Consider the following 223,543-nt stretch of genomic DNA (forward strand, 5'->3'; position numbering starts at 1 on the left):
TCGGTGGCATTCCGCCCGAATCTTTTGCCCGCCGGCAATTCGAGATCTCGCGCTGGAGTGTGCTGCCGCGTGGCGGCCACTTCATGGCGACGGAAGAACCAGAACTGCTATCGGATGACCTGCTGTCCTTCATTCGTGCATTCCGATGACTTTCTCGGCCGAGGCAAGTCAAACCGATACCCTGTTCTAAGTGAGGACTGATCAAGATGAGCCGAGCCCCGGATCTGTTCGAAGGCTTTTCACCGCTCGATCGCCAAACTTCGCGCGTGCGCTTTTCGGGTGTAACTGGCGGAGAAGGGCCGCCGCTCCTTCTGCTTCATGGCTATCCGGAAAGCCACGCCACCTGGCATGAGGTCGCGCCGGCGCTGGCGAAGCGCTATACCGTCGTGGCACCCGATCTCCCAGGTTACGGGAAGAGCCGAGTTCTGGATGCGGGGCCGTGGAACAAGCGAGCAGTGGGCGTGGAGCTCGTCGCAATGATGCGCGGCTTCGGTCACGATCGGTTTGCCGTTCTGGGGCATGATCGCGGCGCGCGTGTCGGCTATCGGCTTGCGCTCGACCATCCAGACCGTGTGAGTGCTTATTGTTCGCTCGCCGTCGTGCCGACGCTGGATGTCTGGCCCGCGGTCGACCGGCAATTCGCCAAGGGCGCATTTCACTGGTTTCTGTTTCTTCAACCGGGCGATTTGCCGGAGCGGATGCTGGCGGCGGATCCTGATGCCTTTCTTGAGGCCACATTAAACCAGATGGCAGGTGGAATCGAGAAGCTGCATCCCGCTGCCGTGGCCGACTATCGCGAAGCGTTTCGGGAAAAGTCGGTGCGTCAAGCGATGATCGAGGACTATCGCTCCGCCTACGACACTGATCTCGATCATGATGCGGCTGATCGGGCAGCGGGACGCAAGATTGCCTGTCCCGTCATGGTGCTTTGGGCCGACGAACGCCTCGTTGCCAGCGGGATGGAAACCGGGGTGTTGACTGCAGCCGATGTCTGGCGCCGCTGGGCGGGTGACGTGAGCGGGTTCGATATTGCCTGCGGACATCTTTTGCCAGAGCAGGCGCCGGAAGCGGTCATTGAAAAGATCGTGCCGTTTCTCGAAGCTTCCTTAAAGCGCGACACCGCGTAATTGGGCCTCTGTCGACAGATGATGGACTTCGTCGCTCCGTGGGCGCAATGCGCATCGACACTTTGAAAGGTCAGCTTACGTGGAAACTCTTCGTCTTGGCGCCAGTACATGGACCTATCTGCAGACATGTGATCTGGAAGCAGCTCTTCGGCGGCTGAAGGCCCTGGGCTACAGTCGCTTTGACGTCCTCACGATCCCACCACATCTTTGGCCATATGATATCGATCTTGCTCAGCGTCGCGCGCTTCGTACCTTCCTCGCCAGCGAAGGCCTGAGCTTTGATTCACTGAATTTACCGAGCACCGATCAAAATTTGTGCAGTGTTACACCACAGATGCGCGAATACTCGGTTCAGCAGTTTCTCGACGTCATTGACCTTTGCGAAGAGATCGGCGTGCCGATGATCGTTGTAGTTCCGGGCAGACGCGCCAACTTCGTGCCGCCGCCACTCGAAGCGGCGCATGGCTGGTTGAAGGCCGGTCTCGAGATACTTCTTCCGCACGCCGAGCGCGCGGGCGTGCGCCTGATCCTTGAAAATCACCATATGAGCTCGATGCCAACCGTGAAGCAGATGGTGACGTTCCTGGATGCGTTTGGCAGCGATCATCTTGGAATCGCCTATGACGTCGCCAATGGAGAGTTTGTCGGCGAAGACCAGACCCAAGCCATCCGGACTGCTGGCCGCTGGTTGTGCCAAGTCCATCTTTCCGACGCGAGCCGCAGCAAATGGGACCACGCTCCGATCGGACGATCTGCCGTTGATTTCGGCGCGGTCGCGCGGGCACTTCGCGAGATCAATTTCTCGGGGACGAGCGTCGTTGAATTGATCTCCGAAACACCAGATGCCGATATGGCCGACGCTCTGCGAGAGTTGCACCGCTATGGCTGGCATTGAATCCTCGGCCATGGCATCGGGAGAAATAGATCCGGGCAACGAGTTTCCCAACGGTGAGATGCGCATCTTGGGGCTGATCGGCGATCCCGTGTCGCAGGTGCGCGCTCCTGCTCCAATGACGCAGCGCCTGCGCCACGCGGGCCTCAACGCAGCCCTGGTACCACTGCATGTGCCGGCCGTCGTCTTGCCAATCGCGTTCGGCTGCCTGAAGCTGATCAGAAACCTCGACGGTTTGGTCATCACGGTGCCGCACAAGATTCCGATGGCTGAGCTGGTTGACCACTGCTCCGAGCGCGCGCGCTTGGTCGGTGCTATCAATGTCGCGCGTCGCGAAGCGGATAGCTCCTGGAGTGGCGACATTCTCGATGGCGTAGGCTTCGTGCGGGGGCTTACACACCGTGGTTTCAATCCGGAAGGCCAGAGCGCCTTCGTGATCGGAGCTGGCGGCGCCGGCTGCGCGGTCGCTGCGGAACTAGCTGTGGTTGGCGCAGCGGTGCGCGTCTTCGATGTCTCCTCCGACCGCGCCAGCGCGCTTGCCACGCGGTTGAGCCGGGCCGGTTACCCGGTAACCGCGGCCGATACGCCTGATCCCAGCGGGTTTAGCCTGGTGGTAAATGCCACGCCTCTCGGTATGCGACCCGACGACCCTCTGCCGTTGGATCCGGCGCTCCTGTCACCGGAGATGTTGGTTGCCGATGTAGTCATGAAGCCGCGGGTGACGTCATTTCTGGAGCAGGCGAGGGCGCGGCGATGCGAGATCCAGCTCGGTGAAGCCGTGATGCTCTATCAGCTCGATGCCCAAATCGAGTTCTTTCGGGAGAACCTGGTTGTCGGAGCGCCGGCGGCTCGCTAAGGCAGGAGGCAGCCGTCGATGGAGAGCATCATGGTCAACCGCCGCCTGACCGTGGGGAATAGGGGCAGGCGCATATCTTGACCCGTTGGCTCGTTAGCAGGTCCGGGTCGTCGGTGGGCGGGTGCTCCTACCATTCCCATCTTGGCGCCGGCAGCATCGCGTTGACATACAAGGCAGAATGACAGATTAGTTCATATATGTGAACTGGAGATGTCTTTGATGTCTGATACGGGACTGGCGGCAGTCAAGTCTGCCGATCGCGTGCTCGATCTCTTCGAGTTGTTATCCCACGCGGGACGCGAAATGTCGCACAGTGAAATTGCGGACATGTTGCGGATTCCGAAAAGCAGCCTTTCTCAGCTACTGAAGAATCTGATTGCGCGCGGTTATGTCGAAGTCACGGCGAACGGGCGTGGATACAGGTTAGGCGAAGCATTGCTTCGTCTGGCGCAGGGCGCGGGCCGGATGCGTGACCTGGCGACCCAGTCCGAAGCGTTCCTGGCGGAGCTAACGAACAAGACCGGCGAAAGCAGCGCGCTAAACCTTCTGAGGGGCGATGAGGCTGAGGTCGCGGCGACAGTTCTCGGACCGCACAGATTGGTCACCCATATGCGATTAGGTGATTTGGCGCCGCTTTATGCGACCTCCGGGGGGAAAGCAATTTTGGCCCACATGCCGAGCAGCTTTCAGAAAGAATATCTTGGCCGCGTGCAGTTTGAGCGGGCGACCCCAAAAACAATTCACTCGGTCAAGGTCCTGCGTCAGGAGATCGAAAAAATCCGTGCCAAAGGCATCGCATATTCGCTCGAGGAGTGGACCCCGGGAATCGTCGGCATAGGAGTTCCGGTGCTCGATCCGGCCGGAGAACCGCTGGGCGCAATCAACGTCGCAATTCCGGCCTCGCGATTTAATCCCGAAATGCAGCGTAGAGCAGAACAGGCACTGATCCAGACCCGGGATGATCTGTTGCGGCAACTCCTCGTAAACCCGCGGGCGGCGCGATCAGAACTCGACGCCCGCTAAGATTGACATCCGTCGCCTGTGCATATACAAGAACATGTTCACATTTAAGAACGTGGTGACTTGGCATGGATGCGGCAGTGAAATCAGACGAACAGTTGGCAGATCGCCGACAGATCCGTGATTTGCTCGAGAACTGGGTCGTTTGGCGCGACGCTGGCGATTGGGAGCGATTTCGACAGGTGTGGCATCCTGACGGACGCATGATGGCGACTTGGTTTCAAGGAAGCGGCGACGAGTTCATCCTGGTCAGCCAGGAGGGCTGGGCGCGTGGCGTCAGCATCCTGCACTTCCTCGGTGGAATATCGATTGAGGTCAGCGGAAGCCGCGCTATCTCGCAGACCAAAATGACAATCTCTCAGCGCGGCGATGTTGAAGGTGTTACCTGCGATGTCGTCTGCACCGGCCGCTTTTATGATTTCCTGGAAAAGCGGAACAATCGCTGGGGCATCGTGCTGAGGCAGCCGATCTATGAGAAGGATAGAATCGATCCGGTCTCGCCAGCGGCGAAGCTGGAACTCGACGCCGCCTTGCTCGCTCGCTTTCCCGAAGGCTACCGTCATCTCGCCTATATGCAGACCCGCATTGGTTACACCGTTAAACCGGATATGCCCGGCCTCAAGGGCGAAGAGGTAGAACAGCTCTATGGTCGCGGTGCCGCATGGCTTCGTGGGGCAAAGCTCTAGCAGTGACGGGCATCTCTCCTTTCGCCTACGTCTCGAATCCGGCACGTGTGCTGTTCGGTTCCGGGAGGGTACGCGAGGTCGCGCCAGAGTTGGAGCGGTTGGGCTGTCGCCGGGCCTTCGTCGTTTGCACCGCGGACCAAAAGGATCTCGCGCTGCGTGTTGCGTCGGATTGCGCAGCCCAAGCGGTGTTCGCGGAAGCGACGATGCACACTCCGCTCGGTGTTACCGAAACGGCGCTCTCCCAATTGCGTGCGGCAGAGTGTGACAGTCTGGTCGCTATCGGCGGTGGATCGACCATCGGCCTTGGCAAGGCCCTGGCGCTGCGGACCGATCTTCCACAGATCGCGGTGCCCACTACCTATGCGGGCTCCGAGATGACAACGATCCTGGGGGAGACCAACGAAGGTCGCAAGATGACGCTGCGCTCGCCCAGAGTGTTGCCAGAGGTCGTCATTTACGACGTCGATCTGACGATTTCTCTGCCGCCAGGGCTGTCCTCCGTGAGTGGGGTCAACGCGATCGCGCATGCGGTTGAGGCACTCTATGCGCCTGATACCAATCCGATCGTCTCAATGATGGCGGAAGAGGGAATTAGCGCGCTCACGCGCGCGCTCCCACGTATTGTGACCGTACCGAGTGAGGTCGCCGCGCGCGAGGCCGCTCAGTACGGCGCCTGGCTGTCCGGGATTTGTCTGGGCTCTGTTGCAATGGGGCTGCAACACAAGATCTGCCATGTGCTTGGAGGCAGTTTCGATCTACGTCACGCTGAAACGCATGCTGTCATGCTCCCTCACGTTGTCGCCTATAACAGCGCCGCCGCGCTGGCAGCGATGGAACGTGTCGAAAATGCATTGAGGCAGCCGGATGCGGCGGCCGGCCTGTTCGCTCTCAATCGGACGCTGGGCAATCCTCTTTCGCTCTCCGAGCTCGGCATGCCTTACGAGGGGATCGCGCGAGCCGTCGAACAAGTAATGAAAGATCAGTATTCGAACCCTCGACCGCTCGAGGCGGCCGCATTGCATTCGATGCTTGCAAGAGCATGGTCAGGTGAAACCCCGCATGCCGAATGAACTATCCTGGCTTCATATTGAGTGAAAAGAATTAGAGACCGTGATGAGAAACTTCGATGAGACGTCCATAACGGAAGCAGTGCTGGAAAGAGTACGCAATGCACCCAATTCCCGACACCGTATCATCAGCGAGGCGCTGGTTCGCCACCTTCATGATTTCGTGCGGGAGGTAGAGCCAAGCTATGACGAATGGGCGCAGGCAATCTCGTTTCTGACGCGCGTCGGTCAAAAGTGCACTGATACGAGGCAGGAATTCATTCTGCTTTCGGACACTCTGGGCGTATCGATGCTGGTGGACGCTATCAATCACCGTTTTCCGGGCCATGCGACGCAAACGACCGTGCTGGGGCCCTTTCATGTTGCCTCCGCACCGGAGTTCGCACTCGGCGACGACATCTCTGGAGGCATGACGGGCGCGCCGCTTCTGGTCGAGGGTAAGGTCGGCGGTATCGATGGAAAGCCGATCGCGGGCGCGGTAGTCGAATTCTGGCACGCCGACGCCGAAGGCTTCTATGACGTCCAAAGCGAGACGGGGTTGGCCAAACTCGCAGGGAGGGGCGTTGTGCGCACCGACGCCGATGGTGCGTTCTGGTTTCGAACCGTTATCCCGGCCGCATATCCAATTCCTGACGACGGGCCAGTGGGCGACATGCTCAAGGCGCAAGCGCGTCACCCGTATCGGCCGGCTCACGTGCACTTTATGATCTCAGCTCCGGGATGCGAAACCCTGGTCACTCATCTATTTCTGGCTGACAGCGAGTACCTCGATTCCGACGTCGTGTTCGGCGTCAAGGATGCTCTGATCTGCGGACTTCAGACGCAGAATGCCGGGCTGACGGCACGCGGCAACAGAGTCGCAAGGGATATGGCCGCGTTGCGCTACGACTTTGTGCTCGCCAATGTCAGCAAATGATACCGCGGAATTCTGCGCTTCGCTGCCTTGACTGAAGTCCCGGTACTCCCGCCGACAGCCTCGGCTTCGACGGGAGCCGATCGCCTAAGGCATCATTGCGCGAAGAACTTGAGAAGTGCATCGGCCGTCTCGGCCGGGCGCTCTTCCGCCATCCAGTGGCCGCAATCCCGGATACTTCCGCCCGAGACGTCGCCGGCGAATTCCTCCAGCATGGCGACGATTTTTGGTCCCCACCTGTGATCGCCTCCCAATGCGAGAACAGGTATCGTCAAGGGAGATCGCTTCCAGTCGAGTGCGTTAGCATGGTCAACCGGGAATGCGCGATACCATTCGAGGCCACCTCGCGTGTTGCCAGGCTGAGCCATGGAGCGCGCATAGATTTCCACTTCCTCGACCGGCAGTGCACCGTGGTTGAAGGTACGATCGGCGAAAAAGGTCGAGACGTAGTCAAATTCGCGGCCGTAGATCAGGCGTTCCGGCAAATCACGCTTCATGTGGAATGCGAAATGCCAGACCATCGGATCGGCGAAATTGGCCTCCCACTGACTCCATCCGGGCATCGGCGCATCGAGGACGGCAACGCGGGTCACGGATTCGCGGTGGGTGAAAGCCAATGCCAGGGCAACCATCGCCCCGATGTCATGGCCGCAGACGGCGTAGCGGCTAAAACCGAGTACGACCATCGCCCCGTGCACGTCTTCGGCCAGGCTTGCCTTGTCATAGCCGCTCTGGGGGCAGTCGGAATGCCCCGCCCCGCGTAGATCGAGGGCAACCACGGTATAATGTTCGGCGAGTACCGGCATGATCCTGCGCCATTCCCACCAGGTCTGTGGCCAGCCATGGAGCAGTACGAGCGGGGGTCCATCGCCCCCTACGACAGCATGGATCTTTACGTCGCCCACACGTAGCAATTTGTGACGGAAGCCGTTTAGTTCAGAATTCATTGTTGACCCCTTCATTGAAGTTAGCGTTGCGGCGCTGGATGTGTGGCCGATGGCGTCTTCGCCAGAAAATCGGCGATCAAGCGAGCTAGTTCGTCCGGACGTTCTTCCGCGGGATAGTGCCCGCAGCGTTCGATGACGGCTCCTTGAACATCCTTGGCGACCCGACGTACCGTCTGCTCGGATGCGGCTCCGTAACCCCAGTCAGCCCCGATCGCGAGAACTGGCATCGGAAGCGGCGTTTGTCCCCAGGCCGAATTGTCTCTTCGGTCGATCGGCAACGTGCGATAATAGCTGAACGACGATCTCAGTGCTCCAGGCCGCTGAAGCGTGCGCGCGTAAAATTCAATGTCCGCGTCGCTCACTGAATTGGCATCGAATAGACCGACTTTCTCGCGTCTCATGAAGTGATCGACGAACAATTTCTCTCGTCCCCGGACCAATTCCTCCGAGATGTCACCGGCCATGTTGAAGCCGAAGTGCCAGCTTCCGCCTTTCGAAACATCCATTGCCTCTTCCTGGCCGAAGCTCGGAAGACTGCTCTCGATAAAAATCAGGTTGTTGACCTCTTCAGGCCATTGTGCCGCGTAGGCGTACGCGACGTATCCACCCAGATCGTGTCCGGCAAGAGCGACACGAGACAAACCGAGCCCATGCGCGAATTCTCTAAGGCGACGGGCAATTGTCTTTTTATCGAAGCCCGCGTCGGGCTTTGACGTGTAGCCAAAACCCGGCAGATCCGGAACCACGACGTCATACGCAGAGCTGAGAGGCCCCGCCACGCGGCGCCAGGCATGCGATGTCTGCGGCCAGCCATGAAGGAGAATGATCGGGGGACCACCTGAGCCCATCCGATAGTAGGCAAAGCGAATGTCGCCGGCCCGTAGTGATCGGTAGGGGTATAACTCAGCGTCCATGGCGCTTCCCCGCGATGGTTGGACGGCAAACGGCTGAAAAAGGAGCGAAGGCAATTTGACGACCATTTGGTCCAAAAATGCGCAAGCGCGTTGGCGACGAAACCATCGAAAACCTCATTTTGCAAAACGATCAAGCAGGGCTTGAACGACGGCTTGCGATGAGCCGCGGTCGGCGTTTGTCTTGCTGACGACGCGCATGCCTTCGAGCAGGCACATAATGAGACGCGCGGCGGTCGAGGGCTCGACCTCATCAGCCAATCGTCGCTCGGACTTCGCGCGTTCCAATGCCTTCGTCAGCCGCGCTTCCATCGCCTTGAAGAAGCGTCGAATGCGCTGTTCCACTTCGACGTCCTGACTTCCCAATTCCATGGCGGTTGCCACAATCAGGCATCCGCGCTTGGCGCCAGCCCCGCTGGTTCGCTCGACGTATCTTGCAAGGCACGCCCGGATGCCGTCCAACACGTCTTTGCGCGGATCAAGGTCGGCATCCAGGCGTGTCAAGGAGTCTGCGATGTATCGGTCGAGCGCACGCAAGAATAGCCCATGCTTGTCGCCGAAGGCGGCGTAGAGACTTCCACGAGAAAGATTCGTCGCCTCAAGCAACTCCGGAAGCGACGTCGCATGATAACCTGATGTCCAGAACACGCCCATGGCGCTTTCGATAGCGTCATCGGGATCGAACTCTCTCGGACGGCCGCGCATCCGCTGCGAAGTCTCTCGTATCATGATCAATATCTAGACTAAGCGGTCGTTAATATCAAGCCCGTTTTCCCGGAATTGCGGAAGCATGGGGCGGCCGCACGATGCGGGTTTGCCAAGGCGGCATTTCGCTCCGGACTTTGCAGCTTAACGGTCAGGTCTTGCAAATAAAGACTGAATGGTCCAAAAATAAAAAGTCCAATAACCGGAGTGCACAGATGACGACGGATGCAAACAGGCCTGTGAATGTCGCCGTAGTGACCTACGTGTCCGGGCGCGCAGCAGCGCCTTTTGGCTTTCCAGCGCGCAACGCTGCGGAGCTCATGGTCGAAACCATCAATGCCGGAGGCGAGCTCCCAGAACCTTACGCTGCTTCGGGCTTCGCCGGTCGCAAGCTGTCACTGAGGGTCTACGACGAGAGTGGCTCGGAAGACGAACAGATCGCGCTGTTGCGGCGCATACATGCTGACGGTGCGGATATCGTGCTCGGGTACGCGGGCAGCGCAGTCGCGATGGCCATTGCTCCCGTTGCCGAGGAACTTGGCCTGCTAACGGTTGTTTCCGGCGGCGGCGCCAGTCAGTTGTTTGCACGCCAGTGGGATTGGGTCTTTCGTACCCAGACAACGACAACGGCTGATTCTGTCGGCGCCGCACGCTACGTGGCGGCCCAACTCGGGGTTTGCGGCTTGGGTTTCGGCGGTATCAACCAAAAATATCTTTGGGGGACGGATAGCTGGAGAGAATTTCGCGCTGCCTTGCAGGTCCTCCAGCCTGATGCGCAGGAGGTCGGAGGTCACTTTGCGCCGCTCTATTCCGGCGCCGTTGTAACCCCGATCCAATTTCTGAAAGAGCAGGGTGCTCAACTCATTCATTCCGGGAACTGGGGAGTTGATCTGTTCCGTCTGGTCGAAGTTGCACGAACAACGGTACCGGATGCACGCTTGCTGTTGGTGTCCGGAGAGAGCGGTCTTCATCGTTTGGCCGGAATCATTCCCGACGGCACGATCATTGGGGGGCGTGGTTCGCACGGACTGCTGGCGCATGACACTGAGTTGAATCGTTGGTTCAGCTCTCACTATCGCGATCGATACGAAATTGCGCCGATCTATCCCTCCTATGGGATTGCAAATGCGCTGCTAGGTTTGAAAGCCGCTTGGGACCGCGCCGGGGCAGGGGCGAAGACGATTGATGTTGCGTCGGTCCTGGCTGGGTCGACCTTCGAGGGTGTCGGATCGACAATTTCGATGACGCGCGCGAATGGTCGACAGGCTGTTGCCGAAGCGGTCTATGGGACGGTCCGACGACGAGCAGGAAGCAAAGAAATAGAGTTGACCAATGTCGTGCGGTTCGCACCCAACAAGGTAACTCCTCCGGACGGGATGTCTGGACTTGAATGGATCGAGAGGCGATTTGGTAGCCAGTGATACGAGCGCTATCGTTCTAAAGGAGCGCCCCCGTGGCGAGAACGTCGTCGTCCTTTTGGAAGCGCTGCGGCGAGGCGTCGGAGCGCGGCGGCGGAGAGCAAGGTACCGAGCCGACTTTTTCAACGGAATCGGTCACGAACCGAACTGACGGAGAGGGCAGCTTTTGAATGCAGAGCGACCCGTATGGCTGCCGCACAACAGCGGGATGAGCGGCGTCGGGACCGAAGGCCTCTTCCTGATCTCTGACGGTATTTGAAGCTCTGTGCCGGTGCGAGCTGAATCGCCTTGACCGCGCACGCGGTGCGCCATCCAGTCGATAGACTCCGAAAGGTACGGGAATTGCCAGCGCTTCGTGAGGGGCAATTTTTTCTGTGAATTCAAGATCAAAAAATTGCGCCGGATATACCGTCGGCATTTGTCCGTCACGCGCGAAGAATTGTGCTTCCAAATCAACGACAAAACGTCGCGCGAAATGATTGAGTGGGAGTAGGGCATTCGGCTGGTTATGCGCGGTTTAGCGTAGCTTTGGCGTTGTGGGTCTCACTCACATGCAAAGAGAGCTGGTGGTCTCGACTTAACTCGAACGAGCTCGGCGCACCAGCACGTTTTGGCTGGCGGAGTATCTCATCGAACCACAGCGTGCAGAAGGGCTGGAGCTGCTAGAGCCGAGGCGTTCATTTGAGGCCGCCCGCCATTGGCATCGCGCTTACGGCCGCCGATTGTCCTGAAACGTGCGCATTAGATCTCATCGAGTGCGGACATTGACGCCGACTGATCGGGATTTGTATTGTGGATTTTCAAGGCTTCATTATTCGTGATATCAATGATGGCGCGTCATGAACCTAAGATCTGTCGATCTCAATCTTCTGGTCGCTCTGAACGCTCTTCTCACGGACCTTCACGTCACCCGTGCTGCCGACAGGATTGGCCTCAGTCAACCCGCAATGAGCAATGCGCTCTCCAGGCTGCGTCACATCTTCAAGGACGAGCTTCTTGTACGGACAGCCAACGGCATGCAAGCCACGCCGCGTGCGATCGAGCTGGCGGAGCCGGTGAAGCGGCTTTTGCGGCAGGTGGAGCGCCTTCTGGATAGCGAATCCGCTTTCGATCCGACCACCACGACACGTAGCTTTTCCGTGAGGTTGTCCGATCTTCTCAGCCGTCTTCTTCTTCCCGCCGTCGGCAAAACGTTGGAGACGACGGCACCCTTCGCGCAGCTCGACGTCGTGCACTATTCGCCGACGCAAACGGTAGAGGCCCTGGAGAAGGACGAAATCGATCTCGCGATCTCGATGGGTCTCGCGCATTCGAATTCGATCAAGTCGGTCGTCCTGATGAAGGATCGGATGGTGTGCGTGATGCGCGAAGATCACCCTCTGGCGCAGCGCCCCCTTACAATGGAAACGTTTCTGCAGGCGGCGCATCTCAAGGTCTCGATGTCGCCGACAGATCTGCGTTTCGTCGACGACGTGCTCGCCGGGCAAGGGCTGTCCCGCCGGGTCGCGGTCAACGTTCCCCATTGGCTGCTGGTCCCGCATGTGCTGCGGAATTCTGATCTGTTGTCGGTCATGCCCCGGCGCTTGGCCTTCGCGATGGTCTCGGAAGATCTTGCGATCAGAGACCTGCCGTTCGCGTCCGATCCCTTCGAATGGTCCATGTATTGGCACCGAAGGCACGATGGCAGTCAGGACCTGAATTGGTTGCGTTCGATCTTCGTTGATGCCACGCGAGCTCTCCCCGACAGCGACTGAGACGGAGCCGCTCCACCGACCATCTTTCGATAATTTGCGGTAAACGCAGGATTATTAGTCTGCCGAATAGTGGAATAGTGGATTCCGATTAGACGTCGCCATCCCGATCGCCATCCTGCTCCCAAACGATTTCGGTCGATCTCTGTCGACCCTTGGGAGGGATGAATGCAGGTGATTTCGGACGTACAGGTGGCATCGGTCAACGCAGGCGCTCGCCTCGACCGGCTGCCGATTTGCGGCTTTCATTGGCGGATCCTAGCGCTGATCGGCGCCGGGATGTTCCTCGACGCCTTCGACATCTACCTCGCCGGCGGCGTTCTTGGAGCTGTCCTGAAGGAGGGCTGGTCGACACTCGAACTCAACGCGGCGTTTGTCACCGCGACCTTCATCGGCATGACTCTGGGTGCCTGGTTCTCGGGCATTCTGGGCGATCGCTACGGTCGCCGTTTCTCTTATCAGATCAATCTGGCCATCTTCGGCCTTGCTTCGCTGGCGGCGGCGCTTGCTCCGTCCATGCAGGCGCTGATCGCCGCGCGCTTCGTCATTGGGATCGGACTTGGCGCCGAAATTGTCGTCGGTTACGCAACGCTGACCGAATTCGTCCCTGCATCGTCCCGCGGCCGATGGATCGGTATTCTGGCCGTTATCACCAACTTTTCACTTTTCGTCTCGTCGATGGTCGGCTTGTGGGTCATTCCGAGCCTCGGGTGGCGCTATATGTTCGGCCTCGTCGGCGTGCTGGCGATGATCGTCTGGTTCCTCCGGAAGTCGATGCCCGAGTCGCCTCGGTGGTTGGCCGCTAACGGCCGCGGCGACGAAGCCGAGGCGATCCTCGCTCGCATCGAAGCGGAAGCTGCCAAGAAGGGGCCGCTGCCGCCGGTTTCGACTGCGCAGCGTGTGGAAGACGAGGGCGGATCCGTCTGGCGCCTGTTCGCACCTCCTTACCTCGGTCGGACCTTGCTCGGCAGTCTCCTGCACATCGTCGTCGGCTTCAGCCTCTACGGCTTCATTGGCTGGTTGCCCACATTCATGGTGAAGGGTGGCCACAGCGTTGTGTCGTCGCTCGGCTACACGACTTTCATGTCTCTGGGCGGCCCGATCGGATCGCTGATCGGCTTGGCGCTGGCCGATGCGATAGGTCGTAGACCGTCGATCATCGGATCGTCGATCGCGGCGGCGGCCTTCGGTCTCGCGTATCCGTTCATGCCGGACGGCGCTCCGCTCGTCGTGATCGGCTTCCTTCTCGTCACCGCGATCTATGTGATGTTGGCTACCGGCTTCGCCATGCACGTTCCGGAGCTCTTCCCGACCCGCTACAGGCTCCGTGGCACGGCAATCTGCGCGACCGCCGGGCGCGTGACGACGGCATTGGTCCAGTTCGTCGTCATCGCGATCTTCGCGTGGAAGGGGCTCGTCGGCGTGCTGGTGACGCTTGCGGGCATTCTTCTCTTCCAAGCTGTGGTCTTCATGATCTTCGGCTTCGAGACCAAAGGTCGCGCACTTGAGGAAGTCTCGGGCGCGCCGACCGGAACAGAACCCTCGGCCTCGAGAGAGAAGGTCGTCGGTATCGGAGCCTAGCGGACACGGACCACAAGTAGCAGTGGGCCCGAAGAATCCCTTCGGGCTCCTTGCCGTCCAGCCGTTTGCAGAAGCTGTGACCGAACCTGTAGAGCCGCGACGATAGTCGTGACATTCACGTCGCGAATGTGCGCAGAAGAACAATCCATTTCGAAAATGACGGTGGATGCGGTCAAATCCGGATCATCCACTCAGTCAACGGGCAAAGGGAAGAAGCAATGACCGACATCCAGAAGATCAAGGACACCGTGAAGGTCTGCATGTTCGACCAGTACGGCACGGTCGTCGACATGCAGGGCGGTCTCGTCAAGATCGCGACGCCGTTCCTCAAGGAGAAGGGCTGGACCGGTAATCCGAACTCCTTTGTCACCTGGTGGCGCCGCACCCACTTCGAGAATTCGATGATCGACGCGCTGCTCCATCGCGAGCACACGCCGTATCGCGAGATCGGCCACCGTGCAGTCTCCGCGGTCATGGCCCGGGCCGGCATCAAGTACACCAAGGACGAGGTGAAGTACCTTGTGGGCGAGATCGAGAAGCTCGAATGCTTCCCGGAGGTGCCGGCGGCTCTCGCCAAGTTGCAAACCAGGTACAAGCTGGTCGTGCTCTCGAACGGCGACCGCGATATGCTCGAAACCGCCAAGAAATATCACAAGGTCCCGTTCGACAACGTCATCTCCGTCGCCGAGGCGAACTCCTTCAAGCCACACGTCGCGACTTATACGAAGGCCGCCGAGATCCTCGGTCTCAAGAAGGATCAGGTCCTCTTCGTCGCGAACCACGCCTTCGACGTGATCGGCGCCAAGTCGGCCGGCATGCGCACGGCGATGATCAACCGACGCAACCGGCCGTTCGAAGAGACGCCGCACAAGCCCGACATCACGGTCGAGACCATGAAGGATCTGGCGGATGCGATCGTCTAGTACGGAAGCTCTCTCCGGCATCAAGGTCCTGGACCTCTGCCGCGTCGTCTCCGGTCCCTTCGCCACGATGCATCTCGGCGACCTCGGGGCGGACGTCGTGAAGATCGAAGATCCCCGTGTCGGCGACGAAAGTCGCCGCTACGGCCCACCGTTCGTGAACGGGGAGAGCTCGTACTTTCTGTCGGTCAACCGCAATAAGCGAAGCTGCGCGATCGACCTGAAGTCGCCGGCGGGGCGGAATGCGGTGATTGCGCTCGCCAAGGCCGCCGACGTCGTGATCGACAACTTCCGGCCCGGGACCCTCGACAAATGGGGCCTGTCCTACGCTGCGATGAGTGCCCACAACCCCAAGCTCATCCAGTGCAGCATCTCCGGCTTCGGTCGGACCGGTCCGGATGCGAGCCGGCCCGGCTACGACCTGATCCTGCAGGGCGAGTCCGGCGTCATGGACATCACCGGTGACCCGGATGGGCCGCCCATGAAGGTCGGCACCTCGATCGCCGACCTGGTCACCGGCCTCTACGCATCGCAGGCGGTGCTCGCTGCGCTCATGAAGCGGGAAAGGAGCGGCGTCGGCGGGCGGGTGGACGTCTCGATGCTGGACGCCATGGCGTCGCTGCTGACGTTCAACGCCGGCATGTACTTCGCGTCCGGTGAAAGCCCGAAGCGTCGCGGCAACGTTCACCCGACGATCAGTCCGTACGAAACGTTCGAGGCGAACGACGGCTGGTTCAACCTCGGCGTCGCGAACGACAAGTTCTGGTCGCTGTTCTGCGCCGCTGTCGACCGCAAGGACCTCGAAGCCGATCCGCGCTTCGACAAGGCGCCGAAGAGGGCGGCGAATCGCGCCGAGCTGGGCTCAATTCTGCGTCCGATCTTCAAATCGGAGCCGCGCGACCGGTGGATCGAGATCTTCGCCGGCGCAGGCATTCCGTGCGGAGCGATCAGGACGGTCGGCGAGGTCTGCGAGGCGCCGCAGCTCGTCCAGCGGGATATGGTCCAAACCGTGGCGCACAGGGTCGCCGGCGAGGTCAAGTTCATCGCCCGGCCGCTGCGCTTCGAGGACAGCTCCCCAGCGCCGTCGACGCCGCCGCCGACGCTCGGCGAGCATACCGTCGAGGTGTTCGAGGACTGGCTCGGATGGAAGCGTGCGGAAGTATTAGACTTCGCTTCCAAGGGAGCGTTCGGCGATGTCGCGCTGGCGCAGTCGACCGTATAAGGAGCAGAATGGATGGGCGAAGCGCAGGTTCGAAAGCTGGTCGAAGCGGCTATCCGCGTCAACGCTCTCTGCCCAGGCTATATCGGGACGGACATGAACGCAGAGTTCTTCGCAAGTGAGCCCGGTCGAAGGATGATTGACAGGATTCCAATGCGCCGCCTGGGCAGTCCGACCGACCTCAACGGCGCGTTCCTACTTCTTGCCTCCGATGCCTCAGCGTGGATGACCGGGGCGACATTGGCCGTGGACGGGGGGCATCTCGTGTCATCTTTTTGAATGGATGGGCCACACCCGGGGCGAGATTTTCGTGGTTCTGTCGCATTCGGGGGGGGCGACGCTCTATTGATTGAGCTGCGGAATGCCGGCTTGACACTTGCCTTCGGAAGGCAACGGTTAGGGGACCATCGGGCGAGCAAACCAGCGCCTACCTGATCTCTGACGGTAAATGAAGCTACGTCGCGCCAGGACTGGCTGTGGCGATTTGCGCTACGTATGCAGAGCTATTCAGTCGATTGACACCGATAGGTAGCGGAATCTCCAGTATTCGGAGCGGCACAAATTATTCTGTGAATTCAAGACGGAAAAATTGCGGCGGGTATGCCGTCGGGATTTGTCCGTCAGTCTCGAAGATTTGTGCTTAAAAATCAAAGACGAACCGCGGTCCGAAACAATCGAGTGGGAGTAGTGCGGCGTGCCGCCGTCGCGTAGTTTAGCGTGGTCTGGTCGAGTTGTTTTCGCTTCCTTCGCGCTGAGAATTCTGACTGAAGTAGTGGGCTTGGCTTATCCCGGTAGAAGTCCGAAATCCATTGCGTCTTCACTCATGGAGTATGGGAGCGAGCTGTATCGTACAGAAGGGCCGGGGCTCAAAGCTTAGCCAAACGCAGCGGCGGGTTTTGGCGCAAAGCGGACCATTATTGATCACTCCCGGTCTTGTTGGCCGGAGCTAGACCAAATTGGCCCATGATGGACTGGACCGAGAGTTTAGTTATTTCAAATAGTTAGAAGGCGGCGTGTGCACGATGTGTGCACCGGAAGATCAAAGAAAATCTCAGTACAGCTAACATGCGCGGGCGTTGGCTGAGCGTATGTCGCTTGCCAACCGACGCGCTTGTTGAATAGGAGCCGTGGTCGAAATTGGAGGTTGTCGACGCGCCGGTGACGGGTCGTTGCACGGAGCTATTCGCAATGAGCGGCCGTTTGTGGCGCGAAGCGGCCGTTCCCAACATCAGTTGCGCCCGGTACGGGGGCTACGGTCAGCTTAATGGACCTGCCGCAACAAGCCGATATTTTCGATGGCGGTGAACCGTGTCGACGGACGGCAGACGTTGCGAGACGCCGCCAAAGTTTAGCGGAGCTCAGCTAAGTGCCGTGGCAGCGGCCGTGACAAGCAACACGGGCGAGTAAAGAACCTATTCGTTTCGCGTGAGCGCAATCGAGAAGCGTAGAATCAGAGGCGCGGCGAAGATTACGACCGGCAACATGCCGACCCACGAAAGCGTCCATGCCTGTAGCCAAGTCTTGAGAACCTCACCCGCGTGCGCAAGCGGATAGATCGCGATCGCAGCGGCAATCGCGCACGTCAGGCCCGACTGGATGACGCCGTAGACAAAGTGGCTATATCGGCGTGGAATCCTCAGCATGTCTTTCCTCGGGATCCATTGTGTCGGTCGTTAGGCCGGCTTGGATCGCGGGATAATGCCCGATAGCGGCCAGTGGGGCGATCGTTTGCCCGGGATAACTCTCATTCCCAACGGGAATGGATCACTCCCGCGGATATCGATTGCACTCCAAGAAGCAAATATCTAAGCCGTTAGTGCTCATTCCTGCAAAGAATAGGAGAAGCTCGATGGATCGAATGTCGCAGATGGAGACCTTCGTCCGGGTCGTTGAGACAGGTTCGTTCTCAAGCGCAGCCAGGCTGCTTAGCGTGGGACAACCCGCGGTGTCGAAGACCGTTGCCCAACTCGAAAGCCACCTCGGCGTCAAATTGCTTATCCGGTCCACACGCGGACTGATGCCGACGGAGGCGGGGCTGGGCTACTTCGAAAGGGCCAAGCGTGCGATCGAGGAAGCCGACGAGGCCGAGCTTGCCGCCCGCGGCGCCGGGACGGGGCTAAAAGGGCGTCTCCGGATATGCGCTGCGGTGACGTTCGCGCGTATCCATCTCGTCCCACTGCTGCCCCAGTTCCTCGCCCAGAATCCCGACCTTGATCTGGAAGTCGTCCTCGACGACCGCCAGATCGATCTCGTCCAGGAGGGCATCGATCTCGGTCTGCGAATGGGAAAGCTTTTGGACTCCTCGCTCACCGTTCGACGAATCGGCCGTTGCAAGCGGTACGTCCTCGGGTCTCCAGAGTACTTCAAGCGCGCGGGAACGCCGGCGACGCCGGCCGATCTCAGTAGTCACCAAGCCGTTGTCTATCTGCAGGGTGAGGGAAGCATCTGGTCGTTCTCCCGCGACGGGTCGGAGGCCTCGGTGAAGGTTCAAAGCCGACTGAAGGTGACGGCGGCCGAGGGCGTGCGCGCCGCGGTCCTCTCACACGCCGGCCTGACGATCGCGTCGGAATGGATGTTCTCGCCCGAACTTCGCACCGGCGCGGTGTGTCCCGTGCTCACGGAATGGAGCTTGCCGCCGATAGATCTGTGGGCGGTCTTCCCCACCGGACGCTCCGCAACCGCGAAGGCGAGAGCGTTTGTCGACTTCTTCGAGCGAAGCTTCAATCCCTAAAATGTGAAAATTCGGCGGCGTGTTGAGAAACCGGATCCATCTGGCACATGGAATTGCCAGCAACCATTCTGGCCCGGAATAGGGCTTAGTCCGACGCACTTTCTACCCTGACAGACGGTTTCCCATAGGTTTCATGCATCAGGTCGCTCGGCGCAGCGGCCAAACCGAACGGAGACCCGTGATGTCATTGCAAGCCAAGCTCAACGCCTTCAAGGCTGACTTCGAAGCCGGTAAGCCACCCTACAACGTCCCTCAGTCCGTAATCGAGACGATGCACCGGGCGACCGCTGAACTTATCGCATCCGGAGCCGCGCAGCGCGCCAAGAAGGCCGGCGACTCTGCGCCTCCCTTTAAGCTCGAAGACGGTTACGGCAACGTCGTTAAATCGGATGACCTTCTGAAAAAAGGGCCGCTCATCCTCAGCTTCTACCGCGGCGTCTGGTGTCCTTATTGCAATCTTGAGCTCCAGGCGCTCGAAGCTGCGAAGCCAAGCTTCGATCGCTTCGGTGCATTGGTTGTCGCCATCTCTCCGCAGACAGCACCGAACAGCCGGAAGTCCGCCCGCCAGAACAATCTGTCTTTTCCAATCCTTTCCGACGTGAAGGGCAATGTCGGGGCCGCATTCGGACTGCGCTTCGAATTGCCGGATTACCTAGTCAATCTTTACAAGAGCCTGAAGAACGACCTGCCGACTTTCAACGACGATCCGTCGTGGAGCTTGCCGATGCCGGCGCGTTACGTAATCGGACAGGACGCCACGATCTTGTATTCGGAGGTGAACCCCGACTACACGCGCCGCCCCGAGCCGGAGGACATGATCCCGGTTATCGAGCGTGCGGTCCGTGAAAGCGCAGCGTAAGTACGTCCTCCCGGACGAGCGGCGTCATCGATAGAATAATGACGCTCGCTCGGATGGTAGCCATGTGTGGCGGCCGAGATGCTTATGGGGTCGACGCGATCGCTGATGGCCTGATGCAGTCTGGCGGCCGCATCCTTGCACCGCGGAATGGGCGCAGCGGTGGCTTCGCGCGCTTGGTCGCTGTTTCCTCGTCGATGCCGACAACCAGCGTTCCGCCGATCGTGTTGGCGAAGGCGATGATCTCCGTGGCCAACTCGTCTTTGGCGTCGTCGCCGCGCCGTGGTTTCTGACAGGCGATGGGGAAACATGATGGGCTTGTCCGGCAGCGGACTCCGAAATTAGCCGATTCGGCGGCTCCGCTCCGGAAAAGACCACGCTCCTCGTCACGTTATTCCCTAACGGAATAGACTATATCGCTCCGCCAAGTCTGCCGGAGTCGAGCGTTTTGGACAATTTTCCGTACATCGCAACTGCAAACACGGAGACTTCCAATGCGCAACGATTTCACTCTCCACGATACCAACACCGCTCCCACGGCTTCCGCCGAAATCTTGAACGGCGTCCAAGAGGCTTGGGGCTTCGTTCCGAACCTCCACCGCATCCTGGCTGAAAGTCCGGCCGCGCTTGAGGCCTACAGCACGCTCTGGGGTATTGCGGAGAAGACCGGCTTCACCGCCCAGGAGCGCAACTTAGCTTATCTGGCGATCATCTATGAGAACGAGTGCACCTACTGCATGGCCGGGCATTCGAACCTTTCGCGCATGGCAAAGGTCGATCCGGAGGAGATCGCTGCGATCCGCGAGGGACGGCCGCTCGCCGACGCCAAGCATGAAGCGCTGCGGCAGTTCGCCGCCAAGGTCACAAGCCAGCGCGGTGTCGTGAGCGAGACCGACGTCGCCGCGTTCAAGGCCGCCGGCTACGACAACCGTGCCGTCCTCGACGTGCTCGTCCTGGCCGCTACCAAGCTGATTTCCAACTACGCCAACCACCTGGCGGACACGCCCAACGACGCCTTCATGAAGGGTGCCGAATGGACGGCTCCGGGACGCCTCAAGGCCGTCGCCTGACATCTCGGGCATGGGCGCCGCCGGAACGGTTGGTGTCCAGGTCCGGTCAGCGTCGGCCGATCCGGGTCGACATATCTAGCATCGAACAACGGGGACCGTCATGCATCGTTCGTTCTTGATTACCGGTGCCAGCAAAGGCATTGGCCTGGCTCTGTCTCATCGCCTGTCTGCGGCCGGTCATCGCGTCGTGGGTGTCGCGCGGAATGCCATCGACGGTTTTCCGGGCATCATGGAGCCGCTCGATCTGGGCGACAGTGAGAAATCTCGGGCGAAGCTCGCCGAACTGACCAAGCACTACGCGTTCGACGGCGTCGTCAACAACGTCGGTCTCGTCCGAGCGCAGAAGTTGGGCCAGGTCGAGCACTCCGCTCTTGATGAGGTCTTGCGGGTCAATTTGCATCCGGCGCTGACGTCCGTGCAGACGATCCTGCCCGGGATGGTCGATCGCGGGTGGGGGCGGGTGGTGAACATCGCCAGCCTTACCGTCCTAGGAACGGTCGAACGGACCGCATATGCGGCTGCCAAGGCGGCGCTGGTGAGCTTTACGCGAAGCTGGGCGCTCGAACTGGCGACGACCGGGGTTACGGTGAACGCCGTCGCGCCTGGACCGACCGAAACCCAACTCTTCCGCGCCAACAATCCTCCGGGCAGCGACGGCGAGCGACGCTACCTCGCTGGCGTTCCGATGGGTCGCTTCGGCAAACCCGAAGAAATCGCCGCGGCGATCGCGTTCCTGTTGTCGGACGATGCTGCTTTCATGACGGGGCAAACGCTCTTCGTCGACGGTGGAGCATCCATCGGCAAAGCCGGGATTTGACGCCGATCCAGGACTATCTCCGAAATATTCCCGAGGGGAATAACGCCTAGTCGTACGTGAATCCTACCGGCTCGAATCGCTCTCGATAGCATGTCGGTAATCGTCGCGATCTTGCCTTTGTTCGTGAGTGAATAGCTGAAATAGCCAAGGCCGGTCGCCCGGATCGCGGACCAGTCGTCCGGAAAGACTTCGAAGGCTCGGGCGAGCGCGGCCTCATACGCATCCGCGTTAGAGCCGTCTGTGGCGGGTCGCACAACCTTTCGTGTCTCATTGAGAAGGCGGTCGTACAGTCCGCGTCCCTTCGGGGTTAGTGCCACGCCGCGCTGTTCGATCTCGCCGAAGCGGGCCGTGTGGGAGCCGATTTGCCAACCGTCCCGCCCGTTCTGGAATGACACGTTCTCCTCAAGTGCCTTGAACGAGGTCTGGCGGAGCAGGATCGGGCAGCTACGGGTGGGCGGCCCTTCCACAACGGCCTTAGGCGTGATCCCGTACTCTGGCATCAGCGCCTGTACCCTATCAATGTCAAGCGTGCGCGGCGTCAGGTGATTGATGTGGGGTCCTCGGAAGGAAACGACATCAGCGACCAGACGGTGAGCGGCGTGCAGGCGGTGATACATTTCCGCATCGACATTCGCTCTGTCATGCCAGCGGAAAGTCTCCAGGACCTCCGCCACGAACCGATCTGCGTCCGCCTTGACGAGGCCGCCATCTCGCTCGGCTTGCTCCGTCAGCGCGATTGCTTCTGTCGTGAAAATGCGGCGCTCGGCCAAAATCCGCGCCGCTTCGTCGCGCAAGCCCTCGTCGGCGATCAGATCGAGGCGCAGCAGCGAGGTAAAGACGCGGAATGGATTGCGTTTGAGTTCCTCCGCGCCCACCGGACGGAAGGCGGTGGAATGCACGGGAACGCCGGCGGTCGACAGGTCGTAATAGCCGACCGGGTACATGCCCATTACCGCGAAGGCACGGCGCATCATCGCGAGCTCGGCGGCTGTGCCGAGGCGGATGGCGCCATGGCGCTCTTCCGAGATGCGCTCGAGGTTGTCGGTCGCCTCCAGGCGCGCCTTGAGTTCGCGCTCAACTGCGAGCACCGCATCATTCACGCGGGCGACCAGGTCCAGCAAGGTCGCATAGGCAGGCACCTCGTCGCGATACATCGCCGACATCGCCGCCGAAAACGAAGTGCGGATCTGGCTTGGGGGGACAAAACCGGGCCTCATGGCCGACCTTCCTGAGAGACAATTTCATTCTAGAATAGCACTATAAGGCTAGATTTCTCGCTTATATCGTGAGATATTCAGCTAAGTTAATGCTGAAATTGCATGATATGCGCCGACGACTGGTCCCCGATATCGTCAATCTGCAGGCATTTGAGTGCGCCGCGCGCCACCAGAACTTCTCGCGCGCGGCCCAGGAACTGAACCTGACCCAAAGTGCGGTGAGTCGGCAGGTCGCCGAACTGGAGCAGCAGACGGGCCTCAGGCTGTTCGAGCGGATTCGCCAGCGTGTCGTCCTGTCGGAGGCCGGCCAACGCCTGCTGCCCGAGGTGCGCGATCTATTGGTCCAATCAGACAGACTGATGATCGGTGCAGTCGCGGCGGCTCAAATGCGGGCATCCCTCAAGATCGCCACGCTGCCTACCTTCGGAGCCAAGTGGCTTGTGCCGAAGCTCGGCCGATTTCTGGATCAGCATCGGGATGTTGCCGTCACGATTGAATCGCGATCGAGGCCGTTCAGTTTCGCGGAGGACAACTTTGATCTTGCGATTCATTTCGGACAGTCGGTATGGGCCGGCGGCACTCTGACCTTCCTGTGCCATGAAACGGTGCTGCCGATCGCAAGCAGGGCGCTTGCGGAGACGCTTCGCATCGGCGGTGCCGCCGATCTGGCGAATGCGCCCATTCTGCATCTGACAACCAGACCGAAGCTGTGGGCCGAATGGTTCGAGCTGCACGAGGCGCCCACCGACAACGCTTACCATGGCGTTCGCTTCGATCAGTTCTCGATGATCATCGCGGCTGCGATGTCGGGCCTCGGCGTGGGTCTGCTGCCAACCTATCTTGTCGAAGAAGAGTTGCGATCCAAAGACCTTGTCCCTATCCTTGATTTGCCGATGTCGACGGAAAACGCCTACTACGTCGTGCGGCCGGAAACGAAGCGGACGCATCAGGCAGCCGATCTTTTCGAAACGTGGTTGCTCTCCCAGGTGGGCATCGACAAACGCGACCGATAGCCGGCTTGGTCCAACTGTTCACATTCAATTGAGGTGTTGGACCATCCACGACAGGGCTAGACCCCGATGTGTCTTGTTGCGGCTCGCGTGATCGACATTGTTCTCCCTGTCGATCGCGATCTCCAATCCGGTTGAACGGGAAGCGAATTTTTGCAAAAGATGCGCACTGATCGCTTTAGCTCGTGAGACACGAACGGATATCTCACCGGGAGTTCGGGAAGAAGAGATAGCTGCTTGAAATTGAAGGGTAATCCAGTTTCTGTTGCCCCCATGATGGATTGGAACGAGACTTCAATTTGTTCAATTGGTTATGGGACGGCGTGTGCACGATGTGTGCACCGGGAGATCAAGAATAATCTCATCACAGCCAATATGAGAAGATCTGTAAGGCGGGTGGGCGAGCCGCATCGAGACAGCGGAAGTGCACAACCAAAGTGCTCGGGAGGCAAGAGGTAGGTGAGCGCTGGGGCACCCCCTTCACCGCCCATTAGCGCAGTTCCGCTGATCCAGAACGCCTCTTGCGGTACGCCGATGCTTGTAAGCATTAGCCGGCATGTAAAATGTGGAAGTGCGCTCCAAATCGCCATCTGCTTTCCACTGTCGCACATGGCAACGAGCGTGTGACTACACGGCCAGATGACCGCGCTCCAGCACACTGGCGTCTATGCTACCGGCTTCGGAACCTCGTCCTCGTCGTGCTCGTGTAGCAGGTCGAGCAGGCGCTTGCGCATCAACATGCCGGGGCGATCGGACGGCATGTGCTTTTCGATCTTGCGGCCCATGTCGACGATCGCGTCCGGGTCGGTCGATTCCAGGATGTCCCGATCTTCTGCGATAATCGCGGCATCCCAGTCGATCAGTTCCTGCGCCGAGCAGTCCGCCTCAGTGTCATTGCGGAACAGGAGCTGCACCACCTGGATCTTGCCGTCGGCGATCGGTGTTGCGCAGTTAAAGATGATATGCCGGATGCCGGAGGGATACTCCATGTCGAGCCGACGGCAGAACGGCATGAACCATTTGTTGCGCATATGTCGCTTTGTATGGGGCTCCGTTGTGCCAGAGATTTTCGCCGCGATCGGCGGGTTCTTTACGGTGACGATGGTTTCCGCCTCGAAGCCGTAGTCGGTTTCGACGATTTCGTATTTTTCCGGTCGCGGCTGGTCAATGTCGCCGAACGTGTTCTTGTGCACGAACGCGAAATGCGCGTTGTCGAACGAGTTTTCCATCAGCCGCAGTGCTGCCGTGTTCCAGGTGTCGTAGAACTGGAAGATGCGGCGGTAGGCGGGGTCGCTGTCCTCGGGAATGTCGGGAATGTCGCGCAGCGGCTCGTCCAGCGCCACCCAGACATAGCCGTAGCGAGTTTTCGTGCGGAACGCGCGCGCTCTGGCGTCGGGGATCGGTTGCTCGAATGGAAACTGCGGGATCATCACCAGCTTGCCGTCGCGGTCGTACTCCCAGCCGTGATAGCCGCAGACGATGTTGCCGTTGCGGCACCAGCCCTTGGAGAGTTTTGCGGTGCGATGGCAGCAGCGATCCTCCAGCGCCGCGGGTTCGCCCTTGGAATCAAGAAACAGCACGATTGGCTCACCGAGCAGCGTGAACGGCTGCGGCCCGCTCTCGAGTTGCTCGATGCGCATAATCGCGTACCAGAAGCGGCGTAGCACCGGTTGTTTGGTGGCCAGCATGGGGTGTCTCCCGAAAGATTTAGGCGGCAATGCGCGTCACGACGCGCGCAGCGTCCGTTCGAAGTCGTGCAAGGTCGAGGCCGGGGATGGCGCCGTCGTCAACGACGGTCCGCCCGCCAATCAGCAGATGGCGCACCCTGGCGCCACCGCAGGTCACCGGTGCGACCAGGAGATCGTGCATGCCGAAATGGCGCGGCTGGTCGAGATCGAACACCGCGATGTCCGCCTGCTGGCCCGGTGCAAGCGTGCCGACATGCGGCAGGCCGAGCACCCGCGCGCCGCCGGCCGTGGCCCAGTGCACGACGTTTTCGGCGGTGACGGCATTCGCGCCCTTCACCGCGCGATGGGTATGCCAGGCGCTGTGCATTTCGCAGACCATGTCGGCAGCCTCGTTCGACGCCGCACCGTCGACGCCCAGCGACACCGCGCCGCCAAGTGCCGCGAGGGCGTCGGCCGGCGCGACACCGGAGCCGAGCCGACAGTTCGACTGCGGGCAGTGCGCCATGCCGGTGCCGGTCTCGGCCAGGATCTTCACCTCGTCACCGTCGAGATGCACCATGTGCGCGTACCAGATATCGGGACCGAGCCAGTCGTGGTCGGCAAGCCAGTGCACGGGACGTTTGCCATGCACGGACATGCAAAAGTCGACATAGTCCGACGTTTCCGACAGGTGGCTGTGCAGCCGCAGCTTCATGCGACGCGAGGCGGCAATCACCTCGCGAAGCTGGCCCGGCTCTAGTGACCAGGTCGGCGTCGTCGGCGCCATCGCAACCTTGGTGAGACCGGCGGGAGAGGGATCATGAAAACGCTGGGCGCAAGCTTCGACCGAGGCCAGCATGCGCTCGAGCGGTTCAATTGGCGTCGGCGCTCCGTCACCGCCGCCGATATGGCTCGTCTTGGTGCCGCCGCCGCGACAAAGCACCAGGCGCAGCCCGAGGCTGCGGGCGACTTCGAAGATCACCGCCGCCGGATCGAACCGGTAGGTATCGCTGAACAGGTAGTGGTGATCAGCCACGGTTGTGGTGCCGGACAGGAGCAGCTCGGCAAGGCCGATCCGGGCCGCGACCGCCAACGCCTCCTCGTCGATCTTCGACCAGTACGCATAGGGCACCGACCGCAGCCAGCCGGAGAGCGGCTGATTGATGCCGGACTGCACCCCCTTCAACACGCTCTGGAACAGGTGGTGGTGGGTCGAGATCAATCCGGGATAGATCACGCAACCTGAGGCATCCAGCCTCCGTTCGCCGCTCTCCGGCGTGAGCGCGCCGATCGCCGTGATGACACCGTCGCGAATCCGGATCGATCCCTGGGCACGCATCGCCTCGCCGGGAAGGCCGGTGAAAATCCCCTCGGCATTCTCAATCAGCAATGCACTCATGCTTCGGTTCCAAGCTCGCTCTCGTGCCAGTTCGACAGCGCTAGCTTGGAGAGTCCCACCATCGCGCCGAACAGCACCACGCCGGTGACGGTGATCAGGAACAGTGCGGCGAACATCCTTGGAATGTCCAGCTGGAATCCGGCATCGAGAATCTCGTAGGCAAGTCCCGATGAGCGGCCGCCGGTGCCGGCGACGAACTCGGCGACCACTGCGCCGATCAGCGCGAGCCCGGAGGAAATGCGCAGGCCGCCGAAGAAGTACGGTAGAGCACCGGGTATCCGCAGCCGCACCAGGGTCTTCAATCGGCTGGCACGGTTCATGCGGAAATAGCTGGCGAGCCCGGGATCGACGCTGCGCAGGCCCAGCGTGGTGTTGGAGATGATGGGGAACAACGCCACCAGCGTCGCGCACACCGTAAGTGAGAGTTGCGTGTTCTTCACCAGGATGATGATCAGCGGCGCGATCGCCACGATCGGCGTCACCTGCAGTAGCACTGCATAGGGAAACAGGCTGACCTCGATGGCGCGGCTTTGCACGAACATGAAGGCGATCAGCGTCCCCAGCACAACGGCAGCGGCGAACGCCTGAAGGGTGATGCGTAAGGTGATCAGCAGTGCGCGCAGCAGCGATGGGCCATTCTTGATCAGACTGGCGATGATGTCGCTCGGTTTCGGAAACAGATAGACCGGGATCGAACCGAGGCGGCAGCCGATTTCCCAGACCGCGAGCAGCACCACGCCGACCGCGAGCGGCGCCGCGATTCGCACGAAAGTCTCCGATTGCAACAGCGGCTTCATGGCGTGGCTCCCGATACTGACGGCAACGACGCTTCGGCGAGCCAGGTCGACAGTTCGCGGCAATAGGCGGCAAACCGGGCGCTGTCGCGGAAATCCTGGCCGCGTGGTTGCGGTTCATCGATCGTCATGGTGCGGAAAATGCGGCCTGGGTTCGCGGCGAGCACCACGATCCGGGTCGACAGGAACACGGCTTCATAGATCGAGTGGGTGACAAACACCGTGGTCAGCTTGCGTTCCCACCACAACTTGATCAGATCGTCATCGAGCTTGTTGCGGGTGAATTCATCGAGCGCGCCGAATGGCTCGTCCATCAACAGCAGGGTCGGGTCAGTGGCGAGCGCGCGGGCGATCGACACCCGCATCTTCATGCCGCCGGAGAGCTGGCGCGGGTAATGCTGGGCAAAGGCCGAGAGGCCGACCCGGGCGATGGCGTCGCTGACCCGCGGATCGGCCTTGCCGCGTGGCACGTCGGCGAGGTCGAGCGGCAGCCGCACATTGGTATCGACCCGCGCCCAGGGCATCAGGGTCGGCTCCTGGAATACGAAGGCGAGGCCGCGGCCGTCCTGGCCGACCTGTCCGGAATCGCCACGCCACCACAAAATGCGACCGTCCGACGGCTGGATGAGATTGGCGATCAGCTTAAGCAGCGTACTTTTGCCGCAACCGGACGGGCCGATCAAAGTGAGGAATTCACCCTCGGCGATCGTGAGGTCGATCGGCGCCAGGGCGCGGGTGCCGTTGGCGAAGATCTTTTCTGCGGACAGCACCTCGACCGCCGGCCGACGATCGGCTGCGCGGCGCGCGGTGTGTGCGTCCAGGGGGTCGCTGGGCAAGGGAGCATTCATGATAGGCTTCTTCGTGGAGTAATGATCGTCGGATCGTTGCAAGCTTCGCGCCTGCGCGCCGTGGGCTAGAATCCGATCTTCAGATCCTTGACAAAGCGATCGGTGAACGCCTTTTGCCATTCGGTCTTTGGATCGAGCAGGTCGGCGGCGACCAGGAAGTCATAGGTCTGCTTCCATCGCGCAGCCGTCATGATGCCGATTCCGCTTGTGGCGGCGTCGCCACCGTCGAGCGCTTTGGTCTGCTTCAGCTTGTCGATCGCATATGCGATCTGGGCGTCGGTCATTTTCGGGTTGTCGACTTTGATCAGGGCGTTGGCCGGTTCCGGGTTCTTGAGATAGTCACGCCAGCCCTCGAGCGATGCCTTGACGAAGCGGGCCACCACATCGGGGTTCTCGGCGAGCATCTTCTCGGTCGTCACGATCGTCGAACCGTAGGGCGGATAGCCACCGTCGGCGAACAGGAAGAATTTTGCCTTGGCGCCCTGCTGCTGCGCCTGGAACGGTTCGGACGAAAGATAGGCCTGCTGCGACACCGTGGGGTCGGCAAAGAACGGTTGCAGGTTGAAAGTGTAGGCGCGGATCTGGTCGTCGGTGTAGCCGTATTTGGCGCGCAGCCACGGCCAGAACGTGGTCCGCGACGAACCGGAGATCAGGATCGGCTTGCCTTTCAAGGCGGCGAGGTCTGCCACGTCGTCATTGGGCCATGATGCCTTGCAGATCGAACTGGAACGAGGACGCTACCGTCACCAGTGGCAGTCCCTTTTCTCGGCCTTTCAGCACCTGGATGTCGTAGCCCATCAGGAAGTCGGTCTCGCCGGCCAGCAGGAGCTGCGATCCGTTCACCTGCGGTCCACCCATCTTGATGGTGACGTCGAGCCCGACCTTCTCGTAAAGCCCGGTCGCCTTGGCCTGGTAGAAGCCGCCATGCTCGGCCTGGGCGAACCAGCTGGTCAGAAATGTCACCTTGTCGGCGGCGGTCGACGGGGCGACGAAGCCAAGGCAAGCCGCGGCGGCGAGCAGGGCGCGGGACACGATGGTCATGACGGCGTTCATGGCAACCTCGGTGTGATCTCGATCGGAAGGAATTCCGATGGGGCGGAATCCCGGTGGCAGCGTTCCCGGCACTGCGAAAGATGCACGCGTCGTCTGTCATCCGGAAGCATTTTGATTCGAGGCATATGTTGCCTTTTAGGCAACGCATAAAAAGCCGGGTCACGCCTCGGCACGCACCATTGTCAACGGCTCCGCGATGTCATAGTCGGACATCATGGTCGTACGCGCCGCAACCGCGCGGTGCGGCGTGAAGGGAATCCAACATGGACAAGCTGCGCCGCCGCGCTTGGTGGGACGAATACGCCTCGCGTGAATTCGAAAGCCTCGATCCAGAGAGCACCATCGCCATCCTGCCGATCGCTGCCATCGAGCAGCACGGGCCGCATCTGCCGGTTGGCGTCGACGCGGCGATCAACCGTGGCATGCTCGAGACGTTGATCGATTGTCTGCCCGATGATCTCGACATCCGGATCCTGCCGATCCAGCAGGTCGGCAAATCCAACGAGCATCTGCGGATGCCCGGCACCCTGACCTTGCCGGCGGCGACGCTGATCGAGGCCTGGACCGAGCTCGGATTGTCGGTCGCGCGCGCCGGCGTGCGGAAGCTCGTGATCGTCAACTCGCATGGCGGCAATGACGAGGTGATGGGCATCGTCGCGCGCGAACTGCGGGTGCGTGCCGACATGCTGGTGGTCAAGTCTGCCTGGTCGCGGCTCGGCAAGCCGGCCGGCCTTTACAGCGAGCGCGAGCTGAAATTCGGCATTCACGGCGGTGACGTCGAGACCTCGCTGATGCTGCATTTCCGCCCGGAACTGGTCGACATGGCGCGCGCGCAGGACTTCCGGTCCGTTGCCGAGGACGACGAAGCGGCCTTCGACCATCTCAGGCCGACCGGATTCATTGCCTATGCCTGGATCGCCGGCGACCTCAATCCCGACGGCGCGGTCGGCGAAGCGCACAAGGCCACCGCCGACAAGGGCCGTCTCACCGCCGAGCACGCCGCGGGGGAATTCATCAAGCTCCTGTACGACGTGAAGGCGGCGAAGCTGCCGCGCTGATCAACTGCGCTCGAACAGCTGCCGGATCAGGGTCGTGATCCGGCCGGTCGGCGAGCCCAGCGCGAGCATGACCGAGAAATGGTCGGCGCCGGGAATTTCCTCATAGCTCACCGGCAATCCGTTGACGGCGCGGTGCGCGGCCATGTCGGCCGTCTGTTGGCGCAGCATCGGCAGTTCGGCCGCGCCGACCACCAGAGCCAGCGGTGCCGCGGGGCCGCTTGAGAGCAGCAGCGGCGAATTGCGCCGCGACGTCGCTTCGTCAAGCTTGAGCTTGACGTTGAGAAAGCTGTGGCGGATCGGTTCGAGATCGAAGATGCCGCTGATCGCAATGCCCGCCTTTACGCGCGGATGCGACAGCGCGATCGTCGCCAGATGTCCACCTGCCGACCAGCCTGAGACGACAATGCGGCTGGGGTCGCCGCCGAGCGCGGGAAGCTGTTCAGCGAGGGCGTCGAGAGCCCGATGGATCTCGGCAACGATCTCGTCCATGGTCGCCTCCGGCGCCAGGGTATAGCCGATCAGCGCGACATTGATGCCGTGAGCCATCGGTCCCTCGGCGAACCAGGTGACGGTTTCCTTCGAGCGCATCTGCCAGTAGCCGCCGTGAATCAGCACCAGCGTCGGGCCGCCCTCGGCGGCCTTGAGGAAATCGATCCGATTACGGTCGCGTGGACCGTATCTCAGGTCGAGATGCGCGGAATGCTTGTCCCGCATGGCGGCGGACCGCTGCTCCCAGCTCGCGACAAGCTCTGCGCTGCCCGGTACGGCGGCGCTGTTATTGAGCCCGAGATCGCGCTGCTCCTGGCTCATCGATCGCCAGTTCGTCTCGCCGAATATCGTTCCCATCGTGATGTTCCCGTCAGCGCTCCGCCACGAAGCTGCGCATCTTGCCGGGATTGAGCAGGCCGTGGGGATCGACCTCATGTTTGAAACCAAGCTGATCGACATCGACGCGTTTGTAGCGGCTGCCATCCTCGACGGTGTACACGTGCGGATTGGCGATATGGACCTCGTGCGCCTCGTGCAGGCGGATGATCTCGTTCAGCCGCTCCGCGTCGCTGTACCGCACCACCGGCAGTCCGCTGCAGGTCAACTGGCCGTTGAAACGGATGAACTCGAGATGCTGCAGCACCTCGTCCGGAAACATCGTGCGCATCTCCTCGACCTTCTGCAGCAGCCGGTCATGGGGGTACAGGCATTGCAGATAGGTCACCGTGCGATCGCTCTTGAGCACCTGCAGGGTGGTATGATTCCAGGTGTATTCGTACAGCGGCACCTTGCCGGGGCCTTCGTCGGTCGGCATCTCCAGAGTGATGGTGCCGCGATCGCCGAGCAGATCCCTGAAGTCTTCCAGCGAGCGCTCGGCGATCATCGCGATCAGAATACTCTTGCCCTCGGGGCAGCAGGATTTGAGCGCACCAAAATAGGACGGCAGCGGCCATGTGATGGGCGCCAGCAGTTTCTTGATGATGCCGTCGGAAAGCGCCGCGGCACGGCCGAATTCGACCGCGGCCAGGAAATCGTCGAAAGCGACCACCACATCGATCCATGGCTGTGCGGGCGCCAGCGGCATTTCGAGCGCGGTGATGATGCCCGTGGTGCCGTAGGCACGGTTGATCTTCTGCGCCGCGTCGTCGCGCAGTTCGATGATGCGGGGCTCCGACTCCATGGTGACGATGCGCGCGGCGAGGATATTGCCGGGTTCGCGCAAGCCGCCATAGGTGATCGAGCCGATGCCGCCGGATCCGCCAGCGACGAAACCGCCAATGGTCGCGGTGCGCTTGGTGGAGGGATGCATCCGCAGCTCATAGCCGGACGGCCGTGTCGCGGCGTCGATCGCATTCATTTTGGCGCCGGCGCCGACACGGATCTGTCCGGGTCTGATCCATTCGATCGTGTCGAGCGCGGTGACGTCGAGCAGCACGCCGCCGGCGAGCGGTACCGCTTGGCCGTAATTGCCGGTGCCGCCGGCCCGCACCGTCAGTGGCACGCGGTGGCGTACGCAGGCTGCGGCGACGCGAACAATATCGGCCTCGTCGCGTGGCGCGACGATTAGATCGGCCGACTTGTCGTTGAGCTGATCGTTGAGGACCGGGCTGTACCAGAAGAAATCGCGCGAGCGCCGGCGCACGATTGTGGGATCAGTCACGACCGGGATATCGCCGAGCTCGGCGAGCAGCGGTGCCAGTCTGTCCGTCGATGGATGCCTGTTGGATGCGTCAAAAGACGTGAGATCGTTCATGGCGCGTTCACCTCGGCGATGGTGGCCCGCTTGCCGGCGAGGGCAGCGGCAAGGACGGAAGACTCCAGCACAAAGCCGAAGCATTGGTTTACGTTGTAGACGGTCGCGGCCATGCAGTAGTCCGGTGAGGTGGTGGCTGCGCAGTCGCGCAGCAGCATGCAGTCGTAGCCATGGAAGTTGGCGTCCTGCAGCGTGCAGAGCACGCACTGGTCGGCATTGACTCCGGCGAACAAGAGCGTCGTGACATTGAGGTTGCGCAGGATGCTATCGAGCTCGGTGTCCTGGAATCCTGACATGCGATATTTGGCGACATGAATGTCGGTGGACTCGACCGTCAGCTCTTCGACAATCGAGGCTGACCAACTGCCGCGTTCCAGCACCCGCGCACCGGAGCCCGGCAGCCGGTCACCGAGGCCGACGCCTGTGCCGGACGGCTTGTAGACATGCAGCAGAGCCGGGCTGAGGTTGAGCCGATCGGGCCGGTTGCCCCAGTTGAGCCAGATCACCGGCACGTCGAGGCCGCGCAGCACTGGCAACAGCCGTTGCAGCGGCGCGATCGGTGCGCGTGCCGGCGTCACATCGACACCGATGTGGGCAAGCCAGCCGTCCGGATGGCAGAAGTCGTTCTGCATGTCGACGACAATGATGGCGGTGCGCGCGAGATCGAAGGTTACGAGCTTGGCGCCGGCATCGATCGTCACCGGCTGCGGCACGACCGGTGGCCGGATAAGGTTTGCCCGGGTCGCCGAGACCGACCAGCGGTTGCGCGTGCTGGCGCCGAGCGGCATGAGATCATCGACCGGTTGGAGGCGGGTGTTGGTCATCGTTGATCCGCCTGGTCGCGCCCCCGCAGCACCGCGATGTCGTCGGCCTCGATCTCGACCGGTTCGCCGCCGCGGATCAATTCGGCAAAGCCTTCGTTCGGTGTCATCACCGTCAGGCAATACAGCTTGCCGGCCCCGGTATTCTCGATCACGTGCTCGGAGCCGGGATGCAGCAGCAGCGAGTCGCCCTTTCTGATCGGCAGCGTCTTGCCGTCGCAGCGCGCGACTCCCTCGCCGTGCAGCACGTGGAAGAATTCGTGCGCCGTCGCATGTTCGTTGGGCGGCGTCGCGCCGCCCGGCCGGAAGATTTCGATGACGAAGATGTTGTCGATCCGGTCGCTCTCATGATCGAACAGCATCACGAAATAGTTGGTGTCCGTCGGCGAGATGCGGAAGGCCTTGGACTGAGCGAGGTTTTCGACGCTGAACGCCATGAGGGAGGCTCCTGATTGTGGCCGGTTCGACGTGCGGACGTACGCGTGACGAGCCACGATGGATTCAGCACGCCGGAAGGCTTGCACAAAAGCGCTTTATTTCGCAAACACTGTTGCCTTTTAGGCAACGTAACAGCATCCTCCGGAGCGAGGCTCTTTTCCAAGCAGGAGCAAGGGGATGCTGCATAGCCGCCTGTTGACCTATGTGGACGAGGTGGCGCGCACCGGATCGATCCGCAAGGCTGCGAGCCATCTTAACGTCGCGGCCTCCGCCATCAGTCGCCAGATTCTTGCGCTTGAGACCGAACTCGGCACGCCCATTTTCCAACGGCTGCCGCGCAAGCTGATTCTGACCGCGGCGGGCGAGGTGCTGGTTGGCCACATTCGCCAGACCCTGAAGGAATTGACCCGCGCGCAGGGCAAGATCGAGGAACTGAAAGGTTTGCGCCGGGGCGAGATCACGGTGGCGATGATGAGCGGTCTCGCTTCGAACCTCGTGCCCGGCACCGTCAAGCAGTTCCGTGTTTCCAATCCCCGGGTGCGGCTCTGTCTGACGCTGCTGACCACGGGCGAGGACATTCAATCCGCGGTCGCCAGCGGCGAGGCCGACCTCGGCATCGGCTTCGATTTCACCCGCGGCAGTCACCTGAAGGTGCTGGCCCGCGCCGCCGGCAAACTCGGCGCGGTGATGGCGCCGAGCCATCCGCTCGCCAAGCGCAACCAGATCCGGCTCGGCGAGTGCGTCGACTATCCGCTGGTGATCGCCGACGGGTCGACCGTGATCCGGCCTTACCTCGATTCGGCATTTGCGAAAGCCTCGCTGGAACCGCTGCCGATCATCGAAACCAACGCCATCGAGATCATGCGCCACGCTGCCATTCTTGATAATGGCATTACCTTTCTTACGCCGTTCGACATCGAGTTCGAGCGGCGCGTCGGCCGCCTCGTCTATGTGCCGGTGCGCGAGTTGGCGCACGAGACGCAGACGCTCATGCTGATCGGCCACGAGCGCGGGACGAGCGCGATCGCCAGCGTGCTCGCGGAGATGCTGAAGGCGATGATGCGTGAGGCCGCGGCGTGAGCGACCGGGGCGTCGCCCGCTGTCATTGCAGGGCGGGTCGCAGCCGCTTCGCGCTCGATGCCATATGAAGACCGGAACGGTCATCGTGGCAAACATTTCACGAATCATGCGGCGTTCGACCGATGATCTGCATGCTTTCAGAGAGCCGCAGCGCGCAGGCGCTCACCCGCAGCAGATTGGGCATGATTTGCTAGAGCTAGCTCAAACTTGCCTATGATGGACTCGACCGACTGACGTGTCGCGGTGAGAAAATGTCAGTCTACAAGGCGGGGCGTTTCAAACCGATCCGCATGCGAGGCCCAGATCTCCGATCTTGCTGTCCCAGCCGCGACATCGTCACGAATGCGTTGAACCGGCTGATCGATAAGGCCTCGGTCGCAAACTGGCTCAAGGAGCACGGCCCCACACGCCTCGAGTAGCCGGCGCCTCCCCGACCTATCCGGGACGGCATCAGCATCTCAACGTGCTTGACGGTCTCGCCGCAAGAAATCCCGAGGCCGTGAAGCAGTCGATCCAGGCCGATCTGATGGAGGGAGGCGCCAGATTGCTGCAACTGCTCAAGGATATCGAAGCCGGTGCGACGCCGTCAGAGTTGGATGCCGCAGCGACATAGTCAGCGAGCGACGCTGCCTCGATCGAACCGTCGGGCAGTCCAGCGCGCGTCATCGGTCGTTCCGCCGCGCGGCCACTATGATCCGATCCAAAATTTGGTCAAGAACGGCATCGATTTTGCAAAAATGAGTCTGACAAACTGCGAGTCCGACAGTGTGGTGCTCGGCGCTGTTCTCTATTTGCGTTCTATCAGCGCGGCCCGGCGCGAACGGGTTTGCCTGTCGCCAATCGCTCTATCCGACAATCACGAGTCCCCTTGCACAGTTTTGCTACAGGCCGACACGAATTGCGGCAGTGTTCGCTGCAACAACGCGCTTGACATAATATCCGATCTCAACGACCGTATCGTGCAAGCGTAGGGCAACACGGCCCAGCAACGCGATGAGTTCAATCATTTCCAACGCCACGCATTCTTTGCGTGTTTGGTTGGCGGCGAGGGCGCCCTCGGCTTCACAGCCGGCGGGCGCTTTTTTTGTTTTTGGATCGAGTGATGGCGCGGAAACGGTATCGGATTGGCGTGATGTTCTCGACGACGGGCTCCTACAGCGTCGTCGCGCGTTCGATCCTCAATGGCGCGTTGCTAGCGTTCCAGGAGGTCAATGCCAGCGGCCAGGACGTCGAGCTGGAGCCGGTGGTGGTCAACCCGTCCGGCGACCTCGCGCGCTATCGTTCGCTCAGTCTCGAGCTTCTCGGCTCCGACATCCGGCATGTGGTCGGCTGCTACACTTCGTCGAGCCGCAAGGAGGTGATCCCGTGCTTCGAGAAGTTCGACGGACTGTTGTGGTATCCGTCTCACTACGAGGGCTTCGAAAGCTCCGATAACGTCATCTACACCGGCGCCGCGCCGAACCAGCACGTGCTGCCGTTGGTCGACTATCTGGCGTCCCGCGTCGGCTCGCGCGCGTTCTGTGTCGGCTCCAACTACATCTGGGCGTGGGAGAACAACCGCATCTTCCGCGAGGCGCTGATCGCGCGGGGCGGGACCGTGCTCGCCGAGCGCTATCTTCCGGTCGGTGATACCGAGGTCGACCAGGTGATCAAGGCGATCATCAATCAGCGTCCCGACTTCGTCTTCAACAATCTGATCGGCACCAGCGCCTATGCCTTTTTCCGCGCGTTCCGGGCCGCCTGCCGGACGCGCGGCATCGACCAGGCTGCCGAAATTCCGGTCGCGAGCTGCACGCTGTCGGAACCGGAATTGCCGGAGATCGGCCCGGACGCGGTCGACGGACATCTGTCCTCAAGCGTCTACTTCTCCTCGCTGAATTCGTCGGAAAATGCCGCCTTCATCCGCGCCTACACGGCGTCCTTTCCGGATGGACCGGTCTCGTCGGCAGATGCTGAATCCTCCTACATCGCCGTCAAGCTGCTCGCGGCGGCATTGTCGCAGGCCGGCACCGACGACGCTCGTACGGTGCGCGCCGCCGTGGCCGATCAGCGGCTGCGCGCTCCGCAAGGGGAAGTCCGTATCGACCGGCAGACCTTTCACGCCTGGCTGACACCACGGATCGGACGCTCGGCCGCCAACGGCCAGTTCGAGGTGCTGCTGGAATCCCGCGAGCCGATCGCGCCCGATCCCTATCTCGTTCAGTCGTCACCGCGCTTTGCCAGCGCGATGCGCTCTCCGCTGTTGAAGGTGGTGCAATCATGAGCTCCCGACTGCTACAGAACTTCAAGGGCGGCCGCGCCATCGTCGTCACCCGGCGAGGGGGATGGGAGAGCGCGCTCGAAACGACGCTCGCCAAGCTCGGCGTCTCCACCGAATATCCGGAGATTATCGACGGCCACGCGCATATCGACGTCGCTGGCCTTCAGTCCGACCGTGACATCCTGTTCGTCGACGGCGATCTCGAAGGCGCGGTCGCGATCGAAGTCAATCCGGCCTCGCGGCTGCCGCCGGTGCCGGTGATCGGCCTCGTCGGCGTCGAGGCGCCGAGCCGGCTCAAGGCGCTCGTCAATCTCGGCGCCACCTCATTCCTGCGCAAGCCGGTGCATGGCGGCGCGGTCTATACCTCGCTCTTCATGGGCATCAATCAGTTCCTGCTGCGCGCCGAGATGTATGAGCGCTTGCAGGGCCTCGAGGAACGCCGCCGCGGCCGCCGCGCGGTGATCCGGGCCGTCATCCTGCTGATGCAGCAGGACGGCCTCGACGAGGAGGATGCCTATTCCCGGCTCCGTCGCGAAAGCATGCGCGCGCGGCAGAACATGGAACTCTATTCCGAGGAGTTTCTGAGCAAGAGGGCGAAGCCGCCCGATACGACCGGCCGCACGACCGGCATCATGCTGCAAGGCGGCAACAAGCAAGCCATCTAGGAGAAGAAAAATGAGCAAGTCTGTATTGCGGGGGCTGCGTGCCGCAGCCCTCACGGGGACGCTTGTCCTCGGATCACATCTTGGATCGCCCTCGGCACTCGCGGCGGAAAACCCGATCAAGCTCGGCGTGCTGGAGGATCAGTCCGGCGACTTCGCCGCCGCCACCATCGGCAAGGTCCACGCCATCCAACTTGCCGCCGACGAGATCAACAAGGCCGGCGGCATCATGGGCCGGCCGATCGAGCTCGTTCCCTACGACACACAGTCTGACAACACGCGCTACCAGGAATTCATGCGCCGTGTGCTCCAGCGCGACAAGGTTGACGTCGTCTTCGCGGGCTTCTCGTCGGCCTCGCGCGAGGCTTATCGGCCGATCGTCGACCAGTTCAACGGCTTCGCCTTCTACAACAACCAGTATGAAGGTGGCGTCTGCGACGGCCACATGATTGTCACCGGCGCGGTGCCGGAGCAGCAGTTCTCCACGCTCATTCCCTACATGATGGAGAAGTACGGCAAGAACGTCTACACGCTGGCAGCCGACTACAATTTCGGCCAGATCTCGGCGGAGTGGGTGCGCAAGATCGTTAAGGAGAACGGCGGCAAGATGGCCGGCGAGGAGTTCATCCCCCTCGGCGTGTCGCAGTTCTCGCAGAGCATCCAGAATATCCAGAAGGCCAAGCCGGACTTCGTGGTCACGCTGCTGGTCGGCACCGCGCAGGCCTCCTATTACGAGCAGGCCGCCTCCGCCAACGTCAACCTTCCGATGGCGTCCTCGGTCAACGTCGGACAGGGCTACGAGCACAAGCGCTTCAAGCCGCCGAGCCTGAAGGACATGTACGTCACCACCAACTACATCGAGGAGATCGACTCGCCCAAGAGCAAGGAATTCTACGCCAAGTTCAAGGCCAAGTTTCCGAGCGAGCCCTATGTGAACCAGGAGGCGGAAAACTCTTACCTCGCCGTCTATCTCTACAAACAGATGGTGGAGCGGGCGAAGTCGACCAAGCGCGAGGATATCCGCAAGGTGATCGCGATGGGTGACGTCTGCATGGATGCGCCGGAAGGGAAGGTCTGCATCGACCCGAAGAGCCAGCACATGTCGCACACGATCTATCTCGCCAAGGTGGGCGCCGATCATTCGATCTCCTTCCCGAAGACCTGGGAGGACATCAAGCCCTACTGGCTCGGTGAAGCCGGCTGCGACCTGACGAAGAAAGATCCGATGGCCCAGTACACGCCGTCGAATCCGCCGCCGAAGCCCTGACGGCGGTCGATCGCCCCGGCGTTCCCGGCACGCCGGGGCGATCACGGACATTCGCGGCGGCAACGCCGCTTCTCTCACCAGTCTGGCAGGTTCATGGACATCGCGACCCTCGCATTTTCTGCACTCTATCAATTCGGCGACGCCTTCGCGTTTCTGGTGCTGTCGGCCTGCGGGCTAGCGGTGATCTTTGGCATGATGGGCGTGATCAATCTCGCCCATGGCGAGTTCATCATGTGCGGCGCCTATGTGACGGCTGCCACCGTGCATGCCGGCCTGCCGTTGCCGCTAGGGATATTGGTAGGAACGATCGTGTCCGCGCTGGTCGGCGTCCTGGTCGAGCTCACCGTCATCCGCCATCTTTACGACCGGCCGCTCGACACCATAGTCGCGACCTGGGGGCTCAGCCTGATCGCGACGCAAGGCACGCTAATCATGGTCGGATCGACCATGGCTGGTGTCGGCACGCCGTTTGGCAGCTTCCAGGTCGGTGACTATTCCTATTCGATCTATCGCATCGTGCTGTTCTGCGCCGCACTCGGCGTGCTCGCGGGTCTCTACGCCCTGTTCAACTGGACGCGCTTCGGCGTGCTGGCGCGTGCCACCATTCAGGTGCCGCATATGGCGGCGGCACTCGGCGTCGACACGCGGCTGATCTACAGCCTCACCTTCGCCTGCGGGGCGGGGCTCGCAGGCCTTGCCGGCGGCCTTTATGCGCCGACCATGACGCTGGTGCCGACCATGGGCGCGACCTTCATCATGGAAGCTTTCGTCACCGTGGTGATCGGCGGCGCCGACGTCTTCCTCGGCACCGCGCCGGCCGGGGGCGTGCTGGCAGTGGTGAAATCGGCCATGACGTCGTGGCAGGGACAGCTGTTTGGCCAGATCGGTCTTTTGGTCGCCGTCATCATTGTGGTCCGGGTGCTGCCGAAGGGCATCTCCGGCTTCGTGCTGCGCGAACGCACCTGACGGAGTGATGGCGTCGTGAGTGGTTTCGTCTCTTTCTTTCGTCGTCTCGAAGGCCCGCAGACCGTCGGTCGTGGTCCAGCCTTCTGGAGCCTGTTTGCCGTCGTGATGATGATCGCGCTCGCCTATCCGCTGTTCAGCGACGGCTACACGGTCGGCAACACCGTCTACTTCTTCGTCTGGGTGTTCATCGCTCTCAGCCTTTGCCTGATCTGGGGCTATGGCGGCTCACTGTCTTTCGGGCAAACCGCGTTCTTCGGCATCGCGGGGTACGGCTACGGCGTCCTAACCCTCAATTTCGGTTCGGCCTATGGATTCACATTGGTGGCGCTGGTGGCAGCGATCGCGATTGCGGCGCTCTTTGCGGCCTTGCTCGGCTACTTCATGTTTTTCGGCCGCATCGCCGGCGTATTCCTCGGCATCGTCACGCTCGCCGTGACCCTGATGTTGGAGCGCTTCATGGCGCAGACCGCGGGGCCGGAGTGGCACATTGGTAGCGCGCGGCTCAACGGCTTCAACGGCATGAGCGCGATGCCGCCTCTGACCATCCCGTGGCCGGGCGAGCCGATCGTGCTATTCGCTGATGTTGGGCTTTACTATTTCGTGCTTGGCCTCTTGGTCTTCGTCTATCTGGCCTTGCGCATCCTAATGAACTCGTCGTTCGGCAACGTGATCGTCGCGATTCGCGAGAACCCGGAACGGGCGGAGATGCTGGGCTACGATGTGCGCAAATATCAGCTCATCACTTTCGTCATTGGCGCCGTGCTCGCGGGGATATCGGGCGTGCTCTACACGGCGTGGGGACAATATATCACGCCATCTAGCATGGGTATGACGGCAGCGGCGCTACCGCTGATCTGGGTTGCGGTCGGCGGGCGCAGTGATCTGACCTCGACCGTGGTCGGCACGCTGGTGGTGCTGGCGGCATTCCAGGCGCTCACGATCTACGGCAGCCAGTATGCGCTCGTTTTCATGGGTGTGCTGCTGGTGCTGACCGTCCTCGTCGCCCCGAACGGTCTCGTGCTCGGGACGATGAACTGGCTCGGACGGCTTGCCGCGCGCGTCACCCAAAGGGCCGGCTGATGTCGTTGCTCGAGCTTCGTAAACTGAACAAGCATTTTGGCGGCCTGCACGTCACCAATGCCGTTGACCTCACGTTGGAGACGGGTGAGATCCACTGCCTGATTGGCCCGAACGGCGCCGGCAAGAGCACGCTGTTCCGCCTGATCCTCGGCGAGCACCATCCCGGCAGCGGCGATGTCCTCTTCGCGGGAGAGAACATCACGGCGCTGAAGTCCTTTGCGAGGATTCGCCGCGGACTGTCGGTCAAGTTCCAGGTGCCTGGAGTGTTCAAGGGCTTATCCGTCCGCCAGAACCTTGAGATCGCCTTACAGAGCCGACATCGCGGTAGGGAACTCGAAGCGGAGATCGACAGACTGCTCGTCTTCCTCGGACTGGAGAGCGAGCAGGCGCAGACCGCCGGCAATCTTAGCCACGGCCAGAAGCAGTGGCTTGAGATCGGCATGGCTATCAGCTTGAAACCGAGTCTTCTGTTGCTCGACGAGCCGACCGCCGGCATGTCGCCGGAGGAAACCCACATGACTGGGGAGATGGTGCAGCGGCTCAATGCCGATGGCATGACTGTGCTGGCGATCGAGCACGACATGGCCTTCGTGCGCCAGGTTGCCCAGCGCGTGACCGTGTTGCATCTCGGCCAGGTCTTTGCGCAAGGCTCGATCGACGAGATCGTGGCCGACGAGCGTGTGGCGGCGATCTATCTGGGGCAGGCCCATGCTTGATATGCGGCGTAAGGAAGTGATCCTCTCGACGCTGGCTCTACGCGCCGGCTATGGCGGCAAGCCCGTCCTGCAAGGTCTCGAGATCGAGGTGCGGGAAGGCGAGATCGTCGCTGTCATCGGACGCAACGGTGTCGGCAAGTCCACGCTGATGAAGAGCCTGATCGGGCTGGTGCCAGCGATGAGCGGTTCGATCGTCTATCGCGGCGTGGCGGTGGAATCTCTCCCGGCGCACAAGCGGGCCCGCCTCGGCATGGGTTATGTGCCGCAGGGGCGCGACGTGTTCCCGCGGCTGACCGTCGGCGAGAACGTCGCGGTCGGCGCCGCGATCAAGGGCAGAGGCATCCCCGAGGCGGGTCGGCGCAAGATTGTCGAGGCGTTTCCGATTCTCGCCGAGCGCTGGACCCAGCGTGCCGGCGCCATGTCCGGCGGCCAGCAGCAGCAACTCGCGATCGGGCGGGTCCTGATTGCCAATCCGAGTCTCATCCTGCTGGACGAGCCGTCCGAAGGCATCCAGCCTAACATCGTCCAGGATATCGCGCGCAACATGGTCGAGCTCAACCGAAGGACCGGTGTGACCATCATCCTGGTCGAGCAGAATCTCGACGTGATCCGCGCCATGGCGCAGCGCTGCTACGTCATGGACAAAGGCCGCATCGTCGCAAGCCTTAACCGCTCGGCGCTCGACGATGAGGCGGAGATGCGCCGCCACCTCGCGGTTTGAGAGCGACGCCTATAACCAAGGAGAACGGCAATGGCTTGGCAAAACGATTCGATTATGGCCCGCAAGGGTGTCGCCAAGGGCGAGCGCGGCAAGGAATACAGGATCACCGAAACCGAGCAAGGCAAGTACCACTATGTCTACGGCCCCTATGTGAAGCCGGTGCTGACGGTCGATCCGGGCGCCGTCGTCTCCGCCGAGACGCATGACGCGTTCGAAGGCGCAATCAAGCACGAGACCGATAGCCCGTCCAAGATTCTCAACTTTCCGTTCCTCAATCCGCAGAACGGACCAATCCACGTCAATGGCGCCGAAAAAGGCGACGTGCTGGCCGTTTATATCGAAAGCATCGTGCCACGGGGACCGCAGCCGTGCGGCACCACCGTGGTCATGCCGGACTTCGGAGGGTTGGTCAGCACTGGCCAAACTGCGCTGCTCAATCCCGCGCTGCCCGAGCGAGTCAAAAAACTCGAGATCGATGCCAAGACCGGAACGAAGTGGAACGACAAGATCACGCTGCCCTATGAACCCTTCATAGGCACCATCGGCACCTCGCCGGAGATTGAGGCGATCTCGTCGCTGGTTCCGGACTATTACGGTGGCAACATGGACCTTCCCGATGTCGGTGTCGGCGCCGTCATTTACCTGCCGGTTAACACCGAGGGTGCGCTGCTTTATCTCGGCGACTGCCATGCCGCACAAGGCGATGGCGAGCTCTGCGGCGTCGCCATAGAGCATCCGACCGTGACCACGGTTCAGATCGACTTGATCAAGGGCTGGACCATTGCGTGGCCGCGGCTCGAGACGAAGGAGTTCATTATGACCATTGGCTCGGCGCGGCCGATGGAGGATGCCGCCCGCATCGCCTATCGCGAGCTCTGCCGCTGGATGGCGGCCGACTACGGCTTCGACGAGATCGACGCCTACATGCTGCTAACTCAGGCCGGGCGCATGCGTGTCGGCAACATGGTCGATCCCAAATATACGCTCGGCGCTTCCATCAAGAAGTCCTATCTCGTTTGAGGACTAGCCAGGCCATGTCGCGCATACACAAAGTCGCCGCCGTCCAGTTCGAGCCGACCATGTTCGAGAAGGAGCGCAACATTGCGCGCCTGCTCGATCTCTGCGAGCAGGCGGCGGCTGCCGGCGCAAAGCTGATCGTCACGCCGGAAATGGGAACGACGGGCTATTGCTGGTTCGACCGTGCCGAGGTCGCGCCTTTTGTCGAGACGGTCCCGGGGCCAACCACGAACCGTTTCGCGGCGCTGGCGCGCAAGCACGCCTGTTACATCGTGGTCGGCATGCCGGAGGTGGATGAGGACGGCATCTACTTCAACACAGCCGTCCTGATCGGCCCCGACGGCGTTGTCGGTCACCACCGCAAGACGCATCCCTATATCTCCGAGCCGAAATGGGCGGCGGCGGGCGATCTGCACAACCAGGTGTTCGAGACGCCGATCGGGCGGATCGCACTGCTGATCTGTATGGACATCCATTTCGTGGAAACCGCGCGGCTGATGGCGCTCGGGGGCGCGGACGTCATCTGCCATATCTCCAACTGGCTGGCAGAGCGGACGCCTGCGCCTTACTGGATCAGCCGCGCTTTCGAGAACGGCTGCTACCTCATTGAGAGCAATCGATGGGGGCTCGAACGCACGGTGCAATTCAGCGGCGGCAGCTGCGTGATCGCGCCGGACGGGCAGGTGACGGCTGTGCTTGATAAGGGCGATGGAGTCCTGCTGTCCGAGATCGACCTCGACGCCGCCCGCGTGCGCCGCGTGCTCGGTGAGGCCGTGTTCGCGCAGCGACGGCCGGAGCTCTATCCGGAACTGCTCACCGACACATTCAGCTGGAATCCGCGTGACTTCTTCCGCCTCTATGGCCACGAGCCTTGGCCCGCCGGCAAGACGTCGCAGGTTAGCGTCGCGCAATTTGCGCCTGGTGACGACGCCGCTCAAAATATGAAGGAGATCGAGGCGTACGCGCGGGCGGCAAAAGCAGAGGGGGCGGAGCTTGTCGTCTTTCCGGAGTTAGCAGTGACAGGCCTGACCGATCCCGCGAAGTCGGCGCAGCCGATACCGGGGCCGGCGACTGCTAGCCTCGGCAAGCTTGCGGGGGAACTTGGCCTCTATCTCGTCTGCGGCCTCGCCGAGCGCAACGACGATCTGGTCTACAACAGCGCTTGCCTGGTAGCGCCCGATGGAAGCATCTCCGTCTATCGCAAGACGCATCTGGCGGCCGACGAACAAAGCTGGGCCACGGCCGGTGACGGTTGGACCGTTGTTGACACGCCGATCGGCCGCATTGGGCTGCTGATCGGTCACGACGCATCTTTCCCGGAAGCGGGCCGGGTCTTGGCGCTGCGCGGCTGCGATCTCATTGCGTGTCCCGCCGCGATCAAGGGGCGCTTCAGTTCGTCGCATGCCGGCACAGAGGTGGGGCAGCCAAAGCCGATTCCGACCGGCCCGGATCAGTATCACTGGCATCATTTTCGCGTTCGCGCGGGCGAGAACAACCTGTTTTTCGCTTTCGCCAATGTCGTCGATTCCCAACGCGGCTATCCCGGGCTGAGCGGCGTGTTCGGTCCGGACACGTTCGCGTTTCCGCGGCAGGACGCGATCGCGGCCGACGCCACGGGCATTGCAACCGCACTGGTCGACACGACCAATCTGGACAGCGTCTATCCGACCAATGTGGTGCGTCGAAAGGATCTGGTTTCGATGCGCATGCCGCACAGCTATCGTGGATTGGTCAAGGTGGCTGCGAACAATTACTGAACCAAGAAAAGGAATCCGACCATGAATCTGGGACTGAAGGGCGCCAGGGTTCTCATCACGGGAAGCACCAAGGGAATCGGCCGCGCGATCGCCGAGACATTTGCTGCCGAAGGCGCCAATGTCGGCGTGTGCTCTCGCAATCTGGCCGAGGTCGAGAGCACGACCGCCGCGCTCAAGGCCAATGGCATCGCGGCCTATGGCGGTGCGGTCGACGTCTCCGATGCGGCAGTACTGAAGGCTTGGGTCGGCGATATGGCGGCCAAGCTCGGCGGCATCGATGTCGTCGTCGCCAATGTCAGCGCGCTTGCCATCGGGCAGGACGACGAAAGCTGGGAGAAGGAGTTTTCGACCGACATGATGGGTACGGTTCGGCTGGTGAATGCGGCCATGCCCTATCTAGAGAAGAGTGCCGCCGGCGCGATTGTCACCATTTCCAGTGTCTCAGGGCGCGAGGTCGATTTCGCCGCGGGTCCCTACGGCACCTTCAAAGCGGCGATCATCCACTACACGCAGGGACTAGCCAATCAGCTCGCAGGGAAGGGTATTCGCGCGAACTCGGTCTCCCCGGGCAACACCTATTTCGATGGCGGGGTCTGGAACATGATCAAGGATAACAATCCCGAACTCTACAAGACTGCGTTAGCCCTCAACCCGATGGGTCGGATGGGAACGCCGCAGGAAATGGCTAACGCCGTAGTGTTTCTCGCCAGCCGCGCGGCCAGCTTCATCACGGGCACAAATCTTGTCGTCGACGGCGCACTCACGCGTGGGGTGCAGTTGTAGGAAAATGTATCGGCGTTTGCCTCGCGTTGGACCTCGCTAGCTCAAATGTGCCCATGATGATGGATTGGAGCGAGAGTTCAAGCTTTTCAATTGGTTAGATGGCCGCGTGTGCAAGACATGTGCACCGAGAGATCAAGAAAAATCTATCGACGGCAAATTTGAGCAGTCGGTCTGAGGGATGATGCGGACGTCGGGCTGGACGCGATCGAATTGACAAGAGCAGGACCGCCACCTGCGACTGAGAAGCTGATCTCGTTTTTCGCTTGGCGAACGGACCTGTCTTCGTTTCGTCGGTGGGGGAGGGCCGCTGTTCAGCGTAAGGGTGAAGAATGCTGATGTTGGTGGTTCGATTCCGCACCTGGGCACCAAAACTGCGCTTTTGCGCGCTAGACCACGATTTTGTTCAATGACGTGAGTGCTGGCCTGTGGGGGCCATTACGTCGCGTGCTCGTGATCTTTGCCTTCGAGGGTAACGCTAAGCGACCGCCTGAAAAGGTAATTTGAGATGGTTGCAGATCCGGGATTTGAACCTGTCGGAGACGCAGGCAGGCTTTCCGCCTCTCGAGACTCGACCAACGTACGCGCGTCGCCGGCCACAAGGGCGGTCGTTGTCGCACTGGCAAGCACCTCGGTTGGTGTTGGAACTCCCGACCGATACTTGAACTCCTCGTTCTGGTATTCGTGCGTCTCGCCAAGCAGAAGAGCAGCCGCTACATCGAAATCTATCAGGCCGCTGATGCATTTGTTCGGTCGGCTGTCATTTCGTCTCGTGCTCGACGGCCTTCGCACGCGCAGGTGAGGATTTCCGCGCGCCGGGGCCCGGATGCACGTGGACGGCTTTTGCGCTCAGCGGCTCACCGCATTCGGAGCAGACCATGACGGGGTCGAACATCTTGTGGCAGTTCTTGTGTTCGTGCAGCAACGGCCGTCCGCGCGAGTCGACCATGTGGATGTTGCCCCAGTGCACGATCGACATGATGATCGGATAGAGGTCGAGACCCTTCTGCGTCAGGATGTATTCGTAGCGCTTGGGTGCATCCTGATAGGGAATCTTGCGCAGCACGCCAAAGCGCACGAGCTTCTTTAGCCGGTCGGCCAAGAGGTGCCGGGTCACGCCAAGCGACGACTGGAACTCGTCGAATCTGCGGACCCGAAGAAAACATTCACGCAGGATGAGCAGGCTCCAGCGGTCGCCGATGACCGCCACGGTGCGGGCCAGCGAGCACGGCTCCTCTTCGAGAGCATCCCATTTCATCAACGTCTCCAGTCGATCTGCGGCATCTACAAAAAGAAATTCTAAATCAGAACTCACTAAATTTCAATAGGATGCCTCATTCTGCGCGGAATCGGCGCAATTGAATGATGATGATCATATTGACAGTTCTAAAATAGAACTATAGGACTGGGCGCCACGATCAATCAGGTGGCGAACGATTGCCGTCATCGAAGGGAAGGGCGTTCCATGGCAGCTCCGCTCAAGGTCGAGTTTCACTTCGATTTCGGCAGTCCCAACGCCTACCTCGCCGAGCTTGCGCTGCCGGCCATCGAGGAGCGAACGGGAGTCAAATTCGACTACGTGCCGGTGCTGCTCGGCGGCGTCTACAAGGCGACCGGGAACATGTCGCCCGCGGAGTCCCTGCGCGGGATCAAGAACAAGCCGGAATACAATGCGCTCGAGACCGAGCGTTTCCTGCGCCGCCAGGGCATCACCAAATTCAAGACGAATCCGTTCTTCCCGGTGAACACGCTGATGCTGATGCGCGGCGTTGTCGCGGCCGAGTTCGAGGGGATGTTCGAGCCCTACTTCCGTGCCGCCTATCACCACATGTGGGTCGAGCCCAAGAAGATGGACGATGCGCAGGTGTTTCGCGATGCGTTCCTGTCATCCGGGCTGGACATCGATCGCATCATCGCCCGTGCCCAGAAGGACGACGTCAAGAAGAAGCTGATCGAGAACACAGGCAGCGCGGTGGCGCGCGGCACGTTCGGCTCGCCAACGTTCTTCGTCGGCAACGAGATCTACTTTGGCAAGGACAGTCTGCGCGATGTCGAGGACGAAATCCTTGCGCAATTGAGCTCGGCACAGCGCAAGAGCGCCTGACCGCGCGGAGGCATCCGGAACGAACCGAGCCCGCAAAGGGCCTTTCAACGGGAGGTGTCATTGGCGAACTGGCAGCAGGTTGCGGCCGAAATCACGAATGCGTTGCCGCAGCGCATCCATGAGGTCATGGACCCCTATGTTGCCGCCACTCCCGACCGGACGGCGCTGATCGAAGACAATGCCAGACTGACCTATCGCGAACTCGACCGGGCGGTTGGTGCTACGGCGGAGGCGCTCCGCGCGCTTGGCATCCGCGCCGGCGATCGCATGATGATCGTCAGCGAGAACGCGATCGCGCTCGCCTGCCTCCTGTTCGCCGCAAGCCGCCTCGATGCCTGGGCGATTGTCGCCAACCCGCGGCTGTCGCCGCGTGAGCTGGATCAGATCAGGAATCACAGCGGTGCCCGGCGCATGTTCTTCACGGCAAAGGTCTCCGAAGAGGCGGCCGCGCACGCGACGCGTTACGACGCTGCGGTGCGGGATGTCGGGCCGCTCCACGGTATCGGCGTGTCTGCCCTGAACCAGGACACGCAGACCGAGCCGGTCGAGGCTGACGGCACACGCCAGGTGGCGGTGCTCATCTACACGTCCGGCACGACCGGAACGCCGAAAGGCGTCATGCTCACGCATCGGAACCTGCTGTTTTCGGCCAGGACCACGGCGACTTTGCGCAGCATGACGGCTGACGACGTGCAGTATTGCGTGCTGCCGATCTCGCATATTGTCGGCATCTCGCTGCTGACGATGACGCTGATGGTCGGCGGCGTCACGCGACTGGTCACCAAATACAATCCCGCGGCGCTTGCCACGGCGCTGGCCGAGGAAGGCATCACGCTTCTGAACGGCGTGCCCGCGACCTATCAGCGGCTGTTGGAATACAAGCAAATGGCGGGCTTGCAGAGGCTGGAGCGCGGGGCGCTGCGGCTGATGAGCGTCGCAGGCGCCCCGCTCGACCTCGAGCTCAAGGCAAGGGTCGAGAAAGAGCTCGGTCTTCCGCTGGGCAACGCCTTTGGCATCACCGAATGCTCGCCCGGCATTTCCGGCGTGCGGCCCGAGGCGCCGCGCAGCGACAATTCTGTCGGCACCCTCGTGCCGGGTATCGAGGCCCGGATCGTGGCGCGCGACGGCACCATCGTGACGAACGGCGACATCGGCGAGCTGCATGTCCGCGGACCGAACGTCATGCGCGGCTATTATCGCGCGCCCGACCTCACGGCGAAGGCGATCGACCCGGACAGGTGGTTCAACACCGGCGACCTCGCGCGCTTCGAGGGCGATGCGTTGTTCATCGTTGGCCGCACCAAGGAGATGATCATTCGGTCCGGCTTCAACGTCTATCCGGCCGAGATCGAAGCGGTGCTCAGCACCCATCCCGACGTGGTGCAATGCGCCGTGGTCGGGCGGCCGGTCGTGGGCAACGAAGAGATCGTGGCCTTCGTCCAGCTGCTCAAAGGCTCCTCGGCGACTGCGCAGGACGTGATGGCGCATGTCGCGCCGGAGCTCACCTCCTACAAGCGGCCGTCCGAGATCATCCTCATGGACGCGCTGCCGGCCACGTCGACCGGCAAGCTCCTGAAGCACAAGCTGGCGGAATCGCTACGCAGCTGAAGCGGGCGAGATCGCTTCAACATCTCAGAAGGCTGGAGAAGTTTCATGCAGAAGAGAAACAGGACGGCTGCGGTGATCGGCGCCGGTGACTTCATCGGCGGCGAGATTGCCAAGAAGTTCGCCTCCGAGGGCTTCACAGTCTTCGCCGGTCGCCGCAATGGCGACAAGCTCGCGCCCCTAGTCAAGGACATCGAGGCCGCCGGCGGTGAGATCCACGCGCGCTCGCTCGATGCGCGCAAGGAGGAGGAGATCACCGCCTTCCTGAGCGACGCCGACAAGCACGCGCCGCTCGAGGTCTGCATCTTCAACATCGGCGCCAACGTCAATTTCCCGATCCTCGAGACGACCGAGCGGGTGTTCCGCAAGGTCTGGGAGATGGCGTGCTACTCCGGCTTTCTCGCCGGCCGCGAGGCCGCGCGGCTGATGCTGGCGCGCGGAGGTGGCAACATCTTCTTCACCGGCGCCACTGCAAGCTTGCGTGGCGGCTCCGGCTATACCGCCTTCGCCAGCGCCAAGTTCGGCTTGCGCGCGGTCGCGCAGGCGATGGCCCGCGAACTCGGGCCGAAAAACATCCATGTCGCGCACCTCATCATCGACTCCGGGGTCGATACCGAATGGGTGCGCCAGCGCCGGCTCGAAGCGCTCGGCCCCGATGCACTTGATAATCCGGACCTGCTGATGCCGCCGGCGTCGGTGGCGACGTCCTATTGGCAGCTCTATCAGCAACCCAAGAGCGCCTGGACATTTGAGCTCGAGATCCGTCCCTTCGGCGAAAAGTGGTAGGGAGCGCGTTCCATGGAGCTCGCGCTATCCCCGGAAGACGCGGCGTTTCGCGACGAAGTCCGCGCATTTATCAAGTATCATTATCCGGCCGAAATGCGCGTCCCCAATCCGGAGACCGACCTTTCCAAGGAGCAGATGCTGCTGTGGCATCGCATCCTCCACAAGAAGGGCTGGATCGCGCCGCTCTGGCCCAAGGAATATGGCGGGCCCGACTGGTCCATCACTCGCCGCTTCATCTTCGAGCAGGAGACCACGCGCGCCGGCACGATGCCGCCACTGGCGTTCAGTGTCACCATGGTCGGCCCGGTTATCTATACGTTCGGGAACGAGGCCCAGAAGCAGAAGTTTTTGCCGCGGATTCTCTCGGGCGAGGACTGGTGGTGCCAGGGCTATTCGGAGCCGGGATCGGGCTCGGACCTCGCCACCGTGCGCACCAAGGCGGTGCGCGACGGAGACCATTACATTGTCAACGGTCACAAGACCTGGGCCACGCTCGCGCAGCACGCCGACTGGATCTTCTGCCTGGTGCGGACCGATCCGGCCGCAAAGCCGCAATCTGGCATTTCATTCCTGCTGATCGACATGAAGTCGCCGGGCGTCACCGTGCGGCCGATCATCACCATCGACGGCTCGCATGAGGTCAATGACGTCTTCCTCGAAAACGTCCGCGTGCCCGTCGAAAACCTGATCGGCGAGGAGAACAAGGGCTGGACCTACGCCAAGTTCCTGCTCGGCAATGAGCGCACCAGCATGGCCGGCATCGGCCGCTCGACACGCTACATCGCGAAACTGAAAGCGATCGTCAAGGCGGAGATCCCGCAAGACGATCCCGCCCACCTCGAATTCATCAAGGACATCGCCCGCGTCGAGCTCGACGTGCTGGCACTGGAGGCAACCGAGCTGCGCGTCGTCGCGCAAATGGCCCGTGGCATCGATCCGGGGCCGGCGGCCTCGCTGTTCAAGATCCGCGGCACCGAGATCTTCCAGGACATTACTGAGCTGACCCACCGTGCGATCGGCAACTACGGGCTCGCCATCCGCGAGCATCCGGTCAGCGCCAACCATTTCATGCCGGGGCCGGATCACGGTCACACCGCATCGGAGAAGTACCTCAACGCGCGCAAGCTCTCCATCTACGGCGGATCCAACGAGATTCAGCGCAACATCATCGCCAAGGCCGTGCTCGGTCTCTAGCGCACGGCGGCACCGGAGGAAGCGAATGGATATCCAGTTCACGGAAGAGCAGGAGCTGCTCCGGTCCAGCGTCCAGCGCCTGCTGCGCGACCAGTATGGTTTTGATGCGCGCCGCAAGATCGTTACGAGCGAAGAAGGGTACAGCCGCAGCCAATGGCAGGCCTTCGCCGAGCTGGGCCTGCTGGCGGCGCCATTCTCCGAGGACGCAGGCGGCCTCGGCGGGAGTTCGTTGTCGACCATGATCATCATGCAGGAATTCGGCCGTCATCTCGTGGTCGAGCCTTTCGTCGAGACCGTGGTGCTCGCGGGCGGCCTGCTCGAGCGCGTCGGGTGCGCGGAACAGAAGCAGGGCTTCATTCCGGACATCATCGCCGGCAGCAAGATCTGGGCGCTGGCCTGGACCGAGAAGAGCTCACGCTTCGATCTCGCCAACGTCACCACCATGGCGCGGCGCGAGGGTAAGGGCTACGTGCTGACCGGCGCAAAGACAGCGGTCGTCGCCGCGCCCTGGGCGGACTATCTGATCGTTTCGGCACGCACCTCCGGTCAGCCGCGCGATCGCAGCGGCGTCAGCCTCTTTGTCGTCGACCGCCACGCCGCCAACCTGGACTTGCAGAGCTTTAAGACGATCGACGGTCGCCGTGCAGCCGAGATCAGCCTGCGCGGCGTTACCGGCCAATTGCTGGGTGAGGAGGGCGAGGCGGTGACCGCGCTGGAAGTCTGCCGCGACCGTGCCATTGGTGCGCTCTCTGCCGAGGCGGTCGGTGCGATGGCCGAGCTGAATGCCGCGACACTCGACTATTCCAAGACCCGCAAACAGTTCGGCACGACGATCGGCTCGTTCCAGGTGCTGCAGCACCGGATGGTCGATATGTTCATCGCCCATCAGGAGGCGCTCTCGTTGATGCAGCACCTCACGCTCAGCTTGGATGCAGACGAGGCCGCTGTCTCGCGGCTCGCGTCGGGCGCCAAGTCCAAGATCGGCTACGCGGGCAAGTTCATCGCCGACCAGGCCGTGCAACTGCATGGCGGCATGGGCATGACCGACGAATTGAACGTCGGGCATTATTTCAAGCGGATTTCCTCCATCAACATCCAGTTCGGCGATCCCGCCTTTCACGTGTTGCGTTACGCGCAGCTCGATGCGGCCGCCTAGCAGAGAGGCAGACATGACGACTGAAGCAGTCATCGTATCCACCGCGCGGACCGGCGTCGGCAAGGCCTATCGCGGCGCGCTCAACAACACCGATGGTCCGACGCTGGCCGGCCATGTGATGGCCGAGGCGGTGAAGCGTGCGGGGATTGCCCCTGGTGAGGTCGAGGATGTGGTGATGGGCTGCGCCATGCAGCAGGGCACCATGGTGATGAACGTCGCCCGCAAGGGCGCGATCCGCGCCGGTCTTCCGGTGACTGTCGCCGGCACCACGATCGACCGGCAGTGCGCCTCCGGTCTCCAGGCGATCGCGGTCGCCGCGCGCTCGGTCATGCTCGACGGCGTCGAGATCGCGATCGGCGGCGGCATCGAGTCGATCAGCCTGGTACAGAACGATCACATGAACAAGTTCCATGCCGTCGACCAGGATCTCATGGCGATGAAGCCGGAGATGTACATGTCGATGTTGGAGACTGCCGAAGTGGTCGCCGACCGCTACAAGATCGGCCGCGACCAGCAAGACGAATATAGCCTCGAATGCCAGCGCCGTGTCGGCGCGGCCTTGCAGGGCGGCCGCTTCAACGACGAGATCGTGCCGATCACGACCAAAATGGCGGTGGTAGACAAGGACACCAAGCAGGTCAGCTATCAGCAGGTCACGTTGAGCCGGGATGAAGGCCCACGGCCGGATACCACGGCAGAGGGCCTCGCCAAGATCAAGCCGGTGTTCGAAGGCAAGACCATCAGCGCCGGAAATGCCAGTCAGCTCTCCGATGGCGCTTCGGCCTGCGTGATCATGAGCGACAAGATCGCCGCACAGAAAGGCCTGAAGCCGCTCGGCATCTTCCGCGGCTTTGTGGCTGCCGGCGTCGAGCCCGACGAGATGGGCGTCGGTCCGGTCGCGGCGATCCCACGGCTGCTCAAACGTCATAATCTCAAGATCGATGACATCGATCTCTGGGAGCTCAACGAAGCCTACGCGGTTCAGGTGATCTATTGCCGCGACAAGCTTGGCATCGATCCCAACAAGCTGAACGTCAATGGCGGCTCGATCGCGATCGGTCATCCCTACGGCATGACCGGCTCGCGGCTGACTGGCCACCTCCTGATCGAGGGCCGGCGGCGCAAGGCGAAGTATGGCGTGGTGACCATGTGCATCGGCGGCGGCATGGGTGCGGCCGGCCTGTTCGAAATCGTTCACTGATCGGAAACGGAGCTTTCACGTGAAGACAGCAATCACCGAACTGTTCGGCATCCAGCACCCGATCATCCAGGGCGGCATGCATTATGTGGGCTTTGCCGAGATGGCGGCGGCGGTGTCCAACGCCGGTGGCCTCGGTATCATCACCGGCCTAACACAGAAAACGCCGGAGCTCCTAGCCAGGGAGATCGCGCGTTGCCGCGACATGACAGACAAGCCGTTCGGCGTGAATCTCACCTTCCTGCCAACGCTGTCGGCGCCGCCCTATCCGGAATACATCGCCGCGATTCGTGAAGGCGGCATCAAGGCGGTCGAGACCGCGGGCCGCAGCCCGGAAGCTTATATGCCGGCGCTGAAGGCAGCCGGCATCAAGGTGATCCACAAATGTACCTCGGTGCGGCATTCGCTGAAGGCCGAGAAGATCGGCTGCGACGCCGTGAGCGTGGATGGCTTCGAGTGCGGCGGCCATCCCGGCGAGGACGACATTCCTAACATGATCCTGCTGCCGCGCGCGGCCGACGAGCTCAAGATTCCGTTCGTGGCTTCCGGCGGCATGGCCGATGCGCGCAGCCTGGTCGCAGCGCTGTCGATGGGCGCCGCCGGCATGAACATGGGTACGCGCTTCATCGCCACCAAGGAGGCGCCGGTCCATCCCAATGTGAAACAGGCGCTGCTTGACGCCACCGAGCTCGATACGCGCCTCGTGATGCGCGCGTTGCGCAACACCGAGCGGGTGCTGAAGAACAAGGGCGTCGACGAACTGCTCGAGATCGAGCGCGAGAAGGGCGCCACGTTGAAGATCGGCGACATCCACGAGCAGGTCGCGGGCGTCTATCCGAAGGTGATGATCAACGGCGAGATGGATGCCGGAGCCTGGAGCTGCGGCATGGTGGTCGGCTTGATCAACGACATTCCGACGGTGAAGGAGCTAATCGACCGCATCATGGCCGAGGCCGAGGCGATCATCCGCCAGCGGCTGACTGGATTCCTTGACGGGACGATCGAGCCTGCACGGACCCGTGCGGTCGCCTGACGAGGCGCGACATACGAGCACGTCAAGACCGGGATAGCTGACGGCGTCACGAGGCTGACGCCGCAGCACCCAGAGAAAAAAGAACGCCAGGGAGGAAGAGCATGCCAGTCGCCGGTAGCCATCAATACCCCACCATGGAATCCGTGATTTACGGCAAGCCGGCGGCCGAGGCGCTGCGGGAGGAGGCCGAACGGCTGGGCGCCAAGCGCGTCTATTTGATCGCAAGCCGCACGCTCAACACCACCACCGACGAGATCGAGAAAATCAGGGCGGCGCTCGGTGCGCGCCATGCCGCGACCTTTGATGGCGTGCCGCAGCACACCACCCGGGACGTGGTTACGCAGATTGCGCGGCAGGCCAAGGACGCTCAAGCCGATTTGGTCGTCGCGATCGGCGGCGGTTCTGTGGTCGACGCGGCAAAGATCGTGCTGATGTGCATGGAGCACGAGATTTTCGAACCGATGGGGCTCGACGGGTTCGAGACCACGCCGGAGCGCCGCTTCGGGCCATTTCGGACCCCGAAGGTGCGGATGATCGCGATCCCCAGCACGCTCTCGGGCGGTGAGTACAATTCCGGCGCGCTGGTCACCGATACCAGCCGCAAGCTGAAGCAGATCTTCAATCATCCGATGATGATGCCGCGCAGCATCATCGTCGACCCCGCGATCACGAAATACACGCCTGAGAAGCTCTGGCTTGGGTCTGGCACGCGGGCGATGGATCACGGCATCGAGGCGATCTGCTCGAGCCGTCCTAATGTGCTCGTCGATGCCGTGTGCCAGCAGGGGCTGCGTTATCTGCACGATGGGCTCCTGCGCACCAAGGACAACCCAAACGACGAAGCGGCACGGCTGAGCTGCCAATTGGGGTCCTGGATGTCAGCCTTCGGGTTGCAGTCGCGCGTGCCGATGGGCGCAAGCCATGCCATCGGCCATGTTCTTGGCGGGACCTGTGACGTACCGCATTATTTCTGCACGGCCGTGATGATGCCGAGCGTGCTGCGATATAATCTACCGGCCACTCAGATCGCTCAAGAATCGGTCGCGACCGCACTCGGTGCGCCGGGGCGCGATGCCGGCGAGGCTTTTGCAGCTTTCATCGCGGAGCTTGGCCTGCCGCGCAGGCTTGCCGACGTCGGTGTGGCCGAGGACCGTTTTGAGCTGATTGGCAAGAACGCAATGCTGTCGATCTTCACGCGAGCGAACCCCCAGCCGATCCGTGAGCCCGGCGACATCGTCAAGATACTCAAGCTGGCCGCCTGAAGCGGCCACTCAATCTCCGTCGCGCCTGCTGCATGCAGGGCGCGCGCAAAACAACAATGGAGGAACGCGCGATGTCCTGGGGCACACGACTGGCCTGCGCACTCGTGATTGCGATGTCCACGCCTTGCTGGGCGGGTGACGCGCCGGGTGTCACGCCGACGAAGATCAAGATCGGTGGTATTTTTCCGCTGAGCGGACCAGCTTCTTCGATCGGCCAGGTCGGGCAGGGCGTGCAGGCCTATGTGCAATCGATCAACGATCGCGGCGGCATCCACGGGCGCAAGATCGACTATGTCATGATGGACGATGCGTACAGCCCGCCCAAGGCGTTCGAGCATGTGCGAAAGCTGGTGGAGAGCGACGAGGTCGCCTTTATGTTCAGCCAGCTCGGCACGGCGGGTAACTCCGCCGTGGCAAAATATCTTGCCGCAAAACGTGTGCCGACGATCGCGATCGTCACGGGAGCGAGCAAGTTCACCAGCGTCAAGGACTATCCGCTTACGACCACCGGCCTCGTCAGCTATGACACCGAAGGCAAGATCTACGCAAAATATCTGATGCGTGCGTTGCCCGCGGCGAAATACGCAATCCTCTACCAGAACGATGATCTCGGTCGCGACTACGTCAACGCCTTCAAGGCGGTGCTGGGCGCGGATTTGGACAAGCGTGTGGTCACCGCCAGCTACGAGGTCACGGAGCCGACGATCGACTCGCAGGTCGTCGCACTCAAGAGTTCCGGCGCGCAGGCACTGTTCGTGGCCGGGACGCCGAAATTCGCGGCACAGGCGATCCGTCGCGCAGCCGAGACCGGGTGGAAGGTGACGATCCTGATCAACTTCCCTTCGTCTTCGGTCGCGGGCACGCTGAGGCCCGCAGGGCTGGAAAATTCGATTGGTGTCATTGTCGGGACCCCGAACAAGGATCCGAACGACCAGAAATGGACTGACGATGAGGCGGTCAAGGCCTATCGCACCTTCTTCGAGCGATATCTGGCTGGCTCCGACATCACCAACACCAGCTATCTGACCGGGTACCAGCAAGGCATGGTGCTCGAGCAGATCCTCAGGCAATGCGGCGACGATCTTTCGCGCGAGAACATCATCAAGCAGGCAAAGTCGCTGAAGGACTTTGTTTTGCCGACCGCCTTGCCCGGCGTCAGGATCAATACCAGTGAGAGCAACAACATGATCTGGACGCAGCTTCAGCTTCAGCGCTGGACCGGTTCCCGCTGGGAGCCGTTCGGCGACATTCTCGACGCAAGCTCGGAGTAGAGCATCCGGCTGCTCCTACGCTTGGGAGGTGAGGACGAAGTTCATCAGGAGAAATCCACGATGGCCGACTTGCGCATATTCTCCTATCTGCCGAACCCGCGTGTCTGGAAGGCAACCATTGCCGCACGGTTCTGCGGTGTGGATGTCGAGGTCAGAGGGGCGCCCGCCAGGGAGCTCAAAGGCTGGCTGTGGGATTATGATGCACGTCCTCTGGTCGAGGAGGAACGCCAATCGCTGTCATCTCTCGCACGAACGGGGCGGGTCGGGCTGACCGGCGCGCAGCTCTTCAAGACCGATGCTTTCTTGGCGGCGCAGCCGTTCGGCAACGTGCCGGCCGCCTTCGGGCCTGCCGGCAAGGTCGGAATCTTCGAATCCAACTGCATCATGCGTGCTGTGGCGCGCCTTGGCGAAGCGACGTACCTGCTCTACGGAAGGGACGCCTATGAAGCGTCCAGGATAGATGGCTTTCTCGATGTCAGCCTGGTCTTTGCGAGGGACGCGCAGATCTATCTCCTTGCGCTGTCGGCCGGCACGGTCGATGCGACCATTCACGCCCGCGCGAAGGAGGCGTTCGCGATCTATGCGTCGGGGATCGAACAGGCCTTGTCGCCGCGGCGGGATACGCTGGTGGGGAACGGGATCACGTTGGCCGACATCTGCTTTGCCGCCGAACTTGCGCTGTTCATGAACGAGCATGCGCGGGTTGAACAGTTGAACAGACTGAGCCTCGACAAGATCCTTCACGCCGGTGTTCGGAGTGAGTACCCTCTGGCGTTCGCCCATTTTGACCGGCTCGTCGCGCACGAGCACTTCCGTCCTGATCTCGGGCCATTTGTCGAGAAGTTGCTGTCCAGGGCTGCGGCGTGAAGGCCGCCGGCTGCACGAAGGAGGTCTGCCCGCATGACCGCGCCAGTTTGCCTAATCTCAGGTGTCGGCCCCGGTACGGGCTCGGCCCTTGCCAGGAAGTTTGCAGAAGGCGGCTATAGCGTAGCGCTGCTCGCGCGGAACGAGGAGCGTCTTGCGACGCTCGAAGCGCAATTGCCCGGCGCGAAGGGATTTCGCTGTGATGTATCGGATCCCGCGCAGGTGGATGCGGTGGCATCCGCTGTGGAGCGTGATCTCGGGCATCCCGCCGTCGTCATCCACAACGCCGTCGGCGGTGCCTTTGGCACCTTCCGGGAGATTGACCCGGCGATCCTCAATCGCAATTTTCAGGTCAACACGATGGGGCTTTTGTTCCTGGCCCGGCGATTTACCCCAGCGATGGTCGCAGCCGGTGCGGGGTCTATCATTGCGACCGGCAACACCTCGGCGCTACGCGGCAAGGCCGGCTTCGCCGGCTTTGCGCCGACCAAGGCGGCGCAGCGGATTTTGGCGGAGTCCATGGCCCGGGATCTGGGACCGCAGGGAGTCCACGTTGCCTATGTCGTGATCGATGCCGTGATCGACCTCGAATGGACGCGAAAGCGGTGGCCGGAGCGGCCGGACGACTTCTTCATCAAGCCGCAGGCGATCGCCAGCGAGATCTGGCACCTCGCCCACCAGGACCGCAGCGCATGGTCGTTTAACGTTGAAATTCGGCCCTTCGGCGAGAGCTGGTAGCGGGCGTGCAAAGCGGCAAGAGCCGATCTAGCGCGATCGAGCTGGCGCGGCTCCTTCTGACACGATCTGCGGCCCGTCCACCCTCCAGTCTGCCTTCATGATCCAGCTGTTCCGACAAGGCGAAATTCCACTGCGGGGTTCAATGAAAATTTATTGACGCATGTGTCGGAACGACCGTTGATTTTCAAACTAAATCACACCTCCCTTTAGTCGGCGGGTCCTAGGCTCGAGCCTCGGTATGTACCACCAAGCCAATCCTCAATTCTCGCAGTCAATACTAGATCGGGCTAGCTTACATTGGCTGGACCTAGCTCAAACTTCCTTATGATGGATTGGAGCGAGAGTACGATGTGTTCAATTGGTTAGAAGGTCTCGTGTGCACGGCGTGTGCACTGGGAGATCAAGAAAAATCCCATGCTAACCAATGTGAGCAGGCGTTCTGAAGTGAGCAGCGTCGCCCTGGGCGCAAGCGCCTAGCGGGCGTTATCACGTGCTTGCGATGAGGCACGACCAGACTTGCATCTCAGTCGGACAGACGAGCGCCTTCGCCGCCGAGTTGCGCCACGAGCCAATCTGCAAAGGCTCGTACCGCCGATCTCTGTCGGCTGGCGCGCGGGTAGATCAGGCGGTGACCGACGTAGCGGATATCGTTGGCGCGTCCTGCCAGTGGAGCGACCAGGCGCCCGCTCGCCAGTTCTCGTTCGGCCAGAAGCGTTGATTCCAAGGCCACGCCCAATCCCTCCGCAGCCGTTGCAATCGCAAGAAAGCTCCGGTCGAATCTCATCCCGTGAAGCGCAGGTGCTTCCAACCCATTCGCGGTGAACCATTGATGCCACTGCACCCGCTTCACATCGGAGCGGATGAGCGTCTGATCGAGGAGATCGGCAGGCTTCCTGATCGATTTTGCGAGCGAGGGCGAGCAGAGCGGCGTGACCGTCTCCTCCGGCAGAGGGACAATTTCGACACCTTCCGCGCGCGGCGGACCGTAGACGATGTCGATATCGAAATCATCGTTGCTGAAGCGCGCATAGTCCGTGCTTGCAGCCAGTCGAACCTCGAGCTTCGGGTAAGCCGCGAGAAACTGTGCGAGCCTTGGCGCCAGCCATTGCGCAGCAAAGCTGGGCGCGGAATGGACGCGCACCAATTGTGGTCCGCGCGCGGCAACTTCCTCGAGGCCACGGCGGAGCTGATCGAATGCCGCTCCCGTGTGGCGCATCAGGTTCTCGCCGGCCGGCGTGAGCCGCACGGACCGCGCGCTGCGCTCGAACAGAACGGTCCGAAGCGTGCCCTCCAGCTTGCGGATGGCATGACTGACGGCACTCGGTGTCAGGTGAAGCTCATTCGCCGCATCGCGAAACGATCCGGTGCGGGCAGCCGCTTCAAAGGCACGAATTGCCGATATGGGGATATTCGACAGCATGCCATAAGTGAACCAGATTCATCGATCCGTGACAACTGCGCGCTTGTCCGCTCGCCGTCGGCTGGTCATTCCTAAGCGCCAAGGAAGAACAACTTGCGGGAGGAACTGATGCTGCTCAGCGGTAAGACGGCCATCATTTCGGGCGCGGCCTCGCCGCGCGGGATTGGGCTTGCCACCGCCCGGCGGTTCGCCGCCGAGGGCGCTCGGGTCGCCATTCTGGATATTGACGCCGGCGCTGCGGCGGATGCTGCGGCATCGCTTGGAAATTCCCATATCGGACTAGGGTGCGACGTCGCCGACAAATCGTCCTGCGCGCAGGCGGTCGCCCGCGTGATCGAAGCCTTTGGCGGCATCGATGTTTTGATCAACAATGCCGGCATCACCCAGCCAGTGAAGTTCCTGGAGATTTCGGCGGCCGATTGGGATCGCATCCAGGATGTCAATCTGAAGGGTGTTCTGTTCCTCTCCCAGGCCGTGATCCCGCACATGCGAGCACGGAAGTCCGGATCGATCGCATGCATGTCGTCGGTCTCGGCCCAGCGCGGCGGTGGAATTTTTGGCGGCCCGCACTACTCCGCGGCGAAAGCCGGTGTGCTTGGTCTTGCCAAGGCGATGGCCCGTGAGTTCGGTCCGGATGGCATTCGCGTCAATTGCGTCACGCCCGGCCTGATCGGCACCGATATCACAGCGGGCAAGCTGACCGACGAGATGAGGGCAAAGATCCTGGAAGGCATTCCGCTCAATCGTCTCGGCACGGCCGAAGACGTCGCCGGGATCTACACCTTCCTAGCCTCGGATCTCTCCGCTTATGTGACCGGCGCCGTGATCGACGTCAACGGCGGCATGCTCATCCACTGAGCCAGCAAGACAAGGTCAGATCGATGGAACCCGTGACCAAGACCCTTACGAATACGCCCAAGCTGGCGGACCGCGCCTACAACATTCGCCGCAACGCCCTGCGCATGGGTGAGGTCCAGGGCCAGGGCTATATCGCACAGGCGCTGGACATCTCCGACGTTCTCGCCGTGGCCTATTTTCATGCGATGCGCTATCGGCCCGAAGATCCTTCTTGGGAGGAGCGCGACCGCTTTTTGCTCTCCAACGGGCACTATGCCATCGCGCTCTACGCGGCCTTGATCGAGGCGGGGATCGTCCCCGAGGAAGAGCTCGAAACTTATGGCAGCGACGAGAGCCGGTTGCCGATGTCGGGCATGGCCTCCTACACACCCGGAATGGAAATGTCGGGCGGCTCGCTCGGGCTCGGACTGAGCATAGCCGTTGGCATGTGCCTCGGCCTCAAGCGCAAGAAATCCGGGGCGCGGGTGTACACCTTGTTCTCCGATGGCGAACTCGATGAAGGCTCGGTCTGGGAGGCCATCCAGTCGGCTGGCCACTACAAGCTCGACAATGTGATCGGCATCGTCGACGTCAACAATCAGCAGGCGGACGGTCCTTCCACGCAGGTCATGGCGTTCGAGCCGCTGGTGGACAAGCTTCAGGCCTTTGGCTGGTTCGTGCAGCGCATCAACGGCAATGATCTCGATGCCGTGGTTGCCGCCTTTGACGCGGCCAAGTCCCATCCCGAGCCCAAGCCGCGGATGATCGTCGCCGACACGCTCATGGGGAAGGGTGTTCCCTTCCTCGAGCAGCGCGAAAAGAGCCATTTCATCCGCGTCGAGCCTCATGAATGGCAGCTCGCGCTTGCCGCGCTGGAAGCCGGGAGGCAGGCATGAAGACCGTCAGATCAGCACCGCAGCCCGGCAAGCCGCGCCTGACCACCTCCGCCATGATCGCATCGATCGCGGCCGAAGGACAGAAGACGAAGCCGGCGCCTTTTGGACACGCGCTCGTCGAGCTCGCACGCAGCCGTCCTGATGTGGTCGGCATGACGGCCGATCTCGGCAAATACACCGACCTGCACATCTTCGCGAAGGAATTTCCGGACCGCTATTACCAGATGGGCATGGCCGAGCAGCTCCTGTTCGGCGCAGCCTCCGGCCTTGCCGCCGAAGGCTTCATGCCTTTCGCGACCACTTACGCCGTGTTTGCATCGCGGCGGGCCTACGACTTCATACACCAGACGATCGCGGAGGAAGACCGCAACGTGAAGATCGTCTGCGCATTGCCGGGCCTGACCTCGGGCTACGGCCCGAGCCATCAGGCAGCGGAGGATCTCGCGCTGTTTCGCGCCATGCCGAATATGATGGTCATCGATCCCTGCGATGCCCACGAAATCGAGCAGTTGGTGCCTGCTATCGCGGCGCATCGCGGGCCGGTCTACATGCGTTTGCTGCGCGGCCAGGTCCCGGTCGTGCTGGACGAATATGATTACAAATTCGAACTCGGCAAGGCCAAGCTGATCCGTGACGGGAAGGACGCCCTGGTCATTTCCTCCGGCATCATGACCATGCGTGCGCTCGAGGCCGCGCAAACCTTGAAGGACGACAGCGTCGATATTGCAGTGCTGCATGTTCCAACCATCAAGCCGCTCGATACCGAGACGATCTTGCGTGAAGCCGGCAAGTCGGGCCGCCTTGTCGTGGTTGCCGAGAACCACACAACGATTGGAGGTCTCGGCGAGGCGGTTGCCGCACTTCTGATGCGTTCAGGCGTCCATCCGCCATTCCGCCAGATCGCATTGCCGGACGAGTTTCTTGACGCCGGTGCACTTCCGACCCTGCACGACCGCTACGGGATTTCCACGGCAGAGGTCGCACGGCAGATCAAGCAGTGGCTTTAGCGTAGCGGCGCTAAGCTCCAATCGAGCCAAGCCCAGGTGAGGAGTTACGCCCGTCGCAGGTTGCGGCGGCGAGTGATTGCTCCTGCCCAAATACCGGCGGTCGAGAGCCGGCAAGCGAAGAACTCGGAAAGCTGCACGCCAGCCTGCGCTGATGCAACGGGTAGCAACTTCAATGAAGGACCAGGAGGAAAACATGACTGCATCGAAGCCCGGAAGCATCAGTCGCCGTTCGCTGTTGATGGCCGCCACCACCGTTCCTCTCTGCGGGATTCTGACCCGTCCGGCGTCTGCCGCGGAGTTCGTCTACAAGTTCGCGACCGGACAGGATCCAACGCATCCGGTGAATATCCGGGCGCAAGAGGCGATCGACCGTATCCGCGAAGCGACGAGCGGTCGGCTGGAGATCAGGTTGTTTCCGGCCAACCAGCTCGGCTCCGACACAGAGCTTTTGACTCAGGTTCGCAGTGGCGGCGTCGAGTTTTTCAACCAATCGTCCTCGATCCTTGCCACCCTCGTGCCTACCGCAGGCATCGTGAACACCGGCTTCGCATTCGCCGACTACGACAGCGTATGGAAGGCGATGGACGGCGACCTCGGCACCTACATCCGGGCGCAGATCTCTAAGACGCAGATCATGGCGGTGTCGAAGGCCTGGGACAACGGCTTTCGTCAGGTGACCTCGTCGGGCCGCGAGGTCCGGACACCGGATGATCTGAAGAATTTCCAGATCCGCGTTCCGCCAGCGCCGCTGCTCACCTCGCTCTTCAAGGCGCTCGGCGCCGGGCCGACGCCGATCAACTTCAACGAGGTCTATTCCGCGTTGCAGACCAAGGTCGTCGACGGCCAGGAGAATCCGTTGCCGATCATCGCGACCGCGCGTCTCTACGAAGTGCAGAGCACGTGCAGCCTGACCGGGCACGTCTGGGACGGCTACTGGATCCTGGGCAACAAGCGCGCCTTCGAGCGTCTGCCGAAGGACGTGCGGGAGATCGTGACGCGCGAGCTCGATCGCTCCGCCATTGATCAACGGGCCGACATCGCGAAGCTCAGCCAGTCATTGCGAACCGATCTCTCGGCCAAAGGCCTCAAGTTCATCGACGTCGATCGGATTGCCTTCCGCCAAGCCTTGTCCAAAACCAGCTTCTACGCCGACTGGAAGGGCAAGTTTGGCGAGGAGGCGTGGTCTCAGCTCGAAAAAGCAGCGGGCCAGCTGTCATGACCAGCATGAGCCATACGCCGCATGTGGATACTGGGACCGCGGCCGGCACATCTCAAGCGAACTCGCGTCGATGGGTGGTCGAGGCAAACATGGTACTTAGCCACGCCGTCGCGGTGCCGGCGGCGCTGCTGGTCCTGGCGGAGATCGCCGTGCTGTCCGCGGGCATCGTGAGCCGATACGTGTTCCGCTCACCGATCGTCTGGTCCGACGAGCTCGCCGGCATTCTCTTCCTCTGGCTCGCCATGTTCGGGTCCGTGATCGCGTTCCAGCGCGGCGAGCACATGCGAATGACCGCCATCGTCGGCGTTCTCAGTGCAGAAGTTCGTGCGCTCCTGGATGTCGTCGCGGCCGCGGCATCTCTGGCGTTCCTCGCGCTCGTCGTTTGGCCGGCCTATGAATTCGCCGCCGACGAGGCATTCGTCACCACGCCGGCGCTCGAGATCGTCAACAGCTGGCGAGCGGCGGCGTTGCCGATCGGGATCGGGCTGATGCTGATCGCAGCCGTCCTCCGGCTCATCCGCATCGCGAGCCTGCGCAGCTTGCTGGCTTCGCTCGCGATCGTCGCAGGCATCATCGGAACGTTCGTCCTGCTGGCGCCCGTCTTGAAGCCGCTTGGCAACCTGAATCTTCTGATTTTCTTCGTTTTCGTGGTCGGCGCGATGGTCTTTGCCGCCGTGCCGATCGCTTTTGCATTTGGCCTCGCCACGGTTGGCTACCTTGCCCTGACAACCAGCACGCCCGACGTGGTGATGATCGGACGAATGGACGAGGGCATGAGCCACCTGATTCTGCTTGCCGTACCTCTTTTCGTCTTTCTGGGCCTTCTGATCGAGATGACGGGCATGGCGCGTGCCATGGTCAGCTTCCTCGCGAGCCTTCTCGGTCATGTCCGCGGCGGACTGCACTACGTGCTTGTCGGGGCGATGTATCTGGTCTCGGGCATCTCCGGCTCCAAGGCGGCGGACATGGCTGCGGTGGCGCCGGTCCTGTTTCCCGAGATGCGACAGCGTGGGGCCAAGCCCGGCGATCTCGTTGCGCTCCTGGCCGCGACCGGGGCGCAGACCGAGACGATTCCCCCGTCACTGGTTCTGATCACGATCGGCTCGGTGACCGGTGTGTCGATCTCGGCGCTGTTCACCGGCGGGTTGCTTCCGGGCGTGGTGCTCGCGGTCATGCTCGCGGCCGTGGTGTGGTGGCGATACCGCCGCGAGGACTTGTCTCACGTCAAACGGGCGACTTGGCGGCAGATTGGCCGCGCTTTCGTGATCGCGATACCGGCGATCGCGCTGCCATTCGTGATCCGGACCGCTGTCGTCGAAGGCGTTGCGACAGCAACGGAGGTTTCGACCATCGGCATCCTGTACTCGGCCTGTGCGGGTCTCTTCATCTATCGGCAGTTCGACTGGCGTCGCATCTATCCGATGCTGATCGAGACGGCCTCGCTGTCGGGGGCGATTCTCCTCATCATCGGCGCGGCGACGGGCATGGCCTGGGCGCTGACCCAGTCTGGATTTTCTGCCTCTCTTGCAAGGTTCATGACCAGCCTTCCCGGCGGAGTTCCTGTCTTCCTGGCGGTGACAATCGTGACCTTCGTGATCCTGGGCAGCGTTCTGGAAGGGATCCCGGCCATCGTCTTGTTCGGCCCACTCCTGTTTCCGATCGCGCGGCAGGTCGGGGTGCACGATGTCCACTACGCAATGGTGGTCGTTCTCGCCATGGGCATCGGCCTGTTCGCGCCACCGTTCGGCGTCGGCTACTACGCGGCTTGCGCCATCAGCCGCATCAACCCGGACGAGGGCATGAAGCCGATCGTGGGCTACATGATCGCGCTATTGATCGGCACACTGATCGTCGCGGCCGTGCCCTGGCTATCGATCGGCTTCCTTTGACGCTTCTGCGGGCGCCTCGCGGGACAAAACCGCGAGGCACCTCGTCAGGCGAACTTCGGCAGATGCAGCGGCAGGCCCTCGCAGGGCAGATCGATCTCTTCGACCTGCCCCTTGCCGACTTCAGTCACGCGTAGCTTCTTGCCCTCGAGCGTGAAGGCGCAATTCGTCGGCCGCGGCCCATCCAGGATCAGCCGGTCGGCGACCTTACCCCGGCGGTCCAGCACCGTGACGTTCTTCTGGTTGTAGACCGTGCAATAGAGTCGGCCATCCGTGCCGAATGCCATCCCGTCCGGACCTTTGAAATCGGGATTGGCATCCGGTTGCAGCACGTTGCCGAAGACCTCTCGTCTAGGCGAGGCTTCGCCGAGCACGTCATATCGGTAGATCTCGCCGGTGAAGGACGCGTTGGCATAGAGGTGATTGTCGGAGCCGAAAGCAATGCCGTTGGTGAAGCGGATCTTGCGATCGAGTACGCGTACCACCTTCATGGCGGCCGGATCGATCTCATACACACGGCCGTCCCAATCAAGGTTCAGATAGCCGTCGACGAAGGCCTGACCATTGATGAAGTCCTCCGCGGCCATGCCGGAGTCAGTCATGTAGAGCAGTCCGTTCGGGCCGAAGCAAAGATCGTTCGGAAATAGAAAGCGGTCCGTACCTGCGCCTTGCATGCGCCGGATCTCGTTTCCGCCTTCGTCGATGCAGATCAGCGCCCGGAGGCCTGCTTCCGCGATCCAGATCCGACCGTGGCCATCAGTCGTCAACCCGTTCGGACGCCCACCCGTCGTCCGGATAACCCTGCGATTGCCGCGACGATCAAGCCGTGTGACGCAAAGGGTCGACGCTGACATTTCGGTCACATACATCGATCCATCGGGCAGGCACACCGGCCCCTCCGGCGCTCCAATTCCGGTGGCAAACAGTCTCGACGCCATGTTTTCCTCCTGTTCTCCAGATTGCCGGCGCTCGTTACGAGATGACCAGGCCGCTGGCCGGATCGATCAGCACCACGCGATTGAGGTCGATGGCGAGGTCGATCCGCTCGCCATGGCTGCTGACGTCATGAGCCTGGAGCTCCGCGACCGCATCGACGCCGCCGATCTTGATGGTGGTGAATGTACGGGTCCCCGTCGGCTGAATGAGATCGGCAACGGCCGAATAGGAGACCACCCCGTCGCGCAGAGGTCCGCCGCCAGCCCGGCTGAAGTGCTGGGGTCGAATTCCGACGAGAACTTCTTGGCCATCCGCACCTGTAAGCAATTTGGCTCTTGCGCTCGGAAGCGTCAGCGCACCGCCGGACTGAAACACAACTGCTACGCAGCCGCCGCTTGTCTTGAGGGTCGCCGGGACGAGGTTGATCGACGGAGATCCGAGGAAGCCAGCCACAAAGCCCGTACGGGGCTGCTCGAACAGTTCAAGCGGGGCCCCTTGCTGCTCGATCTTTCCATCGCGGAGCAGCACGATGCGGTCGGCGAGCGTCATGGCCTCGACTTGATCGTGGGTGACGTAGATCATCGTCGTCGTGATCTCGTGATGCAGACGCTTGATCTCGGTCCGCATCTCGTCGCGCAGTTGAGCGTCGAGATTCGAGAGCGGCTCGTCGAAGAGGAACAAGTCTGCCTCGCGGACGATGGCGCGTCCGATGGCGACCCGCTGACGCTGTCCGCCGGAGAGCTGACGCGGATAGCGCTGAAGGAGATTGCCGATGCCGAGCATATCGGCTGCTTCGCTGACCCGCTTTCTGATCTCGATCTCGGGAGTCTTGCGCGCACGCAGACCGAAGGCGATGTTCGCGTTGACTGTCAAATAGGGGTAGAGCGCATAATTTTGGAACACCATCGCGATGTTTCGTTCGCGCGGGCGCAAATCGTTGACCACCGCACCGCCAATCGTGATGGTTCCGCCGTCCGGGTCCTCAAGGCCGGCAATTGTTCGTAAGAGCGTGCTCTTACCGCAGCCGGATGGCCCCACGAGCACTGCGAATTCGCCGTCGGCGATGGTGAGATCGACACCTCGAACCGCGTGCACGTTGCCGTAGTATTTATGCACCCCGGACAGTTTGACATCAGCCACTCCGCTCTCCCTAACCCTTGACTGCGCCCAAGGAGATGCCGCGCACGAGATAGCGCTGCATCACCGAGACTGCGACGAAGATCGGCAAGGTCCCCAATACGGACATCGCCGCGATCTTTGCCCAGAAATTCGATTGTCCGCCGAAGTAGTGCGTCAGCATGACGGGAAACGTGATGACTTCAGTGCGCGTGAGCACCAGCGCGAAGAGGAAGTCATTCCAGGCGAAGACGAAGGTGAAGACCGACGTCGCCATGAGCCCCGGACGGACCATCGGAAAGACGACTTTCCAGATCACTTCCCACCGGTTCAGGCCATCGACGAGAGCGCTTTCTTCGAGCTCCAGCGGAACGTCGACGATGTAGCCGCGCATCATCCAGATGACGTATGGGAGATTGAACGCCGTGTAGAGCAGGATCAGCCCGAAGTAGCCGTCGACGAGACCGAAATACACGTAGATCAGGAAGATCGGGAAGACGACCGCGATCGGCGGGATCATGCGCTGGGAAATGATCCACATCGCGAGGTTTTCGCCGCCGGTGCCGAACCGGGCGAGGCTGTAGGCGCAGAGCGTCCCAAGAACGATCGCAATGCCGGAACTGACGCCGGCGACGATCAGACTGTTCAGGATGGCAAGGACGTCACCATCCTTGAACAGCACGTAATAGTTCGAAAAATGGATTTGTCCGGGGACCCATAAGGGCGGGACATGATAGATCTCGTCCGGCGTCTTGAACGAGATCATGAACAGCCAGTAGACCGGAAACAGGAACAGGAGGGTTACGACGCCCGCGCCGAGATAGCGAAGCGCCAGGATGCGGGCTTTTCTCGCCGGAAGTCTGCCGACCCTCATCGCGCAAGCTCCATGTGCTTGAGAACCAGGGTGGTGATAACGGTGAGCAGCGCAATCACCAAAAACGAGATCGCCGCCGTATAGCTGGTCTCGAATTGCGAGAAGCCCTGGACGTAGGTGTAGAGCGAAACGGTCTCGGTCATCGAGCCCGGGCCGCCTTCGGTAAGAGCCCAGATGATGTCGAAGATGCGGACGAGGTCCAGGCCCCGGATCAGGCAAGCGACGGCGACCACGGGGGCGATGGCCGGCAGAACGATTGCGCGGAGCACGCGCAGGTATGATGCGCCATCGATCTCCGCAGCCTCGAGCTGCGACTGGTCGACATTCGAGAGCGCCGCGAGTAGCAGCAGGAACATGAAGGGCGACCACTGCCAGACCTCGCAGATGATGATCGCCGGATAAACGTAGGCAGGATTGACCGTCCAAATGATTCGCACCGGCTCGCCTGCGATGAAGCTCAGGATCTCACCGACCGGACCGAAGCGAACGTCGAACATCAGCCGCCAGGTCGCTCCCGCGACGATCGGAGAGATTACGGTCGGAAGCACCAGCAGCGCGACGAAGAGCTGGCGTCCGGGCATGCGATCGATGAAAAGCTGCGCCATCAGGAAGCCGATAAGCAACTCGAGGGGGAGGGCGACCGCGGTGATGATGACGGTATGGCCGAGCGAGGCCCAGAGGCGGGCATCCCTGAACAGCTCCCTATAGTTCAAGAAGCCGACAAAGGACGTGTCGTTCTCGGTCATCGTGATGCGCTGGAAGCTCACGATCAGCGAGTAGATCAGGGGAAACAAGCCGACCAGGAGAAGGATCAGAATGGCCGGTGCAACGATGAGATAGGGCAGACGATCCTCGAGCATGCGCCCAAAGCGGCTGGGGCGGCGCTGCTCGGCACCATTGAGACTTGCGGTAAGCTTCATCATCGGTCCGGGAAATGAAACTGCATGGGAGGACGATGCCTCCCATGCGGTGTCCAGGGCAGCTATTGGGGATAGGCGCCGGGCTTGGCCGCCCAGACCTTGTAGACGGCCTTTTGATTGTCGATGCCGACCTTGTCGGTGATGGCATCGAATTGTTGCGCCATGCGGTCGAGAATGGCCTTGGGATCTTCGCCGGCCCAGAGGCTTGAGATCGCCTTGGTCATCGCTTCGTCGTACTTGTCCTGCTGTAGCAGGGAAAGATCGAGCAGGCCCTTCTCGCCGGATGTCTTGATCGTATCGAGATAGGCGGGAGCGTCGGGCCAGAGGGCGCGGTATTTCTCGCTCGCATAGTGCGACAGGCGGAACGGATCGCGCAGCGTATAGGGAAGTTGGACGCGCGCGAGGCTGGTCTTCTTGCTATTGAGCCACTGGATGAAAAGATACGCCGCCTCCTTGTTCTTGCTGGTGGCCGACACCGACAGGTCGAAGCCGACGCCGAGCTCGGGGCGGCCGAGAGGGGTGAGCGCGTAACCGACCTTGCCGGCGACTTGCGATTTTGGCACCCACTTCAACGCTTCTTCGCCCGAGCCGTAGCCCGCGGCCCAGCGACCATACGGCGGCCAGGAGATCGTCATCGCCGTCGTGCCCTGGAGGAACGCCGCGAGGTTGTCGACAAAATTCCACTGCTCGACGCCCGGCGGCATGAACTTGTTTTCCGCCAGCATCTGCTTGAATACCTTGAGACCGACATCGCCATTCACCGTCGCCTTCATGGTGTCGGCGTTGAAGAACTTGCCACCCTCCATGCGGAAGCGTTCCTGAAACATGTATTGCGGGTAGGGCGCGGTGCGGAAGAAGCCGGCGCCGTAAACCTTGGGCGCCATCTTGTCGGTGATGAACTGGCCGATCTCGTCGAACTGCTTCCAGTCCTTTGGCGGAGCAAGTTCGTAGCCGAACTTGGCCTTAAACGCCTCCTTCATCTTCGGATCCTCGAAGATGTCTTTCCGGTAGTAAAGCAGCATCACGTCGCCATCGTCCGGAAAGCCGAAAATCTTCCCGTCATACTGCATCTGGTTGTCGCGGTACGCGGCCGCGATGTCCTGCAACTCGTCGCGATAGCCGAATTTGTCGACATACTTGTCGAGTGGCTCGAGCGCGCCGGCCCGCGCAAGATCAGGCATCCAGGACGGAATGACGTTCAGCGCGTCGTAAGCTCCCGCGCCCGACTTGAAATCCTGCATGATCTTGGTGAACATCTGGTCGGTCGGCACTTCGACCACTTTGACCTTGATGCCGGTGAGCTTCTCCCATTGCGGACCCGAATAGTTCAGCGGGTCGAGCGATTGGAGGCCGGCCTCCCAGACGATGCTGATTGCCGTGCCCGCATACTTCTTTGCGGCTTCGACCGCGGTGTCGGCCGCATCCTTGTCGGCGGCAGGCGCTGTGGCACCAGTGAACGCTAGAACAGCGGCTGCGCCGAGAAACGTCCTGAACTTCATTCCTTCTTCCTCCTCTTCTAGACGTCCGCAAACCGCAAGTCGGCCGCGGAACGCCCCGCACGTGACTTTTGGCCAAGCGACCAGCCGTGGACGTCGACAGACCATGTCGCCACGGACGGGCGGGCCGAAAAACTCGATTCATCTATGTTGAGGTTTGCCGCACGGGCGCGTCGCCAGGACGGCCGTACCGCCCAAATCCGAACTAGCGCGATTTGGCTTCGTTGAAGCGCACATCCTCCCCAAAACGATCGAGAGCTTTGATTTTGGGGTTAGTCTGCGTTGTGCGGGAACTGCTCGACAAATGAGAACTTTGCAAGCATCGGTGAGCCACGTTCACCTGTCCGTCCAGCCTTCCAGATCTGTTCCACGCTCCTGGCGCGATCATTCTCGCGCGGCTCGCGTTGGCGATGTTAGCATTCATTTCTCAAAAGGCCGCTTTGGGCGTAAGCCAGACCATGAGAGGTGCTACGTATCGTGGAGCGACTGACGCACTCAGATATCCTGATCTCGTGACGGTATCTGAAACGACGCCGCGCCAGCGCAATGAGTAGTCACGCCTGCTTCGCACGCAGCAGCGCCATTGGGTCGATTGGCTTCGATAGATCGCGGCAACGACTATCTCTCGAGCGAAACAAATTTTCCTGTGAATTCAAGGCCGAGAAATTGCGCCGGGCATACCGTCGGGATTTGTCCGTCAGACGTGAGGATTTGTACTTGCAAATCAACGACGAAACGTCTTCCGAAATGATTGAGTGGGAGTAGTGCGATCGCGTGGTGTTGCGCGTCTTGGCGTAGTCTTGGGTAGGAAGTCTCATTTGCTTCGACATGCCGGCGGGGACTTGTGGGCGTCGAATTAACCTCGATGATAGTTGGCATTCCATAGCGTTTTCGCTGGCGGCATACTGCGGCGAGTTGCAGCGTGGAGAAAGGCTGGGCCTGCTTGGAAATCCTTGCTTGGAAGGAACGGGAGCGTCGGCGCGAAGCGTTCGTTGGATCTGCGACTTGGATTTCGCGGGCTTTCATTGGCTAGATCCAGCTCAAACTTCCCCATGATGGATTGGAGCGAGACTTCAAGCTTTTCAATTGATTAGAAGGCGGCGTGTGCACGACGTGTGCACCGGGAGATCGAGAAAAATCTTGCGACAGCCAATGTGGGCAGACGCTCAGAGGTGGGGCAGGACAGGTGAAGTTGGCCGACGTGCGCGACAAAGACCCGCCAGAGCGCGGGAGCTATGGGTGCGGGGACGAGCGACCGTTGTCGGCGACGAAAAGCGTCGCCTCTTTTGTCCGGCTCCGCTGGTCCGACTTGAAAACAATCAAAGAAGACCTCGTGCGTCCGTTCTCCGCAGACCCAGAGCATCGTTCTCCCGGCGGGTTTCGCGGGTTCCGTCGAACTGGTCCGGTCGAGAGAGGTTAGCCTTGCGCGAACTCCGCATCGCCGATCTGACGGATTACAATACCTCTCTGTTCCGGACCGATCGCTCGATCTTCGTCGTGACCGCCTGGGTCAGCTCTTTGCGGCCCGAGCCCCTCAAGGCGTCCCATGCGGCCCGACTTGCTTGAGTGAGCGGAGGCCGTGGTGATGATACGACCCCAGCCGCGCTTCTTCATGCCAGGCACCGCTGCATGGATGGCATGGAACGCGGCGGACAGGTTGATCGCGATGATCGCATCCCACCTCTCGGGTGGAAACTCCTCGATGGGGGGCGTCCTCTCGATTCGGGCGAAGGTCTCAGCAATCTCGATTACACCTACATCGCTACGGAACCTGGAAAGTATCCGCTTGGCTCAGCGACAGATGCGCCGCTGCTGGTTTACGGGAGCGGCCCTTTTGTAGCCGACCGATTACACAATGGGACGATGAGATGATGAGGGCCGTGCAGTAAGTGAACCAAGGCGACGAGCGCGGAGGGCGCCTCGGACGAGTAGGGGCATCTATACAGTCATGCGCTCACGGCAGTGGCGCGATGTTCCGCCAGATAACGAATTGGAGGCTTGCCCAAGGTCTTTCGGAACATATTGACGAAACTGCTTGCGTTCTCGTATCCGAGCTCCAAGGCGACTGTCTTAACGCTGTCGCCGCGCGCCATTCTTTGCAGTGCCAGGATAACATGAAGTTGGTGGCGCCAGCGTCCGAAGCTCATTCCGATTTCCTGTATAAGCAGGCGGCTTAAGGAGCGCTCGCTCATGCCAAGCGAATTTGCCCAGCTCCTGAACGAGGTCTTCGCGCTCGGATCGGCAATCAGCATTTCGGCGAGACGCCGAAGGCGCGCCTCGCGTGGCATCGGTAAGTTCAGGTCACTGATCGGCGCATCGGACAGCTCATCCAACAAGGTCATTACCAGTCGATCCTCGCGACCTCCGAGCGGATAACAGTCCGGAAGTTCAGCCACTCTGAGGATCAGCTCTCGGATCAAGGGTGAAATCGAGATCGTGCAGCACGTCTTGGGGAGGCTCTTCGCGGTGCTCGGTTCAATATACAAGCAGTGGCATTCTACAAGGCCGGCGCCACGAGCCGAGTGCGCCAGCTGACCGGGGATCCATAACGCGCATCCTGGCGGTACTAGCCAAACCTTATTGGTCGTCTCGCAGCAAAGAATGCCCCGCTTGGAGTACAGTAATTGAGCTTTGCGATGCTGGTGCCGACCATAGGTCCAATCATTCGACAGCGTTCCGCTTCGCAGTGCAACGGCGCGGGGTACGCGGTCGATGTCGGTGTCAACAAAGCGATGGAGCATCTCGCCGCCTTTCAGAAGTCTTGTGTCGGGAACTGGCCCACCAAGTATTTCGACCCAACCATCGCAAATCGAAAGGAGAGTGGCCACCCGGAATTGCGGCGTCTTGAAGCAATCTAAACCGGTGTGGCAGGGCGCTGCAGGGCTGGCCCAGATGCTGTTTCCTTGACAGGATGGACAGGCGCACCCCCACCTCGCAGGTGTCGCCAGGATACGCGAATTGCACAAATTCCCGGCAGAGCCACGGCGATGATTGCTGTCGCTGCTATGTGAAAGCCGTCGTGCATGCCGTCCAAGACTCCGCCCGCGACGCTGGTGACAGCCAGAAGGCCTCCCAAGACGGACGAGGTGAGAACCCCAGCGCGCCCCCGTGTGACGAGAGGAAGTAGGGCAGGAATGATCCATATCGAGCATGCGACGCCAAAGTACCAAAGAACCACCGCATCGAATGCGGCCGACGCCGGGCCAGAGCCATCGATTTCGCGGTTAGCGAAAGTAAGGATCTGGATGGCTGCGTAGACCGTGTTCCCGAGCCCACAGATCACCCACAGCAACGCCACCTTTTGACGGGCAAATTGAGCGCCGAGTTCAGTCGTCATATCAGTCATTGTCGTAACCCAGTTTGATGTCGATACCTTGGATTGTCGCGCTAAGCTCGTTCAGGGCGTCGGATCTGCCATCACAGCTCCGCCCATCGTCTCAGAAGATTGTGATAGACGCCGGTAAGCGTGAGGATGCCTTGTGCATCGCCGGCCAGAGATCTGCGCAGTTCAATAATGCCCCGGTCGAGATCATGGAGCGTTGTGCGAAGCCCCTCGTCCTTGATCATCGATTGAGTCCAGAAGAACGATGACAAGCGCGCACCTCGGGTGATCTCGCTCACACGATGCAGGCTCCCCGCTGGATAAAGGACCATGCTGCCGGCCGCCAACTTTACGGCGTGAACGCCGTAACTGTCTTCGATGATCAGTTCGCCACCGTCATAATCCTGAGGTGCCGTAAGGAAGAGGGTTGAAGACAGGTCGGCGCGCATGCGAGCGCCGAGTCCAGGCGCGGATCGCACTGCGCCATCGACATGGGAATCAAAGAACATCCCGGTGTCGTATCGATTGAAAAGGGGCGGAAGAACGCGCGAGGGCAGCGCGGCACTGTTGAACAATGCATTCCGACCGAGAGCTCGCAGGATGATGTCGCCGGCTTGGCGAGCCTGAGGCGAGTCCTCGGGGACCTGAGCATTGCGCTTGGCGCGCGATGCCAGCTCACCCGCCGTTGCCCGTCCGTCGATCCAATCCGCCCTCTCGATGATGTCGCGTACGGAGGTTACCTCTTCGGCGGATAGCAGTTCGGGGATTTCGATGAGCATTTTCTTCAGAACCTGATTGCGGCGGTGAGGGTGACGCTGCGGCCCGCGACGGGAGTTGCGTAGCCGTTTCCGAAAGCCGAGCTGTAAGTCAGCTTGTTCGTGAGATTTGTGACCTTGAGCGCAAGGTGGTGCCGGTCGTCGGGATCGTAGGAGAGCATCCCATCAATCGTGGTCGCTGCCGGGATCACCATCGAATTGAGGTTGTTGAGGTAATAGTCCGAACGATAATTGAGCCCGCCCCCGACAAGCAAGTGACCCGGCACGTGTGGAAGCAGGGGAGCGATGTCGTAAGTGGTCCAGATCGCCAGGCCATGCTGAGACACGTACGGGACCCGGTTTCCTGCGGCCGAGACGGGCGTGAACGGGCTGATCGACGAGGCGATGATCTTGCTGTCCATATAGGAATACGAGGCCTGAACGTCCCAATTCGCCGTGAGCTTGCCGGTCAATCCGAGCTCAACTCCCTGGACTTGAACCTTGTCGTCGGTGGTCGTCTGTATTCCCGATGCCTGGTCGGTATAAGAAGCATTGTTCTTCTCGACGCGGAACAATGCTGCCGTCACGCCGAGCCGGTCCTCGAACAGGCCCCACTTCGCACCGACCTCGAAGGTCGTATCCGCTTCCGGCTGGAGGTTTGCAGCGCTTGGTGCCTGGGACAGGCCGAGCGATGAACTCAGCGAAGTGATGTTGTTGCCCGGCGGCGTGAATGAACGCGCATAGCTGAAGTAATAACTTTGATGTGAGGTGGGCTCGAAAATCAGGGATGCTTTTGGGCTGGCGAACTCGGACGTCATCGCAAGCGGAGATGCGCCGACCTGGCCGTCGACCCGATAGTGATCCCATCGAACACCCGCAAGGATCGAGAGCATGGGCGTCAGCCATATGCGGTCGCTTATAAAGGGGCCGATATCCCAGCTCGTGGCCGACAATTGATTGCCCGGCGACACCGTCAGTGCAAAGCCGGGTGAGTTCGCAAACACGGGATCGAGAAGAGTCCCTGCCGGCTCGGGGCCTGAAGCAAGGTAAAAACCCGTCGTCGCGTGTTGAGAATACACATCAAAGCCGACGACGAGCTTGTGCCGGAACGGCCCGGTGTCGAAACGCATCGTGGCAGTCGTTACGTTTTCCCCGCCGTGACTGACCTGCTTCGTCCCGCCGACGGCCCAGATGGTGTAGGGCGTCGCCAGACTACCGGCGAGAACGTCCGTTGCGCAGCTGCTTGGAAACGGGAAGCCGGGAGAGGCGCAGAGCGCGGGCGTAAACTTCAGATCACGTGTGTAGTAACCGACACGCGTGTCGTTCGTCAATGTGAGCCAATCGCCGAATTCGCCCTTGTAGAGAGCGGTTGCAACGTCGGCCGTCGCGTGGTCGCGATCACTTTCCCGGCCGAAATAGTTTGAGCGGGGAACTCCGTACTCCGTCACGGGCTTCCCGACGATGCCCTGCGCGCTGACGATCGGAACGCCGAAATCGGGGCGCTGAACGCTGTCCTGATGCAGATAGTTGAAGATCAGGGATTGCTCGGTGCCGAGGCCAAGTCCAAGCGAGCCGAGGACACCGCCCCGGTCGGAATAGACTTGGTCGCGATCGACAACATCCTGCCCGTTCCCCATGGCGATGAACCTCAACGCCGTCGTGTCGTTGATCTGCTTGTTGATGTCCAGAATGCCGCGTCCGTAGGGGCCCGTCCCAGCCGAGGCCTCGAACGTTGATTGGTCGCCGAGATGGGCCTTCTTGCTCTCGATCTCGATAACGCCGCCCGTCGTGCCATTGCCGAAGCTCTGTGACGAGGGTCCCTTCAGCACCAATACATTCTCGGTTGCAAAACTATCGCGCACATAGGAACCAAAATCGCGTAGGCCGTCGACATACACATCGCCAGAAGCGTCAAAACCCCGGATGCGGAACTGATCTCCGTTGATGCCACCGCCGCCTTCTCCGGTCGCGACGGTGATTCCCGGCACATATTGGAGCACCTGATTGATGGTGGCTGCTTGCTGCTGCTCGATCACAAGGCGCGGTATGACAGTGACGGTTTGCGGCGTGCTTTGTAGAGAGTCGGAAAGACGGTTGAGACCAGTGCTTCGCTGCAGCGAATTCCCCGGCGAAAGAGTCGGCGCCGCAGCCTCCTGATGCGCTTCGGTCGGCTTGCTTGAGCGGCTGGGCGGAACGGGCCTCGAGGCCGGTTTCGACCCGGCGTTCGACGCTCGTCGCCGCTTCGCAACAGGAGCGTCCACCTCGACCGGTGGAAGCGCTGTAGCCTTGTCCGCAGGGCCCGACGTTGGCTGATTGTTCTGGCCTTCGGCGTTGGCGGCGGTAACGAATAGAAAGCCGTTTGCAAGGCTCGCTGCTGCCCCAAGTCCGGAAAATGCTGGTCGCAAGGTTTCGATGATGGTCACAGAGCCCCCTTTGAGCAAGATGATGTTGAGTTGGATAATCTTGCGATGCGGCCTGACATCGCTGCGATACGGCCGCCGAGATAGCCAACAAGACGTCGGCCGATCGATGCCTCGGGACAACTCCGCAAATCCGGTCGTCCATCGGGTGCCGGTAGCTCAAACAGCCTCCTGGCGTCTTCAAGGTCAGAAGCTGTGGCTGCAGCGTCGCTGAGTGCGGAGGCATACGCCTGCACATCGGCGGGACTGCCGGAATCTGCTATGCGCCTAAGTGCCTCGAGGCCATGCCGGCGCAGCGCAGGTTCGCCGCGCGCCAGCAACAGCGGCGCAATGCGTCGGCGAAAGCCGTTATCGCTACCGGAGATCGCCCGTTGGAGCCAAACATCAGCACCGGCCGGGTCACCGCCAGCGTGCAGGATCGTGGCCAGATTGTACTGGGCCCAGTGGTCGCCAAGCCCAGCTGCACATCGGTACCAGTACAAGGCGCCTGCTGGATTGGCCGGCACGGCCCAGCCTTCTTCGAGAAACCGGGCCAGAGAATTCATTGCCTTCAGGTTTGCCTTGCAGGTGCTGCCTTCCGCTGCTGCCCGAAAGAGCTCGAAGCTCCGCGGCCGATCCGCCGGATCTCCGCCGCGCATCAGCATCTGCGCCAGATTGACTTGGCCCCAGACGTGGCCGGCTGCTGCGGCCAGCTCGAAAAATTCCGTCGCGAGCTTCGAATTTGGCTGGACACCCCAGCCTTGTTCGTAGCACCGGCCGACCATGTTTTGTCCGTCCCGGTCCCCGGATTGGGCGGCACGGTCGAACCAGACGAAAGCGGCCGCCGGATCACGCGCTACCCGCGTCCCATCGAGGAGCAACTGACCCCACACGATCTGCGCGGGAATGATATCGGCCTCGGCTGCGGCCTTGATCCATCGCGTCGCATCATGGGGATTGCTGACGAGCAAGTCACGTAGCTGCGCCTTGGTTAAACGCTGCGCGCGAATTTGTAGGAGTGGTCGGGGCAGGGCCACCGAGGCGTAGGGATTTGCAAGCCTCTTGGACAGGCGCTCGGGAACAGCTCTGGGCTGTGGGTGGATTGGCATCGTGCTTCGCTTCGCGCAGGCCGTGGTTCAACGGAATGGCTACAGCAGCCCGGTGTGGCGCTGCATCGTGCAATCCGGTCAGACCATTGCTCAATTCGGCCAGCGGCCAAGAGTTCGTCCAAAATGCCGCCAAGGCGCTGGCAGCGCAGCATCCGGGTTGCCGGTCGCAGTGATTGTCTGTTTTGGGTAACGCTTTGGCGCCTTGGATGAATGAGTTGAGGCATCATCCAAACTATCGTCACTGATCATGCGCACGCGAATTGAACCACGCTGCGCAAACTGACCGATAGGGGTGACGATGCTGTTGAATGCCGCGACTTTTCCGATTGTAAGGCTGTCTTACGATCAGGGCCTGGCAGGAACGGCCGACGAGGCCTTCGCTGCCTTCGAAGCCCTGCTCGATCGTGGCACGCCGTTCGTTATCATAGGGCAGGGGGCAAACGGCGACATCGACGAACACGAGCACGATCCGGGTGAGCAGAGAAGGCTTGCGCTTTGGTCAAAGAAGCACAAACCGCGAATGCGCGAGCTTGTGAAGGCTCTGATCTATGTTGAGCCCTCACGAGCGAAGCGGATCGGCATGAGAGCCTTCCAGATCATGTCAGAGAAGTTTTGGGGATACCCGATGCTGGTCGCCGCTTCCGAGGCGGAGGCGCTTGAGATGGCGCATGGGCTGCTGAAGTCCCTATCTCCAAGCAGGCGACCGGGTGAGGCAGGCTGAAGATCTTTCCAGACGACCTGTTGTCCTCGAACGAGGAGGCCCTCTGAACTCTCGCTTCGACAGCGATTGCTCTCGAAAGCGACGTTGCTCAGCGCCGCGATCCGCCCTCATGAGCCATCAGAACGCCTCGCTTCCGTTTTCTGTTCTTCTGAGCGGATAGTTAAGAATCATTGTCCATGTACGCTGTCGCTATCGATCACACGCTGGCTGGGCACCATCTTGATCTGCTGGCCAAGATGTTCGAGTTGCGGCGTCGCGTTCTCGACAATCGCCATTACGATACACCCGTTAGCGGCGATGTCGAATTCGACATCTACGATATGCTCAAGCCGACCTACTTGCTCGCCATATCGGAAGAAGACCTCGTCGGCTGCGTACGACTGTTGCCAACCACCGGCCTAACCATGCTGCGCGATACGTTCGCGACACGTCTTGGGCCCAATCAGATCCCGAGCGGCCCCACCATCCTGGAGAGCTCGCGCTTTTGCATAGCTAGCAAATGTGCTTCAGACTTCGACCGCAATGGACTCAGTCGCGTAGCATACGTCCTGTTCGCGGCGATGATTGAGACGATGTGGAACCTGAGTGCACAATCGATAGTGATGATGACCGATCTCAGAACGGAACACGGTCTCAACCGGGCCGGCTGGCCGATGCAACGTCTCGCTTCACCTCAGCTCTCTGGCGGGACGATGCTGGTTCCTGGATTGCTGCAAGGATCAAGCGAAGCTCTCGAGCGCATGTACCGCCACGCGAATGTGCGGTGACCGGTTGCTCCTCTCGTCGCGCACAGAGCTCGAAACTGATTGAGCATCCGCGGCTCGTCAAAAAAGGGACATCTAGTCATGTTGGCTGAGCCGCGGCGCAGTCGAGTTGCTCTCCTGAATGTCACCCGCGGCGCGGCCGGGGGAGCTCTCCTCAGAGGCAGGCTTGAAAGCCAAACCTCGCTTTCAGTCTGCCGTGATGTCTTCGCTACGTCACAACGCGCTGTCGGCGGGTTCGATCGGGCATCGCTTCCGAACAACGTCGCGGGCAGCCTCGAGCACGTTGACGCGGATCCGCTTTGCCTCTGGCAAGCATGTTCGCTCGAAGGGTGGCCTTCCGGGGCTGACGTCGCTGCCTTGACTAGAATGCTCTTGCGGACCAGCCGTCACGAGCCTGGCGGCGGCGGTTGCTGTGTATCGGATCAGTCACGATGAAGCGATCGGATCGCGTGTTTCAGGACTTCGTGGATGCAATCGAGCTGGCGCGCAACGAGGTTGAGTTTGAGCGTACGGCGGCGCGCACAGCGGTGTTTCTTGGCTTTCGTTGGTTTGCCTATCTAAGGATAGTCGAGGGGGCACCGAAGCTGATCTCTTGCTATCCCAGATCGTGGTCAAGCCGCTATTTCGATCTGCACTATCAGCAGCTTGACCCGGTGATTCGCAGAGCCCGGCTGGACCATGACCTTTTCGGCTGGACGAGCGGCGCGGCTGCGCCGGGTGGCACGAAGGATCAGCGCAGGTTCTTTGAAGAGGCTGTCTCCTTTGGCATTCGCTGCGGCGTGACGATACCGATCCGTGGCGGCTTCGGCCGGATGGCGGCGTTTACGCTGGCCAGCGATGATCGTGGTTTGAATCCCGAGCGCTTGATTGCCACCTCGGGGCAGATATTGCGTCTGGTCGGATTGCACTTCCACACGCATCTGGTGGCACGCCAGTTGGTCGCCGAAGTACCGCTGGTCGATCCGGTCCTCGGACATCGCGAACGGCAATGCCTCGCCTGGGCGGCACGTGGCAAGACGGTCTCGGAAAGCGCGCTGCTGTTAGGAATCTCGCCCCGGACCGTGGCCTTTCACCTGGAGAATGCAAAGCGCAAGCTGGATGCGACCTCAATCACGCAATGCGTCGCCGAGGCCATCCGTCGCCGCCTGCTGACGTAGGCTATTTCATCCGGAGTTCCTGCTGCCTCAGCTTGCATGGGTTGGCAGTTTATCGCGGAAAAATACGGGCGGTCGGTACGCAAAATAGGGCGCCGAGACGGGCGCATTAACCAGTATCGTCGCCGGCAGTGACACTTCCAAGAACTTGCTCAGTAGCCCTGGCGTGTTCGATGAAGGCCGCCGAGCCGTTCCGGCCGTTGCCGCGAATGAGTCGGCGCCTGTACCGTCCGGTATGGTGGCGCTCAAACACGGCTGGCATTCGTTGGCCCGGCTCCAAGATCTCGGTAGATCAAACTTCTTCTAAGTTCCGTTCTGCCTGAGGCACCTGTTAAAAAACACAGGCGCTGCAAACTGCGGTTTCTGCTGTGGTGATTTGTCACCGACTCAACCGGAGGTAACCGTGCTTGCAACCGCTTTGAACCATCACGCATTCGGACAGCATGTCGATCTGCTCGCCGACATGTATCGGCTACGCAGGCATATCTTCAAGGACCGGCTCGATTGGTCGGTCGCGGTTACCGGGGACATGGAAGTCGATCTCTTCGACGCTCTCAGTCCAACCTATCTTCTGGTGCTGTCTGATGATGGCGCTGTGGTGGGCAGCGTCAGGTTGTTGCCGACGGTCGGGCCAAACATGCTCGCAGAGACATTCCCTTTCTTGCTGGGAGATAGTCCAGTGCCGCGAAGCGACAAGGTCCTCGAAAGCTCGAGGTTCTGTGTAGATACACAGCGGGCCTCCCAACTTGCCGGCAACGGCATCAATCGCGCAACCATCATGTTGTTTGCGGCCATGATCGAATACCTTAAAGCCACAAATGCCGATAGCATCGTGACGGTGACTGACGTTCGAATGGAGCGGATCCTGCGCCGGGCGGGCTGGCCCCTCGAGCGGTTAGGCGCACCATGCCGCGTCGGACAAACTTCTGCCCTCGCAGGATATCTTCACGCCTCTGACGCAGCCCTTCGCGCACTCCACCATGCCGCCGGCGTCCCCGGGGAGGTTCTGATTCCGGTCACGAATATTCCCGCCGCAGCGTGACGTCACGCGATCAGACCCTTTCTGGAGACGGCCGGAAGGTGATGCATGCTGGCAGATCCAAGGCACAGCGTCGTCGTCATCTTGAATCCGAGCTGGGCAACCGCCGATGCTCCGGAGCAAGATGCTGATACGCTGAATTTGCCTGTCATTCGGCCTGCAATATTGACCCCCTAAGCCGGGGGATCGGCGTCCAAAATTGACCCCCTATAGGTTGGTCTGTTGCGCTGCCTGCTTTGGAATGAAGCAGGTGGTCGAGGATGCTGATCGTGGAGACGATTGCGCGGATTCGGCGCGAGCACTTCATCAAGGGCAAGACGATCAAGGAGATTGCCCGTGACCTGAAGGTGTCGCGGAACACGGTCCGGAAGGTGCTGAGGTCAGGAGAGACCTCCTTCGAGTACGAGCGGCAAGTGCAGCCGCGGCCAAAGCTGGGACGATGGGCAGTAGAGCTCGACGGACTGCTGGCGGCGAACGCGGCCAAACCGGCTCGTGAACAGCTGACGTTAATCCGGATCTTCGAAGAGCTGCGCAGCCGTGGCTATGACGGCGGCTACGATGCGGTGCGGCGTTACGCCAGGCGGTGGAGCAAGGAACGCGGGCAATCGACCGCGGCTGCTTATGTCCCGCTAAGCTTTGCCCCAGGCGAAGCCTACCAGTTCGACTGGAGCCACGAGGTGGTCTTGCTGAGCGGCACCACGGTGATGGTGAAGGCCGCCCATGTCCGGCTCTGTCACAGCCGCATGCTGTTCGTGCGGGCCTATCCGCGGGAGACGCAGGAGATGGTGTTCGACGCCCACGACCGGGCGTTCGCCCTGTTCAAAGGCACCTGCACCCGCGGCATCTACGACAACATGAAGACCGCCGTAGAGACGATCTTCGTCGGTAAAGGGCGTCTCTACAATCGCCGCTTCCTGCAGATGTGCAGCCACTATCTGGTCGATCCGGTCGCCTGCACGCCAGCGTCGGGCTGGGAGAAGGGGCAGGTCGAGAACCAGGTCGGGCTGGTCAGGGAACGCTTCTTCACGCCGCGGCTGCGGTTCAAAAACCTCGACGAGTTAAACGCCTGGCTGCTCGACAAATGCATCGCCTACGCCAAGGTTCATCGCCATCCGGAGCTGGTCGATCAGACGATCTGGGAAGTGTTCGAAGCCGAACGCCCCAAACTCGTTCCCTATGCCGGCCGCTTCGACGGCTTCCATGCGGTGACGGCATCGGTCTCGAAGACCTGCCTGGTGCGCTTCGACAACAACAAGTACTCGGTCGCAGCCAGCGCAGTCGGGCGACCGGTCGAGGTTCAAGCCTATGCCGATCGCATCGTGATCCGTCAGGATGGACGCATCGTTGCCGAGCACCCGCGATCCTTTGGCCGCGGCGATACCGTCTACGACCCCTGGCATTATGTGCCGGTGCTCGCCCGCAAACCCGGCGCCTTGCGCAACGGTGCTCCCTTCAAAGACTGGGTGCTGCCAGCCGCGATCGAGCGGATCCGGCGCAAGCTTGCCAGCACCGACGACGGCAATCGACAGATGGTCGACATCCTCAACGCGGTGCTGACTGACGGTCTGCCCGCGGTGGAAGCGGCCTGTGCCGAAGCGCTCAGTCACAGCGTCCATTCGGCCGATGTCGTTCTCAATATCCTGGCCCGTCAACGTGAACCCGCCCCACCGGCCAACATCATGACGCCGGCCGCACTGACGCTCCGTCATGCACCGATCGCCGATTGTGCCCGCTACGACAACCTCCGGAGGACCATCTGATGGAACGAACCCAAATCTTCGACCTCATGGGCGAACTCAAGCTCTACGGCATGAAGGCTGCCTTCGACGAGATCATGGCAACTGCCGTCAAGCGCCAGCACGAACCTCAGCGCATTGTCGGCGACCTGCTCAACGCCGAGATCAACGAGAAGCAAGCCAGGTCGATCAAATACCAGCTCACCATTGCCAAGCTTCCGCTTGCCAAGGACATCGCCGACTTCCAGTTCGACGGCACGCCGATCAATCAGACACTCGTCAATGATCTTGCTGGCGGCGGCTTCATCGCCCAACAACGCAACGTCGTGCTGGTTGGCGGCACCGGCACAGGCAAAACCCACCTGGCCATTGCCATCGCCAGAAGCTGCATCCGATCCGGTGCCCGCGGCCGCTTCTTCAACGTAGTCGACCTCGTCAATCGCCTCGAGACCGAGACCCGCAACGGACGGCAAGGACGGCTCGCCGAGCATCTGACCCGGATGGACTTCATTGTGCTGGATGAACTCGGCTATTTGCCCTTCGCCCAGTCCGGTGGCCAGCTTCTCTTCCACCTCGTCAGCCGGCTCTATGAGCGCGCCTCCGTCATCGTGACCACCAATCTCGCCTTCGGCGAATGGCCGAGCGTGTTCGGCGACGCCAAAATGACCACCGCGCTGCTCGATCGGTTGACCCATCACTGTGACATCGTCGAGACCGGCAATGACAGCTGGCGCTTCAAAAGCCGCGACGACGATCACGCCACCCGCGCTCGTCTCGTCTCCGCTATCCCGGCCAGCTCCAACGAGCCGAGCGCTACCGTCAAACCGCGGCGCACGAAGGGGTCAAAATTGGACGCCGATGAGGGGTCAAATTTACAGGCCGATTGACACACCCCCAACAGCGGCCCAAAAGCGGTCATTCCCCGAGGTCGCAGATGGGCCGATTCCGTTGAAAAAGGGCGACAGTAATCGGATGTATTGGCGCCAGCGCGATCCGGCCCAATGGCTTTGGCGGTTTCTATGCCGGCCCCAAGGTGGGCATCGGGATCAGCTTGGCCATCTTGCGAAGGTTTTGGGCGGTGGCTGCGAGGGTGAACTCGTCACGCGCGCCGTTTGGACCTCGTAAACGCAAACGGTCGAGTTTGAGAATGCGCTTGAGGTGAGCGAACAGCATCTCGATCTTCTTGCGGAGCCGACGCGAAGTGCGGCCCTCCCACGATCTTGCGATCTGGCGCGCCATGTCGCGGGCGCCCTCGTAGATCGAGCGCGGCACCCTCCGTGAGGCTTGCTTGGGGCAGCACCGGGATTTCAATGCGCAGCGATCACAATCGCGCTTGCTGGCGAGGTAAAGCATGGTGGTGCCATCGTTGACCAGCGTTCCTGTCGTAGTAAGAACTTTGCCACTGGGGCAACGATAGACGTCCCCGGCATGGTCATAGGTGAAGTCGTCGCGCGAGAAGATCCCGTCCGTGCGGGCCGACTTGTCGAAGACTGTAACGTGCGGCTCGATGCCGTGCTCATAGACCAGCCAGGCGAGCATCTCGGCCGAGCCGTAGCCGCTGTCACCGAGGAGCCGGTTCGGGTAGAGATCGAACCGTTCAAACGAGCGCTCAATCATGCGCTTGGCGGCCAACACCTCCGCCTGCCGGATTGCCGTCGTCGCCTCGACATCAACGATGATCGCGTTCTCGATGTCGACCAGGTAGTTCGTCGAGTAGGCAAAGAAGGCTTGGCCACCGTGTGCCCCCGTCCATCGCGCCGCCGGATCGGAGGGTGACACAAACTTCGGCGTGACCTCGGTCGCCGCTCCGAAAGCGGCATCGTCAAGCACAGACAGATACTCATCGATCGCTCGGCCGGCGGCCTCTGGCGCAAGTCCCTTGTCGCCTTCGATCCCCTTCTGCCGATTGGCATCGGCCTTGATCAGGTTTGCATCGACCGCAAATCCTTCACCGCCGACCAGCCGTTCCTCGATGCAGCGGCGCAGGACACTCTCGAACACGCGACGGAAGAGATCGCTCTCCCGGAAGCGGCCATGCCTATTCTTGGAGAACGTCGAGTGATCTGGCACCGCCCCATCCAGACCGAGCCGGCAGAACCACCGATAGGCCAGATTGAGGTGAACCTCATCGCACAGACGCCGCTCCGATCGAATGCCGAAGCAGTAACCGATCAGTAGCATCCGGATCATCAGCTCAGGATCAATCGAAGGCCGGCCGATACTGCTGTAGAAAGGGGCCAGATCCCGCCTAATCTCCTCAAGGTCGACAAACCTGTCGATCGACCGAAGCAAATGGTCAGCGGGAACATGCCTCTCGAGCGAGAACTCGTAGAACAACGCAGCCTGTTCGACTTGCCGATGCCCCATCATGATCTTCAGTCCTGCCAATTAGACTGACTGAATCACTGATCCCTCTGCGTCGCAACAGCCGCCTTTTTCAACACAATCGGCCACAAGCGGACTGCTCATCTTGATCTACGCCGAGTAGGCCCTGCCCCTGCTTCGCGGCACATGATAACATGTACCCTAAGCGGTCGAGCTCGAGGCGCAGCGTCACAACGGTTATGCGATGGTCAGACGGGCGAAAAAGATGCATTTGCCGCTGCCGAAGCTCTCGACGGGTGTCACGCGACATGCGTCCCACGTTTTGCAGGGCCGAGAGCAAGACATCGCCTTGATCGATCGCCTGATCGACCAAATCGACCAAGGCGGATCCACGCTCGTGCTCAGCGGCGAGCCTGGGATCGGGAAATCTGCGCTCCTCGAGGTCGCCAAGCACAGAGCTAATGAACGTGGCATCTCCGTCCTGAGCATGATCGGCGTCCTAGCCGAAGTCCATTTGCCGTTCGCAGCACTCGAGCAGGCGCTGCGCCCGCTGATGAAGGGGGCCGCAGGCCTGGTTCCTCGCCAGCGATCGGCCTTGCTGGCCGCCTTCGGCATGCACGATGACATCGGGGCGCCCGATATCTTTCTAGTGGCACTCGCGACGCTGGCTCTCCTGACCGAAAGCGCGACGCGCAAGCCTATCCTGCTTGTCGCGGACGATGCCCAATGGCTGGACCAGGCAACCTATGATGTGCTGGCCTTCGTCTCGCGCAGATTGAGTTCGGACCCCGTCGTTCTGCTGGTGGCCATGCGCGATGACAATAACCGTTCGCTAGGCGACGCCTCCACCCTAAGGGTGCGACTTTCAGGAATTGACGAGGCCCATGCCGAGCAACTGCTGGACGCCCATGCGCCAGGCCTTCCCGCAGAGCTGCGCCGCCGATTCCTCAAAGAAGCTTCCGGCAATCCTCTGGCTCTTGTAGAACTGCCCCGCGGAGAACGAGCCAGGGAGGCTGGTGATGCGCCGTGGCTTCCGCTGACAGACCGCCTCGAACGCGCCTTCTCAAGTCGTTTGTCCGACTTTCCGCCTACGGCGCGAACGTTATTGTTCGTGACCGCAGAAAACGACGGGACATCTCTCCGCGAAATCCTCTCTGCCGGAGAAGCGGTGTTGGGTGAGCAGGTGGGAATCGATGCCCTCGCGCCAGCAGTAGCCGCCAAGCTAATCGAGATCGACGGAACCGAGGTGCGGTTTCGGCATCCGCTCGTTCGCTCCGCCATGCATCAAGCGGCCGACCTGATGACGCGCCAAAGGATTCATGCTGCGCTCGCGGCTGTTATTCTGGATCAGCTCGATCGCCAACTATGGCATCGCGCAGCAGCGACCATCGGCCCCGACGACGAACTCGCTGGCGAATATGACCGAATGGCGGCGCGTGCGCTGCTGCGAGGCGCCGTAGCGATGGCCATCGAGGTTCTGGAAAATGCCGCGCGGCTGAGCAGCACGGCAAGAGCCAAAAGCGAACGACTTTTGCACGCCGCCGAACTTGCTGCCGATCTGGGCCAGCCGGAGCTCATGGAGCGCCTGCTGCGTCAGGCCGACACGAGCGAAGCGGATGAGCTCGCGCTGGTCCGCATTGCCTGGTGTCGAGAGATCAGCCGGCCCCCAGCGGCCGATGACTCCACGAAGATTCCCGGACTGATCGGGTTCGCGGCTCAAGCCCAGGCCGCCGGCGCCGGCGATCTGGCCGGCAATCTGCTTTGGCGCGCCGCGCAACGTTGCTGGTGGAGCAGCGCAAGCGACGAACTTTGTACAAGAGTTCTCGCTGCGGCCAATCGGCTGGAGTTGCCGGAGGCGGACCCTCGTCTGATCGCGATATTCGCCTACGTCGAACCACTACGCCGGGGAGGCGACTTGTACATGAAGCTCCAGAGCCTTGCCGAAACAAGGCATGACCCTACCGTTGCGAGAATCCTCGGTAGCACCGCCAATGTCATTGGCACCTTCGACATCAGCGTAAGCTTTCTCGCCGAGTCCAGCGCCGCACTGCGAGCACAGGGACGGCTCAGCGATTTGGCGCGCGTGCTGTTCGCACAAGGGTGGGCGGAAACGGAAGTCGGCGACTGGACGGGAGCCATGAGGGAGGCCGAGGAATCGGTCCGCCTTGCCGAAGAGACAAGGGGGCTCCCGTGGATCGCCGCTGCCACGATCCTGAAAGCCAGGCTTGCAGGAATGCAAGGGAATCTGGAGCAGTCCGAAGCGCATGCGGCGCACGCGGAGAACCTGGCTCTGTCCATCGGTGCCAGTTTCCTGCTGGCGATGTTGCAGATCGCGCGAGGCATATCGGCAATCGGTGCCGGCCGGCACTGGGAGGCCTACGAGCATTTGCGACGCCTCTTTTCCCCCGCCGATCCGGCCTTCAATTCCGGTCTTCAATTCTTCGGGCTCGCGGATTTCGTGGAAGCCGCCGTTTTTTCCGGCAATGCGGACGCGGGCCGTGGCGTGATCGATGCGATGGAGCGTGTCTCGGCTCCGATGCCGGTGCCATGGGTTGAGACGATGCTGCACTATGGCAAGGCGCTGCTCGCAGCGCCTGAAGACGCCGAACAGTTCTTCTTGCGAGGGCTTGGGCCGGCTGCGAAGAGGTGGCCGTTCTTGCGTGCCCGTCTTCTCCTGGCTTACGGCGGGTGGCTGCGCCGCCAGCGCAGGTCAGCGAATGCGAGAGCTCCGTTGCGTGAGGCACGGGACATCTTCGATGCGCTCGGCGCTTCGCCCTGGAGTGACCGTGCCCGGGATGAATTGCGTGCTTCGGGCGAAACCAGTCGTCGGCGAACCGAGCAGGCGTGGGAAGCGCTGACCCCACAGGAACTTCACATCGCGCAACTCGCTGTCGAAGGTCTTTCGAACAAGGAAATCGGCGCCAGACTCTATCTGTCTCACAGAACCGTCGGCTACCACCTGCACCGGATCTTTTCGAAAGCCGGAATCACCTCGCGGTCCGGGCTACGCTCCGTTCTCGCCAGCGTCAAAACTCCCGCAAGCTGACCGCCGATCAGTCATCGGACTGGTCATTTGACAGAAGCGGCAGCCTGCTTCGCGGGCTACGTGCGCGGTTGCGTGCAACCCTCAGAGAACCACGATGAAACTCCACTCCTTACTTGCAAGCCTCAGCCTCGGAGCAATCCTCATGACCCAAGCCCTCCATGCCGCCCCTGATGCCGTTACCGACCCCCGGATCGATCCTCAGGTTCGCGCCTTCCTACGGGAGATCAACAAGGATCCGAGCCCATTCTGGGAGCTCCCCCAGCCGAAGCCCCAAGAGGTCCTGACGGGGCTTCAGAACAAGACACCGGTCGATATGTCGGGGGTGAACACGACCGAGCAGATCATAACGCAGGACGGTCAAACCGTGAGAATCTATGTCATGAAACCCCAGCAAGTTACCGGTAAGCCCGGCGTGCTGCTATTCATTCACGGCGGCGTCTGGATCGTCGGGAACTTCCAGAACCATCAGCGTCTCCTGCGGGACTTGGTGGTCAACTCCGGCCAGATCGGAGTGTTTGTTGAGTACACCTCCTTGCCCGCAGCGCGCTTTCCCACTCAGCTCGATCAATCCTATGCCGTGCTGAAATGGGTGGCGACACACGCCGAAGAGCTCGGCGCGGATGGCAGCCGGATCGCAGTCGCCGGCAACTCGGTGGGTGGCAACATGACCGCCGCACTTACGCTCATGGTCAAAGACCGGGGTGGCCCCAAGATCAGCTATCAGGTGCTGATGATTCCGGCGACCGACGCCGGCGTAGACACCGCATCCTATCATGAATTCGGGACGGGCAGGTTCCTGGCCCGCGCCTTCATGAAATATGGCTGGGATCTGTACGCGCCGGATGCTGCGGAGCGCAACAATCCCTATGTCTCGCCGCTGCGCGCCAGCCTGCAGCAGCTAAGTGGGCTTCCGCCGGCCTTGGTCGTGACCGCGGAGAACGACCCGCTGCGCGACGAAGGTGAGGCCTACGCCCGTAAGCTGAAGGATGCCGGAGTTTCCGTGATAGCGACCCGTTACAATGGGATGATCCACGACTTCGTCCTGCTGAACGGCATTCTGACTGATCCGGAGCCCCAGGCAGCGATCCGTCAGATGTCGGCCGAGATCAAGGCCCATCTGGCGCCCTGATCTAGGGTTGTGAAATAGGAGGCGGCGACACGGTTCGCCGCCTCACGGCCGGGCGAAGGGGGCGGATTTCGTCGCGACGGCTTGTCTCCTCTGACGCATGTCCGAGGCGCCGCGCTGCCGCCCGCCATCTCGATGCAGATGGGCCTTTGCGCTAGGTTTGGCATCGCGTTGGCAGGTTTAATGCTCGGAGCAGGCCATCGAAGACACCTGACGTGCAGGATTTGACCTCCGCGACCGGGGTGGCGCGATTGAGTTTCGCGGTTACCTTGGAAGTTCCGTGCCGAGGCCGAGCTTTGAGCAGCGCGACCGCGGCTTTTGCCGGGCCGGCGCTTCGCTTGTGTTGCTCGAGGCTGTTCGAAGGCTCCTGTGCAACCGTTGAGGTTTGATCTTGGGGAGTTATCACTTCGCTCGAGGAGATCGGCTGCGGTCGTGCTTCAAGCCTGTGCGGGATTACGAGACGGTCCGCCCTCGTCAGCGTATCGTATGAGCCAACGGCCGCCTGAGCGGGCGGCTCGACCACAGGTTTTGTGGTGCGCGGGAGTGTCTTGAGTTCCATCGCCGTGAGTGTACTGAGGCCAACAAGGATGAGAGCCACTCTCATATGATCTCACGTGGTCCGAGGAAGAATCCTTGCTCAAAGCCAGCCGGAAATGGGCACCCGAAAATCGGAGACGATTGCAGAGGTCCAAATGAGGCGGCTTAGCGGCAGAAGTGAACTGGCCAGCGCGGATACGGGACAAGATCCGAGACAGGGTTAACGCGGGTCAGGGAAGGAAGCATGGGAGGCGTTTCGCGATCCGACGACCTGCCTTCGTGGTTGCGTCAGAATGAGCGAGAGGGCAGATGTGGCGTTGAGAACAGGACCGGCTGGCCTGCGCGCTGGCTCTACTCTAGCTGGTCACGAGCGATCGGCCGACAAGGGAACGAGTGGCTTGGCTGGCGCTGCCCCGGTCACGGGCTTCTCTTGGAGGTTGGCGGCATCTCCGGCGTCGGAGGTGTGGTCGCGGGAGCGTGGGTCAGCGCTGACGGAGCAGCCTCAGCGAGCGGATGCGGCGCAGTAGCTTGCCCGTCCGCACGGCTGCCCCCAAAATGCCGATGATCAGACCCGCATCATCGCACGTCCCTCTCGCTGCTGGGCCTAAAAGATAAATCGATTGCCAACGTCGCTGGACCAGCGCCTTGCTTGGCCCGCTTTCTCCCAAACTCGATCAGCCGCTCTCGATTGAGCGCCGGCAGCTTCACACTACCGAGCTCAGCCTTGAGCGACGCCATCACAGCAGCCTTTGACCGGCGAGGGGGCTTTCCAACATCGCGCATGTCTTCGTCGTGCAGATCAATCAGATCGCCAAATGTGCGAACGTCTCGCACCACGCGTGGTTTGGACGATCCATTGCGGTCAATGTTGCGCTCCATCTCGAGCGCCCATTCTTCGCCGTCCTTGCGCCGCCGGAAAGTCTCGGCCACATAACGGTTCTTGCGGCGGACTTGAACGCGCCAGTTTCCCGATCCCAATTGAGTGAAGGTCGCCACGCGTGTGCACTCCGGCTTTCGTGTGCACTATGTGTGCACCGGGAGGTCAAAACGGGTACAAACGTGTGCAATTTCGGCTAGTTTGGAGTGCACACGTTCTTCTTCCATCCCATTGAGAGGATAGGATAAACGATTGAAATATCAAGACTATCGCTTTTCCGTGGCGCCCATGATGGATTGGACCGACCGGCATTGCCGGGTGTTCCACCGTCATCTCACGCGGCGGGCGCTGCTCTATACGGAGATGCTGACCACCGGCGCCATCATCCATGGCGACCGGGAGCGGCTGCTCGGGTTCGATGCGTGCGAAAACCCGGTGGCGCTTCAGCTTGGCGGCTCGGATCCGAGCGAGCTCGCGCAGGCCGCGCGCATCGGCGAGGCGTTTGGCTATGACGAGATCAATCTCAATGTCGGCTGTCCGTCCGATCGCGTGAAGGATGGCCGCTTTGGCGCCTGTCTCATGGCGGAGCCGGAGCTGGTGGCGAGGTGCGTCGATGCGATGAAGCGCGCAGTTGCCGTGCCGGTCACCGTGAAGTGCCGCATCGGGATCGACGACCAGGATCCGGAGGTGGCGCTCGATACGCTCGCGCACGCGGTGGTCGCAGCGGGTTGCGATGCGCTGATCGTGCATGCCCGGAAAGCTTGGCTCAACGGCCTGTCACCGAAGGAGAATCGCGATATTCCGCCGCTCGACTATGAGCGCGTCTATCGGCTCAAGCGCGCGATGCCTGATGTGCCCGTCATCATCAACGGCGGCATCCCAGGCATCGACGATGCGAAAGCACATCTCGAACACGTCGATGGCGTAATGCTCGGCCGCGCCGCCTATCAGGAGCCATGGCGGCTGCTCTCCGTCGATTCCGATATCTTCGGCGAGGCGGCGCCGCATGCGACCATGCAGGACGCGCTCGAAGCGATGATGCCTTATATCGAGGCGCAGCTCGCGCGCGGCACGCGGCTGCACGCCATCACACGGCATTTCGTCGGTGCATTCCACGCCGTGCCCGGCGCGCGCGCCTTCCGCCGCCATCTTGCCGAGCAGGGGGTAAAGCCGGGCGCCGGTCTCGACGTGCTGCGCGATGCGATCGCGCGCGTCGGTGTGCGTGCGCCGGCGGAGGCGGCCGCCTGACTGCCGCGACGTGAAGAGCCGGATCGCAACATCCGGCTCTTCGTCGATCGGCCTCAACGGAACAGGTCGAAGTGATAATTCACGCCGACGCGGAAGGTGTGGAATTTCGCGGCGTTCCAGTCCGGCAGGTCGTCGTGCTTGAACTCGGTGTAGAGATATTCGGCCTTGGCCGACCATTTCGGCAGGAACGCCCATTCGACGCCGCCACCCGCTGTCCAGCCCATCTTCATCTTGTTGATCGGACCGTCCTTGAATTCGCCGGCGGCAAGGCCGGCGGTCCCGAAGAACAGCAGGCGTGAATCCATCGTCGCGATGCCGGCGCGGGCGCGGCCGGTCATGTACCAGGGCAGGCTGACCGCGGCGCTGTTGAGCGCGTCGTGGTTCTTGATGTCTGCGCCTTCGAAGTCGTTCTCGATGCCGACCACGAACATCGGCGAGAGCTGGTAGTTGTAGCCGATCTGCACGCCGCCGACGGCGCCCTTGACCTTGCCGCCAGTCGCGCCAGCGAGATTGTTGAAGGCGTCGTCGCCGCTCTCGGCATAGCCGGCGTTGAAGCCCGCATAGAGACCCGTCCACGAATACACCGGCTGCGGTGCCGTATAGGCGGAGGCGGGCGCTGCATAGCGCGGCGACAGGTCGGCAGCGCAGGCGCTGCCTGCGGCGAACACAGCCGCAAAGGGCAGGGCGCACATCGTGCGGCGTAACGCGGCTCTTGCAGTCATCATTCACAATCTCCCACTTGGCCGCGTCCCTTCGGGAGCAGCGCCTGTCCAACCCCGATCCGGGACTGCGATTGTTATAAACCGACTAGGCGGTTTGTAAATAGCCCAAATGCCAGACCGCGGCGCTTTCGCGGCGCGCCAACTGAAGTCGTGGTCTGGATGGGTCACAGCCCGCGCGATCGAGCCTGTCGGCTGGCGAGCGGCGGCTCGCGTCGGCGCTCTAGTCGACCGCCATCCGCGCGCGGCGGGGGCTGCCCTGGAGCTCCGGATAGCCGGTGAGCATCAGCTTGTCGGCGCGCACGCCCCAGCTCTCCAGGCGGTCGAGGAAGCTCATGCCGAGCAGATTGGTCTTCATCTGCCCGCGCTGCACGACGAGGGCCGGCACCGATTTCTCGACGAGGTGGCCGACGGCAAGACGGTCGAGCGTGAGCCGGGCCGCCTTGGTGTGGCCGCCCGCGGTTTCGAGATCGACGTCATATTCGAGCATCTCGAGCGGCAGCCCGATCGCCTTTGCGGTTTCCCAGGTCAGCACCACGGAGGTCGCACCGGTGTCGATCACCATCGGTGCGGCGACGCCGTTGATCTTCGCGCGCAGCGCGAATTCACCGCCCTGGCCGCGCTGGATCTGCACGGCGGGTGCCGGTGTGACGGTCTGGGTGCGGAAGATGTGCGAGACCTTGTTGCTCGCGCGCGCGATCTGATCGGGATCGCCATAGGCGACGACGGCACCGGCGGTGCCGGCAAGCATGACGAGAACGAGCAGGAAGCGGATCATTGCGCACCTCCATATGCGCGCCGGCCGGTCAGGCGTGTTTCCGCGATCCCGCGATCGGCGCAAGTCCAGCTTCCGCCATGCGTGCCGGCAGCAGCGCCATGACCGAGAGCCGTTCCGCGCTTTCCATGGCGTGCCAGCGCGCGATCTCCGGCAAGGTGCGGCCGCAGCCGAAGCACAGCTTGGTCTTGGGATCGATCATGCAGACGGCGACGCACGGCGTTTCTTTGCTCATTTCGGCATAGTGAGGGATGGTCGGGCATTTCTGCAAGCATATCGTTAAGAGCCCGTGCCTGCGCTCATGATCGGTTTGTGGCGCGGCCGGCGCTTTTCGTCAGGCGCCAGGGAGCCTTCCGGCTGGAGCGGCGGAGAATCATCTGACAGCGGCGCCAGCGCGCTCATCACGCGCTCCGGCGGGAAGGTGACGATCACCTCGGTGCCGATACGCAGCTTCGATTTCAGCGTGAACGTGCCGCCATGCAGGTCGATCAGGTTCTTTGCGATCGGCAGGCCGAGGCCTGCGCCCTGTTCGGCCGACTTGATCGAGTTGGAGCCCTGGCCGAAGGAAGCGAGCACGACCGGAATCTCGTCCTCGGGGATGCCGGAGCCGGTATCCCTTACCGAGAGATATTGTCCGCCCGAAGCCGTCCAGCCGGCCTTGAGCCAGATCTCGCCGCCCTGCGGCGTGAACTTGATCGAGTTGGAGAGCAGGTTGAGCACGACCTGGCGGATCGCGCGCTCGTCGGCCCAGAGCCGCGGCATGGCCTGCTCGAATACCTCGTGGATGGTGATGCCGCGGCTGGAAGCGCGCAGCTTCATCAGATGGTGGCAGTCGGCGACGATGCCGACCAGCGACACGGCTTCCTCGTTCAGCTCGTAACGGCCGGCCTCGATCCGCGACAGATCGAGAATCTCGTTGATGAGGTTGAGCAGGTGCACGCCGGAATTGTGGATGTCCGCCGAGTACTCCTTGTAGACCGGCACGGCATGCGCGCCAAAAATCTCGCTCTTCATCACCTCGGAGAAGCCGAGGATCGCGTTCAGCGGCGTGCGCAGCTCGTGGCTCATCTGCGCGAGGAAGCGCGACTTGGCGACATTGGCGGATTCGGCGCGGTGGCGCGCCTCGTCCGAGATCGCCTTGGCCTGCTCCAGTTCGCCGATCAGCGCGTCCTTCTCGGCGCGCGCCTCGAGCGTGGCGAAGGTCGAGGAATGCAGGCGATGCGCAAGCAGCACGAAATAGCCTTCGGCGGCGAGCGCGAGTGCGGCCAGGATGTAATTGTCCAGCGAGCCGGTCACCGCAAAGCTCAGCGCCATGGCGACTGCGACCGGTGCGGTGGCGGCAAGGGCGGCGATCGGCAGATTGGCGGCGAGCATGCTCGATACTGCGATCACCAGCAGCATCAGGAACATCATCAGCGTTTCCGTGACCATGTCGAGCACGGGATGGATCAGGATCGCCATCCAGCACAGGCCGTAGAGCAGGTCGAGCACGACGAAGCGTGTTCGCCACGCGCGCGTCGCCGCGGGCGAGGCGGGCTCGGTCAGGAACCGGCGGCAGCTGCGGATCATCGCGCCGTGGATGCAGAGCATGCCGGCGGTCCAGGCCGCGGCCGGGATCGGCTGCATCCACAGTCCGAACAGCACGCCGGTCGCAACCACCAGCAGCATCACGACATAGGAGGCCGACAGCCGCGTCTGGGCATATTGGCGCAGCATCTCGGCGTCGAACGCCGGCCGGGTTCCACTGGTCGACGTTAACTTATCGCGCGCCTCGCGCACCCGCTGCGCCGCAGCCCTTCGGCTGCTCGCCGATGGAGCGCTTACCGGCTCGGCCGGAAGCTGCACAACCTCAGGCTTTTCAGCGGGGTTACTCATCAAGCAACACGATTCCTGCCCACGCCGGACGCGGGCCTTCTGCATTGTCTATCTCTGGCAAGAAATCCTTAAGAGCTGACTTAAGGAGCTAAAGAATTACGTTAACCGGGCGTTAATCTGGAGCCGGTCCGAACCGCTCAATGCAGCGCCGCGTACTGCGCGATGTACACCACCGCACCGGCCAGATAGCCGGCGAGCGCGGGGCCAGCGATGCGGCGGGCATACCAGAGGAACTCGATCCGCTCGAGCCCCATCGCGGCAACGCCCGCGGCCGAGCCGATGATCAGGATCGAGCCGCCGGTCCCGGCGCAATAGGCGATGAACTCCCAGATGAAGCTGTCCGGCGGATAATGCGCGAGGTCGTACATGCCCATGGTCGCGGCAACCAGCGGCACGTTGTCGATGATGGCGCTGAGCAGGCCGAGCACGACGACGATGACGTCCTGTCGGCCGAGCGTGGCGTCGAGCCATTTGGCCAGCATCGAGAGCAGGCCGGCATGGTCGAGGCAGGCGACCGCGAGCAGGATGCCGACGAAGAACACGATCGAGGTCATGTCGATCCGTCCCAGCGCATGCACCAGCGTGAGGGGCTGGCGCACATGCTCGTCCTTGTGCCGGTGCACGATCTCGCCGACCAGCCAGAGCACGCCGAGCCCGAACAGGATGCCCATGAAGGGCGCCAGATGCGTCACCGCCTTGAACACTGGCACCGCGATCAGGGTGCCGAGCCCGAGATAGAACATCAGGTTGCGCTCGAACCGGTCGACAGCCAGCAGCCCGGTGTCCTTCGACGGCGGCGCGATGGTCTTGCCCTTGAGCGAGAAGCTGATGAAGGCGAGCGGCACGAGCAGATTGAGGAGCGAGGGCAGGAACACCGCGCTCATGATCTTCAGCGGCGAGATCTGCCCGCCGATCCAGAGCATGGTCGTGGTGACGTCGCCGATCACGGTCCAGGCGCCGCCGGCATTGGCGGCAATGACGATGAGGGAGGCGAACAGCAGGCGGTCGTCGCGACGGGCGATCAGCTTCTGGATCAGCGAGATCATGACGATGGTGGTCGTCAGATTGTCCAGGATCGCGCTCAGGAAGAACGTCACGAAGCCGATCAGCCAGATCAGCACCACCTGGCTGGTGGTGCGGATCAGCGAGGTGATGACCTCGAAACCATCATGGGCGTCGATCACCTCGACGATGGTCATGGCGCCGATCAGGAAGAAAACGATCTGCGCGGTGGAGCCGACGGACTCGTCGAGCTGGCGGCCGACCAGCGCGTGGTCGCCCGTCGCGATCGCGTAGACACTCCAGAGCAGGCCCGCACCGAGCAGCGCGGAAGCGCTCTTGTTGACGCGAAGCGGGTGCTCGAGCGCGATCGCCGCATAGGCCAGGACGAAGATGGCGGCGATCGCGATCAGCAAGGTCGTTCAGATGGTCAGGTGTCAGCGGTTGAGGCGCGCGAGCAGGCTGGACGTATCCCAACGCTTGCCGCCCATCTTCTCGACTTCGGCGTAGAACTGGTCGACCAGCGCGGTCACCGGCAGGGTGGCGCCGTTGCGGCGGGCTTCGGCCAGCGAGATCGATAAGTCCTTGCGCATCCATTCGACCGCGAAGCCGAAATCGTACTTGCCCTCGTTCATGGTCTTGTAGCGGTTCTCCATCTGCCACGACTGCGCCGCCCCCTTGGAGATGGTCTCGATTACCGCGGCGACGTCGAGGCCACTCTTCTTGGCGAAGTGAATACCCTCGGAGAGGCCTTGCACGAGGCCGGCGATGCAGATCTGGTTGACCATCTTGGTCAGCTGGCCGGAGCCGGCGGGCCCGAGCAGTTTGCACATCCGCGCATAGGCGCCTGTGATCACCGGCTCAGCGCCGGCATAGGCGTCCTCGGCGCCGCCGCACATCACCGTCAGCACGCCGTTCTCGGCACCGGCCTGGCCGCCGGAGACCGGGGCGTCGATGAACTTGAAGCCGGCCTTGGTGGCGGCCGCGTCGAGCTCGCGCGCGACTTCGGCGGAGGCGGTGGTGTGGTCGACGAAAGTCGCACCCTTCTTCATGCCGGCGAAGGCACCGTCGGGGCCGATCGTGACCGCGCGCAGGTCATTGTCGTTGCCGACGCAGCACATCACGAAATCCTGGCCCTCGGCGGCGGCCTTCGGGGTCGCCGCGGTCTTGCCGCCGAACTTGTCCGCCCATTCCTTCGCCTTGGCCGCGGTGCGGTTGTAGACGGTGACCTCATGGCCCCCTTTTTTCACGAGGTGTCCGGCCATGGGGAAGCCCATCACGCCGAGACCGAGGAAAGCGACTTTAGCCATGTGTGGTACCTTGTCCGTAGTTTGGGTTTTACGGTTCTTGCCGGGCGGGGCGCGCCGGGTTCCGCCGTGAAGGCGGATCGGGGCGCACCATAAACCCTTGAGGGCGGAGGGCAACGGCTTCGTTTGGCGGCCCCCTGTGCTAGGATGGCGGGACTAAAGGACTTCAAAAAAAGGGAGCGAAAGCATGGGCGGCGTGAGCGTTGGCGTCCTCGATCATTTCAACATCCGGACCCGTAATCTGGCCGAGACGGTGCGCTTCTACGAGGATGTGCTGGGCCTGGAAAAAGGCGCCCGGCCGAATTTCGCCTTCCCGGGTGCCTGGATGTACAGCGAGGGCAAGCCGGTGGTGCACCTCGTCGATATTTCTCCGACCTCGGAGCCACAAAAGCCGGATTCCGGCGTTGTCCACCACGTCGCCTTCGTCAGCCGCGGTTTTGACGGCATGAAGCAGCGGCTGACGTCCAAAGGGATGAAATTCGACTCCCGCCAGGTGCCCGGCGGCGACCTCTGGCAGATCTTCGTGCACGACCCCAACGGGGTGATGATCGAGCTGAATTACGAGGCAGCCCTGGAGCAGGGGGCGGCGCCCGCCGAGATGGCTGACGATATCGGCAGGCAGTAGCCTTTTGGGCGTTTCCGCTCTAATGGGGCACATCCTGGACTCAAGGAGATGCGCTTTGAGCGTGACGCAGCAACAGGTTCTCGACAGCCTCGCCCGGATCAAATCGCCGCGCGGGGTCGCGCTTCCCAATGCCAATGTGCTGAGCGCGATCAGCGCCTCTGACGGCAAGGTGTTCTTCTCGATCAATGTCGATGCCGCGGAGGCGCGGGCCTGGGAGGCCGTCCGGGCCGAGGCCGAGGCCGCCGTGCGCGCCATTCCCGGCGCCACCACCGTGATGGTGGCGCTGACCGCCGAGCGCAAGCCGGGCTCTGCACCTCCGCCGCCGCCCACGCCAAGCCGCGGCACGCCGGGCGTGCAGCCGGTCCATGCCCACAAGCCGCCGCAGGGCGGTGGGTCGCCGATGGCGCGGCAATCGGAGATTCCGGGCGTCGCCGCCGTGATCGCGGTCGCCTCGGGCAAGGGCGGCGTCGGCAAGTCCACCACCGCGCTCAATCTGGCGCTGGGCCTGCGCGATCTCGGCCTCAAGGTCGGGCTTCTGGATGCCGACATCTACGGCCCCTCGGTGCCGCGGCTGACGGGCCTGCGCGACAAGCCGGAGCTGGATGGCGAGCGCAAGATGATTCCGCTCCGGCGCTTCGGCCTCGCGATCATGTCGATCGGCTTCCTGGTGGAGGAAGAGACCGCGATGATCTGGCGCGGTCCGATGGTGATGTCGGCGGTCACGCAGATGCTGCGCGACGTCGCATGGGGTAGCCTCGACGTGCTCGTCGTCGACATGCCGCCGGGCACCGGCGATGCCCAGCTCACGCTGGCGCAGAACGTGCCGCTGAAGGGCGCCGTGATCGTCTCGACCCCGCAGGACCTGTCGCTGATCGACGCGCGGCGGGGGCTTGCGATGTTCCGCAAGGTCAACGTGCCCGTGCTCGGCATCGTCGAGAACATGAGCTACTTCCAGTGCCCGCATTGCGGCACGAAATCCGACATCTTCGGCCATGGCGGAGCGCGCCACGAGGCCGAGAAGCTCGGAGTCCCGTTCCTGGGCGAGATCCCGCTGCACATGGCGATTCGCGCTACCTCGGACGCCGGCAATCCCGTCGTCGACAGCGAGCCGGACGGCCCCCATGCGGCGATCTACCGCGCCATTGCGGGCCAGGTTCGGGACCAGCTCAAGGGCGCCATCGCGGCGGCCTGAGCGGGGCGACGCCAATCCATTGGGGACATGCGACTTTCGTAGAGCCCCGTCATGCCAATGTCGCGTTCCGCAGGCGGGGCTTCCGTGTTAAACGCCCACGGCAGTCAAGCCCCATCGGTTCGACGCGGCCCAAGCGCGTCGCCGGAATGAGCGGCGGCAAAGAGGAAGTTCGGGGGAACGCCCCAGCAAGGAGAGACCTGAAAATGAAGCGTCGTGATTTCCTGAAAGTGTCGGCAGCAGGCGCGGCGGCGACAGCCGCGGTGGCCTCGCCGGCGATCGCTCAATCATCGCCCGAGATCAAGTGGCGCCTGACCTCGAGCTTCCCGAAGTCGCTCGATACGATCTATGGCGGTGCCGAGCAGGTGGCGAAGTACGTCGCCGAAATGACCGACAACAAATTCCAGATCCAGGTGTTCGCGGCCGGCGAAATCGTCCCCGGCCTCCAGGCGCTCGATGCGACCTCGAACGGCACGGTCGAGATGTGCCACACCGTGTCGTACTACTATGTCGGCAAGGATCCGACCTTCGCGATCTTCGCCTCGGTGCCCTTCGGCCTCAACGCGCGCCAGCAGAATTCGTGGCTGTACCAGGGCGGCGGCAACGAGCTCGCCAACGAGTTCTTCAAGAAGTCGAACGTGATTGGCCACCCCTGCGGCAACACCGGCACCCAGATGGGCGGCTGGTTCCGCAAGGAGATCAAGACGGTTGCCGATCTCTCCGGCCTGAAATTCCGCATCGGCGGCATCGCCGGCCAGGTGCTTCAGAAAGTCGGCGTCGTGCCGCAGCAGCTCGCCGGCGGCGACATCTATCCGGCGCTGGAGAAGGGCACCATCGACGCCGCCGAGTGGGTCGGCCCCTATGATGACGAGAAGCTCGGCTTCGCCAAGGTCGCCAAGTACTACTACTATCCGGGCTTCTGGGAAGGCGGTCCGACCGTCCACGCCTTCACCAACCTGGACAAGTGGAATTCGCTGCCGAAGAACTACCAGGCGATCCTCACCAACGCGATGGCCAATGCCAACAGCTGGATGGCCGCGCGTTACGACATGCAGAACCCGTCGGCGCTGAAGCGTCTGGTGGCCGGCGGCACGCAGCTTCGTCCCTTCACCAACGAGGTCCTCGAAGCCTGCCTCAAGGCGACCAACGAGCTGTGGGGCGAGATCTCGGCCAAGAACGCCGACTTCAAGAAGTCGATCGACGCCATGCAGGCCTACCGCTCCGATGAATATCTGTGGTGGCAGGTTGCCGAGTACACCTACGACAGCTTCATGATCCGCTCGCGCACCCGCGGCTGATCTTCGAAGAAGTCGCAAGATCGGAAAGCCCGGCCTCCAGACGAGGCCGGGCTTTTTCTTTGCTGGTGCATCCAGGGTCAGAAACAAAAAATGTCTAAAACAACCCCATGCATAGTAGAAGTGGGGCCGGGGCGCCTTGCTCGGTGGATGCTGCCAACAGTTTGACGGGGCGGGGCAAATCAGCGGGACAGAGCAATCATGGAGCAGCCGGTGCCGACGGGGCGATTTGCCCGACGGCGACCGGAACGACATCGTCATTTGGCGCGCATCGGCCCCCCCGTCATTGCGAGCGCAGCTTGGCCCCGCCGCATTGCATTCGCGGCACTGGCTGCGCTCTGCGAAGCCGCTTGATTCGTCGGGCAAAACAGTGCCAGAAAGCGATCATCGCAGAATCCGAAATTTGTCCGATGATCCCTGGAGTGACGATCGCGGATCGCGTTGGGGGCTTGCCATGATGACGCATGCAAGGCTGCTTGGAATCGTTGTCGCTGTAACGTGGCTCGGGTGGTCTGCGGCATCGGCGGCCGGCGGTATGTCGAAAGATATTTGGAAGGGGGCCTGGAAATTCGAGATCGATCGCCAGGATAGGCCGTACCTCGGCTATTACGACACCAGGGGCAAGACAGTATTTCGCATCGGCTGCGGCGCGCATTTCGAGATGGATGCGGTCTATCCGGGGGAAGCGCCGAAACAGGACCACACCAAGGCCTCGATCACGATCGCCAACGGCAAGACGCAGATGGATTTCGCCGGCTTCACCTACGCCGGTCCCGAGTCCTTCCCGCCGAACACCACAATGTTCAACCAGCCGGACCTCGGCTATCCCGAGCTTGCAGAAGACAAATGGCGCGCGCTGGAAAATCGCGTCTTCAATCTTCTGGACTCCGGGCAGCCGCTGACGATCTCGGCCGAGGGCAAAAGCTACGTGCTGCCGCCGGTCGAGCTGCCGCGCTGGCGGCCGCGCTTCCAGAAAATCTGCTGACGCGCCCTCCGCTCGCGCACCCGCGGCTGACGATGATCCAAGCGCTACGCCTTAAGTCGCACGCCGCAAGACTCGCGCCTCCGGAGGAGGCCAGGCTTTTTCTCTGCCGCAGTGCGATGACGATGGAATTCCGTTGGGCCTTGCGTCATGCTGGCCCCAAGCCTCGGCAAGAAGGCTTCACAATCAGATCCATCAGGGCAGGAAATCATGAAGAGAAGAGACTTCATCAAGGTCACAGGACTTGGTGCGGCCGGCGCCGCCACGCTCGCCGCTCCCGCGATCGCGCAGTCGATGCCGGAAATCAAATGGCGCATGCCGACGAGCTGGCCGAAATCGCTCGACACGCTCTTTGGCGGCGCCGAGATGATGTGCAAGATGGTTGCGGAAGCCACCGACAACAAATTCCAGATCCAGATCTTCGCGGCCGGCGAGATCGTGCCGGGCCTCCAGGTACTCGACGCCGTGCAGAACGCCACCTGCGAGATCGGCCACACCGCCTCGTACTATTATTTCGGCAAGGACCCGACCTTCACCTTCGGCTCGGCGGTGCCGTTCGGGCCCAACATGCGCATCAACCAGGCCTGGTACATGCAGGGCGGGGGACGGGAAGTCCTCAACGAATTCTACAAGAGCTACAACGTCGTCTCGCTGCTTGCGGGCAACACCGGCTGCCAGATGGGCGGCTGGTTCAGGAAAGAGGTCAACACGCCCGAGGATCTCAAGGGCATGAAATTCCGCATCGGCGGCTTTGCCGGCCGCGTGCTCCAGAAGCTCGGCGTGGTGCCGCAGCAGCTCGCCGGCGGCGACATCTATCCGGCGCTGGAGAAGGGCACCATCGACGCCGCCGAATGGGTCGGCCCCTACGATGATGAGAAGCTCGGCTTCTACAAGATCGCGCCGCACTACTACTATCCGGGCTGGTGGGAGGGCGGGCCGATGCTGCTGGCCTTCGTCAATCTCGACAAGTGGAATGCGCTGCCGAAGTACTATCAAAGCGTGCTGGAGCAGGCCGGCCACTACGCCAACAATTACATGATGGCACGCTACGACACAGCCAATCCGCTCGCATTGAAGAAGCTGCTCGCCAACGGCGCCAAGCTGCACGCCTTCTCGCCGCCGATCATGGAGGCCTGCTACAAGGCCGCGAAGGAGCTGCACGCCGAAGTCGGTGCGACCAACGCCAACTTCAAGAAGGTCCACGACTCTCTCGCCAAGTTCACCGGCGATGGCTACGCCTGGTTCCAGGTCGCGGAAGTCGGCTACGACATCTTCATGGCGCGGCGGTCGCAGAGCTGATCGCGACTTCTGTCGCATGCAGCGCCCCGGAGCGAAGGCTGCGGGGCGTTGCGGTCGCAGCTCTGGAGGTGACAGACTCAAAACATGAAAGACGGCCCATGCTCAATGGACGAGGGGACATGGCAAGAGCTCCGTGGATGCTGCCAACAGCCTGATGCGTCAGGACAAATCAGCTGAAGCAGGCGATGGTCGCGGAGCCGGGGTCCGTGCCGCGTTTTGAGAGCCAGGTCAGGATCAGCCACGGGCAGTCGCACCGATGGATGGCGCTGCCGTTCTTTGAAACGGCAGTTCCGCTGCTTGTCGTGATGGGATTCGCAGCTTGGTCTGACGCTGGTGATCGAGCGCGCGTTCTGAAGTCGCTACGCGCATGTTCGAAGCGTCGAGGTCGGTCTAATCCCCGATGTCATACTGCTTGCTGAGGTGATCGCCGATCTGGACCAGCATGGCGACACATTCGGGGTAGCCGGGTCGATCGGACGTGGCCTGATCCGCGTCGGCGCGAAACTCCCAGGAGGCGCCGTCGCGAACGATGGAAATCGCCATTCCATCAGGGCAGTCGGCGTGGACCTTCAACTCGGCCCTCGCCATTGCGATCAGTTCGCCTTCAGTCTTGACCGGCCTGCTCATGAAGCTCGTCCCTCCGTCCTGGAACAGAAATTTGCCCATATCCGGCAAATTAGCAAACAAGTCCTGGATAGTAACTGATCCATATCATCGGGATCAGGCGCTCACCGGCGGTGGGCTCGGGTTTGGAATCCGATCCTACCCGCGTGCGTGGTGGATGACCGTCGAAGGCCTGAAAGCGGCAATGCCGTCTCGTTGCGCTCCACCGGCCGGCATCGCGGCTTTATCAGGACACTTCTGATCGGCTTACGTGAGCCTGACAGGAAGGCCCGCCGCGTGTTTTTTCGCTGGCCGAGGCGTCCGGAATGGTGGAAGAGAGCGATGATGCGGCCCTGGCCGTAACCTTGGCCGTAAGATGACTCCGGAACATCCGGCGGGACTGAGATGCGCCTTCTGATCGTCGAAGACAATGCCGAGCTGTCGCGGCTGGTGGCCGCCGGGCTGTCGGCGGCCGGCTACGAGAGCGACATCGTGAGCAGCGCGGCCGAGGCGCGCGAGGCGGTCGGCAGCGTCAGCTATGCCGCGATGATCCTCGACCTCGGCCTTCCCGACGGCGACGGCCTGTCGGTGCTGCGCGAGCTGCGCCGGCAGATGGAGCCGCTGCCGGTGCTGGTGCTGACCGCGCGCGGCGGCTTGCAGGATCGCGTCAACGGCCTGCGCAGCGGCGCCGACGACTATCTCGCAAAGCCGTTCGCGATGGAGGAGCTGGTGGCACGGCTGGAGGCGATCCTGCGCCGGCCGGGCCAGCTGCTCGGCCGCTCGCTGCGGTTGGCCAACCTCGTCTACGACACCGAGAGCCGCCAGATCTTCATCGACGACCAGCCGCGGATCATCTCCGCGCGCGAGGCCTCGGTGCTCGAGATCCTGCTGCGCCGGCAGGGGCGGGTGGTGCCGAAGAAGAACGTCGAGGATCACATCTTCGGACTCGAGGGCGAGGTCGCCTCCAACGCCGTCGAGGTCTACGTCTCGCGGCTGCGCAAGCAGCTCACCGAACACGGCGCCAAGGTCGTGATCCACACCATCCGCGGCGTCGGCTATCTCATGGCCGAGGAGAAATAGCGTGTCCGCCGCCCGGTCATTCACCAGGCCGACGTTCAAATCGCTGATCTCGCGCATCGTGTTCCTCCACATCGTGGCGGTCGCGGTGGTTGCGATCTTCCTGCCGCTGGTGCTGTTCTGGCTGCTCAACTCGGAGGTCGACCAGCTGCATCGCGATGCCATGCGCGCCCAGGCCGAGGTGCTCGCCGAGCGCATCGTCCCGCAGGCGGACGGCACGTTGACGTTCAATCTGCCCGACAGTCTGAGGGGCCTCTATTCGGAAGCCTATGGCCGCTACCAGTACGACATTCGCGATGCCGACGGACGCGTGCTGTTCTCGTCGCGGCGAAAGACCGGCGATACTGCCCCACCACGCTTGTCCGAGACGATTTCCGGTGCCGGCGTGAGCCGCGTGATCGAGGGCAGGACGGTGCGCATCCGCGTCGCCGAGGATCTTTCGCATCGCGACGTCATCATCGACGACATCATCTCGAACTTCTTCCGGCGGGTCGGGTGGATCACCATCCCGATCCTGCTGATCCTGCTCGCCACCGACATCATCATCTTCCGTCGTGCGGTCGCGCCGCTGTGGAAGGCCTCGGAGGAGGCCAGCAATATCGGCCCGGCGCGCACCGACATCCGCCTGCCGACGGAGCAGATCCCGCGCGAGATCATGCCGCTCGTCACCGCCGTGAACCAGGCGCTCGATCGCCTCGAGGACGGCTTTCGCGTGCAACGCCAGTTCACCGCGGACGCCGCGCATCAATTGCGTACGCCGCTTGCGATCCTGCGCACGCGGATCGAGACGCTCGGCGACCGCGAAGCAAGGCAGGCGCTGCACGCCGACATCGAGAGCATGAGCCGCATCGTCGCCCAACTGCTGGAGATCGCCGAGCTCGACACGCTGGTGCTCGATCCCGGCGAGACCGCCGACCTGCGCGCCGTCTGCACCGAGGTGGTCGGCGCGATCGCGCCGTTCGCGCTCGCCCAGCACAAGGACATCGCACTCAGGGGCACCGACGCGCCGGTGATGGTCCACGGCAATTCCGAGATGCTCCAGCGCGCGATCTTCAACCTCGCCGAAAACGCCATCAAGTTCACCGCAAAGGATACGTCCGTCGATGTCGAGGTCGGTGACGACGGTGTAGTGCGCGTGCGCGATTGCGGTCCCGGCATCGCGGACGCCGAGCGCGAGCTGATCTTCCAGCGCTTCTGGCGCGCCGACCGCCAGCGCAGCGACGGCGCCGGTCTGGGGCTCTCGATCGTGCGCGGCGTGGCGGAGGACCATGACGCGACGGTGGCGGTGGAGAACCTTCCCGGTGGCGGCGCGGAGTTCACGCTGCGGTTTCGGCTGGCGGAGAGGGCAGGCGGCCCCTCTCCCCTCATATCCGCCGAAGCCTTGGCGAAGGCGGATGTGGGAGAGGGTGGCATAGGCGGCCTTCGGCCGCCGTCCTCATAACGCCGATGCTTTGCATCGGCGTCCACTTTAGGGCGGCCGCTATTTCAGCTTACCCGTGGACAGGTCCATGATCATGCGCGTGGCCAGATAAAGCCGCGGCACGATGCTGTTGATCTGCACATATTCGGCATCGTTGGAGTGCGCGCCGAAGCCCGACAGGCCCATGCCTTCCACCACGGCTCCGCTGGTCTTGAGCGCGGCAAACGCGGCGTCGGTGCCGCCGCCGGTCGCCTTCTCGTCGACCTTGAGGGACAGTCCGATCTCCCCATAGATCGTCTTGCCGTAGGCCGCGACGCGGCGCGAGGCGTCGTTGGCTTCCAACGGCGGACGACGCACCTCGAATTTCAGCTCGACCCTGGAGTCGGGCAGCAGGCGATTCTTGATCTTCTCCTGCAGCGCCTTCTGCAACTCGTCGAAATCGGCGACCTTGAGCGCACGCGCATCGGCCTGGGCCGTGGCGTCGGCCGGGATGACGTTGCGGTTGGTGCCGGCCTTGGAGACCGTCCAGTTCAGCTTCAGGCCCTGCTCTGGCTTGGACAGGTCCTTCATCTGCAGCACCTGGTGCGAGAGCTCGTACAGCGCGTTGACGCCGCCCTCGGGCCGCGCGCCCGCGTGCGAGGACTTGCCCTGCACCGTGAGATAGGCCGAGCCGATGCCACTGGTGGCGAGGCGCAGCGTGCCGTCGGTGCCGCCGCCTTCGAACGAGAACACCACGTCCTGATCCGCGGCGAATTTGGCGATGGTGCTGCGCCAGCCGGGCGAGGAGATCTCCTCGTCCCCATTGGTGAGCACCGTGAGCGTGCCGTAATCCTTGAAGTTGAGTTTCTGGAGCATCGCCACGGTATGGAGAATGAGCGCGACGCCCTGCTTGTCGTCGGCAATGCCGAGGCCGTAGGCCTTGTCACCGTCGACGCGGAACGGTTGGTCCTTCAGCATGCCCTTCAGGTACACCGTGTCCATGTGGGCGATCAGCATGATCTTCTTGCTGCCGGTGCCCTTGAACACGGCGTGCACGGCCGGGCCGATTGTCTCGGGCGTGTCGTCGAGGCGATAGATGTCGGTGGGGTACAAAATCTCCACTGTGCCGCCGAGCTGCTTGAGCTGGCCGGCAACGCGCTCGGCAATCTTTTCCAGGCCGTCGATGTCCTTGCTGCCCGATTCGATGCCGACGAGATCGCGCAGCGTGTCGAGCAGCGGCTGCTGCTCCTTTTGCGCCAATGCATGGACATCGGTCATCGGTTCCGCATGCGCAAACGTTGCGGCACATGCCAGCCAGAGCGATGCGATCAAGGGAGTGAACGACGGAGCAGGGTGCGATCGGGACATGCGCGGCGGTCCATCAGTTGGAGGATGGCCCGGTATGCCCGTGTTTGCGGCGCGTGTCACGTGCGCGGACGCGCGCGTCAAGAACCGCCGAGGCGGAACATGACGGCGATGGTCATGGCCGCTACTTCTGCGGCGGTCCGAGATCCAGCGGCGGCAGCTCGATCTGCGGCACCTCGATCCTGACTTTGTCGAGATCGACGTTGAGAGGCTTGTCGAGCAGGCCCGTCACGGTGATCGGGAAGATGATCACGAGCATCACCATGATCAGCTGGAGGCCGATCCAGGGCATCGCGCCCCAGTAGATGTCGGAGCTCTTCACTTCCTTCGGCGCCACGCCGCGCAGGTAGAACAGCGCAAAGCCGAACGGCGGATGCAGGAACGAGGTCTGCATGTTCACGCAGAGCATCACGCCGAACCAGATCAGCGCCGCGTCCGGTCCCACCACGGGGGCGAGGATCTTCTGCGCGATCGGCGCGATCATCGGCAGGATGATGAAGGCGATCTCGAAGAAGTCGAGGAAGAAGGCCAGGAAGAAGATGAAGAGGTTGATGAAGATCAGGAAGCCCCAGACGCCGCCGGGCAGCGAGGTCAGGAGGTGCTCGAGCCAGACGCCGCCGGAGACGCCGAGGAACACCACGGAGAAGCAGGTCGAGCCGATCAGGATGAAGGTGACCATGCAGGTGAGGCGCATGGTGGACTGGTAGCCCTGCGTGATCAGGTCGCGCAGGTCGGGGATGCGCGCGGCCCGGATGCAGATCCACGCCACCGCCAGATAGGTAAGGGCGAAGGCGAGCTTGAAGATCAAATTCTCGCTCATCATCATCGCGACGATGGTGCCGACGCCGGCGGCGATCACGCCTGTTATCAGGATCTTGCGGTCGGTCGAGGTGAAGTCCTTGTGGTGGATCGCGGCGAGCACGATGGCGCCGACGGCACCCATCGCGCCGGCTTCGGTCGGCGTGGCAAGGCCCATCATCATGGTGCCGAGCACGACGAAGATCAGCACGGCCGAGGGGATGATCCCCATCAGGCACTTCTTCCACAGCGGCCAGCCGGTCAGCGTGCGCGCCTCCTTCGGCACCGGCGGCACGTGGCCCGGCTTGATCAGGCCGAGGATGAACGTGTAGCCGGCGAACAGCATGATCTGGAACACCGAGGGGCCCCAGGCGCCGAGATACATGTCACCGACCGACTTGCCGAGCTGGTCGGCGAGCACGATCAGCACCAGCGAGGGCGGCACCAGCTGCGTGATCGTGCCGGAGGCGGCGAGCACGCCGGTGATGTAGCGCATGTTGTAGCCGTAGCGGATCATCACCGGCATCGAGATCAGCGCCATGGCGATCACCTGCGCGGCCACCGTGCCGGTGATGGCGCCGAGGATGAAGCCGACGATGATGACCGAATAGCCGAGGCCGCCGCGGATCGGGCCGAACAGCTGGCCCATCGAATCCAGCATGTCCTCGGCCAGCCCGCATCTCTCCAATATGGCGCCCATGAAGGTGAAGAACGGGATCGCGAGCAGCAGCTCGTTGGAGAGCACGCTGCCGAACACGCGCCCGGGAATCGCCTGAAGGAAGTTGAGATCGAAGAAGCCGAGATGGATGGCGAGGAAGCCGAAGGAAAGGCCGACGGCCGCCAGCGTGAAGGCGACGGGGAAGCCGATCAGCATCGCCAGAACCAGGCCGCCGAACATCAACGGCGGCATCATCTCCAGCGTAATCATTGGGTCGGCCTCTCGTACTTGGCGTCGATCGTCACATAGCCCTGGAGAGCCGCGATACGCTTGATGACCTCGGAAACACCCTGGAGCGCCAGCATCACGAAGCCGGCGGGGATCACGAACTTGATCGGCCAGCGGATCAGGCCGCCGGCATTGGCCGACGTCTCGCCGACGCTATAGGCCTGCATGAAGAACGGCCAGGACAGATAGGCGAGCAGGAGACAGGAGGGAATCAGGAAGAACAGCGTGCCGATCATGTCGAGCCAGAGCTGGCCGCGCTCGGACAGGGTCAGGTAGAAGATCTCGACCCGCACATGCTCATTGCGCTTGAAGGTGTAGGCCGAGCCGAACATCACGAGGATGGCGAACATGTACCATTGCAGCTCGAGCCAGCCGTTCGACGAGTCGTTGAAGGCGTAGCGGATCATGGCGTTGGCCGCGCTGACCAGGCACGCCAGGAGCACGAGCAGGTTACAGACGTACCCAATCTTTTCGTTGAGGGCGTCGATGGCGTTGCTCAGCGCCAGCAATGGACGCATCTTACTTTCTCTCCGTCGCGGCCTTACATTTCACGGAAGGCTTCAGCACGCATCGCTCGGCTCGCGTGCAAGATGCACACGACCGCACGGATTGTATTCCGGAGCGATTGCGGCGTCAGTCCTCCCCTCGTGCCTTGCCGTCTTGACCGCGACCGCCAACGGGCGGGCCGGCTTATTGTTGCCGGGCAAGCAAAGGCGGTCGCACCAAATCAGTGGCGTCACGTGCCGTCAATTGGAAAATGGACAAATTGACGCGCCGTCAAAAGCTTAGGTTAGCGGAGCGGGGCCGATCCTCAGCCGCCGGTGACGCTCATGTGCCTGGAGACGCTGGGGCGGTTGTGGCGGCGGTCGATGATGAAATCGTGGCCCTTGGGCTTCAGCCCGATGGCGCGGTCGATCGCATCCGCAAGCAGCATGTCGTCGTCCGATGCACGCAGAGGTTTGCGCAAATCGGAGGCATCCTCGTGGCCGAGGCAGGTGTGCAGCGTGCCGGTGCAGGTGATGCGCACCCGGTTGCAGGATTCGCAGAAATTATGGGTCATCGGCGTGATGAAGCCGAGCTTGCCGCCGGTCTCGGCGACGCTGACATAGCGCGCCGGGCCGCCGGTGCTCTCGGCCAGGTCCGTCAGCGTGAATTGCTGGGCGAGGCGTGCGCGCACCAGCGACAACGGCAGATACTGGTCGATCCGGCCTGCGCCGATCTCGCCCATCGGCATGACCTCGATCAGCGTCAGGCCCATGTTCTTGCCGTGGGCCCAGCGCATCAGCGAAGGCAGCTCGTCCTCGTTGAGGTTCTTCAGCGCCACCGCGTTGATCTTCACGGCGAGCCCCGCGGCACGCGCGGCCTCGATGCCTTCCAGCACCTTGTCGATCTCGCCCCAGCGGGTGATCTCGCGAAACTTCTTGGGATCGAGCGTGTCGAGCGAGACGTTGATGCGGCGGACGCCGCAATCGGCGAGCTCCCGGGCATACTTTGCCAGCTGCGTGCCATTGGTGGTCAGCGTCAGCTCGCTCAAGGCGCCGCTCGACAGATGACGCGACAGCGAGCGCACCAGCGTCATCACGTTGCGGCGGACCAGCGGCTCGCCGCCGGTGAGTCGCAGCTTCTTGACGCCCTTGGCGATGAAGGCCGAGCAGAGCCGGTCGAGCTCCTCCAGCGTCAACAGGTCCGCCTTGGGCAGGAACGTCATGTCTTCCGACATGCAGTAGAAACAGCGCAGGTCGCAGCGATCCGTGACGGAAACCCGCAAATAGCTGATGGTCCGCCCGAACGGATCGGTCATGGCGCTGGACAGCGCTGCGCGGGGGTTCGCGGAAGATCCGTTCATACCAAATGCCTTGTCACTTACGGCGACGGGCGCACCTTTGCTTCAACGGTGCTCTGAATGCAATCTAAGCATCGGACGCGGCTAGGACAATCGGGTGGTATACGTAACTCAGCCCTTGGATCAGCGCTTGCTCGCGTTCGGATCGGGGAACGGCGAGCCGGCGGCGGCCGGTTCGGCTGCCGCGGGCGCGGCTGCGACCGGTTTCGGCTTCTTCGGCCGGTGCGCTTTCCTCACCGGCTTGGGCGGCACCGCCGGCTGGAGTTCCGCAAACACCGGATTCGGATCGGTGGTGACCGAGGCGGGCGTGGTGAGATCGCCGGGGTTCTTGACGATGTTCACCGGGACGCTCGCCGGCTGGTACTTGGGCAACGCGAAGGCGACCGTGAACGGCGCGTCCGGGGCGGGAACCGAGACCGAGCAGGGGGTCTTGCAGCCCGGACCGAGCGAGGTCGAGGCATCAGCCCCCGGGGGATTGGATTCGAGCCGGACCTGAATGGTCGGGGGCGCCGATTTGAACATGTCCCAGGACATCGAGGAGCAGCCACCAAGACTTGTTGCCCCCAGGAGGCTCGCTCCCGCTAGCGCAATCGCGATCACACGACGCATCAACCACCCACTTCTACTGCGACGAACCGCCACATCCCGGGCGGACCTTAGGGACGTCGCTGAGGGCAGGCAACCGGCGCGCCGCGCATAGTCAATAGTTGGTTAACGCGGGGGTATCTTCGCTTTTTGCTGAGATTTCAGGACCTTGCCGAACCCAGCGGCGTCATCAGGCTGGTGGCTGCGGCCGGCAGGTCACGCATGTGATGGATCAGCCGGTCCGGCTTCAGCTCGGCGATCGGCACGTCCGTGTAGCCGAAGCTGACCCCGATCACGGGCACCCCGGCGCGCCGGGCTACCCCGACATCGGTTCCGGCGTCGCCGACCATGATGCTGGCTTTGACCTCGCCGCCGGCGCGGGCCACCGTTTCCCGGAAAATGGCCGGATCGGGCTTCTGGACGCCAAAGGTGTCGGCGCCGCAGATCGCCGCGAAGCGGCGGCTGAGGTCGAGCTGGTCCAGCAGGCGCTTGGACAGCCATTCCAGCTTGTTGGTGCAGACCGCCAGGCGATGGCCCTGCGCCGCAAAATGGTCGAGCGCGGTCTCGAGCCCTTCGAAAGGCCGGGATTCGACCGCGATATGCTCGGCGTAATAGGCGATGAAATCCGCCGTCATCCGATCCATGTCCGAAGGCGTGACGATGCGGCCCTCGGCCTCCAGGCCCCGCTCGATCAGCTTGCGGGCGCCGGCGCCGATCATGTTGCGGGCTGACTGCATCGGCACGGGCGGCAGGCCTTCGCGGTCGAGCACGTAGTTCAACGCGGTGATCAGGTCGGGCGCCGTATCCACGAGCGTGCCGTCGAGATCGAAGACGATGGTGTGAGGGGAGGTCATGGTCCAAGCGCTATCGGTCCGGCCGTGCCGGCGCAAGGGGCGATGCCATAAGATCAGCTTATAGGCCTGTTCCCGCACGGAAAACGAGGCTACATAGGCCGCCGCAAGCAACCTATCGGCGGCACACTCTCAATTCAGGGGCGGCGCATCGTGAACATGGACCAGTTGAAGCGGCAGGCTGCGGCGCGCGCCCTCGAGGAGGTGCGTGACGGCATGCAACTCGGGCTCGGCACCGGCTCGACCGCCAAGCATTTCGTCGAGCTGCTCGGCGAGCGCGTCGCGGCCGGACTCAAGGTGATCGGCGTGCCGACCTCCGAGGCGACGCGCCTCGATGCGACGCGCTGCGGCGTGCCGCTGACCACGCTCGACGAGATCGATCATCTCGACATCACTGTTGACGGCGCCGACGAGATCGATCCCGAGCTCAACCTGATCAAGGGCGGTGGCGGCGCGCTGCTGCGCGAGAAGATCGTGGCGGCCGCATCGGATCGCATGATCGTGATTGCCGACGACACCAAATGGGTGCCGACGCTCGGCCGCTTTCCGCTGCCGATCGAGGTCATCCCGTTCGGGCTCGGGGCGACGCGCCGGGCGATCGAGACGGCATTTGCGCAGTGCGGCGTTTCCGGGCAAATGGCGGTCCGCAAGGCCAAGGGTGGGGACAAGGATGGCCACGTTTTCGTCACCGATGGCGGCCACTGGATCCTCGATGCCCAGCTCGGACGGATCGTGGATCCGCCCAGCCTCGCCAAGGCGTTGAGCGCCATCCCCGGCGTGGTCGAGCATGGGTTGTTCATCGGCTTGGCCAGCTCGGCTGTTCTGGCGGGTGGCGAGGGAATTCGCGTGATTGAACGGCGAAAGCCGAAAGGAGACTAGGAATGAAGAGCGTTTTGAAGTTCTTGCCGGCCGCGACCCTCGCTGCGGGACTGGCCCTCTCGGCTGCCCCGGCCATGGCGCAGCAGCCGGCGCCGGCCCAGCCCAAGGCCGCCGCGGCGCCGGCTCAGCCGAAAGCCTCGCCGGCGGCGGTTGCGGCGGCCAAGGAAATTCTGCAAATCAAGAACGCGACGGCGATGTATCAAGGCGCCGTGCCCGGCCTGGTCGAGAAGACCAAGATCGCGCTGATCCAGCAGAACCTGAACTATCAGAAGGATCTCAACGAGGTGGCAGGGGTCGTCGCCCAGCAGCTCAACGGCCGCCAGAACGAGATCGGCGAAGGCATGGCGCAGATCTATGCCAGCGAGTTCACCGAGCAGGAGCTGAAGGACCTCGTCACCTTCTACAAGTCGCCGCTGGGCAAGAAGCTGATCGACGCCGAGCCGCGCGCCATCGGCCTCAGCATGGCCTTCATGAACTCCTGGGCCCAGAACTTCTCCGAGACCGTGATGGGCGCCTTCCGCGCCGAGATGCGCAAGCGTGGCAAGGAAATCTGACAGTACCTATCTCATAGGGAGTTCCTGAAAGAGGTCGGAGTGGACAATGGCTGAATTCGACGTCGACCTCTTTGTCATCGGTGGTGGTTCGGGCGGCGTGCGTGCCGCCCGCATCGCGGCTGGCCACGGCGCCCGCGTCATGATCGCGGAAGAGTACCGCATGGGCGGCACCTGCGTGATCCGCGGCTGCGTGCCGAAGAAGCTGTTCGTGATCGGCTCGCATGTCCGTCACGAGATCGAGGACGCCGCCGGATTCGGCTGGACCATCCCGTCCATGAGCTTCGACTGGGCGACGCTGATCGCCAACAAGGACAAGGAGATCGCGCGGCTGGAGGCGGCCTACACGACGAATGTCGAGAAGTCGGGCGCGCAGATCGTCAAGAGCCGTGCGGTGATCGAGGACAAGCACACCGTCCGCCTGCTCGAGAACGACAGGAAGATTACAGCAAGATACATTTTGATCGCCACCGGCGGCGCGCCCAACCATGGCGCCTCGATCCCCGGCATCGAGCACGTGATCTCCTCCAACGAGGCGTTTCACCTCAAGACGCTGCCGAAGCGGATCGTGATCCAGGGCGGCGGCTACATCGCGCTGGAATTCGCCGGCATCTTCGCGGGCTACGGCTCCGACGTCACCGTGATCTATCGCGGCGACAACATTTTGCGCGGCTTTGACGAAGACGTCCGCTCCCATGTCCGCAGCGAGATGGAGAAGCAGGGCATCACCATCCTCACCGGCTGCACGGTGGCGAAGGTCGATCGCCATGGCGAGGAATTCACCACCCATCTGTCGAACGGCTCGAGCGTGGCGTCCGACCAGGTGATGTTCGCGATCGGCCGTCATCCTTCCGTCGCCAATCTCGGCCTGGAGAAGGCCGGCGTCGCCATCAATCCGAAGAACGGCGGCATCGCGGTCGACCATTTCTCGAAGAGCTCGGTCGACAGCATCTATGCGATCGGCGACGTCACCCATCGCCACAACCTGACGCCGGTCGCGATCCGCGAGGGTCATGCGTTCGCCGACACCGTGTTCGGCAAGCGCGAGGTGAGGGTGGATCATGCCTATATCCCGACTGCAGTGTTCTCGCAGCCGGAGGTCGGCACCGTCGGTCTGACCGAGACCGAAGCGCGCGCGCAGTTCAGTCACGTCGACATCTACAAGACGACCTTCCGCCCCATCAAGGCGACGATGTCAGGCCGCGATACCCGCGTGCTCATGAAGCTCGTCGTCGATGGCACGTCCGACCGCGTGCTCGGCTGCCACATCGTCGGTGACGCCGCCGCCGAGATCACCCAGGCAGTCGCGATCGCGGTGAAGATGAAGGCGACCAAGGCCGATTTCGACGCGACCATCGCGCTGCATCCGACCGCGGCCGAAGAGCTCGTCACCATGCGCACCCCGACCGCGCGCCACGTGCGTCAGGCGGCCGAATAGCGGCGTTGGGCGGCCCTGGGCGGGGGCCGCCTTGACGTTGTCGATGCTGCGACGCCGGTCTAGCCTGCGGTGCTCGCATCGTCGGCGAAGCTCTGCTCGATGGCGGCGGGCATTTTCGCAACCGACATCAACGAACGCGCGACCTGGTTGAGCAACTGATCCGCGTTTTCCTCCTCGGCGAGATTCTTCGATAGAAGCGCGACGACGGCGCTGTGACGCAACTGCTGCGCCAGGTTGCGGGCAGTCGTGTAGCCGGCAATTTCGTAATGCTCGACACGCTGTGCGGCGCCGATCAGGGCGAGATCCGCGGCGGCATCGTCCTTCCTGGCGCCCTCCTTGATCACTTCGTCGCCTTCCTCGACAAGTCCCTGCATACCCTTGCAGGCCTTGGCGCGCGGCTTCTTGCCGAGCAGCTCGAAGCACTCGTCGAGACGTTCGATCTGCGCTTCGGTTTCGGCCAAATGAACGGTGAACAGCTCGCCGAGCTGATCGTAGCGTGCAGCCTCGATCATCTGGGGCAGCGCCTTGGTCAGTTGCTTCTCAGCATGGAGAAGGTCCCGCAGCTGGTCGATCAGCAGGTCGTCAAGGCCGATGACCGGCTCAGACGGCGAACTCTCGGCTATGATCGAAGGCGCCGTGCCGGGCTCGCCGCTCTGGAGCGCCGGGGATTCCATGAACTCCCAGTCTTCGCCCTCATTCCAGGGACCGCGCGTGTCGATTTCACCGTTGTCGCCGGATCCCGTCGAATCGTTGAAGAACTGGTCCACGAGGCCGGGCGTCGGCGCGATGCGGCCGATGCTGAACGCGGGCTTGTTCATGCTTTCCAGCGCGCGCGAGAACGCCTTCATGTGGGTGATCTCCCGCGTCATCAGGAACTGCAAGGCGTCCTTGGTGCCCGCGTCGTCGCAGAAATTGATCAGCCGTTCGTAGACTATCTTGGCGCGGGCCTCCGCAGCGATGTTGCTGCGCAGGTCGACGTCGAGTTCGCCGGTGATTTTGAGGTAGTCGGCGGTCCAGGCGTTGCCCTGCGAGTTGAACAGGCCGACGCCACCGCCTCCGGCGATCGCGATCAGGGGATCGGCTTCCGCCGCTTCGCGATCGAATTTCAGCGGCTTCAAGTGCAGGCGCGCAAGCGATCCGACAACTTCGAGGTGGCTCAATTCCTCGGTTCCGATATCCATCAGGAGATCCTTGCGGTCCGGATCTTCGCAATTGAGACCTTGAATGGAGTATTGCATGGCGGCGGCGAGCTCGCCGTTAGCGCCGCCGAACTGTTCCAGCAGCATGTTGCCGAACCGGGAATCGGGCTCGTCGACGCGAACTGTGAACATGAGCTTCTTGACGTGGTGGTACATGGAAAGACCTTTGCTTCGCAGGAGAAGTCGGGGCCAACCGGGCGCAACAGTGGACGTTCCTAATTCGGAATCGTACCGCGACCAGAGCCCCTCGATGCGATGTGAGTGCTCAGTGCAACGTTCCGGCCGCGGCTTCCTCGACCGCGGCCATCAGATCGGCCGTGTTCGACTGCTGGATCATGTGACCCGCGTCGGGGACGCGATGCATCTTGCTGTGCTTGATCTCGTCATGCAGACGGCCCGACTGCTCGTCGATGTCGATGAGGCGATCGTCTTCGCCGGCCAGGATGGTGACCGGCATGGCCAGTTCGCCGTAGGTCTTCGCCGACAGCATTGCCGCAGGGATCATCAGCGCCGCCTCGGCGGCGCCGGCACGAAGCTGCGAGGGACGCACGGCCAGTGATTTAGGGAAGCCGTCGAATTTTTGCGGGACGGATTTCGGTCCGAACAGCTGTCGCAGCATCGCCGGCCACATCAGGCGGCTGAGGATTGGCGAAATCGTGTGACTGAGGATATCGCCGAATCCCGGTATCGCCGGCCCGGCTATCGCCATCATGGCATCGGTGCGGGCGGTCGGGAAATAATAGCCCGATGCCAGTATCAAGGCCTCGACCGTCGAGGGATGTCTGCTCGCCAGGGCGATCGCAACCGACGCTCCCCAGGAATGTCCGAGCACGATCGCCTTTTCGACGCCGATATGCGCAAGCGCGTCCTTGAAGAGATCGGCTTGCGCCGCAGGCGTCCACACCACATTGCGGGGCCGCAGGCTGTGGCCGAAGCCGGGACGGTCGAACACGATGACGCGATAGTCCTTCGCGGCGAGGTCGATCAAGCCGCTCGACTCGAAATCCTGGATCATGCTGCCGTTGCCATGGAGCAGGACCAAAGGGCGTCCGGATCCGCGCTCGACATAGTGCAGGCGAACGCCGTCGATGTCGATGAACCGTCCTTGTGGCGGGTTGTCGCGTTGTGCCTTGTCGGCAAGCCGCCGATTGACGACCGCGGCGGCCGCCATCAGGCCGGCTGCTGCGATGAGCGCGGAGGCGAACGGATATTCCGCAAGAGCATGAAGGGTCGTCGCCGCCAAAGACGGCGAACGCTTTTTCAGTATGCGCATGTGACACTTTCGCTGACCGCGGCCAGCTGTTGGAGAATAGGAAGGGACGCTTCCGGATTAACGTCCTGGTCTCATCGCGATCTTGATGATGCGCTCCTGGGATCCGGAACCGTATCGACCTGGACGTTGCCTATGCCGTGCCAACGGAGGGCACCATGGCCAGATTCCATGCGGCATGCGCATTCACGGGTCATGTCGTGGAGATGCAACAGGAGGCGTGGAGATATGTTCCTAACCCCAATCGATGCGGCAAGCAGGCCGCCGCCAAGAGCGGTTTCTCAGGATCGCGCTCTGGTGAATGTCGTGTGAGACACCATATCCAGCATATCGCTGGCACAGACACGACAGGCGCCAGTGACCGAGAGACGCTGCCGCGCTCCCGCCACAAACCGGAGGCGCGCGATGAACGTCTTGCTTTATCCTCTGCATCTTTGCCGTAAGCTCGAACGTCGCTGGAGCACGAAGGTGATTCAGGACAGCGGCCAATTGCCGCCGTCGCAAGGGACGAACGGCTGTACCGCTTGCGGGCGGCTCGTGGTGACTCCCGTGCACTCGACCTATTTGCCCACCGGGAAGCTCGTCAATCAGTGGCGGTGCCCGGTGTGCCGGAACGCCTGGCAGACCTCTGCGGATCCCGCGAGCAGCACGGATCTCCAATCGAACCGGTCCGAGCATCTTCGGGAGAACGCCGGACACTGCCTGGCCCTGGAAGGCACCGCTCCCGACGACATGGCGCGCAATCAGTTCAGGCGCATGGGCGATGCCTGGCTCGCTCTCGCGGACACGCCGGATTGGCTCGACGGCGAGACGCCACCGGTCTCGCGACCTCCGCCGCAAAGCGCGCAGGCCTGATCTCGTCCACTCTCCCGACGCACGGCAACGACTTTCATGACTGAGAAGCGCGACCGCGCCGCTTGAATCCGGTGACGCGGGATTTCGGCAAAGGCAAAGCGCGTCATGCCAGCGCAGCAAACGGTCAAGCCGATCCCTTCAAATGCAGGACCAAATGACATGGACAAGGACAAGAGCGGACGCATCGTCGAGACTGCGCTCGAAGCGCGCCAGGGCGAGCTCGGTCCGAGCGTGCTGATGCTGCTGGGCGTGAGTATGGGACTTGCCATTCTCATCATGGCGGTCACGGGGATGATGTTCTTCAGCGCTTGATCTCGAAGCCGACGTCCCCGGGCGAAGAGCTTAGGAACCAAAGCACCCATGGGGGTTTGGCTCACTCCTTAGACACTGGAGACAATCATGAGACGCCCATCACTCTACATTTGCATTTCTTTATTCACAGCGGCCGCGGCATTGGCGGCGACGTCGGCTTCGGCGCAGACTCCGCCGGCGCAGTCCGGACCTAACAACGGCGCGGTCAACACTGCCGGCCAAAACAACTCCGACGCTCCTGTCGCGGGGCGCAACAGCTTCACCGAAGGACAGGCCAAATCGAAGATCGAGGATGCCGGCTACGCCAACGTCACCGAATTGAAGAAGGACGACAAGGGCGTGTGGCGCGGACAGGCCAGCAAGGGTGGATCAGCCACCGCGGTCAGCGTCGATTTTCAAGGTAACGTCAATTCGGCCAAGTAAGCAAGCAAGAAGGACTCAAGATGACCGTTACAATTTCTCGTCTTTACGACAACTATAACACCGCGCAGCAGGCGGTTCAGCGTCTCGAAGCTGCCGGCGTGCCGCACTCGGACATCAGCATCGTCGCCAACAATTCGGACAGCTGGTTTAACACCGACAAGAAGGTAGATCGCGACCGGGATGGTGTCGATGATCGTGCCGAGGGAGCCGGTACGGGTGCCGGCATCGGTGCGGGCGTCGGTGGTACCGCTGGCCTTCTTGCCGGCCTTGGCTTGCTGGCAATTCCCGGCCTCGGACCTGTGGTCGCAGCTGGCTGGCTGGCCGCGACCGCGGTTGGTGCCGCCGCCGGAGCAGCTACCGGCGGGATCGTCGGGGCGCTCACGGAGGCCGGCATTTCGCGTGAGGATGCGGACACCTACGCCGAGGGCGTCCGTCGCGGAGGCACGCTCGTGTCGGCGCGGGTGGCGGACGCGGATCGGTCCCGCTTTGACTCAATCCTGAACGAGTCTTCCGTCAATTTACGTGACCGCAGTGCCAGCTGGCAAAAGGCCGGATGGAAATCGTTCGATCCTGCCAGCAAGCCTTACGGCGCCGAAGAGGTTCGCAAGGAGCGAAAGCTCTACGGGGGATCATTGCGCTAAATGAGATCTCGACGGCCCGCTCCGGCGGGCCGTTTTTTTTGGCACTACGCGTACAGATACCCGACCGGCTTGCCTTCGGTGCGCAGGGGACGGATGTCCTTGTGCGTGATGATCTGACCGGCCAGACCGTCGATCTCGTCGCGCTGCGTCGCCGTCCAGCTGCGAAGGTCGTTCATGCCCTTGAGCAGGCCGAGCCGGAGGACCTGGGTGTTCTCACCGACGCCAATGAGGTTGATCGAGCTCTTGCCGGCCGTCACCACGTCGCCGGCAGAGAGTTCGAAGGTCTCGCCTGACCTGTTCTTGAATTCGGCCGTGCCGCGGATGACGCGATAGATCACGACCTCGCCTTTGGCAAACGAGGTGCCGTCCGCTGTTGCCGACGTGCTCTTCGGCAGCAGCGACTGACCGGGCGGGTCGGTTGCGATGATGTGGCCGGTGACGAGATGCCCACTCGGCACCTCGATGCCGATATCACGCACATGGACCGGCATTGCCGATTTGACCGAGCCATCGGTGAGTGGCTTGAACAGCGCATCCAGCGCCAACGGGTCCTGAAGCCAGAAGCCTGCATCGGCGGGACGATCATGCAGAGGATGGCGCCAGGCCACACGCGGCGTCTCGGCCTCGTTGATCTGGCTCGGACCGACGATGGTCGGGTTCGGAAACGTGGTGGGATCGGTGATGAAGGCTTCGAGGAACTTGCCCGAATAGCCCATCGAGATCGGATCGGGCACCACTGTCTGCGGCGTCTTCAAGTTCTCTTCGGTCGAAAGGCCCGACCAGGTGTAGAAGAGCTGGCGGTGCACGATCGCGCTTTGCAGCATCACAGCGCCCGGGCCGACACTGTAGAAGCGTCCGTCGTAGTCGAAGGTGAATGCGCCCGAGGTGACCAGCACGAGCTGAAAGCCGCCCGGCGGAAGATGAAGATGGAAATCGGTGGGGCCGGTGTCGGGGCGGTAGATCGGCAGATTGGTCGCGACCTCGTGCAGGAGGAAGGTTTCGTTGTTGGCGTGAAAGCCCTCGTTGGCGCGATTGTAGAGAGCTTGCGGCCGGTAGGTCGCCTCAAACTTCGCATTCTTGTCGCGGTCGATCGCGACGAAGTCCTGATCGTTCAGACGAAGGGGCGTGCCATTCGGACGGGTGAGGCCGGTGAATTTGAGATCGCCCGCAGCATGCACGTTCATGGCATTCTCCGATCTGATCCGCTCGTCCCGGCTGCCCTGGTGGCGAGGGCGGGGACTTGGGGCCTGATGCGGCTTTGCGAATTTTGGGCCAGTTCGGTTGCAGGGCAGCAAATGGCCACCGCGGGTCGGGATGGCGAGACCGGACAGCAGAAAATCCAGTGGTTCCGCCGAAGGTTAGACCGCGCGTTGAGCGGGATTGCCCGACCGTCCTGCCGAACCTCGCGATCTCGCGAACGTGACGCAAACTGTCTAATTTGTCGGCAAGCTCTGACGGGCAGCGTGCAGGGCATGGCTGCTCCCGGGCGCAACCGCGGAACACATTCGGCTCGGCGGGATTAGGCGTCCTGGGTTGCCTTTTGACCGAGGCAGCAGGTCTCGTCCGGCTCTAACCCGGGAGTTTCCATGCAAGACGGCTACGCAAGGCCGCAGGAGGCCGCCCGCTACATTGCGGAGATCTGCACCGAGCTGCGCGAGATCGCGCACACGGCCGGACTTTCATTCCTGGCTCACCTGCTCAGCATGGTGATCCTGCAAGCCGGAAGGCATTGCAGCACCGAGGGACAGGAATTCCGCAAGACGTCCGAAGCCGCTCATTCGAACGACTGAAGCGCGGCGCGCTCGGGCTTGCCGGAGGGGCTGTCCGCCCACTTCGCCATGTCCATCGTTCGGGCATCGACACCTTCGCACCAGAAGCAGCTCGATTCCGTCGCGCCCTTCTCGGACAGGATGGGCACCAGGCCGTGGCCGCAGCCGGCGCAACAGGTGATGTCGGTCATGCTTTTCTCCAGGACACTGTACGAGACACGGCAAATTCCGGAATGCCGTTATCGTTCCCAAAGCTTGCGCGGGCGCTATGTCGGCGCAGACGCGGTGCGTCCGACCGGAGCGCTCGTCCCTGATATCGTCGATGCAGCGATCCAGCGTGACACGGCTGCGATGTCGTTGCCGTTTTCACGGTAGGCGCGAAGCTGGAATTCCGCCGAGCTGCCACGTTCCACGATGGTACGGCAATGCTCGACCTCGGCCGCGCAATTCAGCGCATCCGCGTCCTCGACGATGTCGTCGATCAGGCGGGAGAGCAGCTCCGAGATGGTGATTGGCCCGTCCTTCGAGGCAAAGATGCAATCGGTGCCGTAGCGCTGGGCGCGCCATTTGTTCTCGACGGCGATCGCGCGCTCGACGACCGTGACGGTTTTCGACAGATGAGGCCGCCGATACAGATGTCGCGTCAGGCAGCGATAGAGCGAGGCGATGGCAACGGCGTCGTCGACGAAGGTGCAGGTGTCGGGCGCGCGAAGCTCGACGGTCGGATGCTTCATGGAAGGGCGCATCGCCCACCAGATGTGACTCTCGTCAGGGATCACGCCGGAGCGCTGCAATGCGCCGACATACTCGTCGTAATCATGCCTGCTCTCGAACAGTTCGGGCAGGCCGGTGCGCGGCAGCTCGGAATAGGCCGCCAGGCGGTAGCCCTTCAGGCCCGTCTTGTGCGAGTTCCAGAACGGGGAGGACGCCGACAGCGCGATGAACAGCGGCAGGTGCGGCAGCATCGCCCGCATCACCGCCATGCGCTTCTCGGGATCGGGCAGCTGGACGTGCACATGCATGCCGCACATCATGTTGCGGTGGCCGATGCTGCGCAGATCCTCGATCATCTCCTCGTAGCGCGGCTTCGGGCTCGGTTGCGACATGCGCCAGACGGCGGTCGGATGGGTGCCGCAGGCCATGATCACGAAGCCGTACTGGGCGGCAACGTTCGCGACTTCGCGGCGGAGAAAGCGCAGCTCTTCACGCGCGTCGTTGACGTCGACGTGAACGTTGGTGGCGACCTCGAGCTGGGATTGCAGCATCTCTCGCATGGCCTGGCCACCGGTCGACCAGTTCGCCGACTCGAACAGCTCGTTGGGCGTCTGGATCGCGACGTCCAGGCTGCGCCGATCGGCGAGGAAGTATTCCTCCTCGATGCCGAATGAATATTCAGCCGCCTTGCCACGACCGCCGGCCGAGCGAATGACGAGGTGCTGCTTGTCGTCGGAGGAATCGAGACGCAGCGATTTCAAGACGTCCGAAGCAAATGTCATCGTGCCACCCGGCGAAGGCATTACCTGCGGGAAATAATCCTCCTGACGGGGGCGGGTTCCGCGTCAGCCCCACTGGAAATTGCAAGGTCGAACGGAACAATTTTCGCGCTTTCGGACGCGCGCGCGATCAGGGCGTGATTCGGCGGCACTTCCGTCCAGTCCGATTCCTTGTCGAACGGCTCGGACACGACGACGACCTGGCCGCCGGCCTCGCGGAAATAGAGCGTGTTGGCGGCATCGTTGACCGCGACGCGAAACGCATAGAGATCCCTGCCGTTGGCGATCGCGCTGGTGAAGCGCAGCCGCTCGCGAAGCCGGCCTTCGTTGACGAGACCGACGAGCGATTGCAACACGGCCTGCGTTGCTCGAAGCGGGTCGTTGTCGAGGCCCGCGCCCATGATGGCGAGGAAAACGGCTTCGGAGTCGGTCGTCCCCAATCGCGACGGATAATACGCATCCGGAATCAGCGCCTCGACCTTGCGCCGCAGCCGGTTCCAGCTGCCGACGAATCCGTTGTGCATGAACATCCACTGGCCGCAGGCGAAGGGATGGCAATTCTGCCGCGTCACCGCCGTGCCGGTGGCGGCGCGCACATGGGCGAAGAAGAGGTGCGAGCGCAGATGGCGGCAGAGATAGCGCAGGTTTTCATCCGACCAGGCCGGGCGCGTCTCACGGTAAAGGCCGGGCTCCGGGTGCTCGCCATACCAGCCGAGCCCAAACCCGTCGCCATTCGAACCTGCGGTGGACTGGAGCGAGCGGATGCTCTGCGCGATCAGCGAATGCTCGGGCTCGGTGACGTAAGGCTCGAACGAGGTGGTCTCGCCCCGGTATGCGATCCAGCGGCACATGCAGGTTCCAGTCGAGGGTTATTCTTGAGGTGCACCAACAAACCCGACGGCGTTTGTGTTCCCGACAGAAGCCGCGGCGACCGCGTGACACCTGCCTGTGTCTAATCCTGCTCGTCGAGTACCTTGGACGGAGCCTTGCCATACGGATAGAAAAGCTCCTTGCGGCCCTGATCCCAGAGCGCCTTGAGCCCCGGTGCGGTGATGTCCCAATCCGGACGGCACTTCATGGTGACGGCCCTGAGATCCTGGCGAAGCTCTTCGACGGTCGGGCGGCCGAAGAACCAGTAGCCATTGTAGATCTTGTGAACGACGAGGCGGGGCTCCAGCACGACGACGTGCGGGATCATCGGATTGTGGACCGGATCGGTGTATTCGGCGATGTCGAGATCCTTCTGAACGATACGCCTGGCATCGGAGAGGAAGGGCCAGTGAGCTCCGACCCCGCTGCGGTATTCGTTGGTCTGGAGGATCGTGTCGGTGGTGATGGTGACCATGCGGCAGTAGCCCACCTCCATCTCGCGATGGAGTTGCAGCAAGCCCTCGGCCTGGCGTCGATCCTTGGGACAGAATCCGCCGCGGCCAAGGACGAGCACCATGGGATCATCGCCCTGCAACTCCGAGAGCTCGCGGCGTCTGCCGGTGTGGTCACTGAGCTCATAGTCCGGGAAGGTGACACCTTCCGTGATGTCGGGCCGCATTTGAATCGCTCCATGGTTTGGCGAGGGTGTGTCGAAGCCGGTCAAAGATCGATCACGACATCTCCCTTCGGTTGCGAGCAGCAGATCAGGACATTGCCGTCCGCGGGCGGGTCGAGCGGATCGGGCGCGTAGCTGACTTCTCCGGCCACGAGCCCGCTCTCGCAGTTGTGGCAAACCCCGGTCCGGCACGACCAGCGCACCGGGACGTCGCACGCTTCGGCCAGCTCGAGCAGGCTGGCATAGGATGGTCCCCAGCGGACATTGAGGCCGCTGCGCGCGAATGACACCATCGGGCCCGGGCCGGGTGCTCCGACCGGCGCATGCGCGGGTGTCCGCGGCGAAGCCGCGATACCGGGCGTCAGCGATGGCCTCGCGCCGAACAGCTCGGTGTGGATGCGATCGGGCGCGACGCCCAATGCGGCCAGGCCGGCCGTGAGATCGCTCATGAAAGCGGCCGGCCCGCAGAGATAGAAATCGCCGTCGCGCGGCATGTTGAGCCGTTCGATCAGGTGCTGATCCAGATGTCCGGCGCTGTCGAAATCCGCTCCCGGACGATCGGCCGGATCGGGTGCGCTGAAGCAGACGTGGCTGTGATAGTGAGCGAGTCCGGCCAACAGCCCGCGCGTCTCGGCGGCGAACGCATGCTCGCGGCCGTTGCGCGCGCCGTGCAGCCACCAGACGTCTCGCGTCGACCCTTCCGCGACGAGCGCGTGGAGCATGGCGAGCACCGGCGTCACGCCGATGCCCGCGCTGAGCAAGACGACGGGCCGCGCATCCTGCCGGAGCGTGAAGCTGCCGCGTGGCGCACCGACTTCGACGACGTCGCCGACTCGGAGACTGTCGGCGATATAGAGGGAGGCCGCGCCGTGCGCTTCCCGCTTGATGCTGATGCGGTAGGGCGGGGCATCGGAGCGGCTCGACAGCGAGTAGCTGCGCGTCATCGCCTGTGCCTCAGAGGGCCCGAGCCGCACGACGACAAATTGACCGGGCAGGGCGGGGGCCGCGCGATGCCCGTCCGTGGGTTCGAGGATCAGTGACGTCACGGTGCCGCTTTCGGCGATCTTGCGCGAGACGCGAAACGGACGGAAACCGCGCCAGGCAGGAGGTGGGCTCGCCGCCGGGCCGAGCCCGGCGTTTCCTGCGGCAATCTTGCTTGTGCGCTGCTGCTCGAGCAGCGCTGCGAAGGAACGATTCCAGCCGCGGCTCAGCGCCGGAATCCGCAGCGCGCGCTCCAGGCGGTCGCGCGGGTGAGGGGGCAAGTAAAGCAGCGCGTTGATCTCGAACACGCTCATGCTTTCGGGACCGCTGGCAAGAAGCGTGATCTCGTCACCGGCCTCCACGTCGCCTTCCTCGATCACGCGAAAATAGAAACCAGGCCGGCCGTGCCTGACGAGCAGTGCGGGCATGTCCGGCTCGTCCATGCGAATGCCCAGCCGGTAGCAGGTGACGCGCGGCTGCGTCACCTCGAACAGGGCGGAGCCGATCCTGTAGCGGTCTCCGATGCACACGTTGGTGTCGGCAAGGCCTTCGACGGTGAAGTTCTCGCCGAATTGACCATGAACGAGATCCGGTCGCCCCAGATGTTCCTGCCAGTACCGATAGGACTCGTCCTGGTAGACGAAGACGGCGCGCTGTTCGCCGCCGTGGCCGGCCGTATCGCCCTGGCCGTCGCCGTCGATGTTGAGCCTGCGCACCCTGCGCGGCCCTTCGACGGGGGCCTTCCAGATGCCGGTATGGACGGTCTTGCCTTGCCAGGCGAGGTCGCGCGGCAGGCCGACATTGACGGAAAGCAGACGTGCCATCACGGTTTCCTCGACCCTGAGGTGCGACCCGATCCGACGGGTCGCCTGCACGCTAATCTGCATCCAATTCGAACTGTTAGCTCGTTAGCCGTTGTTAGACGTTGCAAGGGAACCCTTGCCGCCGGAGTCCTGCGTCATCAGATCAAGGCGGCGGGAGGCGGTTTCATTCGGGATCGGAGGTCGAGATGGACGATCGAGCCAGATTGGCGGCGCTCCAGCGCCATTGGGACGCTTCGGACGCGAACGATTTCGAGGCCGAGCACGCCATCTATCGCGACGACGCGGTGCTCGACTATCCCCAATCGAGCGAGCGCATCCACGGCCGGAGGAACATTCAGGAGAGCCGCCTCGTGCAGCCGAACAAGAAGCGCTTCTCGGTTCGGCGGATCATCGGCGGCGGTGATCTCTGGGTGAGCGAGTTCGTGCTGACTTATGACGGCGTGCCGTCCTACGTCGTGAGCATCATGGAATTCCGCGACGGACTGGTAGCGCACGAAACGCAATATTTCGGCGACCGGTTCGATCCATCACCCTCGCGTGGGCATTTGGTTGAGGTCGTGAGGTAGGAGCGGTGCCCGTGCCCACACTCCGTCATTGCGAGCGCAGCGAAGCAATCCAGAGCAATAACGGTGGGGATGCAGCGCGTCCTGGACATGCGCACCACTGCTTAACCAAACATGGCAACACGGAACCGATGCGGCGGCTGGTCGCAGTCTCATCGCCTTGATTCCGACAGACCCATCTTTATGTCTGAGGCGAACAAGAATCCGGGCCCCTCTGGCGAGGCCGCCGACGAATGTCGGCAAACCTCGTGATGTCGGATGACCTGTCCCGCGCGAATGCGATGGATCGGCCGATCGTCGGGTCTTCTCTGTTCCCTCCGACCCAATCGTCCCCATCGCAGCTCCGCGCGGCCATTTCGCAACGTTGAGGAGCATCGATGTCTGACGCCAAATACTCAAACCCGATCGAACTCGAGATTGCCGAACCGTCCAGCCTCAACGAGCAGGCAGCGGCGGCGCTGATCATCGCCGGTGCGCTTGTCGCGGTGGCCGACCGGCGCGTCTCGCCGGTCGAGCGCGACGAGGTGATCCGTTTCATCAGGGATCGCGGACTGGCGCCGCATATCGGCGACGACCGATTGTTCGCGATGTTCGACGAGCTGGCGGAACGTCTCGAGGAGCCCGACTTTGCCAATGTGGTGATCGACACGCTGCGCCCGGTCTCGAACATGTCACTCTCGTCCCATCTGATGGAGCTGTCGGAGCGCGTTGCGGCCGCGGACGAGGACGTGCATCCCCATGAGGTGCAGGCGATCAAGCTGCTGCGGCTGCTGACGCTGGTGTTGCCGCGCGCCAAGCAGGTCGGACCGGGTGCGGCAGGCCCCGTCCCAAAGGAGTGAGCATGAGCGCGGCATCGGACGAGCATACGACCCGAACCGAGGGCACCACGGGCCAGATGGCCGGCGGTGACCCGCGCCTCGACAGGCTCGTCCATCGCCTGCCGCCGCGCATGGGCGACACCGTCACCTATCTGCTCAAGCCGTCCAGCCGCTGGGTGAGAATCCCCTCGGGCGCGCTGCTCGTCGTCGGCGGCGTGCTCTCCATCCTGCCGGTGCTCGGCATCTGGATGCTGCCGCTCGGCCTCGCGCTGCTTGCCGAGGACGTGCCGGCGCTGCGCTCGTCCCGGTCGAAGGTGTTCGACTGGATCGAACGCCGCAAGCCGCAATGGCTCGAACCGTCCGCATCGAAGAATGATCAATCATGATTGAATTCATCACCGCAGACGCGCTGACCGCGCTGCTTCAGGTCGTCCTGATCGACCTCGTGCTCGCCGGCGACAACGCCGTCGTCATCGGCCTTGCCGCTGCCGGGCTGCCGGCCGAGCAGCGCCGGCGCGCCATCGTCGTCGGTATTGTCGCGGCGACTGCACTCCGGATCGCCTTTGCCGGCGTCGCGACCCAGATCTTGCAGGTGATCGGCCTCCTGCTCGCCGGCGGCGTGCTGCTGCTCTGGGTGTGCTGGAAGATGTGGCGCGAACTGCGCGAGCAGGCCGCGCATAGAAGCGGGCTTGCGTTCAGCCATGGCGGCGGCGGAAGCGCGGCATCGGCACCGCGCAAGACCTTCGGCCAGGCCGCCCTGCAGATCGTCGCGGCCGACGTCTCGATGTCGCTCGACAACGTGCTCGCGGTCGCGGGCGCGGCGCGCGAGCATCCCTACATCCTGGCCTTCGGCCTGCTGCTGTCGGTCGCGATGATGGGTGTGGCCGCCGATCTGCTCGGCCGCGTGCTCCAGAAGCAGCGCTGGATCGCCTATGTCGGCCTCGCCATCATCGTTTACGTCGCCTTCGAGATGATCTATCGCGGCTCGCTCGAGCTCGCGCCTGTCATCGCGAGTCTCTGAGGCCGAATCTCTTGGGCGACATCTCTTGCCTGCACTCCGGAGTGATCAATGATTTCTGAACCCAAAGCACCTTCGGCCGCGCCTTCGCTGCCGCAAATCGGCCCGTTCGCCCAGCTGATCTTTGGCTCGCGCTGGCTGCAGGTGCCGCTCTATGTCGGGCTCATCATCGCACAGGGCGTCTACGTGCTGCTGTTCCTCAAGGAGCTCTGGCACCTGGTCGTGCACTCCTTTGACGCCAGCGAACAGCAGATCATGCTGGTCGTGCTCGGACTGATCGACGTCGTCATGATCTCGAACCTGCTGGTGATGGTTATCGTCGGCGGCTACGAGACCTTCGTCTCGCGGCTGAACCTGAGCGGCCATCCCGACGAGCCGGAATGGCTCAGTCACGTCAACGCCAGCGTGCTCAAGATCAAGCTTGCGATGGCGATCATCGGCATCTCCTCGATCTCGCTGCTTCGGACCTTCATCGAGGCCGGAAATCTCGGAACCACGCGCAGCAATTTCACCGAGACCGGCGTGATGTGGCAGGTGCTGATCCACCTGACCTTCATCATCTCGGCGATCGGCATTGCCTGGGTCGATCGCCTGAGCGAGAGCGGACACCGCAAGCAAGCGGGTCACGGCTGAGCGCCTAGCGGGCCGAGATCGAGGTCGGCGGGGGGCGGCGAGGCGGTTTCGCTTGCGCGGAGCGAGCTGCTCGCGATCGCGCGATTTTGACCGGAGAAATCTCAGAGGTGCGGACTGTCGTCCGCAAAATCGCGGGCCTGCGCCAGCGTCCCGGACGGCATCTCGCCGAACGTCGTCCTGTAGAGTTTCGAGAATTCGCCCATGTGCCAGAAGCCGTTCGCGAGCGCTGCGGCCTTCACGGTCATTCCGTTACCTCCGGTCAGGAGCTGCGTGCGGGTCGACCACAGCCGCTTCAGCCTGAGATGGTGATGCAGGCTGACGCCATGCACCGCCTGTGTCGCGCTCTGGAGCGTGCGAACGGAGACGCCGAGCGCATTTGCGAGGTCGCCGCTGTAGAGCGGGATGCCGCCGGACAGCGTGGCCGCCTCGTCCAGCCGCGCGACCAGCTTGCGATGCTTGTCGAACGATCCGCGCTGGCGGTCTTGCGCGTCGACGGGGGCAAGGGCGGTATCGAGGCCCGCGAGAAGCCTTTCCTGGATCGGCCGGTCGATGGCTTCGAATTGCCTGGGATCATTGCAGCGCGAGGCCAGGCAGAACATGTCGAGAATCGCGGCGCGCAGGCCCGCCATCGTGTCGTCGTCGAGACGCGTGAATTCGAGCCCGGTCTCGTAGTCCGCCCAGCCGCGATGGCGCATGTCGGAGTTGAAGCGCAGCATCAGATAGGTGTTGGCGTGATGCTCGACCGCCTCGGTGGGGACCTTGCCGCGCACGATTCCGATCATCGAATTGTCGATCTCGCGGCCGTTGGCGGTGAAATGACAGGCGAGCGGGATGACGAGGCCGACGCCGTGATCGGTGCCGATGTTGGCCTGAAGGCGCCGGGCGAAGGTTCGCTGGAGCACGAACAGACCATCCTGGAGCGGCAGGATGGCGCGGTGCAGCGAGAACTCGCGCGGCTCGAGCGGTGTGCTGATGCCGCCGCCCAGCACCTCGCTTGGACGAAAGGACTCGAAGTCGCTGTAGCGCTCGATGCCCAGGACTCGCGACGGCTTGAGCCAACGTACCGGCATCTCGGATCCCAGTGATCTCAGGCGTTCGGCGTGTGCCGGCGCGTCCTCGACCTCGCGCGCGCGACATCGGCCGGAAATGTTGCCGGAGCAACCGTGCTTCAGGCAAGTCCGCAAGACCACGGGGCGCGCGGTCGCCTCCAAGCTGGCCCGTTTGCCGAGATGTCACGCCGTCTGCGGATAGGCCGCGTTCTCGCGCCGCTCGCGGTCGCCCAGTTCGCGCACCAGTTCCTGGAGAAAGGACTCGGTGTAGGCGGGCAGGGTGCGCTCGGCGCGAACATAGATGCCGAGGTCGGACCAGACCGGGCTGCCGGCATTGTCGAGCGGCAGGAAGACGAGCTGGCTCTCGCGCGACAGCCGGCCGATGCCAAGCTGGGTCTGGAAGGCGACGCCGACGCCGCGTGCGGCAAGCTCGCGCATCAGGTCGATCGAATTGGCCTGGATCGCCGGCTCCGGCGTCTCGGAGAGCTGTGCGATCAGCGGCTGGAGCAGGTGATAGATCGATAGCTCCGGCAGCGCATTGATGACGGGGAAGGCGAGGCATTGCTCCAGCGTCACCGTCTTGCGGCGCGCCAGCGGATGCTCGCGCGATACCACCGCGCCGAGACGGAACCGCTTCAAGGCGACCTGGCGCAGGTCCGGCGGATGGCGGAGCGCCATGGCGATGCCGATGTCGGCCTCGCCGCGGCTCAGGGCCTCGAGCACGTCCGACGATCCCTTCACCTCGGTGGTGAAGCTGACGCGGCGGGCGCGGCCGCGGTGCGAGGCGATCAGGTCCGGCAGCACGGATTCCGTCAGCGACTCGATGCAGGCGATGCTGACGGTGCCGCGCCAGTTGCCGGACAGGGACGCGACGTCCGAGCGGAAACGGTCGAGGTCCTGGAGCACGTTCATGACATGCCGGGCCAGCATCTCGCCGACCGTCGTCAGCGTCAGGCCGCGCGCAGTGCGCTCGAACAGGGGCGATCCAACCTCTTGCTCGAGCTTGAGAATCTGGCGGCTGACCGCCGAGGAGGCAACGTTCAGGACGCGCGCCGCGGCCCGGATCGAGCCGGTGCGGCGGACGGCGTGGAAGTACTGGATGGCCGGTGAGTGAAATCGCATGGGTCCCCCGGCACGAACTATAGCCGTTGCCGAAACGGCATCAACATGTACGAAATTCTCTGCTTTTCGAGAGCGCTGGTCCCCCCTAGGTTCGCCGCCGGCTCGGCCGGGTCCCAAAGAGGGCCGCCGGGCCTGCGCAACGACGCGCCAGGGGATTTCGGGGTGAACGAGAACATCGCTTGCGAGCTGGAGCACGAGCCGGACACCCGTCTGGTCGATCGCCGTCGGGCGGCCGCCTATGTCGGCGTGACCGCCGGGCGTTTCGAGCAATTGGTGCGCGACAGCGTCGTGCCGCCGCCGGTCATGGTGGACAACAAGCGGCGCTGGCCGATGGCATTGCTCGATGTCGCCAAGGACGCGGTGGTCGGCAGCGTGCCGGGCCTTCCGCCGGTCATGGCCGATGTCGCGACGGAGGCGCGCCCTTGCGAGCGCGACCCGGCGCCGGCCTCGCACGAACTGCCCGACCAGGCGTGGTTCGAGCAGCGCGCGCGGTTCGTGCAGCGCGTCCGCCGCTCGCTGCTCTCGGGCAACGAGATCCGTCTCCTGCGCGAGTTCAAGCTGCTCAAGCAGAACCAGATCAGCATGTTCGGCTACTACGGCAGTTTTGAAGCGCTGATGGTGCGCGGCTACATCGTCGAGATCAACCGCAAGCCGCCGTCGAGCCGTCCGCTTGTGACCTATCGCCTGACCGACCGCGGCGAGCAGGTGGTGTCGGCGCTCAAGGACGAGCCGGTCGTTTGACCGGGCGCGTAGCGGCAGTCCGCCAGGGTAAGGGCGAGCCTCGGCCGTTCATCAGCGCACGGCGTGCATCTCCAGAAACGCCTTCACGCCGGTGACCGCACCGGTGTCGGACGGGACGTAACCGGGCAGGCTGGCGACGGCGGCACGAAAATCGGCGCTGCGCATGATATCGAGGATGCGCTGCATCGGCTCGGTGTCGAGGAAGGCGCGTTTGCAGACGAAGAAGTAATCCTCGGTCACGATACGAATGAAATCGAGGCCGAAATGGCGAGCGGCCGCCTCGACGCCGAAACTCGCATCCGCCATGCCGCTCGCGACATAGGCGGCGACCGCGGCGTGGGTGAACTCGATCTGCTGCGCGCCGTTGATGCGGCTTTCGTCGATGCTGTGTGCGGCGAGCAACTGGTCGAACAGAAGGCGCGTGCCGGAATCATGGTCGCGGTTGACGAAGCGGACCTTTGGCCTGGTCAGGTCCTCGATCGTTTCGATGCCAAGCGGATTGCCGCGCGCGACCATCAGACCCATCTCGCGCGTGACGAAACTGATGACGCGGTCCTCGCGCGGATCGAGCCACTCGCGCGCCGCCTTGATGCCTTGTGCCCGCAGCGCGCCGTGCGGCAGATGCAGGCCGGAGAGATCGCACGCGCCCTGCGCCAGCGAGACCAGCGAATGCTGGTTGCTGACATAGCGCAGGTCGACGCCGATGCCGGGCTCGCGGTCGAGGAATTCGCGCAGCTTCGCCACCGCAAAGCCGTGGCTGGCGTGCACGCGGATCACCGAGGGGCGCTGCTCGAGGAACGGCTTGATCTCGCTTGCCAGCTCCTGTGCCAGGTTTTCCAGCTGCGGCCCGAGCCGGGCCTGCATGCGTTCGCCCGCCCATACCAGCCGCTCGCCGAACGGCGTGAGCCTGGAGCCCTTGCCGCGCTGGGTCTCGACCAGCGGCGTGCCGAAGAACTCCGACCATTGCTCGATCAGATTCCAGACGTGCCGGTAGGAGAGGTGCGCGTCAGCGGCCGCGCTCGTGATCTTTCCGGTCTTCCGGATTTCGTTGAGAACGCCGAGCATGACCACCGCCGTGCGCGGACTGCCCTCCTGGCGAAACCGCCAAACTGCCTCGATCTCGATCTGGAGCATGAAACGACCTTATGAAGTTGAGTTCATATGGTGAGTGAGCCATAGGCACACGATATCATATTTACTGCGGCAATCTCCGTCCTAATCTGGCATACCAGAACAGGAGGAAATATGATGTCAGTTGCATATGACTTTGCGCATTCGCCAGCCAGCGAGTTCATGGCCCGGCCGCAGCATCTGCTCATCGACGGCCGCCGCGTCCCCGCGAGCTCCGGCCGCACCTTCAAATCGCTCAATCCGGCGACCGGGCAGGTCATCGCCACCGTCGCCGAAGGCAACGAGGCCGATGTCGACCATGCGGTGGCGGCCGCGCGCCGGGCGTTCGAGGGCCCGTGGCGCACGATGCGCGCCTCCGAGCGCGGCCAGATCCTGCTGCGCTGGGCCGAGCTGCTCAAGGCAAACGCCGAAGAAATCATCGAGCTCGAGTCGATCGATGCCGGCAAGCCGATCTCCGCGACGCTGCGTCAGGACTTCCCGGCTGCCGTCGACACGCTGATCTACTACGCCGGCTGGGCCGACAAGATCAGCGGCGACGTCGTGCCGGTGCGTGACGATGCCCTGACCTACACCGTGCGCGAGCCGGTCGGCGTGGTCGCGGCCATCGTGCCGTGGAATTTCCCGCTGATGATCGGGATGTGGAAGCTGGCGCCGGCGCTGGCCTGCGGCTGCACGATCGTGATGAAGCCGGCCGAGCTGACCTCGTTGTCGGCGCTGCGCATCGCCGAGCTCGCGCTTCAGGCCGGCCTGCCGGCAGGCGTCTTCAACGTCGTCACGGGCCCCGGCCGCGTAGTCGGCGACGCGCTGGTCAATCACCCTGACGTCGACAAGGTCACCTTCACCGGTTCGCCGGGCGTGGGTCGTGGAATCATGAAAGGCGCGGCCGGCAATTTCAAGCGCGTCTCGCTCGAGCTCGGCGGCAAATCGGCCAACGTCATCTTCGACGATGCCGATCTCGAAGCAGCCTCGAAAGCCGCGGCCTCCGGCATCTTCTTCAACGCCGGCCAGGTGTGCTCGGCCGGCTCCCGCGTGCTGGTGCAGGAGAAGGCCTATGACGAAGTCGTCGAGCGTCTCGCTGCACGCGCAAAATCGCTGAAGATCGGCGATCCGCTCGACCGCAAGACCGCGCTCGGGCCTGTCATCTCCGAGAAGCAGATGAAGTCGATCCTCGACTATGTCGATGTCGGCCAGCGGGAGGGTGCCACCCTCGTCACCGGCGGGACGCGGGTCGGCGAGCGCGGCTACTTCATCGGCCCCGCGGTGTTCGCGAATGTCGAACACGAGATGCGGATCTCGCAGGAGGAGATCTTCGGCCCCGTCGTCAGCGTCATCAAGTTCAGGGATGAGGCCGATGCCTTGCGGATCGCCAACGGCACCGCCTACAGCCTCGCCGCCGGCGTCTGGAGCCGCGACATCGGCAAGCTCCAGCGTTTTGCCAAGCGGGCGCGCGCAGGCACGGTCTGGATGAACACCTATGGCTATACCGACGTGCGCCTGCCCTGGGGCGGCGAACGCGACTCCGGCCTCGGTCGCGAGCACGGTACCGCCGCGCTCGACAATTTCACCGAGCCGAAGGCGGTGTGGATGAACTTAGCCGTCTGATTTGGCCGTCTGATACCTCCCGAGCGGCCAAGCCTGGAGCCCGCCTGATCGTTCGGTCAGGCGGGCTCTCTTTTTCGAGATCGATAAAATTGTCTGCATCCCGCTCAGCGGCGGCAAACCCTGCGAACAAGAAGCACGGCGCCTTAAACCTGAGCTTTGGAACCAATGCGCATCCTGTCCGCAAAAGGGCAGGGCATCAGCATGTCAATTCTCAAGGAGATCGTCGCTGCGGTCGCGGGAGTCTACGCGCTCCTGTTCGTCTGCGACGCAGTGTTCGGGGTCGGCGAGGCGCGCTTCGACGACGCCTATTACAGCGCCAGCTTCTACGCGCCGCGGCCAAAGGAATTCCGCTTCGCCGGCGATACGCCGCCGGCCGTCCGCGTCAGCGATGCCTTCGCGCAGTTCGCGCCGGGTGAAGCCAGGCCGAACAGGCGCTACTCGTCGCTGACGACGATCATTCGGTAACGGCTCACTCGCCCTGGATCCATTCCGCCACGCCGCGCCACAGCGTGTCGCGGTGTTCGGGGCGGAAGAAGCCGAAATGGCCTATTCCCTTGGCCCCGATGTCGGACGGCTTCACCGTCAACACCTCCGGCTTGATCGCCGTGAATCCGCCTGTGAGCAACTCGACCGCGGGCCGCGTCGCCCAGGGATCGTCGGAGAAGCACAGCGCGCGCAACTCGCCCTTGAATTTTGCGAAGTTCTCCAGCGCGGGCAGTTTTGAATCGAAGAGATAGCGCGGGCTCGAGACCCAGTTGGCCCATTGCAGGAACACGCCCTTGGGCAAATCCTCGCCAATGCCGGCCCAGCCCGGCGCGTAGCCGAACGCGTGGGCGAGCGGCACGCCAATGAGGTTCATGAAGGCGAAGACGCGGTATTTCTCCGGCGAGGTCATCAGCCGCCAGGTCGCCGCCTGCGAGGCGACGAACGCGGCGCGCGAGATGTCGGTGTTGTTCGCGATCAGCCCGAGCGCCTGGCCGCCGAAGGAGTGGCCGATATAGGCGAGCGGCAGCGTGTTGTAGCGCTCGCGCATCCAGCTCACCGCGGCGGTGACGTCGAGCGCCGCCCAGTCCGACATCGAGGCCTTGAAGCCGACAAGCGATTTCGGCTGATTGTAGCCGACCATTGCCGGCAGCCGGGAGTCGCCGATGCCGCGATAGTCGTAGGTCAGCACCGCGCAGCCGCGATGGGCGAGGTAGGAGGCAAAGCCGCGATAGATTTTTCGCGGGACGGCGGTGGCCGAATTGATCAGGACGGCATGGCGCTTGGCGGCGCGCGGCAGGAACAGGGTGCCGCTCAGCGCATACCCGTCGGTCGCCGGGAAGCTGATCTCGTCGATGAAAACGTCGTCGCGCGCCGCGTCCATGGGCCGCCGGTGTCCTGCCAGTTTCCTTAGCCTTCCCAAGCAAATGCGAATTTGGCTTTCCCTGCAAGGGTTTGCAGTGCGGAATGGATTTACAACTGGCGGCCGGGAGCCAGCCTGTGTATAAGGCGGCCCTCGCAACCCACAGATCAGGTTGTGCTTTTTGCTTCACGGAGAGATTGCGATGTCCGAGCGGTGGACGCCCGAGTCCTGGCGCAGCAAGCCGGTGCTACAGGTGCCCGATTATCCCGACGCCAAGGCTTTGGCCGACGTCGAGGCGCAGCTTGCGACTTTTCCGCCGCTGGTGTTCGCGGGCGAGGCGCGCAATCTGAAGAAGGCCTTGGGCCGCGTTGCGGCGGGCGAGGCCTTCCTGCTCCAGGGCGGCGACTGCGCCGAGAGCTTTGCCGAGCACGGAGCCAACAACATCCGCGACTTCTTCCGCGTGCTGCTCCAGATGGCGGTGGTGCTGACCTATGCCGGCGCAGTGCCCGTGGTGAAGGTCGGCCGCATCGCCGGCCAGTTCGCCAAGCCGCGTTCCTCGCCGACCGAAAAGGTGGGCGGCGTCGAGCTGCCGAGCTATCGCGGCGACATCGTCAACGACATCGCCTTCACCAAGGAAGCGCGTGTGCCGGATCCGCAGCGCCAGCTGATGGCCTATCGCCAGTCGGCGGCGACGCTGAACCTGCTTCGCGCCTTCGCGACCGGCGGCTACGCCAATCTCGGCAGCGTGCATGAGTGGATGCTCGGCTTCCTCAAGGACTCGCCGCAGTCCCGCCGCTACAAGGAGCTGGCCGACCGCATCTCGGACGCGCTCAACTTCATGCGCGCCTGCGGCCTCGATCTGGAGAGCCATCCGGAGCTGCGCGCGACCGATTTCTACACCAGCCACGAAGCGCTGCTGCTCGGCTACGAGCAGGCCATGACCCGCGTCGATTCCACCACCGGCGACTGGTACGCGACATCGGGCCACATGATCTGGATCGGCGATCGCACCCGCCAGCTCGACCACGGCCATATCGAATATTTCCGCGGCATCAAGAACCCGATCGGGCTGAAGTGCGGCCCGTCGCTCAAGCCCGACGAATTGCTGAAGCTGATCGACGTGCTCAACCCCGACAACGAGCCGGGCCGGCTGACGCTGATCGGCCGCTTCGGCTCCGACAAGGTTGGCGAGCACCTGCCGAACATGATCCGCGCCGTGAAGCGCGAGGGCAGGGTGGTGGTCTGGTCGTGCGATCCCATGCACGGCAACACCATCACCTCGACGTCGGGCTACAAGACGCGGCCGTTCGACCGCATCCTGTCCGAGGTGAAGTCGTTCTTCGCGATCCACGCCGCCGAAGGCACCCATGCCGGCGGCGTGCATCTGGAGATGACCGGCCAGGACGTCACCGAATGCCTCGGCGGCGCCCGCGCGATCACGGACGAGGATCTCAACGACCGCTATCACACGGTCTGCGACCCGCGCCTCAATGCCGAGCAGTCCATCGACATGGCCTTCCTGGTCGCCGAACTGCTCAAGCAGGAACGCGCCGGCAAGGCCAGGCCGATGCCGGTCGCCGCGGGGCTCTAAGACCTTGCTGCGGATCTGGAAGGCCACGATCAATTCGCGCAACGGTCTGGCCTTTGCACTTCGATCGGAGCAGGCGGTTCGCGAGGAGATCTTTGCGCTCCTGCTGTCGCTGCCGCTGGCCTGGTTCATCGGCGCGACCGCGATGCGCGCGGTCGAGCTGGTCTGTGCTGTGGCGTTCGTGCTGGTGGTCGAGCTGCTCAACACCGCGGTGGAAAAGCTCGCCGATCGCCTGACCCTGGATCACGACAAGCAGATCGGGCAGGTCAAGGACATGGGCTCGGCGGCCGTCGGCATCGCGCTGCTGATGGCCGGCGCGTTCTGGATCTTTGCCGTCGTCGAGCGGTTGGGTTTCGTCTAAAGCGCTCATCGCGCTTGAGGTTGTTGTTTGAGCATGATCTTTTCGGAAAACCGCTCCACACTTTTCCGGATCATGCTCTAGCCATTGGATCGGACGGGGGCGGCCATGACCGAACGTCTCAACGCATTTGCGGTCACGCTCGCTCAGCTCAATCCGACCGTGGGCGACGTCGAGGGCAATGCCGCCAGGGCGCGGGCCGCGCGCGTGCGGGCGGCCGCCGATGGCGCCGATCTCGTGCTGTTTCCGGAATTGTTCATCGCCGGCTATCCGCCGGAGGACCTGGTGCAGAAGCCGGCCTTCCAGGCCGCCTGCCGGGCCGCGATCGAAAGCCTCGCGCGCGAGACAGCCGATGACGGGCCGGCGATGCTCGTCGGCACGCCCTGGGTCGAGGACGGCAAGCTCTACAATGCCTGCGCGCTGCTCGACGGCGGCCGCATCGCCGGCTTGCGCTTCAAATGCAATCTGCCGAATTACGGCGTGTTCGACGAGAAGCGGCTGTTCGCGCGCGGGCCTGCCGCCGGGCCGGTCACGGTACGCGGCGTGCGCATCGGCGTGCCGATCTGCGAGGACATCTGGCTGGATGAGTCTGAGGACTACGAGAACGTGGTCGAGACGCTGGCCGAGACCGGCGCGGAGATCATTCTGGTGCCGAACGGCTCGCCTTACGCCCGCGACAAGAACGACGTGCGCCTGTCGGTCGCGGTCGCGCGCGTCACCGAGAGCGGCTTGCCGCTGGTCTATCTCAACCAGGTCTGCGGCCAGGACGAGCTGGTGTTCGACGGCGCCTCGTTCGCGCTCAACGGCGATCTCTCGCTCGCGGCGCAATTGCCGGCGTTCGCGGAAAGCATCACCACGCTGCGCTTCACGCGTAACGGCGAGGATTGGCGCTGCGCCGGGCCGATCGCCGCGCAACCGGAAGGCGACCACGCCGACTACGCGGCCTGCGTGCTGGGCCTGCGCGACTACGTCGCCAAGAACGGCTTTCCCGGCGTGCTGCTCGGCATTTCCGGCGGCATCGATTCCGCGCTCTGCGCAGCGATCGCGGTCGACGCGCTCGGCGCCGACCAGGTGCATGGGGTGATGCTGCCCTATCGCTACACTGCGGCAAGCTCGATCGCGGACGCCGGCGAGCTCGCGGGCCATCTCGGCATCCGCTACGAGGTCCTGCCGATCGCGGAAGCCGTGACCGGCTTCGAGACTATCCTGTCCGGCATCTTCAAGAATCTGCCGCCTGATATCACCGAGGAAAATCTTCAGGCCCGCACCCGCGGCACCCTCTTGATGGCGATCTCCAACAAGACCGGGCTGATGGTGGTGACGACAGGCAACAAGTCGGAAATGTCGGTCGGCTACGCCACGCTCTATGGCGACATGAACGGCGGCTTCAACCCGATCAAGGACATCTACAAGACGCAGGTGTTTCGGTTGGCGGCGCTGCGCAACAGCTGGAAGCCGGACAGCGCGCTCGGGCCGGCCGGCGAGGTGATCCCGCCCGATATCATCACGCGTCCGCCGACGGCGGAGCTGCGCGAGAACCAGACCGATCAGGATTCATTGCCGCCTTACGACGTGCTCGATGCCATCCTCGAACGCCTCGTCGAACGCGAGGAGCCGCTGGACCAGATCATCGCAGCAGGCTTCGACCGCGAGACGGTCACCCGCATCGACCATCTCCTCAACGTCGCCGAATACAAACGCCGCCAGGCCGCGCCCGGCGTGAAGGTGACACCCAGGAATTTCGGCCGCGACCGCCGCTATCCCATCACCAACCGCTTTCGCGACAAGGGCGAGCCGCTGGCCGCCCCGGACGACACGCTGATCTCGCGCGACAACGGCAGATCTGCGGACGCGTTCGAGGGGTAGCACCGGAGAGAGACGGGCGGTCTTGCCACACGTCTATCTGTCATCATCCGCCTGCGCGGGGCATGACAGTGGAGCGAGGTGCGAAATTCACATGAGCGCTACGACGGTGTTGCGAAGAACAGCACCCGAAGCAAGTGCGTGTATTCGGACTCGAGCACCATGATCGCCACGAATACCAGCACCAGGACCGGCGGCAGCAGGATGGCATAGGCCAAGGCCAGCCGCTCCCAGGCCATGTGCATGAAGACGGCGACGATGAGACCGGCCTTCAACACCATGAACAGCAGGATCAGCGACCATCTGAGACTGCCGTGCAGCCCAAAATAATCGACGAGGTAGGAGCAGGTGCTGAGAACGAACAGCCATGCCCAGACCACGAGATAGAGCTTGATCGGGTGCTGCTGGCCCTTGGCGTGAGCCGTCCCTGGTGCGGCTGCGGCGTGCACATGAGCCTGGATCTGTCCTTCCATGTGTACCGTGGCGTTTGTCATGTGCCGACCTCACCAAAGGTAGAAAAAGGCAAAGATGAACACCCATACGAGGTCGACGAAGTGCCAGTACAGGCCGGTGATCTCGACGATCTCGTAATAGCCTTTGCGGCTCGTGAAGAAGCCGCGCCTCTCGACATCGAAGTCGCCCCGCCAGACCTTGCGCGCGATCGCGATCAGGAAGATGACGCCGATCGTCACATGGGTGCCGTGGAAACCGGTGATCATGAAGAAGCTTGAACCGAACTGCGCCGCGCCCCACGGATTGCCCCAGGGACGGACGCCCTCCATGATCAGTTTGGTCCATTCGAAGGCCTGCATGCTGACGAACGTCGCACCGAATGCCGCCGTGGCCAGCATCAGGATCGCGGTCCTGACGCGATCCCTGCGGTAGCCGAAATTGACGGCCATCGCCATCGTCCCGCTGCTGCTGATCAGGATGAAGGTCATGATGGCGATCAGGATGAGGGGGATGTGCTTGCCCCCGATATTGAGGGCAAAGACTTCGCTGGGATTGGGCCACGGCACGGTCGTCGACATCCGTGCGGTCATGTAGGACAGCAGGAAGCAACTGAAGATGAAGGTGTCGCTGAGGAGGAAGATCCACATCATGGCCTTGCCCCAGGACACGTTCTTGAAGGCGCGCTGATCCGACGCCCAGTCGGCGGCGATACCCTGCCAGCCTTCAAGCCGGGCAGGCACTTGTCCGGTGTCTCTCAGCGCGGTCTCGGCCATCTCGTCTCGTCCTTCCTAGCTCAGCAATTGGCGACAGATGTCGACGAAATCGTCCGTCCAGCCCGTGAGGAGACCGAGCAGGACCAGCCAGACCAGCAGCAGGAAATGCCAGTAGATGGTGCACAGCTCCACACTCAGGCGCATCTCGGCCGTCCCGGTGTCGTGCCGCCATACCCCCGCTGTGGTTCGGCCGAGCGCAACCAGGCCGCCGGTCAGATGCAGCCCGTGCACCGCGGTGATCACGTAGAAGAAGGCATTGGCCGGATTGGACGCCATGAAATAGCCGGCGTCGCTCAGTTGATGCCATGCCAGCAGCTGCCCCGCGAGAAACGCGATCGCCGACGCTCCGCCCGCGAGCAGGCCGACGACGACGCCGTCGATGTCGTTGCGGCGCGCGGCCATGAGGGCCCATTGCAGCGCGACGCTGCTCAGGACCAGCACGCCCGTGTTGAACCACAGCACCTTTGGCACCGGCATTGTCCGCCAGTCCACCATGTTCATCCGCATGGAGTAGGCGCTGATGAAGAGCGTGAACAACGAGCCGGCAACGGCGAGAAACACGCCAAGTCCGACCTTCGCGGCCGGCCAGGTCATGGCGTCGGTGCCGGGGAAGTCATCGATCGGACCTGCCTCCAGCCACGGTTTCGCAGTCAGCCGTTGCTGCGAGAGCCACCATCCGACGATGACCGCGATCACGGCCAGAAACAGGATAACGGCGCTCACGGGGCAACTCCCTGAACGGCCCCCGTCGGGGGCGGCTGGTTCTGCGGAATGAAGTCCTGCGCCGCGCCCGGCACGCTGTAATCATAGGCCCAGCGATAGACGATCGGGAGCTGCTTGCCCCAGTTGCCGTGCCCTGGCGGCGTCTCCGGCGTTTGCCACTCCAGCGTCGTCGCTCGCCACGGATTGCCGCCCGAAGGCTCGCCCTCGAACAGGCTCCAGACAAGATTGAACAGGAACACCATCTGGGCGAAACCCACCGTCAGCGCCACCACGGTGATAAAGGCGTTCAGCGAGTGGGCCGACGGCGGGATGAACGCCGCGTCGCCGAGTTCGAAGTATCGGCGCGGAACGCCGAGCAGCCCGAGATAATGCATGGGAAAGAAGATCAGGTAGGCGCCGAGGAACGTAACCCAGAAGTGGAACTTGCCCAGCACGTCGTTCAGCATTCGCCCCGTGACCTTCGGGTACCAGTGGTAGATCGCCCCGAGCACGACCATGATTGGCGCGACGCCCATCACCATGTGGAAATGCGCGACGACGAACATGGTATCCGACAGGGGCACGTCCACGACGACGTTGCCGAGGAACAGTCCGGTAAGCCCGCCATTCACAAAAGTGATGATGAAGCCGAGGGCGAACAGCATCGGCACCGTGAGATGGATGTCGCCATGCCACAGGGTCAGCACCCAGTTGTAGACCTTGATGGCGGTCGGGATGGCGATGATCAACGTCGTCGTGGCGAAGAAGAACCCGAAATACGGGTACATGCCGCTTACATACATGTGGTGCGCCCACACGACGAAGCTGAGCGCTCCAATCGCCACGATGGCCCAGACCATCATGCGATAACCGAAGATGTTCTTTCGCGCATGCGTGCTGATCAGGTCGGAGACGATGCCGAAGGCGGGCAGGGCGACGATGTAGACTTCGGGGTGACCGAAGAACCAGAACAGGTGCTGGAACAGGAGCGGGCTGCCGCCGCCATATTTGCTCAGCTGGCCCATCTCGACGAGGGTCGGCATGAAGAAGCTGGTCCCCAGCAGACGATCGAGCAGCAACATCACCGAGCCAACGAACAACGCGGGGAATGCCAGCAGCGCCATGACGGTGGCCGTGAAGATGCCCCACACCGTCAGCGGCAGGCGCATCAGCGTCATGCCGCGGGTGCGCGCCTGCAGCACGGTCACCACATAATTCAGCCCACCCATGGTGAAGCCGATGATGAACAGAATCAGGGAGGACAGCATGAGGACGATGCCCCAATCCTGTCCGGGTGTGCCCGACAGAATCGCCTGTGGCGGATACAGCGTCCAGCCGGCGCCGGTGGGGCCGCCGGGCACGAAGAAGGCCGAGGCCAGCACCAGGACTGCGAGCAGGTAGACCCAGTAGCTCAGCATGTTCACATAGGGAAAGACCATGTCCCGTGCGCCAACCATCAGCGGGATCAGGTAATTGCCGAAGCCTCCGAGAAACAACGCCGTGAGCAGGTAGATCACCATGATCATGCCGTGCATGGTGATGAACTGGAGGTACTGGTTGGCATCGATAAAGGAGAATGTGCCGGGAAATCCCAGTTGCAGTCGCATCAGCCACGACAGGACCAGGGCCACCAGTCCGATGGCGGAGGCTGTCAGCGAGTACTGTATGGCGATCACCTTGGCGTCTTGCGAAAAGACATACCGCGTCCACCAGCTCCTGGGATGGTAGAGCTCGACATCGGGCACTTCGGCAGGCGGAATGTCTGCAATCCTGTCATAGGGGACATCGACCATAGAGCACCTCCTCGGTCGTTTCCTTCGGGGGCGATCAGCTCGTCTTCACGCGCCCGACCTGCATTCTCCTAGTCGTCGCCGGAATTGTACTTCGCCCTCACAACGGCATTTCGACCTGACAATCCGGCAAACGTCTTCTGCTGCTCCAGCCAGGCGTGATAGTCGCTCTCTGCCTCGACGATGACCTTGGCGCGCATCTGGTAGTGAGCAGCGCCACACAGCTCCGCGCAGAGAACATCAAAGGTTCCGGTTCGGATCGGCCTTATCCAGAAATAAGTGACCATGCCCGGCACCATATCCATCTTGGCCCGGAACTCAGGCACATAGAAATCGTGCAGGACGTCAACGGACCGGAGCAAAACCTTGACCGGCTTCCCGATCGGAAGATGCAGGTCGCCATTTTCGATCACGACGTCGTCCTGGCCGTGCGGATCGTCGCGATTGAGACCCATCGGGTTCTCAGGACTGATGTTGCGGACATCGGACGTGCCCAACCGGCCATCCTTCCCCGGCAAGCGGAAGCTCCACTGCCATTGCTGGCCCATGATCTCGACCTCGGTGGCATCTGCCGGAACGGTCACGAACTGGTGCCAGACGACCAGGCCGGGTGCGAGCATGGCAGCGACGCCGACGCCGGTCCCGACACTGAGCCACCATTCAAGCTTCTTGTTTTCGGGATTGTACGCGGCCTGTCTTCCCTCCTTATGGTGAAAGCGAAAGACGCAATAGGCCATGAACAGGATGACCGCGGTAAAGACGAACCCGGTGATCCAGAACGTGATGTTGATCGTGTCGTCGATGTAGCCCCAGTTGGTGGCGATCGGCGTCCACCACCACGGGCTGAAGAGGTGAAACAGCACCGAACCGATCGCGATCAGAAGCAGTATCAGTGCGACAGCCATCCTGAACCATCCTTGCCAACAAAGGCTGCGGATACGAATCCAGGGCGGAGCTCGCGTCTGTCGCGATGGCTGACTTTCTCTATGCTGGTTCTATGCTGACATATGCGCCATCGCCGCGCCTCTTGCCTCGCCCCTTCAACCGGTCGCGATATCAAGAGAAGTTCGCGACCGCCAATCTCACCGGAGCTGGGGGCGTCTACATTTCTAAAATGATCCCCCGCGAACCCGGCGTCAATAGCATGTCAACGAGCTTAGGCGGCGTGGGCGATCCATGTTGCCGTGCAAGCTCGCCATCGTCAGTCGCATTCTGGATGTGATGCATCGCACAAAATATGCGACGCACAATTTCACCCAGCCGGGAGCGCTGGTCATTCCACATCACACGCGCTAAGCTTGCAGCGCAGGTCGCGACGGGTTTCGTCCGGCTAAGCTCCTTCCTCGTTGAGCCTGGAACTGCCGTACTCGGCTCGATCGCGTCTCCCGCACTTAAGGGCGGACACGCGTGGCCGGAAAGCGCGCCGTTCTCCGCCGCGACTTCAGAGGAGGGTGTGTCCATGGCCACTCTTTATTCCGACAAGATCGTCAAGCGGCACCTGTTCGGTGAGGCGGTCTCGTATCCCATTCGCAAGATCGGCTTGCTCGACTTGAAAGAGGTGCTGCGCCTGGGCTGGGAAGATTTCCAGGCGATGCCGAGTCACGCGATCGTCGTCTGCGTGATCTATCCGGTTCTCGGTCTCGTCCTGTTCAGGATGGTCCTCGGCTATTCGGTCCTGCCGCTGCTGTTTCCGCTGGCCGCCGGGTTTGCCCTGATCGGTCCCTTTGCCGCGATCGGCCTCTACGAACTCAGCCGCCGCCGTGAGCGCGGCGAGGAGGTCGATGCATGGGATGCGGTCAAGGTGCTGCGCGCACCGTCCTTCGGCGCCATGCTCGAGCTCGGCGTGCTCTTGCTTGTCCTGTTCGGGGTCTGGATCGGCGTCGCGAACGCGATCTATGTCACCATCTTCGGTCACGCGGCGGCTGCAAGCATTCCGGACTTTGCAACCCGCGTGCTGACCACGCCGGAAGGATGGTCGCTCATCATCGTCGGTTGCGGTGTCGGCTTCCTGTTTGCTGTCGCGGCGCTATGCGTCAGCGTCGTATCGTTTCCGTTGATGCTCGATCGGCATGCGACGGCGATCGATGCGATCCGTACATCGCTGCAGGCGGTGGCCGCCAATCCGGTCGCGATGGCGGGGTGGGGGCTGATCGTCGCGGCGCTGCTCGTGGTCGGCTCGCTGCCGTTCTTCGTCGGTCTCGCTGTCGTCCTCCCGGTGCTCGGTCATGCGACCTGGCACCTTTATCGGAGAGTGGTCGAGCCGAATCCGAATCCGCCGGACGAACCGCCGCCCCCGCCGAAGGGGAAGCGCTATGCCGCGGATTTCCCGGCCAATCTCTTCCCGTGGAGCCGCGAGGGCGAGCAGTAGCTGCGAGACCCGGTGGGCGGATGACGGTGCGGCAGGGCTGAGCTACTTCTGCTGCTGCGGCAGGAAGGTCGGTCCGACTGAACGGATCGGCTTGTTCTCCGAACTCGTCGGAGCCGTGCCGGTATCCGCTGGCGGCGTCGCGGCCGGTGCGGTGGCCGTCGTCGGCGCCGGAGCAGCTGTGCCCTTCTTGGCCGTCGTTGCAGGCGCGCCCTTGTTGAGCCGCTGCTGCTGCATCTTCTTGGCGCTCTCCTCGGTGACGATGATGTCGCCCTGCTGCTCGGCTGCGGCCTTGTCGTCGGCCGACTTCAACGCATCCGCCCAGGTCTGGCCCGCCGCCTTGCAGGAGCAGGACGGGTTGAACTCGCTGCGGAATTTGAATGCGGTCGGCAATGCCGTGTAGGGCTGGCCGCTGATCGAGACCGCGGAGTTCATGTCTTCGCCGGGATTGCGATGGGTGTAGAGCACGGCTTCCGCGGCCGGGCACAGCGCCTTGCAGGTCTTCTCGTCGTCCGGGAAGCGCGCCGGCACGGTCGCAAACGAGACCGGGAAATAGGCGCCGTCGCAGGTGCGCACGCATACGGTGCGGTAGGTGCCGGATTGCGGGCCGAGATCGGAGGGCGGCACGCTTTGCGGATTGTTGGGGTTGTTGTTGCCGCCGAACAGATTGCTCAGGAAGTTGCCGCCGCCTTGCGCCTGCGCGGCGTTGGCATATTGCGGGCCGCAATTGTTCTGGGCGAGGGCCACCAGCACCGAGCGGCGCTGGCTGTCGCGTTCCGGGCTGAAGCCGCCGGGGCCGCCGCCGCGCAGGCGTTCGAGATTGCCGGTGATCTGGTCCAGATTGGCGCGCATCTGCTGGATCTGGGTGTTGACCGGGCCGCACTGCGCCGACTGGCCGTTGAACAGTGAGAAGAAGCCGGAGGAATCGCAGCCCATGCGCTTGGCCTGCATGGTGACGCGGTCGAGCTCGGCCTGCTGCTTGGCTTGGGAATCCTGATAGCGGCGGATCTGGTCTTCACGCGCGGGGTCACCGCCGCCGCCACGATCGAGCGCGGCGAGCTGGCCTTCCAGCCGCGCGCACATCGGATTGGGGCCTAGCCCGTTCTGGCCGGGCTGAGGCGGCGGTCCGGGCGGGCCGGCCTGCGCGAAAGCGGCGTTGGCGAGCACGACGGTGCTCAGGAGCACGGTGCAGGCAAGGATTGAGCGGGCACGGGAGAGAGTCAAAAATTCAGGCATATCCGCCATTCTAGCGAGGTCACGGCCCAGTGTGACTTTCCAACGTGGCTTGGGGGGCCGAAGCGCGCCCTCCCATAGCCGCTTCCTGCGGCATCGTCACGTCGTTTCAGGGGCCAAAGATTGGGCCTAAGGTCCGCCAGTTCCGAGCGAATTCAGCGCTGGCAGGTGATTGCGACATATTCGTCGCAATGGCCATGGGAGCAGTTTGCGCCGGTTTTGGGGACAGAGCCGGTAATTTCGTCGGGATCGACCCGGCGATAGCTTGAGGCCTGGGCAAAATCCCGTAACTGGCAATAGGTGCGCGCGACCTGCGCGCCGCATCTGTCGCCCTTGGCCAGGCACTGGTCGATGCCGTAGCCGTCCGCCTGGTTGGCGATGATGAAGACGCGGGTCTCGGCGAATGCGCCGGACGCTGCGATGATGGCGGCACAGGAGACGAGTGCAAACAGGGATCGCATGGGTGGCACCGGGGGCTGGGGGAACCGCCAGCTTCCGAATAAACTCAAAAGGTTAATGATGATGAACCATCATGGCGGGGCGGCCGCGCTTTGCGGAGATAAAACGGCATTTTCGCGGCTCTCTTGACGCGGGGGCGCCTGATAGCCCATATGTGGCCGCATGTACGGTCTCCTCGCCATTTGCGCCATTTGCCGCGAGATTACGAGCTAGCGATTCGCTGGCTGGAGCCGTCTTTTCTCAAAAACATTGAGAGCCTTGGACGCCCGGCCAACAGCCGACGGGTATCCATATGGAATTGCGCCTCTACGATACGCTGACCAAGGAAAAGCGCACCTTCGTGCCGCTCGATGCGAACAACGTCCGCATGTATGTCTGCGGACCGACGGTCTACGACTTCGCCCATATCGGCAATGCCCGGCCCGTGATCGTGTTCGACGTGCTGTTTCGGCTGCTGCGCCATCTCTATGGCGAGGCGCACGTCAAATACGTCCGCAACATCACCGACGTCGACGACAAGATCAACGACCGCGCCGCGCGTGATTTTCCAGGGCTGCCGCTGAACGAGGCGATCCGCAAGGTCACCGAGCAGACGGGCAAGCAGTTCCACGCCGACGTCGACGCGCTCGGCGCGCTCAGGCCGAGCGTCGAGCCGCGCGCGACCGAGCATATCGGCGAGATGCGCGAGATCATCGAGAGGTTGGTCGCCGGCGGCTTTGCCTATGTCGCCGAGGACCATGTGCTGTTCTCGCCGCAGGCGATGAACGCAGCCAATTCCACCCTGCCGCGCTACGGCGCGCTGTCCAATCGCTCGCTGGACGAGATGGTCGCCGGTGCCCGCGTCGATGTCGCGCCCTACAAGAAGGGCAGCACCGACTTCGTGCTGTGGAAGCCGTCCAAGCCCGGCGAGCCGTCGTGGCCGTCGCCGGCCGGCATCGCCGCGCAGGGGCGCCCGGGCTGGCACATCGAGTGCTCGGCCATGGCCTGGAAGCATCTCGGCGAGTACTTTGACATCCACGGCGGCGGCATCGATCTCGTGTTTCCGCATCACGAGAACGAGGTCGCCCAGACCTGCTGCGCCTTCCACCGAGAGCGCATGGCAAACTACTGGATGCACAACGGCTTCCTGCAGGTCGAGAGCGAGAAGATGTCGAAGAGCCTCGGCAACTTCATCACCATCCATGAGCTGCTGGCGGACTGGCCGGGCGAGGTGCTGCGCCTGAACATGCTCAAGACTCATTACCGTTCGCCGATCGACTGGACCATGAAGTCGCTCGAGGAGAGCGCCAAGACGCTCGACGACTGGTATCGCGTCGCGGCCGACGTCGATCCCGGCCGTCCCGCCGCGTCCGTGGTCGAGCCGCTGCTCGACGACCTCAACACCTCCCTGGCGATCGCGGCGCTGCATGGCCTGCGCAACAGCGACGTGAGCGCATTGGCAGGATCGCTGCGGCTGCTCGGCTTTCTCTCCGAGAGCGCCGCGCAGTGGGAAGATCGCAAGCAGAAGGCGAGCGGGGTCGATGCCGGAGAGGTCGAGCGCCTGATCTCGGAACGGACCGCAGCCCGTGGACGGAAAGACTTCAAAGAGTCCGACCGCATCCGCGATCAGCTCGCCGCGATGGGCGTTGCGATCAAGGACTCCAAGGAAGGGACGACCTGGGAGTTTTCGCGATGAAGCGGCCCGACACGCCTTTTCCGCGGCACTGGCTCTACTACATCGCGCTGAAGGTCCTGCTGCTCGCTGCCGCGGTGGCGCTGGCGCTCAAGCTCTATGGGATGTGGTGAAGACGATGGGACAGACTTTGCCAAGGCCGGGCTTGCGGCCCTTCCTGCCTGATGACGTTCCGGTGCTTGCGGCGATCTTCGTCGCGAGCATCGAGGAGCTGACCGGCGAAGACTATACCGAGGCGCAGCAGCAGGCCTGGATGGAGGCGGCGGAAAGCGAAGAGTTCGGCAAGCGGCTCGCCGCCGATCTGACGCTGATCGCGACGCTGGAGGGCTCGCCCGTCGGCTTCGCCTCGCTGCAAGGGGCCGATCACATCCGCATGCTCTATGTGCATCCGGCAGTCAGCGGGCAGGGCATCGCGACCATGCTGGTCGATGCGCTGGAGAAGCTTGCCGGCGGCCGCGGCGCGAAAAGCCTCTCGGTCGATGCCAGCGACAACGCGCAGGGCTTTTTCGCCAAGCGCGGCTACGTCGCCATGCAGCGCAACAGCATCACCGTGAACGACGAGTGGCTGGCCAATACGACCATGAAGAAGACGCTCGGAGCACCGCAATGAGCAAGGAGCGTGGTCACCAAGCGCGATCCTCTCTCCGCTCCCTCCCCCCTTGTGGGGGAGGGTTGGGGAGGGGGGTAGCCCCGCACTCCGACCACCCGTGTGGCACCCCCCTCCCGACGATGCTGTGCATCGTCGACCTCCCCCACAAGGGGGGAGGTAACAAGAACGGACGCTCGCGATGAGCTCGGCACAAGCAAAGAAAGAGCGCCTCTATCTGTTCGACACCACGCTGCGCGACGGAGCGCAGACCAACGGTGTCGATTTCACGCTGACCGACAAGCAGATCATCGCCGCGATGCTGGACGAGCTCGGCATCGACTATGTCGAGGGCGGCTATCCCGGCGCCAATCCGACCGACACCGAGTTCTTCGGCAGCAAGCCGAAGCTCAATCACGCGCGCTTTACCGCCTTCGGCATGACGCGCCGGGCAGGGCGCTCGGTCTCGAACGATCCGGGCGTCGCCGGGCTGCTCGAAGCCAAGGCCGATGCGATCTGCTTCGTGGCAAAGTCTTCGGCCTATCAGGTGCGCGTCGCGCTGGAGACGACCAAGGAGGAAAACCTCGCCTCGATCCGCGACAGCGTCGCAGCCGCCAAGGCCGCCGGCCGCGAGGTGATGCTCGACTGCGAGCATTTCTTCGACGGCTACAAGGAGGATGCCAGCTTCGCGCTCGCCTGTGCGAAAGCCGCCTATGAGGCCGGCGCGCGCTGGGTGGTGCTGTGCGACACCAACGGCGGCACCATGCCGAACGAGGTCGAGGCCATCGTCACCGAGGTGACCAGGCACATCCCCGGCGCTCACGTCGGCATTCACGCCCATAACGACACCGAGCAGGCGGTGGCGAATTCGCTCGCCGCGGTGCGCGCCGGCGCGCGGCAGATCCAGGGCACGCTGAACGGCCTCGGCGAGCGCTGCGGCAACGCCAATCTGTGCTCGCTGATCCCGACCTTGAAGCTGAAGCAGGAGTTTGCCGACGCCTTCGAGATCAGTGTGACGCGGGAGAAGCTCGCTACCCTCGTCAAGGTGTCGCGCACGCTTGACGACATGCTCAACCGCGTGCCGAACCGGCATGCGGCCTATGTCGGCGAGAGCGCCTTCGTCACCAAGACCGGCATCCATGCCTCCGCCGTGCTGAAGGATCCGCAGACCTACGAGCATGTCTTGCCGGAACTGGTCGGCAATCACCGCAAGGTGCTGGTCTCAGACCAGGCCGGCCGCTCCAATGTGATCGCCGAGCTCGACCGCGCCGGCATCGCCTACGAGAAGAGCGATCCGAAGCTGACGCGGCTGGTCGAGGAGCTGAAGGAGCGCGAGGCGGCCGGCTACGCCTATGAATCCGCCAACGCCTCGTTCGATCTGCTGGCGCGCCGCACGCTCGGCAAGGTGCCGCATTATTTCGAGGTCGAGCAGTTCGACGTCAATGTCGAGCAGCGCTACAACGCGCTCGGCGAGCGCGTCACGGTGGCGCTTGCGGTGGTCAAGGTCGACGTTGCCGGCGAGCATCTGATCTCGGCGGCCGAAGGCAACGGTCCCGTCAACGCGCTCGACGTCGCCTTGCGCAAGGACCTCGGCAAGTACCAGAAATATATCGAGGGCCTGAAGCTGATCGACTACCGCGTCCGTATCCTTAATGGCGGCACCGGCGCGGTCACGCGCGTGCTGATCGAGAGCGAGGACGAGAACGGCGACAGCTGGACCACGGTCGGCGTGTCCCCGAACATCATCGACGCCTCGTTCCAGGCGCTGATGGATTCGGTGATCTACAAGCTCGTGAAATCGGGCGCGCCGGCGTAGAACTTGGTACGGCTGTCATACCCCGCGAAGGCGGGGTATCCAGTACGCCGTGACTTCTCCGTAACCTCGCGGCGTCTCGGAATACTGGATCGCCCGGTCAAGCCGGGCGATGACAGTTGGGGTGAGGAGAGGCCGGCAACGATGGATGGGGGTATTACATGATCGATCACATCTCCGTCGGCGTCAGCGATCTCGATCGCTCCGCAACATTCTACGAGGCGACGCTCGCCGCCCTCGGCCTGACGCGTCTCGTCATGCGGCCGCGCACGGTCGGCTTCGGCAAGGCCTATCCTGAATTCTGGATCAACTTGCGCGAAGGCATGCCGCGCGTAGCCCCGGAGAGCGGCGTGCACATCTGCCTGCGGGCGAAGTCCACAGCTGAGGTCGATGCGTTTCATGCCGCCGCGCTGTCCGCCGGCGGCGCATCCGACGGCGCGCCGGGCATCCGCCCGCACGATCGCGTGCGCTACTACGCGGCCTTCGTCGTCGATCCCGACGGCAACCGGATCGAGGCGGTGACGTTTCCTGCGGAATAGAGCGTTATCGCCACGAAGGCGGTGCGCTCCCTCTCCCGCTTGCGGGGGAGGGTTGGGGTGGGGGTATCTCCACGGGCGAGAACCCCCAAGAGGAGAGAACCCTCACCCGCCGCTATGCGGCGACCTCTCCCGCAAGCGGGAGAGGTGACGGAGCCCGCGGTGAAATCGAGCCAACCAATCGTTACAGCTTGCGCGCCACTTCCGGAGCGAGCTCTTTTTCCGCCTCGGCGAGCTGTGCCACGGCGGCCTTCAGCTTCGGCAGGATCTCCTCGACCCGATCGGCCTTGAGGATGTCAACCGAGAGGCCGGCACGGATGAACTCGGTCTGACGCATGTGCGACAGCAGCGAGAACAGCGGCTCCCAGAAATTATCGATATTGGCGAGCAGCACGGGCTTGGCGTGACGGCCGAGCTGCTTCCAGGTCAACTGCTCGACCAGCTCCTCCAGCGTGCCGACGCCGCCCGGCAGCGCCACGAAGGCGTCCGAGCGTTCGAACATCAGCCGCTTGCGCTCGTGCATGTCGGGGGTGACGATCATCTCCTGCACGCGCGTCAGCGCGTTCTCGCGCATCCGCAGGAATTCGGGAATGATGCCGGTGACGGTGCCGCCATTATCGAGGACGGAGGTTGCGACCGAGCCCATCAGGCCGAGCGAGCCGCCGCCATAGACCAGGCGGATGTTGTTCTCGGCGAGCGCCTTGCCGAACGCCTTGGCGCCTTCGGTGAAGCGGGGATTGGTTCCGGGGCCGGAGCCGCAATAGACACAGACGGTTTTGATCGTGCTCATTGGTGCCATGATGCATTGCAGCGAAGAGGCGTCAAGCCCAATCGGTGATTCGGACCTCCCGGAAATCTACCGGTAAATGGCGACAAACAATCAAAGATTCGCCATCTGGCGGGGTGCGCTCGCTCCCGGAAGCTTCTATATGACGAGCGAAAATCGTTAATCGCACCGCGCCCGCATCCGGCGGGCTTTCAGGCTTCTTGATGAACCAACCTCATTCGCCGCCCGGCGCCGACGTGCCAGATCCCGCCGGCGGGCCGCTCGAGCGGGCCACCCTGATGGGCACGCTGGCGCATCTGTGGCCCTATATCTGGCCGGGCGACCGCTTCGACCTGAAGATGCGCGTGGTCTGGTCGATGGTGCTGCTGCTCGCCGCCAAGCTGATCACGCTGACGGTGCCGTTCAGCTTCAAATGGGCAACGGACGCACTGACCGGCGCGAACACCGCGCCGGTGCTGCCCGACAATTGGCACCTCTGGGTGATCGCCTCGCCATTGCTGCTGACGGCGAGTTACGGCGTGACGCGCATCCTGATGGCGGTGCTGACGCAGTGGCGCGACGGCCTCTTCGCGCGCGTCGCCATGCATGCGGTGCGCAAGCTCGCCACCATCACCTTCATCCACATGCACGAGCTATCGCTGCGCTTCCACCTCGAGCGCAAGACCGGCGGCCTGACGCGCGTGCTCGAGCGCGGCCGCGAGGGCATCGAGGTCATCGTGCGCATGGTGATCCTCCAGCTGATCCCGACCATCGTCGAGGTTTCGCTGCTGCTGGCCGTGCTGCTCTGGCAGTTCGACTGGCGCTACGTGGTGGCGACGCTGATCACGGTCGCGGTCTACATGTACTACACCTACATCGCGACCGAGTGGCGGATCGGCATCCGCCGCAAGATGAACGATTCCGACACCGAGGCGAACACCAAGGCGATCGACTCGCTGCTCAACTACGAGACCGTGAAATATTTCGGCGCCGAGGCGCGCGAGGCGCAGCGCTACGACCGCTCGGTCGCGCGCTACGAGGAGTCGAGCGTCCAGGCCTATACGTCGCTCGCGGTGCTCAATACCGGCCAGGCCGTGATCTTCACGCTGGGGCTGACCGCCACCATGCTGATGTGCGCCATCGGCGTGCGCAACGGCACCAACACGGTCGGCGATTTCGTGCTGGTCAACGCCATGATGATCCAGCTCTACCAGCCCCTGAACTTCATGGGCATGGTCTATCGCGAGATCAAGCAGGCGATCATCGACATCGAGAAGATGTTTGGCGTGCTGGGACGCGAGGCCGAGATCAAGGACGGCCCCGACGCGCAGCCGCTGGTCATCTCCGCCGGCATCGTGCGTTTCGAGGACGTGCGCTTCGCCTATGAGCCGGCGCGTCCGATCCTGAAGGGCATCAGCTTCGAGGTGCCGGCCGGCAAGACGGTCGCGATCGTCGGGCCGTCGGGCGCCGGCAAGTCGACCATATCGCGGCTGCTGTTCCGCCTCTACGACATCTCCGGCGGCAGGATCCTGATCGACGGCCAGGATATTCGCGAGGTCACGCAGGCGAGCTTGCGCGCGTCCATCGGCATGGTGCCGCAGGACACCGTGCTGTTCAACGACACCATCCGCTACAACATCCGCTACGGCCGCTGGGACGCCAGCGATGCCGAGGTCGAGGAGGCGGCACGCCTCGCGCAGATCGACAATTTCATCCGCATGGCGCCGAAGGGCTATGAGACCCAGGTCGGCGAGCGCGGCCTGAAACTGTCGGGCGGCGAGAAGCAGCGCGTCGCGATCGCGCGCACCGTCTTGAAGGCGCCGCCGATCCTGGTGCTGGACGAGGCGACCTCCGCGCTCGACACCCACACCGAGCACGAGATCCAGGGCGCCCTCGACCGCGTGGCGAAGAACCGCACCTCGCTGGTGATCGCGCACCGGCTTTCGACCATCGTCGGCGCCGACGAGATCATCGTGCTGGACCAGGGCCGGATCGCCGAGCGTGGCACCCACGCAAAGCTGCTCGCGCAGGGCGGCCTCTATGCCAGCATGTGGAACAGGCAGCGCGAGGCGGAGGCCGCGCGCGAGAAGCTGGCCAAGATGGCCGATACCAGCGAGGCGCCCAACCGGCAACCGCCGCCGGTCGAGGACGCCCTGACGACGCCTGCGGCTGCGGAGTGATCTTGTCTCCGGTCCCAACTCTGGCCTAAACAACTCCAGCGCGCGGGACGCCCTGCGCCATCAACCCTGAGCGGCAGATAGCGATGTCCATTCTCGATTCCATTCAGCGTCAGATCCCGCCGATCCACAAGGAGGGCTATCCCTTCATCGGCGGCTTTGCGCTGGCAAGCCTGATCCTGTTCTGGCTGTGGTCGCCTTTGGGGTGGATCGGCACCATCCTCACCGTATGGTGCGCGCTGTTCTTCCGCGACCCCGTGCGGGTGACGCCGGTGCGCGAGGGGCTGGTGGTGTCGCCGGCCGACGGCCGCGTCTCGATGATCACCATGGCGCTGCCGCCGGCCGAGCTCGGGCTCGGCGACCGGCCGCTGCCGCGCATCTCGGTGTTCATGAGCGTGTTCAACTGCCATGTGAACCGCAGCCCGATCGCGGGCAGGGTGGACCGCATCGCCTACCGGCCCGGCCTCTTCATCAATGCCGAGCTCGACAAGGCGAGCGAGGACAACGAGCGCAACTCGCTGGTGATCACGACGCCCACGGCGCGGATCGGCGTGGTCCAGATCGCAGGGCTGATCGCCAAGCGCATCGTCTGCTTCGTCAGGGAGGGCCAGGCGATCGGCGCCGGCGAGCGGTTCGGCCTGATCCGTTTCGGCTCGCGCCTCGACGTCTATCTGCCGGTCGGCACCAAGGCGCTGGTGTCGGAAGGGCAGACCGCGATCGCCGGCGAGACGATTTTGGCCGATCTTGCCGGCGACGACCCGAGTCGCGCCTACCGCGCCAATTAACCAATAAGTCGGTCCCTGGGGCCCTTCCGCCGCGATGGCGGAGGGGGACGCGGCTTGCTATATCTCGCCTCAAGGTGAGGACGAGCCATGACGCCCTATGACATCAAAGACCCTGACGTTCGCCGCCGGCGGTTCCGCCCGATTCCGGTGCGGATGCTGGTGCCCAACGTCATCACGCTGCTGGCGATCTGCGCGGGCCTGACGTCGATCCGGCTGTCGATCGAGGGGCGGATGTCGCTCGCCGTCTACGCCATCGTGTTCGCCGCCGCGCTGGACGGCATCGACGGCCGCATCGCGCGCATGATCAAGGGCCAGTCCAAGTTCGGGGCGGAGCTCGACAGCCTCGCCGACTTCGTCAATTTCGGCGTCGCGCCCGGGCTGATGCTGTATTTCTGGCAGTTGCACGAGCTCGGCAATGCCGGCTGGATCGCCGCGATGGTGTTCGCGATCTCCGGCGGCCTGCGTCTTGCGCGCTTCAACGCCACAATGGACGATCCCAACAAGCCGGCCTTCGCCGCCAATTTCTTCACCGGCGTGCCGGCGCCGGCCGGTGCGATCACGGTTCTGCTGCCGATCTATGTGGCGTTCCTCGATCTCGGCCGCGCGCCCGCGGCGGTGACGGCGGCCTACACGCTGCTGATCGCCTTCCTGATGGTGTCGCGCCTGCCGGTGTTCTCCGGCAAGACCAAGCGCATGCGCGTGCCGCCGGAACTGGTGCTGCCGGCCTTCGTCGCGGTGATCGTCTTCATTGCTATCCTGATCGCCTATCCCTGGCACGTGCTGTCGATCGGCACGGTGCTGTATCTTCTCGCTTTGCCGCTCGGCTACAAATCCTATCGCGACCAGGCGCGCGCGATGGATGCTGCCACGCCTGCGGGAGGCGAGATCTCGTCGCCGCCGTCGGCGCCGACGCTGGCGAACCTGTCGGAGCCGCCGCACGACGACGACCGGCCCGGACGGCTGCACTAAAGCGCGATGAGATTTGGCTGAAACCTCATCGCGCTTTAGGTCGTTGTTTGAGCGTGATCTTTTCGGAAAACCGCTGCGCACTTTTCCGGATCATGCGCTGAGCGTTTTTCGCGGATATCTGCCATGAAGGCGCGCTGAGTTGGGTTGAGGCCCGATCTCGGCTATATCGCCCTGTGCCGGCGGCATCGCGTCGATCAGCCGCCAATCTGGGAGAGAACGCCGTGACTGATACCGCGACCGGGCCGCTGCCCGCTTCCGTCCTCGAAGCGCTGGGCCGCTATGACACCCCGACGATCTGCAACGCCATGGAGATCGTGGCACCCGAGCGCCGGCTGATCGGCTACACCACCAAGCAACTGGTTTGTCCGTTCCCCGACCTGCCGCCGATCGTCGGCTATGCCCGCACGGTTGCGATCCGCTCGGTGCTGAAATCCTCGCTGCCTGCCGAAGAGCAGTCGAAGCGCCGCATCGAATATTACGAGTATGTCGGCACCGGCCACGGGCCGCGCATCTCGGTGATCCAGGACATCGACGGCCCCGACGTCGGCTACGGCGCGTTCTGGGGCGAGGTGCAGAGCAACGTGCACAAGGCGCTCGGCTGCCTCGGCGTCATCACCGACGGATCGATCCGCGACATCCCGCAATGGGCCCCTGGCTTCCAGGCGCTGGCCGGCTCGATCGGCCCGTCGCATGCCTGGGTGCATGCGGAGAGTTTTGGCGGCGAAGTGCGCGTCGCCGGCATGACCGTGAAGTCCGATGATCTCATCCACGCAGATCAGCACGGCGCCATCGTGATCCCGCTCGACGTCGCCGCAAAGCTGCCCGAGGCCGCCGAACTCTGCGGCCGCCGCGAGACGCCGATCCTGGAGATCGCCCGCAGCCCCGACTTCTCGCTGGAGAAGCTGAAGGCCGCGCTGAAGCGCTCGGCGGAGATCCACTGAGCTTGCAGCTTACGGCCGCGATGCCGGCCGCGGGTCGCCCTGTTCCGTCAGAAACAGGGCGGCCTGATCCGGCTCGGCGAACATTGCGGCGGCGCATCCGATCAGGGTGAAGCCGCCGGCGAGATCCCACAGGGTGATGTCGTCCGCCTTGTCAGGACCTTGAACCAGGCGCGCTGCGATCACTGCGAAAGCGGCTTCGACAAAGAGCAGGACGCTGAACGCCGGCAGGACGAGTTCCGGTTCGAGCAGATGAAGCGCCAGAACCGCAGGAAGCGCGGTGAGAAGGCCGAACAGCGTCAACATTGCAAAACGGCTCCTGTGATGGAGCATGCCGCACCGGCCATAGAATACTGTATGATTCCTGGTCACGGATGTGGCCTAGGGCCGCAGTCGGAGGGCCTGCGATGCAGATGAATGACAAGACGGTCCTGATCACTGGCTCGACCGACGGCGTCGGCCGCTACGTCGCGCGCCGGCTGGCGGCCGAGGGCGCGAAGGTCCTGATCCACGGCCGCGATGCGGCGCGCGCAAAGACGCTGATCGACGAGATCGTGAAAGCCGGTCATGCCGCGCCGATCTTCTATCAGGCGGACCTGTCGTCGATGTCGGGCACGCGCGCACTCGCGGAAGCCGTGAAACGTGATCACCAGCGTCTCGACGTCTTCGTCAGCAACGCCGGCATCGGCTCGCAGAGTGACGGGCCGCAGCGTCAGGTCAGCGCCGACGGTCATGAGCTGCGCTTCGCCGTCAATTATCTCTCCGGCTTCCTCCTCGCCCATCTCTTGCTGCCGCTGCTGAAGGCCGCGGCGCCGTCGCGCATCGTCAACGTCGCCTCGCTCGGCCAGCATCCGATCGACTTCGACGACGTCATGATCACCAAGGGCTATAGCGGCTCGCGCGCCTATGCGCAGAGCAAGCTCGCGCAGATCATGTTCACGATCGATTTCGCCGAGGAAGTGAAGGGCGCGGGTGTCACCGTGAACTCGCTGCATCCGGCGACCTACATGAACACCACCATGGTGCGGGCCGGCGGCATTACGCCGATCTCGACGGTGGAGCAGGGCGGCGCGGCGATCCTGCGCCTCGTCGAGGGCGACGACGTCGCAGGCGAGAGCGGATTGTTCTTCAACGGCATGAATGAGGCGCGCGCCAATCCGCAAGCCTACGATGCCGACGCACGCAAGCGTCTGCGCGCGCTCAGCCTGGAACTGGCGGGCATCTCGTCTTAGCCCCCCGCACAAACATGGTTAGCGAAGTGTTGAGATTCCGGTCGGGGGTCGGCAAAGCCGGCTTTCTCCCGGCGCGTTGCGCCGGTCCGGCGCGCCGGCTCAACTTAACCTTTACGCGGCTTTAAGGGCGGCCCTCTAGGGTTTCCGATGCGGTTCGGGGTTGGGCCGCGCCAGCGGCCAGGACGGCCGTTGTTGCGTACGCGTTGGAGTCTCTCATGGATATCATGACCGGCGTTGGGCTCACGGCGGGCATCATCGTCATCGCAGCGATGATCTTCATGGGCGGCGACCTCCACATGTTCATCTCCGAACATGCGATGATCATCATCTTCGGCGGCTCGATCTCCGCCACCATGATCCGCTTTCCGCTCAGCGCGCTCCTGCACGGCCTTCCGCTCGGCGCCAAGTTCGCCTTCACCATGAGCCGGCTGTCGGCGCACGACCTCGTTGACGAGCTCGCCCGCATCGCCGAGATCGCCCGCAAGCAGGGCCCGGTGGGTCTCGAAAAGGTCGAGACCGACGAGCCGTTCCTCGCCAAGGGCATCCGCTATGTCGCCGACGGTTACGACCTCGACTTCATCCGCGACAATCTCGAGCGCGACCGCGACAACTTCCTGATGCACCTCGACGAGGGCAGCAAGATCTATCGTGCCATCGGCGACTGCGCCCCGGCCTTCGGCATGATCGGCACCCTGATCGGCATGGTGCAGATGTTCGCTAACATGACCGACCCTTCCAAGCTCGGCCCGTTCATGGCGACCGCGCTGCTCGCGACGCTCTACGGCGCGCTCGTCGCGAACCTGTTCTGTCTGCCGATCGCCGACAAGCTGCACGGCAAGCTGCTGGATGAAGAGACCAACCGCACCCTGATCATCGACGGCATCCTGATGATCCGCGACTCCAAGAGCCCGACGCTAGTGCGCGAAATGCTGCTGGCCTATCTGCCGGAGAAGCATCGCCACGCCGAAGGCGAGCCGGTGCCGGCGTAACGCCGCCCGCCGGGACAGACAGCCATGGCCAAGAAGAAGCGCGGCGATGCTCACGGGGGCGGTCACGGCTGGTTCGTGACCTTCGCCGATTTGATGGGCCTGATGATGAGCTTCTTCGTGATGCTCGTCGCATTCTCGACGCAGGACGCCAACAAGCTCAAGATCGTCGCCGGTTCGATGCGCGACGCCTTCGGCGTGCAGAGCGAAGCGCGCTACGCCGGCATCGTCGAGTCCGACGGCCTGCCGACGCGCCCGCGGCTCAAGAACGTCGACCATATCCAGCCCGAGGATGCCTCCAACACGCCGACCCCGGACCAGGAGGACCGCGACCGCACGTCGGGGGCGAAGATCAAGGTCGACCGCAATTTCGCGCTCGCCGCGGCCTCGCTGCGGCAGGCCCTGCAGGACATGCCGGAACTGACCGAGATGTCCAAGCACATCATGTTCGAGGAGACCAAGCAGGGTCTCAATCTCGAAATCGTCGACCAGGACGGCCGCTCGATGTTCGCCGACGGTTCCAAGGTGCCCTATGACCGCACCCGCCGCCTGGTCGAGAAGCTGGCGATTCCGCTCAAGGCCACGCCGCTCCGCGTCTCCATCGCCGGCCACACCGCGGCCGGCTTCGTGCCGACCCGTAGCGACTACGGTGCCTTCGATCTATCCGCCGACCGCGCCAATGCCGTGCGGCAGATCCTCGAGCGCGAGGGCCTGCCGGCCTCGCACATCTTCGCCGTCTCCGGCAAGGCGGACACCCAGCCGCTGTTTCCGGACGATCCCTCGCTGGCCGCCAACCGGCGCGTGACCATCACCCTGATGCGCGAGGATCCGCCACTGCCGCCGAATTTGAAGCCGTAGGCATGATCCGGAGAAGTGGGCACCGGTTCTCCTTCGCGACAAACGCGACACGCGTTTGCGCGGGGATCATGTCCAAACGATAAGCCCCTTGCGCTACCATCTTACCTGAGGCATCTCGTCGCGCAGGCGACGAGCGTGGCTGCGCCGTCACAGCATTCGGCCCGGCGCCTGCTAAGGTGGGGTGCCGATTGACAGGCGCGCCGGAAGCGTCAAAAGGCGCCGGATCAAATTCAGGGACGAAGCGTTTTCCATCCACATGACGGCGAGCATCACATCGACCGAGACCCAGGAAGGGCCGGTCACATCGGGCTTTTGGGCGCTCACGCTCGGGAGCATCGGTGTCGTTTTCGGCGACATCGGCACCTCGCCGCTCTACGCATTCCACGAGGCGGTGCGGGGCGCGGCCCATGGCGAGCCGGTCACGCGGGTCATGGTGCTCGGCGTGCTCTCGCTGATCCTGTGGGCGCTGCTGATCGTCGTCACCGCCAAATACGTCCTGCTGCTCTTGCGCGCCGACAACAACGGGGAGGGCGGTACGCTCTCGCTGATGGCGCTCGGCCAGCGTGCGCTCGGGCGGCGAAGCTGGTTCCTGCTCGCGCTGGGCGTGGTCGGCGCCTCCATGTTCATCGGCGATTCCATGATCACGCCGGCGATCTCGGTGCTGTCGGCGGTCGAGGGCTTGAAGCTCGCGACGCCCGCCCTGGAGCACTACGTCGTGCCGCTCACCGTCCTCATCCTGGTGCTGCTGTTCGCGGTCCAAAGCAAGGGGACCGCGCTGGTGGCCTCGGCCTTCGGGCCGGTGATGGTGGTCTGGTTCACGTGTATTGCCGTGATGGGCGCCGTCCACATCGCCGACGATCCGTCGGTACTTGCCGCGATCAATCCCTATTACGCGCTGCAATTCCTGCTGTCGCACGGCACGATCGGCCTGGTGACGCTGGGCGCCGTGTTCCTGGCGGTGACCGGCGGCGAGGCGCTCTACGCCGATCTCGGTCATTTCGGCCGCAAGCCGATCCAGGCGGCCTGGATGTTCTTCGTGCTGCCCTCGCTCTTGATCAACTATTTCGGCCAGGGCGCGCTGGTGCTGTCCGATCCCAGCGCGATCGAGCATTCCTTCTACCGCATGGTGCCCGAGCATCTGGTGCTGCCGCTGGTTGGTCTTGCGACGGCGGCGACCGTGATCGCGAGCCAGGCGGTGATCACCGGCGCCTATTCGCTGGTCTATCAAGCCGTGCAGCTCGGCCTGCTGCCGCGCTTCGAGGTGCGCTACACCTCCGAAAGCCATGCCGGCCAGATCTATCTGCCGCGCGTCAACCGGCTGCTGCTGATCGGCGTGATGCTGCTGGTGCTGTTGTTCCACACCCCCAGCAATCTGGCTTCGGCCTATGGCATCGCGGTCTCCACCACCATGGTCGCCGACGGCATCATGGGCTTCGTCGTGATCTGGAAATTGTGGAACTGGCGCGCGGCTACGGCGGCTGCCGTGATCCTGCCCTTCGTCGTCGTGGACATGAGCTTCTTCAGCGCCAATCTGCTCAAGCTGCTCGAAGGCGCCTGGGTGCCGCTGCTGTTCGGCGCAGCCATGGCGGGGACGATCTGGACCTGGCGGCGGGGCTCGGGAATCCTGATCCAGAAGACGCGCCGGATCGAGGTGCCGCTGGACGATCTGATCCGGAGCCTGGAGAAGCGGCCGCCGCATATCGTCAAGGGCACGGCGGTGTTCCTGACCAGCGATCCATCCTTCGTGCCGACCGCGCTGCTGCACAACCTCAAGCACAACAAGGTGCTGCACGAGCACAACGTGGTCCTGACCATCGAGACCGCGCATACGCCGCGGGTCGATCTGTCGGAGCGGTTCCGGATGGAGAAGATCAGCGACAAGTTCTCCAAGGTCCGCCTGCGCTTCGGCTTCATGGAGCAGCCGAACGTCCCCAAGGCTCTCGCGATCGCGCGCAAGCAGGGCTGGCAGTTCGACATCATGTCGACGTCGTTCTTCGTGTCGCGGCGGTCGCTGAAGGCCTCGGCGCAGTCGGGGATGCCGCTCTGGCAGGACCACTTGTTCATCGCGCTAAGCCGGTCCGCCAACGACGCTACCGACTATTTCCAGATTCCCACGGGACGGGTGGTTGAAGTCGGCACCCAAGTCACCATCTGAACGCAATTGGCGGATCCATGCAAAATTTGCATGGCGAGGGCCCAAAAACGGGCTAGGCTATGCCGACAGCGCAGGACTATAAGCCCGCGCTCTTCCGCCGTTGTGCAGTGAAGCATTTTTAGAGGCCACCGGGCTCTCCCATGACAAGCGACGTAGCAGTTCCCGCCCCGGAAACGGCGGCGGCCAATGGCCATGGCGAGGCCCACACCACGGCCCGTTTCGGCGCGCTGACGCTCGGCAGCATCGGCGTGGTCTATGGCGACATCGGCACCAGTCCGCTCTACGCGTTCCGCGAGGCCGTGACGGCGGCCTCCTCGGGCACCGACGGGCTCGCTACGCCGGCGGCCGTGCTCGGCGTGCTCTCCCTGATCCTGTGGGCGCTCATCGTCGTGGTGACGCTCAAATACGTCGTGATCCTGCTCCGCGCCGACAACAACGGCGAGGGCGGCACGCTCGCGCTGATGGCGCTGGCCCAGCGCGCGGTCGGCACCGGCGGGGCGACCATCGTCCTGCTCGGCATCATCTCCGGCGCCCTGTTCTACGGCGACGCCGTCATCACCCCCGCGCTTTCGGTGCTGTCGGCGATCGAAGGCATGAAGGACGTCACGCTGCGGTTCGAGCCCTACATCGTGCCGCTGACCGTAATCATCCTGGTCGGCCTGTTCGCCGTGCAGTCGCGCGGCACCGCCCGCGTCGCCGCCTTTTTTGGCCCGATCATGTGCGTCTGGTTCGCGGTCATTGCAGTGGCGGCGATCCATCCGATCATCGCGCAGCCGCAGGTGCTGTTCGCGCTGAACCCGCTCTATGCCGTGTCCTTCATGCTCCACCACGGCATCATCGGCTTCGTGACGCTGGGCGCGGTGTTCCTGGCGGTCACCGGTGCCGAGGCGCTCTATGCCGACCTCGGCCATTTCGGCAAACGGCCGATCCAGACCGCCTGGCTGTTCATCGTGCTGCCATCGCTGGCGCTGAACTATCTGGGGCAGGGGGCGCTCGTGCTCGGTGATCCCGGGGCGATCGAGAGCCCGTTCTTCCAGTTGTTTCCGCAAGGCTGGATCCGTGGCGCCATGGTCGTGCTCGCCACCGCCGCCACCGTCATCGCAAGCCAGGCCGTCATCACCGGCGCCTATTCGCTGACACGCCAGGCGATCCAGCTCGGGCTGCTGCCGCGCTTTGAAATTCGCCATACGTCTGAAGCCCATTCCGGCCAGATCTTCATCCCGCGCATCAACCAGCTCCTGCTGGTCGCGGTGGTGCTCCTGGTGCTGCTGTTCCGCTCCTCGAGCGCGCTGGCGTCCGCCTACGGTATCTCCGTCACCGGCACCATGGTGGTCACGGCGATGATGGGCTTCGTCGTGATCTGGAAGGTCTGGCGGTGGTCGCCGCTCGCGGCAGCCGCGCTCATCGCGCCCTTCCTGTTCCTCGACCTGACCTTCCTGGCCGCCAACCTGCTCAAGGTGTTCGAGGGCGGCTGGGTACCGCTCGCGCTCGGTGCGCTCATGATCATCCTGATGTACACGTGGCGGCGCGGCAGCCGGCTGCTGTTCGAGAAATCGCGCAAGCTCGAGTTCCCGCTCGCCGACCTCGTGGCCATGCTGGAGAAGCGGCCGCCGCAACGCGTGCCCGGAACCGCCGTGTTCCTGACCTCGGACCCGCTCAGTGCCCCGACCGCGCTGATGCATAGTCTGAAGCACTACAAAGTGCTGCACGAGAAGAATGTCATTCTTACCATCGAGACCGCGCAGACCCCGCGGATCGACCCGGCCGAGCGCGTCAGGCTGGAGCAGATCAGCCCGACCTTCTCCAAGGTGACGCTGAAGTTCGGGTTCATGGAATCGCCCAACGTGCCGAAGGCGCTGGCGATCGCCCGCAAGCTCGGCTGGCAGTTCGACATCATGTCGACCTCGTTCTTCCTGTCGCGCAGGGCGCTGAAGCCCGCCGCCCATTCCGGCATGCCGCGTTGGCAGGACCGGCTGTTCATCTCGCTCAGCCGCTCCGCCAACGACGCCACCGACTATTTCCAGATCCCTAGCGGCCGCGTGGTCGAGGTCGGAACGCAGGTGACGATCTAGCGTCCGAGTTGGCGCACGTCCGTCTCCACCGCTGTCATCGCCCGGCCTTTGACCGGGCGATCCAGTATTCCAGAGACGGCAAGGGGATACGGCGAGGCCGCGGCGTATTGGATTCCCCGCCTTCGCGGGGAATGACACCGAATGCGTGGTGAGGGCATCCTCAACGCCGGACTTCAAGTCGCTGCGATTTAGCTTTAACTTGCGCCGCGCGGCTCAAGCCTTTGGAGCGCTTGATTTTCGTCTCCCGAGAGGCGAGGTTGCCGCCCGCCGGGATCGCCCCGGCATGCGGCTCGCGACGTTGGAGGATGATGTGGCAAATCAAGTACAGGATCTGACCCCGGACGAGGTCTCCAAGGGTGTCGCGGAAGGGCGCTATCTGCTCGTCGACGTCCGCGAGCCGAACGAGGTCGACGCCGAGGCCTATCCCTACGGCGTCGTGGTTCCGCTCTCGACCTTCGACCCCAAGGCGATCCCCGATCCCCAAGGCAAGGAGGTCGTGTTCGCCTGCCGCTCCGGAAAACGCTCCGTGACGGCCTCGCTCGCGGCGCAGGCGGCGGGCCTGCCTTACGACAAGCATCTGGCCGGCGGCATGCTGGGCTGGAAGGCGGCAGGTCTTCCCAGCAAGGTCGGTGGCTGATCCGGCCGATGTCCAAGAGCTCGTCCCTGAACAAGGTCTTCGCCGACCTTCCCGTCACTATCTTTGAGGCGATGTCGCAGGCCGCGCGCGACAACGCCGCCATCAATCTCGGCCAGGGCTTTCCTGACGATCCCGGCCCCGAGGATATCCGCCGCGCCGCGGCCGACGCCTCGCTGAACGGCTACAACCAGTACCCGTCGATGATGGGCCTGCCGGAGCTGCGCCAGGCGATCGCGACCCATTACGGCCACTGGCACGGCCTCAAGCTCGATCCGATGAGCGAGGTGATGGTCACCTCCGGCGGCACCGAGGCGCTGACCTCGGCCATCCTCGCGGTGGTGCAGCCCGGCGACGAGGTGGTCTGCTTCCAGCCGGTCTATGATTCCTACCTGCCGATCATCCGCCAGGCCGGCGGTATTCCGCGCCTCGTCCGGCTCGAGCCGCCGCACTGGCGGCTGAATGAGGACATGCTGAAAAGCGTCTTCAATTCAAAGACCAAGGCGGTGCTGTTCAACAATCCCTTAAATCCCTCCGCGGTGGTCTATCCGCGCGAGGACCTCGAGCTCTTGGCGCGCTACTGCCAGGAGTTCGACGTCATCGCGATCTGCGACGAGGTCTGGGAGCACGTCACCTTCGACGAGCACAAGCACATCCCGCTGATCACGATTCCGGGTATGCGCGAGCGCACCATCAAGGTCGGCTCGGCCGGCAAGATCTTCTCGCTGACGGGCTGGAAGATCGGCTTCGTCTGCGCCGCGCCGCCGCTCTTGCGCGTCGCCGCCAAGGTGCACCAGTTCCTGACCTTCACCACCGCGCCGAACCTGCAGGCCGCCGTCGCCTACGGCCTCGGCAAGTCCGACGACTATTTCCTGTCGATGCGCAAGGACCTGACGCGGAGCAGGGACCGGCTGACCAAGGGGCTCGAAAGCCTCGGCTTCCCCGTGCTGAAGTCGCAAGGCACCTACTTCCTCACCGTGGACCTGTCGCCGCTCGGGCTCAACGAGAGCGATACCGAGTTCTGCTGGCGGATCGTGAAGGACTACAAGGTCGCGGCGATCCCGGTCTCGGCGTTCTACGAGCAGGACCCCGTGACCTCGGTGGTGCGCTTCTGCTTTGCCAAGAAGGACCAGACGCTTGACACCGCCTTGGAGCGGCTGTCGGACGCCGTGCGTGGACGCAAGAGGTAGACAGAGATGACGAACGTCGGCCGCTCCGGACTTCGCTTTGGTCTTGGCTTTGGCCTCGCGATCGCCGCAGCGCTGACGTTGCTCTCCGCCCCCGCAGGCGCCGAGGAGCGGGTCGTCAACTTCTACAACTGGTCCAACTACATGGCGCCCGATGTCCTTGAGGCCTTCACCAAGGAGACCGGCATCAAGGTGGTCTACGACACGTTCGACGCCAACGAGACGCTGGAGACGCGCCTGATGGCCGGCAAGTCCGGCTACGACGTCGTGGTACCGACTGCCTATTTCCTCCAGCGCCAGATCAAGGCCAACATCTTCCAGAAGCTCGACAAGTCGAGGCTGCCGAACCTTAGCCATGCCTGGCCTGTCGTGACGCAGCGCCTCGGCATCTACGACCCCGGCAACGTCTACGCCGCCAACTACATGTGGGGCACCACGGGCATAGGCTACAACGTCGCCAAGGTGAAGCAGATCCTCGGACCCGACGCGAAGATCGACAGCTGGGACATCGTCTTCAAGCCGGAGAACCTCGCCAAGTTCAAAGACTGCGGCGTGCACATGCTCGACTCCGCCGACGACATCTTTCCGGCGGCGCTGAGCTATCTCGGGCTCGATCCGAACTCGACCAAGCAGGCGGACCTCGAGAAGGCCGCCGATGCCGTCGCCAAGGTTCGCGCGTCCGTGCGCAAGTTCCACTCGTCCGAATATCTGAGCGCGCTTGCCACCGGCGAGATCTGTTTCGTGGTCGGCTGGTCCGGCGACATCATGCAGGCCCGCGCCCGCGCTGCGGAAGCCAAGAGCGGCGTCGAGATCGGCTACACGATCCCGAAGGAGGGCGCGCAGATGTTCTTCGACAATCTCGCGATCCCCGCGGATGCCAAGAACGTCAGCGAAGCCTATGAGCTGATCAACTATCTCTACCGCCCGGACGTCGCCGCCAAGAACTCGGACTTCCTGTCCTATGCCAACGGCAACCTCGCCAGCCAGAAGCTGGTCGATCCGAAAATCCTGGGCGACAAGAACATCTATCCGGACGAAGCGACGCTCGCAAAACTGTTCGTCATCACGGCGCGTGAGCCGGCGACCCAGCGCATCATCAACCGGCTCTGGACCAAGGTGAAGACGGGGCGCTGACGTGCGGCACCCGTCATTGCGAGCGAAGCGAAGCAATCCAGAATCGATTCGCGGAGACGCTCTGGATTGCTTCGCCGCTTCGCTCCTCGCAATGACGGCGTAGCTAGCGCCACCTGCGGTGCAGCCACAACCACTGTTCGGGATGCTCGCGCACCCAGCCTTCCACCACGTTGGTGATCGCCTGCGTCGTGCCCTGGATGTCGATCTTGCCGTCGGCATCGCGGACCGGCGGGACTTCCTCCGTCAGCTCCGCGGCGAAGCGGCCGCCGGGCTTGCGGATGACGCGGACGCCGTGGATCGGGCATTCGACCTGGCGCAGGAGGCGCGCCAGCATCGGATTGGCGCGGGTCTTGCGGCCGAAGAAGGTGACCTCTACGCCGCCGGTCAGATACTGGTCGATCAGCATGGCGACGTGCTTGCCGTCCTTCAGCGCCTGCGCGAGGCGCAGCGGCGCATCGCGCCCCGCAGGGATCAGCGTGCCCATGTTGACCTGGCGCATCTCCTGGATGATGCGGTCGGCGGAGGCGATGTTCGGCCGGCGGTACAGGATCGCGGCATCGAGGCCATGCGCGACGGCGGCGAGCGCGGGCAATTCCCAGTTCGCAAGGTGCGCGGCGAAGATCAGCGCCGGCTTGCCGTCGTCTCGGATTTGGTCGAACAGCTCGATGCTGCGCTTGGGCAATTCGATCCGGCTCACTTCCGGATGGTCGCGGTCGTAATCCCAGACGTGGTCCATATGGGCGAATTCGGCGCCGACGCGGCCGAGATTGTCCCAGACGCCCATCAGGATCTGTTCGATCTCCTCCGGCGATTTCTCCGGAAACGCAGCGGTGAGATTGGCGCGGCCGATGCGGTGCTCGCGCAGGCGCGGGCCGATCAGCTTCACGACGCGTGACAAGAAGTCCGAGGTCTTGACCGGATCGAAATAGCGCGTGGTGCGCAGCATGCCGACCGTGGCGGCGCCGATCAGGGTGCCGCCGATCGATTTGGCAGCCTCCCGCGCGCGGGCCTTCGTGCTCGCAGGAAGCAGCGCCATACGTCCGGTCAGGCCGGTTCGCGGGTCAGGATCAGCGAGGCGTTCTGGCCGCCGAAGCCGAACGAGTTCGACATGACCGCGGTCACGCGCGCATCGCGCGCCTTGTTGCCGACGACGTCGAACAGGATCGTGGGATCCGGGGTCTCGTAATTGATCGTCGGCGGGATGCGCTGGTGCTCGAGGGTCAGCAGCGAGAAGATCGCCTCCACGGCGCCTGCGGCCGAGATGGTGTGGCCGACCATCGACTTGTTGGAGGTGACCGGAATCTTCGAGACGAGATCGCCGAACACGGCCGATGTCGTGTTGTACTCCATCTTGTCGTTTTCGGGCGTCGCGGTGCCGTGCGCGTTGATGTGGTCGATCTGGTCCGGGGTCATGCCGGCATCGGCCAGCGTCTTGTTCATGCAGCCGATGATCGGCTTGCCGTCGGGCGAGGAGCGAGTGCGGTGGAAGGAATCCGTGAGCTCGCCGCAGCCGGCGATCACGCCGAGGATTTTTGCACCGCGCGCAGTCGCCGCTTCATAGCTTTCCAGCACCAGCGCGCCGGCGCCTTCGGCCATGACGAAGCCGTCGCGGTTCTTGGAGAAGGGGCGGGAAGCCGCCTGCGGCGGATCGTTTTGGGTCGACAGTGCCGAAAGCAGCGAGAAGCGCACCAGCGCTTCCGGATTCACCGTGCCGTCGGTCGCGACGCACAGCGCGGCATCGGTCTCGCCGCGGCGGATCGCTTCCACGCCGAGCTGGATCGAGGTCGCGCCCGAGGCGCAGGCCGTGGACAGCGAGATCGGCGAGCCCTTGGTGCCAAAAGTCTCGGCGAGATGGGCTGCGACCGAGCCGAACATGAAGCGGTGATGATAGGCGCTGTACTTGCCGCCGCCGGAGATGCGCAGCAGGTCGTCATAGGTGAAGTCGAGCTTGCCGACGGCGCGGCCGAGCTCGCGGCGCTGCGGCCATTCGACTTCGACGGGCGCGACCGCGAGGAAGAGGGGGCCCGGGAAATCGGCGTTGGCGCCGATGCCGGCCTGCTCGAGCGCTTCCTGCGTGACCATCTCGGCCATCCGCTCGGACAGGCCGGTGGAGGAGAACGGATCGACGCTGACGAAATCGACCGTGCCGGCCATCGTCGTCTTCAGGCCGTCGACCGGAAAGCGCGTGATGGTGCGGATGCCGGATTCGCCGGCGACGAGCTTCGCCCAATTGTCCGCCTTGCCGGCGCCGAGCGAGGTCATGATGCCCATGCCGGTGACGACGACGACGGGACGCCCGAATTTGTCGCGTGGTGCAGTCATGTCGATCCCCCGCTAGAGCTAGCTTACGGCCTCGACCAGCGCCATGCCTTCGCCGCGCCAGTGTCCGGCCCCCACGACCACAATCTGGGTGGGTGCCCCCTGCATTTCAATCTCGGTCCCTGTGGAATCGTTCGGCGGGAACAGTGCGCCGCGCGAGATCGACAGCGCGGCGAGCGCGATTCCGAGCGGGAATTGCGTCTCCATGGTGTGTCCGAACATCGTGCCGGTCGAGCGAACCGGGAAGTCGGCGTGGCCCTTCAGGAAGCCGCGCTCCTCGGATGTCGCGGGCTCTGCGCCGGTCGCGCCAGTGATGATCGCGCCCTTGCCCTCGCGCTTCGGCAGCTTGGCCCAAAGCTTCTCCAGCGTCGCCGCCATGTCGCCGGGCTGCTTGCGCCGGGCCAGATCGGCCACCACGCTCGACAGTTTTGCGAACGGCTTTGCGCCGCGCGCTTCCGCATGCGCCTTCGATTCCAGCACCAGGAACGCGCCGGCCGAGCCGAGCGCGAAGCCGGCGTGGTCCTTGCGCGCCCAGACGGGCGCGAACTTGTCCTTCAGATTGAAGTCGCCGAATTCGTAGAGGACCATGAGGTCCTTGCGCTCGCCATTGTGCGAGCCGCCGATCAGGGCGATGTCGCTCTCGCCCGAGGCGATGCGCGCGAGCGCGATGCGGGCCGCATCGGCGCCCGCGACCTCTTCGCCCATGAAGGTGCGCGAGGTGCCGCCGAGCCCGTGCACGATGGCGATGTTGCCGGCGAGGAGATTGGAGAGCTGGGCCAGAAACAGCGTCGGCCTGAGATCGCTCATCAGGCGTTCGTTGAGGAAGCCGGGCGCATTCGCCCCCTTGGCCTCGGCCGTGAGCACGCCGGTGTCGACGTTGAGATCGCGCTCGCCGCCGCCGGCGGCCACGACCATGTCGATCTTCGACAGGATATCCTTGTTGCCCTTGATCCCCGCAGAGTCGAGCGCGAGGCCCGCGGCATAGGTGCCGATGCGCTGCCAGGCTTCCATCTGGCGCTGGTCGCCCTTCTTCGGGATCTGGCTGTCGAAGGAGACCGGCATCAGCGGATGCACGATGTAGGGCGCAAAGCCCTTCTCGTCGACATTGATGCGCTTCTCCTGGAGCGCGGCCCAGTTGGCGTCCAGGCCCTCGCCGAGCGAGGTGGCAAGGCCAATGCCGGTGATCCAGACTTCCGTCTGGCCGGGCTTCGAAGCGGTGTCAGTCATGGCGATACGGCCTGCTGCGGAAAGCCGACGCGCTCGGCGACTTTCGCCATGTATCCGCGCATGTCCGCGTTGGGGAAGGGGATCAGCGTGAAGGTGAGCGCCGCGTTCGCGCGCAGCTTGCCGCCGACCTTGATCTTGGCTTCGGTCATGGCATAGCCGGAGCCCTCATAGGAGAGGCTCGCCTCGATGCTCATGAGGTCGCCGGGGAACACCGAGCCGCGCACCTTGGCCTCCTTCACGGCGGCCAGGATCGGCATGCGCTCGAACTTGAACACGCCGAGCTGAAGCCAGCCCGAGGCCTGCGCCATCGATTCGATCAGGAGCACGCCGGGCATCAAGGGATAGCCCGGGAAGTGTCCCTCGAAGACGGTGCTTTCCTTCGGGACCTGGGCCTCGACGACGATCGTCTTCTCGTCGACCCTGAGGTCGACGATGCGATCGATCATGTGAAAGTATTCGAGTTGCATGGCCGCCCGATTAGGCGCTCGCGCCCTTGGCTGCAACCAGCTCGTCGATGCGCGCGCACAGGTTCTTCAGCACGAAATATTGTTCGGTGGTCGCTTTGCCGTCGTTGACCTCCTGGGTCCACTTTTCCAGCGGCAGCTTGATGCCGAACTGCTTGTCGATCGCAAACGCGATATCGAGGAAATCGAGGCTGTCGATACCGAGGTCATCGATGGCGTGGCTATCCGGCGTGATCGTGTCGCGCGGAATGTCGCAGGTTTCAGCGATGATCGTAGCGACCTGATCGAATGTGGAGGACATCACTAAGCCTTTGATATATTGCAGATATTTGTCAGATGTTCCAGAGTGGCATGGCGGGTGGGCATCGCGCCCCTGATGACGCCCTCAACCCCCCTCTGGCCGGGTCGAGAGCCCGTATATCGGAGCGCCGCCCTGAGTTCAATGGAGCCGGGCAGGCCAAGGGGACAGCAAGGGACGGAGCTGGGGATGCCTGCCGGAGCCCCTTTGCGGCGGGGGATCGGCGGCGGGCCGGGCTAGATGTGCGGCGTCGTGATCTTGGCGCAGTCGCGGCGGCCCATCAGCACGCAATCCTGGGTCCGGCGCAGGTCGGCGATGCTCACGGCGAGCCAGATCCCGATCGCGGTCAGCGCGATGGTGAAGGCGAGCGCGGCGATGTTGGCGAGCATGCGGTGGCGGAAATCGTCCGGCTCGGTGCGGGGCTGCTCGTAGCGCGACAGGTCGAGCGGCTTGGGCGCGCCGCGCATCGGTTGCACGGTGCCGTTGCCCCGGTGGACCGTCGGGGAGGGGGAGGTGCGCGGCCTGAACTGGAGCACCCGGTGCTCCTCATCAGAGCTTATGGGCCGCTGGGATTTCATGGTGCGAGGATCACTCCGAAGCAGCGGTTTTTGATAGCATACGTGGTGAACGCGTTGCAGAAAATCTTCTCAACGCGTACGTGCATTGCGCTTTTGCACGACCTCTTCGCGAAGGCCCGCGACAGCGGTCGTCATGCCGGTGTCAGGATGCGCGGGGTTGCGCTGCAAAACAGCCATGGCACCTGCCGTGCCCGGTCCCGCGAACATCGGCTTGTGATCTCCCTTTCCGCGCCGAACGCATTTTGTCGCCGCAAGGCCCATGGCATAATCATGGAACCTGGACCACCGGTTGCAACCAACAATGTGAGGGGCTCTTCGACCATGACCACGAACGCGCGCGAGCCGAGGGTGCATCCGGTGCCGATCCTGTCGCTTCGGCCGACGCAGATGACGGTCGGCATGCGCGAGGTCAAGGAGAAGCGCAAACGCTGGCGCGAGCACGACAGCAAGAAGCAGGCCGATCTGCTCGGCAAGCACATGATCCCCGTCGTGTACGGGCCGGACAAGCGTTACTACGTGATCGACCATCATCATCTCGGCCGCGCATTGCACGACGAGGGCGTCAAGGAAGTGCTGGTGACTGTCGTCGGCGACCTCAGGATGGTCGAGCGCGAGGCCTTCTGGGGCGTGATGGACAACAAGCGCTGGGTCTATCCCTACGACTCCAAGGGCGAACGGCGGCCGTTCCGCGACCTGCCGAAATCGGTCGCCGATCTCAGGGACGATCCCTTCCGCAGCCTCGCCGGCGAGCTCCGCCGCCTGGGGGGATTTGCCAAGGACACCACGCCGTTCTCCGAATTCCTGTGGGCCGACTATCTGCGCCGAAAATTGTCGCGCAAGGCGGTGGATGCCAATTTCGACAAGGCGCTGGAAAAGGCGCTGTCCGCGGCCAAGAGCAAGGATGCGATCTATCTGCCGGGCTGGTGCGGGCCGGCGGACGACGATTAGGCGCGGCGGCTCAGATCAGTCGCGCTGGAAGATCTTGGCGCCGGGGTAGATGCGCCGGGCGTAAGTCACGACCAGCGCGCGCTCCTGGGTTTCCAGGAAGGGCGTTCGGATCCGGCTCGATCCGATGATGAGGTGCCATAGGCCATTGAGCTTCTGAATGACGACGTTCATGTGAGTGATCCTCGAAGACTTTGCACTCCTGCAAATGTTGCCTGTTGCGGCAGTCTTGCGATTTCAGGATCGTGAGCGCGTGCGTAAAATTCCCGACACGGCTCGCACCCGCTGCAAGACAGCAGCAACTACCTATTAGTGTATGGCGGCTGCGGCCCCGCGACAGGACCTCATCACAGCCTCTTGAGCGAAGCCATTTTCTGTTCGCACGAAACCGTCCTGAAACAGAGCCGTCCCATCTGTGTGGGGTAGTCGAGCTCACACAGGAGGCCAAAATGCGCCGTCTGGTTTTCGCAATTGCCTTGCTCGCGGTCGCCTCAGCAGGAATCTCGGCATCGTTTGCCGCAGTTCACCACGCCAAGACGTTGACGTTTTCCGAGCGCTTTGCCCCGGCGCTCGAGTTGATGGCGAAGCGCTAGCGGCGTAGCGCGTCGCAGATCACTTCGGGGCTTGCGGACCGGGCGGGGACAGCAGGCGCTCCATCTCCGCGGCCGCCTCGCCGTCGCGCGCCTTCTGCAACAGCGTGTGGCGCTCGGCGCCGGCCGGCAGCTTCCTGGCGGCGGCGCGGGCCTCTTGCGTGAACTTGTCCAAGCGCTCCTGGAGAGACAGGGCCGGTTTTGTACGGTTGCGTTTCTTGGTCATGGTTTGGCCTTTCCGGCGCGGAGCCAACCATGCGGACGCGAGCGGCGTCCTTAACTTTTGTTGGAACGGGGGCGCGGATCGCGGGTTTCATGACGGCGGCGCCCGGCGCGCCATGGGTCCAATTCATGCAAACGGAGCGACTTCGCGTGCCCAGCGACACGATCCGTGCTGCGCTTGTCAGGCGCTTGCGCGTCTCTTCCGGCATTTCGGAGGAGGATGTCAGAGAAATCGAAGCGCTTCCGATCGCGGTGAGACAGTATCCGGCGGAGACGCCCGTGGTGAGGGATGGCGAGCGGGCCACCGAATGCTGCCTGATTGTCGAGGGATTTTGCGCGCGCTCCAAGACGATCGCGAGCGGCAAGCGACAGATTCTCTCCCTGCACATTCCGGGCGAGATCCCGGACCTGATGAGCCTGTTCCTGCACGTGATGGACCATGAGCTCTCGACGCTGACGCCATGCACGCTGGGCTTCATCAGCCACGATACGCTGCGAAGATTGCACCAACGCAGGCCGGTCGTCGCCGAGATGTTTTGGCGGGACACGCTGATCGACGCCGCGATGTTTCGCGAATGGATCGTCAATGTCGGCCAGCGTCCGGCGCCTGCACGCCTCGCCCATGTCATGATCGAGCTGCGCGAGCGCCTCAGGGTGATCGGTCGCGTGGACGGCAACACTTTCGAGATGCCGCTGACGCAGGAGCAGATCGGCGAGGCCCTGGGGATCACGGCGGTCCACGCCAACCGGGTGATCAAGCAGTTGCGCCAGGAGGGGATCGTGGAATTTCAGCGCGGCCGCGTCACCGTACTCGACGAGCAGAAGTTCTTCGAACTCGCGGATTTCGACGGCCGTTATCTCCACCAGTCCCCGACGCTTTGAGCCGCCCGATGCCGCGGTCGGCCGTGCGCGGCCCGTCGTCGTGGACGTCCGCTGGCGGGGTGCGCCGTTCCTGAAAGTGTCGATTACGCTGGATGTCGAGGAGGCGCAGGCGGCGGACCGGGCCGAACGTGCGGCCCAACGGCGCAGGTAAAATTGACGTATCGCAAATCGGCGTCGGCGGCGGCCGCTAAGGTCCGCCGGCATGACAGCCGAACCAGCATTGCGCTCCCGCGTCGCCAGGTGGGCTCCGGATCATGCCGACCTGGAGACGCGACGATGAGCCTGATCCTTCGCATTCTGTTTGTCCTGGCCGGAGCCATCACCGCGCTGTTCGTCGCGCGTGATGCGCTAAACTTCACAATCATCCAGACCTTCGTCGCCATACTGCTCGTGACGGCCGTCCTGCTCGCCGGAAGTCTCTGGAGCCTGCGGCGGAAGACGTGAGCGCCACGGAAGCCAAACGACCGGCCGGGCTGAGCGAGGCCGAGGCTCGGGCGCGGTTGGAAGAGGACGGCGCCAACGAGTTGCCTCGGCCCGAACGACGCAGTCCGCTCCGCATCGTCATGGAAGTGCTGCGCGAGCCGATGCTCGTGCTGCTGCTTTGCGGTGGGCTGGTCTACCTCGTGCTCGGCGATCTCAGGGAAGCGCTGATCCTCTTGGTCTTCGGTGCGATGTCGATCGTGATCACGGTGGTGCAGGAGACCCGGACCGAGCGCGTTCTGGAAGCCTTGCGCGACCTGAGCAGCCCGCGCGCGCTCGTGGTGCGGGACGGTGCGCGTCGGCGCATCCCGGGCCGCGAGGTCGTGCGCGGCGACCTGCTCGTCCTCGGCGAAGGCGACCGGATTCCGGCCGACGCCGCGCTGGTGGACGCGCGCGATCTGCAGATCGACGAGTCGCTGCTGACCGGCGAGTCGGTGCCCGTCCGCAAGCGGGCTGCCGGCAAGGCCATGTCAGCCGATCAGCGGCCGGGCGGCGAGGATCAGCCCTTCGTGTATTCCGGTTCTCTCGTCGTGCGGGGCGAGGGGCTGGCGCTGGTCGAGGCCACCGGCCCGCGCAGCGAGATCGGGAAGATCGGGCTGTCGCTGCGCGGCTTGCAAACCGAGCCGCCCCGGCTTCGGCAACAGACCGCAAGACTGGTGCGGCTCTGCTTCCTCGGCGGCGCGGTCGTCAGCGTGGCCGCCGTCGCGCTCTACGGAGTCTTGCGTGGGGACTGGCTGCAAGCGCTGCTTGCGGGCATCGCCATCGGCATGGCGATGTTGCCGGAAGAATTTGGCGTCGTGCTCACGGTCTTCATGGCGATGGGAGCCTGGCGGATTTCGCAGGCGCGCGTCCTGACGCGGCGGGCCGCAGCCATCGAGGTCCTGGGCTCTGCGACCGTCCTGTGCACCGACAAGACCGGGACACTGACGCAGAACCAGATGTCCGTCGCGGAGTTGCGGCTGCTCGACGGGGCACGCATGCGTCCGGAGAGCGCCGGGCGGGATGACGCCAGGCCTGAATTCATCGAGCTGGCGCGTTGCGGTGCCCTGGCGAGCTCTCCGGAACCGTTCGACCCGATGGAGAAGGCTCTGCATCTGTTCGCGCAGGACGCCTTGCGGGGAGGCGATGCGCCGGACGGCGACCGGACGCTGGTGCGTACCTACGGTCTGCGCCCCGAGCTGCTGGCCATGACGCAGGTCTGGCGCACGGCCGGCCGGGCGGACCTCGTCGCATGCGCCAAGGGCGCGCCCGAGGCGATCGCGCGCCTGTGCAGGATGAACGCTGCTGATCAGGATTCGGTGCGAGATGCCGCCAGCGCGATGGCGAGGGACGGGCTTCGCGTGTTGGGGATGGCCGTTGCCGCCTGCGATGAGTCTTCACTCCCGCCGACCCAGGAGGATTTCGCGTTTCGATTTGTCGGCCTGGTCGGGCTTGCCGATCCGCTGCGGCCCCATGTCCCGGAGGCGGTTCGCGAATGCCGCGCGGCGGGGATCCGCGTCGTCATGATCACGGGCGATTATCCGGCAACCGCCGTTGCCATCGCGAACCAGGCCGGACTCGACGTCCGTGACGTCATGACCGGCGATCAGGTCAGGCTGGCGGATGATCCGGAGCTTGCGAAACGCGTCGGGCATGTCAACGTGTTCGCCCGGGTTTTGCCGGAGCAGAAGCTGCGCATCGTCCAGGCGATGAAGCTCAACGGCGAGATCGTGGCGATGACCGGCGACGGCGTCAACGACGCGCCTTCGCTCAAGGCCGCCCACATCGGCATCGCGATGGGAGGGCGCGGGACCGACGTCGCGCGAGAGGCGTCGGCGATCGTGCTGCTCGACGACGATTTCGGTTCGATCGTGTCGGCTATTCGTCTGGGCCGCCGCATCTACGACAATCTGCGGAAGGCGATGGCCTTCATCTTCGCCGTTCATGTGCCGATCGCCGGACTTGCGCTGCTGCCCCTGGTCTTCGGGCTGCCGCTGATCTTCAGTCCGGTGCACATCGCATTTCTGGAGCTGATCATCGACCCCGTATGCTCGCTGGTGTTCGAGGCGGAGCGGGACGAGCGCGATGCGATGACGCGTCCGCCGAGGCGGCCTGATGCCGCGCTGTTCTCGTGGGCACTGGTTGGCTGGAGCGTGCTTCAGGGTGCCCTCGCATTTGCCCTGACCGCCATCATATTCGTCGGCGCGCTTCGCTCCGGCCTCGTCGCCGACGAGGCGAGGACGCTCGCCTTCGTGACGCTCGTCGTCTGCATTGTCGCTCTGGTCCTGGTCAATCGGTCCTTCAGCGCATCGTTCGCGTCCGCATTCTTCCGTCCAAATCCCGCATTGACCTGGATCTTCGCGGGGGTGGCTCTCGTTCTCGCCACCGCGCTGCTCTGGCCGCCGGCCTCCAGCCTGTTCCGCTTTGGTCCGCTGCATGCGGACGATCTGATGATCGCGCTCGGCGCGGGGCTGCTGGTGCTGACGGTGCTCGAATTGCTGAAACCGCTGTGGGCGCGGCGGCTTCGGTTCTAGCTCTCATCCGGGGAGCGCGTCTTCGGCGGCGCATCGGTTTCGTGCGTCTCGTCCCTGGCGCTGAGCATCCGGTGCAGCCAGTGCTCGGCGCGGTTGCCGACGGTGAGAATCAGGAAGGCCAGTGTCAGCGCCGTTCCGACGATCGGCCACTGGCCGACGCCGCAGGCGATGCCGAGGCAGGCGGCGAGGAAGGTGCAGGCGGCACTGGTCAGGCCGCGGACGCGAAACCTGTCGCTTTCGTGGACGATGACGCCGGCACCGAGGAAGCCGATGCCGGTGAGGATGCCCTGGATGACGCGGCTTGCCGCATCGGTGATCTTGCCCGCCTCGGCGAACTGCACGGCCAGCAATACGACGGTTGCGGTCGAGAGCCCGACGATGCCGAGCGTCTTCAGCCCGATCGGCTTGCCGTGCAGGTCACGATTGAGGCCGATGGCGCAGCCTGCGAGCGTGGCGACGCCGAGGCGCAGAAGGATCTCGGGCCAGTTCAGCACGGTCATTGCCCGTCAGTCACCGCGTCATTCACTTCTTCGGCAGCCGGCCCATCAAGTAGAACTCGTCGTTCGGCCGCATGCCGGTGAAGTTCGCCAGCCGGTTCGACAGCGCGAAGAAGGCCGAGATCGCGGCGATGTCCCAGATGTCGTCGTCGCTGAAGCCGTGCGGCGCAAGCGCGGCGAAATCCTCCTCCGAGATGCGCTGCGCGTCGGCCGAGACCTTCATCGCGAAGTCGAGCATCGCCTTCTGCCGCGGCGTGATGTCGGCCTTGCGATAGTTCACCGCGACCTGGTCGGCGATCAGCGGGTTCTTGGCGCGGATGCGCAGGATAGCACCATGGGCGATCACGCAATACTGGCACTGGTTGGCCGCCGAGGTCGCCACCACGATCATCTCCCGTTCGGCCTTGGTGAGGCCGCCGTCCTTCTCCATCAGCGCGTCGTGATAGGCGAAGAACGCGCGGAACTCGTCCGGACGGTAGGCCAGCGTGAGGAAGACGTTCGGCACGAAGCCGCTCTTCTCCTGCACGGCGAGAAGGCGCGTGCGGATGTCGTCGGGCAGGGTGTCGAGGGCGGGAGCTGGGAAGCGTTGCGCGGCTGTTTTTGTCATGAGCATGGATTCCGGCTTGGGGCCGGCAACCATAGTCGATGCGGACGCGGGGCTCAACGTGCCACAGGGCACCGGTTGGCGCGGCGCGACGGCGCATCTGCGGTTTGGATGCGCATTGGGGAATGGCGCTCATTCACCTTGCTCCGTCATTGCGAGCGCAGCGAAGCCATCCGGAGTGTTTCCGCGGAGGGATTCTGGATTGCTTTGCTGCGCTCGCAATGACGAAGTGGGTGGCGCGTGGCCTTACCGCAGCGGCTTCTTCAACAGCGAGAAGCGGTCGGGATCGAGGCCCATCGAGGGCTGCAGCATCGGGGCTTCGGCGGTGCCGAGCGTCTTCGCGGGTGGCGCCTGGAACACCGGGTCGTTCGGCACGTCGCGCTGCGAGGTGGCGCCGCGCCAGCGCTCGAGCACGGCGCTGACGAAATGCATGTCGTGACCGGAGGTCACCGACGGCACGCTGCTGATGGTGGCTTCGCCGCGCGGCAATTGGTGCGGCGGCACCTCCTTGAAGCGCAAGCGCGTCGGCAGTGCGACGCCTTCGCCGAACGCCAGCACCTCGCGGGTGCCGAGCGAGGGTACGAAGGAGAGTAGGTTCGCGGCCGCATCCGACACCGCGGCGCGCAGCAGCGCCTGGTCGCGCTCGTTGGCAAGACGCATCGTGAACAGCGTGTTGCACTGGGAGATGATGGTGGCGTCGAGCTCGGCCGGACGCTGGGTGATCAGCCCGAGATAGACGCCGTATTTGCGGCCTTCCTTGGCGATGCGCGACACCGCCTTACGGGTCGGCCCGAAGCCCACATTGCGGTCGGCGGAGGCGTAGCGATGCGCTTCCTCGCAGACGAACAAGAGCGGCGAGACGCCGTCGCTCCACAGGCCGAAGTCGAAGGCCATGCGGCAGAGCACCGAGACGACGGAATCGATCACTTCGGCCGGGAAGCCGGCGAGTTGCATCACCGTCATCGGCTTGCCGTTGGCGGGCAGGCGGAACAGGTGGCTGATCACCTCGGCCATGGTGTCGCCGCCGACATTGGCGTTGTCGAACATGAAGGCGTAGCGCGGATCGTTGCGCACCGCCTCGATACGCGAGATCAGCTTGTGATAGATGATGCGCGAGGAGCGGTTTTCGAGCTTGCCCATGCGCTCGTCGATCAGCGACATCAGATCGACGAGACGATAAGGCACCGGTGTGTCGACCGTGTAGCCGATCTGCTTGGGGTCGATGCGCTTGAGGCCGATGCGGTCGGCGTTCTGGTATTGGGTGTAGACGCCTTTGGCGAGCGGGATCACCTCGGCGAGGATGTCGAGCTCCTCCGGAACGCCCGCGCGGCCGCCGAACAGCACGTCGACGATTTCCTCGAAGTTGAACAGCCAGAACGGCAGCTTCAGGTTCCGCGGGTTCAGCACCAGCGCGCGGTCGCCGAAGCAGCGGCCATATTCGTTGTGCACGTCGAGCAGGAAGATGCGGAGGTTCGGGCGCGCCTTCAGGATCTCGTTGAGCAGCAGCGAGACGCCGGTCGATTTGCCGACGCCGGTCGATCCCAGCACGGCAAAATGCTTGGACAGCATTTCCTCGACGTCGACATAGGCGATCACCGAGCGGTCCTGCTGGAGGAAGCCGACGTTGATCTGGTCCGATCCGGTCGGCGCGTAGATCGTGCGCAGCTCCTGGCTCGTGATCAGGTCGACCGCGTCGCCGATGGTCGGATAATTGGTGACGCCGCGCTGGAATTTGGCCTTGTCGGCGGCGTTGAGGATCTCGCCGAGCAGGTCGACCGAGGCGATGGCGATGTAATTGTCGGCGCTCGACAGATTCTCGCAGGAGACCTCGGTGATCATCGCGACGATGACCGAGCTGGCGCAGCGAATGCTGACGAAACGGCCGACGGTCGCCCGAACCTCCGAGATCGGCATCTGGCTTGCCGCCAGAAGCCCGACCCGGGCGAGCGATCCACGTACCGAAATCACGCGTCCAAAGGATGTCACGATGAATGAACCTGGCAAGAGCACGGGGGTTGCACCGGACTATGCGCGGCCGCGGCTGCACAAACGGTTAAACGGCAGCCGCGGCCGCTTCGTTAAATCCGCGACAATTCGGCCGATAGATTCGTTCCTGATGCATATCTGTGGGCGGAAACGGCCGGAAAGTGCTGCTTTTTGGGGCCAGCAGGCTTTCGATCGAATTAGGGAAGATTTTACCATTCGGGCAGTCCGTCCGCCGTTCGGGGATGGTTCTGCTCAAGCGCGGGGCGCCATTCGGTCCGGGATGCAAGGGTTGGTTTGTTGACGGGACCTAATCATTTGTACATTAGTACAAATGAACCCGCGGCCTCGGTGCCGCCTCCGGGCGCGTGAGCCAATTGCGGCCCTGTGCCCGAATGCGCGATCCGGTTCCTGCGGATCGCAGCCACGCCAGGAGGAAAGCATGCAGCCCGAACCGATCCTCGATCTTGCCCATCTCGGCCATATGGAGCTGCTGACGCCCAAGCCCGACGAGAGCCTGAAATTCTTCGTCGACGTGATGGGCATGACAATCAGCGGCCGGAAGGGCGAGTCGGTCTACCTGCGGGGCTGGGACGATTACGAGCGCTATTCGCTCAAGCTCACGGCGTCGAAGACCTCAGGCATGGAGCACATGGCGCTGCGTGCGCGCAGCCAGCAGGCGCTGGAGCGCCGCGTCGCCGCCCTCAAGGGCTCCGGGTTCGACATCGGCTGGATCGACGGCGACATGGGGCAGGGGCCGACCTTCCGCTGCCGCGATCCCGACGGTCACATCGTCGAGCTCTATTACGAGACCGAATGGTATCAGGCGCCGCCGGAGCTGAAGCCCGCGCTGAAGAACCAGGCGCAGCGTTTTCCCGCCCGCGGCGTCAATGTCCGCCGCCTCGACCACCTCAACTGCCTCGCCGTCGACATCAAGTCCAACCGCGAGTTCTTCGAGAACTATCTCGGCTGCCGGCTCACCGAGCAGATCGTGCTCAACGACGGTCGGGAAGCGGCGATGTGGCTGACGATGTCGAACAAGAGCTACGACTTCGCCTATTCGCTCGACCATTCCGGCACGCCAGGCCGCTTCCACCACGTCACCTACGCGCTCGACAGCCGCGAGGAGATTCTTCGCGCGGCGGATATCTTCCTGGAGAACGGCATCCACATCGAGACCGGTCCGCACAAGCACGCGATCCAGCAGACCTTCTTCCTCTATGTCTACGAGCCCGGCGGTAACCGCGTCGAGGTCGCCAATGCCGGCGCGCGCCTCATCCTCGCGCCCGACTGGAAGCCGATCGTGTGGACGGAAGAGGAGCGCAAGAAGGGCCAGGCGTGGGGCCTGAAGACGATCGAGTCCTTCCACACCCACGGCACGCCGCCGGTGGAAGTGAAGAAGCACGCATAATATTCAGTGGGCAGGCGATCGCACGCGTGCGATCGTTTCGTGCACGCCTGTCCAGGCCGGCTTGTCGGGGGCGAACTGCCTGCGCAGGAACGTGACGAGCTCCTCGATCTGCGCGTCGCTCATGCTGTTCCTGAAGGCGGGCATGTAACCGAGATCGCTCGATGCGGGCTCGGCGATGCCGTGCAGGATCACCTGCACGAGATTGTCCGGTGATCCGCTGTGCAGATTGCTGTTGAGCGCGAGCGAGGGCCGGCTGCCGAACAGCGGCAGGCCGCCGACCTCGTGGCAGACGGCGCAGGCGCCCTGATAGAGCCGCGCGCCGGTGGAGGCGGCGGTGGTGACTTGCGTTGCGCTCTCGAGCCTGGCGGCAAGCGCATCCGGCGCCTCGGTGGCGGCGTCGTTGAACGAGTTGAGATAGACGGCCATCGCGCGAATGTCCTGGTTGGGCAGGGCCGTGAGATCCCTGACAACAGGCGCCATCGGGCCGGCGGCGACGCCGTGATAGCGCGACTGGCCGGTGCGCAAATAGGCGTAGAGCTCCTCCTCGCTCCAGGGGATCGGTGCCTGCGACAGCGACGTCAGCGGCGGCGCCTCCCAACCCTCGGCAAAGCCGCCGGCGAGATAGGCCTCGCGCTGCTCGGCGCCGAGCGCGTTGCGCGGCGAATGGCAGGCGCTGCAATGGCCGAGACTTTCGACCAGATAGGCGCCGCGATTCCACTGCGCGGACTGCGCGGGATCGGGCTTGAAGTCCTTCGTCTGATGGAACAGCGCGTTCCAGCCCGCGAGCAGCGGGCGAATGTTGAACGGGAAGGCGAGCGTGTTCGCGGGTGGCGTCGCGCGCACCGCGGGCTGCGCCATCAGATAGGCGTAGAGCGCCTGGAGGTCGGCCTCGCTGGTCTTCGAAAAATGCGTGTAGGGGAAGGCGGGATAGAGCTGCCGTCCGTCGCGATGCTGCCCGTCGCGCATCGCGCGCTCGAAGGCGGGATAGGACCAGGCGCCGATGCCGGTCTCGACGTCGGGCGTGATGTTGGTCGCGTAGATCGTGCCGAACGGCGTCGCAAGCGCGCGGCCGCCGGCGTTGGGCGCACCGCCGATCGTGGTGTGGCACTCCGCGCAATTGCCGAGCGCGGCAAGCTGCGCGCCGCGGGCGATGGTTGCCGCGGAATAGACCGATGCATCGGGCCGCGCGATCGGCGCGATGGCGCGCCCGGGCAAGAGGGCGGCGCCAACGCCGATCGCGGCGGTGCAGACGGCGGCAATGGTCGCAAAGATGCCGGCGCGCCTGGCGAACGGATTCTGCCAGATGCGCGATGGCTGCGGCGCTGCGGGAGCGGGCAGGGCCTGCGGCGCGGCCGGCGCGTCGCCGTGCAGGCCCCGGAGGATGCGCTCGGGCGTGAACGGGGGCTCGCGGAAGCGCACGCCGGTGGCATCGAAGATCGCATTCGCAATTGCCGCCGCGCTCGGCACCGAGGCGGACTCGCCGACGCCGAGCGGCGGCTGGTCCGGCCGCGGCAACATCAAGACGTCGATCTTGGGCACGTCGGAGAAGGGGATGATCGGATAGGCGCCCCATTCGCGCGCCGCCACCGCACCGCGCTCGAACGAGACCTCCTCCATCAGCGCGCGGCTGGTGGACTGGATGACGTTGCCGTGGATCTGGTGGCGCACGCCGTCCGGATTGATCATCAGACCGGAGTCCTGCCCGGCGACGACGCGCGTCACGCTGACGTCGCCGGTCGTCTTGTTCACGGCGACGTCGGCGACCCAGGCCGACCACGCCGCGCCATAGCCCGGAAACTTGCTGTGGACATAGAGCGCATAGGCAAAGCCGCGCCCGTGCACGACCTCGCCGTCCTTCTCTTCGCGGACCGGCCGCGGCGTCCAGCCCGCGCGCTCGGCCACCGCATTGACGAGATCGACGGCGCGCTGGTCTTTCAGGTAGCGCAGCCGGTATTCGATCGGGTCGACGCCGGCTTCCGTTGCGGCCTCGTCGATGTAGGATTCATGCGCAAACGTGTTCGGCAGCGCCGAGACGCCGCGAAGCCAGGACGCGCGCACGATCGGCGCCATGTCATGGGCGACGACGCGCATGTGGTCGTAGTCGTAGGGCGGGATCGCGGTGCGGTCGCCCATCTGGAGCACGGCCGGATCGGGCGAGACGCGACCGGTCAGCAGCAGCGCCAGCGTCGGCGCGGCGTTCGAGGGATAGCGCGTGGCGAGGTCGTAAGCCGCGACGCCGCCGTCGGCGTTCAGGCCGCCATTGACGTCGATGAGCTGCGCGGTGCCCTTGGGCTCCCAGGCGTGCTCCTGCTCGCGCGTCAGCTGCACGCGCACCGGACGGCCGACCGCGCGCGACAGCAGCAGCGCATCCGCGGTGACGTCGTCGGCGCAGTTGCGGCCGTAGCAGCCGGCGGCCTCCAGCCGGATGACTTCGATCTCGCTCTCGGGGCGCTCGATCAGCAGCGCCAGATCGCCGCGCAGCAGATGCGGATTCTGCGTGCCCGACCAGACGCGGATGTTGCCGCTCTGGAAGTCGGCGACCGCGCAGGACGGGCCGATCGAGGCATGCATCTGGTACGGCCACACATAGGTGCGCTGCATCGGCTTGGCGGCGCCTGATATCGCCGCATTGACGTCGCCCTTGTCGATCAACGTCCGCGGCGTCGACGGATTGGCGCGCAACGCGGTCTCGACATCGGCGAGGTCGGTGAGGGTGGGCGTCGGCTTCCAGCTCACCTTGAGCTGCTCCGCGGCGCGAATCGCATTCTCCTCGCGCTCGGCAACGATTCCGACGAAATCGCCGATGTGCACGACGGCTATGATGCCGGGAACGTCGCGCACCGAGGATTCGTCGACCGCGAGCAGGCTGGTGCCGACGAACGGCCCGGCATCGACGCCGGCATAGGGCGGACGCACGACGCGGCCGTGCAGCATGCCAGGCAGGCGGACGTCGTGCACGAAGGTCAGCTCGCCCGTGGCCTTCGCCGGCAGGTCGACCCGCGGCATCGACTGGCCGACGATGGCGTAGTCGCCGACGGGCTTGACGGCGACGTCGTCGGCAAGCTCGAGCCGGATCGTCTCGCCGCCGATCAATTCGCCATAGCTGACGCTGCGGTTGTCGTGCCCGCGCACGAGGCCGTCTTCGATCTTGAGGTCGGCCTCCGGCAACTCCAGCCGCTCGGCTGCGCGCGCGATCAGGAAGTGGCGCGCCTGCGCCGCGGCCTTGCGCAGGGGCACGGCAGTGATCTGGATGGTCTCACTGGCGATCGTGGCGCCCTGGTTCGGCACGACAGCGGTATCGCCGAGCACGATGACGACGCGCGCAAAGGACACGTCGAGCTCCTCGGCGACGATCTGGCCGAGCGCGGTGCGGATGCCGGTGCCGAGATCGACATGACCATTGTAAGCGGTGACCGAGCCGTCTGCGGTGATGCGGACGAAGGTCTCGGATGTGATCTCGTCCACGGTGCGGACGACGACGAGCGAGCCTGATTGCCGCTCAGCTCCGTTCGAGGCAGGGGAGGCCATCAGTCCGCGGCCTCGGTGAGCTGCCCCGATGCGCGCATCACGGCGCGCAGGATTTCGACATGCGTGCCGCAGCGGCAGAGATTGTAGCGCAGCGCCGCCAGCGCTTCCTGTTCTGTCGGCTGCGGGTTGATCGCGAGCAGCGCCTTGGTGGTCATGATCATGCCGTTGAGGCAGTAGCCGCATTGCGCGGCCTGCTCGTCGATGAAGGCCTGCTGCACCGGATCAGGCTTGTCGCTTGTGCCGAGCCCTTCGAGCGTCACGATGTCGCGTCCCGCGCAGCCGCCGACCGGGATGACGCAGGAGCGCGCGGCGGCGCCGTCGATCAGGACAGTACAGGTGCCGCATTCGCCGAGGCCGCAGCCATATTTCGGACCGTTGAGCGCGAGGTCGTTGCGCAGCACATAGAGTAATGGCGTTGCGCGCTCTGCAGTGATCTCGTGGATCCTGCCGTTCACGGTGAGGCGGATCGGTGTCTGCGTCATCCTGTTCCCAAGCCCCGCGACGATCGGGTCGCAAAAATTGTACGTTGCGACGATACCGTTTGTACACAAACGTGCAAGCGGCCATGCCGCAGTGCAGCGCGACTGCCCGCTTTGTGGACAAAGGCGGCAGGCAAATGAGGTTTTATTCGGCAGCGCATCTTTTCGCGCGCGCCGCCGCTTGACAGCTACCGGGACCGCGCGCAACATCGTTCGTATACGAATGATAACCGCAGTGTCCGCTGGCTTGCACATGGTGACTGAAACGACGAGCGCCGCCACCGACAAGATCCGCTGCGATGCCTGTCCGGTGATGTGCTACATCAAGCCGGGCGCGGCGGGCGCCTGCGATCGCTATGCCAATCACGACGGCAAGCTCGTTCGCGTCGATCCGCACGTGATCCTGGAGCGCACCGTTTCGCATGGCGGCAAGCTCGTGCCGTTCAGCCGCACGGAAGACTGGGACGGCAAGATCGTCCACGAACCCTCGACCTTCGTCACCGCGATCGGTGCGGGCACGACCTATCCGGACTACAAGCCGGCACCGTTCATCGTCTCTGCGGAAGTCGACGGCGTCGACATGGTGACCGTCGTCACCGAGGGAATCTTCTCCTATTGCGGCATCAAGGTGAAGGTCGACACCGACCGCTATCTGGGCCCGGAGACCGCGACCGTGCGCGCGCAGGGCGAGGCGGTCGGCCACGTCACCACCAGCGAATACGGCTCGCAGATGCTGTCGCTCGGCGGGGTGCATCATCTCACCGGCGGCTCCAAGAAGGAGGGCCGCGTCACCTGCGATACGCTGATGGACCTCGCCAATTGCAAGGCGGTCGAGCTCACCATCGACGGCGGCGCCACGGTGGTGGTGCAGGCCGGCCAGCCGCCGATCGTCAACGGCGCGAAAGAAGAGCGCATGCGCGTCGGCTGCGGCTCGGCGACGATCGGCATGTTCGCCAAGCAATGGCATGGCAAGGTCGACGAGGTCGTGGTCGTCGATGACCACATCACCGGCGTGCTCTCAGAGCACCAGGCCGGCAAGCTGCTCGACATCGCCGACACCGGCATCAAGATGAAGGGCCGGCGCTCGACGCCCGGCCGCTATTTCCAGGTCGCCGATCCCGGCACGGGGTGGGGCGGCACCAACATTTCCGATCCGCTCGCGATCCTCGGACCGTTCGATGCGAAGGAGGCCAAGCCTGGCCTCTCCATGCTGATGGTTTCCACGACGGGCGAGCATTCGTCCTATTACGTGCTCGACGAGGCCCTGAAGCCGGTCGAGACCGAGATGCCGGCCGATTTGAAGTTCTCGGTCGAGCGCATCCAGGAGAATTGCGAGCCGGCGCTGTGCACCGTGCTGTTCATGGCCGGTGCGGGCGGCTCGCTGCGTGCGGGCGTCACCGACAATCCGGTGCGGCTGACGCGCTCGGTGAAGGACGCGCTGACACGTGTCACCAGCGGCGGCGCACCAGTCTATGTCTGGCCCGGCGGCGGCATCACTTACATGGTCGACGTGACGCAGATGCCTTCAGGCGCGTTCGGCTATGTGCCGACGCCGGCGCTGGTCGCGCCGATCGAGTTCACGATGAAGCTGTCCGACTACGCCGCGCTCGGTGGACACATGGATTACGTCAAGCCGCTCTCGGAAGTACAGAACGGCGAGGATGTCCGCCAGTTGCCCTGGCAGAACCCGATTCCAGGGCCCCGGGCATGACACGGCTCCCGCAAATCGCATTGCTGTCTGATGGTCGGCGGCTGCATTTGCAGGATGGGCCGATTGATCTGATCGTCGAAGCGAGGGGGGGGCCGGGCGAGGTGCGTGCGGCCTATGACGCCGCAGCGCGCCGCTTCACCGGACTGCTCGATGAGCTCTGCGTGGAGCTGACGGAGCTGCGCAAGGCAGCGGAACCCGGAGCGTGCCCACTGAAGGGCGCCGTTGCGCGCCGCATGTATGCCGCCGTTGCGCCCTATGCCCCCGATTGCTTCATCACGCCGATGGCCGCGGTGGCGGGCAGCGTGGCCGAGGAGATTCTGGGCGCAATGCTGAACGCGGCGTCGCTCGACCAGGCCTATGTCAACAATGGCGGCGACATCGCGCTGCATCTTGCGCGAGGCGAACATTTTTCGGTCGGCCTGATGGACCGGCCCGATCGCGACGGCGTGATGCGGAGAATGAAGGTCGATGCTGATGATCCCGTGCGGGGGATCGCGACCAGCGGGCGCCACGGCCGCAGCTTTTCGCTCGGCATTGCCGACGCCGTGACGGTGCTGGCGGCAACGGCCGCGCAGGCCGATGCGGCGGCCACGATCATCGCCAACGCCGTCGATCTGCCCGGGCATCCCGCCATCGTCCGGCAGCCCGCGAACGAGCTTCAGCCCGACAGCGATCTCGGCGCGCGTCTTGTCACCCGCAACGTCGGCGAATTGTCACCGACCGAGATTTCGGCCGCGCTGGAATCTGGCGCGGAATGTGCACGGCAATTGTTCGATCGCGGATTGATCGAGGGTGCCGTGTTGCAGCTCAGTGGTGATATGCTCGTCATCGGAACAAAAGATATTGAACGGCAACGATCGCGCCCGTCTGTGCTGGAGAACGCGGTTCATGCCTGAGCAGGGAAGAGCCCAAGGGAAACAATCATGAGCGCGATCATCCGCAAGATCGTCACCGTCGTCGAAGAGACGCAAATGGAGATGGGCCGCCAGGTCTCGCCGCCGACCCGGCGCGCCGCGGCCATCGCCGTGATCGAAAATCCCTTTGCCGGACAATATGTCGAGGATCTCGCGCCGCTGATCGCGATCGGCGAGGAGCTCGGCGAACTGCTGTCGAAGCGCGCAGTCGCGGCGCTCGGGATCGACGGGGCGAAGGTGCAGAGCTACGGCAAGGCGGCGGCCGTCGGTGAGAACGGCGAACTGGAGCATGCGGCAGCGATCCTTCACCCGAAGATGGGCGCGCCGGTGCGGAAGGTTCTGAGCAAGGGCGCAGCGCTGATCCCTTCGTCGAAGAAGCGCAGCGGCCCCGGCACGACGCTCGATATCCCCCTGGGTCACAAGGATGCGGCCTTCGTGCGCAGCCACTTCGACGGCATGGAAGTACAGATCAACGACGCGCCGCGCGCCAACGAGATCATGGTCGCGGTCGCCGTTACCGACAGCGGCCGTCCGCTGCCGCGTGTCGGCGGGCTGACGGTTGCGGAGATCAAGGGCGAGGACGGTCTGAGATAGAGTTTGAACCGGGGAGGCGGGCACTGCTTCCCCGACAAGATCACGCTGAAGACGTAGAGAGTTCAAAACTGGAGGTTGGGATGCGAGCGAGAAACTATTTTGTGGGCGCGGCCTTCGCGCTTCTGGCCGGCGGCATGGCTCATTCGGCCGTGGCACAGGACATCAAGATCGGCGAGATCAACAGCTACTCGCTGCTGCCGGCCTTCACAGAGCCCTATCGCAAGGGCTGGCAGCTCGCCGTGGAAGAGATCAACGCGGCCGGCGGCATCAACGGCAAGAAGCTCGTCGTCGTCTCCAAGGACGACGGCGGCAAGCCGGCGGATGCGCAGACTGCGGCCAACGAGCTGGTGTCGAGCGAGGGCGTCGCGATGCTGACGGGGACGTTCCTGTCGAACATCGGTCTGGCCGTCAGCGACTTCGCCAACCAGAAGAAGGTGTTTTTCCTCGCGGCCGAGCCGCTGACGGACGCCGTGACCTGGTCGAAGGGCAACAAGTACACCTTCCGCCTGCGGCCCTCGAACTACATGCAGGCCGCGATGCTGGTGGAAGCAGCCAGCAAGCTGCCGGCAAAGCGCTGGGCGACGATCGCGCCGAACTATGAGTACGGCCAGTCGGCGGTTGCCGTGTTCAAGAAGCTGATGTCGGAGAAGCGCCCCGACATCCAGTGGGTGGACGAGCAGTGGCCGCCGCAGGGCAAGATCGATGCGGGTCCGGTGGTGCAGGCGGTTGCCGCGGCCAATCCCGAGGCGATCCTCAACGTCACCTTCGGCGCCGACCTCGTGAAGCTCGTGCGCGAAGGCAACACCCGCGGCCTGTTCAAGGGGCGCGAGGTCGTGTCCTTCCTGACCGGCGAGCCCGAATATCTCGATCCGCTCAAGGACGAGACGCCGGAGGGCTGGATCGTCACCGGCTATCCCTGGTACTCGATCAAGACGCCCGAGCATGATGCGTTCCTGAAGGCCTACCAGGCCAAGTACAACGACTATCCGCGTCTCGGCTCGATCGTCGGCTACCAGACCATCAAGTCGGCGGCCGCGATCCTGGCAAAGGCCGGCTCGACCGATCCGGAGAAGCTGATTGCCGCGGCGGAGGGCCTGTCCATGCCGTCGCCGTTCGGTGAGATCACCTTCCGCAGGATCGACCACCAGTCGACCCTCGGCGCTTACGTTGGCAAGACCGCGCTGAAGGACGGCAAGGGCGTGATGGTGGACTCTTCTTACAAGAAGGGCGCGGACTATCTGCCCAGCGATGCCGAAGTCGAGAAGCTGCGGCCGAAGGACTGATCTCTTTCTTCTCCCTCGCCCCGCTTGCGGGGAGAGGGTCGGGGTGAGGGGGAGCCTCCGCGAGGGAGGTAACCATCGAGCTCGCGGAGACTCCCCCTCACCCGAATTGCTCCGCAATTCGACCTCTCCCCGCAAGCGGGGAGAGGTGAAGCAACACCTGAACCCGGACCGCCGATGGCCTTTTATGTCGTACAGTTTCTGACCGGTCTCGCCAGCGCAGCGTCGCTGTTCCTGGTGGCCTCGGGCCTGTCGATCATCTTTGGCGTGACGCGGATCGTGAATTTCGCGCATGGCGCCTTCTACATGATCGGCGCCTACATCGCCTTCACGCTGACCGAGCGGCTTTCGGGCGCATTCGGTTTCTGGGGCAGTATCGTCGCGGCCGCGCTGGCCGTGGCGCTGATCGGCGTCATCGTCGAGATGGTGCTGCTCCGCCGCATCTATCATGCGCCCGAATTATTCCAGCTGCTCGCGACCTTCGGCCTGACCCTGATGGTCGAGGACCTCGTCGTGCTGATCTGGGGGCCCGACGATCTCGTCGGCCGCCGCGCGCCGGGCTTCAAGGGCGCGATCGATTTCTTCGGCCAGAATATCCCGAGCTATGACCTGTTCCTGATCGGGCTCGGCCCGGTCGTGCTCGGCATTCTCTGGCTGCTGTTCCAGCGCACGCGCTGGGGCGTGCTGGTGCGCGCGGCAACGCAGGACCGCGACATGGTCGCGGCTCTCGGCGTCAATCAGAAATGGCTGTTCACGTCGGTGTTTGCGGTCGGCGTCTTCCTCGCAGCGCTCGGCGGCGCGCTCCAGATCCCGCGCGATGCCGTGCATCACGCGATGGATCTGCGCATCATCGTCGAGGTCTTCGTCGTGGTCGTGATCGGCGGTCTCGGCAGCATCGTCGGCGCCTTCGTCGCGGCGGTGCTGGTCTCCGAGCTCAACGCCTTCGGCATCCTGATCTTCCCGAAGATCTCCATCATCCTGGTCTTCCTGGTGATGGCGGTGGTGCTGATCGTCCGCCCCTGGGGCCTGTTCGGTAAGCCGGAGGCGGCCGCGCGCAAGACGCCGGGTCTTACCGTCAATCCCTGGCGGCCGCTGTCGTCGAACGAGCGGCTGGCCGCGCTGGCAACGCTCGTCATTGCCGCAACGCTGCCGCTGTTCGCCGGCAACTACGCGCTGACCGTCGGCTCGGAGATCGCGATTTTCGTGATCTTCGCCGTCAGCCTGCACTTCCTGATGTCGGTCGGGGGACTCGCGTCTTTCGGCCACGCCGCCTATTTCGGCCTCGGCGCCTACGGCATCGCCTTCCTCGCCAAGATGGCCGGACTGCCGATGATCGTCTGCCTGTTGCTCGGGCCGCTGCTCGGCTGCATGGGCGCCGCGGTGTTCGGCTTCTTCGCCGTGCAGCTCTCCGGCGTCTACTTTGCGATGCTGACACTCGCCTTTGCGCAGATCGTCTGGTCGATCGCGTTCCAATGGGTGAGCGTCACCGGCGGCGACAACGGCATTCTGGGCGTCTGGCCGGAAAAATGGGCGGCGAGCCCGTCGCACTTCTATTGGCTGGCGCTCGGCGTCGCGGCGCTCGTCACGTTCGCGCTGCGGGCCATGGTGTTCTCGCCGTTCGGCTACGCGCTGCGGGCCACGCGCGACTCGCTCCTGCGCAGCGAAGCGATCGGTATCAACGCCAAGCGCATCCAGTGGACCGCCTTCGTGATCGCGGGCACGACCGCCGGCATCGGCGGCGCGCTGTTCGCCTATCTCAAGGGCAGCGTCTTCCCGGACAATCTCGGCATCTCGCTTTCGGTCGACGCGCTGGTGATGGTGCTGCTCGGCGGCGTCGAGACGGTGTCGGGCGCGGTGATCGGCGCCATCGTCTACAAGGCGCTCAACATCTGGCTGGTCAGCCAGACCGACCTGTCGAAGCTCGTGCTCGGCGGCTTCATCGTGCTGATCGTCGTCGTCTTCCCCAAGGGCATCGTCGGCATGCTGGAGATGCTGGCGCAGCGTCGCAGGAAGACATCGCCGCCGGGATCTCCCTTGCTTGCCAAGCCGATCGAGTCCGCCGAATGAGCGTCGCACCCCCACTTCTCGCGGTCGAAGGCCTGACCAAATCCTATGGCGGCATCCATGCCGTGCGCGGCGTCTCGTTCTCGCTGCGCGCCGGCGAGATCCTGGCGCTGATCGGCCCGAACGGCGCCGGCAAGAGCACCTGCTTCGACATGCTCAACGGCCAGAACAAGCCGGATTCCGGCCAGGTCCGCCTGCTTGGCGAAGAAACCACCGGCAAGAAGCCGCGCGAGATCTGGCGACTCGGGGTGGGGCGTACCTTCCAGATCACCGCGACGTTCGCGACCATGACGGTGCGCGAGAACGTGCAGGTTGCGCTGATCTCGCACGGGAAGCAGCTGTTCAATCTCTGGGGCTCGGCGCCGAAGTTCGATCGTGGCGAAGCCGGCCGCTTGCTCGAGCTGGTCGGCATGAGCGGCTATGCGGATCGTCCCTGCGGCGAGCTCGCCTATGGCGACCTCAAGCGGCTCGAGCTTGCGGTCGCGCTCGCCAACCAGCCGAAACTCTTGCTGATGGACGAGCCGACCGCCGGCATGGCGCCGCGCGAGCGAGTCGATCTGATGCGACTGACCGCTCAAATCGCGCGGGAGAAATCGATCGGCGTGCTCTTCACCGAGCACGACATGGACGTGGTGTTCGAGCACGCCGACCGCATCATCGTGCTCAACCGCGGCACGCTGATCGCCGAGGGCTCGCCCGCCGAGGTGCGTGGCAACCCGCAGGTGCAGGCGGTCTATCTCGGCGAGGGGCTCGTCTACGATGCCCGCCATCGCGACGGAGCCTCGGCATGAAACTCACGGTGCAGGACCTCAACAGCCATTACGGCCCGGCGCATATCCTGTTCGACATCGGTTTCGAGGTCGGCGAGGGCGAGGTGGTGGCGCTGCTGGGCCGCAACGGCGCCGGCAAGTCGACGACGTTCCGCTCGATCGTCGGCCTCGTGGCGCAGCGCTCGGGCCGCATCATGTTCGAGGGCAAGGACGTGTCGGTGCGGCCGACGCACGAGATCGTGCGCGAGGGGCTCGGCTACGTGCCGGAGGAGCGGCGAATCTTCACCGATCTGACGGTGGAGGAGAATCTTGAAGTCGGCCGGCAGCCGAAGCGCCCGAATGCGCCCTACTGGACGCGCGACAAGTTGTTCACGCTGTTTCCGAACCTCGGCGAGATGAAGAACCGCCCGGGCGGCCGCATGAGCGGCGGCGAGCAGCAGATGCTCACCATCGCGCGCACGCTGATGGGCAACCCGTCGCTGGTGCTGCTCGACGAGCCGTCGGAAGGCCTGTCGCCGAAGATCGTGGAACAGATGGTCGATGCCATCCTGACCATGAAGAAGGAGGGCGTCAGCATCGTCGTCTCCGAGCAGAATCTGCATTTCGCGCGGTTGATTTCCGATCGCGCCTATATCATCGAGCGCGGCCGCATCTGCTTCGGCGGCACCATGGCCGAGCTCGACGCGCGTCCGGACATCCGCGACGCGCATCTGTCGTTGTGACGGCAAAGGGAAGGTCGGGGAGCGGATGGCGAGAAGCGTTGCGGCGAAGAAGAGCGTCAAACCGGCAAAGCCGCCTTACGTGCTCGACGAGCAGGTCGGCTTCATCCTGCGCCAGGTCTGGCAGCGCCACAGCTCGATCTTCTCCCGCGATATCGGCACCAATCTGACGCCGACGCAATGGGCGGCGCTGTCAAAGCTCGCCGAGACCGGGCCGTGCTCGCAGAACCAGCTGGGACGGCTGACCGCGATGGACGTCGCGACCATCAAGGGCGTGATCGACCGCCTGACGGCGCGCGGCCTGACTGAAACCAGCCAGGATCCCGAGGACGGGCGACGCCTGCTGGTGAGCCTGACGCGTGCCGGTCAGCAGCTAGCCGAGAAACTGGCGCCGAATGCGCTCGCCATCACCCGCGAGACGCTGGCGCCGCTCGACGCCAAGGAGCGCGAGATGCTGATGGCGCTGTTGAGCAAGTTGCGGTGAAATTGGCTGTCATTCCGGGGCACGCGCGCCGCGCGTGAACCCGGAATCCGGAGATTGTTGCTCGAGATTCCGGGTTCATGCTCTCGCGCGCCCCGGAATGACGGCAAGTGCCGTCACTTCGCCACCACTTCCGGCACCTTGCCGGCCGGCGGCGTGTTGCGGCTGCGCTGGGTGCGGACGATGCCGTCGATGATGGTCATGCCGATGCCGGGGAGGTCGCCGAGCTGGACGCTCTCCAGGATGTTCTTGCCCGGCGAGTGCTGCGCCTTGTCCATGATGACGAAATCCGCGGCGCGGCCGACCTCGATCAGGCCGCAATCGAGCTGCCGCATCCGCGCGGTGTTGCCGGTGGCGAGGCAGAAGGCGATCTCGGCCGGTAGCTCGCCGATCGAGGACAGCATCGAGACCATGCGCAAGATGCCGAGCGGCTGCACGCCGGAGCCGGCCGGCCCGTCGGTGCCGAGGATGACGCGGTGCAGGTCGCCCATTTCGCGCGCGATGCGCAGCGTGTAGAGCGCCGAGCGCTCGTTGCCGTTATGAACGATCTCGAGCCCGCGCTTGCAGCCCTCGCAGATGCAGCGGATCTGGTCGTCGGGAAGGGCGGTGTGGCCGCCATTGATGTGGCCGACCACGTCGGTGTCGGCCTCCAGCACCACGTCCTTGTCGATCAGGCCGGAGCCGGGGATCGAGGGGCCTCCGGTGTGGATCGTGCTCTGGATGCCGTATTTGCGCGCCCAACCCACCATCTTGCGCGCAGTGGGTCCGTCCTTGACGCCACCAAGGCCGACTTCGCCGAGCAGCTTGACGCCGGCGGCGGCCAATTCCTTGAAGTCTTCTTCGACCATCTCGCATTCGATGACCGGCGCACCGGCATGAACCTTCACGCCGCCCGGACGCAACGTCCAGAACGCGCGCTGGGCGAAGATCGCCATTGCCTTCAGCCCCACCACGTCGCGGGGGCGGCCCGGCATGTGCACTTCGCCTGCCGAGATCATGGTGGTGATGCCGCCATGGAGGGAGCTGTCGATCCAGTTGATCTGGTTCTGGCGCGGCGTCCAGTCGCCGGCGACGGGGTGGACATGGCTGTCGATCAGGCCGGGGGTGACCGTGGTGCCGTTGGCATCGACGATGGTGGTCGCACCTTCCGTGTCGAGATCCTTGAAGCGGCCGATCGCGGTGATCTTGCCGTTCTCGGCGACGATGGTGTCGCCGTCCAGGATCGGCTTTTCCAGCGCGCCCGACAGGATCAGGCCGATATTGCGGATCACGAGCTTCGAGGGCCCGGTGGCCTGGGGTGCGTCATGCGCCATGGAAGGGGTCCTTTTCCTTAACTGCAACGCTGTCGATCTTGGGCAGCCTTGACCAAGGGATCAAGCCGGATTATTCATTAGTACACGAATGATCGTGTACTAACGACGCATAGCTGACCGCCTCGGAACCGCAACGTAGCGACACGGAAGGGTGAGATGAGCAATTTCAACCAGGAAAGCGTTTTGAGCGTCCACCATTGGACCGACACGCTGTTCTCCTTCAAGACCACCCGCAGCCCGACCTTCCGCTTCCGCAACGGTGAATTCACCATGATCGGGCTCAAGGTCGGCGAGAAGCCGCTGCTGCGGGCCTACAGCGTCGCCAGCGCCAATTACGAGGACACGCTGGAGTTCTTCTCGATCAAGGTGCCGGACGGCCCGCTGACCTCGCGGCTCCAGCACCTGAAGGAAGGCGACGAGATCATCGTCAGCCGCAAGGCCACCGGCACGCTGGTGATCGACAATCTGGAAGAGGGCCGCAACCTCTATTTGATCGGCACCGGCACGGGCCTCGCTCCGTTCCTGAGCGTGATCAAGGACCCCGAGACCTACGAGCGCTTCGAGAAGGTGGTGCTGCTGCACGGTTGCCGCCACGTCAAGGAACTCGCCTATGGCGAGATGATCACCGAGCATCTGCCGAAAGATGAGCTGCTCGGCGAGTACATCCAGAGCCAGCTTATCTACTACCCGACGGTGACCCGCGATCCCTTCCGCAACCGCGGCCGCATCACCGACCTCATCACCTCGGGCAAGCTGTTCAGCGATATCGGCCTGCCGGCGCTGGAGGCCGCGCACGACCGCGTCATGATCTGCGGCAGCCCGGCGCTGGTCGCGGACACCCGCGTGCTCCTGGGCGAGCGCGGCTTCATCGAGGGCAATCACGGCGAACCGGCCCAGTTCGTGGTCGAAAAGGCTTTCGCCGAGCGCTAGACGCGGAATTCTTGCGCAATAAGACCGTATTTTCGCCGCGCGGCGCCCGTTGCGGCGCCGATTCGGCGCGCGATACACTGTGGGAACGAATCAGCGGAGTTCCCACATGGTTGCGGACAGCGACAGCAACATCGCCTGGCACCGGGTTCAGTTGAAGAAGAACCGCGCCGAGTTGAAGGCGCTCGAGACGGCGCGCTTCACGATGGGCGAGATCGCCTCGTCGAAGCGGAACGGCCAGACCCAGAAGGCGGTCGCGGAACTGAAGCGCAAGATCGCGCAGTCGGAACGCGCGATCGCCGATTACGACAAGCGCACGCGCCGTCCGCTTACCACCGATCTGCAAAGTCTCAGCAGCGGCAGCTGGAGCCATTGGGACGCCTACACCAATCAGCAGCAACGCAAGACCGGGCCGCGCTCGCCGGGCCGCGGATAGGCTCTGGTCGCGAGCATCGCGCTGGCGCAGCCAGCACCGGTTCCGGCCCTTGCACGTGGGCCCTCGCGCACCATCTGGTTGAGACGCCACCAACCAATCCGGTGATCCCATGGCACCGCGCCTCGATTTCACCAGCGAGGCCTTCTTTCGCGATCCGCCCGCGGCGATCGCGGCGCTGCGCGCCTCGGGCCCCGTGGTTGCGACGCGATTTCCTCTCGTCGGCGATGTCTGGATCACCACGACCCATGACGCCACCGCTGAGGTCCTGAAGGACGGCACCACCTTCACGCTGCGCAAGGAGGACGGCAAAGTTGCCGGCCTGCGCTGGTGGATGCCGAAGCTCGTCACCACCATCGCCAACAACATGCTGACCATGGACGAGCCCGATCACACGCGGCTGCGCAGCATCGTGGACGAGGCATTTCGCCGCCGCGCGATCGTGGCGATGGAGCCACGCATTCGCGCCATCGCCGACGGTTTGGCGAACGACCTGTTTGCCGATGGCAGCCCGGCCGACCTCGTCCAGTGTTACGCCCGCATCCTGCCGGTGTCGGTGATCTGCGAGCTGCTGGGCCTGCCCGCGGCCGATCGCCCGAGATTCATCGCCTGGGCCAACAAGATGTCGTCGCTGACGAATGTCGTCAGCATCTTCCGCCTGCTGTTCGCGTTCCGCAAGATGCGCGCCTACCTCGAACGGCAGTTGCAGATCGCGCGCGTGCGGGGCGGCGAGGGCCTGATCGCCGAGCTGGTCCAGGTCGAGCGCGAGGGCGGCCAGATCACGCCGGACGAAATGGTGTCGATGGTGTTCCTGCTGCTCGCGGCAGGCTCGGAGACCACCACGCATCTGATCAGCGGTTCGGTCTACGAGCTGCTCAGGAATCCGGGCTTGCGCGACTGGCTGGAGGAGGATTGGAGCCGCATCTCACTCGCCGTCGAGGAATTCCTGCGCTTCGTCTCGCCCGTGCAGTTTTCCAAACCGCGCTATCTGCGGCGGGATGTCGAGCTTGCGGGCGTACGGCTGAAGAAGGGCGACCGTGTCATGGTCATGCTTGCCGCCGCCAATATGGACCCGGCGGTGCACGATCGCCCGGAGCGGCTCGACCTTACGCGCAAGCCGAACCGCCACATGTCGTTCGGAACGGGAATTCATTTCTGTCTCGGCCACCAGCTTGCGCGGATCGAGGCGACTTGCGCGTTGCAGGCGCTGCTTGCGCGATGGCCGAAACTCGAGCTCTCCGTGGACCCCGCGCAAATCCACTGGCGCAAGCGGCCGGGTATGCGGGCGATCGCGCGATTGCCTGTCGTTGCCGGCGGGAACCGCAGGCCGAGCCGTGGTGCCGCCGCCGAGCCGTTGCTCGCGGACTGACGCCGCGCACGCCGTGCCGGGAACAATGGCGCGCATCATCTTACGCGGAGCGCGAAACAATCTCCGTCGCGCAGGCGTTGCCCCAATGCACGCAGCAGCAAGGGAGCAGTCCATGCCCAACGGCGGCAAGACGCATATCGGATCAGGTGCGCGCGGCAAGGGTGCGGGGACTGGCGCACTCACGGACATCGCAAAGGACAAGGTCGGCGACAACATGATCCTGTCGAACCGCGACAAGGCGCAACATTCCGACATTCGCGGCATGGACGGAAAATTCATCCAGACGGAGCAGTACCAGGATCATTCGGCCAACCGGCTGCTCGACGACGAGGAGGCTGAAGACTAGGCGAGAGCCCCGAGCGGCAGCTTCAGGAGCCGGCCGATTTCTTCGAAGCGACGAGATCGCGCTCCCAGCCGAAGACGGAGCGGCCGTCGAGCTCGGGAGAGGCCGCGCGCTCGCCGGCGATGTAAGCCTCGACCGACGGTCCACGCGCGGTCCGCTCCAGCCGTCGCGCCTGGTCGTCGAGACGCCTGAGCGCCTGCATCTCTTCCTCGCGTCCGAGTTTTGCGTTCTGGATCGCGCCTTTCAGCACGCGGATGGTCTCGTCATAGACCTTGATCGGGACGGGGTAGGGGTGCCGATCCTTGCCGCCATGAGCGAGCGAGAAACGGGCGGGATCGTTGAAGCGATAGGGGGCGCCGTGCACGACCTCGGCCACCATCGCCAGCGAACGCACCGTGCGGGCGCCGACGCCCGGCGTCAGCAACAGCTCCGGGAAGTCGACGGGGCCACGCTCGGCGGCCGCAGCCAGCGTGCCGTGCAGCCGCCGCGCGAACACGTCCTTGGGCCTGACATCGTGATGCGCGGGCATGATCAGGTGCGGCAGCATCGCCTGCGCCGGTTCGGGTGCGGCTCCGGTGAGCCGCTCGAATTCGGCGACGATGCGATCGGGACCGAGATCGCCGAGGAGTTCGAGCTGCGCGCTGCGCGAGATATCGGCGCGGTGGTCGGTGAGATTGACGATCTCGCCTTGCTGCGGCCCGTCGATCGCGCTGTGCGGCGCGTCGACAAAACTCTTCAAGGCCTCGGAATGCCAGTGATAGCGGCGGGCCTGCCGCTTGTCGCCGTTCATGCCCTGCTGCACCACCGTCCACTTGGCGTCGGCCGTGACGAAGAAGCCATGGAGATAGAGGTCGAAGCCGTCCTGCACGGCCGCGCTGTCCACCTTCGCGACCAGCCGGCTGGCGCGGGTGAGCTTTACGCCGTCGAAGCCGACGCGCTCGCCGAGCTGCAACAGCTCGTCCGGCGTCTTGCGCGAATGCTGGCCTCGGCCACCGCAAACATAGATCCCGAGTTCGTCCTGCAGCGGGCCGAGCCCGCGCTTCAGCGCGCCGATCACGGAGGTGGTGATCCCCGAGGAGTGCCAGTCCATCCCCATTACGGCACCGAACGACTGGAACCAGAACGGATGCGACAGCCGCTGGAGAAATGCATCGCGGCCGTAATGATGCACGATCGCCTGCGTGACGATCGCGCCAAGCGAGGCCATGCGGCTCGCGAGCCACGGCGGAACCCGTCCGGTGTGGAGAGGAAGATCGGCGCTGCCGGTACGTCTGGTCATGGGTGCGGCAGACTAGCGCGATCCGGCGACCGTTGCACGAGGGGAATGCTGCATCGTGCTGCGCGACGAGGGAAGGGCCGGTGACCATCCTTCTCGACGAGATGCGAGAAGCTCAGCCGGGCCGGCTTGCGCAGTTGAACGCTTTCTCCGATCAGGCGGCCTTGGCAACGGTTGTGCTAGGTTGCTTGTTCGATCGCGCTCGTGGCTTGCGCAGCTTCCGCCGCGCCCAGATCAGCAGGCCGGTCGACAACAGCGTCAGAAGCGCGATCGAGGTGATGACATTGAGAGGCGAAGCGATTAGGGCCGACCAGTTTCCCTCATGGATCAGGCGCGGCCAGTTGCGCGGCAGCGGTGTGACGCCGGATGAATTGACGGCATAGGCGCGCAGCTCCCCGTCCTCATAGATCCGCGCCATCATGCGACCGCCGCGCACGCCGATCGAGATCACATGCGACAGCTCGTGCGAATCTGCGACCATGCGAACAGCATCGGGCAGGGTAACGGGACGTCCGCCACCGCCGGCTGGAACGGCGCCGCTCTGGAACGTCAGGCCGAATGCCATGCACAGGCCGGTCAGCGGGCTCAGCAGGATCAGCGGCAACGCAAACCATGCGGTGCCCTTGTGCCATCCGGACAGCGAATTGCGCAGGCGCGGCAGTCCCATGAGGAGGCCGAGCACCATCAGGGACACCATGGCGATGGTCGAGCTTGTCACCAGCCACGCCTGGCCGAGCAGCCGTTCATGCGTGACGCGGGCCCACAGGAAGAGATCAGGGAGGCTGGAGCCCGCGGCAGCGGGCTCGCCCGTTGCGAGATCGATCGCCGAGGTGCCGGCGCCTTGCAGCGTCATGCGCTGGCTCGCGGCATTGACCGAAAGCCCGCGCGCCTTGCTATCCGGATCATACCGTTTCACCAGCTCGACAATGCGCCCGGCGTCGATCGCCGGACCACGGATGCCACTGACTTGCACCAGCGGCTCGAAGGACAGAATCAGTCCGGTGGCGATGATCGCGAGCAGGGGCAGCGCGAAGACCAGCGTGATCCAGCGATGCACTGTCAACAGGAAAGGTTTGCTCATTCTCGGTCTCCGGCGATCTCACGCTTTCGTCGCCCAGCGCAGCCGCGAAGACAAATGACGCTTTGTCCATGTTGCTGCGTTGATTTGCAGCAAACGGAGTGAGCGATGTTGGCGAATGCCAATCGCTTGCACCTGGGCGGAGAGCGTCTGGCGGTCCGCGGAGCGGGCGGAGAATTGGTCTACTTGCGCGTCGCCTTGGTCGCGCCGCGCAGGCCGGCCTGCTGCTGGATCGTGTCCAGCGCGCCGGAGGACTGCTCTTCCGTCACGAAGCGATTGAGCATGGGAAGCGCGTCCTCGCGTCCCCGGGGGATCGCGATGGCCATGTGCTCCAGCCCCCAATTGCCGTCGAGGATTTTCGCGCCCGGCATCTGGTCGGACATCTCGAACAGCGTCGGCTTGTTGGTGGCGTAAAGGTCGATCTCGCCGCGCCCGAACATGCCGATGGCGGCCTTGACGCTTTCGGCGGGAACGATGGTCGCGTTCTTGAACTTCGCCGGCAGCGTTCGCTCGGAGGTCGAGCCTTTGGTGACGCCGATCTTCACGCCGGGCTTGTCGATATCCTCGACCTTGCCGACCGGCGAGTTCGCCGGAACGAGATAGCCGAGCTCGATCGCCAGCACGGGCTGGCTGAAGCTGACCTCGCTGGCACGGGCCGGCGTGGCATTGGTCACGGTGAAATCGACCCGGCCGTCGTGAATCGCGGTGACGATGTCGGCGACGCGCTCGAACCTGACATAGTCGACACCGACGCCGAGCCGTTTTGCAAGCTCGCCGCCGAGATCGTAGGCGAGGCCGTGCGGCTTGCCGGCCGCATCTGTTACCATCGAGGTCGGGCTGCCCGGATAGATGCCGACCCGCAAGGTGCCGCTCGGCGCCAGGAGCCTCGCTTCGCCGTCGGCCTTCGCGAACGAGCCGGAGAGGCCGACGATTGCAAACGCGAGCAGGGCGGCGAGCCCACCGTGCCTCCAGGAAGATATCCTCATCAGACGATCCCGCCTTACTGCGCGCGGATGTTGGCGGCCTTCAGCACCGGCTCCCATTTGGTCGCCTCGGCGTGCATGTAGGCATCAAAGTCCTTGGCGGAGGAGCCGACCGGAGCTGCGCCGATCTTGCCGAGCGTCGACAGCACGCTCGGGTCTTGCAGCGCGGCCTTGAGGTCTGTCTCGAGCTTGGACACGATCTCCGGCGGCATTTTTGCCGGGCCCAGCACGCCCCACCAGACCGAGACGTCGTAGCCTGGCACGCCAGCCTCGGCGATGGTCGGAACATCCGGCAGCGCCTTGGAGCGTTCGGCTGATGTCACCGCGAGCGCGCGCACCGGGCCGCCTTCGAGCTGGCCGATCGCCTCTGCAAGCGGATTGATGCTGAGCGGGATCTCGCCGGCGATGACGGCGGTCAGTGCCGGCGCGCCGCCCTTGTAGGGGATCGCGACGATCTTGGAGCCGGACATGTATTTGAGCAGCTCGCCGGCAAGATGCGCGGACGTGCCGTTGCCGGACATGCCGTAGGAGAGCTTGTCCGGCTCCTTCTTGGCAGCGGCCAGCAGATCGCCGAGCGTCTTGTAGGGGCTGTCCTTCGCCACCACGATTGCGAGTGGAGAAGAGGCCACTTCGGTGATCGCAGTGAAATCCTTGAACGTGTCATAGGGCACGCTCGGGTAGATGAACTGGTTGAGCGGATGGCCGCTCGCGACCAGGATCAGCGTGTAGCCGTCCGGCGCGGCCTGCGTCAGCGCCTGCGAGGCGACGATGCCGCCGGCGCCGGGACGGTTGTCGATCACCGGCTGCTGGCCCCAGGTCTTGGCCAGCGCCTGGCCGAGCGTGCGCGCGAGCACGTCGACCGCGCCCCCGGCCGCGTAGGGCACCAGGATGTGGACCGGCTTGCTCGGATAATTCTCAGCCTGCGCGGCGTTCGCCGCCAGCAGCAAGCCCGCACCGACCACGAGCCGACCAATTGTTGTGTTCAAACCCAGCATTTTCCCAGCACTCCATTCGCCCCTGCTGCGGTCTTCCGAACCGCCCGGGGACGTCTCGCATCGTTTTTGTTGACGAGACCTGATCTTTTGTACGATAGTACAAATAACATGGTACGCAAGCCCACCAGCAAGGAAACGGCCCGCAAGCCGAACATGCGCGAGGCGATCCTCGCCGCGGCCGAGGAGCTGTTCGCCACCAACGGCTTCAATGCCGTGTCCGTGCGCGACATCGCACAGGCCGCCGGCGCCAATCCCGGCAGCGTGACCTATCATTTCAAGACCAAGGACGGCCTGCTGCTGGAGATCTACCGGCGCCATTGCGGGCCGATGAATCTCCGCCGCTCCGAGCTGCTCGCCGCCGCCAGGCGCGTGCGCGATCTCCAGGACCGGCTGGAGGCGATCGTGCGGGCCTATGTGGTGCCGGCCTTCACCTCGGGCAGCGATCTCGCCGGTGGCGGGGCGCGCTTTACGCGGCTGCGCGCCGTGATGTCGGCGGAAGGTAACGAGGTTGCGCGAAAAATCATCGCGCAGACCTTTGACGACACCAGCCACGCCTTCATCGACGCGGTCCACGAGAGCCTGCCGCACATTCCGCGCACCGACATCGTATGGCGCAGCCATTTCCTGCTCGGTGCACTCTATTATTCGCTGGTGACGCCGGACCGCGTCTCGCGCCTGTCGCGTGGCGAGGCCGACGGCAGCGACGCGGCCAGCGCCATCGAGCAATTGGTGCAAGCCACCGTCGCCGCGTTCCAGGCACCGCCGCTCGACCAGCCGGCGCGCCGGCGGGCTGTGGCCAGCAGCAAGACTTGAAGAAGCGGTCACGCTCGGCGGTTCGACTGATGACGATGATGTACACGCCGACCATTCCGCCGCCCGATCCGAACACGCGCACGCCGAAGTTCAAGCTGCCGAAACTGTCGTGCGACGCGCATTGCCACATCTTCGGGCCCGGCGCGAAATATCCCTATGCGCGCGATCGTTCCTACACGCCGCCGGACGCACCGCTGGAGGATTTCCGTGCGCTGCACGCCAAGCTCGGGGTGGAGCGGGCGGTCATCGTCAATGCGAGCGTGCACGGGACCGACAACACGGTCGCGCTCGATGCGATCGCAGAGAGCAATGGCGCCTACCGTGCGGTCGCCAATATCGACGACACCATCACCGAACGTGGACTTCGCGTGCTGCACGACGGCGGCTTCCGCGGCTGCCGCTTCAATTTCGTCCGCCATCTCGGCGGCGTTCCCGACAAGCGCGTGTTCGACCGCATCGTTGCGATGGTCGCGCCGCTCGGCTGGCACATCGACCTGCATTTCGACGCGATCGACCTGCCTGAATATGCCGACATGCTGACGAAGCTGCCGCTGAGCTACACCATCGACCACATGGGGCGGGTGAAGGCGTCGGACGGGCTCGACCAGCTTCCGTTCAGGATTCTGATCGAGCTGATGCAGCGCGACGAGAAATGCTGGGTCAAGATCTGCGGCTCCGAGCGTGTGTCCTCGGCCGGCCCGCCCTTCACTGACGCCGTGCCGTTTGCGCGCAAGATCGTCGAGACTGCGGTTGACCGTGTCATCTGGGGCACGGACTGGCCGCATCCCAACGTCAAGGTGATGCCGAATGACGGCGACCTCGTCGATTTGATCCCGCTGTTCGCGCCGGAGCCGGAGTTCCAGCAGAAGATCCTCGTCGACAACCCCGCGCGCCTGTTCGAGTTCGACCAATGACGGCGCTGGCGATCGACAAGCCGCGCGGCCGCGCCTGGTGGAAGGAGCTCTGGATCCAGGTGCTCATCGCCATGGCGGCCGGCATCGCGCTTGGGATCGTAAGCCCCGACGCGGGCGCCAAGATGCAGCCGCTTGGGGATGCCTTCATCAAGGCGATCCGGATGCTGATCGCGCCGATCATCTTCTGCACCGTCGTGCACGGCATCGCCCATATGGCCGACATGGCGCGCGTCGGGCGCGTCGCGGTGAAGGCGATCGTCTATTTCGAGACCATGACCACGATCGCGCTGATTATCGGGCTCGTCGCGGTGAACCTGCTCAGGCCTGGCGTCGGCATGAACATCGATCCCGCCAGCATCAATGCCAGCGCGATCGAGCCATACGTCAAGCAAACTAGCGTCATCGGCTTCGTGCCGTTCCTGATGAACATCGTTCCCGCCACGTTCATTGGCGCGTTTGCCGAGGGCAACATCCTCCAGGTGCTGTTCATCTCCGTTCTGTGCGGCTTTGCATTGGTGCAGCTCGGCGAGCGCGCCGCGCCGCTGGTGCATCTGATCGACCTCGCCGCCAAGATGGTGTTCGCCGTCGTCGGCTTCGTGATGTGGGCGGCGCCGATCGGGGCGTTCGGCGCCATTGCCTTCACGGTCGGCAAGTTCGGCGTCGGCTCGCTGGCCTCGCTCGGTAAGCTGCTGGGCGGCTTCTATCTCACTTGCGTCATCTTCATCATCGTGGCGCTCGGTCCCGTGGCGCGGCTGTGCGGCTTCTCGCTGCTCAAGCTGACCCGTTACATCTGGGAAGAGTTGCTGATCTGCATCGCCACGACCTCGTCCGAGACCGTGCTGCCGCGGATGCTGACCAAGCTGGAGAAGGCGGGCTGCGAGAAGAGCGTGGTTGGCCTCGTGATCCCGACCGGCTATTCCTTCAATCTCGACGGCACTTGTCTTTACCTCGCCGCGGCCTCGGTGTTCCTGGCGCAGGCGACCAACACGCCGTTCGGGCTCGCCGAGCAGGTCGAGCTGCTGCTGATCCTGCTCGTGACCTCCAAGGGCGCGGCGGGCATTGCAGGCGCGGCCTTCGTCGTGCTGGCGGCGACGCTGTCGGCGACCGGCACCATTCCGGTGACGAGCGTCGCGCTGGTGCTCGGCATCCACCGCCTGATGTCGCAGGGGCTGACGCCGACCAATTTGATCGGGAACGCGGTTGCGACCATCGCGATTGCCAAATGGGAAGGCGCGCTCGACGGCGAGCGCCTGCGGCGCGTGCTCGACGGCGAGGAACAAGCGGCCGTCACGGCCTGATGAATTGGCTGCCTGCACGAGGCGGGCGGCCTATGAAGCCTACGAACGAAAGAGGGGAGTTTGTCCCATGAAAACAGGTCTCGTCGTCACCGCCCATCCGGGCGATTTCGTCTGGCGCGCCGGCGGCGCCATCGCGCTGCATGCGAAAAAGGGCTATCGCATGAAGATCGTCTGCATGTCCTTCGGCGAACGCGGCGAGAGCCAGTTTGCCTGGAAGGAGAAGGGCGCGACGCTGGAATCGGTCAAGGCCGGCCGCAAGGACGAGGCGGAGCGGGCGGCCAAGCTGCTCGGTGCCGAGATCGAGTTCTTCGACTGCGGCGACTATCCGCTGAAGCTGACGGAAGCGCATTTCGACCGCATGGTCGACATCTACCGCGAACTCAATCCGAGCTTCGTGCTGACGCATGCGCTGGAAGACCCCTATAATTTTGACCATCCGAACGCCGCGCATTTCGCGCAGGAGACCCGCGTGGTCGCGCAGGCCATGGGCCACAAGCCCGGCGCGCAGTACAAATATTCGGCTCCGCCGGTGTTCCTGTTCGAGCCGCACCAGCCGGAGCAGTGCAACTACAAGCCGGACCTGCTCCTCAAGATCGATGAGGTCTGGAAGGAGAAGTACGAGGCGTTCCAGATCCTGGCCGCACAGAAGCATCTCTGGGGCTATTACGAGCGCGTTGCGCTCAACCGCGGCATCCAGGGCAGCCGCAACACCGGCGTGCCGATGACCTATGGCGAGGCCTATCAGCGTCTGTTCCCGACGGTTGCGGAGGAGCTCGCATGAAGTCCGTCGTCGTTCGCAGCATCAAGCGTGCCGATCCCGCCGGAATGGCAGAGTACGGCGTCTCGGCCGTGCACGAGGCCTATGGCCGCATCGGCCTGATGAAGCCGTATCTGCGGCCGGTCTGGGCAGGTGCGTCGATTGCCGGCCCGGCCGTCACCGTGCTGGCGCAGCCCGGCGACAACTGGATGATCCATGTCGCGGTCGAGCAGTGCAGGAAAGGCGACATCCTCGTCGTCGGCTGCACCACCGACAACACCGATGGCATGTTCGGCGAGCTGCTCGCGACCTCGCTCCAGGCGCGTGGCGTGCAGGGGCTGATCATCGATGCCGGCTGCCGCGACGTCAAAGCGCTGCACGAGATGAAGTTTCCGGTGTGGTCGCGCGCGGTCTCGGCCAAGGGCACGGTCAAGGCTACGCTCGGCTCGGTCAACGTCCCCGTGGTCTGCGCCGGCGTCAACGTCGATCCCGGCGACATCATCGTCGCCGATGACGACGGCGTGGTGGTGGTGCCGAAGCGCTATGCTGCCGAGGTCGCCGTAAAGGCGAACAAGCGCAACGCGGACGAAGGCGGCAAGCGCAAGCGGCTGGCCTCGGGCGAACTCGGTCTCGACATGTACAGCATGCGCGAGGCGCTGGCGAAGGCCGGTCTTGTCTATGTCGACAATCCCGAGGACGTCTGAGCGAAATAAGGGAAGCGGAGCGGGCGGATGGATCGTCTCAAGCTGAAGGCCGTGCTCGGCAGTCACCCCCATGTGCAGGCGGTGAGGAGCGGCGAGCTGCGCTCCGACCTGTTCGACCTCGACTTCATCGAGTACACGCCGACCAACACCGCGTTCAAGCCGATGGTGCGCGAGCAGGCGTTCGATGTCTGCGAGATGGCGATCGTCACCTATCTGATGGCGAAGGCCCACGGCAAGCCGCTGGTGCTGCTGCCGGCGACCATGCTCGGGCGTTTCCAGCATTCCTATGCGCTGTATAACCCCTCGCATGGGACGCTTGGGCCCTCCGATCTCGAAGGCAAGCGCGTCGGCATCCGCTCCTTCACGACGACGACGGGCGCCTGGATCAGGGGCATCCTCGCCAACGATTACGGCGTCGATCTCGACAACATTCGCTGGGTGACGTTCGAGGATCCGCATGTCGCCGAATATGTCGACACCACCGAGCGCGCGCCGAAGGACAAGAAGATCCTGCAGATGCTGATCGACGGCGGACTGGATGCCGTCCTCGGCGAGACCTCTGATGATCCCAAGCTGAAGCCGCTCTTCCCCGATCCCGCCGCGGAAGCCGCCAAATGGTATGCGCGGCGTGGCGTCGTGCCGATCAATCATCTCGTGGTCGTGACCGAACAGCTTGCGAAATCGCGGCCTGATGTGGTCGCGGGCGTCTATGATCTTCTCAAGCGGAGCAAGGCGCAGGTGGGCCCCGCCGCAACGCCGGACCTCGTCCCGTTCGGGATCGAAGCCAACAGGAAGCCGCTCGAATTGATCGTCGACTATGCATTCCAGCAGGCGTTGATCCCGCGCCGCTACGCGGTCGAGGAGCTGTTCGACGAGACGACGCGAGGATTGAACTGATGTCGGATCCGAGACGATGGCAGATCGGGCTGGTCGGCTACGGCGAGGTCGGCCGGATATTGGCCGAGGATTTGCGCCAGCAGGACATCAAGGTTGCCGCCTATGACATCAAGCTCGGTGGCGAGCAGGACGCTGCGCTGAAACAGCATGCGGCGAAGTTCGGTGTTGGCCTTGAGGCGTCTCACACCGAGCTGACCGCGAAATCCGATTTCATCATCTCTGCAGTCACGGCAAGCCAGGCCGTGCCGGTCGCAAAGGCCTGCGCCGCCGCGATCAATCAGGGCACCTGGTTCCTCGATTTCAACTCGGCCTCGCCCGGCGCCAAGCAGCGCGCCGCGGCGCTGATCGACGGTGCTGCCGGGCGCTATGTCGAGGGTGCGGTGATGACTTCGGTGCCGCCGTATCGCATCAAGGTGCCGCTGCTGCTCGGCGGCCCCGGTGCCAGCGAGCTGGAGCCGCTGCTGAACGCGATCGGCTTTGCGGCGAAGGTCGCGAGCGACAAGCTCGGCGTGTCCTCCGCGGTGAAGATGTGCCGCAGCATCATGATCAAGGGCCTCGAGGCCATGGTGATCGAAAGCTTCACCACCGCGCGCGCCTATGGCGTGGAGGATGCCGTGCTGGCCTCGCTCGCAGAAACGTTTCCCGCCATCAACTGGGAGACGCAGGGCGCCTATTTCTTCCAGCGCGTGATCGAGCATGGCCGCCGGCGTGCCGAGGAGGTGCGCGAAGTTGCCGAGACGGTGCGCGAAGCGGGACTGACGCCGTGGTCGGCGCAGGGCACGGCCGAGCGGCAGGCCTGGGTCGCCGATCTCGCCGATGAAGGGCTGTTCGGCACCAGGGGCACCGGGGAGTTTGCCCGCAGCGCCGACTGGCGCATCGAGGCCGACCGGATCCTCGCGAAGATCAATCGCGCGAAGTAGGGCGACACCGGCTCAGGACTATGCCCCGCCAACGCCCATGAGCTCGTCGCGGGTGCGTTCGATCAATGCCATCAGGCTTTCGGCCTTGCGGACCAGCCGATCACTCGCGGCTTCGGTCCGGAATTCCGCGCGGATCGCCCGAATGCACTTGTCGGCCGTGTCGAGCGCCATAAGCGCACGTGTCAGGTCATCCTGAGTCTGGACATCAGCGAGATCGAGGTCCGACAGGACGTGCCCGATGCCGTCAAGCCGCTTCACGGCGACCTCGCTCGGTGTTCTTGCTCGAACGGAATGAATGTCGATGCTGCTGAATGCGCTGAACATGTCCATGCTTCCCCGTTGAATGCAGACTTCAGTGCAGGCCCTACTATGACCGGCACCGCGGGACTTGCAATGCGCGCACCTATCGGGAATCGGAGAGAATCTACTATCCGGGATTCTACCGTATTCGGAATTCTGGAAAGCTTGGCGGTAACATCGAACGGAAAGCGGCCGGTCGTCAGCCGGATTTCCCTACAATCCTGCCGTTCGCGGCGACGAGCCTGCCGTCCTTGTAGACGGAGCGCCCTTGCGGCACCGCGACGACGGCCTCGGGAACGTGTTCCGCATTCAGCGCCACGAAATCGGCCTTCGCGCCGATTCGCAGGCCATAGCCTTCGAGCCGGAGCGCCTTTGCGCCTGATGCGGTGACGACGTCGAATGCGGCGCGCAGTTCCTCGTCGATGTTGAAGCCGGAACGGTAGCCGAGCGTCGTGGCCCGGCGCAGCATGTCGCCGTCGCCATAAGGCCACCAGGAATCGCGGATGTTGTCGTTGCCGCTGAAGACGGTCACGCCGGCATTGCGCAAGGCGAGGATCGGCGGAAACGGCCGCGCGCCCGGCGCGTTGGTCATGATCGCGACGCCGGAGCGGGCGAGGATCTCGGCGACCTTCTTGAGGTAATCCGCGGGGATGTCGCCGAGCCCGTAGGCGTGGCTGACTGCAACGCGCCCCTCCATGCCGAGCGCGCGCGTGCGTGCCGCAATCTGCTCGATCTCGAAGGCGCCCAATGTGCCCATGTCGTGCAGATGGATGTCAATGTCGACGCCGTGCTTATTGGCGACGCCGAACACGACGTCGAGATGCTTTTCAACGTCGCGATCGAAGCTCGCGGGATCGAGCCCGCCGACGAGGTTGGCGCCAAGCCCGATGGCCTCGTCGAGCAGTTGCGCCGTGCCCGGGCTCGACAGGATGCCGCTCTGGGGAAAGGCGACGAGCTGGATGTCGATCAGGCCGTTGTATTCCTCGCGCACGCGCAGGATCGTCTCGAGCGATTTCAAGCCGACCGAGCCGTCGACCATGACGTGGCTGCGCATCTGCGTGGTGCCGTGTCCGATGCAGAGATCGAGCTGGTTGCGCGCCCGCACGTCCATCGGCGCGGCCTCGGCCATGTTTTGCGCCTGGAAGGCGACGCGTTCGTGCACGTTGAATCCGTCGGTGCACGGCTTGTGCGGCCGCCAGGCGTCGCCATAGAAACTGGTGTCGAGATGAATGTGGCCTTCGACGAAGCCGGGAACGACGAGGGCATCTTTGAGGTCGATCGTCTCGGCACCGGCGGGTGGCTGGTCAACGGACGTGATTGCGGCGATGCGTCCGTCCTTGACCGCGATGTGATGGCGGGTGCCGCCGTCGAAGCGTGCGTTGAGGAAGAGTGTGTCGAAGGCCATCCGGTTCCTCCGTTGGATGATCTGCGGAGTGTTGCGCGGGCCGCGGGGCGGGCGCAAGGCACGGCAAGGTGAGGGCTGCTCAGCGTCCGGGGCTGAACAGAGTGGGCCGCTGCCGCGCAAAAGTCTGCCGGCCAGCCTTGAAGCCCATCATGACATCAGGAAGCTCGGCGATGGCGAAGCGGCTGTCTTGCGTGTCGAGCACGATGAGATCGGCGGGATTGCCGACCTTGATGCCGTAATCGCCGAGGTTCATCAGCCGTGCCGGCAGTTCGGTCACGAGATCGAGGCAGATGTCGAAGTCGCTGACCGAGGCGTGGGCGACGTTGGCGTAGAAATTCGCCATCCGCAGCAGCGAGGCGTCGCCGAACGGCGTGAACGGATTGAGCACGTTGTTGGTCGCGACCGAGCACAACACCCCGTCTCCGGCGAGCTTGTGGGCGAGCGTCAGTCCGCGCGGCGCGTTGTGGGTGGCCTCGCGCCCCATCAAATAGAGATCGGTCGCGGGCAGCACGGTGACGGCAACGCCGGCTTTCGCCAGTTGCGCGGTGGCGGCTTTCAGCGGCTCCGGCGGCAACGCGGAGAGTTTCGTGGCATGACCAACCGCCACGCGTCCCCCGTAGTTGTGCCGCTCGGTTTGCCGGCACACCTCGTCGAGGTGCCACCAGGATGGGTCGAGGTCGAAATCGAGATGGAGATCGACGTCGACGTCGAATTCCTGCGCGAGATTGAAGATGCGCTCGAGGTGAGCATTCGGGTCGGTGTCCATATAGGGACAGCCGCCGATGGTCTCGCCGCCGTCGCGCAGCGCCTGGATCAGCAGGTCCTCAGCTCCGGGGTCGTTGGTCAGGCCCTCCTGCGGAAAGACGCAGAGCGACAGGTCGATCGCCCAGGCATAGTCGCGCTTGAGCGCCTTGACAGCTTCGAAGCCACGCAAGCCGATACGCGGGTCGATCTCGACATGCGTGCGCATGCGCGTCGTGCCGTGCACGATCGCGCGCTCGAGCACGCGGGCACCGCGCGCATAGACGTCCTCGACCGTAAAGTCCTTTTTCATCCCGGCAACGGCACGGATCGCCTCCGAGACGCTGCCGTGATTGTGCCCGCAGCGGCCGAGCAGGCAGGCCTTGTCGAGGTGGATGTGGGTGTCGACGAAGCCGGGCAAAGCGAGGTGTCCGCCGACATCGACCTCGACGGCCTCGCAGGTCAGCCCTGGCTCGATCGCGGCGATGCGGCCGCCCTTCACGCCGATATCGACGGGTGCGGCGGATGATCGCAACAGCGCGTTCCGGAAGATCAGGTCGAAGGCGGTCTGACTGGTCATGGCACTTGCGGGCGGAATTTAGAGCAATCGGCCGAGATTGGCGGCTCCAGATTGTCGGCAGTCTAGCGAAGGAAATGTTCAAAATATATGCACGGAGTTCGCGGGAGTGGCGTTAGTATTCCGCAAACCCGGGAGAATTAGCATGTCCGTTGCCGCACGAGCCGAAACCGCTCCGTTGTCCGATGCCGCGATTGTGGAAGCCTATCTTACGGCATCGATGATCCCTGATCCCGATGCTGCGGCAGCCTATATGGCGCCGGGTACGGTGATTACCTTCACCGGCGGACGCGAGTTCGATCATCCGCGCGGCCCGACAGGCTTCAACGCCAAGCGCTACCGCTGGGTCAAGAAGAAGATGGACCGATTCGACGTCTGCCCCGGCGATGGCGAAACCATCGTTTATAGCGTCGGCACGCTTTACGGCGAGTGGAAGGACGGTACACCGTTCGAGGGCAACCGTTACATCGATCGCTTCGTGGTGCGGAACGGCAAGATCACCAAGATGGACGTCTGGAACGACAGCGCGGAGCGCATCCTGGTCCAACGGAGCATCGACGCGTAAGGGCTATCTCGGTGCCCGGGCCGAGCCGCTCCGCCGGAGACAACTGCCGCGCGTCATATCGAAAGTCGCGATAGCTGGTAGACGCGGCCTCGTCTGGCGGCTGGCGCATGTCTGGGCTATCACCGCCGCGATCGCGTCTCGACACGAGTCGACGACCCCCTTGAGGAGCAGCCGATGCGCTTACCCACCGTTATCCTGGCCCTGACATGTCTTGCGGGCGCAGCTTCAGCCGAAGACCTGTCGGGCACGCTCCAGAAGGTCAAGGAGACGAAGAAGATCACGCTCGGCTATCAGGAGGCGTCCGTTCCTTTCAGCTATCTGGACGGAAACCAGAAGCCGGTCGGCTTTGCCATGGACATCTGCCTGAAGATCGTCGACGCCGTGAAGAAGCAGCTTGGCATGCCCGACATCGCCGTCGAGACTCTCGCGGTGACGTCGTCGAACCGCATCCCGCTGATGGTCAACGGCACGCTCGACCTGCATTGCTCGGCCACCACCAACAATGCCGATCGCCAGAAGCAGGTCGCCTTCACCAATACGCACTTCCTCAGTGCGACGCGGTTTGCAGCCAAGAGGGCCGCCAAGATCAACACCATCGACGATCTCAAGGGCAAGGCGGTCACGGCGGTGGCCGGGTCGGTCAACCTGACCCAGCTCGCCAAGGTCAACACCGAGCGCACTCTCGGCATCAATATCATGCCGGCCAAGGACCAGGCCGAGGCCTTCCTGCTGCTGGAGACCGACCGCGCCCAGGCCTACGCGCTCGATGACGTCCAGCTAGCGGTCGCGATCGCGCGCGCCAAGGAGCCGGCGCTGTTCATGATCAGCGAAGAAACGTTCTCGAAGCCCGAGCCCTACGGGATCATGCTGCGGCGGGAGGACGCGCCGTTCAAGGCACTGGCCGATCGTGCCACGGCAGAGCTCTATGCGAGCCCGGAGATCGAGGTGCTCTACAAGAGGTGGCTGGAATCGCCGACGCCGCCGAACGGCCTCAACTACAACGTCCCGATGTCGCCGGCCCTGCGCAACGCCTACAAGAAGCCGAGCTCGAGCGCCGATCCTGATGTCTATGTGGTCAACTGAGGCGAGGGCGGTTTTCACCTCTCCCCGCTGGGGAGAGGTGGGCACTGCGAGCTCAGCTTGATCTAAGTTAGCGCGTCCGCGGCGTATCCAGCAACTGGCCGGCCAGCGCCGCGCCGATTGCTGCAATCGCAGCCATCGCCAGCGCCCAGGTCGCGAACAGCCGATGACCGATCAGCGCGCCGCTCAAGAGCGGGGCGCTGATGTTTGCGCCCGACATCAGGGACTGATTGAGACCCATGATCATGCCCTGGCGGTTGATCGCGGTCGAGCGCGACAATTCCGCGGTCAGCGTGCTGCGGGCGAACATGGTGCCGACGATGATCAGCGTCAGATAGATCGCGAGCAGGCTGACATTGTTGCCAGCCGCCAACCCCGCAAATCCAAGGCCCATGCAGGCGAACGCTGCCATCACGATGGCGCGGTCGGAAGCGATCAGGTTCGCGCGCGCGATCAACAGTCCCTGGACCATCATGTTGATGAAGCCCGCATAGGCGAACATCCAGCCGAGCTCGCGTGCCCCGAAGGGATGCCCGTCCCAGGAGAACCGCGCCGACAGGAACAGGCCGATCTGCGACAGGAACATCGAATTGACGAAGAAGAAGACGATGAGCAGGCCGAGCAGCCGCCAGGCGTAGCGCATGCCGAACAGGCTGCGCGTCAGCGTCGGCTCAGGCACGCGATGCTGGTAGAGCGGCTCGGAGGCCGGATGATCGGGCGGGAGCAGGGCGATGGTCGCGAACATGCTGATCAGCGAGAGCGCCGCCGCAGCCCAGACTGGCGCGGTCTGGCCGTAGTGCACGAGGAAGCTCGACAGCGCGGGGCCGAGCAGCAGCCCGGTTCCGATCGCGCCGCTGGTCATGCCGAGCGCCTGCTTGCGCGTTGCCGGCGCGCTGTGCTCGGCGGCATAGGCGTGAGCGACCGAGATGTTGCCTGATGTCAGGCCGTCGATGATGCGCGCCAGGAACACCAGTGTCAGGTTGCCCGCCAATGCCAGCAGCACAAATCCGATGAACGTCCCGATTTGGCTGACCAGCAGGACCTTTCTGCGACCGTAGCGGTCCGAGACCATGCCGACCACGGGGCCGGCAACGAGCTGGCAAACGGCATAGACTGAGATCAGCGCGCCGAGCTGGAAGGGCGTGGCGCCGAGTCGCTGCGAATAGAATGGCAACAGCGGCAGGATGATTCCCATTCCCGTGGCATCCACGGCTACGACGACGAAGGTCGGGACGAGCGCCAGCGCGCTCTCGCCCGCTATCGCCTCTCGTATCTCAGTCGCGGAACCCGGTCCCATCCTGCGTTGTTCCCGTTCGCATTTGCGTGATCGATCGCGCTACGCCGGGTTATATAGTTGCAGGCTAATAGTTCGCGTCCTATCTAATTTGCATGGCACCCTCGCAAGGCTTTATCCATGCCGAAATCGGCCGGCTCATCACGCGCCTCGGCAGGATGTGGCGGCGCGAGTCCGATCAGGCCTTGTCCGATCACGGCCTGTCCTATGCGACCGCGATTCCGCTGCTGCTGCTGTCGCGCCAGGGTGAGAACGTGCGTCAGGGCGTGCTTGCCGACGAGCTCGGCATCGAGGGGCCATCGCTGGTGCGTCTGATCGACCTGCTCCAGGCCGAAGGCCTGGTGGAGCGCCGCGAGGACCCGACCGACCGGCGTGCCAAAACGCTACATCTGACGAAGGCGGGCGAGGCCAAGGTCGAGGAGACCAATCGCGTGCTGCGTAGGGTGCGGGCAAGCCTGCTCAAGGATATCGGCGCGGATGAACTTGCGATAACCTTCGAGACGCTCCAGCGCATCGAGCAGCGGGCCGGTCGCCTGCATGAAGCCAAGATGTTTGCCAGGACGTTTGCAGAGTCGAAATAGTCATGCGCGCAGACGAGCCGTTCCTGGTCCGCCACGCGGACCTCGTTTTCGCTTTGAAGACGTTCGCCGCGTCGATGCTGGCGCTCGTCATCGCGCTCGCCATGGACCTGCCGCGGCCCTATTGGGCGATGGCGACAGTCTACATCACCTCGCAGCCGCTGGCGGGCGCGACCAGCTCGAAGGCGTTCTTCCGGGTGATGGGCACGCTGGCTGGCGCGGCCATGACGGTCGCGCTGGTGCCGAACCTGATCGATGCGCCGGAACTCCTTTGCCTCGCCATCGCGCTCTGGGTCGGGCTCTGTCTTTATCTCTCGCTGCTCGACGGCACGCCGCGCAGCTACGTCTTCATGCTGGCCGGATACACGGTCGCGCTGATCGGCTTTCCCTCGGTGTCGGAGCCCGGCGCGATCTTTGACACTGCGGTGGCAAGGCTTGAGGAGATCTCGCTGGGTATCATCTGCGCCAGCCTAGTCTCGACCATCGTATTTCCCCGCAGCGTCGCGCCTGCTGTGGCTCACCGGGTCGACGCCTGGCTGGCGGACGCGCGGCGCCTCAGCCAGGTCGTGCTGTTGCGCGAGGGCACCAGCGAAACGCATCGCGCCAAGCGCCTCAAGCTCGCGACCGACATCGTCGAGATCGACACGCTCTCCACCCATCTCGCCTATGACCGGCTGACCGATCGCAATGCGGTGACCGGCCTCGGTGAAATCCGGCTGCGCATGCTGACGCTGTTGCCGGTGATGGCCTCACTGGAGGACCGGCTGGCGGCGCTCGGCGAGGAGGCCTTGCGGCGGCAACCCGGGCTGAAACGGCTCCTGGAGGATATCGCGCAATGGATCGCGAGCGATGTCGGCGCGCGCCAGCCGGCCGAGCGAATCCGGGCCGCGATCTCGGAGCAGCAGGCGGTGCTCGACGACGGCGCCGACTGGGAACGGATCATCACCACCAGCTTGTTGTTGCGGTTGCGCGAGCTGGTCGACCTCTCGCGCGATTGCCGTGCGCTGACCGAGGCGATTGCCGAGAGCCGCAATGTTGCAACGATCGACCTGGCCTTTCATTCCGAGGCCGGTGCCGCGCCCGTCCGCCACCGCGACCGCGGCCTTGCATTGTGGTCGGCGGCCGGCGCGGTCGTGGCCATCCTGATCTGCTGCGCGTTCTGGATCGGGACCGGCTGGCCGGACGGCGCGTCGGCGCCGATGATGGCGGCGGTCGCATGTTCGTTCTTCGCCGCGCAAGACGAGCCCGCGCGCTTCATTCGCAGTTTTGGTCGGTGGTCGCTGGTCGCCATCGTCGTCGTTGCGGTCTATCTGTTCGCGGTGGTCCCTGCGATCTCCCATATCGAGGTCCTGGTGGTCGCACTCGCGCCGACCTTTCTGCTCTACGGCTTCTTGATCGGCCGTCCGGCTACGGCGGGAACCGGGACGGCGCTCGCGGCCAACACTGCAACCCTGCTTGCAATCCAGTCGACCTACAGCGCGGACTTTGCGTCCTACGCCAATTCCGCCGTTGCCTTCTTCGTCGGCATCGTCGTCGCCGAGATCGTGACGCGGATCGCGCGCGGCGTCGGCGCGGAATGGATCGCCAATCGCCTGGTGCTGTCGAACTGGAAGTCGATCGCGGTCGCCGCCGAACGGCGCGGCAAACGCGACCGCGCGGAGTTTGCGGGTCTCATGCTGCACCGGCTCGGGCTTCTGGTGCAGCGTATCGCGTTTCTGTCGGAGAGCGATCGCCGCGATACCGACAGCCTCGTCCAGCTTCGTATCGGGATCAACATCATCGACCTGCGCCGCGCGCGTTACGGGCTTGCGGCATCCACCATTGCCGTCATCGACGACATGCTCGATCGGCTCGCCATCGCCTGCCGCAGCTATGCCGGGAGCGGCATGCCGGCCGAGCTGCTGACCAGCGTCGACCGGGCGCTGGCCCAGGCGGTGAAGGATCCCAATGACAGCGCGCGCGAAGACGCCCTGATCGGCCTCGTCGGCATCAGGCGCGGCCTGTTCCCGGATGCACCGGCCTATCGGCCGCGCGCAGAAAGTGTTGCGGCATGAGATATGTGATCGACATCTACGGCGTGCTCGTGCCGTCGCTCCTGCTTTGGATCATTGTCGCTTACGTCCTCAGCGCGATTCTGCGCCGGCTCATGCAGCGCTACGATCTCTACCGGCTGGTCTGGCACCGTGCGCTGTTCGATTTTTCGATCTTCGTCTGCCTTCTCGGCGGCGTCGTCTACCTCTCGGAGTATCTTTCATGAAGGGCAATTTCGCCTGGCTCGGCCGCCTCGCGCTGACCGTCATCGTTGTCGTCGCCGCGCTCGCAGTGGGCCGCGAGCTCTGGGTCTACTACATGGAGCAGCCCTGGACCCGCGACGGCCGCGTCCGCGCCGACGTGGTCCAGGTCGCGCCCGACGTGTCCGGATTCGTGACCGAGGTGCTGGTCAAGGACAACCAGAAGGTCCGCCGCGGCGACGTGCTGTTCCGGATCGACCGCGAACGTTTCGCGCTGGCGCTGCGCCAGGCCGAGGCGTCGGTTGCGGGTCATCAGGCGACGCTCGATCAGGCCAATGCCGATCTGAAGCGTTACAACGCGCTGACGACCGACGCGGTGTCGCAGCAGAAGCAGGAGCAGGTTCTCGCCACCCAGCTCCAGGCTAAGGCATCCTTCGATTAAGCCGTGGCCGATCGCGCGTTGGCGCAGCTCAACCTCGACCGCAGCGAGGTCCATGCCTCCGTGAACGGTGTGATCACCAACATGGACCTGCGCCCCGGCGCCTACGTTACGGCCGGGAAGGGCGTGATGGCGCTGGTCGATACCGACACGCTGCATGTGGAAGGCTACTTCGAGGAGACAAAGCTCGCGCGCATCCGCACCGGTGACAAGGTGCGGGTTCGCCTGATGGGCGAGAAGGTCACGCTGTCAGGCCGCGTCGAGAGCATCGCCGCCGGCATCGAGGACCGCGACCGCGCGGAGGGAGCCAGCATGCTCGCCAATGTCAACCCGACCTTCAGCTGGGTGCGGCTGGCCCAGCGCGTCCCGGTGCGCATCGCGCTCGATCCGGTGCCTGAGAACATGTCGCTGGTCGCCGGTCGCTCCGCGACGGTGGAGGTATTGGACTAGCGCAGCGAGCAGATGGATCGCGCCTGGCTTGGGGAAAAGCCGGCAATAAGCGTTTCAATGCCAAATCGTAGGGCTAATCCTGATTCGCGTGTGTGAGTCGGGGGAGCGTATGGGCGTTTGGTTTTTAGTCCTAGCAGCCTGCGTCGTCGGCGCGTTGCTCCTTTTGGCATTCTGC

Annotated in this window: 214 protein-coding genes and 7 pseudogenes (1 of these 221 only partly in view); 133 read left to right on the top strand and 88 right to left on the bottom strand. The window is 63.5% G+C overall.

Going from position 1 to position 223,543, the window contains the following annotated elements; translation table 11 throughout:
- The 8 genes from ACE10W_RS15305 to ACE10W_RS15340 form a co-directional block, all read left to right on the top strand.
- Positions 1-149: the 3' end of an epoxide hydrolase family protein gene (locus ACE10W_RS15305; RefSeq protein WP_304552456.1), read on the top strand. Its footprint begins 991 nt before the window's first position; only the last 149 of its 1,140 coding nucleotides appear in the window; its start codon lies beyond the left edge, outside the window; it ends in the stop codon at positions 147-149.
- 57 nt (positions 150-206) lie between these two features.
- Positions 207-1,127 (top strand): alpha/beta fold hydrolase, encoded by a 921-nt coding sequence (locus tag ACE10W_RS15310; protein ID WP_304552458.1) that lies wholly within the window; start codon positions 207-209, stop codon positions 1,125-1,127.
- A gap of 79 nt (positions 1,128-1,206) precedes the next feature.
- Complete coding sequence (locus ACE10W_RS15315) at positions 1,207-2,022, top strand: sugar phosphate isomerase/epimerase (RefSeq protein WP_304552460.1); 816 nt, start codon at positions 1,207-1,209, stop codon at positions 2,020-2,022.
- Entirely contained in the window at positions 2,009-2,875 is an 867-nt protein-coding gene (locus ACE10W_RS15320; RefSeq protein WP_304552462.1) for a shikimate dehydrogenase, read from the top strand. Before ACE10W_RS15315 ends, ACE10W_RS15320 begins: the two co-directional genes overlap by 14 nt.
- A gap of 219 nt (positions 2,876-3,094) precedes the next feature.
- On the top strand, positions 3,095-3,898 hold the full coding sequence (locus ACE10W_RS15325) for an IclR family transcriptional regulator (protein ID WP_063709794.1): 804 nt from the start codon (positions 3,095-3,097) through the stop codon (positions 3,896-3,898).
- 65 nt (positions 3,899-3,963) lie between these two features.
- Positions 3,964-4,581 carry a nuclear transport factor 2 family protein gene (locus tag ACE10W_RS15330; RefSeq protein ID WP_304552467.1) on the top strand — a complete coding sequence of 206 codons (618 nt, stop codon included), beginning with the start codon at positions 3,964-3,966 and terminating at the stop codon, positions 4,579-4,581.
- On the top strand, positions 4,557-5,651 hold the full coding sequence (locus tag ACE10W_RS15335) for a maleylacetate reductase (protein WP_370204079.1): 1,095 nt from the start codon (positions 4,557-4,559) through the stop codon (positions 5,649-5,651). Before ACE10W_RS15330 ends, ACE10W_RS15335 begins: the two co-directional genes overlap by 25 nt.
- Positions 5,652-5,694: 43 nt before the next feature.
- A complete protein-coding gene (locus ACE10W_RS15340; protein WP_035681032.1) occupies positions 5,695-6,564 on the top strand; it encodes an intradiol ring-cleavage dioxygenase in 870 nt (289 codons plus the stop codon).
- 92 nt (positions 6,565-6,656) lie between these two features.
- On the opposite strand, the gene ACE10W_RS15345 is transcribed toward ACE10W_RS15340, so the two are convergent.
- The 3 genes from ACE10W_RS15345 to ACE10W_RS15355 form a co-directional block, all read right to left on the bottom strand.
- Positions 6,657-7,508, bottom strand: a complete 852-nt coding sequence (locus ACE10W_RS15345) for an alpha/beta fold hydrolase (RefSeq protein WP_304552471.1) — start codon at positions 7,506-7,508, stop codon at positions 6,657-6,659.
- Between the two features lie 20 nt (positions 7,509-7,528).
- Positions 7,529-8,422, bottom strand: coding sequence for an alpha/beta fold hydrolase (locus ACE10W_RS15350; protein ID WP_304552473.1), 894 nt, complete (start codon positions 8,420-8,422; stop codon positions 7,529-7,531).
- Positions 8,423-8,536: 114 nt separating this feature from the next.
- Positions 8,537-9,148 (bottom strand): TetR/AcrR family transcriptional regulator, encoded by a 612-nt coding sequence (locus ACE10W_RS15355; protein WP_304552475.1) that lies wholly within the window; start codon positions 9,146-9,148, stop codon positions 8,537-8,539.
- Between the two features lie 191 nt (positions 9,149-9,339).
- Here ACE10W_RS15355 and ACE10W_RS15360 point away from each other — a divergent pair, with 191 nt between their 5' ends.
- The 6 genes and pseudogenes from ACE10W_RS15360 to ACE10W_RS15385 form a co-directional block, all read left to right on the top strand.
- The gene (locus ACE10W_RS15360) at positions 9,340-10,545 is read left to right on the top strand and encodes an ABC transporter substrate-binding protein (protein WP_304552477.1); all 1,206 of its coding nucleotides are present in this window, start codon (positions 9,340-9,342) and stop codon (positions 10,543-10,545) included.
- 836 nt (positions 10,546-11,381) lie between these two features.
- Positions 11,382-12,296, top strand: a complete 915-nt coding sequence (locus ACE10W_RS15365) for a LysR family transcriptional regulator (protein ID WP_271528990.1) — start codon at positions 11,382-11,384, stop codon at positions 12,294-12,296.
- A 165-nt stretch (positions 12,297-12,461) separates the two neighbouring features.
- On the top strand, positions 12,462-13,874 hold the full coding sequence (locus ACE10W_RS15370) for an MFS transporter (protein ID WP_370157136.1): 1,413 nt from the start codon (positions 12,462-12,464) through the stop codon (positions 13,872-13,874).
- Between the two features lie 218 nt (positions 13,875-14,092).
- A complete protein-coding gene (locus tag ACE10W_RS15375) occupies positions 14,093-14,797 on the top strand; it encodes a haloacid dehalogenase type II (protein WP_271528988.1) in 705 nt (234 codons plus the stop codon).
- Positions 14,784-16,016 (top strand): CaiB/BaiF CoA-transferase family protein, encoded by a 1,233-nt coding sequence (locus tag ACE10W_RS15380; protein ID WP_304552485.1) that lies wholly within the window; start codon positions 14,784-14,786, stop codon positions 16,014-16,016. Before ACE10W_RS15375 ends, ACE10W_RS15380 begins: the two co-directional genes overlap by 14 nt.
- 51 nt (positions 16,017-16,067) lie before the next feature.
- Positions 16,068-16,292 (top strand): annotated as a pseudogene (locus tag ACE10W_RS15385) (SDR family oxidoreductase); the annotation flags it as partial.
- 1,133 nt (positions 16,293-17,425) lie between these two features.
- On the opposite strand, the gene ACE10W_RS15390 reads toward ACE10W_RS15385, so the two are convergent.
- Positions 17,426-17,656, bottom strand: coding sequence for a DUF2798 domain-containing protein (locus ACE10W_RS15390; RefSeq protein WP_304552487.1), 231 nt, complete (start codon positions 17,654-17,656; stop codon positions 17,426-17,428).
- A 206-nt stretch (positions 17,657-17,862) separates the two neighbouring features.
- Here ACE10W_RS15390 and ACE10W_RS15395 point away from each other — a divergent pair, with 206 nt between their 5' ends.
- A complete protein-coding gene (locus tag ACE10W_RS15395; RefSeq protein ID WP_304552489.1) occupies positions 17,863-18,744 on the top strand; it encodes a LysR family transcriptional regulator in 882 nt (293 codons plus the stop codon).
- A gap of 181 nt (positions 18,745-18,925) precedes the next feature.
- Positions 18,926-19,603, top strand: a complete 678-nt coding sequence (locus ACE10W_RS15400; RefSeq protein WP_304552490.1) for a peroxiredoxin-like family protein — start codon at positions 18,926-18,928, stop codon at positions 19,601-19,603.
- A gap of 82 nt (positions 19,604-19,685) precedes the next feature.
- Here the strand turns inward: ACE10W_RS15400 and ACE10W_RS15405 are convergent, their stop codons facing one another.
- Positions 19,686-19,856: an RNA-binding domain-containing protein gene (locus tag ACE10W_RS15405; protein ID WP_369525324.1), complete on the bottom strand. Its 171-nt coding sequence runs from the start codon at positions 19,854-19,856 to the stop codon at positions 19,686-19,688.
- A 238-nt stretch (positions 19,857-20,094) separates the two neighbouring features.
- Here ACE10W_RS15405 and ACE10W_RS15410 point away from each other — a divergent pair, with 238 nt between their 5' ends.
- On the top strand, positions 20,095-20,670 hold the full coding sequence (locus tag ACE10W_RS15410; protein ID WP_304552496.1) for a carboxymuconolactone decarboxylase family protein: 576 nt from the start codon (positions 20,095-20,097) through the stop codon (positions 20,668-20,670).
- A gap of 100 nt (positions 20,671-20,770) precedes the next feature.
- Positions 20,771-21,487 carry an SDR family oxidoreductase gene (locus tag ACE10W_RS15415; protein WP_304552497.1) on the top strand — a complete coding sequence of 239 codons (717 nt, stop codon included), beginning with the start codon at positions 20,771-20,773 and terminating at the stop codon, positions 21,485-21,487.
- A 101-nt stretch (positions 21,488-21,588) separates the two neighbouring features.
- On the opposite strand, the pseudogene ACE10W_RS15420 reads toward ACE10W_RS15415, so the two are convergent.
- Positions 21,589-22,704 (bottom strand): annotated as a pseudogene (locus ACE10W_RS15420) (VOC family protein); the annotation flags it as partial.
- A gap of 89 nt (positions 22,705-22,793) precedes the next feature.
- On the opposite strand from ACE10W_RS15420, the gene ACE10W_RS15425 reads away from it, so the two are divergent.
- Positions 22,794-23,717 (top strand): LysR family transcriptional regulator, encoded by a 924-nt coding sequence (locus ACE10W_RS15425; RefSeq protein ID WP_304552498.1) that lies wholly within the window; start codon positions 22,794-22,796, stop codon positions 23,715-23,717.
- A gap of 662 nt (positions 23,718-24,379) precedes the next feature.
- Here the strand turns inward: ACE10W_RS15425 and ACE10W_RS15430 are convergent.
- The 5 genes and pseudogenes from ACE10W_RS15430 to ACE10W_RS15450 all read right to left on the bottom strand — a co-directional run bounded on the left by ACE10W_RS15430 (position 24,380) and on the right by ACE10W_RS15450 (position 29,475).
- Positions 24,380-25,402 carry an aromatic ring-hydroxylating dioxygenase subunit alpha gene (locus ACE10W_RS15430; RefSeq protein ID WP_271578588.1) on the bottom strand — a complete coding sequence of 341 codons (1,023 nt, stop codon included), beginning with the start codon at positions 25,400-25,402 and terminating at the stop codon, positions 24,380-24,382.
- A 19-nt stretch (positions 25,403-25,421) separates the two neighbouring features.
- Positions 25,422-26,780: an amidohydrolase family protein gene (locus tag ACE10W_RS15435; RefSeq protein ID WP_271578587.1), complete on the bottom strand. Its 1,359-nt coding sequence runs from the start codon at positions 26,778-26,780 to the stop codon at positions 25,422-25,424.
- Entirely contained in the window at positions 26,777-27,577 is an 801-nt protein-coding gene (locus ACE10W_RS15440; RefSeq protein WP_304552502.1) for an ABC transporter permease, read from the bottom strand. The genes ACE10W_RS15435 and ACE10W_RS15440 overlap by 4 nt, the downstream gene beginning before the upstream one ends.
- Positions 27,574-28,422 carry an ABC transporter ATP-binding protein gene (locus ACE10W_RS15445; RefSeq protein WP_271578585.1) on the bottom strand — a complete coding sequence of 283 codons (849 nt, stop codon included), beginning with the start codon at positions 28,420-28,422 and terminating at the stop codon, positions 27,574-27,576. Before ACE10W_RS15445 ends, ACE10W_RS15440 begins: the two co-directional genes overlap by 4 nt.
- Positions 28,423-28,487: 65 nt before the next feature.
- A pseudogene (locus tag ACE10W_RS15450) lies at positions 28,488-29,475 on the bottom strand (ABC transporter substrate-binding protein).
- A 263-nt stretch (positions 29,476-29,738) separates the two neighbouring features.
- On the opposite strand from ACE10W_RS15450, the gene ACE10W_RS15455 reads away from it, so the two are divergent.
- Positions 29,739-30,533 (top strand): creatininase family protein, encoded by a 795-nt coding sequence (locus ACE10W_RS15455; RefSeq protein ID WP_271578583.1) that lies wholly within the window; start codon positions 29,739-29,741, stop codon positions 30,531-30,533.
- Here ACE10W_RS15455 and ACE10W_RS15460 read toward each other — a convergent pair whose 3' ends face one another.
- The 4 genes from ACE10W_RS15460 to ACE10W_RS15475 are packed head-to-tail and all read right to left on the bottom strand — an operon-like array spanning position 30,534 to position 34,033.
- Positions 30,534-31,379: an alpha/beta hydrolase gene (locus tag ACE10W_RS15460; protein ID WP_271578582.1), complete on the bottom strand. Its 846-nt coding sequence runs from the start codon at positions 31,377-31,379 to the stop codon at positions 30,534-30,536.
- A 13-nt stretch (positions 31,380-31,392) separates the two neighbouring features.
- Complete coding sequence (locus ACE10W_RS15465) at positions 31,393-32,775, bottom strand: FAD-binding oxidoreductase (protein ID WP_271578581.1); 1,383 nt, start codon at positions 32,773-32,775, stop codon at positions 31,393-31,395.
- Positions 32,772-33,599, bottom strand: coding sequence for a cysteine hydrolase family protein (locus ACE10W_RS15470; RefSeq protein ID WP_271578580.1), 828 nt, complete (start codon positions 33,597-33,599; stop codon positions 32,772-32,774). The genes ACE10W_RS15465 and ACE10W_RS15470 overlap by 4 nt, the downstream gene beginning before the upstream one ends.
- On the bottom strand, positions 33,596-34,033 hold the full coding sequence (locus tag ACE10W_RS15475; protein ID WP_271578579.1) for a cupin domain-containing protein: 438 nt from the start codon (positions 34,031-34,033) through the stop codon (positions 33,596-33,598). Before ACE10W_RS15475 ends, ACE10W_RS15470 begins: the two co-directional genes overlap by 4 nt.
- A 178-nt stretch (positions 34,034-34,211) precedes the next feature.
- Here ACE10W_RS15475 and ACE10W_RS15480 point away from each other — a divergent pair, with 178 nt between their 5' ends.
- Both ACE10W_RS15480 and ACE10W_RS15485 read left to right on the top strand, forming a co-directional pair.
- Positions 34,212-35,114: a LysR family transcriptional regulator gene (locus tag ACE10W_RS15480; protein ID WP_271578578.1), complete on the top strand. Its 903-nt coding sequence runs from the start codon at positions 34,212-34,214 to the stop codon at positions 35,112-35,114.
- A gap of 463 nt (positions 35,115-35,577) precedes the next feature.
- Positions 35,578-35,727 carry a hypothetical protein gene (locus tag ACE10W_RS15485; RefSeq protein ID WP_271578577.1) on the top strand — a complete coding sequence of 50 codons (150 nt, stop codon included), beginning with the start codon at positions 35,578-35,580 and terminating at the stop codon, positions 35,725-35,727.
- Positions 35,728-35,995: 268 nt separating this feature from the next.
- Here the strand turns inward: ACE10W_RS15485 and ACE10W_RS15490 are convergent, their stop codons facing one another.
- Positions 35,996-36,121, bottom strand: a complete 126-nt coding sequence (locus tag ACE10W_RS15490) for a hypothetical protein (RefSeq protein ID WP_271578576.1) — start codon at positions 36,119-36,121, stop codon at positions 35,996-35,998.
- 95 nt (positions 36,122-36,216) lie between these two features.
- On the opposite strand from ACE10W_RS15490, the gene ACE10W_RS15495 reads away from it, so the two are divergent.
- From ACE10W_RS15495 to ACE10W_RS15540, 10 genes are all read left to right on the top strand, one after another.
- Positions 36,217-37,377 (top strand): transporter substrate-binding domain-containing protein, encoded by a 1,161-nt coding sequence (locus ACE10W_RS15495; RefSeq protein ID WP_304552504.1) that lies wholly within the window; start codon positions 36,217-36,219, stop codon positions 37,375-37,377.
- Positions 37,374-38,039 carry an ANTAR domain-containing response regulator gene (locus ACE10W_RS15500; protein ID WP_271578574.1) on the top strand — a complete coding sequence of 222 codons (666 nt, stop codon included), beginning with the start codon at positions 37,374-37,376 and terminating at the stop codon, positions 38,037-38,039. Before ACE10W_RS15495 ends, ACE10W_RS15500 begins: the two co-directional genes overlap by 4 nt.
- Before the next feature lie 10 nt (positions 38,040-38,049).
- Positions 38,050-39,303 (top strand): urea ABC transporter substrate-binding protein, encoded by a 1,254-nt coding sequence (locus ACE10W_RS15505; RefSeq protein WP_045011814.1) that lies wholly within the window; start codon positions 38,050-38,052, stop codon positions 39,301-39,303.
- A gap of 93 nt (positions 39,304-39,396) precedes the next feature.
- A complete protein-coding gene (locus ACE10W_RS15510) occupies positions 39,397-40,269 on the top strand; it encodes a branched-chain amino acid ABC transporter permease (protein WP_271578573.1) in 873 nt (290 codons plus the stop codon).
- Positions 40,270-40,284: 15 nt separating this feature from the next.
- Positions 40,285-41,349 (top strand): branched-chain amino acid ABC transporter permease, encoded by a 1,065-nt coding sequence (locus ACE10W_RS15515; RefSeq protein ID WP_304552505.1) that lies wholly within the window; start codon positions 40,285-40,287, stop codon positions 41,347-41,349.
- Positions 41,349-42,065, top strand: coding sequence for an ABC transporter ATP-binding protein (locus ACE10W_RS15520; RefSeq protein WP_271578571.1), 717 nt, complete (start codon positions 41,349-41,351; stop codon positions 42,063-42,065). The genes ACE10W_RS15515 and ACE10W_RS15520 overlap by 1 nt, the downstream gene beginning before the upstream one ends.
- Before the next feature lies 1 nt (position 42,066).
- On the top strand, positions 42,067-42,786 hold the full coding sequence (locus ACE10W_RS15525) for an ABC transporter ATP-binding protein (RefSeq protein ID WP_304553766.1): 720 nt from the start codon (positions 42,067-42,069) through the stop codon (positions 42,784-42,786).
- A 30-nt stretch (positions 42,787-42,816) separates the two neighbouring features.
- On the top strand, positions 42,817-43,806 hold the full coding sequence (locus tag ACE10W_RS15530) for an acetamidase/formamidase family protein (protein ID WP_271578570.1): 990 nt from the start codon (positions 42,817-42,819) through the stop codon (positions 43,804-43,806).
- Between the two features lie 14 nt (positions 43,807-43,820).
- Positions 43,821-45,560, top strand: a complete 1,740-nt coding sequence (locus tag ACE10W_RS15535; protein ID WP_271578569.1) for a nitrilase-related carbon-nitrogen hydrolase — start codon at positions 43,821-43,823, stop codon at positions 45,558-45,560.
- A 21-nt stretch (positions 45,561-45,581) separates the two neighbouring features.
- Complete coding sequence (locus ACE10W_RS15540) at positions 45,582-46,343, top strand: SDR family NAD(P)-dependent oxidoreductase (protein ID WP_271578568.1); 762 nt, start codon at positions 45,582-45,584, stop codon at positions 46,341-46,343.
- 757 nt (positions 46,344-47,100) lie between these two features.
- Here ACE10W_RS15540 and ACE10W_RS15545 read toward each other — a convergent pair.
- On the bottom strand, positions 47,101-47,598 hold the full coding sequence (locus ACE10W_RS15545; protein WP_271578567.1) for a helix-turn-helix domain-containing protein: 498 nt from the start codon (positions 47,596-47,598) through the stop codon (positions 47,101-47,103).
- A 207-nt stretch (positions 47,599-47,805) separates the two neighbouring features.
- Here ACE10W_RS15545 and ACE10W_RS15550 point away from each other — a divergent pair, with 207 nt between their 5' ends.
- The 11 genes from ACE10W_RS15550 to ACE10W_RS15600 all read left to right on the top strand — a co-directional run bounded on the left by ACE10W_RS15550 (position 47,806) and on the right by ACE10W_RS15600 (position 59,551).
- The gene (locus ACE10W_RS15550) at positions 47,806-48,444 is read left to right on the top strand and encodes a 2-hydroxychromene-2-carboxylate isomerase (RefSeq protein ID WP_271578566.1); all 639 of its coding nucleotides are present in this window, start codon (positions 47,806-47,808) and stop codon (positions 48,442-48,444) included.
- Between the two features lie 54 nt (positions 48,445-48,498).
- Entirely contained in the window at positions 48,499-50,052 is a 1,554-nt protein-coding gene (locus tag ACE10W_RS15555; protein WP_375762606.1) for a class I adenylate-forming enzyme family protein, read from the top strand.
- Between the two features lie 45 nt (positions 50,053-50,097).
- Complete coding sequence (locus ACE10W_RS15560) at positions 50,098-50,835, top strand: SDR family oxidoreductase (RefSeq protein ID WP_304552507.1); 738 nt, start codon at positions 50,098-50,100, stop codon at positions 50,833-50,835.
- A gap of 12 nt (positions 50,836-50,847) precedes the next feature.
- Positions 50,848-52,029 carry an acyl-CoA dehydrogenase family protein gene (locus tag ACE10W_RS15565; RefSeq protein WP_271578564.1) on the top strand — a complete coding sequence of 394 codons (1,182 nt, stop codon included), beginning with the start codon at positions 50,848-50,850 and terminating at the stop codon, positions 52,027-52,029.
- A gap of 25 nt (positions 52,030-52,054) precedes the next feature.
- Positions 52,055-53,185: an acyl-CoA dehydrogenase family protein gene (locus ACE10W_RS15570; RefSeq protein WP_304552508.1), complete on the top strand. Its 1,131-nt coding sequence runs from the start codon at positions 52,055-52,057 to the stop codon at positions 53,183-53,185.
- Positions 53,186-53,198: 13 nt separating this feature from the next.
- Entirely contained in the window at positions 53,199-54,386 is a 1,188-nt protein-coding gene (locus tag ACE10W_RS15575; protein WP_271578562.1) for an acetyl-CoA C-acyltransferase, read from the top strand.
- A gap of 19 nt (positions 54,387-54,405) precedes the next feature.
- A complete protein-coding gene (locus ACE10W_RS15580; RefSeq protein WP_271578561.1) occupies positions 54,406-55,416 on the top strand; it encodes a nitronate monooxygenase family protein in 1,011 nt (336 codons plus the stop codon).
- Positions 55,417-55,517: 101 nt separating this feature from the next.
- A complete protein-coding gene (locus ACE10W_RS15585; RefSeq protein WP_271578560.1) occupies positions 55,518-56,678 on the top strand; it encodes an iron-containing alcohol dehydrogenase in 1,161 nt (386 codons plus the stop codon).
- A gap of 71 nt (positions 56,679-56,749) precedes the next feature.
- Positions 56,750-57,949: an ABC transporter substrate-binding protein gene (locus ACE10W_RS15590; protein WP_304552509.1), complete on the top strand. Its 1,200-nt coding sequence runs from the start codon at positions 56,750-56,752 to the stop codon at positions 57,947-57,949.
- A 60-nt stretch (positions 57,950-58,009) separates the two neighbouring features.
- Entirely contained in the window at positions 58,010-58,816 is an 807-nt protein-coding gene (locus tag ACE10W_RS15595) for a glutathione binding-like protein (RefSeq protein WP_271578558.1), read from the top strand.
- Positions 58,817-58,849: 33 nt separating this feature from the next.
- The gene (locus ACE10W_RS15600) at positions 58,850-59,551 is read left to right on the top strand and encodes an SDR family NAD(P)-dependent oxidoreductase (RefSeq protein WP_161535371.1); all 702 of its coding nucleotides are present in this window, start codon (positions 58,850-58,852) and stop codon (positions 59,549-59,551) included.
- A gap of 523 nt (positions 59,552-60,074) precedes the next feature.
- Here ACE10W_RS15600 and ACE10W_RS15605 read toward each other — a convergent pair.
- A complete protein-coding gene (locus ACE10W_RS15605; protein WP_271613207.1) occupies positions 60,075-60,971 on the bottom strand; it encodes a LysR substrate-binding domain-containing protein in 897 nt (298 codons plus the stop codon).
- Between the two features lie 108 nt (positions 60,972-61,079).
- Between ACE10W_RS15605 and ACE10W_RS15610 the strand changes: the two genes are divergently transcribed.
- From ACE10W_RS15610 to ACE10W_RS15630, 5 genes are all read left to right on the top strand, one after another.
- Complete coding sequence (locus ACE10W_RS15610; RefSeq protein WP_271554402.1) at positions 61,080-61,829, top strand: SDR family NAD(P)-dependent oxidoreductase; 750 nt, start codon at positions 61,080-61,082, stop codon at positions 61,827-61,829.
- Between the two features lie 23 nt (positions 61,830-61,852).
- Entirely contained in the window at positions 61,853-62,704 is an 852-nt protein-coding gene (locus ACE10W_RS15615; protein WP_370204084.1) for a transketolase, read from the top strand.
- Positions 62,701-63,711 (top strand): transketolase family protein, encoded by a 1,011-nt coding sequence (locus ACE10W_RS15620; RefSeq protein WP_304550878.1) that lies wholly within the window; start codon positions 62,701-62,703, stop codon positions 63,709-63,711. Before ACE10W_RS15615 ends, ACE10W_RS15620 begins: the two co-directional genes overlap by 4 nt.
- A gap of 193 nt (positions 63,712-63,904) precedes the next feature.
- On the top strand, positions 63,905-64,930 hold the full coding sequence (locus ACE10W_RS15625; protein WP_304552510.1) for a TRAP transporter substrate-binding protein: 1,026 nt from the start codon (positions 63,905-63,907) through the stop codon (positions 64,928-64,930).
- Between the two features lie 89 nt (positions 64,931-65,019).
- The gene (locus ACE10W_RS15630; RefSeq protein WP_304552511.1) at positions 65,020-66,819 is read left to right on the top strand and encodes a TRAP transporter large permease subunit; all 1,800 of its coding nucleotides are present in this window, start codon (positions 65,020-65,022) and stop codon (positions 66,817-66,819) included.
- Positions 66,820-66,863: 44 nt separating this feature from the next.
- Here the strand turns inward: ACE10W_RS15630 and ACE10W_RS15635 are convergent, their stop codons facing one another.
- From ACE10W_RS15635 to ACE10W_RS15660, 6 genes are all read right to left on the bottom strand, one after another.
- Positions 66,864-67,754 (bottom strand): SMP-30/gluconolactonase/LRE family protein, encoded by an 891-nt coding sequence (locus ACE10W_RS15635; RefSeq protein WP_304552512.1) that lies wholly within the window; start codon positions 67,752-67,754, stop codon positions 66,864-66,866.
- Positions 67,755-67,788: 34 nt separating this feature from the next.
- Positions 67,789-68,892, bottom strand: coding sequence for an ABC transporter ATP-binding protein (locus tag ACE10W_RS15640; RefSeq protein ID WP_304552513.1), 1,104 nt, complete (start codon positions 68,890-68,892; stop codon positions 67,789-67,791).
- A gap of 10 nt (positions 68,893-68,902) precedes the next feature.
- Positions 68,903-69,742 carry a carbohydrate ABC transporter permease gene (locus ACE10W_RS15645; protein ID WP_271613201.1) on the bottom strand — a complete coding sequence of 280 codons (840 nt, stop codon included), beginning with the start codon at positions 69,740-69,742 and terminating at the stop codon, positions 68,903-68,905.
- Entirely contained in the window at positions 69,739-70,662 is a 924-nt protein-coding gene (locus ACE10W_RS15650) for a carbohydrate ABC transporter permease (RefSeq protein WP_271613200.1), read from the bottom strand. The genes ACE10W_RS15645 and ACE10W_RS15650 overlap by 4 nt, the downstream gene beginning before the upstream one ends.
- Positions 70,663-70,724: 62 nt before the next feature.
- The gene (locus ACE10W_RS15655) at positions 70,725-72,161 is read right to left on the bottom strand and encodes a sugar ABC transporter substrate-binding protein (RefSeq protein ID WP_304552514.1); all 1,437 of its coding nucleotides are present in this window, start codon (positions 72,159-72,161) and stop codon (positions 70,725-70,727) included.
- 615 nt (positions 72,162-72,776) lie between these two features.
- Entirely contained in the window at positions 72,777-73,184 is a 408-nt protein-coding gene (locus ACE10W_RS15660) for a hypothetical protein (protein ID WP_304552515.1), read from the bottom strand.
- 396 nt (positions 73,185-73,580) lie between these two features.
- Here ACE10W_RS15660 and ACE10W_RS15665 point away from each other — a divergent pair, with 396 nt between their 5' ends.
- Positions 73,581-73,724 (top strand): hypothetical protein, encoded by a 144-nt coding sequence (locus ACE10W_RS15665; RefSeq protein ID WP_304552516.1) that lies wholly within the window; start codon positions 73,581-73,583, stop codon positions 73,722-73,724.
- Here ACE10W_RS15665 and ACE10W_RS15670 read toward each other — a convergent pair.
- From ACE10W_RS15670 to ACE10W_RS15680, 3 genes and pseudogenes are all read right to left on the bottom strand, one after another.
- Positions 73,722-73,871: pseudogene (locus tag ACE10W_RS15670) on the bottom strand (SDR family NAD(P)-dependent oxidoreductase); the annotation flags it as partial. The gene ACE10W_RS15665 and the pseudogene ACE10W_RS15670 overlap by 3 nt on opposite strands.
- A gap of 233 nt (positions 73,872-74,104) precedes the next feature.
- Positions 74,105-74,500, bottom strand: coding sequence for a helix-turn-helix domain-containing protein (locus ACE10W_RS15675; protein WP_304552517.1), 396 nt, complete (start codon positions 74,498-74,500; stop codon positions 74,105-74,107).
- Between the two features lie 120 nt (positions 74,501-74,620).
- Positions 74,621-74,872, bottom strand: a pseudogene (locus ACE10W_RS15680) (AraC family ligand binding domain-containing protein); the annotation flags it as partial.
- On the opposite strand from ACE10W_RS15680, the gene ACE10W_RS15685 reads away from it, so the two are divergent.
- Entirely contained in the window at positions 74,783-75,016 is a 234-nt protein-coding gene (locus tag ACE10W_RS15685; RefSeq protein WP_304552518.1) for a hypothetical protein, read from the top strand. The pseudogene ACE10W_RS15680 and the gene ACE10W_RS15685 sit on opposite strands and share 90 nt — an antisense overlap.
- Before the next feature lie 559 nt (positions 75,017-75,575).
- On the opposite strand, the gene ACE10W_RS15690 is transcribed toward ACE10W_RS15685, so the two are convergent.
- Genes ACE10W_RS15690 through ACE10W_RS15700 form a run of 3 tightly spaced genes read right to left on the bottom strand, consistent with a single transcriptional unit; the run spans position 75,576 to position 79,605 of the window.
- Complete coding sequence (locus tag ACE10W_RS15690; RefSeq protein ID WP_304552519.1) at positions 75,576-76,259, bottom strand: Fe2+-dependent dioxygenase; 684 nt, start codon at positions 76,257-76,259, stop codon at positions 75,576-75,578.
- Between the two features lie 5 nt (positions 76,260-76,264).
- Complete coding sequence (locus ACE10W_RS15695; RefSeq protein WP_304552520.1) at positions 76,265-78,658, bottom strand: TonB-dependent siderophore receptor; 2,394 nt, start codon at positions 78,656-78,658, stop codon at positions 76,265-76,267.
- Positions 78,655-79,605: a tetratricopeptide repeat protein gene (locus tag ACE10W_RS15700; protein ID WP_304552521.1), complete on the bottom strand. Its 951-nt coding sequence runs from the start codon at positions 79,603-79,605 to the stop codon at positions 78,655-78,657. The genes ACE10W_RS15695 and ACE10W_RS15700 overlap by 4 nt, the downstream gene beginning before the upstream one ends.
- Positions 79,606-80,041: 436 nt before the next feature.
- Between ACE10W_RS15700 and ACE10W_RS15705 the strand changes: the two genes are divergently transcribed.
- The 6 genes and pseudogenes from ACE10W_RS15705 to istB all read left to right on the top strand — a co-directional run bounded on the left by ACE10W_RS15705 (position 80,042) and on the right by istB (position 86,044).
- Positions 80,042-80,464: a hypothetical protein gene (locus tag ACE10W_RS15705; protein ID WP_304552522.1), complete on the top strand. Its 423-nt coding sequence runs from the start codon at positions 80,042-80,044 to the stop codon at positions 80,462-80,464.
- Between the two features lie 176 nt (positions 80,465-80,640).
- Positions 80,641-81,231, top strand: a complete 591-nt coding sequence (locus tag ACE10W_RS15710; RefSeq protein ID WP_304552523.1) for an acyl-homoserine-lactone synthase — start codon at positions 80,641-80,643, stop codon at positions 81,229-81,231.
- 428 nt (positions 81,232-81,659) lie between these two features.
- Positions 81,660-82,385 (top strand): autoinducer binding domain-containing protein, encoded by a 726-nt coding sequence (locus ACE10W_RS15715; RefSeq protein WP_304552524.1) that lies wholly within the window; start codon positions 81,660-81,662, stop codon positions 82,383-82,385.
- Between the two features lie 400 nt (positions 82,386-82,785).
- Positions 82,786-83,424, top strand: a complete 639-nt coding sequence (locus ACE10W_RS15720) for an acyl-homoserine-lactone synthase (RefSeq protein WP_304552525.1) — start codon at positions 82,786-82,788, stop codon at positions 83,422-83,424.
- Positions 83,425-83,681: 257 nt separating this feature from the next.
- Positions 83,682-85,172, top strand: a pseudogene (istA, locus tag ACE10W_RS15725) (IS21 family transposase); the annotation flags it as partial.
- Positions 85,173-85,180: 8 nt separating this feature from the next.
- Positions 85,181-86,044, top strand: coding sequence for an IS21-like element helper ATPase IstB (gene istB / locus ACE10W_RS15730; RefSeq protein ID WP_039183785.1), 864 nt, complete (start codon positions 85,181-85,183; stop codon positions 86,042-86,044).
- A gap of 130 nt (positions 86,045-86,174) precedes the next feature.
- Here the strand turns inward: istB and ACE10W_RS15735 are convergent, their stop codons facing one another.
- Positions 86,175-87,527 (bottom strand): IS1182 family transposase, encoded by a 1,353-nt coding sequence (locus tag ACE10W_RS15735; RefSeq protein WP_304552527.1) that lies wholly within the window; start codon positions 87,525-87,527, stop codon positions 86,175-86,177.
- Between the two features lie 220 nt (positions 87,528-87,747).
- On the opposite strand from ACE10W_RS15735, the gene ACE10W_RS15740 reads away from it, so the two are divergent.
- Together ACE10W_RS15740 and ACE10W_RS15745 are read left to right on the top strand one after the other, a co-directional pair.
- Positions 87,748-90,528, top strand: coding sequence for an AAA family ATPase (locus tag ACE10W_RS15740; RefSeq protein ID WP_304552528.1), 2,781 nt, complete (start codon positions 87,748-87,750; stop codon positions 90,526-90,528).
- A 142-nt stretch (positions 90,529-90,670) separates the two neighbouring features.
- Positions 90,671-91,657 carry an alpha/beta hydrolase gene (locus tag ACE10W_RS15745; protein WP_304552529.1) on the top strand — a complete coding sequence of 329 codons (987 nt, stop codon included), beginning with the start codon at positions 90,671-90,673 and terminating at the stop codon, positions 91,655-91,657.
- A gap of 1,110 nt (positions 91,658-92,767) precedes the next feature.
- Here ACE10W_RS15745 and ACE10W_RS15750 read toward each other — a convergent pair.
- The gene (locus tag ACE10W_RS15750) at positions 92,768-93,187 is read right to left on the bottom strand and encodes a hypothetical protein (protein WP_304552530.1); all 420 of its coding nucleotides are present in this window, start codon (positions 93,185-93,187) and stop codon (positions 92,768-92,770) included.
- 169 nt (positions 93,188-93,356) lie between these two features.
- On the opposite strand from ACE10W_RS15750, the gene dusA reads away from it, so the two are divergent.
- Complete coding sequence (dusA, locus tag ACE10W_RS15755; protein ID WP_060911517.1) at positions 93,357-94,316, top strand: tRNA dihydrouridine(20/20a) synthase DusA; 960 nt, start codon at positions 93,357-93,359, stop codon at positions 94,314-94,316.
- 53 nt (positions 94,317-94,369) lie between these two features.
- Here the strand turns inward: dusA and ACE10W_RS15760 are convergent, their stop codons facing one another.
- From ACE10W_RS15760 to ACE10W_RS15785, 6 genes are all read right to left on the bottom strand, one after another.
- Positions 94,370-95,038, bottom strand: a complete 669-nt coding sequence (locus tag ACE10W_RS15760) for an outer membrane protein (protein WP_304553772.1) — start codon at positions 95,036-95,038, stop codon at positions 94,370-94,372.
- A gap of 220 nt (positions 95,039-95,258) precedes the next feature.
- Positions 95,259-95,813 carry a TIGR02281 family clan AA aspartic protease gene (locus ACE10W_RS15765; protein WP_028170824.1) on the bottom strand — a complete coding sequence of 185 codons (555 nt, stop codon included), beginning with the start codon at positions 95,811-95,813 and terminating at the stop codon, positions 95,259-95,261.
- Positions 95,814-95,841: 28 nt separating this feature from the next.
- Positions 95,842-96,045, bottom strand: coding sequence for a DUF1289 domain-containing protein (locus ACE10W_RS15770; protein ID WP_011086518.1), 204 nt, complete (start codon positions 96,043-96,045; stop codon positions 95,842-95,844).
- A 44-nt stretch (positions 96,046-96,089) separates the two neighbouring features.
- On the bottom strand, positions 96,090-97,685 hold the full coding sequence (locus tag ACE10W_RS15775) for a HAMP domain-containing sensor histidine kinase (RefSeq protein ID WP_038966223.1): 1,596 nt from the start codon (positions 97,683-97,685) through the stop codon (positions 96,090-96,092).
- Between the two features lie 137 nt (positions 97,686-97,822).
- Positions 97,823-99,100: a sodium:proton antiporter NhaD gene (gene nhaD / locus ACE10W_RS15780; RefSeq protein WP_304552532.1), complete on the bottom strand. Its 1,278-nt coding sequence runs from the start codon at positions 99,098-99,100 to the stop codon at positions 97,823-97,825.
- Between the two features lie 21 nt (positions 99,101-99,121).
- Positions 99,122-99,994 carry an NAD(P)-dependent oxidoreductase gene (locus ACE10W_RS15785; protein ID WP_011086521.1) on the bottom strand — a complete coding sequence of 291 codons (873 nt, stop codon included), beginning with the start codon at positions 99,992-99,994 and terminating at the stop codon, positions 99,122-99,124.
- Between the two features lie 184 nt (positions 99,995-100,178).
- On the opposite strand from ACE10W_RS15785, the gene ACE10W_RS15790 reads away from it, so the two are divergent.
- The 5 genes from ACE10W_RS15790 (at position 100,179) to ACE10W_RS15810 (ending at position 105,381) form a co-directional block, all read left to right on the top strand.
- Positions 100,179-100,616 (top strand): VOC family protein, encoded by a 438-nt coding sequence (locus ACE10W_RS15790; RefSeq protein ID WP_011086522.1) that lies wholly within the window; start codon positions 100,179-100,181, stop codon positions 100,614-100,616.
- A 55-nt stretch (positions 100,617-100,671) separates the two neighbouring features.
- Positions 100,672-101,808: an Mrp/NBP35 family ATP-binding protein gene (locus tag ACE10W_RS15795; RefSeq protein WP_028170828.1), complete on the top strand. Its 1,137-nt coding sequence runs from the start codon at positions 100,672-100,674 to the stop codon at positions 101,806-101,808.
- Between the two features lie 203 nt (positions 101,809-102,011).
- Entirely contained in the window at positions 102,012-103,103 is a 1,092-nt protein-coding gene (locus ACE10W_RS15800; RefSeq protein WP_028170829.1) for a TRAP transporter substrate-binding protein, read from the top strand.
- Positions 103,104-103,635: 532 nt separating this feature from the next.
- Complete coding sequence (locus tag ACE10W_RS15805) at positions 103,636-104,085, top strand: hypothetical protein (RefSeq protein ID WP_304552533.1); 450 nt, start codon at positions 103,636-103,638, stop codon at positions 104,083-104,085.
- A 207-nt stretch (positions 104,086-104,292) separates the two neighbouring features.
- Positions 104,293-105,381, top strand: coding sequence for a TRAP transporter substrate-binding protein (locus tag ACE10W_RS15810; RefSeq protein ID WP_028170831.1), 1,089 nt, complete (start codon positions 104,293-104,295; stop codon positions 105,379-105,381).
- A gap of 390 nt (positions 105,382-105,771) precedes the next feature.
- Here ACE10W_RS15810 and ACE10W_RS15815 read toward each other — a convergent pair whose 3' ends face one another.
- Complete coding sequence (locus ACE10W_RS15815) at positions 105,772-106,008, bottom strand: hypothetical protein (RefSeq protein WP_028170832.1); 237 nt, start codon at positions 106,006-106,008, stop codon at positions 105,772-105,774.
- 381 nt (positions 106,009-106,389) lie between these two features.
- On the opposite strand from ACE10W_RS15815, the gene ACE10W_RS15820 reads away from it, so the two are divergent.
- Together ACE10W_RS15820 and ACE10W_RS15825 are read left to right on the top strand one after the other, a co-directional pair.
- Complete coding sequence (locus tag ACE10W_RS15820) at positions 106,390-107,064, top strand: response regulator transcription factor (RefSeq protein ID WP_011086528.1); 675 nt, start codon at positions 106,390-106,392, stop codon at positions 107,062-107,064.
- Position 107,065: 1 nt separating this feature from the next.
- Entirely contained in the window at positions 107,066-108,502 is a 1,437-nt protein-coding gene (locus ACE10W_RS15825) for an ATP-binding protein (RefSeq protein WP_304552534.1), read from the top strand.
- A 39-nt stretch (positions 108,503-108,541) separates the two neighbouring features.
- Here the strand turns inward: ACE10W_RS15825 and ACE10W_RS15830 are convergent, their stop codons facing one another.
- The 6 genes from ACE10W_RS15830 to ACE10W_RS15855 form a co-directional block, all read right to left on the bottom strand.
- The gene (locus tag ACE10W_RS15830) at positions 108,542-109,828 is read right to left on the bottom strand and encodes a M20/M25/M40 family metallo-hydrolase (RefSeq protein ID WP_304552535.1); all 1,287 of its coding nucleotides are present in this window, start codon (positions 109,826-109,828) and stop codon (positions 108,542-108,544) included.
- Between the two features lie 121 nt (positions 109,829-109,949).
- Positions 109,950-111,551, bottom strand: a complete 1,602-nt coding sequence (locus ACE10W_RS15835) for a TRAP transporter large permease subunit (RefSeq protein ID WP_028170834.1) — start codon at positions 111,549-111,551, stop codon at positions 109,950-109,952.
- Positions 111,548-112,087, bottom strand: a complete 540-nt coding sequence (locus ACE10W_RS15840) for a TRAP transporter small permease subunit (protein WP_011086532.1) — start codon at positions 112,085-112,087, stop codon at positions 111,548-111,550. Before ACE10W_RS15840 ends, ACE10W_RS15835 begins: the two co-directional genes overlap by 4 nt.
- Positions 112,088-112,380: 293 nt before the next feature.
- A complete protein-coding gene (gene moaA / locus ACE10W_RS15845; RefSeq protein ID WP_028170835.1) occupies positions 112,381-113,415 on the bottom strand; it encodes a GTP 3',8-cyclase MoaA in 1,035 nt (344 codons plus the stop codon).
- 120 nt (positions 113,416-113,535) lie between these two features.
- Positions 113,536-114,021, bottom strand: a complete 486-nt coding sequence (locus ACE10W_RS15850) for a hypothetical protein (RefSeq protein ID WP_304552537.1) — start codon at positions 114,019-114,021, stop codon at positions 113,536-113,538.
- A gap of 137 nt (positions 114,022-114,158) precedes the next feature.
- Positions 114,159-114,851 carry an HAD family hydrolase gene (locus tag ACE10W_RS15855; protein ID WP_011086535.1) on the bottom strand — a complete coding sequence of 231 codons (693 nt, stop codon included), beginning with the start codon at positions 114,849-114,851 and terminating at the stop codon, positions 114,159-114,161.
- Positions 114,852-115,001: 150 nt separating this feature from the next.
- On the opposite strand from ACE10W_RS15855, the gene rpiA reads away from it, so the two are divergent.
- From rpiA to gor, 3 genes are read left to right on the top strand one after another with little or no spacing between them, the layout of a single operon-like run.
- A complete protein-coding gene (gene rpiA, locus ACE10W_RS15860; protein ID WP_011086536.1) occupies positions 115,002-115,727 on the top strand; it encodes a ribose-5-phosphate isomerase RpiA in 726 nt (241 codons plus the stop codon).
- A gap of 2 nt (positions 115,728-115,729) precedes the next feature.
- The gene (locus ACE10W_RS15865) at positions 115,730-116,281 is read left to right on the top strand and encodes a DUF2059 domain-containing protein (protein WP_011086537.1); all 552 of its coding nucleotides are present in this window, start codon (positions 115,730-115,732) and stop codon (positions 116,279-116,281) included.
- 46 nt (positions 116,282-116,327) lie between these two features.
- Positions 116,328-117,716 (top strand): glutathione-disulfide reductase, encoded by a 1,389-nt coding sequence (gene gor, locus ACE10W_RS15870; RefSeq protein ID WP_304552538.1) that lies wholly within the window; start codon positions 116,328-116,330, stop codon positions 117,714-117,716.
- 59 nt (positions 117,717-117,775) lie between these two features.
- Here the strand turns inward: gor and ACE10W_RS15875 are convergent, their stop codons facing one another.
- Together ACE10W_RS15875 and ACE10W_RS15880 are read right to left on the bottom strand one after the other, a co-directional pair.
- Positions 117,776-119,071 carry a DUF892 family protein gene (locus tag ACE10W_RS15875; RefSeq protein WP_011086539.1) on the bottom strand — a complete coding sequence of 432 codons (1,296 nt, stop codon included), beginning with the start codon at positions 119,069-119,071 and terminating at the stop codon, positions 117,776-117,778.
- Between the two features lie 109 nt (positions 119,072-119,180).
- The gene (locus tag ACE10W_RS15880) at positions 119,181-120,188 is read right to left on the bottom strand and encodes an alpha/beta fold hydrolase (RefSeq protein WP_011086540.1); all 1,008 of its coding nucleotides are present in this window, start codon (positions 120,186-120,188) and stop codon (positions 119,181-119,183) included.
- Between the two features lie 402 nt (positions 120,189-120,590).
- On the opposite strand from ACE10W_RS15880, the gene ACE10W_RS15885 reads away from it, so the two are divergent.
- The 4 genes from ACE10W_RS15885 (at position 120,591) to ACE10W_RS15900 (ending at position 122,416) form a co-directional block, all read left to right on the top strand.
- The gene (locus ACE10W_RS15885) at positions 120,591-121,040 is read left to right on the top strand and encodes a hypothetical protein (RefSeq protein WP_049832367.1); all 450 of its coding nucleotides are present in this window, start codon (positions 120,591-120,593) and stop codon (positions 121,038-121,040) included.
- A gap of 159 nt (positions 121,041-121,199) precedes the next feature.
- The gene (locus tag ACE10W_RS15890; protein ID WP_053815111.1) at positions 121,200-121,352 is read left to right on the top strand and encodes a hypothetical protein; all 153 of its coding nucleotides are present in this window, start codon (positions 121,200-121,202) and stop codon (positions 121,350-121,352) included.
- Positions 121,353-121,439: 87 nt separating this feature from the next.
- The gene (locus ACE10W_RS15895; RefSeq protein ID WP_011086542.1) at positions 121,440-121,775 is read left to right on the top strand and encodes a hypothetical protein; all 336 of its coding nucleotides are present in this window, start codon (positions 121,440-121,442) and stop codon (positions 121,773-121,775) included.
- Between the two features lie 20 nt (positions 121,776-121,795).
- On the top strand, positions 121,796-122,416 hold the full coding sequence (locus ACE10W_RS15900) for a general stress protein (RefSeq protein WP_011086543.1): 621 nt from the start codon (positions 121,796-121,798) through the stop codon (positions 122,414-122,416).
- A 44-nt stretch (positions 122,417-122,460) separates the two neighbouring features.
- On the opposite strand, the gene ACE10W_RS15905 is transcribed toward ACE10W_RS15900, so the two are convergent.
- The gene (locus tag ACE10W_RS15905; RefSeq protein ID WP_304552539.1) at positions 122,461-123,600 is read right to left on the bottom strand and encodes a hypothetical protein; all 1,140 of its coding nucleotides are present in this window, start codon (positions 123,598-123,600) and stop codon (positions 122,461-122,463) included.
- Between the two features lie 402 nt (positions 123,601-124,002).
- Here ACE10W_RS15905 and ACE10W_RS15910 point away from each other — a divergent pair, with 402 nt between their 5' ends.
- A complete protein-coding gene (locus ACE10W_RS15910) occupies positions 124,003-124,206 on the top strand; it encodes a hypothetical protein (protein ID WP_038966238.1) in 204 nt (67 codons plus the stop codon).
- Here the strand turns inward: ACE10W_RS15910 and ACE10W_RS15915 are convergent.
- From ACE10W_RS15915 to ACE10W_RS15935, 5 genes are all read right to left on the bottom strand, one after another.
- A complete protein-coding gene (locus tag ACE10W_RS15915; protein WP_038966239.1) occupies positions 124,191-124,376 on the bottom strand; it encodes a hypothetical protein in 186 nt (61 codons plus the stop codon). The genes ACE10W_RS15910 and ACE10W_RS15915 overlap by 16 nt on opposite strands.
- Before the next feature lie 75 nt (positions 124,377-124,451).
- Positions 124,452-125,681 (bottom strand): carboxylate-amine ligase, encoded by a 1,230-nt coding sequence (locus ACE10W_RS15920; protein ID WP_304552540.1) that lies wholly within the window; start codon positions 125,679-125,681, stop codon positions 124,452-124,454.
- A gap of 20 nt (positions 125,682-125,701) precedes the next feature.
- Positions 125,702-126,529, bottom strand: coding sequence for a class II glutamine amidotransferase (locus tag ACE10W_RS15925; RefSeq protein WP_060911531.1), 828 nt, complete (start codon positions 126,527-126,529; stop codon positions 125,702-125,704).
- 101 nt (positions 126,530-126,630) lie between these two features.
- On the bottom strand, positions 126,631-127,227 hold the full coding sequence (locus ACE10W_RS15930) for a redoxin domain-containing protein (RefSeq protein WP_304552541.1): 597 nt from the start codon (positions 127,225-127,227) through the stop codon (positions 126,631-126,633).
- 41 nt (positions 127,228-127,268) lie between these two features.
- On the bottom strand, positions 127,269-129,029 hold the full coding sequence (locus ACE10W_RS15935) for an MOSC and FAD-binding oxidoreductase domain-containing protein (RefSeq protein ID WP_304552542.1): 1,761 nt from the start codon (positions 129,027-129,029) through the stop codon (positions 127,269-127,271).
- Positions 129,030-129,214: 185 nt separating this feature from the next.
- On the opposite strand from ACE10W_RS15935, the gene ACE10W_RS15940 reads away from it, so the two are divergent.
- The 5 genes from ACE10W_RS15940 (at position 129,215) to ACE10W_RS15960 (ending at position 132,061) form a co-directional block, all read left to right on the top strand.
- A complete protein-coding gene (locus ACE10W_RS15940; RefSeq protein ID WP_304552543.1) occupies positions 129,215-129,595 on the top strand; it encodes a nuclear transport factor 2 family protein in 381 nt (126 codons plus the stop codon).
- A gap of 374 nt (positions 129,596-129,969) precedes the next feature.
- Positions 129,970-130,431 carry a TerB family tellurite resistance protein gene (locus ACE10W_RS15945; protein ID WP_028170845.1) on the top strand — a complete coding sequence of 154 codons (462 nt, stop codon included), beginning with the start codon at positions 129,970-129,972 and terminating at the stop codon, positions 130,429-130,431.
- Positions 130,432-130,433: 2 nt separating this feature from the next.
- A complete protein-coding gene (locus tag ACE10W_RS15950) occupies positions 130,434-130,796 on the top strand; it encodes a hypothetical protein (RefSeq protein ID WP_028170846.1) in 363 nt (120 codons plus the stop codon).
- Positions 130,793-131,431 carry a TerC family protein gene (locus ACE10W_RS15955; protein ID WP_060911535.1) on the top strand — a complete coding sequence of 213 codons (639 nt, stop codon included), beginning with the start codon at positions 130,793-130,795 and terminating at the stop codon, positions 131,429-131,431. Before ACE10W_RS15950 ends, ACE10W_RS15955 begins: the two co-directional genes overlap by 4 nt.
- Positions 131,432-131,479: 48 nt before the next feature.
- Entirely contained in the window at positions 131,480-132,061 is a 582-nt protein-coding gene (locus ACE10W_RS15960; protein WP_011086552.1) for a TIGR00645 family protein, read from the top strand.
- A 101-nt stretch (positions 132,062-132,162) separates the two neighbouring features.
- Here ACE10W_RS15960 and ACE10W_RS15965 read toward each other — a convergent pair whose 3' ends face one another.
- The gene (locus ACE10W_RS15965) at positions 132,163-133,131 is read right to left on the bottom strand and encodes a helix-turn-helix domain-containing protein (RefSeq protein ID WP_304552544.1); all 969 of its coding nucleotides are present in this window, start codon (positions 133,129-133,131) and stop codon (positions 132,163-132,165) included.
- Between the two features lie 162 nt (positions 133,132-133,293).
- A complete protein-coding gene (locus tag ACE10W_RS15970; protein ID WP_028170847.1) occupies positions 133,294-134,232 on the bottom strand; it encodes a LysR substrate-binding domain-containing protein in 939 nt (312 codons plus the stop codon).
- A 162-nt stretch (positions 134,233-134,394) separates the two neighbouring features.
- Between ACE10W_RS15970 and ACE10W_RS15975 the strand changes: the two genes are divergently transcribed.
- On the top strand, positions 134,395-134,973 hold the full coding sequence (locus ACE10W_RS15975; RefSeq protein WP_304552545.1) for a hypothetical protein: 579 nt from the start codon (positions 134,395-134,397) through the stop codon (positions 134,971-134,973).
- 51 nt (positions 134,974-135,024) lie between these two features.
- Here ACE10W_RS15975 and ACE10W_RS15980 read toward each other — a convergent pair whose 3' ends face one another.
- The gene (locus ACE10W_RS15980) at positions 135,025-136,107 is read right to left on the bottom strand and encodes a substrate-binding domain-containing protein (protein ID WP_011086556.1); all 1,083 of its coding nucleotides are present in this window, start codon (positions 136,105-136,107) and stop codon (positions 135,025-135,027) included.
- A gap of 114 nt (positions 136,108-136,221) precedes the next feature.
- Here ACE10W_RS15980 and ACE10W_RS15985 point away from each other — a divergent pair, with 114 nt between their 5' ends.
- Positions 136,222-137,706: an aldehyde dehydrogenase family protein gene (locus ACE10W_RS15985; protein ID WP_304553773.1), complete on the top strand. Its 1,485-nt coding sequence runs from the start codon at positions 136,222-136,224 to the stop codon at positions 137,704-137,706.
- Between the two features lie 201 nt (positions 137,707-137,907).
- Positions 137,908-138,171 carry a hypothetical protein gene (locus ACE10W_RS15990; protein ID WP_038966250.1) on the top strand — a complete coding sequence of 88 codons (264 nt, stop codon included), beginning with the start codon at positions 137,908-137,910 and terminating at the stop codon, positions 138,169-138,171.
- Positions 138,172-138,175: 4 nt separating this feature from the next.
- On the opposite strand, the gene ACE10W_RS15995 is transcribed toward ACE10W_RS15990, so the two are convergent.
- A complete protein-coding gene (locus tag ACE10W_RS15995) occupies positions 138,176-139,072 on the bottom strand; it encodes an alpha/beta fold hydrolase (protein ID WP_370204385.1) in 897 nt (298 codons plus the stop codon).
- Between the two features lie 181 nt (positions 139,073-139,253).
- Between ACE10W_RS15995 and ACE10W_RS16000 the strand changes: the two genes are divergently transcribed.
- From ACE10W_RS16000 to ACE10W_RS16010, 3 genes are all read left to right on the top strand, one after another.
- Entirely contained in the window at positions 139,254-140,642 is a 1,389-nt protein-coding gene (locus tag ACE10W_RS16000) for a class II 3-deoxy-7-phosphoheptulonate synthase (RefSeq protein ID WP_028170853.1), read from the top strand.
- Between the two features lie 4 nt (positions 140,643-140,646).
- Complete coding sequence (locus ACE10W_RS16005; protein WP_161535344.1) at positions 140,647-141,000, top strand: diacylglycerol kinase; 354 nt, start codon at positions 140,647-140,649, stop codon at positions 140,998-141,000.
- 105 nt (positions 141,001-141,105) lie between these two features.
- Positions 141,106-142,863, top strand: a complete 1,758-nt coding sequence (locus tag ACE10W_RS16010) for an NAD+ synthase (protein ID WP_304565341.1) — start codon at positions 141,106-141,108, stop codon at positions 142,861-142,863.
- A gap of 98 nt (positions 142,864-142,961) precedes the next feature.
- On the opposite strand, the gene ACE10W_RS16015 is transcribed toward ACE10W_RS16010, so the two are convergent.
- The 5 genes from ACE10W_RS16015 to ACE10W_RS16035 all read right to left on the bottom strand — a co-directional run bounded on the left by ACE10W_RS16015 (position 142,962) and on the right by ACE10W_RS16035 (position 147,483).
- Positions 142,962-143,354 (bottom strand): cytochrome C oxidase subunit IV family protein, encoded by a 393-nt coding sequence (locus ACE10W_RS16015; protein ID WP_060911542.1) that lies wholly within the window; start codon positions 143,352-143,354, stop codon positions 142,962-142,964.
- Positions 143,355-143,363: 9 nt separating this feature from the next.
- Positions 143,364-144,086 carry a heme-copper oxidase subunit III family protein gene (locus ACE10W_RS16020; RefSeq protein WP_161535342.1) on the bottom strand — a complete coding sequence of 241 codons (723 nt, stop codon included), beginning with the start codon at positions 144,084-144,086 and terminating at the stop codon, positions 143,364-143,366.
- Between the two features lie 15 nt (positions 144,087-144,101).
- On the bottom strand, positions 144,102-144,809 hold the full coding sequence (locus ACE10W_RS16025) for a cytochrome c oxidase subunit 3 (protein ID WP_011086564.1): 708 nt from the start codon (positions 144,807-144,809) through the stop codon (positions 144,102-144,104).
- Positions 144,806-146,581 carry a cbb3-type cytochrome c oxidase subunit I gene (locus tag ACE10W_RS16030; RefSeq protein WP_011086565.1) on the bottom strand — a complete coding sequence of 592 codons (1,776 nt, stop codon included), beginning with the start codon at positions 146,579-146,581 and terminating at the stop codon, positions 144,806-144,808. Before ACE10W_RS16030 ends, ACE10W_RS16025 begins: the two co-directional genes overlap by 4 nt.
- Positions 146,582-146,649: 68 nt before the next feature.
- Positions 146,650-147,483, bottom strand: coding sequence for a cytochrome c oxidase subunit II (locus ACE10W_RS16035; protein WP_011086566.1), 834 nt, complete (start codon positions 147,481-147,483; stop codon positions 146,650-146,652).
- A gap of 554 nt (positions 147,484-148,037) precedes the next feature.
- On the opposite strand from ACE10W_RS16035, the gene ACE10W_RS16040 reads away from it, so the two are divergent.
- The gene (locus ACE10W_RS16040) at positions 148,038-148,946 is read left to right on the top strand and encodes a DUF2189 domain-containing protein (protein WP_028170858.1); all 909 of its coding nucleotides are present in this window, start codon (positions 148,038-148,040) and stop codon (positions 148,944-148,946) included.
- 42 nt (positions 148,947-148,988) lie between these two features.
- On the opposite strand, the gene ACE10W_RS16045 is transcribed toward ACE10W_RS16040, so the two are convergent.
- Positions 148,989-150,188, bottom strand: a complete 1,200-nt coding sequence (locus ACE10W_RS16045) for a DUF2865 domain-containing protein (protein ID WP_161535340.1) — start codon at positions 150,186-150,188, stop codon at positions 148,989-148,991.
- A gap of 143 nt (positions 150,189-150,331) precedes the next feature.
- The gene (locus ACE10W_RS16050; protein ID WP_370204386.1) at positions 150,332-150,637 is read right to left on the bottom strand and encodes a hypothetical protein; all 306 of its coding nucleotides are present in this window, start codon (positions 150,635-150,637) and stop codon (positions 150,332-150,334) included.
- 290 nt (positions 150,638-150,927) lie between these two features.
- Here ACE10W_RS16050 and cysS point away from each other — a divergent pair, with 290 nt between their 5' ends.
- The 4 genes from cysS (at position 150,928) to ACE10W_RS16070 (ending at position 155,245) form a co-directional block, all read left to right on the top strand.
- The gene (cysS, locus tag ACE10W_RS16055) at positions 150,928-152,310 is read left to right on the top strand and encodes a cysteine--tRNA ligase (RefSeq protein WP_304552550.1); all 1,383 of its coding nucleotides are present in this window, start codon (positions 150,928-150,930) and stop codon (positions 152,308-152,310) included.
- Positions 152,311-152,425: 115 nt separating this feature from the next.
- Positions 152,426-152,917, top strand: a complete 492-nt coding sequence (locus ACE10W_RS16060; protein ID WP_028170862.1) for a GNAT family N-acetyltransferase — start codon at positions 152,426-152,428, stop codon at positions 152,915-152,917.
- A 178-nt stretch (positions 152,918-153,095) separates the two neighbouring features.
- Positions 153,096-154,709 carry a citramalate synthase gene (cimA, locus tag ACE10W_RS16065; RefSeq protein WP_060911548.1) on the top strand — a complete coding sequence of 538 codons (1,614 nt, stop codon included), beginning with the start codon at positions 153,096-153,098 and terminating at the stop codon, positions 154,707-154,709.
- Positions 154,710-154,867: 158 nt separating this feature from the next.
- Complete coding sequence (locus tag ACE10W_RS16070; RefSeq protein WP_028170864.1) at positions 154,868-155,245, top strand: VOC family protein; 378 nt, start codon at positions 154,868-154,870, stop codon at positions 155,243-155,245.
- A gap of 181 nt (positions 155,246-155,426) precedes the next feature.
- Here the strand turns inward: ACE10W_RS16070 and ACE10W_RS16075 are convergent, their stop codons facing one another.
- Positions 155,427-156,032, bottom strand: a complete 606-nt coding sequence (locus ACE10W_RS16075; RefSeq protein WP_028170865.1) for a TIGR00730 family Rossman fold protein — start codon at positions 156,030-156,032, stop codon at positions 155,427-155,429.
- 200 nt (positions 156,033-156,232) lie between these two features.
- On the opposite strand from ACE10W_RS16075, the gene ACE10W_RS16080 reads away from it, so the two are divergent.
- The 4 genes from ACE10W_RS16080 to ACE10W_RS16095 all read left to right on the top strand — a co-directional run bounded on the left by ACE10W_RS16080 (position 156,233) and on the right by ACE10W_RS16095 (position 160,880).
- Positions 156,233-158,188 carry an ABC transporter ATP-binding protein/permease gene (locus tag ACE10W_RS16080; protein ID WP_028170866.1) on the top strand — a complete coding sequence of 652 codons (1,956 nt, stop codon included), beginning with the start codon at positions 156,233-156,235 and terminating at the stop codon, positions 158,186-158,188.
- A gap of 83 nt (positions 158,189-158,271) precedes the next feature.
- On the top strand, positions 158,272-158,970 hold the full coding sequence (locus ACE10W_RS16085; RefSeq protein WP_011086577.1) for a phosphatidylserine decarboxylase: 699 nt from the start codon (positions 158,272-158,274) through the stop codon (positions 158,968-158,970).
- Between the two features lie 87 nt (positions 158,971-159,057).
- Positions 159,058-159,939, top strand: coding sequence for a phosphatidylcholine/phosphatidylserine synthase (locus ACE10W_RS16090; RefSeq protein WP_011086578.1), 882 nt, complete (start codon positions 159,058-159,060; stop codon positions 159,937-159,939).
- A gap of 221 nt (positions 159,940-160,160) precedes the next feature.
- A complete protein-coding gene (locus ACE10W_RS16095) occupies positions 160,161-160,880 on the top strand; it encodes an RraA family protein (RefSeq protein WP_038966252.1) in 720 nt (239 codons plus the stop codon).
- A 9-nt stretch (positions 160,881-160,889) separates the two neighbouring features.
- Here the strand turns inward: ACE10W_RS16095 and ACE10W_RS16100 are convergent, their stop codons facing one another.
- Positions 160,890-161,183, bottom strand: a complete 294-nt coding sequence (locus ACE10W_RS16100) for a hypothetical protein (RefSeq protein ID WP_028170869.1) — start codon at positions 161,181-161,183, stop codon at positions 160,890-160,892.
- A gap of 101 nt (positions 161,184-161,284) precedes the next feature.
- On the opposite strand from ACE10W_RS16100, the gene ACE10W_RS16105 reads away from it, so the two are divergent.
- From ACE10W_RS16105 to ACE10W_RS16140, 8 genes are all read left to right on the top strand, one after another.
- The gene (locus ACE10W_RS16105; protein WP_370204387.1) at positions 161,285-162,109 is read left to right on the top strand and encodes an SDR family NAD(P)-dependent oxidoreductase; all 825 of its coding nucleotides are present in this window, start codon (positions 161,285-161,287) and stop codon (positions 162,107-162,109) included.
- Positions 162,110-162,324: 215 nt separating this feature from the next.
- A complete protein-coding gene (locus tag ACE10W_RS16110) occupies positions 162,325-163,098 on the top strand; it encodes a motility protein A (RefSeq protein WP_011086581.1) in 774 nt (257 codons plus the stop codon).
- A gap of 24 nt (positions 163,099-163,122) precedes the next feature.
- Positions 163,123-163,953 carry a flagellar motor protein MotB gene (locus ACE10W_RS16115; protein ID WP_011086582.1) on the top strand — a complete coding sequence of 277 codons (831 nt, stop codon included), beginning with the start codon at positions 163,123-163,125 and terminating at the stop codon, positions 163,951-163,953.
- A 256-nt stretch (positions 163,954-164,209) separates the two neighbouring features.
- Entirely contained in the window at positions 164,210-166,108 is a 1,899-nt protein-coding gene (locus tag ACE10W_RS16120; protein WP_063921615.1) for a potassium transporter Kup, read from the top strand.
- A gap of 140 nt (positions 166,109-166,248) precedes the next feature.
- Positions 166,249-168,180: a potassium transporter Kup gene (locus ACE10W_RS16125; protein WP_161535336.1), complete on the top strand. Its 1,932-nt coding sequence runs from the start codon at positions 166,249-166,251 to the stop codon at positions 168,178-168,180.
- 310 nt (positions 168,181-168,490) lie between these two features.
- The gene (locus tag ACE10W_RS16130; protein WP_028170872.1) at positions 168,491-168,817 is read left to right on the top strand and encodes a rhodanese-like domain-containing protein; all 327 of its coding nucleotides are present in this window, start codon (positions 168,491-168,493) and stop codon (positions 168,815-168,817) included.
- Between the two features lie 8 nt (positions 168,818-168,825).
- Positions 168,826-170,004: an aminotransferase gene (locus ACE10W_RS16135; protein WP_011086586.1), complete on the top strand. Its 1,179-nt coding sequence runs from the start codon at positions 168,826-168,828 to the stop codon at positions 170,002-170,004.
- A gap of 6 nt (positions 170,005-170,010) precedes the next feature.
- Entirely contained in the window at positions 170,011-171,135 is a 1,125-nt protein-coding gene (locus ACE10W_RS16140) for a polyamine ABC transporter substrate-binding protein (protein WP_370204388.1), read from the top strand.
- 103 nt (positions 171,136-171,238) lie between these two features.
- On the opposite strand, the gene ACE10W_RS16145 is transcribed toward ACE10W_RS16140, so the two are convergent.
- From ACE10W_RS16145 to ACE10W_RS16170, 6 genes are all read right to left on the bottom strand, one after another.
- Positions 171,239-172,171 carry a lipid A biosynthesis lauroyl acyltransferase gene (locus ACE10W_RS16145; protein ID WP_370204389.1) on the bottom strand — a complete coding sequence of 311 codons (933 nt, stop codon included), beginning with the start codon at positions 172,169-172,171 and terminating at the stop codon, positions 171,239-171,241.
- Positions 172,172-172,179: 8 nt separating this feature from the next.
- Positions 172,180-173,457 carry a beta-ketoacyl-ACP synthase gene (locus ACE10W_RS16150; protein WP_011086589.1) on the bottom strand — a complete coding sequence of 426 codons (1,278 nt, stop codon included), beginning with the start codon at positions 173,455-173,457 and terminating at the stop codon, positions 172,180-172,182.
- Between the two features lie 18 nt (positions 173,458-173,475).
- Positions 173,476-174,681, bottom strand: a complete 1,206-nt coding sequence (locus ACE10W_RS16155) for a beta-ketoacyl-ACP synthase (protein WP_304552555.1) — start codon at positions 174,679-174,681, stop codon at positions 173,476-173,478.
- Positions 174,678-175,148 (bottom strand): 3-hydroxyacyl-ACP dehydratase FabZ family protein, encoded by a 471-nt coding sequence (locus ACE10W_RS16160; protein ID WP_161535332.1) that lies wholly within the window; start codon positions 175,146-175,148, stop codon positions 174,678-174,680. Before ACE10W_RS16160 ends, ACE10W_RS16155 begins: the two co-directional genes overlap by 4 nt.
- 10 nt (positions 175,149-175,158) lie before the next feature.
- The gene (locus ACE10W_RS16165; RefSeq protein ID WP_007592476.1) at positions 175,159-175,446 is read right to left on the bottom strand and encodes an acyl carrier protein; all 288 of its coding nucleotides are present in this window, start codon (positions 175,444-175,446) and stop codon (positions 175,159-175,161) included.
- Positions 175,447-175,679: 233 nt separating this feature from the next.
- Positions 175,680-176,021 (bottom strand): hypothetical protein, encoded by a 342-nt coding sequence (locus tag ACE10W_RS16170; protein WP_028170878.1) that lies wholly within the window; start codon positions 176,019-176,021, stop codon positions 175,680-175,682.
- A 321-nt stretch (positions 176,022-176,342) separates the two neighbouring features.
- Between ACE10W_RS16170 and ACE10W_RS16175 the strand changes: the two genes are divergently transcribed.
- Positions 176,343-176,969: a ParB-like protein gene (locus tag ACE10W_RS16175; RefSeq protein ID WP_028170879.1), complete on the top strand. Its 627-nt coding sequence runs from the start codon at positions 176,343-176,345 to the stop codon at positions 176,967-176,969.
- Between the two features lie 15 nt (positions 176,970-176,984).
- Here the strand turns inward: ACE10W_RS16175 and ACE10W_RS16180 are convergent, their stop codons facing one another.
- Complete coding sequence (locus tag ACE10W_RS16180; RefSeq protein WP_165448149.1) at positions 176,985-177,140, bottom strand: hypothetical protein; 156 nt, start codon at positions 177,138-177,140, stop codon at positions 176,985-176,987.
- A gap of 275 nt (positions 177,141-177,415) precedes the next feature.
- Here ACE10W_RS16180 and ACE10W_RS16185 point away from each other — a divergent pair, with 275 nt between their 5' ends.
- The gene (locus ACE10W_RS16185) at positions 177,416-177,559 is read left to right on the top strand and encodes a hypothetical protein (protein WP_165448150.1); all 144 of its coding nucleotides are present in this window, start codon (positions 177,416-177,418) and stop codon (positions 177,557-177,559) included.
- 19 nt (positions 177,560-177,578) lie between these two features.
- On the opposite strand, the gene ACE10W_RS16190 is transcribed toward ACE10W_RS16185, so the two are convergent.
- Complete coding sequence (locus ACE10W_RS16190; protein ID WP_011086594.1) at positions 177,579-177,782, bottom strand: hypothetical protein; 204 nt, start codon at positions 177,780-177,782, stop codon at positions 177,579-177,581.
- Between the two features lie 146 nt (positions 177,783-177,928).
- On the opposite strand from ACE10W_RS16190, the gene ACE10W_RS16195 reads away from it, so the two are divergent.
- The 3 genes from ACE10W_RS16195 to ACE10W_RS16205 all read left to right on the top strand — a co-directional run bounded on the left by ACE10W_RS16195 (position 177,929) and on the right by ACE10W_RS16205 (position 181,653).
- Positions 177,929-178,660, top strand: a complete 732-nt coding sequence (locus tag ACE10W_RS16195) for a Crp/Fnr family transcriptional regulator (RefSeq protein ID WP_038966262.1) — start codon at positions 177,929-177,931, stop codon at positions 178,658-178,660.
- A 276-nt stretch (positions 178,661-178,936) separates the two neighbouring features.
- Complete coding sequence (locus ACE10W_RS16200; protein WP_165405372.1) at positions 178,937-179,104, top strand: hypothetical protein; 168 nt, start codon at positions 178,937-178,939, stop codon at positions 179,102-179,104.
- Entirely contained in the window at positions 179,101-181,653 is a 2,553-nt protein-coding gene (locus ACE10W_RS16205; RefSeq protein ID WP_028170881.1) for an HAD-IC family P-type ATPase, read from the top strand. Before ACE10W_RS16200 ends, ACE10W_RS16205 begins: the two co-directional genes overlap by 4 nt.
- Here the strand turns inward: ACE10W_RS16205 and ACE10W_RS16210 are convergent.
- The 3 genes from ACE10W_RS16210 to ACE10W_RS16220 all read right to left on the bottom strand — a co-directional run bounded on the left by ACE10W_RS16210 (position 181,650) and on the right by ACE10W_RS16220 (position 184,740).
- Complete coding sequence (locus ACE10W_RS16210) at positions 181,650-182,153, bottom strand: MgtC/SapB family protein (protein WP_370204390.1); 504 nt, start codon at positions 182,151-182,153, stop codon at positions 181,650-181,652. The genes ACE10W_RS16205 and ACE10W_RS16210 overlap by 4 nt on opposite strands.
- Before the next feature lie 22 nt (positions 182,154-182,175).
- Positions 182,176-182,757 carry a peroxidase-related enzyme gene (locus ACE10W_RS16215; protein WP_011086598.1) on the bottom strand — a complete coding sequence of 194 codons (582 nt, stop codon included), beginning with the start codon at positions 182,755-182,757 and terminating at the stop codon, positions 182,176-182,178.
- Between the two features lie 243 nt (positions 182,758-183,000).
- The gene (locus ACE10W_RS16220) at positions 183,001-184,740 is read right to left on the bottom strand and encodes an ATP-binding protein (protein WP_028170883.1); all 1,740 of its coding nucleotides are present in this window, start codon (positions 184,738-184,740) and stop codon (positions 183,001-183,003) included.
- 439 nt (positions 184,741-185,179) lie between these two features.
- Here ACE10W_RS16220 and ACE10W_RS16225 point away from each other — a divergent pair, with 439 nt between their 5' ends.
- Positions 185,180-186,148: a catechol 2,3-dioxygenase gene (locus tag ACE10W_RS16225; protein ID WP_271556438.1), complete on the top strand. Its 969-nt coding sequence runs from the start codon at positions 185,180-185,182 to the stop codon at positions 186,146-186,148.
- A gap of 3 nt (positions 186,149-186,151) precedes the next feature.
- Here the strand turns inward: ACE10W_RS16225 and ACE10W_RS16230 are convergent, their stop codons facing one another.
- Both ACE10W_RS16230 and ACE10W_RS16235 read right to left on the bottom strand, forming a co-directional pair.
- Positions 186,152-189,676 carry a molybdopterin cofactor-binding domain-containing protein gene (locus ACE10W_RS16230; protein ID WP_370204391.1) on the bottom strand — a complete coding sequence of 1,175 codons (3,525 nt, stop codon included), beginning with the start codon at positions 189,674-189,676 and terminating at the stop codon, positions 186,152-186,154.
- The gene (locus ACE10W_RS16235) at positions 189,676-190,158 is read right to left on the bottom strand and encodes a (2Fe-2S)-binding protein (protein ID WP_060911557.1); all 483 of its coding nucleotides are present in this window, start codon (positions 190,156-190,158) and stop codon (positions 189,676-189,678) included. The genes ACE10W_RS16230 and ACE10W_RS16235 overlap by 1 nt, the downstream gene beginning before the upstream one ends.
- Before the next feature lie 250 nt (positions 190,159-190,408).
- Here ACE10W_RS16235 and ACE10W_RS16240 point away from each other — a divergent pair, with 250 nt between their 5' ends.
- The 8 genes from ACE10W_RS16240 (at position 190,409) to ACE10W_RS16275 (ending at position 198,691) form a co-directional block, all read left to right on the top strand.
- Entirely contained in the window at positions 190,409-191,866 is a 1,458-nt protein-coding gene (locus ACE10W_RS16240; RefSeq protein ID WP_028170886.1) for a hypothetical protein, read from the top strand.
- Positions 191,863-192,762, top strand: coding sequence for a UPF0280 family protein (locus ACE10W_RS16245; RefSeq protein WP_028170887.1), 900 nt, complete (start codon positions 191,863-191,865; stop codon positions 192,760-192,762). The genes ACE10W_RS16240 and ACE10W_RS16245 overlap by 4 nt, the downstream gene beginning before the upstream one ends.
- A gap of 27 nt (positions 192,763-192,789) precedes the next feature.
- A complete protein-coding gene (locus ACE10W_RS16250; RefSeq protein WP_011086605.1) occupies positions 192,790-193,374 on the top strand; it encodes an amino acid synthesis family protein in 585 nt (194 codons plus the stop codon).
- A gap of 80 nt (positions 193,375-193,454) precedes the next feature.
- The gene (locus tag ACE10W_RS16255) at positions 193,455-194,657 is read left to right on the top strand and encodes an ABC transporter substrate-binding protein (RefSeq protein ID WP_304552651.1); all 1,203 of its coding nucleotides are present in this window, start codon (positions 193,455-193,457) and stop codon (positions 194,655-194,657) included.
- Between the two features lie 174 nt (positions 194,658-194,831).
- Positions 194,832-196,721: an ABC transporter permease gene (locus tag ACE10W_RS16260; RefSeq protein WP_161535326.1), complete on the top strand. Its 1,890-nt coding sequence runs from the start codon at positions 194,832-194,834 to the stop codon at positions 196,719-196,721.
- Positions 196,718-197,509 carry an ABC transporter ATP-binding protein gene (locus ACE10W_RS16265; protein WP_028170890.1) on the top strand — a complete coding sequence of 264 codons (792 nt, stop codon included), beginning with the start codon at positions 196,718-196,720 and terminating at the stop codon, positions 197,507-197,509. The genes ACE10W_RS16260 and ACE10W_RS16265 overlap by 4 nt, the downstream gene beginning before the upstream one ends.
- A complete protein-coding gene (locus ACE10W_RS16270; protein WP_011086609.1) occupies positions 197,506-198,210 on the top strand; it encodes an ABC transporter ATP-binding protein in 705 nt (234 codons plus the stop codon). The genes ACE10W_RS16265 and ACE10W_RS16270 overlap by 4 nt, the downstream gene beginning before the upstream one ends.
- A 25-nt stretch (positions 198,211-198,235) precedes the next feature.
- Positions 198,236-198,691, top strand: coding sequence for a MarR family winged helix-turn-helix transcriptional regulator (locus ACE10W_RS16275; RefSeq protein ID WP_011086610.1), 456 nt, complete (start codon positions 198,236-198,238; stop codon positions 198,689-198,691).
- A 113-nt stretch (positions 198,692-198,804) separates the two neighbouring features.
- Here the strand turns inward: ACE10W_RS16275 and ACE10W_RS16280 are convergent, their stop codons facing one another.
- Positions 198,805-200,001 (bottom strand): amidohydrolase family protein, encoded by a 1,197-nt coding sequence (locus tag ACE10W_RS16280; RefSeq protein WP_304552658.1) that lies wholly within the window; start codon positions 199,999-200,001, stop codon positions 198,805-198,807.
- 156 nt (positions 200,002-200,157) lie between these two features.
- Here ACE10W_RS16280 and ACE10W_RS16285 point away from each other — a divergent pair, with 156 nt between their 5' ends.
- The 4 genes from ACE10W_RS16285 (at position 200,158) to ACE10W_RS16300 (ending at position 203,076) form a co-directional block, all read left to right on the top strand.
- A complete protein-coding gene (locus ACE10W_RS16285) occupies positions 200,158-200,931 on the top strand; it encodes a ferredoxin--NADP reductase (protein ID WP_011086612.1) in 774 nt (257 codons plus the stop codon).
- 106 nt (positions 200,932-201,037) lie between these two features.
- A complete protein-coding gene (locus ACE10W_RS16290; RefSeq protein WP_028170891.1) occupies positions 201,038-201,364 on the top strand; it encodes a hypothetical protein in 327 nt (108 codons plus the stop codon).
- Between the two features lie 109 nt (positions 201,365-201,473).
- Complete coding sequence (locus tag ACE10W_RS16295) at positions 201,474-202,730, top strand: cytochrome P450 (RefSeq protein WP_304552661.1); 1,257 nt, start codon at positions 201,474-201,476, stop codon at positions 202,728-202,730.
- Between the two features lie 112 nt (positions 202,731-202,842).
- Entirely contained in the window at positions 202,843-203,076 is a 234-nt protein-coding gene (locus ACE10W_RS16300) for a hypothetical protein (protein ID WP_028170893.1), read from the top strand.
- A gap of 22 nt (positions 203,077-203,098) precedes the next feature.
- Here ACE10W_RS16300 and ACE10W_RS16305 read toward each other — a convergent pair whose 3' ends face one another.
- From ACE10W_RS16305 to ACE10W_RS16320, 4 genes are all read right to left on the bottom strand, one after another.
- Positions 203,099-204,352 carry a DUF763 domain-containing protein gene (locus ACE10W_RS16305; RefSeq protein WP_011086615.1) on the bottom strand — a complete coding sequence of 418 codons (1,254 nt, stop codon included), beginning with the start codon at positions 204,350-204,352 and terminating at the stop codon, positions 203,099-203,101.
- Between the two features lie 151 nt (positions 204,353-204,503).
- The gene (locus tag ACE10W_RS16310) at positions 204,504-205,430 is read right to left on the bottom strand and encodes a PepSY domain-containing protein (RefSeq protein ID WP_304552663.1); all 927 of its coding nucleotides are present in this window, start codon (positions 205,428-205,430) and stop codon (positions 204,504-204,506) included.
- 179 nt (positions 205,431-205,609) lie between these two features.
- Entirely contained in the window at positions 205,610-206,413 is an 804-nt protein-coding gene (locus tag ACE10W_RS16315) for an ABC transporter substrate-binding protein (RefSeq protein ID WP_304552665.1), read from the bottom strand.
- 14 nt (positions 206,414-206,427) lie between these two features.
- A complete protein-coding gene (locus tag ACE10W_RS16320) occupies positions 206,428-207,405 on the bottom strand; it encodes a tripartite tricarboxylate transporter substrate binding protein (protein ID WP_304552668.1) in 978 nt (325 codons plus the stop codon).
- Positions 207,406-207,513: 108 nt separating this feature from the next.
- On the opposite strand from ACE10W_RS16320, the gene ACE10W_RS16325 reads away from it, so the two are divergent.
- From ACE10W_RS16325 to ACE10W_RS16355, 7 genes are all read left to right on the top strand, one after another.
- Entirely contained in the window at positions 207,514-208,218 is a 705-nt protein-coding gene (locus tag ACE10W_RS16325; RefSeq protein WP_028170897.1) for a TetR/AcrR family transcriptional regulator, read from the top strand.
- Between the two features lie 29 nt (positions 208,219-208,247).
- A complete protein-coding gene (locus tag ACE10W_RS16330) occupies positions 208,248-209,132 on the top strand; it encodes an amidohydrolase (RefSeq protein ID WP_060911567.1) in 885 nt (294 codons plus the stop codon).
- Positions 209,129-210,430: a C4-dicarboxylate transporter DctA gene (dctA, locus tag ACE10W_RS16335; protein WP_304552670.1), complete on the top strand. Its 1,302-nt coding sequence runs from the start codon at positions 209,129-209,131 to the stop codon at positions 210,428-210,430. Before ACE10W_RS16330 ends, dctA begins: the two co-directional genes overlap by 4 nt.
- A 67-nt stretch (positions 210,431-210,497) precedes the next feature.
- Positions 210,498-211,211 carry a PIG-L deacetylase family protein gene (locus tag ACE10W_RS16340; RefSeq protein ID WP_011086622.1) on the top strand — a complete coding sequence of 238 codons (714 nt, stop codon included), beginning with the start codon at positions 210,498-210,500 and terminating at the stop codon, positions 211,209-211,211.
- Positions 211,208-211,891: a 4-carboxy-4-hydroxy-2-oxoadipate aldolase/oxaloacetate decarboxylase gene (locus tag ACE10W_RS16345; protein WP_304552673.1), complete on the top strand. Its 684-nt coding sequence runs from the start codon at positions 211,208-211,210 to the stop codon at positions 211,889-211,891. The genes ACE10W_RS16340 and ACE10W_RS16345 overlap by 4 nt, the downstream gene beginning before the upstream one ends.
- Positions 211,892-211,918: 27 nt before the next feature.
- Positions 211,919-212,788 carry a hypothetical protein gene (locus ACE10W_RS16350; protein ID WP_304552675.1) on the top strand — a complete coding sequence of 290 codons (870 nt, stop codon included), beginning with the start codon at positions 211,919-211,921 and terminating at the stop codon, positions 212,786-212,788.
- Positions 212,785-213,708 carry a DUF1932 domain-containing protein gene (locus tag ACE10W_RS16355; RefSeq protein ID WP_304553776.1) on the top strand — a complete coding sequence of 308 codons (924 nt, stop codon included), beginning with the start codon at positions 212,785-212,787 and terminating at the stop codon, positions 213,706-213,708. The genes ACE10W_RS16350 and ACE10W_RS16355 overlap by 4 nt, the downstream gene beginning before the upstream one ends.
- Before the next feature lie 18 nt (positions 213,709-213,726).
- On the opposite strand, the gene ACE10W_RS16360 is transcribed toward ACE10W_RS16355, so the two are convergent.
- The 3 genes from ACE10W_RS16360 to ACE10W_RS16370 all read right to left on the bottom strand — a co-directional run bounded on the left by ACE10W_RS16360 (position 213,727) and on the right by ACE10W_RS16370 (position 216,734).
- The gene (locus ACE10W_RS16360; protein ID WP_304552676.1) at positions 213,727-214,032 is read right to left on the bottom strand and encodes a hypothetical protein; all 306 of its coding nucleotides are present in this window, start codon (positions 214,030-214,032) and stop codon (positions 213,727-213,729) included.
- A 175-nt stretch (positions 214,033-214,207) separates the two neighbouring features.
- Positions 214,208-215,413 (bottom strand): amidohydrolase family protein, encoded by a 1,206-nt coding sequence (locus ACE10W_RS16365; protein ID WP_271556475.1) that lies wholly within the window; start codon positions 215,411-215,413, stop codon positions 214,208-214,210.
- Positions 215,414-215,492: 79 nt separating this feature from the next.
- The gene (locus tag ACE10W_RS16370; RefSeq protein ID WP_304552682.1) at positions 215,493-216,734 is read right to left on the bottom strand and encodes an amidohydrolase family protein; all 1,242 of its coding nucleotides are present in this window, start codon (positions 216,732-216,734) and stop codon (positions 215,493-215,495) included.
- Positions 216,735-216,876: 142 nt separating this feature from the next.
- Here ACE10W_RS16370 and ACE10W_RS16375 point away from each other — a divergent pair, with 142 nt between their 5' ends.
- Together ACE10W_RS16375 and ACE10W_RS16380 are read left to right on the top strand one after the other, a co-directional pair.
- Complete coding sequence (locus ACE10W_RS16375; protein WP_028170906.1) at positions 216,877-217,296, top strand: nuclear transport factor 2 family protein; 420 nt, start codon at positions 216,877-216,879, stop codon at positions 217,294-217,296.
- A gap of 174 nt (positions 217,297-217,470) precedes the next feature.
- Positions 217,471-218,379 carry an amino acid ABC transporter substrate-binding protein gene (locus ACE10W_RS16380; RefSeq protein WP_304552685.1) on the top strand — a complete coding sequence of 303 codons (909 nt, stop codon included), beginning with the start codon at positions 217,471-217,473 and terminating at the stop codon, positions 218,377-218,379.
- A gap of 67 nt (positions 218,380-218,446) precedes the next feature.
- Here ACE10W_RS16380 and ACE10W_RS16385 read toward each other — a convergent pair whose 3' ends face one another.
- Positions 218,447-219,673: an MFS transporter gene (locus ACE10W_RS16385; RefSeq protein ID WP_304552687.1), complete on the bottom strand. Its 1,227-nt coding sequence runs from the start codon at positions 219,671-219,673 to the stop codon at positions 218,447-218,449.
- Between the two features lie 92 nt (positions 219,674-219,765).
- Here ACE10W_RS16385 and ACE10W_RS16390 point away from each other — a divergent pair, with 92 nt between their 5' ends.
- The 4 genes and pseudogenes from ACE10W_RS16390 (at position 219,766) to ACE10W_RS16405 (ending at position 223,368) form a co-directional block, all read left to right on the top strand.
- The gene (locus ACE10W_RS16390) at positions 219,766-220,251 is read left to right on the top strand and encodes a MarR family winged helix-turn-helix transcriptional regulator (RefSeq protein ID WP_028170909.1); all 486 of its coding nucleotides are present in this window, start codon (positions 219,766-219,768) and stop codon (positions 220,249-220,251) included.
- 2 nt (positions 220,252-220,253) lie between these two features.
- Positions 220,254-222,302 (top strand): FUSC family protein, encoded by a 2,049-nt coding sequence (locus tag ACE10W_RS16395; protein WP_304552690.1) that lies wholly within the window; start codon positions 220,254-220,256, stop codon positions 222,300-222,302.
- On the top strand, positions 222,299-222,505 hold the full coding sequence (locus tag ACE10W_RS16400; RefSeq protein ID WP_304552692.1) for a DUF1656 domain-containing protein: 207 nt from the start codon (positions 222,299-222,301) through the stop codon (positions 222,503-222,505). Before ACE10W_RS16395 ends, ACE10W_RS16400 begins: the two co-directional genes overlap by 4 nt.
- A pseudogene (locus ACE10W_RS16405) lies at positions 222,502-223,368 on the top strand (efflux RND transporter periplasmic adaptor subunit). The gene ACE10W_RS16400 and the pseudogene ACE10W_RS16405 overlap by 4 nt, the downstream one beginning before the upstream one ends.
- The last annotated feature ends 175 nt before the right edge of the window (positions 223,369-223,543 follow it).

The organism is Bradyrhizobium sp. B025, assembly GCF_042257955.1.
In the GTDB taxonomy this organism is placed as follows: Bacteria; Pseudomonadota; Alphaproteobacteria; order Rhizobiales; family Xanthobacteraceae; genus Bradyrhizobium; species Bradyrhizobium diazoefficiens.

Bases quoted from the DNA above. Each gene is read 5' to 3' on its own strand.
- ACE10W_RS15310 (WP_304552458.1), top strand. From the start codon at position 207: ATGAGCCGAGCCCCGGATCTGTTCGAAGGCTTTTCACCGCTCGATCGC.
- ACE10W_RS15320 (WP_304552462.1), top strand. From the start codon at position 2,009: ATGGCTGGCATTGAATCCTCGGCCATGGCATCGGGAGAAATAGATCCG.
- ACE10W_RS15325 (WP_063709794.1), top strand. From the start codon at position 3,095: ATGTCTGATACGGGACTGGCGGCAGTCAAGTCTGCCGATCGCGTGCTC.
- ACE10W_RS15330 (WP_304552467.1), top strand. From the start codon at position 3,964: ATGGATGCGGCAGTGAAATCAGACGAACAGTTGGCAGATCGCCGACAG.
- ACE10W_RS15335 (WP_370204079.1), top strand. From the start codon at position 4,557: ATGGCTTCGTGGGGCAAAGCTCTAGCAGTGACGGGCATCTCTCCTTTC.
- ACE10W_RS15340 (WP_035681032.1), top strand. From the start codon at position 5,695: ATGAGAAACTTCGATGAGACGTCCATAACGGAAGCAGTGCTGGAAAGA.
- ACE10W_RS15345 (WP_304552471.1), bottom strand. From the start codon at position 7,508: ATGAATTCTGAACTAAACGGCTTCCGTCACAAATTGCTACGTGTGGGC.
- ACE10W_RS15350 (WP_304552473.1), bottom strand. From the start codon at position 8,422: ATGGACGCTGAGTTATACCCCTACCGATCACTACGGGCCGGCGACATT.
- ACE10W_RS15355 (WP_304552475.1), bottom strand. From the start codon at position 9,148: ATGATACGAGAGACTTCGCAGCGGATGCGCGGCCGTCCGAGAGAGTTC.
- ACE10W_RS15360 (WP_304552477.1), top strand. From the start codon at position 9,340: ATGACGACGGATGCAAACAGGCCTGTGAATGTCGCCGTAGTGACCTAC.
- ACE10W_RS15365 (WP_271528990.1), top strand. From the start codon at position 11,382: ATGAACCTAAGATCTGTCGATCTCAATCTTCTGGTCGCTCTGAACGCT.
- ACE10W_RS15370 (WP_370157136.1), top strand. From the start codon at position 12,462: ATGCAGGTGATTTCGGACGTACAGGTGGCATCGGTCAACGCAGGCGCT.
- ACE10W_RS15375 (WP_271528988.1), top strand. From the start codon at position 14,093: ATGACCGACATCCAGAAGATCAAGGACACCGTGAAGGTCTGCATGTTC.
- ACE10W_RS15380 (WP_304552485.1), top strand. From the start codon at position 14,784: ATGCGATCGTCTAGTACGGAAGCTCTCTCCGGCATCAAGGTCCTGGAC.
- ACE10W_RS15390 (WP_304552487.1), bottom strand. From the start codon at position 17,656: ATGCTGAGGATTCCACGCCGATATAGCCACTTTGTCTACGGCGTCATC.
- ACE10W_RS15395 (WP_304552489.1), top strand. From the start codon at position 17,863: ATGGATCGAATGTCGCAGATGGAGACCTTCGTCCGGGTCGTTGAGACA.
- ACE10W_RS15400 (WP_304552490.1), top strand. From the start codon at position 18,926: ATGTCATTGCAAGCCAAGCTCAACGCCTTCAAGGCTGACTTCGAAGCC.
- ACE10W_RS15410 (WP_304552496.1), top strand. From the start codon at position 20,095: ATGCGCAACGATTTCACTCTCCACGATACCAACACCGCTCCCACGGCT.
- ACE10W_RS15415 (WP_304552497.1), top strand. From the start codon at position 20,771: ATGCATCGTTCGTTCTTGATTACCGGTGCCAGCAAAGGCATTGGCCTG.
- ACE10W_RS15425 (WP_304552498.1), top strand. From the start codon at position 22,794: ATGCTGAAATTGCATGATATGCGCCGACGACTGGTCCCCGATATCGTC.
- ACE10W_RS15430 (WP_271578588.1), bottom strand. From the start codon at position 25,402: ATGCTGGCCACCAAACAACCGGTGCTACGCCGCTTCTGGTACGCGATT.
- ACE10W_RS15435 (WP_271578587.1), bottom strand. From the start codon at position 26,780: ATGAGTGCATTGCTGATTGAGAATGCCGAGGGGATTTTCACCGGCCTT.
- ACE10W_RS15440 (WP_304552502.1), bottom strand. From the start codon at position 27,577: ATGAAGCCGCTGTTGCAATCGGAGACTTTCGTGCGAATCGCGGCGCCG.
- ACE10W_RS15445 (WP_271578585.1), bottom strand. From the start codon at position 28,422: ATGAATGCTCCCTTGCCCAGCGACCCCCTGGACGCACACACCGCGCGC.
- ACE10W_RS15455 (WP_271578583.1), top strand. From the start codon at position 29,739: ATGGACAAGCTGCGCCGCCGCGCTTGGTGGGACGAATACGCCTCGCGT.
- ACE10W_RS15460 (WP_271578582.1), bottom strand. From the start codon at position 31,379: ATGGGAACGATATTCGGCGAGACGAACTGGCGATCGATGAGCCAGGAG.
- ACE10W_RS15465 (WP_271578581.1), bottom strand. From the start codon at position 32,775: ATGAACGATCTCACGTCTTTTGACGCATCCAACAGGCATCCATCGACG.
- ACE10W_RS15470 (WP_271578580.1), bottom strand. From the start codon at position 33,599: ATGACCAACACCCGCCTCCAACCGGTCGATGATCTCATGCCGCTCGGC.
- ACE10W_RS15475 (WP_271578579.1), bottom strand. From the start codon at position 34,033: ATGGCGTTCAGCGTCGAAAACCTCGCTCAGTCCAAGGCCTTCCGCATC.
- ACE10W_RS15480 (WP_271578578.1), top strand. From the start codon at position 34,212: ATGCTGCATAGCCGCCTGTTGACCTATGTGGACGAGGTGGCGCGCACC.
- ACE10W_RS15490 (WP_271578576.1), bottom strand. From the start codon at position 36,121: ATGATTGAACTCATCGCGTTGCTGGGCCGTGTTGCCCTACGCTTGCAC.
- ACE10W_RS15495 (WP_304552504.1), top strand. From the start codon at position 36,217: ATGGCGCGGAAACGGTATCGGATTGGCGTGATGTTCTCGACGACGGGC.
- ACE10W_RS15500 (WP_271578574.1), top strand. From the start codon at position 37,374: ATGAGCTCCCGACTGCTACAGAACTTCAAGGGCGGCCGCGCCATCGTC.
- ACE10W_RS15505 (WP_045011814.1), top strand. From the start codon at position 38,050: ATGAGCAAGTCTGTATTGCGGGGGCTGCGTGCCGCAGCCCTCACGGGG.
- ACE10W_RS15510 (WP_271578573.1), top strand. From the start codon at position 39,397: ATGGACATCGCGACCCTCGCATTTTCTGCACTCTATCAATTCGGCGAC.
- ACE10W_RS15520 (WP_271578571.1), top strand. From the start codon at position 41,349: ATGTCGTTGCTCGAGCTTCGTAAACTGAACAAGCATTTTGGCGGCCTG.
- ACE10W_RS15525 (WP_304553766.1), top strand. From the start codon at position 42,067: ATGCGGCGTAAGGAAGTGATCCTCTCGACGCTGGCTCTACGCGCCGGC.
- ACE10W_RS15530 (WP_271578570.1), top strand. From the start codon at position 42,817: ATGGCTTGGCAAAACGATTCGATTATGGCCCGCAAGGGTGTCGCCAAG.
- ACE10W_RS15535 (WP_271578569.1), top strand. From the start codon at position 43,821: ATGTCGCGCATACACAAAGTCGCCGCCGTCCAGTTCGAGCCGACCATG.
- ACE10W_RS15540 (WP_271578568.1), top strand. From the start codon at position 45,582: ATGAATCTGGGACTGAAGGGCGCCAGGGTTCTCATCACGGGAAGCACC.
- ACE10W_RS15545 (WP_271578567.1), bottom strand. From the start codon at position 47,598: ATGAAATGGGATGCTCTCGAAGAGGAGCCGTGCTCGCTGGCCCGCACC.
- ACE10W_RS15550 (WP_271578566.1), top strand. From the start codon at position 47,806: ATGGCAGCTCCGCTCAAGGTCGAGTTTCACTTCGATTTCGGCAGTCCC.
- ACE10W_RS15560 (WP_304552507.1), top strand. From the start codon at position 50,098: ATGCAGAAGAGAAACAGGACGGCTGCGGTGATCGGCGCCGGTGACTTC.
- ACE10W_RS15565 (WP_271578564.1), top strand. From the start codon at position 50,848: ATGGAGCTCGCGCTATCCCCGGAAGACGCGGCGTTTCGCGACGAAGTC.
- ACE10W_RS15570 (WP_304552508.1), top strand. From the start codon at position 52,055: ATGGATATCCAGTTCACGGAAGAGCAGGAGCTGCTCCGGTCCAGCGTC.
- ACE10W_RS15575 (WP_271578562.1), top strand. From the start codon at position 53,199: ATGACGACTGAAGCAGTCATCGTATCCACCGCGCGGACCGGCGTCGGC.
- ACE10W_RS15585 (WP_271578560.1), top strand. From the start codon at position 55,518: ATGCCAGTCGCCGGTAGCCATCAATACCCCACCATGGAATCCGTGATT.
- ACE10W_RS15590 (WP_304552509.1), top strand. From the start codon at position 56,750: ATGTCCTGGGGCACACGACTGGCCTGCGCACTCGTGATTGCGATGTCC.
- ACE10W_RS15595 (WP_271578558.1), top strand. From the start codon at position 58,010: ATGGCCGACTTGCGCATATTCTCCTATCTGCCGAACCCGCGTGTCTGG.
- ACE10W_RS15600 (WP_161535371.1), top strand. From the start codon at position 58,850: ATGACCGCGCCAGTTTGCCTAATCTCAGGTGTCGGCCCCGGTACGGGC.
- ACE10W_RS15605 (WP_271613207.1), bottom strand. From the start codon at position 60,971: ATGCTGTCGAATATCCCCATATCGGCAATTCGTGCCTTTGAAGCGGCT.
- ACE10W_RS15610 (WP_271554402.1), top strand. From the start codon at position 61,080: ATGCTGCTCAGCGGTAAGACGGCCATCATTTCGGGCGCGGCCTCGCCG.
- ACE10W_RS15615 (WP_370204084.1), top strand. From the start codon at position 61,853: ATGGAACCCGTGACCAAGACCCTTACGAATACGCCCAAGCTGGCGGAC.
- ACE10W_RS15620 (WP_304550878.1), top strand. From the start codon at position 62,701: ATGAAGACCGTCAGATCAGCACCGCAGCCCGGCAAGCCGCGCCTGACC.
- ACE10W_RS15625 (WP_304552510.1), top strand. From the start codon at position 63,905: ATGACTGCATCGAAGCCCGGAAGCATCAGTCGCCGTTCGCTGTTGATG.
- ACE10W_RS15630 (WP_304552511.1), top strand. From the start codon at position 65,020: ATGGTACTTAGCCACGCCGTCGCGGTGCCGGCGGCGCTGCTGGTCCTG.
- ACE10W_RS15635 (WP_304552512.1), bottom strand. From the start codon at position 67,754: ATGGCGTCGAGACTGTTTGCCACCGGAATTGGAGCGCCGGAGGGGCCG.
- ACE10W_RS15645 (WP_271613201.1), bottom strand. From the start codon at position 69,742: ATGAGGGTCGGCAGACTTCCGGCGAGAAAAGCCCGCATCCTGGCGCTT.
- ACE10W_RS15650 (WP_271613200.1), bottom strand. From the start codon at position 70,662: ATGAAGCTTACCGCAAGTCTCAATGGTGCCGAGCAGCGCCGCCCCAGC.
- ACE10W_RS15655 (WP_304552514.1), bottom strand. From the start codon at position 72,161: ATGAAGTTCAGGACGTTTCTCGGCGCAGCCGCTGTTCTAGCGTTCACT.
- ACE10W_RS15660 (WP_304552515.1), bottom strand. From the start codon at position 73,184: ATGAAAGCCCGCGAAATCCAAGTCGCAGATCCAACGAACGCTTCGCGC.
- ACE10W_RS15675 (WP_304552517.1), bottom strand. From the start codon at position 74,500: ATGACCTTGTTGGATGAGCTGTCCGATGCGCCGATCAGTGACCTGAAC.
- ACE10W_RS15690 (WP_304552519.1), bottom strand. From the start codon at position 76,259: ATGCTCATCGAAATCCCCGAACTGCTATCCGCCGAAGAGGTAACCTCC.
- ACE10W_RS15705 (WP_304552522.1), top strand. From the start codon at position 80,042: ATGCTGTTGAATGCCGCGACTTTTCCGATTGTAAGGCTGTCTTACGAT.
- ACE10W_RS15710 (WP_304552523.1), top strand. From the start codon at position 80,641: ATGTACGCTGTCGCTATCGATCACACGCTGGCTGGGCACCATCTTGAT.
- ACE10W_RS15715 (WP_304552524.1), top strand. From the start codon at position 81,660: ATGAAGCGATCGGATCGCGTGTTTCAGGACTTCGTGGATGCAATCGAG.
- istB (WP_039183785.1), top strand. From the start codon at position 85,181: ATGGAACGAACCCAAATCTTCGACCTCATGGGCGAACTCAAGCTCTAC.
- ACE10W_RS15735 (WP_304552527.1), bottom strand. From the start codon at position 87,527: ATGATGGGGCATCGGCAAGTCGAACAGGCTGCGTTGTTCTACGAGTTC.
- ACE10W_RS15740 (WP_304552528.1), top strand. From the start codon at position 87,748: ATGCATTTGCCGCTGCCGAAGCTCTCGACGGGTGTCACGCGACATGCG.
- ACE10W_RS15745 (WP_304552529.1), top strand. From the start codon at position 90,671: ATGACCCAAGCCCTCCATGCCGCCCCTGATGCCGTTACCGACCCCCGG.
- dusA (WP_060911517.1), top strand. From the start codon at position 93,357: ATGATGGATTGGACCGACCGGCATTGCCGGGTGTTCCACCGTCATCTC.
- ACE10W_RS15760 (WP_304553772.1), bottom strand. From the start codon at position 95,038: ATGACTGCAAGAGCCGCGTTACGCCGCACGATGTGCGCCCTGCCCTTT.
- ACE10W_RS15765 (WP_028170824.1), bottom strand. From the start codon at position 95,813: ATGATCCGCTTCCTGCTCGTTCTCGTCATGCTTGCCGGCACCGCCGGT.
- ACE10W_RS15770 (WP_011086518.1), bottom strand. From the start codon at position 96,045: ATGAGCAAAGAAACGCCGTGCGTCGCCGTCTGCATGATCGATCCCAAG.
- ACE10W_RS15775 (WP_038966223.1), bottom strand. From the start codon at position 97,685: ATGAGTAACCCCGCTGAAAAGCCTGAGGTTGTGCAGCTTCCGGCCGAG.
- ACE10W_RS15785 (WP_011086521.1), bottom strand. From the start codon at position 99,994: ATGGCTAAAGTCGCTTTCCTCGGTCTCGGCGTGATGGGCTTCCCCATG.
- ACE10W_RS15790 (WP_011086522.1), top strand. From the start codon at position 100,179: ATGGGCGGCGTGAGCGTTGGCGTCCTCGATCATTTCAACATCCGGACC.
- ACE10W_RS15800 (WP_028170829.1), top strand. From the start codon at position 102,012: ATGAAGCGTCGTGATTTCCTGAAAGTGTCGGCAGCAGGCGCGGCGGCG.
- ACE10W_RS15805 (WP_304552533.1), top strand. From the start codon at position 103,636: ATGTCGAAAGATATTTGGAAGGGGGCCTGGAAATTCGAGATCGATCGC.
- ACE10W_RS15810 (WP_028170831.1), top strand. From the start codon at position 104,293: ATGAAGAGAAGAGACTTCATCAAGGTCACAGGACTTGGTGCGGCCGGC.
- ACE10W_RS15815 (WP_028170832.1), bottom strand. From the start codon at position 106,008: ATGAGCAGGCCGGTCAAGACTGAAGGCGAACTGATCGCAATGGCGAGG.
- ACE10W_RS15820 (WP_011086528.1), top strand. From the start codon at position 106,390: ATGCGCCTTCTGATCGTCGAAGACAATGCCGAGCTGTCGCGGCTGGTG.
- ACE10W_RS15830 (WP_304552535.1), bottom strand. From the start codon at position 109,828: ATGTCCCGATCGCACCCTGCTCCGTCGTTCACTCCCTTGATCGCATCG.
- ACE10W_RS15835 (WP_028170834.1), bottom strand. From the start codon at position 111,551: ATGATTACGCTGGAGATGATGCCGCCGTTGATGTTCGGCGGCCTGGTT.
- ACE10W_RS15840 (WP_011086532.1), bottom strand. From the start codon at position 112,087: ATGCGTCCATTGCTGGCGCTGAGCAACGCCATCGACGCCCTCAACGAA.
- moaA (WP_028170835.1), bottom strand. From the start codon at position 113,415: ATGAACGGATCTTCCGCGAACCCCCGCGCAGCGCTGTCCAGCGCCATG.
- ACE10W_RS15850 (WP_304552537.1), bottom strand. From the start codon at position 114,021: ATGCGTCGTGTGATCGCGATTGCGCTAGCGGGAGCGAGCCTCCTGGGG.
- ACE10W_RS15855 (WP_011086535.1), bottom strand. From the start codon at position 114,851: ATGACCTCCCCTCACACCATCGTCTTCGATCTCGACGGCACGCTCGTG.
- ACE10W_RS15865 (WP_011086537.1), top strand. From the start codon at position 115,730: ATGAAGAGCGTTTTGAAGTTCTTGCCGGCCGCGACCCTCGCTGCGGGA.
- gor (WP_304552538.1), top strand. From the start codon at position 116,328: ATGGCTGAATTCGACGTCGACCTCTTTGTCATCGGTGGTGGTTCGGGC.
- ACE10W_RS15875 (WP_011086539.1), bottom strand. From the start codon at position 119,071: ATGTACCACCACGTCAAGAAGCTCATGTTCACAGTTCGCGTCGACGAG.
- ACE10W_RS15880 (WP_011086540.1), bottom strand. From the start codon at position 120,188: ATGCGCATACTGAAAAAGCGTTCGCCGTCTTTGGCGGCGACGACCCTT.
- ACE10W_RS15885 (WP_049832367.1), top strand. From the start codon at position 120,591: ATGAACGTCTTGCTTTATCCTCTGCATCTTTGCCGTAAGCTCGAACGT.
- ACE10W_RS15890 (WP_053815111.1), top strand. From the start codon at position 121,200: ATGGACAAGGACAAGAGCGGACGCATCGTCGAGACTGCGCTCGAAGCG.
- ACE10W_RS15895 (WP_011086542.1), top strand. From the start codon at position 121,440: ATGAGACGCCCATCACTCTACATTTGCATTTCTTTATTCACAGCGGCC.
- ACE10W_RS15900 (WP_011086543.1), top strand. From the start codon at position 121,796: ATGACCGTTACAATTTCTCGTCTTTACGACAACTATAACACCGCGCAG.
- ACE10W_RS15905 (WP_304552539.1), bottom strand. From the start codon at position 123,600: ATGAACGTGCATGCTGCGGGCGATCTCAAATTCACCGGCCTCACCCGT.
- ACE10W_RS15910 (WP_038966238.1), top strand. From the start codon at position 124,003: ATGCAAGACGGCTACGCAAGGCCGCAGGAGGCCGCCCGCTACATTGCG.
- ACE10W_RS15915 (WP_038966239.1), bottom strand. From the start codon at position 124,376: ATGACCGACATCACCTGTTGCGCCGGCTGCGGCCACGGCCTGGTGCCC.
- ACE10W_RS15920 (WP_304552540.1), bottom strand. From the start codon at position 125,681: ATGACATTTGCTTCGGACGTCTTGAAATCGCTGCGTCTCGATTCCTCC.
- ACE10W_RS15925 (WP_060911531.1), bottom strand. From the start codon at position 126,529: ATGTGCCGCTGGATCGCATACCGGGGCGAGACCACCTCGTTCGAGCCT.
- ACE10W_RS15930 (WP_304552541.1), bottom strand. From the start codon at position 127,227: ATGCGGCCCGACATCACGGAAGGTGTCACCTTCCCGGACTATGAGCTC.
- ACE10W_RS15935 (WP_304552542.1), bottom strand. From the start codon at position 129,029: ATGGCACGTCTGCTTTCCGTCAATGTCGGCCTGCCGCGCGACCTCGCC.
- ACE10W_RS15940 (WP_304552543.1), top strand. From the start codon at position 129,215: ATGGACGATCGAGCCAGATTGGCGGCGCTCCAGCGCCATTGGGACGCT.
- ACE10W_RS15945 (WP_028170845.1), top strand. From the start codon at position 129,970: ATGTCTGACGCCAAATACTCAAACCCGATCGAACTCGAGATTGCCGAA.
- ACE10W_RS15950 (WP_028170846.1), top strand. From the start codon at position 130,434: ATGAGCGCGGCATCGGACGAGCATACGACCCGAACCGAGGGCACCACG.
- ACE10W_RS15955 (WP_060911535.1), top strand. From the start codon at position 130,793: ATGATTGAATTCATCACCGCAGACGCGCTGACCGCGCTGCTTCAGGTC.
- ACE10W_RS15960 (WP_011086552.1), top strand. From the start codon at position 131,480: ATGATTTCTGAACCCAAAGCACCTTCGGCCGCGCCTTCGCTGCCGCAA.
- ACE10W_RS15965 (WP_304552544.1), bottom strand. From the start codon at position 133,131: ATGCCGGTACGTTGGCTCAAGCCGTCGCGAGTCCTGGGCATCGAGCGC.
- ACE10W_RS15970 (WP_028170847.1), bottom strand. From the start codon at position 134,232: ATGCGATTTCACTCACCGGCCATCCAGTACTTCCACGCCGTCCGCCGC.
- ACE10W_RS15980 (WP_011086556.1), bottom strand. From the start codon at position 136,107: ATGCTCCAGATCGAGATCGAGGCAGTTTGGCGGTTTCGCCAGGAGGGC.
- ACE10W_RS15985 (WP_304553773.1), top strand. From the start codon at position 136,222: ATGTCAGTTGCATATGACTTTGCGCATTCGCCAGCCAGCGAGTTCATG.
- ACE10W_RS15990 (WP_038966250.1), top strand. From the start codon at position 137,908: ATGTCAATTCTCAAGGAGATCGTCGCTGCGGTCGCGGGAGTCTACGCG.
- ACE10W_RS15995 (WP_370204385.1), bottom strand. From the start codon at position 139,072: ATGGACGCGGCGCGCGACGACGTTTTCATCGACGAGATCAGCTTCCCG.
- ACE10W_RS16000 (WP_028170853.1), top strand. From the start codon at position 139,254: ATGTCCGAGCGGTGGACGCCCGAGTCCTGGCGCAGCAAGCCGGTGCTA.
- ACE10W_RS16010 (WP_304565341.1), top strand. From the start codon at position 141,106: ATGACCGAACGTCTCAACGCATTTGCGGTCACGCTCGCTCAGCTCAAT.
- ACE10W_RS16015 (WP_060911542.1), bottom strand. From the start codon at position 143,354: ATGACAAACGCCACGGTACACATGGAAGGACAGATCCAGGCTCATGTG.
- ACE10W_RS16020 (WP_161535342.1), bottom strand. From the start codon at position 144,086: ATGGCCGAGACCGCGCTGAGAGACACCGGACAAGTGCCTGCCCGGCTT.
- ACE10W_RS16030 (WP_011086565.1), bottom strand. From the start codon at position 146,581: ATGGTCGATGTCCCCTATGACAGGATTGCAGACATTCCGCCTGCCGAA.
- ACE10W_RS16035 (WP_011086566.1), bottom strand. From the start codon at position 147,483: ATGGCTGTCGCACTGATACTGCTTCTGATCGCGATCGGTTCGGTGCTG.
- ACE10W_RS16040 (WP_028170858.1), top strand. From the start codon at position 148,038: ATGGCCACTCTTTATTCCGACAAGATCGTCAAGCGGCACCTGTTCGGT.
- ACE10W_RS16045 (WP_161535340.1), bottom strand. From the start codon at position 150,188: ATGGCGGATATGCCTGAATTTTTGACTCTCTCCCGTGCCCGCTCAATC.
- ACE10W_RS16050 (WP_370204386.1), bottom strand. From the start codon at position 150,637: ATGCGATCCCTGTTTGCACTCGTCTCCTGTGCCGCCATCATCGCAGCG.
- cysS (WP_304552550.1), top strand. From the start codon at position 150,928: ATGGAATTGCGCCTCTACGATACGCTGACCAAGGAAAAGCGCACCTTC.
- ACE10W_RS16060 (WP_028170862.1), top strand. From the start codon at position 152,426: ATGGGACAGACTTTGCCAAGGCCGGGCTTGCGGCCCTTCCTGCCTGAT.
- cimA (WP_060911548.1), top strand. From the start codon at position 153,096: ATGAGCTCGGCACAAGCAAAGAAAGAGCGCCTCTATCTGTTCGACACC.
- ACE10W_RS16070 (WP_028170864.1), top strand. From the start codon at position 154,868: ATGATCGATCACATCTCCGTCGGCGTCAGCGATCTCGATCGCTCCGCA.
- ACE10W_RS16075 (WP_028170865.1), bottom strand. From the start codon at position 156,032: ATGAGCACGATCAAAACCGTCTGTGTCTATTGCGGCTCCGGCCCCGGA.
- ACE10W_RS16080 (WP_028170866.1), top strand. From the start codon at position 156,233: ATGAACCAACCTCATTCGCCGCCCGGCGCCGACGTGCCAGATCCCGCC.
- ACE10W_RS16085 (WP_011086577.1), top strand. From the start codon at position 158,272: ATGTCCATTCTCGATTCCATTCAGCGTCAGATCCCGCCGATCCACAAG.
- ACE10W_RS16090 (WP_011086578.1), top strand. From the start codon at position 159,058: ATGACGCCCTATGACATCAAAGACCCTGACGTTCGCCGCCGGCGGTTC.
- ACE10W_RS16100 (WP_028170869.1), bottom strand. From the start codon at position 161,183: ATGTTGACGCTGTTCGGCCTTCTCACCGCGCTTCCTGCGGTTCTGGCG.
- ACE10W_RS16105 (WP_370204387.1), top strand. From the start codon at position 161,285: ATGCAGATGAATGACAAGACGGTCCTGATCACTGGCTCGACCGACGGC.
- ACE10W_RS16110 (WP_011086581.1), top strand. From the start codon at position 162,325: ATGGATATCATGACCGGCGTTGGGCTCACGGCGGGCATCATCGTCATC.
- ACE10W_RS16115 (WP_011086582.1), top strand. From the start codon at position 163,123: ATGGCCAAGAAGAAGCGCGGCGATGCTCACGGGGGCGGTCACGGCTGG.
- ACE10W_RS16120 (WP_063921615.1), top strand. From the start codon at position 164,210: ATGACGGCGAGCATCACATCGACCGAGACCCAGGAAGGGCCGGTCACA.
- ACE10W_RS16125 (WP_161535336.1), top strand. From the start codon at position 166,249: ATGACAAGCGACGTAGCAGTTCCCGCCCCGGAAACGGCGGCGGCCAAT.
- ACE10W_RS16135 (WP_011086586.1), top strand. From the start codon at position 168,826: ATGTCCAAGAGCTCGTCCCTGAACAAGGTCTTCGCCGACCTTCCCGTC.
- ACE10W_RS16140 (WP_370204388.1), top strand. From the start codon at position 170,011: ATGACGAACGTCGGCCGCTCCGGACTTCGCTTTGGTCTTGGCTTTGGC.
- ACE10W_RS16145 (WP_370204389.1), bottom strand. From the start codon at position 172,171: ATGGCGCTGCTTCCTGCGAGCACGAAGGCCCGCGCGCGGGAGGCTGCC.
- ACE10W_RS16150 (WP_011086589.1), bottom strand. From the start codon at position 173,457: ATGACTGCACCACGCGACAAATTCGGGCGTCCCGTCGTCGTCGTCACC.
- ACE10W_RS16155 (WP_304552555.1), bottom strand. From the start codon at position 174,681: ATGACTGACACCGCTTCGAAGCCCGGCCAGACGGAAGTCTGGATCACC.
- ACE10W_RS16160 (WP_161535332.1), bottom strand. From the start codon at position 175,148: ATGCAACTCGAATACTTTCACATGATCGATCGCATCGTCGACCTCAGG.
- ACE10W_RS16165 (WP_007592476.1), bottom strand. From the start codon at position 175,446: ATGTCCTCCACATTCGATCAGGTCGCTACGATCATCGCTGAAACCTGC.
- ACE10W_RS16170 (WP_028170878.1), bottom strand. From the start codon at position 176,021: ATGAAATCCCAGCGGCCCATAAGCTCTGATGAGGAGCACCGGGTGCTC.
- ACE10W_RS16175 (WP_028170879.1), top strand. From the start codon at position 176,343: ATGACCACGAACGCGCGCGAGCCGAGGGTGCATCCGGTGCCGATCCTG.
- ACE10W_RS16180 (WP_165448149.1), bottom strand. From the start codon at position 177,140: ATGAACGTCGTCATTCAGAAGCTCAATGGCCTATGGCACCTCATCATC.
- ACE10W_RS16185 (WP_165448150.1), top strand. From the start codon at position 177,416: ATGCGCCGTCTGGTTTTCGCAATTGCCTTGCTCGCGGTCGCCTCAGCA.
- ACE10W_RS16190 (WP_011086594.1), bottom strand. From the start codon at position 177,782: ATGACCAAGAAACGCAACCGTACAAAACCGGCCCTGTCTCTCCAGGAG.
- ACE10W_RS16200 (WP_165405372.1), top strand. From the start codon at position 178,937: ATGAGCCTGATCCTTCGCATTCTGTTTGTCCTGGCCGGAGCCATCACC.
- ACE10W_RS16210 (WP_370204390.1), bottom strand. From the start codon at position 182,153: ATGACCGTGCTGAACTGGCCCGAGATCCTTCTGCGCCTCGGCGTCGCC.
- ACE10W_RS16215 (WP_011086598.1), bottom strand. From the start codon at position 182,757: ATGACAAAAACAGCCGCGCAACGCTTCCCAGCTCCCGCCCTCGACACC.
- ACE10W_RS16225 (WP_271556438.1), top strand. From the start codon at position 185,180: ATGCAGCCCGAACCGATCCTCGATCTTGCCCATCTCGGCCATATGGAG.
- ACE10W_RS16230 (WP_370204391.1), bottom strand. From the start codon at position 189,676: ATGGCCTCCCCTGCCTCGAACGGAGCTGAGCGGCAATCAGGCTCGCTC.
- ACE10W_RS16235 (WP_060911557.1), bottom strand. From the start codon at position 190,158: ATGACGCAGACACCGATCCGCCTCACCGTGAACGGCAGGATCCACGAG.
- ACE10W_RS16240 (WP_028170886.1), top strand. From the start codon at position 190,409: ATGGTGACTGAAACGACGAGCGCCGCCACCGACAAGATCCGCTGCGAT.
- ACE10W_RS16245 (WP_028170887.1), top strand. From the start codon at position 191,863: ATGACACGGCTCCCGCAAATCGCATTGCTGTCTGATGGTCGGCGGCTG.
- ACE10W_RS16250 (WP_011086605.1), top strand. From the start codon at position 192,790: ATGAGCGCGATCATCCGCAAGATCGTCACCGTCGTCGAAGAGACGCAA.
- ACE10W_RS16255 (WP_304552651.1), top strand. From the start codon at position 193,455: ATGCGAGCGAGAAACTATTTTGTGGGCGCGGCCTTCGCGCTTCTGGCC.
- ACE10W_RS16260 (WP_161535326.1), top strand. From the start codon at position 194,832: ATGGCCTTTTATGTCGTACAGTTTCTGACCGGTCTCGCCAGCGCAGCG.
- ACE10W_RS16265 (WP_028170890.1), top strand. From the start codon at position 196,718: ATGAGCGTCGCACCCCCACTTCTCGCGGTCGAAGGCCTGACCAAATCC.
- ACE10W_RS16270 (WP_011086609.1), top strand. From the start codon at position 197,506: ATGAAACTCACGGTGCAGGACCTCAACAGCCATTACGGCCCGGCGCAT.
- ACE10W_RS16275 (WP_011086610.1), top strand. From the start codon at position 198,236: ATGGCGAGAAGCGTTGCGGCGAAGAAGAGCGTCAAACCGGCAAAGCCG.
- ACE10W_RS16280 (WP_304552658.1), bottom strand. From the start codon at position 200,001: ATGGCGCATGACGCACCCCAGGCCACCGGGCCCTCGAAGCTCGTGATC.
- ACE10W_RS16285 (WP_011086612.1), top strand. From the start codon at position 200,158: ATGAGCAATTTCAACCAGGAAAGCGTTTTGAGCGTCCACCATTGGACC.
- ACE10W_RS16290 (WP_028170891.1), top strand. From the start codon at position 201,038: ATGGTTGCGGACAGCGACAGCAACATCGCCTGGCACCGGGTTCAGTTG.
- ACE10W_RS16295 (WP_304552661.1), top strand. From the start codon at position 201,474: ATGGCACCGCGCCTCGATTTCACCAGCGAGGCCTTCTTTCGCGATCCG.
- ACE10W_RS16300 (WP_028170893.1), top strand. From the start codon at position 202,843: ATGCCCAACGGCGGCAAGACGCATATCGGATCAGGTGCGCGCGGCAAG.
- ACE10W_RS16305 (WP_011086615.1), bottom strand. From the start codon at position 204,352: ATGACCAGACGTACCGGCAGCGCCGATCTTCCTCTCCACACCGGACGG.
- ACE10W_RS16310 (WP_304552663.1), bottom strand. From the start codon at position 205,430: ATGAGCAAACCTTTCCTGTTGACAGTGCATCGCTGGATCACGCTGGTC.
- ACE10W_RS16315 (WP_304552665.1), bottom strand. From the start codon at position 206,413: ATGAGGATATCTTCCTGGAGGCACGGTGGGCTCGCCGCCCTGCTCGCG.
- ACE10W_RS16320 (WP_304552668.1), bottom strand. From the start codon at position 207,405: ATGCTGGGTTTGAACACAACAATTGGTCGGCTCGTGGTCGGTGCGGGC.
- ACE10W_RS16325 (WP_028170897.1), top strand. From the start codon at position 207,514: ATGGTACGCAAGCCCACCAGCAAGGAAACGGCCCGCAAGCCGAACATG.
- ACE10W_RS16330 (WP_060911567.1), top strand. From the start codon at position 208,248: ATGACGATGATGTACACGCCGACCATTCCGCCGCCCGATCCGAACACG.
- dctA (WP_304552670.1), top strand. From the start codon at position 209,129: ATGACGGCGCTGGCGATCGACAAGCCGCGCGGCCGCGCCTGGTGGAAG.
- ACE10W_RS16340 (WP_011086622.1), top strand. From the start codon at position 210,498: ATGAAAACAGGTCTCGTCGTCACCGCCCATCCGGGCGATTTCGTCTGG.
- ACE10W_RS16345 (WP_304552673.1), top strand. From the start codon at position 211,208: ATGAAGTCCGTCGTCGTTCGCAGCATCAAGCGTGCCGATCCCGCCGGA.
- ACE10W_RS16350 (WP_304552675.1), top strand. From the start codon at position 211,919: ATGGATCGTCTCAAGCTGAAGGCCGTGCTCGGCAGTCACCCCCATGTG.
- ACE10W_RS16360 (WP_304552676.1), bottom strand. From the start codon at position 214,032: ATGTTCAGCGCATTCAGCAGCATCGACATTCATTCCGTTCGAGCAAGA.
- ACE10W_RS16365 (WP_271556475.1), bottom strand. From the start codon at position 215,413: ATGGCCTTCGACACACTCTTCCTCAACGCACGCTTCGACGGCGGCACC.
- ACE10W_RS16370 (WP_304552682.1), bottom strand. From the start codon at position 216,734: ATGACCAGTCAGACCGCCTTCGACCTGATCTTCCGGAACGCGCTGTTG.
- ACE10W_RS16375 (WP_028170906.1), top strand. From the start codon at position 216,877: ATGTCCGTTGCCGCACGAGCCGAAACCGCTCCGTTGTCCGATGCCGCG.
- ACE10W_RS16380 (WP_304552685.1), top strand. From the start codon at position 217,471: ATGCGCTTACCCACCGTTATCCTGGCCCTGACATGTCTTGCGGGCGCA.
- ACE10W_RS16385 (WP_304552687.1), bottom strand. From the start codon at position 219,673: ATGGGACCGGGTTCCGCGACTGAGATACGAGAGGCGATAGCGGGCGAG.
- ACE10W_RS16390 (WP_028170909.1), top strand. From the start codon at position 219,766: ATGGCACCCTCGCAAGGCTTTATCCATGCCGAAATCGGCCGGCTCATC.
- ACE10W_RS16395 (WP_304552690.1), top strand. From the start codon at position 220,254: ATGCGCGCAGACGAGCCGTTCCTGGTCCGCCACGCGGACCTCGTTTTC.
- ACE10W_RS16400 (WP_304552692.1), top strand. From the start codon at position 222,299: ATGAGATATGTGATCGACATCTACGGCGTGCTCGTGCCGTCGCTCCTG.